This is a genomic window from Streptomyces sp. Root1304 (genome assembly GCF_001426405.1).
Classification (GTDB): Bacteria; Actinomycetota; Actinomycetes; order Streptomycetales; family Streptomycetaceae; genus Streptomyces.
In genome coordinates, this window is sequence record NZ_LMEP01000001.1 from 114,699 (window position 1) to 343,552 (window position 228,854).

The following is a 228,854-nucleotide window of genomic DNA, read 5'->3' on the forward strand; positions in this document are numbered from 1 at the left end:
GCACACCCGCGAGGACCACCCGGCGATGGACCGCGACTGGCGTCCGGTGAACCTGCTGTGCCACGCCGAGGGCGACGGCATCCGGCTGGAGCGGACCCGCACCGAACCCGTACGCCCGGACCTCCTCGCGCTGTTCGAGCGGGAGGAACTGGCCAAGTACCTCGCGGACGACGAGCTGGAAGGGGATCGGGGCGCATGAGCACCTACGACGCGCGGTTCCGGGTGTGGCGGGGCGACCCCGGCGGCGGCGAACTGACCGACTACACGGTGGAGGTCCACGACGGGGAGGTCGTCCTCGACGTCGTGCACCGCCTCCAGGCCACCCAGGCGCCGGACCTCGCGGTGCGCTGGAACTGCAAGGCGGGCAAGTGCGGTTCGTGCTCGGCCGAGATCAACGGCCGGCCACGGCTGCTCTGCATGACCCGGATGTCGGTGTTCGCCCGCGACGAGGTGATCACCGTGACCCCGATGCGGGCCTTCCCGGTCGTCCGCGACCTCGTCACGGACGTCTCCTTCAACTACGCGAAGGCCCGGGAGATCCCGGCGTTCGTGCCGCCCGCCGGGGTCGGTCCCGGCGAGTACCGGATGCGGCAGGAGGACGTCGACCGCTCCCAGGAGTTCAGGAAGTGCATCGAGTGCTTCCTCTGCCAGGACACCTGCCACGTCGTGCGCGACCACGAGGAGAACAAGGAGGCCTTCGCCGGGCCCCGCTTCCTCATGCGGGTCGCCGAACTCGACATGCACCCGCTGGACGCGGCGGAGGAGGCCGGGATCGACCGCCGGCGGACGGCGCAGGACGAACACGGGCTCGGCTACTGCAACATCACCAAGTGCTGTACGGAGGTGTGCCCGGAGTCCATCCGGATCACCGACAACGCCCTGATCCCGCTGAAGGAGCGGGTCGTGGACCGGAAGTACGACCCGCTGGTGTGGCTGGGGAGGACGATCGGCCGCCGGAAGGGCTGACGGCCGACCGGGGTCAGTGCCAGCCGGCGCGGTAGGCCGCCCAGTCGCCCTCCTCGGCGGCGAAGTCGACGTACAGGGCGACGCCGAACCGCTGCCGGCCCGGGTCGGTGCGTCCGAGGCCGAGTCTGGTGCCCCGGACGGCCGCCTCGACGGTCTCCGCGTTCTCGTGGTGGCCGAGGTCGCTCTCGTGGAAGAAGGGGAGCCCCATGAGCAGGTCGGTCGACTCGGGGGTCACTTCGAGGGCCAGGCTGGTCTGCTGGGCCACGTACCCGCCGTAGAGGCCCTCCAGCGGCATCCACGTGTCGTACGACATGACGGCGATCTGGTCGACCCGCCGGGCGACCTCGCCGAAGAACTCCTGCGACCACCACTTCTCGCTGCCGCTCACCACGCCGTTCACCGTGTGCAGCCCCGGCAGCGGGTCGATCTGATGGGCGGCCACGGAGAGCGGCGCCTTCCGTGCCCGGGTCACCTTCCCGAGGTCGTCGAGGAGGGAGAGGTAGTGGGGGTCGTCGGAGAGCAGCGGCTCCAGGTCGAAGTGGACCCCGTCGAAGCCGGCGTCCAGGACCTGCCGGGCCGAGGCGACCACGGCCGCACGGGAGCCGGCGTCCTCCAGGCGCAGCCCCTCGGGTCCCTCGGTCGCCAGGACGTCGCCGAGCCAGGCCTGCACCCGTATCCCCGGCATCGTGCGGTGGACCGCGTCGATGAACCACCTGGCGCGGGGGTACCGGTCGGCGGGCAGGGTGCCGTCGTGCTCCAGCGGCCCGGCGTGGACGTACAGGTCGCGTATGCCCGTGCCCTTGATCCGCGCGGCGAACGCGGCGACGTCCGCGTCCTTCTTCCGCCCGTCGACCCAGGCGTGCCCGAGCCAGACCGCGTCCTTGCCCCGGGTCCTGGCGTCCTCCCTGACGTCCCCCGCGTAGTTGACGCGCAGGGCGAGCGCCCCGAACAACGGGGGCACCACCAGCACCAGGACGAGACCGAGCACGAACCACCGCCCCCGTCGCCACATGCTCCTCAGCCGTCCACTCACCCGAGCCCCCCGAGAGTCGTCGTGTCACTGCCGTCGTGTCACTGCCGTCGTACCGCTGTCGCCGTGTCACTGATCCCACCGCTCCCCACCGTAGCGGCGACTACTGACAGTGACGCTCTCCTGTGGAGAATGGTTTCGCCCCGGCCCGGGTCCGGTCGCGGAGCGACATACCCGGACATAGCCTCCCCTTTGTGACGCGCATAGCCACCCGAACCCTTCTCGCGGTGCTGGTGGCGGCGTGGTGGCTCCTCGTACCCGCCGTCGCCCATGCCGACGATCCCGTCGAGCTGTCCCGCGACGGGCAGATCACCGACCGGGTGGACGCCCTCGGCGACCGCCGTCCCTCCGTGGTCCAGGCCCTCGACCGGCTCTACGACGAACGGCGGATCCAGCTGTTCGTCGTCTACGTACGGGACTTCTCCGGCCGCTCCGGGCAGTCCTGGGCCGACGCCACCGCCGAGCGCAACGGCCTCGGCGTCGACGACGTGCTGCTCGCCGTCGCCACCCACGACCGCCGATACGGCTACTCCGCCGACCCGGACGCCCGCCTCACCCAGGCCCAGCTGGACGACGTCGCCCAGACCGCGATCGAACCGGCGCTGCGGCAGAACGACTGGGCCGGCGCCGCGATCGGCGCCGCCGACGGCTACTCCGCCGTGATCGCCGGCCGTCCCGTCCCCACCCCGGCCATCACCCCCGGGCCCGCCGATCCCGGCGGCGCCGCCGACGGCACCTCGACGACCGATCTGGTCCTGCCCCTGGTCCTGGTCGGCGGCGCCGGAGCCGTCGCGGCCTACGCGTACACCAAACGGCGCAAGCGGGCCGAGACCCGCACCACGCCCCAGGGCGGACAGGGCTGGGGCCCTCCGAAGGAGCCCGCGCCGCCGTCCCTCGACGAACTGGACGGGGAGGCCCGCAGGACCCTGGTCGCCACCGACGACGCCGTCCGCACCAGCCAGGAGGAACTCGGCTTCGCCTCCGCCCAGTACGACACGGAGACGGTGCGCCCCTTCACCGAGGCCGTCGCCTTCGCCGGGGAACAGCTGACGGCCTCCTTCCGGCTGCGGCAGAAGCTCGACGACTCCTTCCCCGAGGACGACTCCACCCGCCGGAGCATGCTGGAGGAGATCCTGCGCCGCTGCGCGGAGGCGAACGCGCGCCTCGACGCCGAGAGCGAGGACTTCGACCGGCTCCGCGCCCTGGAACGCACCGCGCCCGAGGCCCTGGGCACCGTCGAGACCGCCTTCCGGGAGCAGACCGGCCGGGTCGGCACGGCCGAGGCCACCCTCGCCGCCATGCGCGAGCGGTACGCCGAGACGGCCGCCTCCCCCGTCGCCGGGGACGTCGAACAGGCGAAGGACCGGCTGGTCTTCGCGACCACCCACGTCAACCAGGCCCGCCAGCGGATCGACGCCGGTGACAACGCCGGGGCCGCCGTGCACATCCGGGCCGCCGAGAGCGCCGTGGACCAGGCGGCCCGGCTGATCGAGGCCGTGGACCGGCGGGCGCGGGAACTGGCGGAGGCGGTCGGCAAGCTGCCGGGCGCCCTCTCGGAGACGGACGCGGACCTGGCGGACGCCCGGGGCCTGTTGAAGGGCACCGGCGAAGGAGTGTCCACGGCCGACCTCCAGGGCCGGATCGCCCGCGCCGAATCGGTGGTCGCGGAGGTGCGGCGGACCGTGGACGCGGGGCGGTACGACCCCCTCGACGCGCTCCGCCGGGTCGAGGAGGCCGACACGGCGCTCGACGAGGCCCTGGAGGGCGCGCGGGAGCGCGAGTCCGGCAGCCGGCGCGCCCGAGGGCTCCTCGACCAGGCGATGCTGACGGCCCGTTCGGCGATCGGGGCGGCCTCGGACTACATCACCACGCACCGGGGCGCGGTGGGCAGTGAGGCCCGTACCCGCCTGGCCGAGGCCCAGCGGCGCTGGGAGAAGGCGCGGGTGCTCGCCGGGGACGACGACCCGACGGCCGCGCTCGCCGAGGCGCAGCAGGCGGACGCCCTCGCCCGCCGCGCCCAGGACCTCGCCGAGCAGGACGTCCGGACCTACGGGAACCCGAACGGGCTGGGCGGTACGACGGGGGTCGGCGGGGGCGGTGGCGGCGGGCTGGGCGGTGCGGTGCTCGGCGGCATCATCCTCGGCGGGCTGTTCGGCGGGGGAAGGGGCGGCGGGCCCGGGGGGTTCGGCGGCGGTTCCGGCGGCGGGGGCTTCGGGGGCGGTGGCTTCGGCGGCGGGCCCGGCAGCTTCGGCGGCAGTGGCACGCGTGGCCGGCGGGGCGGCGGCGGCCGCTTCTGAGACCGGCGCGAGCCGCGCCGTCTCCTCCCTTTTCTGTCCCTCTCAAGGAAGAAGTGCCATGAGCAAGCAGACGATCCTCGGCCGGGTCACCCAGCTGGCGAAGGCCAACATCAACGCCCTGCTGGACCAGGCGGAGGATCCGCAGAAGATGCTGGACCAGCTGATCCGCGACTACTCGAACAACATCGCGGAGGCGGAGGAGGCGGTGGCCGCGACCATCGGGAACCTCCGGCTGATGGAGCAGGACCACCAGGAGGACGTGGAGGCGGCGAAGGAGTGGGGCGGCAAGGCCCTCGCCGCCAGCCGGAAGGCCGACGAGCTGCGGAGCGGCGGGCAGGCGGCGGAGGCGGACCGCTTCGACAACCTGGCGAAGGTGGCGCTCGGCCGGCAGCTCCAGTCGGAGAAGGAGGCGCGCACGGCGGAGCCGACGATCGCCGCGCAGACCGAGGTGGTGGCGAAGCTCAGGACGGGCCTCGACCAGATGAAGGCCAAGCTGGGCGAGCTGCGGGCCAAGCGGGACGAGCTGGTCGCCCGCGCCCGCTCGGCCCAGGCGCAGAACACGATGATGGACGCGGTGAAGAACATCGACGTGCTCGACCCGACCAGCGAGCTGAGCCGGTTCGAGGACAAGGTGCGCCGGGAGGAGGCGCGGGCGATGGGCAAGCAGGAGCTCGCCGCCTCGTCCCTGGACGCCCAGTTCGAGCAGCTGGACGCACTGGGCGACAGCGCCGAGATCGAGGCCCGGCTGGCCGCGCTCAAGGGCTGATCGCGTACGCGGAATCGCCTCAGAACATGCTGAGCAGCTGTTCCACCGTCGGCTCCGCCGTCCCCTCGCCGTCCGGGAGGTCCAGTTCGAACCAGACGGTCTTCCCGCGCGGGGTGCGGCGCGAGCCCCAGGAGGAGCTGAGCAGCCCGACCAACTGGAGTCCGCGGCCGCCCTCGTCGGTGTCCTTGGCGCGGCGGCGGCGCGGCTGGACGAGTCCGGCGTCCCAGACCTCGCAGACGAGGGTGCGGTCGCGGAGCAGCCGCAGCCGGATCTCGCCCTCGCCGTAGCGGAGCGCGTTGGTGACGAGTTCGCTGACGAGGAGTTCGACGGTGTCGACGAGCGCTTCGAGGTCCCAGGCCTTGAGCTGGGTGCGGGCGAGTTCCCGCGCCCGGCCGACCGAGCGGGGTTCCCTGGGCAGCCGCCAGTCGCCGACGGCCTCACTCGGCAGGCCCTGGATCCTCGCCATGAGGAGGGCGATGTCGTCCTCGCCGTGCCCGGTGTCCAAGGTGTTCAGGACCCGGTCGCAGACGTCTTCGAGCGGACGGGCCGGGTCGGTGAGGGCGCGCCGGAAGGCGGAGAGCCCTTCGTCGAGCGGGTGGTCGCGGGACTCGACGAGCCCGTCGGTGTAGAGGGCGAGGAGGGCGCCCTCGGGGAGTTCGACCTCCACCTCCTCGAACGGTTCGCCGCCGACGCCGAGCGGCATCCCCGGGGGTACGTCGAGCAGCAGGGCCTCCTCGCCGGGTTCGACGAGGACCGGCGGGAGGTGCCCGGCGTTGGCGAAGGTGCAGCGGCGGGTGACCGGGTCGTAGACGGCGTAGACGCAGGTCGCGAGGTAGACCTCGGAGAGTTCGGGGCCGCGCGACTTGTGGGTGCGGGACTGCTGGGCGCCGATGGGGGCGCCGAGTCCGCGGGCGATCTCGTCGAGGTGGGAGAGGACCTCGGCCGGTTCCAGGTCGAGCTGGGCGAGGGTGCGGACGGCGGTGCGCAGTTCGCCCATGGCGACGGCGGCGCGCAGCCCCCGGCCCATGACGTCGCCGATGACGAGGGCGGTGCGGTGTCCGGGGAGTTCGATGACGTCGAACCAGTCGCCGCCGACCTCGGTGGCGGTGGTGCCGGGGAGGTAGCGGCAGGCGATGTCGAGCCCGGCGGCCTCGGGGTCGCCGGGCGGGAGCAGGCTGCGCTGGAGGATCAGGGCCCGCTCGTGCTCGCGGCGGTAGAGGCGCGCGTTGTCGATGCAGACGGCGGCGCGGGCGGCGAGTTCGACGGCGAGGGCGCGATCGCGTTCGCCGAAGGGCTCGCTGCCCTTGGTGCGGGAGAACTGGACGAGGCCGACGACGATGTCGTGGGCGACCATCGGGACGACGAGGGTGCTCTGGACGAGGTCGCCGTCGACGCCGGGCACCGTACGGAGGCGGCCGGTGCGCAGGGCGCCCGCGCAGGGCGAGTTGAAGGGGTAGCGGTGGACGGCCCCGACCGCGATGGGTTCGGGTCCGCAACAGCCGCCGTCGGGTTCCGGCCGTTCGTCGGATCTGCGGGGGGTGTCGGAGACGGCGCTGGCGACGGCGACCCGGCGGAGTTCGGCGCTGCCGGCCCCGTAGCCGACGTCGTGGGAGCTGCCCCAGCGGCCGGGCGGTGCCTCGTCGCCGGTCAGCAGCCCCTGGTAGAGGTCGACGGAGGCCAGGTCGCAGAAGCCGGGGACGGCGACGTCGAGCAGTTCGCGGGCGGTGGCCTCCAGGTCGAGGGTGGTGCCGATGCGGGCGCCGGCCTCGTTGAGGAGGGCGAGGTTGCGGCGGGCGCTGGCCGCTTCCCTGGCCGCGTTGTGGCGGCGGGTGATGTCGATGCCGAGTCCGGCGACGCCGATCGGGCGGCCGGAGCCGCTGTGCACGCGGTAGAGGTTGATGGCCCAGTGGCGGCGGTCCCTGGCGCCGGGCGCGGCGCCGATGATCTCGAAGTCGGTGACGGACTCCCCGGTCTCCAGGACGCTCCGGAGCGCGGCGGTCATCCGGTCGGCCTCGGACCGGCCGAGGTAGTCGTGGACGGTACGGCCCCGGTGGTCGTCGGCGGAGCCGCCGAAGACGGTGGCGAAGCGCCGGTTGGCCCGCTTCACCGTGAGGTCGGTGCCGAAGAGGAGGAACCCGAAGGGTGATTGGCCGAATATCGCCTGGGAGGCGGCGAGGTCGGTCTCGATACGGCGCAGGGCGCGTACGTCGACGACGATGCAGAGCGCGGCCCGCTCACCGGACTGGGTCTCGCTGGGCATGACGTACATCTCGGCGATCCCGTGGGCCCGGTCCTCGCCGGGGACGCGGAACGGGACGAGGCCCGTCCACTCCTTGCCGTCGAGGATCTCCCGGACCTTCCGATGGCCGCGCTCGCGCAGCTCGGCGGGCATGAAGACCTCGACGGGGTCCTTGCCCCTGGCCTCCTCGGCGGTGACGCCGAAGAGGTCCGCGGCACGCCGGCTCCACTGCTCGACGAGGCCGTCGGGCCCGATCGAGAAGGAGGCCACCCGGATGTAGTCGTAGATGGAGCCGGGCGGGCTGCTGTGCCACACGACGCCGCCACTCGCCGTCTCAGGTATCTCGCTCACGCGACCGTCCCCTCCAGCTCACCGCACCGGACCGGCCATGCCCGCAGTATTCAATACAGCGGGCCCCGACGGCACGACGTTCACGATCACAGGGTGGTCTCGTTCGCCTCGCGCCGAGTCCGGGTGATCGTCGTCCCTCCCTGTTTACTCACCAGGCAGAGCCAGCTCGAACCATACGGTTTTGCCCGTCCTTCCCTTACGGGTCCCCCAGCGGCGGGCGGAACAGGCCACGAGACCGAGGCCGCGGCCCCCTTCGTCCTCGGGTCCGGGGGCCCGCTCGGTCGGCGGATCCGGAAGCGGATCGGAAACCTCCACCAGGAGCGCGGGCGGGTGCGCGGGGTCCGATCCGTCGAGGTGGGGGCGGACGAGACGGACCCCGATGGGGCCGGAGGCGTACCGCAGGGAGTTGGTCACCAGCTCGCTGACCAGCAGGACGGTCAGATCTCCGAGCGCCGAATCGAGTTCCCAGGACCGCAGGGTCTCGCGCACGGCGTGGCGTGCCGTGCGTACGGCGTTCGCCTCCGCAGGGAAGTTCCACTCGGCGCGTTCGCCGTCGGTGTCGATCACACCCGATCACTTCCCCAGCCGTGCGTCAGCAGGAAGGCCCACGTCCTCTTTCAACGGGTCAATCAGGACATACCCGGAATTTGGGGCGAGATATCGCGCTGGGCGCAGCAGCGGGCGCACGGTGGCACGAACGGCGTAGGGACTCAGCCGTGTGCGCCGGGACCGGGGGCCGCACGGCGTGAGGACTCAGCCGTGCGCGCCGGCACCGGGGGCCGCCGGAAGCCTCAGGGCGGCCTCGGCGACGGCGGGCCGGTCCTGGTCGAGCCAGTCGACCGAGTCCAGTTCCCCGCTGGTGAGCCAGCGCAGCGCGTCGTGGTCCTCCAGCGGCCGGGGTTCGCCGGAGAGCAGCCGGGCGGTCCACACCTGGAGGACGTAACCCGGTTTGAGCGGCCATTCCCCGGGGATGCGCTCGCCGGGCTCGACCTCCACGCCGAGCTCCTCGCGGAGTTCGCGCACGAGGGCCTCTTCGGGGCTCTCCCCCGGTTCGAGCTTGCCGCCGGGCAGTTCCCAGCGTCCGGCGAGTTCGGCGGGGGCGCTGCGGCGGGCGGCGAGCAGCCGTCCCCGGTCGTACAGGGCGCCCGCGACGACGACCACGACGCGGGGCTCGCGGCCGGGACCGGAGCCGGTTCCGGGGTCGGTGCCGGGCTCGTGGGGTGCGGCGGGGTCGGTGGTGCGTTCCGTCATGGGCGCGAGCGTAGCCCGGCCGGGGAGGCGTCCGCCGGGGTCAGAGGGCGGGGCTGCCGATGCGCTCGACCGAGTAGAGCTGCTTGTGGCCGCGGTCGTCGAGGCTGTCCGCGATCTTCTGCGCCTCGTCCTTGGTCGCGTACCGCCCCACCCGGTAGCGGTTGCCGTTGTCGTCCTGCCGGATGACGAGCCAGGTGAGATCGGAGCCGCTGTCGGTCATCAGACTTCCCCTCCGCCGGTCCGGGCGCCACCAAGCATCTCCGGGAAACCGCAATCCGCATATGCCGGAGCTTACGCCTGACCTTCACACAGCGGATACGGAATTGCACAAAGAGATACGGATCGGCCGGGAACCGACGGAGGGAGTCCGAAGGTCACACCCCGGGCGCCCCCGGGGGAACGGTCGGCACCGGCATCAGGACGGGGCCGCCCGCGCCCTCGGGGTCCTTGCGGCAGACGTCCCCGCAGGTGGCGTCGAGCGAGCAGCAGAGGGAGCAGACCGGCCCGGACCGTACGGGGCAGTCTGCGATGTCGGGCAGTTCGTAGGCGGTCTCGCACTCCGCGCAGAGATGGGTGGCGCGCTCGTCGACGCCGCCGGCCGCCGGGCCGTTCACGGTGTTGGGGCGGGCCAGGTAGTAGCGCCCCCCGGTCGCCCAGGCGATCAGCGGGCAGAGGACGAGGGCGAGACCGGCGGCGATGAAGGTGGAGAAGGCCTGCGCGTAGACGCCGAAGAGACCGAAGAAGGCGAGGATCGAGACGACGGAGGCGATGACCATCGCACCGAATCCGGCCGGGTTCACGGCGTACAGATAGGCGCGCTTGAACTCGATGTACGGGGGGCTCCAGCCGGCCCGCTTGTTGATGACGAGGTCGGCGGCGACGGCCGCGATCCAGGCGATGCCGACGTTGGAGTAGAAGCCGAGCAGCTTGTTCAGGGCCGCGAACATGTTCATCTCCATCAGCGTCAGCGCGATGGCGAGGTTGAGGAAGATGTACCAGACGCGGCCGGGGTGCCGGTGGGTGACGCGGGAGAAGAAGTTCGACCAGGACAGCGAACCGCTGTAGGCGTTGGTGACGTTGATCTTGACCTGGGAGACGATCACGAAGAGCGCGGCGGCGGGCAGGGCGAAGGAGCCGAGCCAGGGCTTGAGCGCCTCGATCTGCGGGGCGATCGGCTCCAGGGCGTGGGTCCTGCCGACGGCCTCCAGGGCGACGAACGCGAGGAAGGCGCCGCCGAGTTGCTTGGCCGCGCCGATGATGACCCAGCCGGGCCCGGCGGCGAGCACGGCGAGGTTCCACCGGCGCCCGTTGGCGGCGGTCTTCGCGGGCATGAAGCGCAGGTAGTCGGCCTGCTCGCCGATCTGCGCGATCAGCGAGAGCGCGACGCCGGTGCCGAGACCGAAGCCGAGCCAGGAGAAGCCGGCGCCCGCCCCCTCCGTGCCGCCGAAGGAGGCGAAGGCCCCCCAGGCCTCGGGGGCCTCGAAGGCGAGGACGACGAAGGGCAGCACCATGCCGACGATCCAGACCGGCTGCGTCCAGGCCTGCACCTTGGCGAGCGCGCCCATGCCGCGGAAGACGATCGGGATGACGATCAGGGTCGTGAGGAGATAGCCGAGCTCGACCGGCAGACCGACGGCCTGGTGCATGGCCTGGGCCATGATCGAGCCTTCGAGGGCGAAGAAGATGAAGGTGAAGGAGGCGTAGATCAGCGAGGTGAGCGTCGAGCCGAAGTAGCCGAAGCCGGCACCGCGCGTGATCAGGTCCATGTCCAGGCCGTACTTCGCGCAGGCGCGGGCGATGGGGATGCCGGTGAGGAAGATGAGCGTGGCGGCGGTGAGGATCGCGGCGAGGCCGCTGCCGAAGCCGTAGGTGAAGACGATCGAGGCGCCGATCGCGAAGTCGGCGAGGTAGGCGATGCCGCCGAGGGCGGTCCCGGCCACGGTCGCGGGCGACCAGCGCCGGAAGGAGTGCGGGGCGTAGCGCAGCGAGTAGTCCTCGCGGCTCTCGTCCGCGGCCAGCTTGGCGTAGCTGCGGCGGGGCCCGGAGGGCGGGGCGGCCCCCTCCGGCGCGTCGGGGGCCGGGGCGGTGCCTCCGTCCGGCTCCGGCGTGGGGGCGGTGACCGTGTCCGTCATGAGGGTTCCTGTCGTCCGACCGATTCGCGGGTACGGACGAGGAAGGTAGGAGCCGGTCGTGACGGACGGCGGCGACGGGAGGTTGCCGGGCGGTTACGCGGGCTGACACCCCGTTAACTCGCGGTCACACCCCCCGGACGACGGACTCCGCTGACCGGTGGGGGCCACGGGAGCCGCGGTGCCCGGTCCGCCGGAGGCCTCATCTCACCGGCAGGTGGTACGAGAGGCGGTAGCGGTCGGCCGGGACCACCACGTCGGCCGTCTCGACCGCGCGCCCGGAGGCGTAGTACGTGCGCTCCACGACCATCACCACATGACCCGGCACCCCGCCCAGCGCGAGGAGTTCCTCGGCGAGGCCCGGCCGGGCGCCGACCTCCTCCACGACGTTGTCCACGACCACGTCGATGGCCGCCATCCGCTCGACGACCCCGCAGCCGCCGAGCGGCCCCTCCTCGGGGAGCATCACCGGCGTCCGCCCCGTGACAGCGAGCGGCTCCCAGGAGGTGGCGACCATCATCGGCTCGCCGCCGTCCCGGTACACGTATCTGGTGCGCATCACGCGCTCCCCCGGTTCGATGCCGAGCCGCTCGGCCACCTCGGCGCTCACCGGCTCCTGCTCGCTGTTCGACTCCCAGGTGCCCCGGGCCCCCTCGGCCGCCTGCTCCTGCCGGAAGGGGCTGGCGCCGGCCGCCGGACGGTATCCGGAGCGGGCGATCCGGCGCGGCACGGGACGCTCCCGCACATAGGTGCCCGAGCCCGAGCGCCCCTCCACGAGCCCCTCGGCCATGAGCACCTTACGGGCTTCCAGCGCGACGGTGTCCGACACCCCGTACTCCTCGCGGATGCGCGCCTGCGAGGGGAGGCGGGTATGCGGCGGGAGCGAGCCGTTGGCGATCTTCTCCCGCAGATCGCTCGCCACGCGCAGATAGGCGGGCTGCTCACCGAACGTCACTGGACACTCCCCTCAGGTTGACTTACAGCTACAGACTGACAACCGTGGGTCGCGATCCGCAAGTATGGGCCAAAGTTTCACTCGATGTGATGACACCGAGATCACACCTCTTGCTACCCGCGGTCACGCCGAGTAGACGCCGCAGTGCGCACCGAGTGGACACGTCACACCCCTTGACCCCCATTGGTCCAGACCAATACCTTCCTGCCTGCGAGCTTCTTCGCACACCCCCCCGGCCACCCCTTCGCACGCCCCCGCAACGCCCCGCCCCGCCTCTCCGCACGCTCCCTCCCGCCTCGCACAGGAACGAGCCCATGCGTCCCAGAGCCATGACCAAACTGACCCTCGGCACCGCGGCCGCCGCGGCCCTCGGCCTCCTCGCCACCCTGGCCCCCGCCGCCGACGCGCACCAGCCCGCCCCGCACACCCCCGCGCTCAAGCGCGTCGGCTACTTCACCCAATGGGGCATCTACGGCCGGAACTTCCAGGTCAAGGACCTGGAGACGAGCGGCACCGCCGCCAGGCTCAGCCACATCAACTACGCCTTCGGCGTGGTCGGTCCGGACGGCACCTGCCTGATGGGCAACGCCCCCGGCTCCGACCCCTGGGCGGACTACGTGCGCCCCGTCGACGCGGCGACCTCGGTGGACGGCGTCGGCGACACCGCCGACCAGCGCCTGGCCGGAAGCTTCAACGAGCTGCGCGAGCTGAAGGCCAAGCACCCCGGCCTCAAGGTCATGATCTCGCTGGGCGGCTGGAGCGGCTCCGCCCACTTCTCCGACGCCGTACGCACCGACGCCGGCCGCAAGAAGCTCGTCGCCTCCTGCCTCGACACGTACATCAAGGGGAACCTGCCCGTCGACGGCGCCCGCGGCGGCGCCGGAGCCGCCGCCGGAGTCTTCGACGGGGTCGACCTGGACTGGGAGTGGCCCGGCTCGGACGGCGCCCCCGGGAACGTGATCCGGCCCGAGGACAAGCCCAACTTCACCAAGCTGGTACGGGAGTTCCGCACCCAGCTCGACACCTACGGCCGCTCACTGCCGAAGGGGCAGCGCAAGCACTACGACCTCAGCGCGTACGTGCCCACCGCGCCCGCCAAGATCGACGCGGGCTTCGAAGTCCCCCGGATCATGCGGGACTTCGACTTCGTGAACCTCCAGGGCTACGACTTCCACGTCTCCGGCGAGAAGACCACCGCCCAGCAGTCCGCGCTCTACGCCGAGGACGACTTCAGCGTCGACCAGACCGTCAGGGCCTGGCTGCGGCGCGGCGCGCCCGCCCACAAGCTCGTGGTCGGCATGCCCTTCTACGGGCAGGGCTGGACCGGCGTCACCGGCGGCGGCGACGGCCTCGGACAGCCCGCGGCCGGGCCCGCCCCCGCGACCTGGACGGCCGGCTCCGAGGACTACAAGTTCCTGAAGGCGCTGGCGAATTCGGGGACGTACACGCTCCACCGGGGCCCCCGCGGCGGCCACGCGTGGCTCTTCGACGGCACCACCCTGTGGACGTACGACGACCCGACCGTGCTGCGCACCAAGGCGTCCTACGTCCGGCGGAACGGGCTCGGCGGCGCGATGGTCTGGTCCCTCGACGGGGACACCCCGGACGGCGAGCTGATCACCGCCATCGACCGGGGCCTGACCCGGCGCTGACACCCCGCCCCGGCCGCCCGTCCGGCGGCCGGGGCCCCTGAACCGCGGACCGGCGCCCCGCCGCGCGCGGTGCGCCGGAACGGCGGTCGGTCACGGGCCGCCGTCCCCGGCCCGCCGCTTCCGGTCCGCACACGACGGGGCCGGGCCTCCCGAGGGAGACCCGGCCCCGTCCTCACACCACGTCACGCGCCACGCACGCCGTCGCCGCACCCGACCGCACGCCGTCGCCACGCCCGGCCGCACACCGCCGCCGCACCCGGTCTCAGGCCGAGGTCCCCCCGTCGCCCGCCGGGGGCGTGCCCGTCAGGCCGAGCGCGGTGCGGGCCTCCGCGCCCAGGTCCTCGGGCAGCGCGTCCCAGGCCGCGTCGTACGCCTCCCAGTAGGCGTCCGCGTCGGGCGCCCCCGCCAGCTTCGCCCACTGCTTCGAGGCCGTGTCGAGCTGCTTGCCCAGCGCCTCGACGGGGGCGGTGGAGGCACCCGGCCAGTAGTGCTGGTCGAGGCCCGTACGCGCTCCGTTGATCGCGGCGAGAAGCCGGACGGACCAGGCCTTGTTGGCGGCGAAGTCCTCGTCCGGGTCCTCGTCGGGCTCCTCGTAGACCACCGTCTCGATCGGGTTGACGGAGTTCAGGAACTGCTCCTGGTCGGCCGACAGTTCGGCGGCGTCGGAGCGCACGGAGCCGCTGAAGGGCTTCTTGTCGGTGGCGAACGTGCAGGTCACCACGCGGTCGCCGCCGCGCCAGCTCTGGCTGCTCGGCAGGTAGTAGTACAGCCAGACGTCCTTGGGCACGGCCCAGGTGTCCATCGCGTACGCGGCGTTGATCGTCTCGCAGCGCTTCACGGCGATCTTGTCGATCGCGTCGTCGCCGGGCCACTTGTCGAAGCCGGTGACCTTGAAGCCGCCGGTGACCTCGCCGTCGTGCGGGCGGGCGCAGTCGACGATCGTGACGTCCGTCGCGTACTCCTCCAGCTTGCCGTCGTCGCTGAAGCACTGCCCGGTCCGCAGGGAGAACGGCGACCTCGTACGGGACGCCTCGTCCACGCCCTCCTTGAAGTCGCCCCAGGCCGCACCGATGCCGCCGGTCGCGAGCCCGACGACGAGCAGCAGACTGCTGAGCGCGGAGAGCACGATGCCGGTGATCGCGAGCGCCTTGCCGTCCTGCTCCCTCTTCCTGATCTGCGGAAGGGCGATGAGCCCCAGGACCAGACCGAGGGGCGGGAGGCAGCAGACGATGCCGGAGACCAGGGAGCCGATGGCGAGGCCGTTGGTGGTGCGCCGGGGCGGCTGCCCGTAGGGGAAGGGTCCCGGTCCCCCTGCCGGGCCCCCGTAGGGGCCGGGCGCGTACGGCATGCCCGGGGAGGTGTACGGCCCGGGGGCGGGCCATCCGCCCTGCTGCGGAGCCCCCTCGGGCTGCTGCGGCGGCGGGGTCGGCTGAGTCGGCTCCACGGGTACGGCGCTCCTGTTGCGGGCGGGTGACACGAACAAACGATCGGGCGCGCATCGTACGTGGAGAGGGGGTGGGGGCGGACAGCCGGGGGACACCCCGGACGCGGGAGGGGCACGGAACCGGACACGGGAAGGGACACGGGAGGGACACGGAAAGGGCGGCCGCCCGCCGGCGGCCGCCCCTCCCGATGTGTGTCGGTCGGACCCGGGTCAGAACTGCAGACCCCAGGAGTCGATCTTCCCGGTGTCGTAGGACGCGTTGTCCGTGACCCGCAGCTTCCACGTGCCGTTGGCGACCTCCGAGGAGGCGTTCACGGTGTACGTGGTGGTGATGTTGTCCGCGCTGCCGCCCGTACCGAAGGCCTTCAGCGTGTACGCCGAGCCGTCGGGGGCGATCAGCTGGACCTGGAGGTCACCGATGTAGGTGTGGGCGATGTTCACCGGCACCTGGAGGGCGGCCGGGGCGTTGCCCGTGACGCCGCTGACGGTGACCGGGGACTCGACGGTCGCGTTGTCGGCGATGGCGAAGTCCGCGGTGTTCTCGAACTTCGGGCCGGTGGGCGGGGTGGTGGTGCCGCCACCGACGAACAGGAGCCTGTTCGGGGAGCCGGTGCCGGGGCTGGTGACGACGTTCGGCGTGGCGGCGGCGGTCAGGGCCGCGGAGACCTGCGCCGGGGTCGCGGTGGGGTTGTCCGCGAGGTAGACGGCGGCGGCTCCGGCGACGTGCGGGGTCGCCATCGACGTACCGGAGATGGTGTTGGTGGCGGTGTCACCGGTGCCCCAGGACGAGGTGATCGAGGAGCCCGGGGCGAAGAGGTCCAGGCCGCTGCCGTAGTTGGAGTAGCTCGCCTTGGCGTCGCTCGACGTGGTGGCGCCGACGGTGATGGCCTCGGCCACCCGCGCCGGGGAGTGGTTGGCGGCGTTGTCGGTCTCGTTGCCCGCCGCGACCGCGTAGGTCACGCCGGAGGCGATCGAGTTGCGGACGGCGTCGTCGAGGACGGAGTCGACGCCGCCGCCGAGGCTCATGTTGGCGACGGCCGGCTTCACGGCGTTCCGCGTGACCCAGTCGATGCCCGCGACGACCTGCTCGGTCGTGCCGGAGCCGGAGTTGTCGAGGACGCGGACGCCGACGATCTTCGCCTTCTTGGCGACGCCGTACGACGAGCCCGCGACGGTGCCGGCGACGTGGGTGCCGTGGCCGTGGCCGTCCTGGGCGGTGTTGTCGTTGTCGATGGCGTCGTAGCCGTCGGAGGCCCGGCCGCCGAACTCGGTGTGGGTGATGCGGACGCCGGTGTCGATGATGTACGCGGTGACGCCCTGGCCCGCACTGTCCGGGTAGGTGTAACTCTGGTTCAGCGGAAGGGCCTTCTGGTCGATCCGGTCCAGACCCCAGGACGGCGGCGAGGGCTGGGTGCCGTCGATGTGGAAGATGCGGTTCTGGACGACGGACCGCACGGCCGGGTCGGCCGCGAGCTTCTTCGCCTGCGCCTCGGAGAGCTCGACGGAGTAGCCGTTGATCGCCGAGGTGTACGTCCGCTTGATCTTCGCGCCGAACTTGGCGGCGACGGCCCGGCCCTTGGCGGTCTCCGCCTGCGCGGACTCGTCGAGGGTGACGATGTAGCTGCCCGGGACGGTGCCTTCGGCTCCGGCGTTCTCGATGACGCCCTCGGCGGCGGCCGTCGAGGCGGCGGCCGGGAGGGCGGAGAGGGAGCCGAGGGTGAGGGCGGCGACGGCGATGGCCGAGGCGGTGGCGATTCCGCGACGCGATGCACGCATCACTGACATGTGGGGGGTCCTCCTCATTGGGTGGTGCGCTGTTGTGGGGGTGCGGTGCTGTGGGGGGTGCGGCGTTGCTGTGGGGGGCGCCGTGTTGCCGTGGGGGGTGCTGGGGGGTGCCTTGCCGAGCAAAAATGACAGGTGCATGACAAGTGAAGGCGGATTCCCCGCCGTCTCGAACATCCGGCTGCCGAGCGAAAGATTGGCTGATCCATAGGAATCCCACAAGGGCTGCCGACAGCCCGCAACAACCGCGCCACACGGCTGACATGCTGAGCGGCATGACCGCCTATGTGTGCCCCCGCTGCCGGGTTCAGTCGCCCACGTACGCGCTCACCTGGTGTTGTCCGCGCTGCGGCGGCCCCTGGGACCTGGAGTTCGCGAGCGCCCCGGTTCCCCTCCCGTCACTCGCGTCACGTGTGAATTCATTGTGGCGTTACGAGGAGGCGCTGCCGCCGATGCCGTACGCGGCGGACGTGACGCTCGGGGAGGGCCGCACACCCCTGGTCCCCCTCGTGGAGCACGCGTCGGGATCGGTTTCGGCCAAGCTCGACTTCCTCATGCCCACGCTCTCCTTCAAGGACCGGGGGGCGGTGCTGCTCGCCGCCCACGCCCTCCGTCTCGCCCGCGCCGGCCGCCTCGCCCGGGTCGTCGCCGACAGCAGCGGCAACGCGGGCACGGCGGTGGCCGCTTACGGCGCGCGGGCCGGACTCGACTGCGTGGTGTACGTCCCCGGGGGTACGTCCCCGAAGAAGCAGGCGCAGATCCGGGCGCACGGCGCGCGGGTGGTCGAGGTCCCCGGCGACCGCGAGGCGACGGCCCGCGCGGCGCGGGCGGCGGCCGACGAACCCGGCACGTTCTACGCCTCGCACGTGTACAACCCGTACTTCCTGCACGGCACCAAGACGTACGTCTACGAGCTCTGGGAGGAGCTCGGCGGGCGCCTGCCCGACACGATCGTCGTCCCCGTCGGCAACGGCACCCTGCTGCTCGGCGCCGCCCTCGCCCTCGACGAACTGCACCGCCACGGGCTCACGGACACCCGGCCCGCCCTGGTCGCCGTCCAGGCCGCGGCCGTATCGCCCCTGGCCAGGGCCTTCCACGCGGGTGCGGACGACCTGGACGGGTCCGCGCCGGCCGATTCCCGCCCCACCCTCGCGGAGGGCATCGCGATCCCGGCACCACCCCGCGCCCGCCAGATCCTGCGGGCGGTACGGGCGACGGGCGGCACGTTCCTGACGGTGGAGGAGGACGACATCCGCGCCGCCCAGCGGGACCTGGCCCGCCGCGGCCTCTTCGTCGAGGCGACCGGCGTGGCCTGCTGGGCGGCCGTACGGGCGGCCCCGGAACGCCCGGGACTCACGGTGGTGCCGCTGTGCGGGGCGGGAGCGAAGACGGGCCTGACGCCCGAGCCGTCGTGAGCCCTCCGGGCGCGACCGAAGCACTCCCCCGCACCGGCCCCGCAACGCCGAACGGTGCGGTCTCAGGGACGGACGGTCAGCCCCGTCCCTGAAACCGCACCGGTCCACACCGATCCGGCCCTCACCGAACCGGCGCGCTCACCGATCCCGCGCGCACGTCCCGCGCGGATCAGAACTCGTCGGCGCCGTTGCGGAGCTCGTACGTCCAGTAGCCCGTCTTCGCGGCGGCCTCGTCGACGGCCAGGCCACCGGCCGGGGACTTCACGACGATGCTGCCCTCGGCCGGGCCGTCGGTGGCGAAGAGGTTCACGTTGAACTCGTTCACGACCTTGTTGTCCTCGTGGGCCCCACCGAGCGCGATGCGCACGTTGGCGTACGCCGGGGCGCCGGCCTTCAGGACGATCGGGGCGGCCGGCTTGCTCTTCGCGACGGCCGGGACGTCCTTGGCGGTCTGGATCGGGCCGAAGGCGATCAGCGGGTACTCGAGCAGCGTGCAGTCACGGCCGGAGGTGTTGGTGGCGGTGAGGACGATGTGCTCGGTCGGCACCTCGTCGGCCTTCGCGGCCGTGACCTTGATGTCGCCGGAGGCGCAGGCGGGGGCCTTGGTGGAGCTGGTGCCACCGGCCGAGGAGCCGGAGCCGCCGGTGGTCGAGCCCTTCGTACCGGAACCGCCGGTGGTGGAGCCGGCCGTCGAACCGCCGGTGGAGCCACCGGTGGAGCCCGAGCCGCCCTTGGCGGTGGTCTGGTCCGCCGTACCGGCGGAGGCCGCGCCGCTCTCGGTGGTGGCCGGGGCCGACTTCGAGGTGCCGGCGCTGCCGGCGTCCTTGGCGCCCGCGGTGTCGTCGCCGCCACAGGCGGTGAGGCCGAGCGAGAGGGCGGCGACGGCGGCGGCGGCCAGGACGGTGGTCTTGTGGTGGTGACGCATGGTGTTTCCCCCGTGAGAACGCGGTCGGTCGGTCCACCCGGCGGCGCGTCCACCCGGTGGTGTGAACCACCCGGCGGACATCCACCGGGTGATGTAACCAGCTTCCGGCCTCGCGCTGCCGTCCCGCTTGCGTACCGCTAACGATCCGCTGACAGCCGCGAAAGACGGGCCGCGGCCCGCGCGGAACCCTCCGGGAATCCGGCCGCGTCGGCCGCCACGATCGCGCGTTCCAGCTGGTCGGCGGCCTCGTCGAGGCGGCCGATGCCGGCCAGCGCCTCGCCCCGGACGATCTGCAGCTGCGCCCGCACGACCGCCGATTCCGGCGGGGCGAGTTCCCCCGCGCGAAGGGTGTGGGCGAGCGCCGACTCGTGGTCCCCCGCCTTCAGGCAGTGCCCCGCCAGGTGCTGGAGGGTCAGGACCTGCGTCGACGGATGCCCGGTGCGGTCGGCGAGCGAGACCGCGTGCACCATGAGCAGTCCGGCCCGGTCGTGCTCGCCGGTCGCGTCCAGGACGGCGGCGTAGTTGACGTACCCGATGGCCTCGCTGATCGTGTCGCCGACCCGGGCGGCCAGGCCGGGGGCCTTCTCCAGGTGGACGAGCGCCTCGGCGTCCCGGCCCTCCGCGTGCAGGATCCAGCCGAGCAGCGCCCGCACGCGGGACTGGGCGTCGAGGTCGCCCACCTGCTCGGCCGAGGCCAGCCCCGCTTCCAGGAGCGGCGTCCAGCCGTCCCCGATCCGCATGAGCATCAGCGGCCACGGCACCAGGGCGAGCCGCCAGGCGCGGTCGTGCAGGCCGAGGGCGGCGGCCGCGGCGACCGCGCCCTCCAGGGCGGCGCGCTCGGCGACGTACCAGTCGAGGGCCGTCGCACGGTCCTCGAACTCGCGCGTCCCGGCCGGCCTGCGGGCGTCGGCGGGCAGCGAGTAGCAGGGCTGGGAGCCCGGCTCGGCGGCGGCGTCCGCCGCGAGCCCCGTGTACAGGTAGTGGTCGAGGAGCCGGGGCAGGCCCTCGGGATCGGCCTGCGGGGCGAGATGGCGGGCGTAGAGCCGCACCAGGTCGTGCGGCGTCCAGCGGCCGGGCACCGACTCGGTGAGCAGGTGGGCGGCGGCGAGCCGGTCGAGGTCGGCGGAGGCCTGCGCGGGGGAGGTCCCGGCGAGCGCTCCGGCCGCGAACCGGTCCAGGTCGGAGCCGGTGTGCAGGCCGATGGCGCGGAACAGCCGGGCGGCGGACTCCGGGAGCTGCTGCACGGTGAGGCGCAGCGCGGCGGAGACGCCCCGGTCCTCGACGTCGAGGAGCATCAGCCGGCCCTGTTCGTCGGCGAGTTCGCCGACCATCTCGTCGAGGGTCCAGCGCGGGCGTTCGGCGAGCCGGGCGGCCGTCACGCGCAGGGCCAGCGGCAGCCCGTCGCAGAGTCCGGCGAGCTTGGCGGCGGCGGCGGGTTCGGCGGCGACCCGTGACACGCCGAGGACGGTGGTGAGCAGGGCGGCGGAATCGGCCGGGGGGAGGTGGCCGAGGGGCACGGGGCGGGCGGCGTCGGAGGCGATGAGGCCGCCGAGCCGGTCGCGGCTGGTGACCAGGGTGCTGCAGTGGTCGCCGCCGGGGAGCAGGGGCCTGACCTGCTCGGAGGAGCGCGCGTTGTCGAGGACGACGAGCAGGCGGCGGCTCGCGGTCAGGGACCGGAACAGCGCCCCGCGGGCCTCGACGGCCTCGGGGATCCGCTGCGGCACCACGCCGAGCGCGAGCAGGAACTCGCGCAGGACGGCGGCGGTCTCGGGCGCGGGGGTGTCGCTGAAGCCGCGCAGGTCGGCGAAGAGCCGCCCGTCGGGGAAGTCGGTGCGCCGCTCGTACGCCCAGTGCACGGCGAACGCCGTCTTTCCGACACCGGCGGGCCCGGTGACGAGACAGATGGGTCCGTCCCCGGCGCGTACGGCCCGGTCGAGCGCGGCCAGCTCGGTGCCGCGCCCGGTGAATCCGCGCGGCGCGCGGGGCAGCCCCTCGGGCTTCGGGGCCTCGGCGGGCACGGCGGGGCGGGGCGCGGTGACGGGCTCGGCGGACCGGAGCAGCGTCGCGTACGCCTCGCTGAGCGTCTCGCCGGGGTCGACGCCGAGCTCCTCGGCGAGCAGCCGGCGGGTGCGGTGGTACCAGTCGATGGCGTCGGACTGGCGGCCCGAGCGGCCGAGGGCGAGCATCAGCGCGGCGGCGAGGGACTCGCGCAGGGGGTGGGCGACGGCCTCGGTACGGAGCACGGCGGCGGCCCTCGCGTGCTCGCCGAGGGCGCCGTACGCCTCCGCCAGGGCCTCCACGGAGGCGAGCCGCAGCTCTTCGAGGCCACCGGCGGCGGCCACCAGCGGGCGGCTGTGCACGGTGCCGGTGAGCGCGGGCCCCTGCCAGTAGGACAGGGCCTCCCGCAGCATCCGTACCGTGTCGGCGGGCCGGCGCTGCACCCCGGCGAGCCCGACGAGCTCCTCGAAGCGGTGCGCGTCGACGAGCGACTCGGGCATCCGCAGCACGTACGCCGACCCCTGCGTGGCCAGCTCGACGCCGTACGCCTCCGCACCGTGCTCGGCGAGCAGGGCGCGCAGCCGGGAGACGTGTCCCTGGAGCACGGTCTTGGCGTGGGTGGGCGGTTCCTCCTCCCACAGGGCGTCGATCAGCTGCTGCACGTTGACGGCACTGTTGGGCCGCAGCAGAAGCATCACGAGGAGGCTGGACCGCTTGGCGGGCCCCAAGGCTACGTCCCCGTCCTCCGTCACCAGCGCAACGGAGCCGAGCAGCCGGAACTCCACCAGTACACCTCCGCGATATCCCTCTCCCCCATTTCCCCAGCAGTCGAGGATACGTGGAAGGGGAGCCTCAGGAACGCCGCGAGTCCGGGGGCGGTCGCGATGGGGTGGGGGAATGGCCGGGGGAGGGTGGTTTCGCGGCGTTGGTGGGGGCGGTGTTGGTGGCGGCCCGGCCTCGGGCCGATGTCCCCGCGGCCGCACTCACTTCTGCCCCGTAGCCCCCTCGCGGGCCACGTGCAGCCGTGCCTGTTCCTCCTCGACGATCTGGCGGGCCATCGCCATGTCCGAGACGTCGACCGCGTCCGGCGTCGACTCGGCGACCGCGCTGCGCCGTGCGTACGCGTCGAACAGCCGGGTCTTGTTCTTGAGCATGTCCACCATCCGCTCGTCGACGCCGCCGGTGGTGAGCAGCCGGTGCACCCGGACGGAACGCAGTTGCCCCATGCGGTGGGCCCGCGCGATGGCCTGGTGCTCGATGGTCGGTTTGATCTGGGGCTCACAGATGATCACGACGGAGGCGGCCTGCATGTTGAGCCCCACCCCGGCCGCCTCGATCTGCGCCACGAGCACGGCATGGCCGGGCGCGGCGGCGAACTCGTCCACCAGCTGCTGACGGCGTGCGGGCGGCACGCTGCCCGAGAGCGGACCGAACACGGGGCCGCCGGCGTCGCTCGGCGTACCGGCCAGGGCGCCCTTCACCGCTCCGAGGACGTCCCTGAAGTTGGAGAAGACGACGACCTTCAGGCCGTTCTCGGCGGCGTCCTCGACGATCTCGCGCAGCCGGTTCAGTTTGGCCGACTTCTCGGGGCGGGCGTACGCCGCCCGACGCATCGCCATGAAGTTGCCGGCGCGTACGGCCTCCAGGTAGGCGTCCTCGTCCGAGGCGCTCGGCTCCTCCCACTCGTCCGTGTGCTGGAGCGCGGGCAGCTCGGTCAGGACGTCCTGCTGGTTGCGGCGCAGATAGACCGGGGCGACGGCCTTCCGGAAGGCCGTGGAACCGGCCACGCCGACGGGCTCGCCGACGACGTCGGTCAGCTCGGGCCGGAGGATCCGCACCAGGCTGCGGAACTCGGCGACCCGGTTCTCCATGGGCGTGCCGGTCATGAAGAGCACGCGTTCGCAGTGCCCGGCCCATTCGGTCACGCTCTGGGAGCGGCGGGCCTTCGGGTTCTTCACGTAGTGTGCCTCGTCGACGATCAGCATCCCCAGCTCGCCGCTCCCGGGGGCGGGGAATCCGCGCAGGGCGTCGAAGGTGGTGACCCCCACGCCGCCCCTGTCCTTCCAGTCGGCGAAGGCTTCCTGCCGGTCGGGGCCGTGCAGAGGCACGGCGCGGAGTCTGCTGCGGGCCTCGATCTCGCGCGTCCAGTTGATGAGGACGCTGGCGGGGCAGACGACCATGAAGTGGCTCTGCCCCTCGGCGGCGAGATGCGCCAGGGCGGCGAGGGCCTGGATGGTCTTGCCGAGTCCCATCTCGTCACCGAGGATCACCTTGCGCTGCGCCAGGGCGAAGCGCGCCCCGAAGGCCTGATAGCCGCGCAGGGACACCCGCCGGTGGGTGTCGTCGAGCGTCTGGTCGCGGACCCGCTCGGCGACCTCGTCGGGCAGGAACCCCTCGGCGGCGGCGGTGTCGGGGCTGCGGCCGGAGATCTCCGCGAGGAGGCTGTAGTACTCGGCGGAACGCAGCTCGAAGTCGACCCAGGCGGCGACCTCGGTCGAGGGACCGCGCAGCAGGTCCACCGAGGCCTGCGCGAGCAGCTCCGGCGCCCCGCCCCGCGTCGCTTCCTCGACCAGCCGGCGTACCTCGGCGACGGCCTCCAGCGCACGGGTCCGCCCGGCCTTCCCCACCAGCAGCATCCGCAGCCGCCCGGCGGCCGGCTTGGCGTCGGCGAGCAGCGGCCCGAGCCGTTCGGACAGCGCCGAGGCGGTGTCGACGGCCCGCCGGGCGTCGGGGCCCGCTTCCACCAGCACGTGGAGGGCCGTGACGAGTGCGGTGGTACGCGGCTCCGGACGGTCCACGTCGATGTGGACGGCGACGGTCTCGCGCACGGCGTCGGCTATCTGCCGCGCCGCGGCGATGACCTGATCGGCGGTCCGCTGCCCCACCCCGGGAATCAGCCGCAGCCGGTAGGAACCGGCGTCGAGCACCTCCCGGACCGACCGCAGCCCGCTCCGCTCGACCTCCCCGAGCCTGAGCCGCCCCTCGGTGACCTCCTTCAACCGGGCCACCGGGATGGCGTCGAGCGCCTCTTCCGCCGCGGAGTCGCAGATCGGCGTCAGCGCCGCCCGAACCGCCTCGACGGCCCGCTCGTGATCCCCGACCACGGCCCGAGCCGCCTCGTACAGCCGCCCTCCCGAGGCAACCGCCTCCCGCTCGCTGCGCCCCATCCCGCCCCGGCCTCTCTCGCTGTGTCCCCCGCATACTCCCACCGCTGTCCCCCGGCACGGACAAGCCCGAAGACATGATCGAGGGGCGGCCTCTTGGAGACCGCCCCTGACCACACACCGCCCGCTGCACTCCGGCCGCCCGGTGTGGGTCCTGGCCGGGCACCGAAGGCTGCCGGAGTACTGAAGGGGCTGAGCGCACATGACGCACAGGTCCATGTTGCCGTCCGAGCCGTCGTTGGTGGCCTGGGCCCACCATCCGTCCAGGGAACCCGTCTCGGCGGCCTTGGCCGGCCGGACACGTCAGCCTGACGGACTCGTTCTCGGGCACCTGCGCAGGACCGCTCTGGAGCACCTGGTAACCCTGCGGCGGGACGGCGCAGACGACGTAGGCCGTGACGTTCATGTCGAACTGCTGGTACAGGTGATGGCCGCTCACCGTCCAGCCCGTCACCTGACCGTCCTCCATCACCGGGCGACTGCTGATCAGATCCAGGTCGTGGCCGCTCGGGGTGTTGCCGAAGCCCACGGAACGCGACCAGGCGAGAACGCCGCCCGGCCCCGCACAGAGCTCGAACGGCGCCCGATTCCGCCCTCGAACCCACTCCACCCACGAGATCCTTCGGCCAGCTGACCGCCCCCGCTCGTGACTCTGTCACTCGCGATCACATTGCCCCGATCGCGGTCGATCCCGGCCATTCCAAGGAACGGGCAGCGAACAACGGAGAACGAAAGAGGCAACGGGCAACACCGACGAACCCCGACTCTCCAGGCGCACGCCGTGCCAGACTCCTTCTCGGATGCGAAGCGAAACCACGCCGTCACAGCGGGTGTTCACGGTCAGGTCTCATGGCGACCGGTGATCGCCGGATGACGGCTCCCGGGAGGGCGGACGGCTCTCGCGGTCACTGTTCAAGGGGAGGTTGATGATGAGCACGACATTACGTTTTGGTCCGGAACTTCGCCGTTTACGGGTGGAAGCAGGGCTGACTCTGACCGAGTTCTCCGTGGCGCTCAACTACGACAAGGGGCATGTCAGCAAGGTCGAGCGCGGGGAGCGTTCCGCGTCCCCCGAGCTGGCCCGACGATGCGACGCCTTCCTCGGCGCGGGCGGCGATCTGCAGCGCCTGGTCATCCGTCCCGAGACGGACTCGCACCCGGACAGCGCCGGTTCCTCCGCAGCTCCGAACCGCTGGCTCGTCGCGCGCCGGACGGTCCTCTCGGCGGGTACGGGAGCACTGATCGACCTCGGCCTGAAACTCGGCGGCCAGGCGCTGACCTCCGCCGACGACCCCCTCCTGCCCTCCTTCCGCATGCAGTTCGACCACCTGCGGCAGCTCGGACAGTCCACCGCGCCCAAGCTCCTGCTGCCCCTGCTGGAAACGCAGACCCACATGATCGCCGGGCTGGCCGCCGACGCCCGGTCGGGTTCACGGGCACCCGCACTCCTGCTCGCCTCACGGTTCGCGGAGTTCACCGGCTGGATGGCCCAGGAGGCCGGGGACAGCGACGCGGCACTCAGCTGGACCGGCGAGGCCGCCGAACTGGCGCGCGCCGGCGGTGACCCGCACCTCGGTTCCTACGCACTGGTGCGACGCGCCCTGGTCACGATGTACGGCGGGGACGCCGCCGGCACCATCGCACTGGCCCGCCGCGCCCAGAGCAGCGAACTCCCACCGCGCATCCGGGGACTCGCGGCCCAACGGGAGGCCCAGGGGCACGCGCTCGTCGGCAACGAACTCGACTGCCTCCGCAGCCTCGACAGGGCGCGCGAACTGCTCGCCGGCGACGACGCCCGCAACGGCGCCGGGCCCGTGATCGGCACCTCCCATGTGAGCGACCCGGCGGCGATGTCGACCGGCTGGTGCCTGCACGACCTCGGCCGCCCCAAGGCCGCCGCCGAGGTGCTCGACCGGGAGTGCCGCCGCCTCCCGCCGCACGCACTGCGTACCCGCACCCGGTACGGCTTCCGCAGGTCCCTGGCCCACGCCGCCTCCGGAGAGGTCGAGCACGCGTGCACGATCGCCGCGGAGCTGCTCGGCGTCATGCCGGCCGTTCCGTCGGCGACGGTGAACAGTGACGTCCGGCGTCTCTCACGGGAACTCTCCCGGTTCCGGAGCAGCCGCGCCGTACGTGATCTGCAGCCCGCGCTGGCACGCGTACTCGCCCCCGCGCAGGACTGACAGCCGCTCCGACGACCGACACCGGCTGGAGCCGCCCGGCTCGCCGGCCCCCTGTCGCGGTCCTGGTCCTTCCGGACCCGCGGACCTTCTGATCCCCGCCCGCCGCATCACGCCGAGTGGCCCTCGCTTCCTTCGGGCTGCCCGCGTCCGGTGATCCACCGGGCGGCGCGCCTTCCTCCGTACGCCTCCGCTGACTGCGCCGTGCCGTCACGGGGCTGCGCCCTTCTCTGTCCCCCGTTCCTCTCACGAAGGGAATCGGCCATGTCCGATGTCTTCATCAACTACCGCACAGGCGACGAGGAATCCGCCGCGACCCTGATCGCCCGGGAGCTCCTCCGGCGGTTCGGCCGCGAGCACATCTTCTTCGCCAGCAATTCGATCGAGCTGGGACGCCGCTACCCGGCCGCACTGGACGGGGCGGCGGAGAAGTGCGACGCGCTCATCGCGGTGATCGGCCCGCGCTGGGCGGAGGTCCTGGGGCCCGACGGCCGCCCTGCCCTCGAAGCCGAGCAGGACTGGACCCGCCGCGAGATCCGGACCGCGCTCGACCGCGGAGTCCTGGTCATCCCCGTGCTCGTCGGGAAGGCCACCAGGATCGACCGCGTCCTCCTCCCGGAGGACCTGCGAGAGCTGGCGGACTGCCAGTACAAGCGCTTCGACCACCGCAACAGCGACGCGGACCTGGCGGTGCTCGGCGACGCCCTGTCCCGGCAACTGCCCGAGCTGAGCATGGTGGACCGCGACGCCCCCGCGGCGAAGGAAAGGGCGGAGAAGAAGAAGGCCCGCAAGGGGTCGGCCAAGGACGCGGGGCACACCAGGATGCGGACGCGCGACGTCGAGCAACGCGTGCGCGGCGGCATCGGAAACCTCAACGGCGACCTCGGCACGTTCGTCAACGAGCCGCAGGGGCCCGTGAACACCGGTCCGGGGCCCCAGTACAACGCCCCCCACTTCGAGGGCGACAACACCGGCGTCCAGTTCACCGCGGGCGACAACAGCAGCACGGTCCACCAGCGTTTCGAACGCGAGCGCCGGCCCTCGGACGACCGACGATGACCGCACCGCATCACGTCACCGTCAATGATGCGCACGGCCCGGTGAACAACGGAACGGGCCCCCAGTACGTCTTCTACGGCGCCCGCACCGTCCGGGGGAGCCGCAGAAACGCGGAATCCCTGCGGATCGTCCGCGAGGACCGGTTGTATCTGGCCGACCGGTTCGCTCCGCCCGGGAACTACCGTGTCGCCGCTGCCCGCCTGGAGAAACCCGGTTCGGTGGTGCTGCTCGACGCCCAGCCCGGCACCGGCCGTCGCGCCGCGGCGATCATGCTGCTGCACCAGCTCGGCGAAGAGGACGAAACCGATGAGGAAGACGTCCGGTTCGAGGAGATTCCTGCCCGGGACGAGTCCAAGAACGAGGACGGGGAACCTACCGCCCCCGGGGCGGGTGACCGCTTCCTCCTCGACCTCTCCCGGATCGTCGACGAGGAAGCGTACGCCGAGGCCCAGCGCCGTCTGGCCGGTCTCCGATCGCAGGTCCAGGAGGCCGGGGCCCACTTGGTCGTCGTCCTGCCGTCGGACATGGCACACGCCCATCCTCCGGAGCTCGCACCACACACAGTGACGCTCGAACGCCCACGGGGCATCGCCGTCATCACCCGACATCTCCGGATGCACCGCACGCCCTTCGACTCCGAGGACCTGAAACGCCCCGACCTCCAGCCCCTGTACGACCGCTACCCCATGCGGGAACTGGCCCGGCTGGCGGGCCTGGTGGAGACCGCTCACCAAAGCGGGCGGTACGGCGCCGACTTCGCGAGCTGGCTCAGCCAGGCCCTGCACGCGGTGACGGACCGCGCCGCCGAAGTGGGCAGGCAGGTGAACGCGGCCCGTAACGCACCCCAGCGGGCCCTGCTGCTCGCGGCGGCGGTCTTCGAGGAAGCCCACGCCGACACCGTCCACGAGGCATGGCGCGGACTGCTGAGGACGGTGGGGCACGAGGAAGAGGAGACCACCGAACTCGAACGAATCGACTTCGGGCAGCGATTGACGGCCCTCGGGATCGAGCGGGACCCCGACGGACGGCTCCGCTTCAAGCGACTGGCCTACGCCGAAGCGGCACGGACGTACTTCTGGGCGAACTTCCCCGGCCTGCGCGACGCGCTCGCGGAGTGGATCGGCATGGCCTCCGGGCTCCCCGGTCTGGCCACCGACGACCGGGTGACCATCGCCGTCCGCTTCGGCGAGCGAGCGCTGGCCACCGGTCGACCCGACCAGCTCTTCGGCCTCGCGGTCCGGTGGGCGAACGGCGCGACCGGGGCGACCGCCGACGCGCGAGCCGTAGCGATCCTCGAACTCGGTCTCAGGCACGAGGAGTTCGGGTCCTGGTTCCGCAGGAGGATGTACGACTGCCTGAGCTCCACGTCCTTGGAGGACGGTTTCGTCCGCGTCCTGACCGCCGCCTGCGTCCGTGGTCTCGCCTCGACCCACCCCGACCAAGCCGTGGTGCGGCTGCGGCACCTCGCCGTACGGGACGGGGAGGCGGCGCGCGCGGCCGGGGAGGAACTCTTCGGGCTCGTCGGCGCCGACCGCCGGCTGTACCGGTTGCTGATCGACCGTCTACGGGACCCTGTGCGCCGCGACTCCAGCGCGGCCGGGACCTCGCTTCAACTCCTCACCGAGCTGTTGAAGAGCGATCGGGTACCGGACCCGCCACGGTGGCCGGACCTATTCCTCGGCTGGGAGACGGTGTTCTCCCAGCCACCGACGAAGCTCTGGGACCCCCTGGTGAGGAGCTGGCTCGACACCGTGGCGGGCGACCGCACGCGGGACATGGCGCTGGACGTGATGGTCGGGGCGACGCACGGCCGCACGATCGCCCTCCACCGTCTCTATGCCATCGCCTGTGACTGGGCGGGCGCGGCACGCGACCCGGCACGAACGGCCGTCGCCGCCCGCTTGTGGCAGCACATCGACCAGGCCCAGTACGCCCGCACCGACCGTACGCGGCGTGCGGGCCACGGACCACGGACCACGGAAGAGGCATCATGAGACTCCGCTTTCCCGGTGTGCTGTTCGTCGCGCTCTGCGGCCTCGCACCGGCTGTGCTCGGCAACCTCCTGAGCTGGTCGGCGTGGCTGTGGGGCTTCATGTCCATGGGCGCGGCCTCGGGTTCGCTGCTGCTCGTCCTGGCCTTCCACGGCAGTGGCAACCCGCAGGCCGACCCGTACGGGAACGGGGAACCCGAGCCTCCCGAAGCACCTCCGGAGGAGCCGTACCAGGAGACACGGGTGATCGACGCGCCGCTGCCGAGCGCCGTGGACGGCTACGACTTCCTCTTCTCCGCCACCATCTGGTGGCGGTCGGCCCCCGACGACAGCGGCCGTTCCGACGGCGCGTCCCCGGCTCTCGCCGTGTCCGCGGTGGTCAGCCGGGCCCTGGAGGTCGTCCGTCATGAGCAGCCGGGGCGGGCCAGCTTCGCGCGGTACCTCCTGGAGGGAGAGCTGAGTGTCCCGCTCCCCGACCGGAGCGGGCGGGTGACGGCCCTGGCGGCCGACGCGACGTTGACCCTCGCTTCCGCCGACCGCGAGCGCCTGCGGAAGCTGAGCGACCTGCGGAAGGACGAGGAGATCTGGGAGTACGAACGCGAGCACGAGCGCAACAAGCGGCGCTACCTCGGTGACGACGTGCTCCAGAGCGCGGGCAGCGCGGTGGTCTGGTGGCTGGCGCGGCACGAGGACGAGATCGAGAAGGCGGTCGACATGATCGGACCGCTCGCCCAGATCGCCGCGGCCGCCAACGACGAGGAGGTGCCCGAACTCTTCCGTCACCTGCTCGTCCCGCCCGCTGCCGCACGGAGCGAAGCGACCGGCGGCAGCCCGCTCTGGGGCGACCCCGGCCCGGGAGCAGGGCCGTTCGACCGCGAGGCGGAGCTCGGTGCGGCCGATCGGCTGGTTCTCCTGCTGGCGGCGGTGGGCGTGAAGCCGGACATGGACGAGTACACGGTGCTCGTGAACCGTGTCGTCATGAGCTTGGAGATGGCCGAGCTGTACGAGGCCGCCGACGAGATCAGACGGGACCTCCTCCCGACACCGGACCGGGCCGACGCCCCTGATACCGACACGGGCGAAGGGGACACGACGTCCAGGTACTTCTGGGACGACTCCCACCAGCCGCAGCGCCCCACAGCGCCTCGTACACAGGACGACGAGGAGGAGGACGAGAACGAAAGCTGATCCGGCAGACAAGTACGCCCACGGGACCCGGCTCAGAAGAACCGGACGCCGTGAGCACGCGAGACGTCGGCCGCAGACTGCGGGGCGAACGGCAAAGGCCGCCCGCCCCGCACCTCCACGAGTCGGACGGCCTTCGGCCGAACCCGTCAGACGTTGAAGCGGAACTCCACCACGTCGCCGTCCTGCATGACGTACTCCTTGCCCTCCATGCGGGCCTTGCCGGCGGCGCGGGCTTCGGCTACCGAGCCTGTGGCCACCAGGTCCGCGAAGGAGATGACCTCCGCCTTGATGAAGCCCTTCTGGAAGTCGGTGTGGATCACACCGGCCGCCTCCGGGGCCGTCGCGCCCTGCTTGATCGTCCAGGCGCGGGATTCCTTCGGGCCGGCCGTCAGGTAGGTCTGGAGGCCGAGGGTCGCGAAGCCGACGCGGGCGAGGGTCGCCAGGCCCGGCTCCTCGGCGCCGACCGACTGGAGGAGCTCCATGGCGTCCTCCTCGTCCAGCTCCGCGAGGTCCTGCTCCAGCTTCGCGTTGAGGAAGATCGCCTCCGCCGGGGCGACCAGCGCGCTCTGCTCCGCCTTGAACGCGTCGTCCGTCAGCTCGTCCTCGTCCACGTTGAACACGTAGAGGAACGGCTTCGTGGTCAGCAGGTGCAGGTCGTGGAGCAGCTCCGCCTTCTCCGAGCCCTGCACGATGCCCTGCGAGAAGAGCGTGTCGCCCTTCTCCAGGATCGCCTGGGCCGCCTCGACCGCGGCGACCTTCGGCGCCGTGTCCTTCTTGATCCGCATCTCCTTCTGGAGGCGCGGCAGGACCTTCTCGATCGTCTGGAGGTCCGCGAGGATCAGCTCCGTGTTGATCGTCTCGATGTCGTCCTTCGGCGAGACCTTGCCGTCGACGTGCACGACGTTCTCGTCCTTGAAGGCGCGGATGACCTGGCAGATCGCGTCCGACTCGCGGATGTTCGCGAGGAACTTGTTGCCGAGGCCCTCGCCCTCGCTCGCACCGCGCACGATGCCCGCGATGTCGACGAAGTCGACCGTCGCCGGGAGGATGCGCTGCGAGCCGAAGATCTCCGCGAGCTTCGTCAGGCGGGCGTCCGGGACGCCGACGACGCCGACGTTCGGCTCGATCGTGGCGAACGGGTAGTTGGCCGCCAGCACGTCGTTCTTGGTCAGGGCGTTGAACAGGGTCGACTTGCCGACATTCGGCAGACCGACGATTCCGATCGTGAGCGACACGGTGGCGACTTCCTGAAGTGTGGACGGGGGGCCGATCCCCCAGTTTACGGGCGGCCCGAACCGGCCAGTGACGCCGACCTTCGGTCGTTCTCGGGGGCAAGGTCACCCAAAGGGCGTGTCCCGGACCCTGTTCCCGCCCCCTCCCGACCTACGTTGGTGGGGTGGAGCAGCACAGGACAAGTCAGCCGCAAGGCCGCCGACGGCCGCAAACCCCCGTGACGCCGCCCGTGGCACCGCCCGGCGCGCTCGTGGAGGGTGCGGCCGTGTACCGGGTGACCGGCCGGACCCGGCGCGGCCCCGGCGGCGCCCGCGTCGAGCGCGCCGGCGCCCCGGGGTCCGTCGGCAAGCCCGGCTCCCGTACGCCCGGCGCCCGGCCCGTGCCGCCCGTCGTCCTCGCCCTCCGGCGGCTTCCCTCGCCCCGTCTCACCGGGCTCGGCGCCGGGCTCTTCGCCTCCGCCGTCATGCTCGTCCTCGGCCTGCTCGACCTGCTGCTCTTCGACGGCTCCCCCGTCGTCTACGGGCTCCTCTTCCTGCCCGTCAGCGCCCTCACCGCGCTCTGGGTCCGTACCGCCGACCTCGTCACCGCCCCCATCGGCGTCCCCATCGCCTTCGCCGTCGGCGTCGTCCCCATCGCCGGCGGCACCGGCGGCTTCGGCGGCCAGGCCATGGCCGTCGTCACCGCCCTCGCCGTACACGCCGGCTGGCTGTACGGCGGCACCCTCGTCGCCGGCGTCATCGCGAGCGTACGGAAGGTCCGGGAGATGGGACGGCGCCAGCAGCCCCCCACCCGGCTCGCCTCCGGAGCCGGTGGGGCGGGTGGGACCGGTGGGGCCCGCGTGGCCGGCGGGGTGATCGGGGCGGCAGCCGGTGGCGCCGTAGCCGGTGGTACGGGGAGTGGCATGGGGAGTGGCGCGGGGAGTGGCGCGGCCGGTGGCTCCTCAGGGGCCGCCGGTGGCGCCTCCTCGGCTCCCTCCGGCGCCGGTAAGGGCGATCCGGCCGCAGGTGCCGCCCGGGGCGGCCGACCCCCTCGCCGTCGCCCCGTCGCCTGACCCGGGGGCCGGGAACCCGGAGAGCCGGAGGCCCGGGGGCCCGGGGGCCCGGAGACGGTACCCGTCACCCCGTCGCCCCAGCCGCTCCCCCTCACCCCGTCCCCGCCGCCATCCCCGCCCCCACGATCCCCGCGTTGTTCTGCAGTTCCGCCGGTACGATCTCCGCCCTGATGCCCTCGATCAGCGGCAGGAACTTGTCCGCCTTCCGGCTCACCCCGCCGCCGATGATGAACAGCTCCGGCGAGAAGAGCATCTCCACGTGCGCCAGGTACTTGCGCAGGCGGCGCGTCGCCCAGTGTTCCCAGCTGAGGTCCTCGTCCTCCTTGGCCTTCGTCGACGCCCTGGTCTCGGCGTCGTGGCCCTTGAGTTCGAGGTGGCCCAGCTCCGTGTTCGGGACCAGGCGGCCGTCGACGAAGAGGGCCGAGCCGATGCCCGTGCCCAGGGTCAGCAGGATCACGGTGCCCTTGCGGCCCCGGCCCGCGCCGAAGGTCATCTCGGCGATGCCGGCCGCGTCCGCGTCGTTCAGGACGGTCACCGGGAGGCCGCCGAGGCGCTCGCTCAGGAGGGTGCCCGCGTCGACGCCGATCCATGACTTGTCGACGTTCGCGGCCGTACGGATCGTGGAGCCCGTGACGACGCCCGGGAAGGTCACCCCCACCGGTCCGGTCCAGCCGAAGTGCTCCACGACCTCCACGACGCAGCCCGCCACACCGTCGGGTGTGGCGGGCTGCGGGGTCAGTACCTTGTGGCGCTCCTCGGTGAGCGCGCCGCGCTCCAGGTCCACGGGGGCGCCCTTGATGCCCGAGCCGCCGATGTCCACTCCGAAGACGTTCATGGACCCCACGGTAAGGGCTCCGGCGTGGAGTTACTCCTTGACGGGCCCGGCCTCGGCCGCGTCACCGGGGGCACCCGCGCCGAGCTTCGCCGCCTCGGCGCGCAGGTCCTTGTTGCGGAGTTCCTTGGGCAGCGAGAAGGTGAGGGACTCGTCGGCCGTCTTGACGATCTCCACGTCCGCGTAACCGCGCTCGGAGAGCCATTCCAGGACCTCCTGCACCAGGACGTCCGGGACCGAGGCGCCGGAGGAGAGGCCGACGCTGGTGACGCCCTCCAGCCACGCCTCGTCGATCTCGCTCGCGAAGTCGACCAGGTACGCGGCGGGGACGCCGGACTGCTTGGCGACCTCGACCATGCGGATCGAGTTCGAGGAGTTCTTCGAGCCGACGACGATCACCAGCTCGGCCTGGCCGGCCAGCTCCTTGATCGCGATCTGGCGGTTCTGCGTGGCGTAGCAGATGTCGTCGGACGGCGGGGAGATCAGCTGCGGGAACTTCTCCTTCAGCGCGTCGACCGTCTCCATCGTCTCGTCGACCGAGAGCGTGGTCTGCGAGAGCCAGACCACCCGGGAGGGGTCGCGGACCTCGATCTTGGCCACGTCGTCCGGGCCGTCGACCAGCTGGATGTGGTCGGGGGCCTCGCCGGAGGTGCCGATGACCTCCTCGTGGCCCTCGTGGCCGATGAGGAGGATGTCGAAGTCGTCGTTGGCGAACCGGACGGCTTCCTTGTGGACCTTGGTGACCAGCGGGCAGGTGGCGTCGATGGTCGCGAGCCGGCCCTGCCGGGCCTCCTCGTGGACGGTGGGGGCGACGCCGTGCGCGGAGAACATCACGATGTTGCCCGGCGGCACCTCGGTCGCCTGGTCGACGAAGATCGCGCCCTTCCGCTCCAGCGTCTGGACGACGTACTTGTTGTGGACGATCTCGTGGCGTACGTAGATCGGCGCACCGTACTGCTCCAGGGCCTTCTCCACGGCGATCACGGCACGGTCCACGCCCGCGCAGTAGCCACGGGGAGCGGCGAGCAGGACACGCTTCGGGCGGTTCGTCGCGGGGGCGGTCGCGGGCGTCGACGCGGGCGTTGCAGTCATGCGTCCCATCGTAAGGCCGCGTCGGTGAGCGGTTTGATCGGTGCCGTGGCCGAAACTGTGCCCATGGCCGAGGAATCGCAGGTGACGGCGCGCGGGGAAGACGCCGAACATACCGGGCTTCGACGGAACCTCGGGTTCCGTGACCTGGTCGTCTACGGACTGCTCTTCATCGCCCCGATGGCACCCGTCGGCGTCTTCGGCACGCTCGACGCCAAGTCCGGCGGCGCGGTCGCGCTGGTGTACCTCGTGGCCACCGTCGCGATGGCGTTCACGGCGTTCAGCTACGCGCAGATGGTCCGGGTCGCACCGCAGGCCGGCTCCGTCTTCACGTACGCGCGCAAGGGCCTCGGAGAAGGGCCGGGATTCATCGCCGGATGGATGGCGATGCTCGACTACCTGCTCATCCCGGCCGTCGCGTACCTCTTCGCGGGCATCGCCATGGAGGCGCTCGTCCCGGAGGTCGACCGGTGGGTGTGGACGGGGATCGCCGTCGTCGTCACCACGCTCCTCAACCTGTGGGGCGTACGGGCCGCCGCCCGCGTCGGCTTCGCGGTGCTCGCGATGGAGATCGTCGTCCTGCTGGTCTTCGTCGTCTCGGCCGCGGTGGTGCTCGTACGGGACGGGGCGCAGCGCGACTGGTGGTCGCCGCTCGGCGGGGACGCGACCTTCTCGCTCGCGGCGGTCCTCGGCGCCGTGTCGGTGGCCGTGCTCTCCTACCTGGGCTTCGACGCCATCGCCTCCTTCGCCGAGGAGGTCACGGGCGGCTCGGCGAAGGTGGCGCGGGCGGTGCTGTTCTGTCTGGCCCTCGCCGGTGTCCTGTTCATCGCCCAGTCCTGGCTGGTCGCCCTCCTCGAACCGGTCTCCTCCGCCGAGCTCGCGGCCGACCCCGGCAAGCAGGGATCGGCCTTCTACGACGCCGTCGACCTCTCCGTAGGCGGCTGGCTCCACGACCTCGTGGCCGTCTCCAAGGCGATCGGCGCCGCCTTCGCCGCGCTCGCCGGGCAGGCGGCCGGCGGGCGGCTGCTGTTCGCGATGGGCCGCGACCGGCGGCTTCCGCACGTGCTCGCCCGCACGGACGGGGGCGTGCCGCGGGTGGCGCTCCTCGTGTCGGCGACGGTCACGATGATCGCGGCGGTGTGGGCGGCCCGGCGGGACGACGGCCTCGACCACCTGGTGTCGGTGGTCGACGTCGGCGCGCTGACCGCCTTCGTCCTGCTGCACGCGAGCGTGGTGGGCTGGTTCGCGGTCCGGCGGGCGGAGGGCCCGCCGAACGCGCTCAAGCACATCGTCCTGCCGGTGATCGGTGCGGCGATCCTCGTCGCGGTGATCGTGGAGGCCTCGGCGGCGGCGCAGGTGGTGGGCGTGGTGTGGCTGGGGGTCGGGCTGGTGGTCCTGGCGGTGCAGGGCGCGACACGGACGACCGGGCGGGACTGAGGGCGCGGGGACGGGGGACGGGGGAGGCGCCCCGTACGTGCGGCCCCGGCCGTACGCGCGGGGTGCGTCCCCCGCCGTACCCGTCCGGCGGCCCGCGCGCCCCTGACGTTGTCGTACCGCGCGGTTACGCTCGGTCCATGGCTCTGACTACGTCCGCCGAAGCACCGCTTCCCGTCGGTGAGGTCTCCCGGCTGATCGGGGGGTGGATCGACCGGCTCGGGGCGATCTGGGTCGAGGGGCAGATCACCCAGCTCTCGCGGCGCCCCGGCGCCGGGGTCGTCTTCCTGACGCTGCGCGACCCCTCGCACGACATCTCCATCGGCGTCACCTGCTACCGCCAGGTCTTCGACGCGGTCGCTGACGTCGTGTCCGAGGGCGCCCGGGTCGTCGTGCACGCCAAGCCCGAGTGGTACGCGCCCCGCGGGCAGCTGTCGCTGCGGGCCGTCGAGATCAAGCCGGTCGGGATCGGCGAGCTGCTCGCCCGTCTCGAACAGCTGAAGCGGAGCCTCGCCGCCGAGGGGCTCTTCGCGCTGGACCGGAAGAGACCGCTCCCGTTCCTGCCGCACCGGATCGGGCTCGTCTGTGGTCGCGCGTCGGCCGCCGAGCGGGACGTCCTGGAGAACGCGCGGCGCCGCTGGCCCGCCGTCGCCTTCGAGGTGCGGAACGTGGCCGTGCAGGGCGTGAAGGCGGTCCCGCAGGTCGTCCAGGCCGTCAAGGAGCTCGACGCCCACCAGGACGTGGACGTGATCATCGTCGCCCGGGGCGGCGGCAGCGTCGAGGACCTGCTGCCGTTCTCGGACGAGCAGCTCGTCCGCGCCGTGGCCGACTGCCGTACGCCGGTGGTCTCGGCCATCGGGCACGAACCGGACTCGCCGCTGCTCGACCTGGTGGCCGACCTGCGCGCCTCGACCCCGACGGACGCGGCCAAGAAGGTCGTCCCGGACGTCGGCGAGGAGCTGGACCGGGTCCGCGGGCTGCGGGACCGGGCCCTGCGGACCGTACGGGGCCTCCTCGACCGGGAGGAGCGCGGACTCGCGCACGCGCTCGCGCGGCCCGTCATGGAGCACCCGCAGCGCATGGTCGAGGTCCGCGAGGACGAGGTGGCCGCGCTTCTCGCGCGCAGCCGGCGCGTCCTCGGGCATCTGCTCGACCGGGCGGACTCCGAGCTGTCGCACACGCGGGCGCGGGTTCGCGCGCTGTCGCCCGCGGCGACGATGGAGCGGGGATACGCGGTGCTCCAGCGGGCGGACGGGACGGTGGTCCGCTCCCCGGAGGAGGTCACGGAGGGCGAGGACCTGCGGGCCCGGGTCGCGGAGGGCGAGTTCGCGGTCCGCCGCGTGGCCGGCTGACGGCGGGCGGGGCAGCGGGCGGCGGACGCGGCCGCCGGAACAGGCAGCGGCAGGCATCGAGAGAGAACCGGACACGGAGGATGGAGCGACACATGGCACCGGGAACGGACGCGGACGCCGGTACGGAAGCGGGCTCGGCTACGGAGGCGGCCACCGCCGCCGACGAGACGGCGCTCGGCTACGAGCAGGCACGGGACGAACTGATCGAGGTCGTGCGGCGGCTCGAAGCGGGCGGAACGTCCCTGGAGGAGTCCCTGGCCCTCTGGGAGCGCGGGGAGGAACTGGCGAAGGTCTGCCGCCGCCGCCTGGAAGGCGCGCGGGCCCGACTGGACGCCTCGCTCGCGGCGGAGCGCGCGTCCGAGGACGCCGAGTAGGCCCGCGGGGGGGGCGGGGCAGGATCCACGAGCTGGGGGCTACAGGGCCCATATGCCGGGGGCGGCGGGACCCACAAGCAGGGGGGCGGGACCCACGAGCAGGGGCGAAGGGACCCACCCACCCCCGCCCTGGCCATGCGCACCCCCCTCGTCATAGACTTCCGAGTGAAGCGGATCACTATCCGGATGGATTAGTTGAAGTTTCACCAATCATGCGCGTACTGTCGAGGACATCGCTTGAACCGCTTACGAGCGACCCCCTTGTGCAGTCCGGAAGGTACGCAGCATGTCTCTCGCCCTTGACCCCGCCGCCCAGGACCTCCTCTTCCGCGAGGCCCGCACCGCCAACACGTTCACCGACGAGCCGGTGACCGACGAGCAGGTCCAGGCGATCTACGACCTGGTCAAGTTCGGCCCCACCGCCTTCAACCAGAGCCCGCTGCGCGTCACGCTGGTCCGCTCCCCCGAGGCCCGTGAGCGCCTGGTCAAGCACATGGCCGAGGGCAACCAGCCCAAGACCGCTTCGGCCCCGCTCGTCGCGATCCTCTCGGCCGACAACGAGTTCCACGAGGAGCTCCCGGCCCTGCTCCCGCACTTCCCGCAGGCCAAGGACATGTTCTTCGCCGAGCGCCCGGTCCGCGAGCAGTCCGCCGTCCTGAACGCCGCCCTCCAGGCCGCGTACTTCATCGTGGGCGTCCGCGCCGCCGGCCTGGCCGCGGGCCCGATGACCGGCCTGGACTTCGCCGGCGTCCAGAAGGAGTTCCTGGACGACGACCACACCCCGCTGATGGTCGTCAACATCGGCAAGCCGGGCGAGGACGCCTGGTTCCCGCGCTCCCCGCGCCTGTCCTACGAGGACGTCATCACCACCGTCTGATCCCGACGGCACGCACCACGGCACGCCTGACGGCCTGCCCGGCGGCACACGAAAGGCCCCGCACTCCTCCGAGTGCGGGGCCTTTCGTCTCGTTCACACCTTCCGGTGCCGCCGCCGGCTCACGCCTGCTTCGACCGGAGCGAGCCCGCCATCTCCGCGAGCCGCTCGAAGGACGCGGTCCCGGTGACCACCGTCGTCGCCCCGCCCTCCGTACGGACGAGCGCGTCGTACTTCGGGCCCTCCCAGCGCTGCCAGACCTGGCCGCCCACCGTCTCGGTCTTCCCGGTGTTCTTCGCCCGCTGGGTGACATCGGGCACGAAGGTCCCCGGTGCCGCCGTCGACTGGTGGATCGCCACGTACTGCGTGTCCGGGGAGAGGAAACCGAGCTGCCAGGCGTTGGCCTTCTCGCGCTTGTACGAGACGACCGTCGCCTTCCAGCCGTCGCCGAGGCCTTCGGGGGCCAGCACCGGATACGGCGCCGCCCGCTGAGCCGTCAGGAGCTCGACCCGGTAGTCCTTCGCCTTGACCGGTTCGGCGCTCTCATCGTGCGGAATGAAGAGATACATCACTCCCGCGGCGACCAAGATCACCCCGAGGGACTGGAACATTCCGCGTACCGTCTGCCTGCCTCGCATACCTGCCACGCGCACCATGGTCGCATCAAGGGTCCGTGCTCATACGTGGGCCCCTCTGCTCATTTTGTCGACGTACCGATAGAGTCGCAGCACCCTCCCTTAACCGGCCGTCGCCGTACAGAAAGGTGCGTTCCGATGACCGAGCAGCAGAATCTGCCGCCCGAGCTCGTGGTTTCCCCCGAAGCTCCCGACCGCAACCTCGCCCTTGAGCTGGTCCGCGTCACCGAGGCCGCCGCCATGGCCGCCGGCCGCTGGGTCGGCCGCGGCGACAAGATCGGCGCGGACGGCGCGGCGGTCAACGCCATGCGGACCCTGATCTCCACCGTCTCGATGAACGGCGTCGTCGTCATCGGCGAGGGCGAGAAGGACGAAGCCCCGATGCTCTTCAACGGCGAGCGGGTCGGCGACGGCACCGGCGCCGAGGTCGACATCGCCGTCGACCCGATCGACGGCACCACGCTCAACGCCAAGGGCATGCCGAACGCCATCGCCGTGCTGGCCGCCGCCGACCGCGGCACCATGTTCGACCCGTCCGCGGTCTTCTACATGGACAAGCTGGTCACCGGCCCCGAGGCCGCCGACTTCGTCGACATCAACGCCCCCGTCTCGGTCAACATCCGCCGGGTCGCCAAGGCGAAGAACTCCTCGCCCGAGGACATCACGGTCGTCATCCTGGACCGCCCCCGTCACGAGGGCATCGTCAAGGAGATCCGCGAGACCGGCGCCCGGATCAAGTTCATCTCGGACGGCGACGTCGCCGGTTCGATCATGGCCGTCCGCGAGGGCACCGGCGTCGACATGCTCATGGGCGTCGGCGGCACCCCCGAGGGCATCATCTCCGCCTGCGCCATCAAGTGCCTCGGCGGTGTGATCCAGGGCAAGCTGTGGCCGAAGGACGAGGCGGAGCGCCAGAAGGCCCTCGACGCGGGCCACGACCTGGACCGCGTGCTCTCCACGAACGACCTGGTCGGCGGGGACAACGTCTTCTTCGTCGCGACCGGCATCACCGACGGCGAGCTGCTGCGCGGCGTGCGCTACCGCGCCGAGACGGCGACCACGCAGTCGCTCGTCATGCGCTCGAAGTCCGGCACGATCCGCCAGATCGACTCCACGCACCGGCTCTCGAAGCTGCGCGCGTACAGCAAGATCGACTTCGACCGGGCGAAGTAGCCCGCCGGGTCGGACCGACCCACGCGACGGTACGGAGAGGGGCGCCCCCATGTGCGGTGGGGGCGCCCCTTCCCGTACGGGACCGGCCGGCGCGGACATGTCGCGTGACAGGCCCCGCGGCAGGCCCCCGTCAGCCCGCCTGGGCGATCCGCTCCGTCGCGGCCGCCTTTCTCAGTTCCACCTCACGGCGACGGCGGCGGGCGAGCGCGACGCGGCGCTCGGCTGCCGTCAGGCCGCCCCACACCCCGTACGGCTCGGGTTGGAGCAGCGCGTGCTCGCGGCACTCGACCATCACGGGACAGCGCCCGCAGACCCGCTTGGCCGCCGCCTCGCGCGCCAGGCGCGCGGCGGTCGGTTCCTTGGACGGGGCGAAGAAGAGCCCGGCCTCGTCCCGGCGGCACACCGCCTCCGCGTGCCATGGACCGGCCTCGTCCTCCCGGGCAGGGGCGCGCTGAGGGGGTACGGCGGCGACCTGGAGGGGCTGATGCGGCGGTTGCAGCACGGTCTACTCCTGACGACGGCTTCGCGAGCGAGCGGCGATGCCCCAGCCCTACCCGCTGTGCGCGCGCCTATGCACTGCGTGCCGTGCCGTTCCGCACTGCGGAGACCCGAGGACGAATTCCGGTCACCCCCGGGGCCGTGATCCCGGCGTCAGTGGCCGAGATGCTTGCGCAGCCGGTCCTGGAGGTCGGTGATCCACTTTCCGCGCTTGGGTCTCGCCTCGACGTTCCCGAAGACCGAGTAGCCGTTGATGACGACGACCGGGGCCTGCGGGTCGACGCCCTCCAGGGTCACGACCTCGAAGTTGCCGAAGATCCCGCTGCCGCTGCCGCGCAGGCTGATGTTCTCCGGGACCCGCACCTCCACGTTGCCGAAGATCGACGTGGCGTTGATCGTGGTGAGCCGCTGGGCGAAGATCGCCTCGGTCAGGTCGATCTCGATGTTCCCGAAGAGCGCGAAGGCGTTCGTCCGGCGGCTCACGCGCCAGCGGCCCTTGCGGGTGGTGCTGGAGAAGATCGCGACCAGGTTGTCGGCCGGGCCCTCGGCGTCGTCCGCCGCGTACGCGTACGCCGGCGCGGCGTCCTGGTGGGTCCGGGCGCCCGGCAGGTCGCGGACGATCGGCTCCAGCTCCCCGACGGTCTTCGCCCGGTACACCGCGTCAATCCGGTCCGAGTGCTCCTCGGCGTCGAGCCGCCCCTCGGCCAGGGCGTCCCTGAGGATGTCCGCGATCCGGTCCCGGTCCGCGTCCGAGGCGCGCAACGCGCCCTGCGGGTCGGCGAATTCGGTCTCTGCCGGAGCGTGGTCGGCGGGCGACGCCTGCCGCTGCGGCTGCGGCTGCTGTTCGGGTTCGGGCTTCTTTTCGAGGTCCACGGATGCAGCCTAGCGAAACGCGATAGATCGCGACCAGGGGGCGGGCCGTGGCCTGTGGACAAACGCCTGACGGCGGTCTCCACGGCCGCCCCGGCGACGGTCGCGACGACCGGCCCGGCGACGGTTGCGACAGCCGGCCCGGCGGCACCCTCGGGTTTCGACATCGCCCCCGATCCACCATCCCCACCGCCCCCACGGCCCCCACGGCCCCCAAGTGAGCCTTACCTCACAGGACCGTCCCCCCGCCGTCGTTCTACGCTGGAGGGCGCACTGCCAACGGAGGCGGTGCGCCGTCTTGCCGAGTGAGGAATGGCCCCCATGCCAGAGTTTGCGTACTCCGATCTGCTCCCCCTGGGAGAGGACACCACGCCCTACCGCCTGGTGACCTCCGAAGGTGTCTCCACCTTCGAGGCCGACGGCCGTACGTTCCTCAAGGTCGAGCCGGAGGCGCTGCGTACGCTCGCCGCCGAGGCGATCCACGACATCCAGCACTTCCTGCGCCCGGCCCACCTGGCCCAGCTGCGCCGGATCATCGACGACCCCGAGGCCTCGTCGAACGACAAGTTCGTCGCGCTCGACCTCCTCAAGAACGCGAACATCGCCGCCGCCGGCGTCCTGCCGATGTGCCAGGACACGGGCACCGCGATCGTCATGGGCAAGCGCGGCCAGAACGTGCTGACCCCCGGCCGCGACGAGGAGGCCCTGTCCAAGGGCATCTACGACGCGTACACGAAGCTGAACCTCCGCTACTCGCAGATGGCCCCGGTCACCATGTGGGAGGAGAAGAACACCGGCTCGAACCTGCCCGCGCAGATCGAGCTGTACGCGACCGACGGCGGCGCGTACAAGTTCCTCTTCATGGCCAAGGGCGGCGGCTCCGCCAACAAGTCGTTCCTCTACCAGGAGACCAAGGCGGTCCTCAACGAGGCCTCCATGATGAAGTTCCTGGAGGAGAAGATCCGTTCGCTCGGCACGGCGGCCTGCCCGCCGTACCACCTGGCGATCGTCGTCGGCGGCACGAGCGCCGAGTTCGCGCTCAAGACCGCGAAGTACGCCTCCGCGCACTACCTGGACGAGCTGCCCTCCGAGGGCTCGGCCGAGACCGGCCACGGCTTCCGCGACAAGGAGCTGGAGGAGAAGGTCTTCGAGCTGACGCAGAAGATCGGCATCGGCGCGCAGTTCGGCGGCAAGTACTTCTGCCACGACGTCCGCGTCGTCCGCCTCCCCCGCCACGGCGCCTCGCTGCCCGTCGCCATCGCCGTGTCCTGCTCGGCCGACCGCCAGGCCGTCGCGAAGATCACCGCCGAGGGCGTCTTCCTGGAGCAGCTGGAGACGGACCCGGCGCGCTTCCTGCCGGAGACCGAGGACTCCCACCTCGACGAGGCCTCGGACGTCGTGAAGATCGACCTGAACCAGCCGATGGACGACATCCTGGCCGAGCTGACCAAGTACCCGGTCAAGACCCGCCTCTCGCTCAACGGCCCGCTGGTCGTGGCGCGCGACATCGCGCACGCCAAGATCAAGGAGCGGCTGGACGCGGGCGAGGAGATGCCGCAGTACCTGAAGGACCACCCGGTCTACTACGCGGGCCCCGCGAAGACCCCCGAGGGTTACGCCTCCGGTTCCTTCGGCCCGACCACGGCGGGCCGCATGGACTCGTACGTGGAGCAGTTCCAGGCGGCGGGCGGCTCGAAGGTCATGCTGGCCAAGGGCAACCGGAGCAAGCAGGTCACCGACGCGTGCGACGCGCACGGCGGTTTCTACCTGGGCTCGATCGGCGGCCCGGCGGCGCGGCTCGCGCAGGACTGCATCAAGAAGGTCGAGGTCGTCGAGTACGAGGAGCTCGGTATGGAGGCGGTCTGGAAGATCGAGGTCGAGGACTTCCCGGCGTTCATCGTCGTGGACGACAAGGGCAACGACTTCTTCCAGAACCCGGCGCCGGAGCCGACGTTCACGCACATCCCGGTGCGCGGCCCCGGCCTCGGCTGACATCGGGCGGGACCGGCCCCGCACACTCCGGCGAAGCCCTCGTTCCCCAGCGGGAACGGGGGCTTCGCCGTCTCTCGCGGGCCTCTCGCGGGCCTCTCGCCGGTCTCTCGCGGGCCTCTCGCCGGTCTCTCGCGGGCCTCTCGCCGGTCTCTCGCGGGTCTCTCGCCGGTCTCCCGCGGGTCTCCCGTCCGTCGCTCGTCGATCTCCGCTCAGAAATTCGCTACCGGCCGGTAGCCCTCCCGTCGCCTACTGGCCAGTATGGGTCGCGAGCATGTCAACCACTGAGCACCGGTCGACCCTCGGGAGCCCCCCATGCCCTCCGCCAAAGCCACCGCCACCGCCGCACTCGGTCTGACGGCCCTCCTCGTCGTCGGCCCCGCGCCCGCCGCCTTCGCCGCCGACCCGGACACCCACGTCCTGTCGACCGCCGCCGTCAAGGAGGTCGACTACGGCACCTGGCGCCGCGACGTGGCGGCCGTCGTCGCCGAGGCCCGCCCGTACATCGAGGCACGCGCCGAGAACGCCGGACGCCAGAAGCAGGCGATCGTCCTCGACATCGACAACAGCTCGCTGGAGACCGACTTCCACCCCTTCTGGGAGCTGCCGACGCCGGCCATCGCGGACGTGCGCGACCTCGTGCGCGAGGCGCACGCGCGCGGAGTGGCGGTCTTCTTCGTCACCGCCCGCCCCGGCATCATCCACTCCCTGACGGACTGGAACCTGAAGCAGGTCGGCTACCCGGTCGACGGGCTGTACGTGCGCTCACTCCCCGACCTGTTCTCCGAGGTCAGCGCGTACAAGACGGAGAAGCGCGCGGAGATCGAGGCCAAGGGCTACACGATCATCGCGAACATCGGCAACAACACCACCGACCTGGTCGGCGGCCACGCCGAGCGCACCTTCAAGCTCCCGGACTACGGCGGCAAGCTGTCCTGACCTGCCGGGGCCCTACCGCACGTTGATGTGGAACTCCATCCGTTCGTAGTCCCCGTCGGGGGTCGAACGGATGTAGCCGCGGGCGTTCTTGAAGTCACCGGTGCCGCCCGTGACGGCCACGTCGAAGGCGGCCGGTGCGCCCGCCGAGGTGTCGAAGGTCGCGAGCGTCTGGCCGGCCAGCTGTCCGCCCGGTCCGCCGTCCAGCTCGAAGGTGCCGACGCAGTTCGCCTCCACCGAAGTCCCGGACACCCGGACCACGGCGCAGATCACCCCGTCGCGGCCCACCTTCTCGCCGCCCTTGGTCTTGTAGAGGTCGTCGGCGAAGGTGAAGGTCTCCCCGACCTTGGACGGCGGCCCGCTCTGGTCGCCGCCCGGGGCGGGGACCTCCTTGGCGTAGAGCGTGAACTCGAACCCGTCGCCGCTGTCGGCGGCGACGGGCACGACGGCGCCGAACGCGGCGGCCGCGACCGTACACACACCGAGCACAGCGAACCTCCTGAAGCTCCGGGACATGTCCTGCCTCCTCGCGGGTGGTGGATCTCCCCCTCGGCCCGCTTCACATTCTCCGACGCCGACCCCGGCTCCGCCCGTTCGGGCCGTGGCGCATGGCGGGCGTGCGACCGTCGAGCCGTTCGGCAGGGCCGACCGGAACATCATTCTTTCGGGTCGAAGATTATGCGTGACCCTCCCTCCGAGGGCAATGCGTGACGGCTCCACCGCCCCCTCACGCGTTTCAGCCGCGCCAAGGGAATCTGATCACCGAAGTAGCATCACGCCCGGCGAGCATCGCCCGATTCGGCCGACGGCCTGCCCTATCCGCATTTCCATTCGAACGCGATTGCGACCGATCGCGGAGGAAACTTCAATCGGGGAGAGAACATGCGTGTGAAGAGCGCGGCGATGGCGACGGGGTTAGCGGCCGTCGGCCTGCTGATCGCGGGGTCCGTACCGACATCCGCGGTGAGCGACACATCGACGACGACGCTGGCCGGAGGAATCACCGTCCAGGCCAACGCCTGGAACTGCAACCTCTGGTCCAGCGCCTGTGACTGGGCCACCTCGGCCAAGGTCAACCAGAGGGTCACCTGGGTCAAGAACACCGCCACCGTGTCCGTGAACAGCGGCTCCATCAGTGTCTCCGCAGCCGGAGCCGGATACACCTCGGGATCCAGCACCAACCGGATGCGCACCATCTACTGGACGAACACCAACGCCAAGGTCTCCGACCTGCGCGGCCAGGTCCGGGTCAGTGGGGGCACGTTCCCGAGCGTCACCACCTGCTCGGACGCCTATCTCTACAACCGCGGCAATGGCGTGAAGGGTGGGGCCTCGGCCTGCACCTGACCTGCCCTCACGATGGCGGCCCGGCTGCTGGGCGGGCCGCCATCGCCTCGCCAGCAGTTCGCCCGGGAGCTGATCTCTGTGAAGAAGACGAGTCGGCCCGCGCTCTACGGCCTCGCGGCACTCACCCTGGTGGCCGGGGCCCTCTTCGGAGGCCGCGGACTCGAAGGAGACGAGCGGGAGGAGGGGCCGTCGAGTCGGCGGCAACAAGCCCTGGCCTCGCAACTGGAACGGTTCCGCGGCGACAACGGACTGTTCGTCGACTCATTCGCCGCGGTCAATCGCCCCGGCCTGTACCAGAGCGCCTATGCGTTGTCCGCACTGCACACCCTGGGATATCCGGCCGAGGTGACACTGCCCGATTCGGAAATCCGGCAGCAGTTACTCCCATGGCTCGACCAGGACCCCCTGTGGGGGCACTACTACTTCGCCCTCCTGGAGCAGGCGACAGGGAAGACGCTCCACACGGAAGAAGACGTCGACAGCCTGCATGCGACCCTCACCGACGCGGGATACTTCCGAGATCCTTCCCCGAACAGCCCACCCGATTCCGATTCCACCGAGCCGCTGAGGCTGAGCCAGACGGTGGCCGCCCTGGAAGCCCTCAAGCAGTTCGATTCTCCCGCCTCCGAAGCGGAAGCCGAGAAGATCAGATCCTGGCTGCGGAAGGTCCGGCCATCGGACCGACCTCCGCAGATGGTCGTCGAATACCATCTCGCTCGCGCCTTCGAACTGATCGGCTCACCGATCCCCCGGTCCTCGAAAGCAAGAACAAGCTCCTGGTCTCCGCCCGAGCGGCCGGCGTCAGCAGAGAGCCGCAGCGCCCAACTGACCGACACTGCCGCCTACGTACTCCTGGCGGGCATGACCGGCGTGGACATCTCCCCTCGTCGCGCCGAATTGAAAAACATCCTCAGAACGCGCGACGGCGAACTCGCCGACCCCCAACTGGCGTGGATGGTGGCCAGGGCACTGAATCTCCTGCCCGATCAGGAAGCCGCTGCCCCCTTGACCGCCGAGCTGAGGCGACACCTCCTCAAGAACGGACTCGCGTCCAGGGCTCAGTCCCACCTGGGCACCCTGGGAGCGTCGTACCTGGCGCAGCGCCTGCGCCTGGCCGAAGGGCTCCCCACGGCGGACAGCCTGCTGCGGGCCGGACTTGAGAGTCCTCGGATTCAGGAGTTCCGGCGAGGTGCCGTCCTGGACCGCGCAGTGTGGCTCACCACGTACCGACTGGCGGGCGGACACGTCTCGAAGGAGGAGGAGAGAGCCGTCCGCGCCTCACTCCGCGACGGGTTCCCCCACGTGGCGACGGCCGAGAACATCCAGGAGCTCTCCCACTACGTCGACACGATGCAAATCCTGGAAGAGCCCGTTCCGGGGTTCACCGTGACTCGGTGGACGGGAGAAGGCCGAGCCTCGCGGAACCTGCTGAACCTGCTCGTCTTCAACCTCTCCCGAACGGGACACCTCGGGCTGCTCGACGCGCCCCCTTCTCCGACGAAACTGATTGCCGAGGCCGAGGCCCAATTGAGTACCGCTACCGTCACCGAGGCATCACTCACAGCAGACGCGGCCAGCTCGCTGGGCTGGGTCACCGACGGCCTCACGAGCCGGCGGCTACGGAAGAAGATCGAGGACCGGACCGGATGCGACGAAGGGTCGCTCATGGTGCGGGACACGACCGACAGTGACGAATGCAGCATCTCGGCCACTCTCGCGGCAGCCCGATTCTCCCAACTGCTCGAAGTGCCCGGAGCGGGTGCGGAGCAGCCGTCTCTCCCGGAATCCGAGGACCGCTCATGAACGCCCCCTTGCTTCGGTCGAGCGGGCTCGCCCTGCGCTTCACCGGGTCCTCCAAGGACGTCACCGCTCTCGAAGGCGGTGACATGTGTGTGCAGCGGGGTGAGGTCGTGGCTCTGCTCGGGCGTTCGGGCAGCGGAAAGACCACCTGGATGAACATCGCGGGCTTGCTCCTCCGCCCCGACTCCGGCCGGCTCGTCATCGACGGCACCGACGTGCTCACCCTCGACGACACGGAACGCACGGTGTTCCGGCGCGATCACATCGGCATCGTCTTCCAGGCCTTCAACCTGCTGCCCCAGCTCTCGGCGGCCGAGAACGTCGCGCTGGCCTCGCCACGCGGGCCGCGCGGGGGGCTGCTCCGGGCCGGGGAACTCCTGGAGTCCGTGGGTCTGCAGCACCGCGCGACCCACCGGCCCGGCGAGCTGTCGGCCGGGGAGCAGCAACGGGTCGCGCTCGCGAGGGCACTGGTCAACGACCCCGCGTTGATCCTCGCCGACGAACCCACGGGGAATCTCGACGAGGAGACCGAGACCGAGGTGCTCGGCCATGTCCGGCGCGCCGCCGACGCCGGCCGCGGCATCGTGCTCGTCACGCACAGCCGACGGGTCGCCGAGTTCGCCGACACCGTCGCCGTCATGCGATCCGGTCACGTCACCATGTCAACCGCACAGGAGGTGGCCGAGGCATGAGGAGTCTCACCCTGGGAGCCGTCAACGCGGCCCGATTCGCCCGTCGTCTCACCGCTTCCCTGATCACCCTGGTGCTCTGCGGGGCCGTCGCACTCGCCGCGGGAACGCTGTCCGCGGCCGGAACACAGCAGGCCGACGCGACCCTGCGGACCGGATCCGGACTCCGCCAGATCGACGTGCGGAACCTCGACGACAGCGGTGAGACCGCCAAGCGGCTCACCCCCGCCGCCCTCGCGTCCCTCCGCGGGCTTCCCGGAGTCGAGAGTGTCGAGCCCTCCCTGAACGCCTCCTTCACCGTGGAGAAGACGACAGGTGACGGCGGCGAGGGGTTCCCCGTCCTGCTGTACGCGAACCTCGTCCGGCCCTCGGTCTCGCCCCCGCTTCAGGCGTCCGTACGCGAACGGGTGTTTCCGCTACGGCCGGGAGAGATCGTCCTGCCGGCCCGGGCCGACGGGGAGGATCTGACCGGACTGCTCGGCAGGACGGTCACGGCCGAGTACACCCGGCGCACCGCGGAAGGACAGGGCACGGGTGTGTCCGCCCGCGTGCGGGTCGTCGGCATCAGCGATCCGGCGTGGCAGTGGGACGGCCCCAGCGCGGCCCATGCCGCCCCCGGTGAGGTCGCGGCCTGGGCCGCAGCCAGGTCCGGCGAGTCTCCCGAGCGCTTCCTGGCCGGTGAGGGCTACAGCGGCGCAACCGTGGTCGCGACGTCGGAGAGCCAGGTCGGGCCGGTCGTGGCCGCGCTGACGGAGCGACACTACTTCGCTGTCGGCGTCCGGGACCGGGTGGCCGAGCTTCCCGGGGTCCTCGGCCTGTTCCAGTGGCTGTCCCAGGGCCTGCTGGTGCTTGTCACCGCGGTCGGCGTACTGGCCGGACTGGGCATCGGCGGCGCGGTCGTTCGGACCCGCACCCGCGAAGTGGGGGTGCTGCGAGCCGTCGGCTGGACCCGGAGTGAGGTGTTCCGGGCCTTCTCCACGGAGATCGGTCTGCTCGCCCTGGCCGCGGGCGTCCTCGCCTCCGTCCTCGGGACGCTGATCGGCGGAGGATCCGTCCTGGGCCTCTCCACTCTCGAGGAGTTCCGTCAGCACCTTCCCGGCGGCTGGGTCTCGCCCCCGCTCTGGCAGTCGGCGGCCACGGTCCTCCTGTCCGTCGCGGCCGTCCTCGTCGGGGCCATGCGCCCGCTCCGGAAGGCCGCCTCGCTCGATCCGGTGGCCGTGTTGAGGGACTGGTAGCGACCCGTTCGAGCGCCTCCGGGATCATGGCCGTATGTCAGAGAGAACACCAAGAGGTCCGCGCCCCCTCCGGGTCGTGCTCCCGGCCCTGGCCGCGCTGGTCGCGGCCGGGAGCCTCACCGCATGCGGAAGCCCCGAGCCCCTGCCCGAGGTGCGGCAGGGGGAGCGGCCCGCGGGCGTGCCGTCGGCCGGGAAGCCCTCGGCCGGGAAGTCCTCGGCCGGGGAGTCCTCCGACGGCGGGGTCTCCGACGGCGGGGTCTCCGGTGGCGTGGCCGAGGTCGGGGGCGTCGTCGGGGGGCCCGGGAGTGCCTGTGTGCTGCCCGTTTCCTTCTCCGCGGCGGCGAAGTGGGTGCCCGAGGCCGTCCGAGGGGGCGACGATCCGGAGTTCGCGGCGCTCACGCGGCAGGGGCCCGCGACCGTTCGGTGCGAGGTGGACGCCAAGCCTGCCGGGCATCTCGGGTACCTGCGGGTGTGGACGGCCGGGAAGGGGTCCGCGCGCGCGGCCCTCGAAGGGTTCGTGAAGGGGGAGCCGGGCGCCTCGAAGGTCGTCTACAAGGAGACCCGGGCCGGGGCGCTGCCCGCCACCGAGGTGCTCTACACGGTCTTCGACAAGGTGCGTGAGGAGTCCAAGGAGGAGCGGGCCTTCGCCGTCGCCACTCCCAAGGGCACGGTGATCGTGCACCTCGGCGGGCTCGACACCGACGAGCACCGGGCGATGCTCCCGGCGTACGCGCTGGCCCGTACGACGCTCAAGCCGCTCTGAGGCGCGCGGGCGGTCGCCGGCGGGGCTCCCCGCACACGGCCGTGGCCCCCGTCCTCTCGGGCGGGGGCCACGGCGTCGCTCGGTGCGCTCGCTGCGGTTACGCGAACTTCTGGTTCGCCGAGCCGTCGCAGTTCTGGAGTCTGACCGGCTGCCTCGTCCCGCTCTGGGCGAGGCAGAGGCCGGTCGCTTCGGCGGGGCGGATCGTGGCGCCGTCGCGGACGAACTTCTGGTTCGCGCCGCCGTGGCAGTTCCAGATGACGAGGGCCTTGCCCGCCGCGTAGCCGGAGGCGGGGACGTCCAGGCAGCGGTCCTGGGTCAGCTGGGTGTGGACGGTCCGGCGGGTGGAGTCGTACCACCAGCCCTGGTTGCGGCCGCCGTGGCAGTCCCAGCCGAGGACGGCGGTGTTGTTGGCCGAGGAGGCCGCGTTCACGTCCAGGCACTCGCCCGTCGCCTGGTTCTTCAGCGGCCGGTAGACGTCGTCCCAGGCGAGCGGGAAGAGGGTCGGCGTGCCCGAGGAGGCGACGTCGGCGCAGCTCGCCTCACGGGCGCCGGAGTTGTAGATCTGGGTCAGGCAGGACGCGAAGGCGGCGTGCCCGCGCGCGTTGGGGTGGAAGGACTGCCGCACCGAGTTCTCGTCCGGGGTGCCCGGCTTGCTGAGGTCGATGTACAGGCCGCGCGCCCAGGTGTCCTCCATGCAGACCTCGTGGCCGTGGAAGAGCCGCGAGTTGTCGAGGAAGACCGCTCCGGTGGAGGCGGCCGCCGCGCGCATCCCGCGTTCGAAGGCGGGGACGGCGGTGTTGCGGCCCCAGACGGTGTCGGAGTCGTAGCCGAGTCCGCCGCAGATCAGCTTGCCGGGGAAGTTCGGGTTGTCGTTGAAGTCGGGGCCGATGGGGCTGGGGTAGCCCATGACGACGAGCTTGTAGTCGCCGTCGGCGTAGCCGGCGTCGCGCATGACGGTCCTGAGGTCGCGCACGGTCTGCTCGACCTTGGGGACGAGTCCGTCGACGCGGGCCTGCCAGCCGGGGGCGTACTTGGGCTCGCAGGTGCCCTGGAGCAGCAGGTAGCGCTGGACGCAGTCGGTCATGACGGGGCCGAACTGCAGGTCGTCGTTGGCTCCGGCGACGAGCAGGACCATCTTGATGCGGGTGTTGCGCGCCTTGATCGCGAGGTTGTCGCTCTGGACCAGCTCGTCGGCGTACTGCTTGGAGCCGCCGATCCGGATGTTGCCGGTGTACGCGCCGGAGCAGGCCACGTTGAACGTGAGGTCCGCGGGGATTCCGGTGCGGTGGATGGCCGCGTCGGGCGAGCGGTGGCACCAGTTGGTGGGACCGTTGGTGGGGGACTCGTACGTACCGACGCCCTCACCGGAGATCTCGCTGTCGCCGAGCGAGATCAGGCCGGTCCTGCGCTGGGCGAGCGGCCGCTCCGCCGGGTCCCCGTAGATCTTGGTGGCCTCGGCGGCGCGGATCGCCTCGAGGTCGGGCGGGAGGGGTACGGAGGTGACGGCGGCCGCCGTACCGGTGTCGGCCGCTCCGGCGGGTGCGGCGGCGGTCATCGTGCCGAGTGCGGCGGCGGCCGCCGCGACGACGGCGATGGGCCAGCGGAGTCTGTACCTGGTGCGCCTCATTGCGCCTCCTGGAAGTGGGGTTACCCACGGTTTTTACTGGCCGGTACGCGTGTTGGGAATACATCGAACGAGACAAGTGCTCATCTTTTTTGGGGGATTGAGGGGCGACCCCCCTCGATGGGCACAGCCGGGAGGTTGGAGAACATGAACGACGCAGACGGCTACCGGACCGAGCACGACTCCATGGGCGAGGTGCGGGTCCCCGCGCACGCCAAGTGGCGGGCGCAGACCCAGCGGGCCGTGGAGAACTTCCCGGTCTCCGGACAGCGGCTCGAACGCGCCCACATCGAGGCCCTGGCCCGTATCAAGGCCGCCGCCGCCAAGGTCAACGCCGAACTCGGGGTGATCGAGCGGGACCGCGCGGAGGCGATCGTGTCGGCCGCGGAGGAGGTCGCCGAGGGCCGCTGGGACGAGCAGTTCCCCGTCGACGTCTTCCAGACCGGCTCGGGCACCTCGTCCAACATGAACACCAACGAGGTGCTCGCCACCCTCGCCACCGAGCGGCTCCCCGAGGGACGCGAGGTCCACCCCAACGACCACGTCAACGCCTCGCAGTCCTCCAACGACGTCTTCCCCTCCTCCATCCACATCGCGGCCACCGCCGCCGTCACCCGCGACCTGATCCCCGCCCTCGACCATCTGGCCGCCGCCCTGGAGCGAAAATCGGCCGAATTCGAGACGGTCGTGAAGTCCGGCCGCACGCATCTCATGGACGCCACCCCGGTCACCCTCGGCCAGGAGTTCGGCGGCTACGCGGCACAGGTCCGGTACGGCGTCGAGCGGCTGCGCTCCGCACTCCCCCGGCTGGCCGAACTGCCCCTCGGCGGTACGGCGGTGGGCACCGGCATCAACACCCCGGCGGGCTTCTCGCCGGCCGTCATCGCGGAGGTCGCCCGCGCGACCGGGCTGCCGCTGACCGAGGCCCGTGACCACTTCGAGGCACAGGGCGCGCGCGACGCCCTGGTGGAGACCTCCGGGCAGCTCCGTACGATCGCGGTCTCGCTCACCAAGATCTCCAACGACCTGCGCTGGATGGCCAGCGGGCCCCGCACCGGCCTCGCCGAGATCAACCTGCCCGACCTCCAGCCCGGCTCCTCGATCATGCCGGGCAAGGTGAACCCGGTGATCCCCGAGGCGGTCCTGATGGTCGCCGCGCAGGTGACCGGAAACGACACCGCGGTGGCGGTGGCGGGCGCGGCCGGGAACTTCGAGCTCAACGTGATGCTGCCGGTGATGGCGAAGAACCTCCTGGAGTCCGTACGGCTGCTCGCCAACGCCTCCCGGCTGCTCGCCGACCGCACGGTGGACGGGGTCACCGCGAACGTCGAGCGGGCCCGCGAGTACGCCGAGTCCTCGCCGTCCGTGGTCACCCCGCTGAACAAGTACATCGGGTACGAGGAGGCCGCGAAGGTCGCCAAGCGGTCCCTGGCCGAGCGGCGGACCATCCGCGAGGTGGTGCTCGACTCCGGCTATGTCGAGCGCGGCGACCTGACCGTCGAGCAGCTGGACGAGGCACTGGACGTGCTGCGCATGACGCGACCGTGACGGGGACGGCGTGCGAGGGGCGCGCGGAACCCGGACCCGGACCCCGCCCCTCGACGCCCAACGACGCCACCGACGCCGACCGACCCCGCCCGCGACGCCGTCCGGCCGACCCCGCGTTCGACGGACGTACGGACCACCACCCGCATGTGACCCGCCGGTAGCGACCGGCCGGTAGCCGACTCCCCCGTGATCTGTACCGCAGCGGTCGTGGGAGCGCGCCCCTAAGATCTGCGCATGACAGGATCGGGCGGCTCCCAGCACTGGGCGCCTGGGGATCACATCCTCTGGCGCTACCGCGGCAACGGCACCGGAGCGGTGCACATCTGCCGGCCGGTGACGGTCGTGCGGGACACGCCGGAGCTGCTCGCGGTCTGGATGGCGCCCGGCACCGAGTGCGTCCGCCCGGTGCTCGCCGACGGCACGTCCGTCCACGACGAACCGCTCGCCACCCGCTACACCGCCGCCCGCACCACGGAACGCGCGCGCTGGGCCGGCAGCGGGGTGCTGAAGCTCGCCCGGCCCGGCGAGCCGTGGTCGGTGTGGCTGTTCTGGGAGCGCGGCTGGCGCTTCCGCAGCTGGTACGTGAACCTGGAGGAGCCGCGGGCCCGGTGGGCCGGCGGCGTCGACTCCGAGGACCACTTCCTCGACATCTCCGTCTACCCCGACCGCAGCTGGCTGTGGCGGGACGAGGACGAGTTCGCGCAGGCCCAGCGGTCCGGCCTGATGGGGCCGGAGCAGGCCGAGCGGGTGCGTACGGCCGGGCGGCGGGCGGTGGACCGCATCCAGGCGTGGGGGGCGCCGTTCGGGGAGGGCTGGGAGGACTGGCGGCCCGATCCGCGGTGGCGGGTCCCCGAGCTGCCGGCCGACTGGGACCGCACTCCGGCGCACACGGCACCGTGAGACCCTTGATGCGCCCCCGGGGTGCAAACGTAGGATCGTCCTCCGCACGGCAGAGGCGGACCGGACGGCCCGTCGGAGCGACCCGACAGCACGTCAAAGACCGAGCACAGCACAGGACCTGACCAGAAGTCACCCACGAGGGGGAGAGCAGTGCCGGACGTCTGCCCGGGTGTGCCGCCCCCCGCCGTCGCCGCGGTTCGCGGAGCCTCCACATCCGCCGTACACAAGGGGTTTATCCCTGCCGAAGGCGCGGCATCGGCGAGAAGAGCGAGTGCATCGCACCACCGGCCCGGACGGACGGAATCCCACGCGTGACGGAGCATCCCACCTCCCACGAAGGCCGGCAGCCCCTGGCTGCCCGGCCGCAGGAACGTGCGCGCCCCCGCCAGGAGGCGCCGGCCGGCCTGCCCTCCGAGGTACCCGCCCAGCCGGGCGGTCCGTCGGGTGCGGCGAGTCCGGCGGTCCCACCGGCCCCCGGCGCGGACACAGCCGCGCCGCCACCAGCCGTCCCCGGTGCGCCCGGTGGCCCCCACGGCGCGGTCGCCGTCGCCGTGTCCCCGCAGCTGCCCGGCGGCCCCAGGGGCGGGGACGGCGCCACCCGGCGCGAGGGCGAGCGGCTGCGGTTCGTCGGTGCGGCCACCCGCCGCATCGCGCGCGGCATCGACCTGGACGAGATCGTGCTCGGTCTGTGCCGGGCGAGCGTGCCGACCTTCTCCGACGAGATCCTGGTCTATCTCCGCGACCCGCTGCCGGTGGGCGACGAGCGCCCGGTGGCGCCGTTCGTGCTGCGGCTGCGCCGCACCGACCGGCTGCGGTTAAGCGATCTGGAGGGAGAGGAACTCGTCCTCGTACCCGATCCCGATCCGACCCCCGCGGCCGAACTCTGCGAGGTACGGAACGGCGGGGCGCTGGCCGAGGTGCTGCGCGGGGTGCGGCCGGTCTTCGGCGACTCCGCCGCGGCCAAGGCCGCGCTGACCGAGCTGCTCGGGCCCGAGCACCCGCTGCCCGGCGGGCTGCGGGCGGTCCTCGCGCCGCTGCGCGGCCGGCGCCGGGTGATCGGCGCCGCCGTGTTCCTGCGGCGTCCCGAGCGGGCCGGTTTCGAGCCGAACGACCTGCTGGTCGCGGCGCAGCTGGCCACGCACACCGCGCTCGGCATCGACAAGGCCGTGCTCTACGGCCGTGAGGCGTACATCGCGGACGAGCTCCAGCGGACGATGCTGCCGGACTCGCTGCCGCAGCCGACCGGCGTCAAGCTCGCCTCGCGCTACCTCCCGGCGGCCGAGACGGCCCGGGTCGGCGGCGACTGGTACGACGCGATCCCGCTGCCCGGCAGCCGGGTCGCACTGGTCGTCGGCGACGTCATGGGACACTCGATGACCTCGGCGGCGATCATGGGCCAGCTGCGCACCACCGCGCAGACCCTGGCCGGGCTCGACCTGCCGCCGCAGGAGGTGCTGCACCATCTCGACGAGCAGGCGCAGCGGCTCGGCCAGGACCGGATGGCGACCTGCATGTACGCGGTGTACGACCCGGTCTCGCACCGGATCACCGTCGCCAACGCGGGTCATCCGCCGCCGATACTGCTCCATCTGGGTGGCCGTGCCGAGGTGCTGCGGGTGCCGCCCGGCGCGCCGATCGGCGTGGGCGGGGTGGACTTCGAGGCGGTCGAGCTGGACGCCCCGGCCGGTGCCACGCTGCTGCTGTACACGGACGGTCTGGTCGAGTCCCGGCTGCGGGACGTGTGGACGGGCATCGAGCAGCTGCGGGAGCGCCTGGCGGCGACCGCGCAGCTGACGGGTCCGGACCACTCGCCGCCGCTGGAGGCGCTCTGCGACGACGTCCTGGACATGCTGGGTCCGGGTGACCGGGACGACGACATCGCGCTGCTCGCGGCCCGGTTCGACGGGATCGCGCCGAGCGACGTGGCGTACTGGTTCCTGGAACCGGAGGACGCGGCTCCGGGGCGGGCCCGGCGGCTCGCCCGGCGGGCGCTCGCCCGCTGGGACCTGGAGGAGCTGACCGACTCGGTCGAGCTGCTGATCAGCGAGGTCGTGACGAACGCCGTGCGCTACGCGGAGCGGCCGGTGACCCTGCGGCTGCTGCGCACGGACGTGCTGCGCTGCGAGGTCGGCGACGATTCGCCGCAGCTGCCCCGGCAGCGGCGGGCGCGGGACACCGACGAGGGCGGGCGCGGCCTGTTCCTGGTGAACCGGCTGGCCCGGCGGTGGGGGGCGACGCGGCTCTCGGGCGGCAAGGTCGTCTGGTTCGAGCTGGCCACGAACCGTAGCTGAGGGCCGTATCCGGCATGTGTGCCCGACCCGCTGCCTCGTACGGTCGTACGAGGCAGCGGTTGCCGACCTCCCGTCGGCGGAGTTGACTTCTGTGGTGGACGCAGCGACCTGACCCTGTTCCCCCACCGACGGGAAGACGCTCGTGACCTACACGACGAACAACGCCGGGAATCCGATCGAGAGCGACGAGCACTCGCTCACCGTCGGCCCCGACGGCCCCATCCTGCTCCAGGACCACTACCTCATCGAGAAGATGGCACAGTTCAACCGCGAACGGGTGCCCGAGCGCGTGGTGCACGCCAAGGGCTCCGGCGCGTACGGCTTCTTCGAGGTCACGAACGACGTCAGCGAGTTCACCCGGGCGGGGCTCTTCCAGCCGGGTGCGCGGACGGAGATGCTGGCCCGTTTCTCGACGGTGGCCGGTGAGCAGGGCTCCCCCGACACCTGGCGGGACCCCCGCGGTTTCGCCCTGAAGTTCTACACCGACCAGGGCAACTACGACCTGGTCGGCAACAACACCCCGGTCTTCTTCGTCCGGGACACCATCAAGTTCCAGGACTTCATCCGTTCGCAGAAGCGCCATCCCGTGACGGGTCTGCGCGACCACGACATGCAGTGGGACTTCTGGACGCTGTCCCCGGAGTCGGCGCACCAGGTGACCTGGCTGATGGGCGACCGGGGCGTCCCGAAGACGTACCGGCACATGAACGGCTACGGCTCCCACACCTATATGTGGATCAACGGCGCCGGTGAGCGCTTCTGGGTGAAGTACCACTTCACGACCGACCAGGGCATCGAGTTCCTCACCCAGGCGGAGGCCGACGAGCTGGCCGGGTCGGACGGCGACGTGCACCGCCGTGACCTGCACGAGTCGATCGAGTCGGGCGACGCGCCCTCCTGGACGCTCAAGGTGCAGGTCATGCCGTTCGAGGCGGCGGCGGACTACCGCTTCAACCCCTTCGACCTGACCAAGGTGTGGCCGCACGGCGACCACCCCCTGATCGAGGTCGGGCGGATGACGCTGAACAGGAACCCCGAGGACTTCTTCGTCCACATCGAGCAGGCCGCCTTCGAGCCCTCGAACATGGTGCCGGGCATCGGCCCGTCGCCGGACAAGATGCTGCTCGGCCGGCTGTTCTCGTACCCGGACACCCACCGGTACCGGATCGGTCCGAACTACGCGCAGCTGCCGCCGAACCGGCCGCGCTCGCCGGTCCACTCGTACGCGAAGGACGGGGCGATGCGGTACGAGGCCTCGACGGCGGCCCGGCCGTACGCGCCGAACTCGTACGGCGGTCCGGCGGCCGACTACGGGCGCTTCGGCGAGCCGGCGAGCTGGGCGGCGGCGGGCGAGCTGGTCCGCGAGGCGTACGCGCTCCACGCGGAGGACGACGACTGGGGGCAGCCGGGCACCCTGGTCCGTGAGGTCCTCGACGACGCGGCCCGCGACCGGCTGGTGTCGAACATCGCCGGGCATCTGAAGGACGGGGTGAGCGCCCCGGTCCTGGAACGCGCGGTGCAGTACTGGCGGAACGTGGACGGGGACCTCGGCGACCGCGTGGCCAAGGCGGTCGACGGCTGAGGCGACGCCCCCGTACGCGGAAGGCCGGGCCCCCTCCGAAGGGGCCCGGCCTTCCGTCGTCCCACCCGTGCGGCGCTACTGCCTCGGGCGTGTGGTGCTGCCGGTGTCGGCGCCGCCGACGTCCGGCGGTTCGATCGACGGCGGCGACGAGGTCGGCTCGTCGGTCACCGGGGGCTCTTCGGTGGGCGTCGGCGGGGTGGTGACCGGGTCCCGCGTGGGCGTGGGCGGGGTGGTGACCGGCGGGGTGGTCGGCGCGTGCGTCGGGTCCGGGGACTCGGTGGTCGGCTCCTCGGTGGGCTCCTCGGACGCCTCGGTGGTCTCCGTGGGGTCCGGGTCCGGCTCGATCGGGGTCGAGGTGTCGGTGTCCAGGTCGAAGGAGGCGTCGGAGCCGCCGTTCAGCGCGCTGGTGGTGTAGGCGCCCCAGATCTCGGCGGGTGTCCGGCCACCGTTGGCGCGGCCCCGGTTGATGGTGTCGGTGAGGGTGACCTGGTTGCCCTTGGCGTCCTCGCCGAAGAGGCCGACGGCGGTGACGAGTTCGGGGGTGTAGCCCACGAACCAGGCGGAACGGTTGTTCTCGGAGGTGCCGGTCTTGCCGGCGGCCTCGTAGTCGCCCGCGGCGCGGAAGCCGGATCCGCTCTGCACGACGCCCGTCATGGCCCTGGTGACGGTGTCGGCGGCCTTGCGGCTGATGACCTGCTCGCCGGTCGCCTTGGGCGGGGTGATCGTGCGGTCCTTGTGCGCGGCGGCCTTGACCAGGGTCGGGGTGACGCGGACGCCGTGGTTGTCGAGCGTGGCGTAGGCGCCGGCCATGTCCATGGTGGAGGCGCCCATGGTGCCGAGGGAGATGGCCGGGGTCTCGGGGAAGTCCGGGCCGTCCTTCATGCCGAGGTCCAGGGCGGTCTTCTTGGCCTTGCCCGGGGTGACGTCGACGATCATCTGGGCGAAGACCGAGTTGATCGAGCTGTTGGTGGCCTTCTGCACGGTGACGGGGCCGTAGCTCCGGTTGTCCTCGTTCTCCGGCGCGAACGCGATGGGGCTGCCGACGACCGGCCGCTTGCTGGTGCCGTCGTAGACGGTGCCCAGCTCGACCTGACGGCCGTCCTGGGTGACCGCGTGGTTGTCGACGGCGGAGGCGAGGACGATCGGCTTGAAGGTGGAGGCGGGCTGGTAGTCGCGGCGGGTCGCGTTCGACATCCAGTGCTCGGTGGCGCCGACACCGCCGTACATCGCGACGACCGCACCTGTCTTCGGGTCTACGGAGGTGGCGCCGGCCTGGACGGTGGCCTGCTTCTTGTCGCCCTTGCGGTCGAGCTTGGCCTCCAGCTCCTTGTCGACCGCCTTGACGAGGTCCTTCTGCTTCTTCTCGTCGATGTTGAGGGTGATCGTCCAGCCGCCGGCCTTGATGTCCTCCTCGCTGACGCCCTGGCGCATCAGCTCCTGGTTGGCGGCCTCGACGATGTATCCCGTCTGGCCCTCCATGCCGGGGGCGGGCCTGGGCTTCTGCGGGACGGGGAACTTCAGGCCGGCCCGCTCGGAGGCGCCGAGCCAGCCCTCGCCGACCATGTTGTCGAGGACGTAGTTCCAGCGCTGCTCCACGAGCTTGCGGCCGGTGGGGCTCGCGGAGGTCCAGTCGTACTGGTTGGGCGCCTGGAGCAGCGAGGCGAGGTAGGCGCCCTGGGCGGTGGTGAGCTCGGTGGCGTCGACGCCGTAGTACGCGCGGGCGGCGGCCTGGATGCCGTAGGCGCTGCGGCCGTAGTAGCTGGTGTTCATGTACCCGGCGAGGATCTCGCTCTTGGACGACTGCCGGTCGACCTTGATGGCGATGACCATTTCCTTGAGCTTGCGGGTCGCCGTCTGGTCCTGGCTCAGGTAGTAGTTCTTGACGTACTGCTGGGTGATGGTCGAGCCACCCTGCTTGCCCTTGCCGGTGACGGTGGACCAGGCGGCGCGGGTGGTGCCCTTGATGTCGACGCCGTTGTCCTTGTAGAAGGTCTTGTTCTCGGCGGCGACGAACGCCTTCTGGACCTTCTCGGGGATCTTCTCCAGGCCGACGATCTCGCGGTTGATCTTGCCGGTGCGGGCGAGGATCTTGCCGTTGGCGTACTTGTAGATGTTGCTCTGCATGGTCGCCTCGGCGTTGGCCGTGGGCACGGGGACCATGAGGTAGACGACGTACAGGGCGCCCATGGCGAGCAGGCAGCACACGAAGAAGGTGCCCAGGAGCTTCTTCCAGGAGAAGAAGCGGCGCAGACCGCGCTTCTTCGCCTTGCTCTTGTCCGGTCGGCCCATGTGTCCCGTCGCTCCGCTCGTCGTGTGTCCCGGCGCCGCGGTTCCCGTGTCCCGTCCGCGCCAGGCCGGCTGGCTAGCCAGCTAACACCGACGATGCAGACAAAGGACAACCGATCACGCCTTTTCCGGACGTGAGAATCAGCACCCATGCCCAGAGGAACCGACGCCCGAGATGACCCGATGGTTGCGTGAAGGACCGATTCCGCTTGGCGGCCGCCCCCTCGATCCGGCTATACATCGTGCGTATACACACCATGTACAGTGACGCGCATGTCCATCGGTCACACCCTGCTCGGACTCCTGGAGTCCGGCCCGCGCCACGGCTACGACCTCAAGCGCGCCTTCGACGAGAAGTTCGGCCACGACCGGCCGCTGCACTACGGCCAGGTCTACTCGACCATGTCCCGGCTCCTGAAGAACGGCCTCGTCGTCGTCGACGGCATCGAGGCGGGCGGCGGCCCGGAGCGGAAGCGGTACGCCATCACCGACGCCGGCGTCACCGACGTCGCCCAGTGGCTCGCCACCCCGGAGAAGCCGGAGCCGTACCTCCACTCCACGCTCTACACGAAGGTCGTCCTGGCCCTGCTCACCGGCCGCGGCGCCGCCGAGCTCCTGGACACCCAGCGCACCGAGCACCTGCGGCTGATGCGCGAACTCACCCGGCGCAAGAAGGACGGCGACCTCGCCGACCAGCTCATCTGCGACCACGCCCTCTTTCATCTGGAAGCGGATCTGCGCTGGCTGGAACTGACCGCCGCCCGTCTCGACCGGCTCGCCGAGGAGGTCCTCCGATGACGAGCACCCCGCTCCTCCGGGCCACCGGCCTCGACAAGGCCTACGGCCCCACCCCGGCGCTCGCGGGCGCCTCCTTCGCCCTCCGGGCCGGCGAGGTCGTCGCCGTCATGGGCCCCTCCGGCTCCGGCAAGTCGACCCTGCTGCACTGCCTGGCCGGAATCGTGCGCCCCGACGCGGGCACCATCACCTACGACGGCCGCGAGCTCACCGCGCTCTCCGACAGCGCCCTCAGCTCGCTGCGCCGCACCGACTTCGGCTTCGTCTTCCAGTTCGGCCAGCTCGTCCCCGAGCTGACCTGCGTCGAGAACGTCGCCCTGCCGCTCCGCCTCAACGGCGAGAAGCGGAAGGCCGCCGAGGCCAGGGCCGTCGAGTGGCTCGCCCGTCTGGAGGTCGACGACACCGCGGCCAAGCGGCCCGGCGAGATATCCGGCGGCCAGGGCCAGCGCGTCGCCGTCGCCCGCGCGCTCGTCACCGCCCCGCGGGTGATCTTCGCCGACGAACCGACCGGCGCCCTCGACTCCCTGAACGGCGAGCGGGTCATGCGGCTCCTCACCGACGCCTCCCGGGACACCGGCGCCGCCGTCGTCCTCGTCACCCACGAGGCCCGGGTCGCCGCCTACTCCGACCGCGAGATCGTCGTACGGGACGGGTCCGTCCGGGACGCGGAGTGGGCGGTATGACGCTCCGCTCCTGGGCCCGCGACCTGGCGCTCGGCGCCCGGTTCGCGGTCACCGGCGGCCGCCCCGGCCTGCTCCGCACCCTGCTCACCGCGACCGGCGTCGGCTTCGGCGTGGCCCTGCTGCTGCTCGCCGCCTCCTTCCCGAACATGCTCTTCCAGCGGGAGGTGCGCGAGTCGGTCCGCTCCGTCGACGGCAGCGCACAGGTCGACTCCCCCCGGCCCGACTCCTTTCTCCACCTCTCCCGGAACACGGTCTACCGCGACGACCTCGTCTCCGGGCTGCTGCTGCGCCCCGAGGGCGACGCGCCCGCGGTCCCGCCGGGCGCGACCGCGTTCCCCGGGCTCGGCGAGATGCTGGTCTCCCCGGCCCTGCGCGACCTGCTCGACTCCCCCGAGGGCGCCCTCCTCAAGGAGCGGCTCCCCTACAAGGTGACCGGGACGATCGGGCAGGAAGGGCTCATCGGCCCGGCCGAACTCCGGTACGTCGCCCACGTCGGCTTCCTCAACGAGGAGAACCTCGACGGGCGCGGCGTCCGCTACGGCTGGTCGGTGCCCGAGGAACCGATGAACGCCTTCCTCATCCTGCTCGTCGTCGTCGCCTGCGTCGTCCTGCTCCTCCCCGTGCTCGTCTTCATCGCGACCGCCGTCCGCTTCGGCGGCGAGCAGCGCGACCGGCGGCTCGCCGCGCTCCGGCTGGTCGGCGCCGACACCGCGATGACCCGGCGGATCGCGGCCGGCGAATCGCTGGCGGGCGCGCTGCTCGGCCTCCTCGTGGGCCTCGGGCTCTTCGCGGTGGCCCGGCAGTTCGCCGGGGTCTTCACGATCTGGGACGTCAACGCCTTCCCCTCCGACGTCGTGCCGATGGCGGCGCTCGCCGCGCTCGCCCTCGCCTCCGTGCCGGTCGCCTCCGTCGTGGTCACCCTCTTCGCGCTGCGCGGGGTGGCGGTCGAGCCGCTCGGAGTCGTCCGGACCTCGCTGCCGCGCCGCCGCCGGCTGTGGTGGCGGCTGCTGCTCCTCGCGGGCGGCCTCGCCCTGCTCCTCCCGCTCATCGGCGACATCCACGTGGCCGACACCGGCATCGACACCGTGACCGTCGCGACCGGTACGACCCTCTCCCTGATCGGCCTCACCACCCTCCTGCCGTGGCTCGTCGAAGCCGGGGTGAAGCGGCTGCACGCCGGTCCCGTGGCCTGGCAGCTCGCCGTCCGCAGACTCCAGCTGAGCAGCGGCACGGCGGCCCGCGCCGTCAGCGGCATCGTCGTCGCGGCGACCGGCGCCATCGCGCTCCAGATGCTCTTCCAGGCGATGGAGAACGACTTCACGAGTGCCACCGGCGAGGACTCCACCCGCGCCCACATCATGTTCGGCGCCGACGCGGACTCCGCGGCCGATGCCCGCGGGATGCTCGACCGCTTCGTGCGGACCGAGGGCGTCGCCGGCGCGGTCGGCGTCATCGAGTCACGGGTGTACCGGCCCGGCCCGCTGAAGAACGGCGAGGACTTCGCCCCCGCGGTCTCGCTCAGGGTCGGTGACTGCGCCTCCCTCAGGGAGTTCGCCACGCTGCCCTCCTGCACGGACGGCGATGCCTTCGTCCTCCTCTCGCACGGCAAGCAGGGCAACCCGGACGACTCCTTCGTCACCAGGACCGCGCGGCCCGGCGTCACGGTCGCCCTCCGCGACCCGCATCCGCACCCGGACGCCCCGAAGCGCCCGGAGGGCGGTCCGCTGCCGAAGTGGCGGGTCCCCGCCGACGCCAAGGTCGTGGACTCCCGCCCGGACCCGACCGGCATGTACCAGTACGGCGTCCTCGCCACCCCGAAGGCGATCGACGCGGCCCGGCTCGACGAGCCCGACGCGCACATCATGATCCGGCTCGACCCGGCGGTGCCGTACGCCTCCGACCACGTCTGGAACACGGCGGCGGCCATCGACCCGACGGCCTGGGTGCGCCCCGTGAAGGACACCGAGCGCGACGCGGCGTTCTCCAGCGTCCGCACCGGCATCCTGGTCGGCTCCACCCTGACGATGCTGCTCGTGGCGGCCTCGCTCCTGGTCACGACCCTGGAGCAGCTCAGGGACCGCAAGCGGCTGCTCTCCTCGCTGATCGCCTTCGGTACCCGGCGCTCCACCCTGAGCTGGTCGGTGCTGTGGCAGACGGCGGTGCCGATCGTCGTCGGTCTCGTCCTCGCGGTGGCGGGCGGCCTCGGCCTCGGAGTGGTCCTGCTGAAGACGGGCGGTCAGCAGGTCCAGGACTGGTGGGTGTTCCTGCCCGTCGTCGGGATCGGCCTCGGGCTCATCGCGACGGTGACGCTGCTGAGCATGCCGGTCCTGTGGCGCCTGATGCGCGCGGACGGGCTGCGCACGGAGTAACCCTCCGGGCGGATGTACGAGACGGGGGGGCGGCGGTTCCTGACACCGGGGGGTTTCAGGAACCGCCGCCCACCACGCGTACCGGCAGACCGCTCATCGCGCCCCGCAGCTCCTCCGCCAGCTCCTCGAACTCGGCGTGCCGGGCGGCGCCCGTCCGCATCGCGAGGGCGATCCGGCGCGAGGGCGCCGGATCGGCGAAGAGCCCCGTCCACAGGGCGTGGTTGCGGGCCGTCTCGACCGTCACGGCGGTGCGCGGCAGCAAGGTCACCCCGAGCCCGCCGGCCACCAGCTGGACCAGGGTGGCGAGCCCGGCGGCGGTGGTGGTGACCTCGGCGCCCTCGCCGCGCCCCGCCTCCCGGCAGATGTCGAGTGCCTGGTCGCGCAGGCAGTGCCCCTCGTCGAGGAGGAGCAGCCGCAGCTCCCTGAGGGCCTCGCGGGGGATGTCCTCCCGGCCCGCGAGCGGATGCCCCTGCGGGGCTACCAGGACGAAGTCCTCGTCGAAGAGCGGGAGTTCGGTGACACCGGGCATGCCCAGCGGTACGGCGAGCAGCAGCAGGTCGAGCCGTCCGGCGCCGAGGCCCTCCAGGAGCGAGGAGGTCTGTTCCTCGTGGACCTGGAGGTCGAGGTCCGGGTAGCGCCGGTGGACCAGGCGCAGGACGGTCGGCAGCAGATAGGGCGCGACGGTGGGGATCACCCCGAGCCGCAGCACCCCGGTGAAGGGCGCCTGGGCCGCCTCCGCCTCCTCCATCAGCTCCGCGACGGCGTCGAGGACCGTGCGCGTGCGGACCGCGAGCCGCTCCCCCGCGGGCGAGAGCAGTACCTTCCGGGTCGTACGCTCGAGGAGCTGGACACCGAGTGCCTCTTCGAGTGCCGAAACCGCGCCCGAGAGCGCGGGCTGGCTCATGCCGATGGCCGCCGCCGCGTCGCGGAAGTGCAGATGCTCGGCGACCGCGGCAAAGGCCCTGAGCTGCGAGAGGCTCGGCTGTTTGCCTCGGTACGGGCTGTGCGGGGGACTGTACGGGGATGCCACTGATAACCACCTTCGATCAACACGAACCACTCTAGCTATTTCACTGATCAATGCACTCCGTGCCATGCTGTGAGCCGTCCAACCCTCACGGAAGACCCCAAAAGGGACCCTTCCTGCCTGCAAGGAGAGCGCGTGCTCACTGTCGGTGACAAGTTCCCCACCTACGACCTGACCGCCTGCGTGTCGCTGGAGAGCGGCAAGGAGTTCGCGCAGATCGACCACAAGGCCTACGAGGGCAAGTGGCGCGTGGTGTTCTTCTGGCCGAAGGACTTCACCTTCGTCTGCCCCACCGAGATCGCCGCGTTCGGCAAGCTGAACGACGAGTTCGCGGACCGCGACGCCCAGATCCTCGGCGTCTCCGGCGACTCCGAGTTCGTGCACCACGCCTGGCGCAAGGACCACGCCGACCTGCGTGACCTGCCCTTCCCGATGCTCGCCGACTCGAAGCACGAGCTCATGCGCGACTGCGGCGTCGAGGGCGAGGACGGCTTCGCCCAGCGCGCCGTCTTCATCGTGGACCCGAACAACGAGATCCAGTTCACCATGGTGACCGCCGGCTCCGTCGGCCGTAACCCCAAGGAGGTCCTGCGGGTCCTCGACGCCCTGCAGACCGACGAGCTGTGCCCGTGCAACTGGAACAAGGGCGAGGGCACCCTCGACGCCGCCGCCCTCCTGTCGGGCGAGTGATCTGACATGGCTCTCGACGAACTCAAGTCCGCCATACCGGACTTCGCCAAGGACCTGAAGCTGAACCTCGGTTCGGTCATCGGCAACAGCGAGCTGCCGCAGCAGCAGCTCTGGGGCACCGTCCTGGCCTGCGCGATCGCCTCGCGCTCGCCGAAGGTGCTCCGGGAGCTGGAGCCCGAGGCCCAGGCGAACCTGAAGCCCGAGGCGTACCAGGCGGCCAAGTCCGCCGCCGCGATCATGGCGATGAACAACGTCTTCTACCGGACCCGGCACCTGCTGTCGGACCCCGAGTACGGGACGCTGCGCGCCGGTCTGCGGATGAACGTCATCGGCAACCCGGGCGTCGAGAAGGTCGACTTCGAGCTGTGGTCGCTGGCCGTCTCCGCGATCAACGGCTGCGGCCAGTGCCTGGACTCGCACGAGCAGGTCCTGCGCCAGGCCGGTGTCGACCGTGCCACGATCCAGGAGGCCGTGAAGATCGCCGCGGTGATCCAGGCGGTCGGCGTCACGCTCGACGCGGAAGCGGTGCTCGCCGCCGAGTAGGCGGAGCCGTACGAGATGGGCCCCGGGGCTGTGCGCCCCGGGGCCCTTCCGTCATTTCCTGAGCGCTTCCATCAGGCTCAGCACGTCCTGGGACATGGGGACCTCGATCCCGGAGAGGTCGACCGGCGCCTTGGGCTCGACCATGGTCCCGTCCGGGCCGCTGTTGTACTGCCGGTACAGGGACAGCCCTATCTCGATCTGGCCGTCGAGGACGCTGAGCTCCCCGCCCTCTCCCGAACGGTCGTCGAAGAAGGCCTGCTCCCCGATCCCGTCGATCGGCTTGTTGAGGGAGGCGTACTTGGCCTTCGCCGCGAACTCCGGGCCGGGGTCGACCTCCTTGTGGATCGCGTACGTGAGGGTGAGGCTGTACCCGTTCTCCGGGGACCCGAAGGTCATCGAGCAGAACGACTGGTGCAGGGCCGGGTCGTCCATCTCGGGCCCGACGCCGTCCTCGCTCCGCTCGCCCAGGATGCCGGTGAGCGCCTTCAGCTTCGCCGTACCGCAGAGGTTCTCCACCTGCCGGTAGCCGCGCATGTCCGGCCCCGGCTCCGCCCGCTGCCCGTACGCGTAGAGCCCGCCGCCCCAGACCGCCGAGGCCAGCACCGCTCCGCCGAGCGCCCACAGCCAGGGGCGGCGGGTGCCGGGCGGCCGGGGCGGGCGGGGTGCCCGCTCCTCCGTCAGCACCTCGGCGGCGTCGAAGCCGGTCCCTCCGTCGAGCTCCGGCTCCGATATCACTTGCTCTCCGCCTTCGCCGCGAGGGTGCCGGGCGCCGGGGTCGGCGCCACCTCGAACGCGGTCGCCCCGCGCGGCTCCGGCGTGCTGCGCAGCGCCTGTTCCGTGCTGTACGCCCGCAGATAACCGACCACCGTGTTGGCGACGGCGACCAGCGGGACCGCGACCACGGCGCCCCCGATGCCGGCGGTCAGACCGCCGGCCGCGACCGCGAGGACGACGGCCAGCGGGTGGACCCGTACCGCCCGGCCGAGGATGAACGGCTGGAGCACATGGCCCTCGATCTGCTGGACCGCGAGGACGACGACGATCACCATCAGGGCCGTGAACGGCCCGTTGGTGACCAGGGCGACGACGACCGCGAGGGCGCCGGAGACGACGGCGCCGACCAGCGGGATGAAGGCGAAGAGGAAGATGAAGACGGCGAGCGGCACGGCCATCGGCACGTCGAGGAACCAGAGTCCGAGACCGATGAACACCGCGTCGATGAGGGCGACGAGCACCGTGCCGCGCACATAGGCGGTGAGGGTGCGCCAGGCGCGCGGTCCCGCTCCGGCCACCCCGGGCCGGGCCTGGGCGGGCACCAGCTTGAGCGTCCACTCCCAGACCTTCTTCCCGTCGTACAGCAGGAAGAGGGTCGAGAACATGGCGAGCAGCATGCCGGTCATCGCCTCGACGATCACGGTCACGCCCTGGAGTCCGGCGGAGGTGATCTGCTCGGCGTTGGAGCCGATCGTGTCGCTGAGGTTCTTGGCGATGTCGTTGATCTGGCGCTCGGTCACGTGGAACGGGCTGTCCAGGAGCCAGCGCTTGAGCTCCTCGATGCCGTCCCTGACCCGGTCGGTCAGGTTGTCGATGTTGTCCATCACCTGCCAGACCACGAACCAGCCGACCAGTCCCATCACCACGAAGCCGGAGACGGCGGTGATGGCGGTGGCGAGCCCGCGCGGCAGGCCCTTTCTGCGCAGCATGGCGACGGTGGGCTGGAGCAGGGCGGTGACGAGGAGGGCGGCGACGAAGGCGAGCACGACCAGCTGGACGGAGCTGATCACCTTCATCAGCACCCAGACCGTGCCGGCGAAGACGAGGAGGCGCCAGCTCGCCTCCGCGGCGACCCGCATGCCCCAGGGGATCGCGGCGACGGGGTCGGGCCGGGCGGCGACCGCCGGGGCGTACGAGGGGGGCGCGGGCACGGAGCGGCCCGACTCGGCGGTCGCGACGGCCGTCGCCCCGGGGAGGGGGGCGGCGGTGTCCAAGTCCGTGCCGGGACCGGCGGCCGCCGTGCTCCGGTCGGTTCCGTCGACGGACGCCGTACGGGTCTCCCCGGGGCGGGCGGCCCCGGGCGACGGGGTGTCGTGCGGCAGCGCCGGGTACGGCGGGCCGAGCGGGTCTTCCCGTTCCGCCTCGGCCCGGCGCTCGTCGAGCCGTTCGCCCATGCGGCTCAGGCTCTCGCCCAGCCGTCCCAGCCACCCTGGCACTCTCGACATCTCTTTCCTCATCCCCCCGCCGACTCCGTTCCGCCGGCTCCCCCGGAGGCCGTGGACCTCCGAAAATACACGCAAGAAGCCCCTCACCGTAGGACGGCGAGGGGCTTCCGAAGGTTGAGCGCGGCCGGTACTAGTACCAGCGGTTGGCCTGCCAGAACGTCCAGGCGCCACAGGGGCTCCCGTACCTGGAATCCATGTAGTTGAGGCCCCACTTGATCTGGGTGGCCGGGTTGGTCTGCCAGTCGGCGCCCGCCGACGACATCTTGCTGCCCGGCAGGGCCTGCACGAGTCCGTAGGCGCCCGAGCCCTGGTTGACCGCGAGGTAGTTCCAGGTCGACTCGTGGTTCACGATGTTGCTGAAGCACTGGAACTGCGAGGCCGGGACCATCTGGCGGGCGATCGCCTTGACCTCGGCGACCGTGTAGGAGCCCTGCGCGGAGAAGGACGACGCGTCGCGGACCGAGTCGCGGCTCGCGCGCTCCTCGGCCTCCTTGCGCTCCTTCTCGGCCTTGGCCGCCTTGTCGGCCGCCTCCTTCTTGGCCTCGGCGTCCTTCGCCGCGCGAAGACGTGCCGATTCCTCGGCGGACTTCTTGGCGGCGGAGTCCGCGGCGGCGGCCTGGACATCGGCCTGTTCCGCGAGGGACGAGACCTGTACCTGGGCCTGCTCGCCCGCGGGAATGTCCGCGAGCAGCGTGGTGTCGGCCGCGGTGGCCTCGAAGTTGTCGTCCGAGGGCTGAGCGGCGTTACCCGACGCAACGCCCACGACGGCGCCGACGGTGGTGACCGCAGTGGCCGAAGCCACCGCGAATCCCCGGACCGAGATCCGGCTCACACGGTTTCCTTCCAGCATCGCTCGCACAGGTGACCACGCGGGCGAAATCGTGCCCCTGGCACTGGTCTCCGACATACGGGGTCACAGGAGACACGGGCCCGTGGTGCTGTGGGCGGCATACGGCGGACGGTTGTTGAGTTGTGTGGTGCTGGTGCGCCCAGAAGGTGCACGGGTGCCGTATGCGGGGCCTGACGGAAGCAAGACTTTGCCGGACCGCCACGCCGCAAGGCAATTCCATCCTGCGTGTGAAAGCTCACACCCCGGCAGGGGCAGGTGTTTTGGAAGATACGGCGGACAGCGCGGCGCCGCCCGGCTAGGCTCGTCGGCTTTGCCGGGCGGCGCCAACTTCCGTACGCGCACAGAAGGGTACGAAAGGGTCAGATCTGACCGTCCTCCAGCATCTCCGTCACGAGCGCGGCGATCTGCGAGCGCTCGGAACGGGTGAGCGTGACGTGCGCGAAGAGCGGATGCCCCTTCAGCTTCTCGACCACGGCGACGACTCCGTCGTACCGGCCGACCCTGAGGTTGTCCCGCTGGGCGACGTCATGGGTCAGCACGACCCGCGAATTCGCCCCGATACGGGACAGAACGGTCAACAGGACGTTCCGCTCCAGGGACTGGGCCTCGTCCACGATGACGAACGCGTCGTGCAGCGAACGCCCGCGGATGTGGGTGAGCGGCAGGACCTCCAGCATCCCGCGGCCGAGCACCTCCTCGATCACCTCACGGCTGGCCACCGAGGACAGCGTGTCGAAGACCGCCTGCGCCCACGGGCTCATCTTCTCGGACTCGCTGCCCGGCAGGTACCCGAGCTCCTGGCCGCCGACCGCGTACAGCGGACGGAAGACCATCACCTTCTGGTGCTGACGGCGCTCCAGGACCGCCTCCAGGCCCGCGCAGAGGGCCAGCGCGGACTTGCCGGTGCCGGCCCGGCCGCCCATCGAGATGATGCCGACCTCCGGGTCGAGGAGCAGATCGAGCGCGATCCGCTGCTCGGCGCTGCGGCCGCGGAGCCCGAAGGCCTCCCGGTCACCGCGGACCAGTCGTACGTTCCCGTCGGCGGTGACCCGGCCGAGCGCCTTGCCGCGCTCGGACTGGAGCACCAGTCCGGTGTGGACCGGGAGCTCGGCGGCCTCCGGCACGTACACCGACTCCTGGTCGAAGAGCAGGTCCACCTGCTCGCCGGAGAGCGCCAGATCGGTCATCCCGGTCCAGCCGTTGGCGTCCGTGATGGCCAGCTCGGCCCGGTACTCCTCGGCGAGGAGACCGACCGAGGAGGCCTTGATGCGCAGCGGCAGGTCCTTGGAGACGACGGTGACGTCGTACCCCTCGGCCTGGAGGTTCCGCGCGACGGCGAGGATCCGTGAGTCGTTGTCCCCCAACCTGTAGCCGGCGGGCAGGACGCCGGGGTCGGAATGGTTGAGTTCGACACGCAGGGTGCCGCCCAGGTCCCCGATGGGGAGCGGGGCGTCCAGGCGCCCGTACCGGACCCGGAAGTCGTCCAGGAGGCGCAGGGCCTGCCGGGCGAAGTAACCGAGCTCCGGATGGTGCCGCTTGGCCTCCAGTTCCGTCACGACCACGATCGGGAGCACGACCTCGTGCTCCTCGAACCGTGACATGGCGTTGGGGTCGGCCAGCAGGACGCTGGTGTCGAGAACATAGGTGCGCCGGTCGGAAAGGCGGCGCTTCGTGCTTGTCACCACGGAAGGACAGACCCCCTCGGAAGACCCCTGTGAGGTCGGGGTGCGACGGAACCGGTGTCGCTGCGGAATGGGACCGGGTGCGGGCCGCCGTGCGCGGGCCGAACCACGGCCCTCCGCTTCTCCCGTACGTGTCCCGCACGGTCGTCCTGGTGCAAGGGGCCTCCCGGGTGGCGGTCTCCGTGCCGCTCACTTCACCAGGGATATGCCCTCGAACGGGGTCGGCCATGCCAGGGCGGATGACGACGTGTTCGTGAACACGAGGTGATCGGTTCCGACCGGATTCCGGGAGGGTCCGTCAGGGGTGCCGCGCCGGGCTCAGCTTCCGTAGCGCCGGTGCCGGGCGGCGTAGTCGCGCAGCGCCCGCAGGAAGTCGACCTTGCGGAAGGCCGGCCAGTGCACTTCGCAGAAGTAGTACTCGGAATGGGCGCTCTGCCACAGCATGAATCCGGACAGCCGCTGCTCGCCGCTGGTGCGGATCACCAGGTCCGGGTCGGGCTGGCCGCGCGTGTACAGGTGCTCCGAGATGTGCTCGACGTCGACGATCTCCGCGAGCTCCTCGAAGCTCGTCCCGCGGTCCGCGTGCTCCAGGAGCAGCGAGCGGACCGCGTCCGCGATCTCCTGCCGGCCGCCGTACCCCACCGCCACGTTCACGAGTATCCCCGTGTTGGCGTGGGTGGCCTGCTCGGCCTCCTTCAGGACGGACTGGGTCCGCGCGGGCAGCAGGTCCATCGTGCCGACGTGGTTCACCCGCCAGCGGCCGTCGGCGGCGAGCGAGCGGACGGCGTTCTCGATGATGCCGAGCAGCGGGACGAGCTGCTCCTCGGGCCGGTTCAGGTTGTCGGTGGAGAGCATCCAGAGCGTGACGACCTCGACGTCGGTCTCGGCGCACCAGCCGAGCAGCTCCTGGATCTTGTCCGCGCCGGCCTTGTGTCCCTGCTCGGGGGTCCCGCCGGACGCCTTGGCCCAGCGGCGGTTCCCGTCGAGGATGACCCCGATGTGCTTGGGCACCTGGGCATGGTCGAGGCGGCCTTCCACCCGGCGTGCGTAGAGCCCGTACACCAGGTCGCGCAGGTTCACCGTTCTTTACCCCTCCGTGCAGCGGCGGGTCCGCCAGGCATCGGCGGTCCGCAGGCCGCCACACTACTGCGCACGGGCGACAGGCTCCCAGCCCGGGACTGTCACAAGTCCGTGATAAGCAGAGATACGTGACTGATTCCCCCCTGTACCGCGCCGCCGCGGACCGCTACGACGCCATGGAGTACCGCCGCTCGGGCCGCAGCGGCCTCAAGCTTCCCGCGATCTCCCTCGGCCTCTGGCACAACTTCGGCGACGACCGCGCGCTCGACACCCAGCGCGCGATCCTCCGCCGCGCCTTCGACCTCGGCGTCACCCACTTCGACCTGGCGAACAACTACGGGCCGCCGCCCGGCTCCGCCGAGCTGAACTTCGGCAAGCTCTTCGCCCAGGACTTCGCGCCCTACCGCGACGAGCTGATCATCTCCACCAAGGCCGGCTACGAGATGCACCCCGGCCCGTACGGCGAGTGGGGCTCCCGCAAGTACCTGCTGTCCTCGCTCGACGCCTCCCTGAAGCGGATGGGCCTCGACCACGTCGACATCTTCTACTCGCACCGCTTCGACCCGGAGACCCCGCTGGAGGAGACGATGGGGGCCCTGGCCTCCGCCGTCCAGCAGGGCAAGGCGCTCTACGTCGGCGTCTCCTCGTACACCAGCGAGCAGACCGCCGAGGCCGCCCGCCTCCTCCGCGAGATGGGCGTCCCCGCCCTGATCCACCAGCCCTCGTACTCCATGATCAACCGGTGGACCGAGGAGGACGGCCTCCTCGACACCCTGGAGGCGGCCGGCATGGGCTGCATCTCCTTCGTGCCGCTGGCGCAGGGGCTGCTCACCAACAAGTACCTGAAGGGCATCCCGGAGGGTTCGCGGGCCACCCAGGGCAAGTCCCTGGACCCGAACCTGCTCTCCGACGAGGTGCTGCGGCGCCTGCGCGGCCTCGCGGACATCGCGGAGCGGCGCGGGCAGTCCCTCGCCCAGCTGGCGCTCTCGTGGGTGCTGCGCGACGCGCGGATGACCTCGGCGCTGATCGGCGCGTCCAGCGTCGCGCAGCTGGAGGAGAACGTGGCCGCGCTGGCGGGTGCGCCGCTGACCGACGACGAGCTGGTGGAGATCGACTCGTTCGCGGTGGACACCCGGGGCGCGAACATCTGGGCGGGCCGGGGCTGAGGCCTCTCCGGGGCCCTGGCCGACCCGTTCGGAGTCGGCGGGGCGGCTCCCCCGAGTGGCCGGGGGACGGCTCCCCCGAGCGGCCGGGGACGCTGCCCTGAGTGGCCGGAGGTGACTCCCCGGAGTCGCCGGGGAAGGAAAAACGGGCCGGTCCGTGGGGGGGGATACGGACCGGCCCGAGGGGGGGTTTCCACCATAACCCTTCGATAGTCGTGTTGCGCGCCACGTACGCCGAACGATGCCCGTGGAATGCGCCGGATCCCGGGCGGGACAAGGGCTGTCGGCCCTCGTGGCGGGTTTGCGCCCCGGCGTGGCGGCGGAGTTCCGTCCCTCCCACGAGGGACCGGAGGGGCGGGGCGCCCCGTTGACGGGCGGGAGCGGCGGGTACGGCGTCAGGGGCGGGCCGTACGCCGGAGCAGGGTGACGCCGTCACGCCGGGCGACGACCTCGTAGCCGTACGTCCGCTCGGCCTCGGCGAGCTCGGCCTCCTGCCGGGCGAGCGGGTAGGGCCAGTGCCCCGAGGGGTACGGCCACGCCTCGGGCGCCCGTGTGTCGTGGACGATCCACTCGGCCGTCGGGGCCGGGATGCGCGCCGGGCTGTACCCGTACAGATCGCCGCCGACCGGGAAGGTCGGGAAGAGGACGACCGTGCAGCGGGCGGTGAGCTGCGGGGCGAGCCGGTTGGAGGCGGCGACGGTGGCGCCGTCGGGGATGCGGGCGAGCAGCGCGCGGGCCGCCTCGACGTGCGGGGTGGTGCGCCAGGTCGCCCGCTGCACGATCTGGGCCAGCGGGAACGACGGGATCAGGACCACGGTCACGGCGAGGACGGTGGCGAGCACGCCCCGCAGCTCCCGCCGGTCGGGGGCCCGGCGGCCGAGGACATCGACGAGGCCGGCGAAGACCACCGGCATGAGGATCGCGCTGTAGTGGAAGGACGTGCCCCAGTGGAAGCCGTTCTCGGAGAGCAGTCGCCAGCCCAGGGTGGGGACGGCGAGCAGCGCGAGCGGTGAGCGGAGCGCGAGCAGGGCCGAGGGGGCGAAGACCAGGATCAGGGTGACCGCCTTGGCCTCGGGGCGGAGCACGTCGAGCGGGGTGTGGGCGAGGGTGGCGAGCAGCGAGCCGTGGACGTCCGCGAGGTTCCCGCCGTGGGCGTAGCCGCCACCCGGGTTGGCGGCGGGCAGCAGGACCTTGATCTCCAGGAGCGAGCCGAGGACTCCGGCGGCGGCGGTGGCGAGACCGAGTTTCCGGGGCCCCTTGAGGGCGGTGTACACGCCGACGGCGGCGAGGGTGAAGCCCAGGTCCTCCTTGACGAGCAGCAGCGGCGCGGCCCGGGCGACGGCCTGCCGCCAGCGCTGCCGGGCGAGCGCCTCCAGGGAGAAGGAGAGCAGCGGGACGGCGAGCGCCACCTCGTGGAAGTCGAAGGCGGCGGCGGAGGCGATGCCCCAGCTCAGTCCGTATCCGGCGGCGACGGTGTGGGCGGCGGCCGGGCCGAGGACCTGGCCCGCCCGGCGGGCGAGCGGGACGACGGAGAGCGCGAGCAGCGCGGACTGGGCGAGCAGCAGGCAGAGCGGGGAGGGCCAGAGCCGGTAGAAGGGGGCGAGGAGGGCGAGGAGGGGGTGGAAGTGGTCGCCGAGCAGGTTGAAGCCCTCGCCGCGCAGGGGGACCACGGGGGCGCGGAGTTCGGCGTAGGCGCGGACGGCCTGCTCGAAGATGCCGAGGTCGTAGCCGGTGGTGCGCAGGAGTTGGTGGCGGCGTACGGCGACGGTCGCGTAGAGGACGCAGAGGGCGGCGGCCCAGGCCCAGGGAACGAGGGCGGGGCGGCGGTACCAGGGGGCGGGCGGCGCGGGCGTGGGGGCCGGTGCCGCCACGGGCAGTTCGGTATCAATTGTCCGCATGTGGGGCGATGCTAGAGAGGCCCTCTCACGGAAGGGCGGTGAACGCGCCGAGGAGCAGGCCGAGCAGCCCGCCGCCGAGCATGAACGGCCCGAAGGGGATCACCGAGGAGCGTCCGGCCCGGCCCAGCACGACGAGGCCGAGCCCGTACACCGCGCCGAGCAGGAAGCCCGCGAAGGCCCCGGCGAAGAGGACGCCCCAGCCGTACCAGCCGAGGGCCGCGCCGAGCGGCACCGCCAGCTTCACGTCACCGAAGCCGAGGCCGCTCGGGTTGACCAGGAAAAGCAACAGGTAGGCGCCGCCCAGGACGAGGGCGCCGAGCAGGGCGTGGGGCCAGGAACCGGCGTCGTACGGAAGGAGTTCGGCGCCGCCGAGGAGCAGCGGGACGGCGGCGGCGAGCGGCAGGGTGAGCCCGTCGGGAAGCCGGTGCACGCGCGCGTCGACGGAGGCCAGGAGGACGGCGAACGGCGCACCGAGCAGCCAGACCAGCAGCTCCGGCCGGGGTCCGCCGGTGGCGGCGGCGAGCGCGGCGCAGGCCAGGGCGGTGAGCAGGGGCGCGGTGAGCGGGGCGGCGGTCGTCGCGCAGTCGCGCCGGCCGGGTCCGCCGAGCCAGCCGCGCGCGGGCCCGGCGAGCGGGTGCCCGGCGGGGCAGTGGTCCCGCCACGGCTCCTCGGGAGCGACGGCAAGCCGGTACGCGGCACGCGGCACGAGCAGCCCGACGGCGGCCCCCCACAGGGCGGCGACGGCGATCACGGCGACGGCGAGGTCCACGGACCCGACCCTAGAGTCGGCGGACCGCTACGGTCTGGCGCATGGGGAAATGGAAGGACGGGACGGGGAGGCTGACCGTGTCCGGCGGGGCCGGGGTCCCGCTGGAGGTGGCGGCCGGATACCGGGCGCGGCGGCGGGGGCTGCTCGGGAGGGACGGGATCGCGGGGGCGCTGCTCATCGTCCGGACGAACAGCGTGCACACCTTCGGCATGCGGTTCCCGATCGACGTGGCCTACCTGGACCGCTCGTTCGAGGTCCTGTCCGTCGTCACGATGCGGCCGGGGCGGCTCGGCATGATCCGGCCGCGCGGCCGGCACGTCCTGGAGGCGGAGTCCGGTGCGATGGCGGGGTGGGGGCTGAAACCGGGGGTACGCGTGCGCGTGGACCTCACGGAGGGCCCGACCCGAGCAGGGTGAACGCCCCGTACACGGCCGACGCGAGGGCGAGCCCGCCGAGGACCGGGACCGCGGTCCGGGTCCGCAGCCGCGCGAGGGCCACGGCCGGCGGCAGCAGCAGTCCGAACGCGGGCATCATCAGACGCGGCCGGGACCCGAAGTACGCGGCGCCGACGAGCGAGACGAACACGACGCCGATCGTGTACACGAGCACCGGCAGCGGCTGCCGCTGCCGTACGCACAGCACGACCAGCCAGCCGAGCAGTGCGAGCGCCGCGCAGAGTCCGAGGGCGGCCGGCCACGGCAGGCCCGCGATGAACAGGGCGAGGGCGACGCCGCCGTCGATGGAGTTGCCCCAGGCGGCCTGGACGTCGAAGTAGGCGGTCACGGAGCCCTGGCGGACGCCGACGTACACGATGTAGGCGAGCCAGCCGAGCGGGGCGATCAGAACGCCGGCGAGGGTCCGCAGCGGCAGCCGCCGGTCCCGTACGAGTGCGACGAGGGCCGTGATCCCGAGGGCGGCGATCAGGGCGACGGCGGTCGGCCGGGTGAGCCCGGCGGCGGCGCAGAGGACACCGGCGAGGATCCAGCGACCGCGCAGCACCGCGTACAGGGACCAGGCGGCGAGCGCGGTGAAGAGGGTCTCCGTGTACGCCATCGACTGCACGAACGCGGTCGGGTACACCCCCCACAGCACGGCGAGCAGGACCCCGGCGCGGGGCCCGAAGGCGTGCTCGCCGCACTTGGCGATCCCCCAGGCGGCGGCGAGCCCGGCGGTCCAGGAGATCAGCAGTCCGGCGGTGGCCGCGTCCAGGGGCAGGACGGTGGAGACCGCGCGCTCCAAGGCCGGGAAGAGGGGGAAGAAGGCCAGGTCGGAGTGGAGGTCGCCGTTGGGCAGGGTGACCTCGTACCCGTAACCGTGCTCGGCGATGCGCACGTACCAGACGGAGTCCCAGCGGCCGTTGAGCCGGTGCAGCCCGTCCTTGCCGGTCGCGGCGGCGGTGATCGCGAGGACGACGAGGCCGATGAGCCGGGTGGCGGCGTACCCGCCGAGGGCGAGGACGGTGGGGCTGCGGAGACGGCTGGGAGGGCTGGGAGGGGACGCGGGCATGGAGCGATTATCCCGGGCGGCGGTGGGGACGGACGGGGCGGGCCTCTCGCTCGCCGCCCGCTTCCTGCTTCCGCTTCCTGCCTCCTGCCTCTGCCCCTGCCTCCTGCTCCCTGCTCCCTGCTCCCTGCTCCCTGCTTATCCCAGGGGTCGTATGCGGTCGAACCTGGCAGCCATGACGGGCCCGAGCTGGTGGACGATGGCGTGCCCGGGCTCCTGCGGGGCGGGCAGGTCGCCCAGGAACGAGGTGACGATGACCTCGTCGATGCCCAGGACCCCGCGGCAGCTCTGCTCCTCCAGGAAGGCGAGCGTGCGGCGCCAGTCGGCGGTGCCGCGGGCCTCTCCGAGGAACGAGCGGACCGTGTCCTGGACGACGTCCCAGAAGAACACGTGCGGCTGGACGCCGCCCTGATGGAAGACGTGCTTCTCGTACGCGCCCCGGAACTCGGGGATCCGGGTGACGAGGTCACTGACCAGCTGCACACTCGGGGCCACGCCCGGCGTCGTCGTCATCCGACCAGGATGCTCCCGCCGGGCGGGGCGACCGGCCGCTTTTGCGGTTTCCTGACGACACCTTTCGCCGGGTTTTCCACAGGGGGTGCGAAGTGTCGCTCTTCCGTGGATCGTTGGGCGTATGTACGAGTTGGCGATCCTCGCCAGGGGCGGGGTCCTCCTGACGGTCTGGGCGGTCGCGGCGGGCTGGTCCCCGGGCCGCCTGTCCGGCCGGCTGCGCCGGGACGGCTGGCAGCGGATCTGCCGGGGCGCGTGGGCGGCCCCGGGGAAGGAGACGGACTGGCGGGTGCGGGCGACGGCGCTGCAGTTGCTGCGCCCGGAACTGGTGTGCAGCCACGGGACGGCGGCGCGGCTGCACCGCATCGAGCGGCTGGGGGTGGAGGGGGCCGACCTCCTGGACTTCACGGTCCCGGCACCGGCGAGGTCGGTGCGCGGGGAACGGATACGGGTGCGGGCGACGACGTTCCTCACGGCCGGGGACCGGTCGATGCGGCGGGGGCTGCGGACGACGACACCGGCGCGGACGGTCGGCGACCTGATACGGGAGGCCGGCAGCCGGGAGGAGGCGGTGGTGGTCGCGGACTCGGCGCTGGCCCGGCGGGCGGTGGAGGGGGTGCGGCGCGGGGCGCTCGTCGGGTACGAGGACCTCGCGGCGGAACTCGCGGCGCCCCGGCGGGGTGCGGCCCGCGCGCGGTCGTGGCTGCGGCTGGCGGAGGGGGCGTCGGGCTCGCCCGCGGAGACGGTGGCCAGGCTCAGGATGGGGGACGCGGGGCTGCACCCGGAGGCGCAGCCGACGCTGCGCACGGCGGAGGGACGGGGGCTGCGCCCGGACTTCCTGTTCCGGGCGCAGGGGCTGGCGGTGGAGATCGAGGGGTACACGTTCCACGGCACGCGCCGGGCCCACGAACGGGACGTGGCGCGCTTCAACGCGCTCCAGTCCTGCCCGGAGATCCACCGCGTGCTGCGCTTCACGGCGGAGGAGGTGTTCCGCCACCCGGACCGCATGACCCACACGATCCGGGCGACGCTGGCGCTGCGGGGGTGCTAGGGCCTGTCGTCACACTCCCGTCGTCGCCCGAAGGACGGCCGCGTCGTGGGGCAGACGGGAGTGTGACGACAGACCCTAGGGGGCGGAGGTTCGGGGGAAGGAGATCTCGACGCGGCGGTTCTTCTTCCGGCCTTCCTCCGTGCCGTTGTCGGCGATGGGGTAGTCCTCGCTGTACCCGCGGATGTCGAAGGTCGTGCCCGGGTCGAGGGCGCGCGCGAGGACCTGCTGCACGGCGACGGCACGCTCCTTCGAGAGCTTCAGCCCGTGCTCGTAGGTCCCCAGGTTGTCGGTGAAACCGAAGACCCGGACGCGCCCGGAGCCCATCTTCCCGATCTCGGCGGCGATGGCGGCGATACGGGCGTGGGCGGCGGGGCTCAGCTTGGCGCTGTTCTTGGGGAACAGGACTTCGGCCTGCAGCGCGAAGGTCACGTCGACGTTGGTGTCCTGGCGGCGTTCCTGGCCGCCCTCCTCTTCGACGATCTGCTTGATGTCGAGGACTTTGGCGGGGGCGAGGGTGGCACCGTCGGGAAGCATCAGCCCCGGGGCGTCGGCGTCGATGACGGGCGGGGGCGAGGCGGTACCGGCGGGCCCGGGGGCGTCGTCGGCGTACGCGAGGGGCGGCCCGGAGAGCGACCCGAGGGCCACACAGACGAGCAGAACGGAGGCGAGGCGGCGGTGTGTCGTCGTCGTCATGGGGTCGCCTCAGGAGAGCTTGAGGGTGGCGGGTTCGAAAGTGGGGAGCTGGAAGGAGACTTCGGTTGTGGTGGTGGGGGGGGCGGGGAATTGCATGAAGATGTCGATCGAGTCGCCAGCTGACACGACGCCAAGGCCGGATGTTGTCAGTGGCCGCCCATCTGTGTCACGCAGCACGTAGTACCTCTTCCTCCCCACGGAATCGACAAGTGTTGCGCCTCCCAGCGAGGTGCCGTGCTTCACAACCTCCGTCTCGTCACCGCTGACTTGGGCCGGGACAGCGCTACCCGACTCCCCTGCGTTGGTCAGCCGACCCTTCACAGTAAGGAAGCCGCCGGCATCCCGTTCCACTGAACCGATGACAAGTGTCAGGCCCTTGCGGCCCTTGAGAAGAGCCAATGGCTCCGCAGGCGTCTCGGCAGTCTGCCCGCCGTGCCCTCCTTGGGTCTTCTGCGGAGCAGCCGTAGGAGTAGTTGGCTTGTCTGCCTGCGGCTGCTTGTCCGCCCCACAGCCGACCAGGAAGAGTGCCACTGAGGCAACAACGGTGACAGCCGCCATTTTGCGGCGACTCACTGTGTACTCCTTGTTCATGTACGCCCTTCCTTTACTCATCGCCACATGTCATTTGGACAGCCGGACGGCGAAAAGGTCAGCAGCATCGGGGAGGGTGGGATTCTCCGGGTCAATCTCCCACGCTGCGCCGTCGCACGCGAGTCCCAAGATCGCCCCCTTACCCTCCTCCGGATCAGCTGTTTCAGTCGGAGGGGGTTCGGGATCCAAGGTGGGCTCCGGCTCTGTAAAAGTACAGAGGGGCTCAATCACAGCTTCAGCCGACGCCGTTGCATCTCGAGGCTTCTGATCCATGGTGCGGACCGTCACGCTGAAGCCCCTTCTTTCCGAGCCAAGTGACACACAACCGTCACTTGAGAGTCGGGCCATATTGCGAGCCGCGAACACCGCAGCCTGCTCACAGGGAGAAGGGCCAACATCTGCCTCGCCGTTAAGGAATCCTCTCCATTGACCAGGGTCCAGGATTACCTCAAGCCAGCCCTCTCGCAGTCGCCCTCGGGCGTCCTGTGCAGCCGCAAGAGCTGCCGCATCGGCAGCGGTTTGCGCGTCACTCCGGGTCGATGCAGCCTGCGCCACCAGGAAGTAGGCGAATGCCAGGAACAAGAGCCCCGCCACGACGGCAATGTAGACCGGAAAGGCCTGACCCGAATCTCTGCCCCTACGACGCACTACTCGCCAGTCAACTCGGCGATCTTCTCCGTGATGGCGGTCTTGATCGACTGCCCGATATCCGTCCCCGTAATGGCCACCACAATCGCCACCACCACCACAATGATCCCCAAATACTCCACCGCCGTCTGCCCCCGGTCCCTCCCCCCGGCGGGTGTCCGGGAGGTGAGCCACACTCGGGTTCTTGTCACGGCCTTCAGCATCGCGTCGTTCATCGTGGTCCCCTCCGCGTTCGGACGCCTGCGTTCGGGCTTCGTGCGCCGACGGGCGGGTCGGCGGACAGGGGCCCGTCATCGGGTGGGCCTCAGGACGCGGGTCACGGCGATCCCGTCCATCAGCTCCACCCCCCTCACACTCAGTCCGCACTCTGGCACATCGAGTTGCGCGGCCGAAGCCGTTTCCCCCGAATATGTCACCGCGCTCACTCCCCCGTCACCGCCCCGAAGTCCGTCCCCGTGCCCAGGAACAGCCCCGCCCCCAGCAGGATCATCGTCGCCGGGACCATCAGCGTCGTGATCACCATCGTCGCCTTCGGCACCGCCTTCGCCGCCTTGCGCCGCGCGTTCTGCGCGTCCGTCCGGCGCATGTCGTTGGCGATCTGGATGAGCGTGTCGACGATCGGCGCCCCCAGCTCCTCCCCCTGCTGGAGCGCCGTCACGAACTGGGCCACCTGCTCGGAGTCGTTCCGCCGCCGCAGCTCGTCGAAGGCCTGACGGCGGCTGACACCCATGTCCATCTGCCGCAACGTGATGCGGAGTTCGTCCGCCCACGGCCCCTCGTACTTCTCCGCCACCCGTTCGAGCGCCTGCCGGAACCCGAGCCCGGCCGAGACCACGACGGCGAGGACGTCGAGGAAGTCGGGCAGCGTCCGCTCGATCTGGTCCTTGCGGATCCGCACCGCCGACCAGATCCCCACCTCCGTCCAGAACGCCCCGAACGCGAAGAGCAGGACCGCGACCAGGAACGACCCCTTCGACAGCATCAGCAGGCCGCCCAGCACCCCCAGGAAGCCGTAGACCGCCCGCCGCGCCCCGTACCGGTCGATGGTCAGTCCGCCGGGGTTCCCGGCGAGGTCGATGCGACGGCGCACCGCGTTGACGCGCTTGGGGCCCATCAGCCGCAGCACCGCCGGCGACCAGCGCATGCCCAGGCGGTCGACCGCCGAGTCGACCGCGCCGGTGCGCGTCGCACCGACCTCCAGGGCGAGCCTGAGGTCGTCGGGAAGCTTGGCGTCGGCCCGGTAGAGCCGCAGCCCGTAGCCGATGCCCGCGACGGCGAGCCCGGCGAGGAGGGCGAGGAGGAGGTCCACGGCGCGGCCCCTATACGTCGATCTTCGAGAAGCGGCGGATGGCGACGAAGCCCACCCCGTACAACGCGAACGCCGCGATCACGGCGAACTGCCCGATGCCCGAACCGGTCATCCGGTCCAGCGCCCCGGGCTGCATGTTGTCGATGAGGAGGAGGGAGCCGACGCCGATCACGGGGACGGAGTACGCGGTCATGCTCACCTGCGACAGCTGGGTGCGGACCTCGCGCCGGGTCTCCTTGCGTTCCTCCAGGGTCTCGGTGAGGTTCCGCAGGGAGGAGACGACGGTGCCGCCGGCCCGGTTGGCGAGCACCAGGGTGGTGACGAGGACGACGAGTTCGCGGGAGGGAAGGCGTTCGGCCAGCTCCCCGAGGGCGTCGTCGAGGGACGTGCCGACGGCCAGCTGCTGGGCGACCTTCTCCAGCTCGTCCCCCGCCGGCGCCTCCAGTTCGTCGGCGGCCAGGCTGAGCGCCATCCGCAGGGCGAGCCCCGCCTGGGTGGCGTTGGCCAGGATGCGGGACAGCTCCGGCAGCTGGTTGATGAACTTCTCGATCCGCTTCTGCCGCTGCCAGTTGAGGAAGCCCATCGCCACCCACACACCGAGCAACCCGCAGATCGGGCCGAAGAACGGCGACAGTGCCGCCTGACCCACCACCCACAGCACCGCCACCGTCGCCGCGAGCGCCACCGTGAACTCACCGGGCGTCACGTCCAGACCGGTGGCCGCGATCCGCAGTTCCAGCTTCCGGCCGAGGGCCGTCCGCCGGACCCGCCGGTCGACCCCCCGGAAGCGCCGCCGCCGGCGGCCGGTGGCCTCGGGGACGCCGGAGTCGTCCAGGCGGGCCACGAGCGCCGCGTGCCGGCGGGCCCCGCTCGCGTACGACTGCACGCCGACGACGCCGAGTACGGCGGCGAGCAGCGTCACGCCCACCGTCAGCCAGAAGGGGTCCGTCATCACTCGGCCTCTCGGGTGGTCAGATACGCGTCGTCCGCCGCCACGCCGAAGGCCTGCGGGATGGGCTGGCCCGCCAGGTAGAGGCGTTCGGCGACCCGCCGGGGCAGCGGGTGGTAGGTGAACTGTCCGTACACCCGCCCGTCGGCGGCGAGCGGCTGTGCCTGGAAGCGGCAGACCGTGGCGAGCAGGAAGCGTTCCCGCCCGTGCGAGGCGAGGACGGAGATCTCGGTGATCCGGCGGGTGCCGTCGGGGTGCCGGGTGAGTTGCACGAGGACGTCGACGGCGCTGTTGATCTGGTCGCGCAGCGCCTCGAACGGGACCTTGACCTCCGACATGGAGGCCAGGGTCTGGAGGCGCATCAGGGCGTCCTCGGCGGAGTTGGCATGGACGGTGGCGAGCGAGCCGTCGTGGCCGGTCGACATGGCCTGGAGCATGTCGAGGGTCTCGCCGCCGCGGACCTCACCCACGATGATCCGGTCGGGGCGCATACGCAGGGAGTTGCGGACGAGGTCGCGGATGGAGATGGCGCCCCGGCCCTCGATGTTCGGCGGGCGCGCCTCCAGGCGGATCACGTGGGACTGCTGGAGCTGGAGTTCGGCCGAGTCCTCGATGGTGATGATGCGTTCGCCGTCGGGGACGAGGCCGGAGAGGGCGTTGAGGAGGGTGGTCTTGCCGGTGCCGGTGGCGCCGGAGACGATCAGGTTGAACTTGGCCTGCACCAGCCCGGAGAGCAGCAGCAGCATCTGCTCGTCGAGGGAGCCGAGGCCGATCATCTCGTGCAGCGTGTACGCGCGGGGGAAGCGGCGGATGGTGAGGGTGGCCCCGGTGAGGGAGAGCGGCGGGATGATGACGTTGACGCGCTCGCCGGAGGGGAGGCGGGCGTCGACCATCGGGTTCGACTCGTCGACGCGCCGGTTGACCGTGGACACGATCCGCTCGATGGTCTGCATCAGCTGGTCGTGGGAGGCGAAGCGGAGCGGCAGGAGTTCGACGCGGCCGTTGCGCTCGATGAAGATCTGGTCGGGGCCGTTGACCATGATCTCGGTGATCGAGGCGTCTTCGAGGAGCGGTTCGAGTACGCCGAGCCCCAGCGCCTCGTCGACGACGCGGCGGATCAGCTGGGAGCGCTCGGCGGTGGAGAGGACCGGGCCCTCGCGGCTGATGATGTGGCCGAGGACGCGCTCCAGGCGGGCGCGCCGTTCGGCGGCCGCGAGCGCGGACATCTCGGTGAGGTCGATCTCCTCCAGGAGCTTGGCGCGGAAGGAGGCGACGAGGTGGCTGTCCTCCCGGGCGGCGGCGTTGCCACTGTGCTCCTCGGGGGCGTTGATCCGGGCGCGCAGGCTCATGGCAGGTCCTCCTGAGGCGTCTCGGGCATCGGCATGGTGGCGGTCTTCGTGACGGCGCCGAAGCCGTCCCAGAAGGGCACGACGGAGGGGATGGTGACACTGACGGTGTAGACGGCCTCTCCGTCTCCCCCACCGGCGCTGACGGTGGAGCGCTCCGCGACCCATCCGCTGACAGCCGCGCGGGCGGCCGCCTCGGGGCTCGTCGCCTCCTCGTCGTCGCCGGCCGCGCGGGCGGCGGCGCGGGCCGCCGTGCCCGCCTGCTGGGCGGCGTACGCGGCGATGCCGAGCTGGAGGCCCGCGAGCCCGACGAGCAGCAGGATCGGAAGGAACCCGAGGTACTCGATGGCGGCCTGGCCCCGGTCGCGAAGCGTCTTGGCCCGGCCCCCACGCCCCCGCATCGCCCCCCTCACCGCTCCTCCCCCTCGTACACCGCGCCCGCCTTCCCCCGTACCGTGAACAGCCCGCCCACTCCCGGGACCAGGACCGGGACCCTGATCGCCACGACCGCGTTCGCCATGCCGCCGTCCACCGAGCAGCTCGGGCTCGCGCCCGCCGCCCAGGCGCCGTCGAGGTGTCGCAGGGCGGCCTCGCTCCAGTCGTCGTCCACCGCGCACGCCCGCGCCGCCTCGTCCGCCGCGTTCCCCGCGAGGGTGTACGTGTAGCCGACCAGGACGACCTGCCAGAGCAGGGCGAGGGTGAGCAGGATCAGCGGCACCATGCCGAGGAACTCGACCGCCACCTGCCCCCTGTCGTCCCGGTCGGTACGCATCGGTCAGCGGCCTCCCGTGCGGCGGCGGAGGCCCAGCGAGCCGCGGTCGCCCGCGCGGGCGAGCTGCTTGCCGGGCTGGGCCGCCGTCTGGGCGGGGGCGCCGACCAGGCCGAGTTCGCCCGCGAGGGCCCAGATCGCCTGCTTGACCGTCGACTTGGCGTCGAGTTCGTGCAGCTTGCCCGCGTCGACGACGGCCTGGAGTTCCTTGAAGTTCGCGGGGACGGCGACGCCCGCGACCCGGGTGCCGGTGATCTTCTGGACGAGGGGCGGCTGGATCTCGGTGGAGCGGTGGTGGCGGTTGACGAGGGTCACCGTCTCCTCCGCCTTGCGGACCTGGAGCCGTTCCCACATGCGTACGGTCCGCTTGGCGGCGCGGACGGAGACGACGTCGGGGGTGGCGACGAGGAGCGCGGTGTCGGCCATCTCGATGGCGGCGGCGTTGGCGCTGTTGAGCTGGGAGCCGCAGTCGACGACGACGACCTCGTGGCGGCCGCGCAGGGCGCTGACGACCTGGCGGGCGGCGCGGTCGGAGACCTCCTCGCCGCGCTCGCCCTCGGCGGGGGCGAGGAGCAGGGAGAGCCCGGTCTCGTGGACGTAGACGGCGTCCTGGAGGACGCGGGGCGAGATGTCGGTGATGGCGGCGAGGTCGGCGACCGAACGGCGGAACTGGACGTCGAGGTAGGAGGCGATGTCGCCGCTCTGGAGGTCCATGTCGACGAGGGCGACGGTCCGTCCGGAGGCGCGGGCGGCGAGGGCGAGGTGGACGGCGGTGACGGTGGCGCCGACGCCACCCTTGGCGCCGCTGACGGTGACGACGGTGCCGCCGGGGCCGCTGATCTGCTCGGCGCCCGCGCCGAGGTGGCGGCGGACGCCGAGCGACCACTGCGCGGCGGCCTGGACGCGGCTGGCGAGTTCCTCGTAGCCCAGCGGGAGGGTGACGAGACCGCGCGCGCCGGAGTCCATGGCGGCGGAGAAGAGGACGGGGCTGGCGTCGGCGGTGATGAGGACGACGCCGACGGCGGGGAAGCGGAGGGCGACCTCGCGGACGAGTTCGAGGGCGGGGACGGGCCCGATCCGCTCGTGGACGAGGACGACCTCGGGCAGCTCGTCGAGGGAGGCGGCGGCGAGCCGCGCGAGGGTGTCGACGAGCTGGGTCGAATCGGTGACCGGCGGGGCGGGCTCGGCATCGGGAAGCTGCCCGATGAGGGTACTGACGGACCGGGCCGCGTCGGGGTCACCGACGGCCGGCAGGATCCTGGTGGTCATACCGGCCTCACTTGTCCTTTTCGAGCGTGTAGGTGCGGTCGCGCTGGTCGGCAGGGGCGCCGCCGGTGGTGGGGGCGACCAGGGCGAGGCGTACGTGCTCGGCGAAGGACTCGGCGTACGCGACGCGCTGGGCGTCGAGGGTGGAGAGGGCGAAGGAGATGGGCACGGCCTCGTTGGTGCGTCCGGCGCGGCCCGCGCTGTCGCCGATCGGGGTGAGCTTGCCGACGTCGAGGACGCGGGCGCCGGCGACGATCATCCGGGACTGGGCGGCCTCGCCCTTCTTGTCGCCGGAGAAGGTGGCGTAGATGTTGACGGTGGCGCCCGCGTTGATCTTTCCCGCGACGCCGGTGGCGGCGTCGATCATGATGGCGATCTCCTGCTGGCCCGGCTGGAGCGCGGGGCGTTCGACGATCATGTCGGTCTGGAGGAGGGAGCCGGCCTTCAGTTCGGTGACGGCGATCTTGCCCTCGATCTGGCGGAGATCGGTGACGGCGGTGGCGGAGAGCCAGCGCTTGGGCATGGAGATCTTCTCGAACTGGTTGGGCCTCAGGGCGGCGTACGGGTCCACGTCGCTCTTGATCCGGTACGCGGTGGTCTCCGGCCCGACCTTGGAGTTCACGTCGCTGATGACGGCGAGCACACCGGCGAACGCGCCGAGGGCGCACAGGACGGACAGCAGCAGCAGGATGACGCCGCGGCGCTGGCGGGAGTTCATGGCCGTACTACCTCGATCGGAGACGTGGGTCCGGACGGACGGGGTTGGGGATCGCGAAGCCGGGGACTCCGGCGGCACGTGGTGCCGTTCATGACGCCGTTCACGGCGCCGCGTCCGGCGCGGGGGCCGGCGCCGACTGTGCCGGGACCGGCGCGGCGCAGAACCCGCAGCGGTCCCCGATGAGTTCCATGGCGCACCAGCGGCAGGTCTCGCGCCGTACGGAGGAGACCAGCTGGTAGAGAACGGGCAGGTCGGGGAGGTACGCGGTGAACTCGACGAGCTTGCCGGTGCCCCACCAGCCGGCCGACGCCGCGGGCAGCGGGGCCTCCTGGACGGCGCCCTGGATCCGCCACCGGGGTACGAGGGTGCCGGTGGGCCAGTCGGTCTGGAGCTGACCCCGGGCCAGGATGAGTTCGGTGGTGAACTCGGGTCCGGCGAGGGGTTCTTCGCCGTTGCCGACGCGAACGATCTGCGGGGTGGGTCCGGCGAGGACGGCGAAGTGGGCGCCGGGCAGCCAGCCCTTGAGGTGGGAGCCGAGGCTGACGGGGACGCGGTCGAGCCGGGAGACGGAGCCGAGGACGGCCCCGGCGTAGATGTAGTGGGCGAGCAGCCGGGCGGCGGAGGCGAGGACGCCGGGGCTGAAGTCGCAGCCGGCCAACTGTCGTAGCTGCCGGACGAGTACGGCCGCGCCGAGGGGTGGCAGGTCGGTGCGGACCAGGGCGATCCGGTCGCTTTCGAGCAGGGCGCGGACGGCGCGCAGCCGGTGCTCGACGTCGGCGGGGGCGGAGGTCGGGCAGACGACGACCACGTGCCCGTAGCGCGCGAGGAGTTGCTGCATGTCGGCGATCGAGGCGTCGAGCGACTGGGACTCGGGGGGCGGGAGGACGGTGGCGTGCGGGGTCCCGGGGTCGGTCGGCGGCAGCGCCAGGTCGGCGCTGGTGACCGCGATGGCTGTCGGCACGTCGGACCCCCCGTCCCCGCCGGCCTCCCGCGTCCCGGGGGCCGCGGATCACTTACCGCGTTCACGGCGTCACCGCAGGGTGCTGCCGCCTCTGCAGCCTATCCACGACCCCCGGGGTGGTGAACACACAATCCGCCAAGCTCCCTCCTTTTCTTCGAGGTCGGGGCCCCCGGGCCGACCCCTCCGCCGCCCCGATCCGTCCTCGATCCCTCCACCCGCCCGAACAGCGCTTGTTGCCAGAGGTCTTGACAACGCGATTGGTCTGGACCAGCTTGTTGCGACAGCGGTGGCCACCGTCCGCACTCCCCCGAACCCCCCGCACTTCCCCCAGCACCCCCTCCGTACGACGACGTACGGCACCTCCACATCCCCAACTCCCCCACCGGAGGATGCACGTGGACCGCACCACCACCCGCCCGTACGGTCGCCGCAGGCTGGCCGGAGCCCTCGCGCTCGCCGTCGGCTCCGGGCTCGTCCTCGTCGGCGGAGCCGGCACCGCGCAGGCGGCGGACGTCAACGTCGCCAAGAACGCCGGATTCGAGAACGGCCTCGCCAACTGGGCCTGTTCCGCCGGAAGCGGCGCCGCCGTCTCCACCCCGGTCCGCACCGGCGCGGGCGCCCTGAAGGCCGCCCCGGCCGGGCTCGACAACGCCAAGTGCGTACAGACCGTGACGGTGAAGCCCAACTCGACGTACACGCTGAGCGCCTGGGTCCAGGGCGGTTACGCCTACCTCGGCGCGAGCGGCACCGGGACCGGCACCGGCACCGTCTCCACCTGGACGCCCGACAGCCCGTCCTGGAAGCAGCTGACCACCACCTTCACGACCGGGGCGAGCACCACCTCGGTCGAGATCTACACCCACGGCTGGTACGGGACCTCCCCGTACCTCGTCGACGACGTCAGCGTCTACGGCCCCGACGGGGGCGGCGGCCAGGACCCCGACCCGGTCGTCCCGTCCACCCCGGTCGGTCTCGCCGCCGGTTCGGTCACCACCGGCTCGGTCACCCTGAGCTGGGGCGCGGTCTCCGGCGCCACCGGCTACAAGGTGTACCGGGACGGCGCCAACCCGCAGGCGTTCACCGGCACCTCGGCCACCGTCACCGGACTGACCGCCGACACCGCGTACCAGTTCCAGGTCGCCGCCACGAACTCCGCGGGCGAGTCCGCGAAGTCCACCGCCGTGTCGGCCCGGACCGCCAAGCCCACCGACCCGGGCCCCGGCCCGGCCGTGCCCAAGCACGCCGTGACCGGCTACTGGCAGAACTTCGACAACGGCGCCGCGAAGCAGAAGCTGCGGGACGTCCAGGCGGCGTACGACATCATCGCGGTCTCGTTCGCCGACTCGACGACCACGCCGGGCCAGATCACCTTCAACCTCGACCCGGCCGTCGGCTACACCTCGGCCGCCGACTTCAAGGCCGACATCGCGGCCAAGAAGGCCGCGGGCAAGTCCGTGATCCTCTCGGTCGGCGGCGAGAAGGGCAACGTCACGATCAACAGTGACGCCACCGCGACCGCCTTCGCCGACAGCGCGTACGCCCTCATGCAGGAGTACGGCTTCAACGGCGTCGACATCGACCTGGAGCACGGGGTCAACGCGACCTACCTGACCAAGGCGCTGCGCCAGCTCTCCGCCAAGGCGGGCTCCGGCATGGTCCTGACGATGGCCCCGCAGACCATCGACATGCAGAGCACCGGCACCGAGTACTTCAAGACCGCGCTCGCCGTGAAGGACATCCTCACGGTGGTCAACACCCAGTACTACAACAGCGGTTCGATGCTCGGCTGCGACGGCAAGGTCTACAGCCAGGGCTCGGTGGACTTCCTCACCGCGCTCGCCTGCATCCAGATCCAGGGCGGTCTCTCCCCGTCCCAGGTCGGCCTGGGCGTCCCCGCCTCCACGCGGGGCGCGGGCAGCGGCTACGTCGACCCGCAGGTCGTGAAGAACGCGCTCGACTGCCTGACCAAGCTCACCGGCTGCGGCACCTACAAGCCGGCGCAGGCCTGGCCGACGCTGCGCGGCGCGATGACCTGGTCGACCAACTGGGACGCGACGGCCGGCAACGCCTGGTCGAACGCGGTGGGCCCGCACGTGCACAACCTGCCGTAACGGTCCGGAAGGACCGGAGCGAGAACAGCGCAGCGCCGCCGCTCCTCCGGCGGCGCTGCGCCGTTTCGCCACGCGGCCGCCTGACGCGAGGCGTACGCGGTCGCCTCACGCAGGCTTACGCGGTCGCCTCACGCGGGGCCCACTCGGTCGCCTCACGCAGGCCTACGCGGGCAGGTAGTGGCGCAGCACCGGGTCGAGGAAGCGGATCCACTCGTCGACCCGGGCGGCTCGGCGGCCGTCGAGCTCGCAGTCGTAGACCGAACCGTCGTAGAGGGTGACGACGACGCGGAGCACCCGTTCGCGCCGGACGCGCTCGTACCGCACGGCCCCGATCTCGCTCCAGAGGAACTCGGCCTCCTCGCCGAAGAAGTGCAGGACCACCCCGCTCCCGTCGACGACGATGCCGGAGTTCCGGTCGGCCGCGGCGAAGTCCGGCGCGGGCGCCGGCGGCGCGGTGGGCGGCGGCGGCACGTAGAAGGTGGGGGGATGCGGTACGGGGAGGGCGCCGGGCGCGGGTACGGAGGCGGGTACGGCGTCCTGGACACCGGCCGTACGGGTGGGCAGCGAGTGGCGGGGCGGTACGGCGTCCTCGGGCGCGGGGGTACGCGCCGGGACCGCGGCGGCGGGCGCGACGCCGAGCACCGGCAGCGCGTCGAAGGGCGTCACGCGAGGGTCGGGCGTCACGGACGGAGTCACGGACGGAGTCACGGCGGGCGGGACGACCGGTGCCACAGCCGGCAGCACGGACGCCGCACCCGCACCCGTTTCCGAATCCGAATCCCCATCCAAGTCCGTATCCATACCGCCCACCCCACCCCCCGCCATCAACTCGTCCAGCAGGCCGTCCGGCGTGGGTCGTTCGGCCGGGTCCTTGGCCAGGCAGCGGCCCACCAGCCCGCGCAGCGCCTCCGGGACGGCGTCGAGGTCGGGGGCCTCGTGCACCGAGCGGTACATGAGGCCCATCGGCGTACCGCCTCCGAAGGGCCGTCCGCCGGCCGCGGCGACGAGGACGGCGCCGAGCGCGAACACGTCGGCGGCGCCGGTCACTTCCTCCCCGAGGGCCTGTTCGGGGGCGAGGTAGCCGGGGGTGCCGAAGGCCGAGCCGGTGGCGGTGAGGCGGGTCGACTCGACGGCGCGGGCGATGCCGAAGTCGAGGACGCGGGGCCCGTCGGGGGCCATGACGATGTTGCCGGGCTTGAGGTCGCGGTGGACGAGCCCGCAGGCGTGGATGGCCTCCAGGGCCTCGGCGAGCGCGGCCCCGAGCGCGCGCAGCCCCTCCTCGTCCATGGGGCCCTCCGCGGCGAGGAGTCCGGAGAGCGTGGGTCCCGGGATGTAGGCGGTGGCGAGCCAGGGCGCGTCGGCCTCGGGGTCGGCGTCGACGACCTGCGCGGTGTGGAATCCGCCGACCTGGCGGGCGGCGGCGACCTCGGCGCGGAAGCGCTCGCGGAAGGACGGGTCGGCGGCGAGTTCCGGCCTGGCGACCTTGACGGCGACGGCACGGCCGCCGCGCGACCGGGCCAGATAGACGGTGCCCATGCCGCCTTCGCCCAGCTTGTGCTCGATGACGTATCTGCCGATGAAGGTCCCCACGCGGGACAGTATGGCCGAACTCCCCACCTTGACCGGGTCATGACACAGCCTCACCATGTGCCCCGGACACCCGCACGAGTTTGTCGCACACCCCCACACTCCCCACCCAGGAGACACCATGCGACGTCCCACCCGCGGCAGAAGGTCCGCCACCCTCGCGGCCCTCGTGGCGCTCGCCCTCGCGGCGCCCCTCTCCGCCCTCGCGACCACCCCCGCCGGGGCCGACCCGGCACCGACCGCCGCCCGCGTCACGCCGGGGGCCGAGGAGGTGATCCGGCAGTACGAGGTGGCCGGTCCCGCCACCCCGGCCGCCCGCACCGCGCTGGCCGCCACCGGCGTCTCGATCGACGAGGTCGACGCCCGCTCGGTGGTGGTCAGCGCCGACGCCGAGCAGCTGAAACGGCTCAAGGCGCTCGGCTACACCACCGTCGCGCTCCCCGCGCCCCCGGACCGGGGGACGGCGGCCAGGTCCGCGCTGGGCCCGCTGGACTTCCCGTCCGCGGACGCGAAGTACCACAACTACGCGGAGGCGAACGCGGAGATCGACCAGCGGATCGCCGCCTATCCGTCCCTCATGCGCAAGCAGGTCATCGGGAAGTCGTACCAGGGCCGGGACATCGTCGCGATCAAGATCAGCGACAACGTCGCGACCGACGAGAACGAGCCCGAGGTCCTCTTCACCCACCACCAGCACGCCCGCGAGCACCTCACCGTCGAGATGGCGCTCTATCTGATCCGCGAACTCGGCGCGGGCTACGGCACCGACCCGCGGATCACGAACGCGGTCGACGGCCGCGAGATCTGGATCGTCCCGGACCTCAACCCGGACGGCGGCGAGTACGACATCGCGAGCGGCTCCTACCGCAGCTGGCGCAAGAACCGGCAGCCCAACTCCGGCTCCTCGTACGTCGGCACGGACCTGAACCGGAACTGGGACTTCAAGTGGGGCTGCTGCGGCGGCTCCTCGGGCTCGAAGAGCTCGGAGACGTACCGCGGGGCGGCGCCGGAGTCCGCCCCCGAGGTGAAGGTCGTCGCGGACTTCGCGCGCTCGCGGGTGATCGGCGGGAAGCAGCAGATCACCGCGGCCATCGACTTCCACACGTACAGCGAGCTGGTGCTCTGGCCCTTCGGCTGGACGACGGCGAACACCACCACGGGCATGACCCAGGACGACCGCGACGCCTTCGCGACCGTCGGCGGCCGGATGGCCGCGAGCAACGGCTACACGCCCGAGCAGTCCAGCGACCTCTACATCACGGACGGCTCGATCGACGACTACCTCTGGGGCACGCAGAAGATCTTCGCGTACACCTTCGAGATGTACCCGTCCTCGTCGTCGGGCGGCGGCTTCTACCCCCCGGACGAGGTCATCGACCGCGAGACGAGCCGCAACCGCGACGCGGTCCTCCAGCTTCTGGAGAACGCTGACTGCATGTACCGCTCGATCGGCAAGCAGGCGCAGTACTGCGCGGCCTGACGGACCGTGCACGAGGAGGTGCCCCCGGCCGGACGGCCGGGGGCACCTCCCCGCGGGTCGGAGGGCCCGTCTCAGCCCAGCACCGCCAGCGCGTCGATCTCGATCAGGAGGCCGGGCGGGAGGCCGACGTAGACCGTCGTGCGGGCCGATGCCGGGGCCTTGAGGGACTCGTTCTCGAAGTACTCGTTGTAGATCGCGTTCATCTCGGCGAAGTGGTCCACGTCCGTGAGGTAGACGCGCATCATCATCACGTCGTCCCAGCTCGCGCCGCCCTCCTCCAGGATCGCCTTGACGTTGGCGAAGGTCTGGAGGGTCTGCTCGCGCAGGGTCGGGCCCGCGACCTTCGGCGCCTCGCCCTCGACGGCCGGCAGGAAGCCGACCTGGCCGGCCACCTGGAGGATGTCGCCCTTCCTCACGCCGTGCGAGAACTTCGCCGGCGGCGCGGTGTGCGTGGCGGGGGTCAGGGCGGTCTTCTCGGTCATTCCGTGTCCTTGGCCTTGGTCGGGGCGGTGCCGGAGTACTCCCGGCTGATGTCGTCCGCGGTGCGGCGCACCTGCGGGAGGAGGGTGAGGAGTTCCTCGGCCGTGACGACCACGTTGGGCGCCGAGACCGACATCGCGGCGACGACGCGCCCGTCGGCGCCGCGGATGGGGGCGCCGACGCAGTTGATGGACTCCTCGTGGCCGCCGAGGTCGGTGGCCCAGCCCTGTTCGCGTACGGTCGCCAGCTCCTTGAGGAAGGCGGCGGCGTTCGGCGTCGAACGGGGCGTGTACGGGGGGTAGTCGAGCTTCGCGGCGACGGCGCGGCGCTCGGGTTCCGGCAGGTCGGCGAGGAGCAGTTTCGCGACGGCGGCGACGGTGATCGCGACGGGCTTGCCGATGCGGGAGTACATGCGGACCGGGTAGCGGCTCTCCACCTTGTCGATGTAGAGGACCTCGCCCTCCTCGTACACGGCGAGGTGCACCGTGTGCCCGATCCGCTCGTTGAGGGCGGTCAGGTACGGGTGGGCGATCTCGCGGATGTCGAGGTTCTCGACGGCCTCCTGCGCGAGGGCGAAGAGGCGGGCGCCGAGGCGGTAGCGCTGGTCCTGCTGCCGGTGGACGAGGCCGTGCTCGTGGAGGGTGCGCAGCAGCCGCAGGGCCGTGGACTTGTGGACGCCGAGCCGTTCGGCGACCTGCCCCAGGTCGGCGGGGCCCTGCGCGAGCAGCGGCAGGATGCTGAGCGCCCGGTCGACGGTCTGGCTCATGGCGTACGTACCTCCTGGTCGTCCCCGGTCCAGCCGGGGCCGAGGTGAAGTGTGCCCCAGGCGGCGTCGTCGAGGGCGGCGAGACGGTCGGCGTGGTCGCGGCGGGGCGGCGCGGCGACGTCCCCGGGGACGGTGAGGACGGCGGCGGCGGCGAGGTGCCCGTGCCGGAGCCGGGCGGTCATGCCGAGGCCGCGGAGGGTGGCGGAGAGGAACCCGGCGGCGAAGGCGTCGCCGGCGCCGACGGGGGAGACGACGGTGACGTGGGGGGCGGGGGCGGGGGTGAGGGTGTCGGGGGCGAGGGCGTCGGGCGTGGGGCCGGTGGGCGTGGGGCCGTCGGAGGCGGGGCCGCTGCGCGGGGCTGTTCCCCACCCCGCCCCTTCCCGAACCGGGGGCAAGCCCCCAGGCCCCCGTACGGCCTGCGGCCGTGCCCTCAAACGCCGGGCGGGCTGATTCTCAGCCCCGTCGGCGTTCGAGGCGCCGGGCCCGGGGCGGAGCCCCGGTTCGGGAAGGGGCGGGGTGGGGAGAGAAGCCGCGCAGCGCTCGAACGCCACCGCCCCCTCCCCTCCCCGCTTCACCACCAGCACCGCCGGCTCCCCCAGCACCGCCCGGATCGCAGCCGGATCACCGGAGCCCCACAACCGCTCCGCCTCGTCCGCTCCCACGAACACCACGTCCGCCCGCCGGGCGAGTTCGAGCAGTACCTCGGCCGCCCCGCCGTCCCGCCACAGCCCCGGCCGGTGGTTCACGTCGAACGAGATCAGCGGCCGGCCGGGCCGGGGCGCCGTGAGTTCCCGCATCAGTGCCAGGCAGTCGGCGGACAGCGCGGCCGTGATGCCGGTGAGGTGGAGGATCCGCGCGCTCCCGACGGAGTCGTACGGCACCGTCGCCGGGGACATCGCCGAGGCCGCCGACCCGGCCCGGTAGTAGACGACCTCGTGGGCGTCGGTCGCCCGGTCCTCGTCGGTGCGGAAGTAGACGCCGGTCGGCCGGTGCGGATCGCGGCCGACGGCGGTGACGTCGACCCCGTACCCCGCGATCGTCTCGACGAGGTGGTCGCCGAAGCCGTCGCGGCCGACGCGGCCCACCCAGCGGACCCGGTGCCCGGCGGCGGCCAGCGCGCAGGCGACGTTGGACTCGGCGCCGCCGATCGCACGGCTGAAGGAGGGGACGTCGGCGAGGCGGCCCGGCCGGGAGGGAAGGAAGGTGACCATGGACTCGCCGAGGCAGACGACGTCCGGGGCCGCGTCCGCGGGCGCGTGTCCGCTCACTCTCGGGCTCCCTGCGAGTCGTACGGCTCCGTCGACCGGGTCCATTGACCCGGCCTCGGCCCGGATGTTAGACAACCGTGAGCACAATGCGCAATGAGCGTTGCACATATCGCAACGACACGACGAGGAGGCCCCATGCCCCACCCGGTGCGGACCACGCCCGACCTGGCGAGCGAGCGCGTCGACCACCGCTTCAAGGCCCTGCCGCCGGACGCCGACGGCCTCACCGTCGGCGAGCTCGCCGCCCAGCGCCGCAACCTCTTCACCGGCGGTTTCACCACCCCCGTGCTCGCCCTCTCCGCCGAGTCCGTCGAGCACAACCTGCGCCTCCTGGAGACGTACGCCGAGCGCCACGGCCTCGCCTTCGCCCCGCACGGCAAGACCTCCATGGCCCCGCAGCTGTTCGACCGCCAGCTCGCGCACGGCGCCTGGGGCATCACCGCCGCCGTCCCCCACCAGGCCCGCGTCTACCGGGCGCACGGCATCGCCCGGATCTTCCTCGCCAACGAGGTCGTCGACCCGGTCGCCCTGCGCTGGATCGCCGCCGAGCTCGACGCCGACCCGGACTTCCGGCTGATCTGTTACGTCGACTCCGTGCGCGGCGTCGAGCTGATGGACGAGGCCCTGCGCGCGGCGGGCGCGTCCCGCCCCGTGGACGTGGTCGTCGAGCTGGCGGCCGGTGCGGCGGGGCGCACGGGCGTACGGACGGAGGCGGAGTGCGCGGCCGTCGCCGACGCGGTCGCGGCGGTCCCCACCCTGCGGCTGGTCGGCGTCGCCGGGTACGAGGGCACGATGCCCGGGGCCGACGCCGGCTCGGTGCGCGACTGGCTGCACCGGCTCGTCGGGCTCGCGGCCGACTTCGACAAGGCGGGCCGTTTCGACCCCGCCGTCGGCGAGATCGTGGTGAGCGCGGGCGGCAGCGAGTGGTTCGACACGGTCGCCGAGGTCTTCGCGGAGATCCCCGGGCTCTCCCTCCCGGTCCTGAAGCTGCTGCGCTCCGGCGCGTACGTCTCGCACGACGACGGCCAGTACCGCGCGCGCACCCCCTTCAACCGGGTCCCCGAGGAGGGCGCGCTGGAGCCGGCGTTCCGGCTGTGGTCGCAGGTGGTCTCGCGCCCGACCCCGGAGCAGGCCTTCACCAACGCGGGCAAGCGGGACGCCGCCCACGACCTGCACCTCCCGGAGGCGCAGGTGGTCCGTGACGCCCGCACGGGTGAGATCCGCGCCGCGGAGGGCATCACCGTGACGGGCCTCTCCGACCAGCACGCCTGGCTGGGCACCGGGGCGGGCGCGGACCTGGAGGTCGGCGACTGGGTGGGGATGGGCCTGTCGCACCCGTGCACGATCTTCGACAAGTGGCAGCTGATCCCGCTGGTCGAGGCGGACGGCACGGTGGTCGACTACGTCCGCACCTTCTTCTAGAGCGTCCGGAGGGAAACCCATGGATCTCGTCTTCCGTGACGCGGAGGTCGTCGACGGCACCGGCGCCCCCTCCTACCGCGCCGACGTGGCGGTCGAGGGCGGCCGGATCGCCTCGATCGTGCAGGAGGGCGCGGCGGCGGGCTGTCTCCGGCCCACGGCCCGGCGGATCGTGGACGCCGAGGGCCTGGTCCTCTCCCCCGGTTTCATCGACATGCACGCCCACAGCGACCTCGCGCTGCTCCGCGACCCGGACCACAGCGCGAAGGCCGCGCAGGGGGTGACCCTCGAAGTCCTGGGCCAGGACGGGCTGTCGTACGCGCCCGTGGACGACCGCACGCTGGCGGAGGTACGGAGGGCGATCACCGGCTGGAACGGGTACGGCGACGACATCGACTTCGACTGGCGCACGGTGGGCGAGTACCTCGACCGCCTGGACCGCGCCCACGGCGGCCGGGGCATCGCGGTCAACGCCGCGTATCTCGTCCCCCAGGGGACGGTCCGGATGTACGCGGTCGGCTGGGACGACCGGCCCGCCACGGAACGCGAACTGGCCCGGATGCGGCGGCTCGTCGCGGAGGGGCTGGAACAGGGCGCCTTCGGCATGTCCTCCGGGCTGACGTACACCCCGGGGATGTACGCGAAGGACGCCGAGCTGACGGAACTCTGCCGGGTCGTGGCGGAGTACGGCGGCTACTACTGCCCCCACCACCGCTCGTACGGGGCGGGGGCCCTGGAGGCGTACGGGGAGATGGTGCGGCTCACCCGGGAGGCGGGCTGCGCCCTCCACCTCGCCCACGCCACGATGAACTTCGGTGTGAACGAGGGCCGGGCTCCCGAGCTCCTCGCCCTCCTCGACGAGGCCCTCGACGCGGGCGCGGACATCAGCCTCGACACGTACCCGTACACCCCCGGCTGTACGACCCTGGTCGCGCTGCTGCCCGGCTGGGCGAGCGAGGGCGGGCCGGAGGCGGTGCTCGCGCGCCTCCGGGACGAGGCGACGGCCGAGCGCGTCCGCCACCACCTGGAGGTCCTCGGCTCGGACGGCTGCCACGGGGTGCCGGTCGACTGGGACACGATCGAGGTCTCGGGGGTGTCCGCGCCGGGGCTCGCGGAGTACGTGGGCCGCCGGGTGGACGGCTGGCCGACGGCCCGCCGGCTGTTGCTCGAAGACGGTCTGGGCACGACGATCCTGCAGCACGTGGGGCACGAGGAGAACGTCCGGGCGATCATGCGGCACCGGGTGCACACGGGCGGTTCGGACGGCATCCTCCAGGGGACGAAGCCGCACCCGCGCGCGTACGGGACGTTCCCCCGCTATCTGGGCCGGTACGTGCGCGAGCTGGGCGTGCTGTCCCTGGAGGAGTGCGTGGCCCGTCTGACCGGCCGCCCGGCGGCCCGGCTGCGCCTGCCCGACCGGGGCAGGATCCGCGAGGGGTACGTGGCGGACCTGGTCCTCTTCGACCCGGAGACGGTGGCGGCGGGCTCGACGTACGCGTCGCCCCGGACGCCGCCGACGGGCATCCCGCACGTCCTGGTCGACGGCCGCTTCGTGATCGAGGACGGCCGGCGCACGGACGCGCTGCCGGGGAAGTCGCTCCGCTCGACGCGGAGGGGCGGGGCCCGGCCGCAGGGGTAGCCCGTAGGGGCCCTTCCCCCCACGGGGCGGCTCCGTAGGGCCTTCCCCTACGGAGGAGCCCCCGCAGGCCCTTCCCCTACGGGGTACCCACCCGCTCCGCGTCCTCGGTCACGCCCTCCCCCGTCTTCCCCTCGCCCCAGGGGTTCCCGCGCATCCACACCAGGCCCAGCACCAGCACCACCCCCGCCAGCGCGAACCCGTACCAGGGGGTGCGTCCCGACGGTGCCGTCTCCCAGACGAGGGCCGCCGAGAGCACCGCGAGCAGCTGCCCGGCCCGGCTCCGCCAGGCCGCCGCCGCGACCACGACCGTCCCCCACAGCAGGTACCAGGGCTGCACCATCGGGGAGAGCGCCACCAGCGCGACCAGCGCGAAGCCGAGCCCGAGGACCGGGTCGAGGGCTCCCCGCCACGAGCGCCACGCGAGTGCCAGGATCACCCCGACGGCGACGAGCAGTCCGAGCTTCTGCACGATCCCCTTCACGGGGTCGGGGTCGTCCCCGAGGAGCATCCCGAGACCGAGCCCGAGGTCGCTGCTGACGGACAGCGCGGTGTGGATCGTCGCGGCGACGCTCTGCGTCCGCAGCCAGCCGAAGCCGGTCCCGGCCAGCACGGTCGCCCCCGCGGCCACCGCGCCCGCGACGAGCCCGGGCAGGACGAGGCCCTTGGCCAGCCCCCGGACGCCGCCGTCCCGGCGCGCGATCATCACGCCGATGAAGAGCAGCGCCACCACCGCCGGCGACTTGACCGTCAGCGCGAGGCCGACGAGGACGCAGCCGAGCACCCACCGTCCGCGCACGGCGAGCAGGACACCGGCCAGCATGAGCCCGGCCATCAGCCCGTCGTTGTGCGTGCCGCCGACGACATGGAGCAGCAGCAGGGGGTTGAGCGCGGCCAGCCACAGCGCCCCGTCGCGGCCGCCGGGCCCGCCGCCGAGCCCGCGTACGGCCCACACGACGAGTGCGAGCGCGCCGACCGCGAGGAGGCGCATGCCGAGGACGGCGGGGACGATCTCGCCGCCGGTCAGCCTGACCACCAGCTGGGCCAGGACGAGGAACGCGGGCCCGTACGGCGCGGGGGTGTCCGTCCAGTGGCCGCCGACGGACGCGGCCGCGTCGGCCCCCAGCTCGCCGGGGCCGAGGACGGAGGGCCCGCCGCCGTACACGTCGTGGCCTTCGAGGACCATGGCGCCCTGCGCGATGTAGCTGTAGACGTCCGCGCTGTGCAGCGGCGGGGCGGCCAGCAGCGGCACGGTCCAGCAGACGAGGGTGGTGAGCACCCCGTCCCGTACGCCGCGGGCGAGCAGCACGCCGTACCGCCACCAGGCGGCGACGAGCAGGGCCAGGCCGAGGTACGCGAGGACGGCGCCCGCGGTGGTGAGCGCGGAGCCGCGCGGCTCCCACAGTCCCCCGCCGCCGCGCACGGGCAGCGCCCCGGCGGCCCAGCCGCCCGCGGCGACGCCGAACGACCCGGCCGTACCCAGCCACCGGCATCCGGAGGCGCTGAAAACCCACATGGGGGCCCAACCTATCCCGGCGCCGGGAGGCCCCCGGCCGTCACCTCGGCCCCTTGCCCGCTCCCCGGCCCCGCCCCGGCTTGCCCGTACGGTCGCCCGCACCGGTGCCGGCGGTGGGATCGGCCGGGTCCGTCGGTGAGGTCCCCGGGGTGGTCGCGTCCCCGGAGGGCCCCGCCGTCGGTGTCCGCCCGGCCGTGGCGGAGGACGTCGGACCGTCCTTCCGTACGCCGTCGCCGCCCTGCCCGGTCCCCGAGGCGCGCGGCGCGGGGGTGCCCGAGGTGCCGGGGTCCCCGGTGCCGGGATCGGGCTGGATCAGCGCGGGCGGGCCGTCCTGCGCGCCGCCGCCCGGGGTCCCCGACGTGCCGCCCGGGCCCCCCGTACCGTCGCCGGAGCCGAGCACCGCGGCGGTCAGCCCGAGCACGACGACGCCCCCGGCGGCCAGCAGCCACACCGCGCCGGGACCCCGGCGTGCGGGGGCGTGGCGGCGACGGCCGCGGCGGGGGGCGGCGGCTGCGGGGTCCAGATGACTCATAGGCCCGGATTGTAGGGAGCACGACACGACGGGTGCGACACGGGTCACACCCGGGGGGACCCTCGCCGCCCCTCGCCGTCCTTCACCCTCTCCTCACCTCTCCCCCTCGCCCTCTCCCGTACTCCTCCGGGCTCCCGCGGGCTCCCACGTGGCCCAAAACACGAGGCGTCCCGGCCCGCCCCGCCGTAAGCTCTCGGCATGCAGGTGATCCAGTCCACGAAGCTCGCCAACGTCTGTTACGAAATCCGGGGTCCGGTGCTCGAAGAGGCGATGCGGCTTGAGGCCGCGGGTCATCGCATCCTCAAGCTCAACACGGGCAACCCGGCCGCCTTCGGCTTCGAGTGCCCGCCCGCCATCCTCGAGGACGTCCTGCGGAACCTCTCCGAGGCGCACGGCTACGGCGACGCGAAGGGGCTGCTCTCGGCCCGCCGCGCGATCATGAGCCACTACGAGACCAAGGGCATCCCGCTCTCCGTCGAGGACATCTACCTCGGCAACGGCGTCTCCGAGCTGATCCAGATGGCGATGCAGGCGCTGCTCGACGACGGCGACGAGGTGCTGGTCCCGGCCCCCGACTACCCGCTGTGGACGGCCTCGGTCTCCCTCGCGGGCGGTACGGCCGTGCACTACCGCTGCGACGAGCAGGCGGACTGGATGCCGGACCTCGCCGACATCGAGCGGAAGATCACCGACCGCACCAAGGCGATCGTGATCATCAACCCGAACAACCCGACGGGCGCCGTCTACGACGACGAGATGCTGCGCGGCCTGACGGAGATCGCCCGGCGTCACAACCTGGTGGTCTGTTCGGACGAGATCTACGACAAGATCCTCTACGACGGCGCCACGCACACCCCGACCGCCTCCCTCGCGCCCGACCTGCTCGTCCTCACGTTCAACGGGATGAGCAAGAACTACCGGGTGGCCGGTTTCCGCTCCGGCTGGCTCGCGGTCTGCGGTCCGAAGCACCACGCGAGCTCGTACATCGAGGGCCTCACGATCCTCGCCAACATGCGCCTCTGCGCGAACATGCCGGCGCAGCACGCGGTGGCCGCCGCGCTCCAGGGCCGGCAGTCGATCGAGGACCTGGTGCTGCCGGGCGGGCGGCTGCTCGAACAGCGGGACACGGCGTACGAGCTGCTGACCCAGATCCCCGGCGTGACGTGCGTGAAGCCGAAGGGCGCGCTGTACCTGTTCCCGCGGCTCGACCCGAACGTCTACAAGATCAAGGACGACCGGCAGATGGTCCTGGACCTGCTGCGGGCGGAGAAGATCATGGTGGTGCACGGGACGGGCTTCAACTGGCGCGAGCCGGACCACTTCCGGATCGTCACGCTGCCGGCGGCGGCGGACCTGGCGGACGCGGTGACCCGGATCGGCCGGTTCCTGGACGGCTACAGCCAGCCCTGAGAACCCACCGGAGTCCGGGCCGGACTCCGCTCAACTTTAGACTGGATCTAAGCTAGGATGGCTCCCGAGCACTCAGGAGGCCGTCCCATGTACGAACCGATCCGCACCAAGTCGGTCCACCGGATGGCCGACGACACCCAGGACGCGTATCCGCACCGCTCCCGCGAGGAGGAGCTGGACATCCAGCTCGCCGGACACCTCGCCGCCCTGCTCGCCGTCACCGACGAGCTGGGCGACACGGAGGCCGGCGAGCTCATCGCCCGGCAGGTGGCGCGGCTGCGCGGCGCACCGCCCGCCCGGCACGCCGGTCTGAGCGGCTCGTCCGCCCCGGACCTGCACCGCAGGGCACACGCCCTCGCGGGCCGCGCCCTGGTCGTCGCCGCCTCGCGGGCCGACACGACCGCCGCGATCCTCGCCGCCGGGCGCATGGACGCGCACACCGCGGCCCTGACCGGGGAAACCCTGGTCGGAGCCCCCTGACGGCCCCGGTCCGCGCGGCACGAACCGCGCGGACCGGGCGCCACCCAATCCTGGGGACACCCAGACCCCCTGGGGACACCTAGGGGGTGGTCACCGCGTCGGTCGACGCGAACTCGGCGTCGTACACGACACACCGCGGGCTCCCCGCCCGGTACTTCTCGGCGCCCACGACCGTCGTCCGCCCGGTCGCCCCGACCGCGAGGCCCCGGACGACCCCCACGCCCCGGTCGACGGCCTTCTCCCGCTCGTCCTGGAACTCCACCGTCACCGTGAACGTGCCCTCGCGGACCGCCCCGCTGGTCACCGACAGATCCGCGACCGGCCGCCCGGTGGCCGGATCCACGGCGCACCGCGCCACCGTCACGTCGTCGGACGGGAACCGCATGTTCTCGTGGTTCTTCCCCGAGGCGTAGATGTACGCGGCGATCCCGCCGACCGGCACCAGCACGACGAGCGCGCCCGTCACCACCAACATCACGATCACCCAACGCGGCATCGCGCCCCCCTCCTTCGTAACGGTGGCCCACGGTACCCCCGCCCCCGCCCCGCCCCTCGTCGTTTCCGGACCGATACCGGGGCACCTCCCTCCGGTTCGGTACCGGGATCGCCCCTTCACTCCCCGTACACCCAACTCCCCCTGGAATGTGGGTTTCCGCGAGCACGCTGCCCGCGTGAGACGCATCCTGGGAATCGTCCTGGCCGTCCTGCTCCTGGGCGGCGTGGCCGCCGTCCTCGTGACGGGCGGCGACAAGGACACGGGCACGGCAACGAAGACCGTGCGAGGAGTCATCGGATCGGAGAAGGCCGAGTTCTTCGCCGATCCACAGGTGGTGAAGGCCCTGGCCGCGAAGGGCTTCACCGTGGGCACCGAGACCTCCGGGTCCTGGGACATGGAGGAACTGCCCCTCGACGGCTACGACTTCGCCTTCCCGTCCTCCAAGGGGCCGGCCGACGAGCTCCGTGCGAAGGCGAAGACCAAGGACAAGGCGGCGACGGCCCCGCTCCGCCCCTTCTACTCGCCGCTCGTCGTCGTCGCGCACAGCGCCGCCGCCCGGGTCCTCGCCGACAACGGCCTGGCGACCCTCGGCCCGCGCGGCACGAGCGGCACCCTGAAGATGGACGCCTACCTCGCGGCGGCCCGCGCCGACCGGAGCTGGCAGCAGCTCAAGGGCTCCGCCGGGCACGCCGAGCTGAGCGGCACCCTCTTCATCACCTCCACCGATCCCGTCGCCTCCAGCTCCGGCGCCCTCTACCTCGCCGCCGCGAGCTACGTCGCCGACGGCGGACGGGTCGCGGGCGACAGGGCCGCCGTCACCCGCACGGCCCCGCTGCTGCGCAAGCTGGTCCAGGTGCAGGGCGCCCAGCAGTCCAGCTCCGACGCCCCCTTCCGGGACTTCGTGAGCGGCGTCGGCAACCCGCTCGTCCTCGTGTACGAGTCCCAGGTCGCCGCCCAGCTGCTCGCCGGCCGGCCGATGGGCGACCTCGTCGTCCTCTACCCGGACACCACGGTCAACAGCGACCACACGCTCGTCCCGCTCACCGAGAACGGCCGGGCACTCGGCCGGCTCCTCTCCGAGGACCCCGAGCTGCGCAGGCTCGCGGTCCGTCACGGATTCCGGCCGCAGGGCACGGCGAGCGAGTTCACCGCCGCGACCGAGGGCCACACCGCCTACCTCAACCAGACGCTGACCGGAGTCCGCCAGGCGCCCGTGCCCACCAGCAAGGTGCTGCACGAGATGGCCCTGCGGGCCCGCGACCAGGGGGACACCGCATGAGCACGCCCGAGGATCCGAGAAGAACGATGGCCCTGACACCGCCCGAGCACGACACCCCGCTCGTCCTCACCCCGCCCGAGCCGGTCCCCGTGGTCCGCGCCGAGCAGGCCTCCGGTCTGGTGCCGCTGGACGAGGCGACCCGTACGGAGATGACCCGGAGGGCCGGCGAGTACGTGGGCTCGCTCTCCGGACTCGACCCGCGCTCCCCGGAGTTCGCCGGCCGCATCGGCGAGATCGCGGCGCTCGGCGCGGGCGAGATCCGCACCGCCGCCCAGCAGTCGAACCGCATGCTCGACCGCACGGTCCGCTCGCTCGGCACCGGCGCACCGGGCGGCGACGCCCAGGCCCGGGTCGGCTCCTCCCTCGTCGAACTCCGGCGCACCGTCGAGGACCTGGACCCCCGGGACACCCCGGGCAAGGGCTTCAAGGGCTTCCTCTCGAAGCTGCCCGGCGGCAACAAACTGCGCGACCACGTCGCCAAGTACGCCTCCTCGCAGGCCACTCTGAACCGGATCGTCGGCTCCCTGCGCGGCGGCCAGGACGAACTGCGCCGCGACAACGCCGCGTTGCAGACCGAGCGGGCCCGCCTCTGGGAGACCATGGGCAAGCTCCAGGAGTACGCGGTGCTCACCGACGCCCTCGACGCGGCCGTGGAGCAGCGCATCGCCGCCACGCCCGACCCGGGCCAGGCGGACGCGCTCCGCGCCGACGTCCTCTTCCCGGTCCGGCAGAAGCACCAGGACCTGCTGACCCAGCTCGCCGTCTGCGCCCAGGGGTACCTGGCGATGGACGTGGTCCGCCGGAACAACGACGAACTGATCAAGGGCGTGGAGCGGGCGGCGACGACGACGCTGGCGGCGCTGCGGATCGCGGTGATGCTGGCCTCCGCGCTGGAGAACCAGCGGAAGGTCACCGAGCAGGTGACCGAGCTGCGCTCGACGACCGAGCGGCTGATCCTCGGCAACGCCGAGATGATCTCCCAGCAGGCCGGCGAGATCCAGGTCCTGGCGGCGAACCCGGCGGTGGGCGCGGAGACGCTCCACACCGCCTTCGAGCAGATCTACCGGACGCTCGACGCCATCGACACGTACAAGGTGCGGGCGACGGAGTCGATGGCGGCGACGGTGGAGTCGCTGACCGCCGAACTCCAGGAGGCGAGTGCCCACCTGGACCGCAGCCGCCGCACCGGCGCACTGGAAGGCGGCGGCCCCGCATGAGAACCCGCACCCCCGGGACGCCCCCGGCGCACACCCCCGGGACAGCCCCGACCCGCACCCCCGGGAGAACCCGCACCCTCCCCCGTCTCCTCGCCGGTCTCGCCCTCGCCCTGCTCGTCACCGCCACCGGCAGCGCGTGCGGCACCATCGACAACAGCGTCGGCGGGTCGAGCGGCGGCCGGACCGACGGGCCGGACCAGGCCTCCGTCCCCGGCACGCTCCGGGTCCTCGCCTCCTCCGAACTGGCCGACATGGCCCCGGTCCTCGAAGACGCCCGCGAGGCGACCGGGGTGACCGTCCGGCCCACCTACGTCGGCACCCTGGACGCCGTCGAGCAGATCGCGTCCGGCGCGGCGGAGAAGTCGTACGACGCGATCTGGCTCTCCTCCAACGACTATCTGCGGCTCCGCCCGGACACCGCCCGGCGGATCACCGGCGAGACGCCGATCATGGCCTCGCCGGTGGCCCTCGGCGTCCGGCCCGAGGCGGTCGCCCGGCTCGGCTGGGACCCGGCGAAGGTCACCTGGTCGCAGCTGCACCAGGCGGTCGCGGCCGGGAAGCTGACGTACGGCATGACCGACCCGAAGCGCTCCAACTCCGGTTTCTCCGCGCTCGTCTCGGTCGCCTCGGGTCTCTCCGGCGCCCAGTCGGCGCTGACCGAGAAGGACGTCACCGCGGCCACGCCCCGACTGAAGGAGTTCTTCGCGGGCCAGAAGCTGACCTCGGGCTCCTCCGGCTGGCTGGCCACCGCGTACGCCCGCCGCACCGACGTCGACGCGCTGGTCAACTACGAGTCGGTGCTGCTCTCGGCGCCCGGGAAGCTGACCGTGATCCGGCCGTCCGACGGCGTCGTGACCGCCGACTACCCGCTCACCCTGCTGACCTCCGCCGGCCAGGACGCGAAGGCGGCGGCCGGAAAGCTCACCACGTATCTGCGCACCCCGGAGGCCCAGCGGCGGATCACCGACACGACGCTGCGGCGGCCGGTGGTCGTCGGGGTCGCGCCGTCCGCGCGGCTGGCCGAGGACCAGCGCCGCGAACTGCCCTTCCCCGGCAGCCGGAAGGTGGCGGACGGGCTGCTCGACGCGTACGACAACACCCTGCGCAGGCCCTCCCGCACGGTGTACGTGCTGGACACCTCCGGTTCCATGGGCGGCGAGCGGCTGGAGCGCCTGAAGACGGCCCTGGTCGAGCTGACGGAGGACTTCCGGGACCGGGAGGAGGTGACGCTGATGCCGTTCGGCTCCGCGGTGAAGCAGGGCGAGGTACGGACGCGCACGGTCGACCCTGCCTCGCCGCGGGCGGCGCTCGACGCGATCAGGTCCGACGCGCAGGGGCTCTCGGCCTCCGGCGGCACCGCGGTCTACTCCAGCCTCCAGGAGGCGTACCGCTTCCTGGGGAGGAATCCGGCCGACACCTTCACCTCCGTCGTCCTGATGACGGACGGGGAGAACACCGACGGCGATCCGGCCGCCGCCTTCGACACCTTCTACGGGTCCCTGCCGGCGGCGCAGAAGCACACCCCGGTCTTCCCGATCCTGTTCGGGGACTCCGACCGCGGCGAGCTCTCCCACATCGCGGACCTGACCGGCGGAAAGCTCTTCGACGCTACCAAGGGTTCGCTGGACGGGGCCTTCGAGGAGATCCGTGGCTACCAGTAGGGGATTCTTCGTCCGGCTCGTCCGGTACGCCGAGTCCCGCAAGAACCTGACCGGCAGCGTCTGCGGCCTGGCCGGCGTCGGCATCGCCCTCACCGGGGCGGCCGGCTCGCTGTGGCCGCTGGTGGTCGCGGGCCTCTACGCGGCGGGGGCGCTGATCGCCCCGCCCGAGCGTCCCGGCACCCCGCACTTCCCGGACGCGGGTGAGCAGCTGGAGGCGCTGCGCGCCGACTTCGCGACCCTGCGCGCGTATCTGGCGGAGGTGGAGCTGCCGCCCGCCACCCGCGAGCGGCTCGGCTCCTTCGAGTCGCTCGTCGAGGCGTTGCTCGAACCGGGCTGGGTGAGCGACCCGGACCATCTGCACGTGCTGGCCCGCGCGGTGCGGCAGGACGTGCCGGAGGCCGTCGACACCTTCGTGCGGACCCGGTGGTGGTCGCGGTTCCATCCGGGGACCGAGGCGCCGGAGAGCCATCTCGAACGCCAGCTGGCGGCGCTCCACGAGGAGGCGACGGCGATCGCGGGCGCCCTGAGGGACGCGGAGGCGATCCGGCAGGAGATCCATACGCGGTACGTGGAGGAGCGGGGCAACTGATCCATTATGTTCCGCACATGACATCTTCAGATCGCTTCGCGTCCCGCCGTACCGTCCTCACCGCCCTGGCGGCCGCGGCCACGGCGGGCGCCCCGCTCCTCACCCAGCTCGCCACCGCCGCCCCCGCGTACGCGGAGGACGTCGAGTACCCCTCCAACACCGCGCTCTACCAGGAGCTGGCGGGCCAGGAGGGCACCACGTTCAGCCGCAGGTCCCGGCGCCACGAGCTGATCGACACCTCGATGACCACCGTCGCCCCCGTGCGGCGCACCGCGGTCCTCGCGCTGCACGGCGGCGGCATCGAGATCGGCACCAGCGAACTCTGCCTCGGGATCGCCGGCTACAGCCCGAGCGACCCCGCGGGCGCCCCGGTCCTGCCGACGGTGCACGACTACTGGATGTTCGAGGGTCTGCTGTCCTCCGGCAACAAGGCGCTGCACGTCACCTCGAAGAACTGCGACGACCACGTCGCCGTGTCGACGGCGGCGAGCCATCTCAACGTGCTGAGCCTGCACGGCTGCACCTTCGACCAGCTGGCGCTGCCCACGACCTCCTTCCCGCCGACCGGTGACCGCCGGGTGGCGGTCGTCGGCGGGCTCAACGCCGTTCTCCGGCAGGAGCTGGTGAAGGAGCTGAACGCGGCCGGGTTCCCGGCGATCGACTCGCTGTCGGCGACGTGGGCGTCCCGGCTCACCGAGTTCAACGGCGACCACCCGTCGAACCCGTGCAACCGGACGATGCTCGGCAAGGGCGGGCAGCTGGAGCTGACCACCGAGCTGCGCAGGAGCCTCTTCACGGACCCCGACAGCCGTGGCGGCCGGGCGAGTTCCTGGAACGGCGAGTTCGTGAAGTTCCGCGACGCCTGCCGCCGGGCCGTCGCGACCGTGGAGGCCGGGCAGCCGGTCCTCTGACCGGAAACGCCCGCGGACATGCGCCGGCCCCCGGAGCCTGAGGGGGCTCCGGGGGCCGGATGCGTCGTGGTGGGCCGTCGTGACCCCACTGGTCAGGGCGGAATGTCGGGGCAACCCACCACGAGTCTGCGGTGCGGGATCAGCCCAGGCGCTCGACGAGCGCGTGGTACTGGTCCCACAGCTCCTTCGGCGTGTGGTCGCCGAAGGTGTTCAGGTGGTCCGGGACGAGGGCGGCCTCTTCGCGCCACACGTCACGGTCGACCTTGAGGAGGAACTCCAGGTCCTCGGCCGGCAGGTCCAGGCCGTCGGTGTCGAGGGACTCGGCGGTCGGCAGGATGCCGATCGGGGTCTCGACGCCCTCGGCCTTGCCTTCGAGGCGCTCGACGATCCACTTCAGGACACGGCTGTTCTCGCCGAAGCCCGGCCACACGAACTTGCCCGCGTCGTTCTTGCGGAACCAGTTCACGTAGTAGATCTTCGGCAGCTTCGCGGCGTCCGCCTGAGCGCCCACCTTGACCCAGTGGGCCATGTAGTCGCCCATGTTGTAGCCGCAGAACGGCAGCATGGCGAAGGGGTCGCGGCGCAGCTCGCCGACCTTGCCCTCGGCGGCGGCGGTCTTCTCGGAGGCGACGTTCGCACCGAGGAAGACGCCGTGGTTCCAGTCGAAGGACTCGGTGACCAGCGGGACGGCGGAGGCGCGGCGGCCGCCGAAGAGGATCGCCGAGATCGGCACGCCCTTCGGGTCCTCCCACTCCGGCGCGATGATCGGGCACTGCCCGGCCGGCACGGTGAAGCGGGCGTTGGGGTGGGCGGCGGGCGTCTCGGACGCGGGCGTCCAGTCGTTGCCCTTCCAGTCCGTGAGGTGCGCGGGGGCCGTCTCGGTCATCCCCTCCCACCACACGTCGCCGTCGTCCGTGAGGGCGACGTTGGTGAAGACGGAGTTGCCCCACATGGTCTTCATGGCGTTGGCGTTGGTGTGCTCGCCGGTGCCGGGCGCGACGCCGAAGAAGCCGGCCTCGGGGTTGATCGCGTAGAGGCGACCGTCCTCGCCGAAGCGCATCCAGGCGATGTCGTCGCCGATGGTCTCGACGGTCCAGCCGGAGATCGTGGGCTCCAGCATGGCCAGGTTGGTCTTGCCGCAGGCCGACGGGAACGCGGCCGCGACGTACTTGGCCTCGCCCTGCGGCGGCGTCAGCTTCAGGATCAGCATGTGCTCGGCGAGCCAGCCCTCGTCGCGCGCCATGACGGAGGCGATGCGGAGCGCGTAGCACTTCTTGCCGAGCAGGGCGTTGCCGCCGTAGCCGGAGCCGTACGACCAGATCTCGCGGCTCTCGGGGAAGTGCGAGATGTACTTGGTGGTGTTGCAGGGCCACGGCACGTCGGCCTCGCCCTCGGCCAGCGGGGCGCCGAGGGTGTGGACGGCCTTGACGAAGAAGCCGTCGGTGCCGAGCTCGTCGAGGACGGCCTGGCCCATGCGGGTCATGGTGCGCATGGAGACGGCGACGTACGCGGAGTCGGTGATCTCGACGCCGATGGCGGAGAGCGGGGAGCCGACGGGGCCCATGCAGAAGGGCACGACGTACATGGTGCGGCCGCGCATGGAGCCGCGGAAGATGCCCTCGGAGCCCGCGAAGAGCTCCTTCATCTCGGCCGGGGCCTTCCAGTGGTTGGTCGGGCCCGCGTCCTCCTCCTTCTCGGAGCAGATGAAGGTCCGGTCCTCGACGCGCGCGACGTCGGACGGGTCGGAGGCGGCGTAGTACGAGTTCGGGCGCTTGGCCGGGTCGAGCTTCTTGAAGGTGCCCTTGGCGACGAGCTCCTCGCACAGGCGCTCGTACTCGGCCTCGGAACCGTCGCACCAGACGATGTTGTCCGGCTGGGTGATCTCGGCGATCTCGCTCACCCAGGAGACGAGGCCCTGGTGCCGGGTCGGAAGGGTCTGGGGAGCCGCGTTGTCGCGCGCCACGATTGCTCCTTGTAGAGGGGTTTTTTGATGTGTGCCCCGTGGGGGCCGCGACCCGGATGCTTCGTAGCTGCTCATCCGGTGCCGACCGCACTCATTTGATCATCCGATGGAAACGCCCATATGTCCAGGGGGGTGCACACGTGAGCATCGCCACTCATATCCGGGACCTACGGGGGCGTAGGTACGATTCGTTTCCATGACTGCAGCCACGCCGGAAGCGACCCCGATCGCGCAGACCCCGGTCGACGAAACCCCGTCGCTCCCGACGAAGCCCCGGCTCAGAGGGTGGCTGCACGCGGGCATGTTCCCCGCCGTGATCGTCGCGGGCCTCGTCCTCGTCGCCCTCTCCGACTCGCCCCGCGCCCGCATCGCCTGCGGCATCTACGTACTGACCGCCTGCCTGCTCTTCGGCATCAGCGCGCTCTACCACCGCGGCAACTGGGGCCCGCGCGGCGAGGCCGTGCTCCGGCGCCTCGACCACGCCAACATCTTCCTGATCATCGCGGGCACCTACACCCCGCTCACCCTGCTCCTGCTCCCCGACTCCACGGCGAAGCCGCTCATGTGGGCGGTCTGGGCGGCGGCCACCGCCGGCATCGCCTTCCGGGTGTTCTGGGTCGGCGCCCCTCGCTGGCTGTACACGCCCTGCTACATCGCGATGGGCTGGGCCGCCGTCTTCTTCCTGCCGGACTTCATGCGGACGGGCGGCATCGCCGTCCTGGTCCTGGTGATCGTCGGCGGGCTGCTCTACAGCGCGGGCGGCGTCATCTACGGCATCAAGCGCCCGAACCCCTCGCCCCGCTGGTTCGGCTTCCACGAGGTCTTCCACTCGCTGACCCTGGCCGCGTTCATCGTCCACTACGTCGGCATCTCCCTGGTCGCGTACCAGCACGCCTGAGCCGCCCCGAACCGGCCCCTCAGGGGCCGGCCGCCGGCCCCAGCGCCTTCCTGACCACCCGCGCCGACTCCGGATTGTCGGCGCACCCCCACACTCCGTGCGGGCAGTAGTCGGTGACCGTCTGGTACACCGGCCGGTGGGCCGCGAACCAGTCGAGCATCCCCCGGACGTACGCCGGGTTGTCGCCGTTCCTGAACAGCCCCCACTCCGGGTACGAGACCGGCTTGCCGTGCGCCGCCGCGAACCGCACCTGGTGCTCCAGGCCGTACTCCTCCGTCACCTGCTCCTCGAAGGAGAGCCCCGCGGGCTGGTCGTACGCGTCCATCCCGATGATGTCGACGACGTCGTCCCCGGGGTAGCAGAGCGGCCACGCCACCGCGTCCCGCCCCCGGCTCGGCGTGAAGTCGAAGCGGAACCGCTGCTCCCGAACCCCCCGCAGCACCCCGACCACCCGCCGCCAGTACGCCTTCCAGGCCACCGGGTCCGGGCCGCAGCGATGGCTGTACGTGGTGCCGTTCATCTCCCAGCCGAGCACCAGGACCGCGTCCCCGAGGCCGTGCTCCACGAGCCGCTCCCCCAGCACCCGGAAGTGCCGGTCGAAGTCGCCCCCCGCGCCGCCGCGCAGCCCGGTCCGCACCTCGGCGTCCGGCAGCCCCTCCTCGCTGCGGTCGAGCAGCGGCACGTTGAGCACGAAGAGCCGTCCGGGCCGCTCCCGCTTCCACCGCGCCCAGGGCTCGAAGAGCGCGGGGTGGCCCTCGATGTTGGACCAGCGGTCACCCGGCAGGTAGGTGTGCCCGACCGTCAGGGAATCGCCGCCGAGCCAGGCCTGCGCCCCGGCGATCCGGCGCACCCCGGCCTCGTCGGAGCCGGTGAAGAACCCGGAGGGGACGCCGGGCAGCGGCGCGGGATCCGGCGCGGTCCCGGACCCGCCGGTGTGCCGGTCGCCGGGTGCGATCCGGTCGGGGAGCAACAGGAACACCAGAACGGCCGCGAGCAGCACGGTGAGTGCGGCCCGCGGCCAAGAGAGGAAGCGTGTCACGTCAGCTGGTCCAGAAGTCCCACCAGCGGGTCAGGATCAGCATCCCGATGATCCCGATGTGCAGGACGGGCGGGGCGAAGGCGAACTCGCCGAAGAAGGTCCGCAGTCCCGCCGGGGCGGGGATCAGCCCGGTACGGACGTTGTGCGCGGTCACGTACCAGAACATGACGATGGTGGCGGTCCAGGCCAGGCAGCACCACAGGCAGAGCGAGTTGATCTCGTACAGCGACTGGTACATCAGCCAGGTGCAGAAGCCGACGCCGAAGAGCATCCCGGCGTTGAGGCCGAGCCAGAGCCAGCCCCGGTAGCGGGCGCCGGCGAGCAGCCCGGCGCCGAGGGCGACGACGACGGCGTACGTGACGAGGCCGAGCATGGGGTTCGGGAAGCCGAACACCGCCGCCTGCTCGCTCTTCATGATGTTGCCGCAGGAGACCACCGGGTTGAGGCTGCACCCGGGCTGGAAGCCGGGGTCCTCCAGCAGCAGGAACTTGTCGATGGTGATCACCCAGCCGGACAGCACGCCCGCCGCCCCGGTGATCATCAGCATCCAGGCGAAGGCCCGGCTCGCGCCGGCCGGCCCGGCGTCCTCCCGCGCGGACCCGTCCTCCTGCCGCTGACCCGGCACCCCACCCTGTACGTTCACCGTCGCCATGCCGCGCTCCCCTTCCCGCTCGGTCTTCCGATCAGCCCTGGAGGCGGCGGACCGGCATCAGGACGTGGGCGCTCTCGGCGAGCATCTCCTCGTCGGAGACGAAGGACCGCAGCCGCGCCTCGTCGACGGGCCGCCCGGGGACGGCCTCGGGCCAGGGCCGCACGGAGCAGATGAGATAGACCTGCCCGGCCTCACGGGCGGCGGCCTGCCACTCGTCGGGGACCGGGCACTGCACCTTGAGGAAGGGCAGGCTGAGGACGGCGGAGCCACCTTCGACGAGCAGGGAGGCCTTGATCCCGGCGTCCTTGTCCAGGTCGAAGAGCCGGTCGCCGACGGAAAGTCCCATGGATTCCAGGGCCGTCCGCATGGCCTGCTGACCAGCCTCCGGTCCGTCCCGGCCGTCGCCGAGCGAGTACGCCATCAGGAAAGGCGTACCCGCCGATTCGGCGGAGGGCTCGCTGGACCACGGAATCACCGTGAGAGTTCCCAGCGGAGAGGCGCTGCGCGCCGAGGAAACGACGTTGGAAGTGGTCATGAATCCGGATGCTAATGCTCCAACCACCCTTTCCCCACGCCGCTTTCACTCGAACGGCCGACATTCACGCCGCTGGCATTTCCGCCGCAACGAACCCGGGGTTTCATCGTTGTGCCCTGAGGGCTTCCCCTGCCTGCGGCGGGGAGACCCTCAGCCGACCCCGAGGAGACCACCCATGATCGTCCCGCGCCGCGTGGCCCTGCGGTCGCTCTTCGCCGTGGCCGTCACCGCTTTCACGGGGAGCGCACTCGGCCGCATCGCGTCCCGGCCGCCGTCGGAGAACCGCGCGGAGGGTCCCCGCGACCCCCACGCCTTCGACGAGATGTACCGGGGCCGCCATCTCCTGGGCTTCTCCGGCCCCGAGGGCGGACCGACGGCTCTCGTCGACGGCAGGCCGCTGCATCTGATGCGCTGCGCCGACGGCGGCTACGTCACCCCGATCGACCACTACGAGTCCTGCCCGACACCGCTGGCGGCCACCCGTGCGGCCGTGGACGAGCTGGGCAGGGCCCCGCTCTCCGCGCTCGCGGGCGCCCACGGCGTCCACACCGACCCGACGGGAGGGAGCCCGCGTGGTGTACACGCGTAAGAACCAGCGCGATCTGACGGCCGCCGAGCGGCGCAAGTTCGTCGCCGCCGTCCTGGAGCTCAAGCGCACCGGTGCGTACGACCGCTTCGTCCGCACCCACATCGACTACTACAGCTCGGACGGGGAGGGCCGGCTCCGCGTCGCCCACATGACGCCGAGCTTCCTGCCCTGGCACCGCAAGTTCCTGCTGGACTTCGAGACGGCCCTGCGCCGGCTCGACCCGACGGTCTCGGTGCCGTACTGGGACTGGACCCGGGACAACACCCCGGCGTCCTCGGTCTGGCGCGAGGACTTCATGGGAGGCAACGGCCGGCGTGCCGACCTCCAGGTGATGACCGGGCCCTTCGCGCACTCCTCCGGCCGCTGGAACATCACCCAGGCGATGACCGAGGACCGCTTCCTGACCAGGGACTTCGGCCGCCCCCGCGATCCGATCGCGCTCCCCACCTCGGCCCAGCTCGACGAGGTGATGCGGGAGCGGGTGTACGACACGGCGCCGTGGAACTCGACGAGCACCTCCGGTTTCCGCAACCGCCTCGAAGGCTGGGCGCCGGGCCGGGGCAACGAGCGGTTCCGCATCCACAACCGGGTGCACCGCTGGGTCGGCGGTCTGATGCTGGGCGGCGGCTCGGTGAACGACCCGGTGTTCTGGCTGCACCACTCCTTCGTCGACCTGGTCTGGTCGCGGTGGCAGCAGCGCAACCCGGGGGCCGCGTACCTCCCGGCGGAGCCGCCGCCGCTCGGTGACGCCCAGTACCGCAAGGTCGTGGCCCGGCACCAGCCGATGGCGCCCTTCGGGGTGACCCCGGCGTCGATGTTCGACCACAGCCGGATCTACCGGTACGTCTGACGGTCCGGCTCCCGACGCACGTGTCCCCCCGGCCCGTCGGGCCGGGGGGACACGTGTGAGGCGAGGGGGGATCAGCCGCCGTAGCCGCCGTCACCGTTGTCGTGGCCACCGTCGGCGTTGACGCAGGTGTTGCCGAAGGCCGGGTTCAGCAGACCGATCACGTTCACGGTGTTGCCGCAGACGTTGACCGGAACGTGGATCGGGACCTGGACGACGTTGCCGGAGGCGACACCGGGCGAGTGAGCGGCGACGGCCTCGGCGCCCGAGTCGGCGACGGCCAGGCCGGCTCCGCTGAGGGCAACGGCACCCGTGCCGGCGAGAACAGCGGCAGCCTTCGCGATGCGAGACATCAAGAACTCCTTGGACGTGGAAAGCGACCGCAGGGATCACGGCCGTCGAACCCGTTCAACGCCGGGCGGGCGTGCGGGTCACGGGTATTGGGCCGAAAGAGAAGAAGGAAACCCGAAAAAATGGCCCGCGGTCCGACATCGCCGCTCGCCGCCGGATACGGCGGGGCGACGTCGGACCGCGGGCAGTGGCCATGCGACAAGCCTTCTCGTGCAACGAACGAAATCCCTTGGGGTGGCGGGGAAGAATCGTGTCTTCACCCAGCCGGTTCAGATCCGCACGCATGACCGAATAACAGAATGGACGTAAGAAAGGGAGTGCCCGTCCGCGTCGGAGCGGGCGTACCCCTCGGCGTCAGCGCGCCTCGGGGGCCAGGCCGAGCTGGGAGTCCAGGGCGCCGCTGACCATCGGGGGGAGCAGGCCGAGCCGGGGCTCCGCGAGGTCCGGCAGGCCGGCGAGGCCGTTGCCCGTGGGCGCGGTCACCGGGTTGCCGAGGACGGCGCCCGGGGTGGCCGCCGCCATCTCCGAGTGCGGGGTGGCGAACAGGGCGCGGCCGGGCTCGCTGCCCTTCAGGACCTCGGGCAGCGGGGCGTCGACCACCGTGGCGGGAAGGGTGCCGGTGAGCGGCACGCTGGGCAGCGCGATGTCGGGCAGCGAGCCGAGGCCCTTCTGGAAGCCGGTGGGCGCGCCGGGCATGGGCACCGGGACGCCGGTGGCCACCGTGGGGGCGTCCATCGGAAGCACCGGTTCGAGGCCCTGGAGCGGGATGATCACCGGCGCCTCGACGGCCACGGCCGGGGAGGCCAGGGCGGCGGAGGCGAGTGCGGTCATGAGAAGTCCCATGCCGGCGTGAGAGCGCAGAGTCATGTTCTGACAACGAGACCTTCGGGGGAACGTGGCGGAACTCCCCCGTGTGCAGCAACAGGCGAGGCCCTCACCGGTGACGGTGAGGGCCTCGGGTTGACGCTTCGTCGGCCCGGGGGCCGTACGGGTCAGTGGCGGCGGGCGATCCGGCCACCGCGGCGGTGGACGACGGTGCCGCCGACGATCAGCGCGGCGCTGATCGCGGCCGCGCCCCAGAGGGCGGGGTCGCTGCCGGTGTCGGGGAGGTGCGGCTTCCCAGGGACGCTGGGCGTGGTGGTCGGGGTGGGCTCCTCACAGCCCGGCTCCGGCTCCTCGCCGGGGGCGGGCGACTCGCAGTCGCCGGGCGGAGTGGTGGGAGGAGTGGTGGGAGGCGTCGTCGGCGGGGTCGTCGGCGGCGTGGTGGGAGGCGTCGTCGGCGGGTGCGTCGGAGGCGTGGTCGGCGGATGCGTCGGCGGGGTCGTCGGCGGCGTGGTGGGAGGCGTCGTCGGCGGCGTGGTGGGAGGCGTCGTCGGCGGATGCGTCGGCGGATGCGTCGGCGGGTGCGTGGGAGGCGTCGTCGGCGGCGTCGTCGGCGGATGCGTCGGCGGGTGCGTCGGCGGGTGCGTCGGCGGGTGCGTGGGCGGGTGCGTGGGCGGGTGCGTCGGCGGGTGCGTGGGCTCACCCGGTTCGTCGCCGTAGCCGCCGGGTTCCTCCGCGTGGGCGCAGAGGTCGCCGGCGGCGGCGGTGACGAACTCGCCGAGGTCCATGCCCCTGCCGCAGACGTCCGCGGGCAGCTGGGCCTGCGCGTGACCGTTGGTGCCGGAGCCGTACCCGTCGCCCGTGGCGGGATGGGAGCTCGCGGCCAGGGCGAATCCGCCGCTCAGCGACAGGATGCCCGTCGCTGCCACCGCGGTCAGTACTTTCCTGCTGATGATGGACCGCATACCGCTCTTCCTCTGGAGAAAGGGAGAGGCCGGCGAGGATCCCCCCTCGCTCCGTCCGACCGGTTCCACGCCGACGTTCGCGTGGGACTGGCCAGAGGGTATGGGTCTGCGCACCCGCCATCGCGGGGGCAACACGGCAGCTGATCAGAAAATCATTCGATCAGCCGACCGTGAGGAACGGTCACCCGGAAAGGCGCCGTAAGTGCCCGGAAGGGCCCTTGCACTGAGGGAACGTCAGCCGCCCAGCGGCAGACCGCCGGGGACCGGGAGGCCACCGAGCAGCGGGGCACCCTTGGTGGCCTGGTTCAGCTGGGTGGCGGTGTCCGTGACGGTCTTCACCGGGGATCCGTCCGTGGTGCTGCTCAGCACGTCCGACTTCAGCCCGTTGGCGGCGATCGCCTCCAGACCACCGTTGAGGCTGGTGGGGGTGAGCGCCTCCGTGGCCATGGCGGGCGCGGCGGCACCCATCGCCATCAGCGAACCGGCGACGATCGCGGCGACCTTGGTGGGCTTCATGGGGGGAATCCTTCCTCTGTACTTCAAGTCACGTACGGCGCAGGCTTCTTGACCGAATCCCGCACTTTGTTCTGCTTCTGTAACGAGAGGTTCGCTCCCCGGAAACTCCGGGAGGGAGGATTTCTCGACACTGCACCCGATCGATGGGGACCGGTGCTATTTGCCGACCGCACACGTCCGACGCGGCCGCCAGGGCCGCCCCACGGCGTGCAGCCAGGGGACGCACATGTGTTCCTTTTCCTTATGCGTCGGACAACCGCCCTCTCGCAGTGCCTGCGGGTATAGCCCTCCGCGACCGGGGAACTACGGAGCGCCACACCTCCGTTCGAGTGAATCCGCCCTCCCGAACTACCCCCCGAAGGGGCGTACGCCGTTGCACCGAACGGCGCACGACGGTGCCGCCGAACGAGTACCCCACCAGTCCCGGCAAGGAGAAAGCCGGTGCGCCCACCCCGACGGGGTGGGCGCACCGGCTTCGGAAGGACCGATCAGGCGTGCCAGATCAGGCGTTGACGCAGGTGTTGCCGAAGGCCGGGTTCAGCGCGCCGATGACGCTGACGGTGTTGCCGCAGAGGTTCACCGGGATGTGCACCGGGACCTGGACGACGTTGCCGGAGCCGACGCCGGGGGACTTCACAGCCGCGGCCTCCGCGCCGGCGTCGGCGGCGGCGGCACCGGCGGCACCGGCGACCGCGGCGGCGGCACCCACGGTCAGGACAACGGCCTTGGCGATACGGGACATGGGGAAGTGCTCCTCGATCGAAATTCAACGCGGACTGCGCGGACTGTTCGGCCCGGCCCCCTCAACAACGCCCCGGCTTTTCATCGGTTGCTCTCCCGAACGGGTGACGTTCAACCGATCTTTGGGCCATAGGAGGGCCATTGGAGGGAGTGGGCGTGGAATGGCGCAACACGCTCAACGAGGAACCGGCCCCGCGGATACGGGAGTTAGCGTTTCCAGGCATCTAATGCTTACTATCGCCCCGCGCCGGGGTTATAACGTTCCCGAACGTTGCTTCCGGGCCCGCCGCGCGTTCACTCATTTCGTGCGGACGACACCTTCCCCTCTCCCGGCCTTCTCGGGTCTTCCCTTCCTTCTCTCATCAAAGCGGAGAACCTGTATGCGGAATTCAGCGGTTCTTGCTGTGCGTCGCAGCGTGTTGTGCGCCCTGTCGTGTGCGGCGCTGTCCGCCGCGCTGCCGGCCGCCTCCGCCGCGGCCCCACAGCCCCGGGAGGCGAGCCGCGTCCCCTTCGCCGCCCGCTACCAGGCCGTGCAGCACGGTGGGGTCGTGCGCGCCGCCAACTCCTCGGCCCGGGGCGCGAAGGGCACCGAGTCGGTCAACGACGACGCCACCCTCGCGTACGTCGACGTGGACGACGACCCCCTCACGTACAACTCCAGCCGCGCCGAGCTCGCCGTGCCGGCGGGCGCCCGGGTCAGCTGGGCCCGGCTCTACTGGGGCGGCAACCTGCGGGTGGGCGAGCAGAAGCCCCCGAAGGACAACGGCCGGGTGCTGATCGCCGAGCCCGGCGGACGGTACAAGGCCCTGCTCACCGACACCCTCATCGGCCACCGCACGGCCGACGGCGCCGACGCCTTCCAGGCCTCCGCCGATGTCACCGACCTGGTCCGCTCCTCCCGTCCGGGCCAGTGGACCGTCGCCCAGGTCAATGTCGCCATGGGCCGCTCGACGGTCGGCGGCTGGGGCGGCTGGACGCTGGTCGCCGCGTACGAGAAGGCCTCGGAGCCGCTGCGCCGGATCGGCGTCTGGGACGGATTCGAAACGGTCGGCCCGGGGACGGGCGAGCTGCGCGTCCCGCTCGACGGAAACCGTTACGACAAGGCCGCGGCCGGGCGGCTCGGCGTGATCGCCTATGACGGCGACCGCGGAACTCCCGGCGATTACCTGGCCGTACGCACGAGCCGCACGAAGAGCACCCGGCTCGCCGATTCCGCCAATTCCGCGGACGACGTGATGAACTCCAGCATCACCGAATTCGGCGCTCGTACGGTCCGTTTTCCCGATCGTACGAACACCCTGGGGTACGACTCCGACGTCTTCGATCTGCGGGGGGCACTGCGCGATGGGGCCGACCGTGTCCACGTCCGGTTCGGCAGCCGGAAGGACACCGTCTGGCTCGGTGCGCTCTTCTTCCAGGCGGACGTCCGGCGCTGACGTGCAGCCTCCACGAGCATCGGACCCCGCGTCCGTCACCGTCCTGCACGCGGTCCAGCCCGGCGACGGCGGGGTCGCCCGCGTCGTCGTCGACCTGGTCCGCGCCCAGCGCGCCGCCGGCCTGCGGGTCGCCGTCGCCTGCCCGCCCGGCACCTCCCTGTCCGCCGCCGTCCGCGCCGAGGGCGCCGAGACCCACGACTGGCGGGCCGGCCGGAACCCCGGGCCCGGCCTCGTCCGCGAGACCAGGGAACTCGCCCGGCTGATCCGTACGGTCCGGCCCGGACTCGTCCACGCGCACAGCGCCAAGGCGGGCCTCTGCGCCCGACTCGCCCTGCGCGGACGGATTCCGACGGTGTATCAGCCGCACGCCTGGTCGTTCGAGGCCGTCGAGGGAACGACCGCCTCGCTCGCCCGTCGCTGGGAGCGGTTCGGCGCCCGCTGGGCGGACCGGATCGTCTGTGTGAGCGAGGCCGAGCGGCGTACCGGCGAGGCCGCCGGTGTGACGGCGGCCTGGTCCGTCGTCCACAACGGTGTGGACGTCGCCCGGTTCGCGACCGAAGGGCCGCCCGGCAATCCCGCGCCCACCGTCGTCTGCGTGGGCCGGCTCTGTCGCCAGAAGGGCCAGGACGTACTGCTGGCCGCCTGGCCCGCCGTGCTCGCCGAGGTGCCCACGGCCCGGCTCGTCCTCGTCGGCGAAGGACCCGACGGCGAGCGGCTGCGCGCCGCCGCCGGCCCCTCGGTGCGCTTCACGGGAGCCGTCGAGGACACCGCCCCCTGGTACCGGGCCGCCGACGTGGTCGTCCTGCCGTCCCGCTGGGAGGGCATGGCGCTCGCGCCGCTGGAGGCGATGGCGGCCGGCCGGCCGGTCGTCGTCAGCGATGTCGACGGGGCCCGCGAGAGCCTGCCGCCCGCCCATGAACCCCAATGCCTGGTCCCGCCCGAGGACCCGGCCGCGCTCGCCACCGCTCTCGGCCGCCTCCTCGGCCGGCCGGAGCTGCGGCACCGCCTGGGCCGCGAGGCCCACGAGCACGTACTCAGCAGATTCGATGTCCGGCGCACCGGCGCTGCCGTCGCGGACGTCTACCGCGAACTGACCGGAGTGCGGGGCACCGAGCACAGAGAGCCGATTGCGCAGTGACCACGGAAAGCACCAGCGTCCCCTCCTCGCCGGGCCCCTGGCCCACGGCGGGCCAGGCCTTCGGCCTCGCCTCCCTCGCGCCGCGCCGCGCCGCGACCGACCGGCTCGCGCTGCCACGCCACCGCCGCGTCCGGACACGGTCCGGCGCGGCCCCGCTCGTCGCCGTCGACGGGCTGGCCGTCCTCACCGGCGGCACGCTCCTGAGCGCCGTCCACCACGACGCCCGGCTGCTGCTGCCGGTCCTGGCGCTCGTCCTGGTCCTCGACGGGCACGCCGGCCTCTACCGGCCGCCCGTCCGCAGCCGGGCCCTCGACGAACTGCCCGCCCTCGCCTCCCGCGCCGGCGTCGTCTGGTGCCTGGCCGCGGCCGGCGCCGCCGCGTACTCCCCCGCCCTGGCCATCGGACCGCTGCGGCTCTGCGCCGCCTACGGCGCCCACGTCGGCGTCGCGGTCCTGGTCCGGGCCCTGCTGCTCGCCCGGCGCCGCCGGATCGCGCGCGCCCACCCCCGCTCGGCGCTCGTCGTCGGCGGCACGGGGGCCGCCCGCCGGTTCGCCGCCTCGGCGGTCCAGCACCCGGAGTACGGGATGCGGCCGGTCGGCATCGTCGGCGTGCCCGAGCAGGGCGGCGCTCCCCGGGCCGCCGGGGAGGCCGGGCTCCCGGTGCTCGCCACGACCGAGGAGATCCACCGGGCCGTCATCCAGAACACCGTGCGCGACGCGGTGTTCCTCGACGACGACCCCGGGCTCGTCACCCTCTTCCAGCAGTACGGCTGCACCACCTGGCGGGTCGGCGGACGGCACCAGGACGGGCCGATGGGCGAGCACATGTGGGGCCACGCCTGGCACCGGATGGTCCCGCTGGACCAGCGGCGCGGGCGGACCGCCAAGCGCGCCCTCGACCTCGTGTTCACCGCGCCCGCGCTGGCGCTCGCGCTGCCGGTGCTGCTGCTCTGCGCGCTCGCCGTACGCCTCTCCGACGGTCCCGGCGTCCTGTTCCGGCAGGAGCGGGTCGGCCAGTACGGGCGCCACTTCACGCTGCTGAAGTTCCGTACGCTGCGCCCCTCCGACGACACCGAGTCGGCGACCCGCTGGAACGTGGCGGGCGACCGCCGGATGAGCGCGGCCGGGAGCTTCCTGCGGAAGACCTCGCTCGACGAGCTGCCGCAGCTGTGGAACGTGCTGCGCGGCGACATGAGCCTGGTCGGGCCCCGTCCCGAACGGCCGTACTTCGTCGCCCAGTTCAGCAAGATCCACGCCGGGTACGCGGCCCGCCACCGGATGCCGGTGGGGCTGACCGGTCTGGCGCAGGTGCACGGGCTGCGCGGTGACACCTCGATCGAGGACCGCTGCCGCTTCGACAACCACTACATCGACCACTGGTCGCTCTGGCAGGACGTCTGCATCCTGCTGCGTACGGCGGCCGGGCTCGTCCGACCCACGGGGAGCTGAGGATGGCCACGGCCGTGACCGGGCCGGCGGTCGCCCCGGACGACGTACGCGACCTGGCCCGCCGGGCCGGGGCGCTCTCCCCGGTCCTTGCCGTGGTCGCGCTGCTGCTCGTCCCCGGCGGGGGCGGGGCCCAGGGCGGCACCGGCGGGACGGGAACGGTCGCCGACGCGGCCTCCGGGCTGCTCGTCCTCGTCTGTCTCGTCCGGGTGCTGCGCGGCGGCGCCCGGCCGCTGACCCGGACGGCCGCCGTCGTCCTCGGCCTGCCGGTCCTCGGGATCTGTCTGGCCGCGATCACCTCGAACGACCCGGCGGCGAGCCTGCCGGGCGTCGCCCGCTACGTGCAGATCTTCGTCCTCGTCCCGGCGGCCGTGCTCCTCATGATCCGCGACCGGCGGGACTTCGCCGTGGTCGCCTGGGGGCTGGTCGGGCTCGCGCTGCTCCAGGGCGCGGTGGGCGTCGGCCAGTACCTGACCGGCACCGGCGCCTCCTACCAGGGCGAGGACATCCGGGCCGTCGGCACCTTCGGGCCCACCGACGTGATGGGCATGGCGACCGTCGTGGCGTACGGCCTCGTCGTCGTCACCGGCATCGCGCTCGGCAGCGGGCCCGGCCGGACGCGGACGGCGGCGGTGGTCTGCGCGGGTCTCCTCTTCGTGCCGCTGGTCCTCTCCTTCAGCCGGGGCGCGTGGATCGCGACCGTCCTCGCCTGCGGCATGCAGCTGCTGCTGTCGGGGCCCCGGCGGGCGGCGCGGGTGGCCCTCGCCGCCGGGGCGCTCGGGGTGGTCCTGGTCGGCGGTCTCGGCATCGGGTCGTCGATGGTGAAGGAGCGGGTCACCAGCATCACGCAGGTGGCGGCGGCGCCGGACCAGTCGGTGACCGACCGGTACACGATGTGGGCGGCGGCCGGGCGGATGTGGCGGGCGGAGCCGGTCACCGGCGTCGGCCTCAAGGGCTTCCCCGCCTACCGCGACTCCAACGCCTCGCTCGCGCTGTCCTCCGGCAGCGACACGGCGGGCGCGGGCGCCGCCTTCCAGCGGCAGCCGCTGCTGTCCCCGCACAACATGTACCTCCTGGTACTGAGCGAGCAGGGCCTGTTCGGGCTGCTGGCCCTGGCGGGCAGCTGGGTGGCGCTGCTGGTCGGCGCGCTGCGGCGGCGCCGCCTCGGCGCGGACTGCGCGCTGGTCGCCACGGGCCTGCTCGCCTGGCAGCTCATCGACTTCTTCTACGCGGACATCGGCGGCCCCTCGACCGTCCTCATGTCGGTGGTGCTGGGCCTCGCGGCCTGGTGGGCGCTGGCGGAGGTCAGGCGTGCGTGACCCGTGGGCCGGGGAACCCGAGCCCACGGACGCGCCGCGGGCCGGCGAACCGCGCCCCCCGGCCCGCCCGCCCTGCGGCACCCCGCTCACCGACCCCTGGCCGACCGCGCCTCCGGGCCCCACGGACTCCCCGTGGCCCCCGGAGGCCGTCGTGCTGCCGGGGACGGGGCCGGCGGGGCTCGCCGGCGCCCGCCCGGTGGCGGTCCGCCGCACGTCGGGGGCGGGAGCCGGGGCGGGTGCGCGCGCGGGAGCCGGGGCTGCCGTACGCGAACTCCGCGCGGCCGAACCCCGTACGCCTCACGGGGCCCCGGCGGGACCTCGTACGCCTCACGGAGCGGGTCCCGGACCCCGTACGCCTCACGGAGCGGGTACCGGACCCCGTACGCCTTCCGGGACCGGTGCGAAAGCCGCTTCCCCCGCTCCCTCCGGCCGTCGTGCCCACGCGCGCGTGCGCCCGTCCCGTACCGGGGCGTCCGAGGGGCGGGGGTTCCTCGCCAGGGCCGCCGCCGTGACCGCGGGACTCACCGCCGTCGGGGCGCTGCTCGGGCTCGTACGGGACCAGATCCTCGCCGGGTACTTCGGGGCCGGGGCCGAGACCGACGCGTTCCTGGTGGCGTGGACGGTCCCCGAGTTCGCCTCGACGCTGCTCATCGAGGACGCGATGGCGCTGATCCTGGTGCCCGCGTTCTCCCGGGCCCTGGCCCGCCGTGCCCAGGGCCCGCTCGGCGACCCGGTGCGGGCGCTGGTGCGCGGCACGCTGCCCCGGATCGTCCTCGTCCTCGGTGTCGTCTCCGCGCTCCTCGTCGCCGCCGCCCCGCTGCTCGTCCGGGTCCTCGCGCCGGGACTGCCCGATCCGGCGCTCGCCGTCGACTGCACCCGGCTGACCGGCACCTGCGTGCTGACCTTCTCGCTGGTCGGCTACTGCTCGGCGGCGCTGCGCGCGCACGGCTGTTTCCTGCCGCCGGCCGCGATCTACGTGGCGTACAACGCGGGCATCATCGGCACCGTCCTCGTGCTGCGCGAACCGCTGGGCGTGCGGTCCGCCGCCGCCGGGGTCGCGGTCGGCGGGGTCCTGATGGTGCTCGTCCAGCTGCCCTCGCTGCTGCGCGAGCTGCGCACCCGTCCGGTGCCGACGCGGCAGCCCGAGCCGCCCGCGTCCGGCGGCGGCACGGCCGAGAGCCGTGTCCTGGTCCTCGGGCTGATCGCGCCCGTCGTCGCCTTCTCGCTCGCCCGCCAGTCGCAGACCCTGATCGAACGCTTCCTCGCCTCGCCGCTGCCGGCCGGTGCCATCTCGCATCTGAACTACGCGCAGAAGGTCGCGCAGATGCCGATGATCCTCTCCCTGATGCTGTGCACGGTCAGCTTCCCGATGGTGGCCCGCGCGCTCGCGGCGGGCGACACGGAGACGGCCCGCCGCCGGGTCGAGCGGGATCTGCTGCTGGCCGCCGTCGTCGTCCTCGTCGGCGCGTCGACGGTGATCGCCGCCGCCCCCCGCATCGTCGAACTTCTCTTCGAGCGCGGTGAGTTCGGCCGCTCCGACACAGTGGCGACCGCCGCCGTGATGCGGGTGTACGCCCTCGGCCTGCTCGGCCAGACCATGGTCGGCGCCCTCGTCCGCTGCTACTTCTCCGCCGCCCGGCCGCTCTGGTACCCGGCCGCCGCCATGGCCGCCGGGCTCGCCACCACGGCCGCCGCCGGCGTTCCCGCCGCCCACCACTGGGGCGCCGTCGGCATCGCCGCCGCCAACGCCCTCGGCATCACCCTCGCCGCGGTGCTGCTGCTGCGCGGCGCGCACCGCCAGTCCGTCCCGGTGGACGTCGACCGGCTCGGCGAGGGCCTGCTGCGGCTCGCCACGGCGGGCGCCTGGGCCACCGGCGCCGGCTGGCTGTGCTCGATCGCGATCGGGCCCGCGTTCCTCGCCGTCACCGTCGCGGGCCTGGTCGTCATCGGTGTCTTCGTGCTCTTCATCGCCTGCGCCGCCAAGGCGCCCGAGATTCCGCCCCTGCCCCGCTCCGCCTCCCGGAGGACCGCCCATGCCCGCCGCCACCGCGCTGCGCCGTCTGCTCCCGAAGCCGCCCCTGTGGGTGAAACCGCCCCTGTGGGTGGCGATGTACCACTCGATCACGGACATCGCTGACGACCCGTACCGGGTGACCGTCTCCCCGGTGCGCTTCGCCCGGCAGCTGCACTGGATGGCCGACCGGGGACTGCGCGGGGTCTCGGTGCGGGAGCTGCTCGCCGCCACCGCGGCGGGGCGCGCCCGCGGGCTCGTGGGCCTGACCTTCGACGACGGTTACGCGGACTTCGTCGACTCGGCGCTGCCGCTGCTGCGCCGGCACGGGTTCACGGCGACGGTGTACGTGCTGCCGGGGCGGCTCGGCGGGGAGAACGGCTGGGACACGGCCGGGCCGCGCAAGTCGCTGCTCACCGAGGACGGCATCCTGCGGATCGCCGGGGCCGGCATGGAGATCGGCTCGCACGGCCTCACCCACGTCGCGCTGACCGAGGTGGACGACGCCGTGCTCGCCGCCGAGACCCGGCACAGCCGGGAACTCCTGGAGGAGATGACCGGCACGCCCGTGGACGGCTTCTGCTACCCGTACGGGCAGGTCGACCCGCGCGCGATCCACGCCGTGCGCAAGGCCGGCTACCGCTACGCCTGCGCGATCGACCCGGGCCCACACACCGGCGCGTACGCCCTGCCGCGGGTCCACATCGGCGAGGGCGACACCCCCTGGCGGCTCACCGCCAAGCGGGTCCTGCACCCCTTCCGCCGCCGCCACCCCGCCGATCTGACGCCCGCGCCGTACGGCCCCGCCGTGGTCGGTGCGCCGTGAAGGTCCTGCACGTCATCACCGGACTCGGCATCGGCGGCGCCGAGCAGCAGCTGCGGCTGCTGCTGCGGCACCTGCCCGTGCGGAGCGGTGTCGTCACCCTCACCAACCCCGGGGCCGTCGCCGCGGGCATCGAGGCGGACGGCACGCCCGTCACCCATCTGGGCATGGCGGGGAACCGCGACCTCGGCGCGCTGCCGCGGCTCGCGCGGATCGTCCGGCAGGGCCGCTACGACCTCGTCCACACCCATCTGTACCGGGCGTGCGTCTACGGCAGGACGGCGGCCCGGCTGGCCGGGGTGCGGCGGGTCATCGCCACCGAGCACTCCCTCGGCGAGACGCAGATCGAGGGCCGCCCGCTCTCCGCGGGGACCCGCGCCCTGTATCTGGCGTCCGAGCGGCTCGGCACGTCCACCGTCGCCGTCTCGCCCAGCGTGGCGCGCCGGCTGGCGGACTGGGGGGTGCCCGCCGAGCGGATCCGGGTCGTCCCCAACGGCATCGAGACCGGCCGCTTCGCCTTCGACGCCCGCGCCCGGCGCCGTACCCGGGAGGCCCTCGGTCTCCCCGAGGACGCCCTTGTCGTCGGCGGGGTGGGGCGGCTGACGCCCGGGAAGCGCTTCGACCGGCTCGTCCGGGCGGTGGCCGAGGTCCCGGAGACCCGGCTGCTGCTCGTCGGCGAGGGCGAGCAGCGCGAGGAGCTGCTGCGGACGGCCCGCGCGTGCGGGGCCGCCGACCGGGTGCTGCTGGCCGGCGCCTGTGAGGACCCGCCGACGGCCTCCGCCGCGGGGCCTTCGCTGCCGGAACTGCTGGCCGCCATGGACGTGTTCGTGTCCACCTCACCCGACGAGACCTTCGGGCTCGCCGTCGTCGAGGCCCTCGCCGCCGGACTGCCCGTGCTGTACGTGGCCTGCCCGGCGATCGACGACCTCGCACCGGACGCCGCCCCGGGCGCGCGCCGGATCGGCGAGTCCGTGTCCGAGCTGGTCTCCGCGCTGCGCGGCGTCCGGGACGCCCGGCCCGCCCGGCTCCCGCTGCCGGCGGCCGCCCGCCGCTACGACATCGCGCACAGCGCCGGCCAGTTGATGTCCCTCTACGACCAGGCCGTCCACGGCACCCCCTTCCCCGCTGAGTGAGAGAGCCCGACCGATGAACACCACCCCACCCCGCACCTCCCTCCAGGCCGCTCTGCGCAGGCCCGGCCGCTGGGCGGTCCTGCCCGTCGCCGTCCTCGCCGGAGCCGCGCTCGGCGGCGGTTACGGGGCCCTGAAGACCCCGCAGTACGCGGCGACCAGCTACGTCATCGTCGTACCGGCCGAGAAGTCCGACCCGGCGGCCGCGCTCGGCTTCGCGCAGGCGTACGGGCGGGTCGCCACCGACATCGCGGTGACCGGCGACGCCCAGGTGTGGGCCGGGGTCACCGCCGACACCCTGCGCCGGAACGTGCAGGCGGCGACCTCCCCGGACGCACCGATGATCTCCATCACCGCCCAGTCGGAACAGCCCGCGAAGGCCGTGTCGATGGCCGACGGGGTGGCCCGCGCGCTCGTCCTCAACAGCTCGCACGTCGCGGGCAGCACGGGCGTGAAGGTCGTCCAGTTCTCCCGGGCCACGAAGCCGATCGCCCCCGTCTCCCCCTCGGCGCCGCTCTCCGCGCTGGTCGGCGCCTGCGCGGGCGGTCTCCTCGGCGGTCTCGCCCTCCTCGTCCGGCCGAAGCGCGCCGCCTCGCGCGGCGAGGCCCGCCACTCCCGGCAGGCGTCCGCCCCGGCCGGGTCCGCCGCCGTGCCCGCCCCGGCGACCGCCGCGCACCAGGCGGAGGCGGTGTGACCCCGAGACCGCTGCGGACCGAGGTCTGCCGTGACGAGGACGGGTTCGGGCGCCTGGCGGCCGAGTGGACGGCGCTGTACGGGCGCTGCTCCACCGCCACCCCCTTCCAGTCCCATGCCTGGCTGCACTCCTGGTGGCTCTCGTACGGCCGGCCCGGTGCGCTGCGGGTGGTGCTCGTACGGGGTGCGGACGGCTCACTCGTCGCCGCCGCGCCCCTGATGCGGGCCGGGGGGCCGCTGCCCGTCCTCACCCAGCTCGGCGGGTCGATCACCGACTTCACGGACGTGCTCGTCGACGACGGCTGCCCGGGGGCGGCGCCCGCGCTGGCCCGGGGCATCGCGAGGGCCGCCAGGGGCTCGGTGGTCGACCTGCGGGAGGTGCGGCCGGGGGCGGCCAGCGAGCAGGTCTTCGCCCGCTGGCGGGGCCCGCGCCGACGGCTGCCCGACTCGCTGTGCCTGGAGCTGCCCGCCGTCCCCATGGAGGGGCTCCTCGAACGCATCCCCTCCGGGAAGGCGCAGCGGGTCCGGGCCAAGCTGCGCAAGCTGGACGCCCTCGGCATCGACGCGCACGTGGTCACCGGGGCGGAGGTGCCCGCCGCACTCGACCGGCTCCTGAGGCTGCACCAGCTCCAGTGGCAGGGGCGGGGGGTGACGGCCGAGCACACCAGCGAGCGCTTCGCCCAGCACCTCACCCGGGCCGTGCGGCCGATGGTGGAGCGCGGGGACGCGATGGTCACCGAGTTCCGGCTCGCCGGGGACGTGGTCGCCGCCGACCTGACCCTGATGTCCCCCCGGCTCGCGGGCGGCTATCTGTACGGGGCGGACCCGGCGCTGCGCGCCCGCAAGGTCGACGTGGCGACGATGCTGCTGCGGCACGGCGCCGGGGAGACCAGCGCGGGCGGGCGGGCCACGCTGAGCATGCTGCGCGGCACGGAGGCGTACAAGCACCACTGGCGGCCCGAGACCGTGGGCAACCAGCGGCTGATGCTCGCCGGGCGCGGTACGGCCCCGCTGCTGTGGCTGCGCGCGGGCGCGGCCGACGCGCGCCGCTGGGCGGCCCGGCAGGCGCGGGAGCGCCCCTGGGTGGGGCGGGCGCTCGGCAGGCTGCCGGGGCGGACGCGGCGCGGCGGCGACGGATGAGTCCGCCGCCGCCGCGCACGACCGCCACCGACAGGGACCGGTCAGAAGGGCCAGACGCCCTCCAGCGACCCCTTCCAGTCGAGGTCGACCTTGTCCTTCCAGGAGTCCTTCGGGACACAGACGGGCCCGCCGATCCAGCTCTCGACCCATGAACCGAGGTTGACGGTCCAGCAGGAGGGCTTGGGTTCCGGCTTGGGTTCCGGCTTGGGCTCGGGCTTCGGTTCGGGCTTGGGTTCCGGCTTCGGTTCCGGCTTGGGCTCGGGCTTGGGTTCCGGCTTCGGCTCCGGCTTCGGCTCCGGCTTCGGCTCCGGCTTCGGTTCCGGCTTCGGCTCCGGCTTCGGCTCCGGCTTGGGTTCCGGCTTGGGTTCCGGCTTCGGCTCCGGCTTCGGCTCCGGCTTCGGCTCCGGCTTCGGCTCCGGCTTCGGCTCCGGCTTCGGCTCCGGCTTCGGCTCGGGCTTCGGCTCCGGCTTGGGCTCCGGCTTGGGCTCAGGAACCGTCGGGTCCGTGGGCCACGTCGGATCGGTCGGATCCGTAGGCCACGTCGGATCGGTCGGATCCGTAGGCCACGTCGGGTCGGTCGGGTCCGTCGGCTGTGTCGGGACGCCCGGTTCCGTGCCGTACAGCATCTGCCGGAACAACGCCGACGACCGGGGATTGTCGTCGCATTGCCAGACGCCGTGCGGGCAGTAGTCGGTGATCGTGTGGTAGAGCGGCTTGTGCAGCTTCATCCATTCCAGCATGCGCCGCATGTATTCGGGGTTGTCCCCGTTGCGGAAGAGCCCCCATTCCGGATAGGAGATCTGCTTTCCGTGCTCGGCCGCGAAATCGACCTGCTTCTGGAGCCCGTACGGCTCGGTGACGTGCTGGTCGAAACGCGAACCCGAGGGCTGGTCGTACGAGTCCATTCCGATGATGTCGACGACATCGTCACCCGGGTAGCACTCGGTCCACGGGACGGCGTCGAGACCGCGGCTCGGGTTGAAGTCGAACCGGAACTTCTGGCCCGGCACGGAGCGCATCGCGGTGACGATCCGGTTCCAGTAGTTCTTCCACGAAGTGGGGTCGGGCCCGCACCGGTGGGTGTAGGTGGTGCCGTTCATCTCCCAGCCGAGGACGACGACGGTGTCGGTGGCGCCCAGCTCGACGAGCCGCCGGGCGAGGGTCCTGAAGTGGTGGTCGTAGGCGCCGGCGGCACCGATCCGCAGCTGACGGCGGACCTCGGCGTCGGAGACCCCGGCCTCGTTGCGCTCCAGCATGGGCACGTTGAGGACGAACATGCGGTCGGCCTTCTCGTTGCGCCAGTCCGCCCAGGCGTCGAGGAAGCCCGGGGGGCCCTCGATGTTCTTCCAGAGGTCGCCGGGAAGGTAGGTGTGGCCGACGCGGAGCTCACGGCCGCCGAGCCACTGCTGCAGGGCCTCGATGCGGGCGACCCCGAGCGCGCCCGATTCGAGGAACGCGCCCATGGCGCCCGAGAGCGTGGGTCCGGGATCGCTCGCCGTGACGGATTCGGCGGCCCGGGCGGGGGACGACAGCACGACTGAACCCGAGGCGAGGAGACCGGCGGTGAACACCCCCAGCCACGCTCTCGAGGTTCTCCGGTGTGCAGCTCCCATGGCCACTCCTTCGCGTCGTACGCCTTTTGATGATCCGTCAATCTGATACTCCGAAAGTATTCCTAATGCGCCGACCGTGAACTCGGCTTCCCTCTGATCAGTAGTCCATTAGAGGATTTGATCGCCCAGATGGGGCACCCGAGAGGAAGGGCGTGCCGTGCCGCGCAGTCAGCGTTTCGACACCAGCGTTCCCACCGTCCTTGTGCGGCTCGATCCGAACCCCTTCCATCACGGCACCCTCGGAGCGGCGCGCTCATTGGGCCGGGCGGGAATTCCGGTGCACGCCGTCATCGAATCGAGCACCAGCCCGGTCGCCCGCTCACGCCATGTCCGCTCGGTCCGGGTCCGCCCCGCGACGGCCTCCGCCGGAGAGCTGGTCGCCCTCCTGCACCGGATCGCGGACGAACTGACGGACGGTCGGACGGCAGGTCGCACGGAGGGCGGGACGGGCGACCGGAAGGACCCGCCCGCCGACGCCATCCCCGACGCCCCGTCACCTCCCCTCCTCGTCCTCCCCCTCGACGACGTCAGCGCCCTCGCCCTGGCCCGCAGGCGCGCCGATCTCTCCCCGCGCTTCCTGCTGCCCGAGCAGAGCGAGGAACAGCTGCTGCGCGTCGCCGACAAGGCCTCGCTCGCCGAGACCTGCGCGGACCTGGGGCTGCCCCATCCCCGTACCGAACTCCCCACCGGCGCCGACGAGGCCGCCGCGATGGCCTGGTCGCTCGGACTCCCGGTGGTGGCCAAGTGGAGCCGCCCCTGGCTGCTCCCGGCCGGCGGCGGACTGCGCAGCACCTCGATCGTGCGCTCGCTCGCCGAGGTGCGGGAGCTGTACGCCCGCACCCCCGAGGCCGGCAGCCGGCTGCTGCTCCAGGAGCTGCTTCCGGCCGGCCGGGACCTCGACTGGTTCTTCCACGGGTACGTGGACTCCGCCGGCCGCTGCACGACGGGGTCGACCGGCCGCAAGGAGCGTTCCTGGCCGGACGGCGCCGGGCTCACCGCCGTCGGCCGCTGGACGGTGAACCCGGCCCTGGAGCGCACGGCCCGCGCACTGCTCGACGCGCTGGGCTACCGGGGCGTCTGCGACCTGGACTTCCGGCTCGACCGGTCCACGGGCGCGTACCACCTGCTCGACTTCAACCCCCGGCCCGGCGCGCAGTTCCGGCTCTTCACCGACCCGTCCGGCCTCGACGTGGTCCGCGCCCTCCACCTGGACCTCACCGGCCGTCCCGTACCGCCGCACTCCCCCGCGTACGGGCGCCGCTTCGTCGTCGAGAACTACACGGCGCTCTCGGTGCTGGCCTCGCCGCGCCGCCGGTACGCGGCCGAGCCCGGGGCCGCGCGCAGGACCGAGTACGCCTGGTGGGCCGCCGACGACCCGGCGCCCGCGCTCGCCATGGGCCGCGCCTGGCTCGCGCACCTCCTGCGCAAGGCGCTGTCCGTGCTCCGCCGCCGCCTGCGCTCCGGCCGGGCGGGCCCGCCGACGACCCCCACGACGCCACGGGCCCGCAGCTCCTCCCAGCAGCTCACTCCACGTTGAAGGCGGAAGGCACGATGTCGAACACGTACGACCTGGTGGTCGTCGGGGCCGGACCCTACGGCCTGTCCGTGGCCGCGCACGCGGCCGTCCACGGGCTGCGCCTGCGGACCTTCGGCCGCTCGATGGAGTCCTGGCACGCCATGCCCCCGGGCATGTTCCTGAAGTCGGAACCCTGGGCCTCGCACCTCTCCGACCCGCAGGGGGCGTACGGGCTCGACGCGTACGCCGCCGCGCGGGGCGTGCGCGCCGAGCACGGGGTGCCGCTGCCGGTGGACTTCTTCGCCGCGTACGGCGACTGGTTCGCCCGGCGGGCCGTGCCCGCGCTCGACGAGCGGCTGATCGCCTCGGTCACGCCGACCGCCGACGGCTTCGCGCTGCTCACCGAGGACGGCGAACCGCTCCGCGCCCGGACGGTGGCGCTCGCCGTCGGCGTCCTGCCCTTCATGGAGGTGCCCGGACCGCTGCGCGGCCTGGACCGGCGGTACGTCACCCACTCCAGCCACCACGGCGCGCTGGACCGCTTCGCGGGGCAGGACGTCACGGTCGTCGGCGCGGGCCAGGCGGCCCTGGAGACGGCCGCGCTCCTCGTGGAGCGCGGCGCGGGCGCGGTCAGGATCGTCGCCCGCGCGGACCGGCTGAACTGGAACACCCTGCCCCCGGCGCTCGACCGCGGCCTCTGGCCCTCGCTGCGCGCCCCGCACACGGGGCTCGGCTGCGGCTGGCGGAACAGGCTCTACGCCGACACCCCGGGCGTCTTCCGGCGTCTGCCCGCCGCCACCCGCGAGCGGATCTTCGGCTCGGCGCTCGGCCCGGCCGGTGCCTGGTGGCTCCGTGAGCGCTTCGCTGCGGTCGGGGACGTACGCCTCGGGCAGCGGATCACCGCGGCGGCCGTGACCGGGGACGAGCGGCTGCGGCTCGATGTGTCCGGCCCTGGCGGCACGACCGTCCTGGAGACCGACCACGTCGTCGCGGCCACCGGTTTCGTCCCGGGCCTGGACCGGGCGAAGGTGCTCTCCCCGACGCTGCGCGGGGCGCTGCGGACCGTCGGCGCGGGCGGGGCCCCGGAGGTCGGCGCGCTCTTCGAGTCCTCGTGGCCCGGCCTCTTCCTCGCCGGACTGCTCACCGCCCCGTCGTACGGGCCCTCGATGCGGTTCGTCCTCGGCGCCGAGTACACGGCGGGGCGGCTGGTGCGCGGGGTGCGGCAGCGGCTGCGCGCGGGGGCCCGGAGCGGCGGCGCGCCGGGCCGGCCGCGTACGGGCGGGAAGGCGCCGGTCCCGGCATGACGGAGGGCCGGCCCCGGAGAGCGGGTGCTCTCCGGGGCCGGCCCCCGAGCCTGCGTGTCGCTGAGGACTCAGGCGTTGATGCAGGTGTTGCCGAAGGTCGGGTTGAGCAGGCCGATGACGTTGATGCTGTTGCCGCAGGCGTTGACCGGGATGTGGATCGGGACCTGGACGACGTTGCCCGAGAGGACGCCCGGCGAACCGACCGCGACACCCTCCGCGCCCGCGTCGGCGAAGGCGGGGGTCGCCGCACCCATGGCCATGATGATTCCGGCGACGACGGCAGCAGCCTTCTTACAGTTCATTTTCGTCTGCATCCTTTCGGTGGCGGAACACTTTTCACGGAACACAACGAACATCCCGCGCAAAGGAAACCGGAAGAACGTCGAAGTCTGCTCATTCACTCCGTTGCGCGTACGAAAAGGGCCGGAAGAGAACACGGAGGTTCTCTTCCGGCCCAGTGTCCGCGACGCGGATCAGCCGTTGTAGGCACCGTTGCCGGAGAGCACCGGGATGTCCTCGACGAGGTGCGACAGCGGCTCGTCCCCCTTGGCCTGGGTGGAGTTCTCGGCGCACTGCTGGTTCTGCGGGGAGGAGAGGACGTTGATGTCCTGGACCGCGACCGGGACGAGGACGCCGACGACCGAGCCGACGTTGCCCTTGACCGGGGCGCCGAGGCACAGCTTGTTCAGCGAGCCCTGGACGGCCGAGAACTGGGGGCTCATGTCACCCGCGGTCGTCGAGTTGCCGAACGCCGTGTGCGCGCCGTTGCCGCTGAGCGAGGTCGTGCCGCCGTCGTCGGCGATGGCGAGCGCCGGGGAGGCCGCCGCAGCAGAAGCGCCGACAACAGAGGCCGTAACAGCCGCAGCCGCCATAATCTTCTTGATCACGGTGATTCCGTTCCTGTTCCCACCAATCGACCTGATTGATGCGACGGGATCAACTGCGGGGACGGGCTTTGGTTCCGGCTCTTCACCCGTTCGACTGGGACCGCGTTTCGCGCTGCCATGTGCGCTCCGCCAAGAGGGTGACACAGCGGAACCCTTGCGTCCGGGGCCAGTTGATCAGGTCGCTCCCTGCACGGAGCCGGTTCTAGAAGGGAACTCCCGTGATCAAGAAGGTTATGGCCACCGCGGCCGCAGCCGTCTCCATCGTCGGCGCCACCGCCGCCGTGGCCTCCCCGGCGCTCGCCATCAGCAACGACGGCGGCACCACCTCGCTCAGCGGCAACGGCGCGCACCAGGAGTACGGCAACTCCGCGACGTACGGCAACATGAGCCCGCAGTTCGCGCTGGTCCAGGGCTCGCTGAACAAGCCGTGCATCGGCCTGCCGGCCAAGCTCAACGCCGGTTCGCTCATCGGTGCCATCCCGATCAGCGTCCAGGACATCAACGTGCTGTCCTCCCCGCAGAACCAGCAGTGCACCGAGAACTCCACCCAGGCGAAGGGCGACGAGGCCCTGTCGCACATCCTGGACGACATCCCGGTCCTGTCGGGCAACGGCGTCGGCAACAACTGACGTTCCACCGCCTTCCGGCGTCCGCGCCCCGCGCGCGACGACGCCACACGTCAGGGGCCGCCCTCCGGGGCGGCCCCTTTCGCCGTGTCGCCTACAGCCGGACCGCTACCAGGTCGGCCAGACCGGCGTCGCCATCAGGCGTTCCCATTCCCGGTCCGGCATCCCCGGCACCGTCCGCCCCGACTGGACCCATTGGGTCACCAGTGCCGAATACACCGGGAACGGTGTGCGGTCGGCCGGGGGCGGGTCACTCACATATCGGCTCTTCGGAATGAAGGCCATCCGTTCCCATTTTCCGGGATCCGGCGCCATCTTCGCTCCTTCCGCTGCGATTCCCGCATCATTACACAGGCGCCGCAGGAGAGTGATTCGTCCTGTTCATGTCGCGTCGTGTACCTGTGTGCGATCACGCTCGAAATAGCGTGCGGACATGAAATTCCCGCGTGTACGGCGGGCCCGGCGTCCGCTGCTCGTCCCGGCGGCGCTGACGGCGATGGCCGCTCTCGCCCCCGGAGCCCTCGCCGCCGCCCCCACCGATCTCCCCGCCCCGGAACACGGGCTGAACCTCCTCGTGGTCGGGATCGACAGCCGCAAGGGCGTCACCGAACAGGAGAAGGAGCGCTACCGGCTCGGCGGGAAGGAGTGCGACTGCACCGACGTGATGATGCTGGTGCACGTCTCGGCCGCGAACGACCGGGTCGACGTGGTGAGCCTGCCGCGCGACTCGCTCACCACCTTCCCCGACGGGCACCGCGACCGGCGTACCGGCGAGCTGCACTCCGCCCATCCCGCGAAGATCAACAACGCCTGGGCGGAGGGGGGTTCCGCGTTCGCCGTGGAGACCGTGGAGTCGATGACCGGGCTCCCCGTCCACCGGTACCTGGAGATCGACTTCCGCCGCTTCATGGACACCGTCGACCACGTCGACGGCGGCGTGCCCGTCTGTACGGAGAAACCGCTCAAGGACCCGGTCACCGGCATCGACCTGGCTCCCGGCACCAAGCGCGTGCACGGTGGCGAGGCCCTCCAGTACGTGCGGTCGCGGCGGGCCGACGGCCAGATGGACTTCGGCCGGATCCAGAAGCAGCAGAAGTTCGTGGTGAACACCCTGGAGCGGCTCCGCGACGGCGTCCTGGACGACCCCGGCCGGCTGAAGGCCCTCGCCGCGACCCTGCGCGGGACCGGCGCGGCCGAGCGGGGCGTCTCGACGGCGGAACTCCTCGCGCTCGCCGGGCGGCTGCGGGACCTGACCCCGGACCGTACGGAGTTCGCGACGGTACCCGTACGGGGCTTCAACGCCGACATCGAGGGCGTCGGATCCACCCTCGCCTGGGACGAGGAAGGGGCGGCCGAGGTCTTCGGACGACTGCGCGAGGACCGGCCGCTGCCGCCCTCCGACGCCGTCGCCCCCAGCACGATCGCGGTGGGCACCTACCGGCCCGCACCCGGGGCTTCGCTCATCTGCCCGTAGTCCGTCCGGTGGACTTCGCGGAACCTCCGGGCCGCCGACCAGTTGATCAGCGCGGCTCGGCACTCAGCGAGCCACAACCCGAAAGGCCTGAACAATGAAGAAGCTGTTGGCTACGGCTGCTGTGGCTGCGTCGGTCCTCGGCGCGACGGCGGCGGGTGCCGGACAGGCGCTCGCGATCGCGGACGACGGTGGCACCACCTCGCTCAGCGGCAACGGTGCCCACCAGGAGTTCGGCAACTCCGCCACCCACGGCGACATGAGCCCGCAGTTCGCGCTCGTCCAGGGCTCCCTGAACAAGCCGTGCGTCGGTCTGCCGGCCAAGGTCAACGCCGGTTCGCTCATCGGGCTCATCCCGATCGCGGTCCAGGACGTCAACGTGCTGTCCTCCCCGCAGAACCAGCAGTGCACCGAGAACTCCACCCAGGCCAAGGGTGACGAGCCGCTGTCGCACATCCTCAGCGACATCCCGGTGCTCTCGGGCAACGGCGCCGGCAACAGCTGAGCGACGACGCCCGGCCGGGTGCGGCCCCGCGGTCCCTCCTCGGAGGGACCGCGGGGCCGTCCCCTTTCCGGCGCCGCCCTCAGAGCTTCCGGCGCAGCTCGGCCGGATCGGTGACCGGTGCGTCACAGGTGAAGTGACGGCACACGTACGCGGCGGGCGCACCGGCCACCAGCGGGCGGTCCCGCAGCAGCGGGAACTCCTCGCTGTCGGGGGCGCCGAAGGCGAGCACCGCGCCGGGGGCGGTGGCCAGGAGGGCGGTACGGCGCAGCTCCCGGAAGGCCTCGTCGCCGGGGGCGCCCACGACGGCGATCTCCCGGGGCCCGTCGAGGAGGGCCTCGGCCACGGCCAGGCCCCAGCCGATGAAGCGGGGTGCGCGGGGGCCGAGGGCCTTGACGACGCCGAGGGCGCCTTCGGCGGCGGCGCGGTGGGCCTCCGAGCCGGTCTGGGCGGCGTACGAGAGCAGGGCTCCGGCGGCGGCGGTCCAGCCGGACGGGGCCGCGTTGTCCGTGGGGTCCTGCGGGCGGCGGATCAGCGCCTCGGCGTCGTGGGCCGTGTCGTACAGGGCGCCGCCCTCGGCGGTGAAGCGGTCGAGGACCAGGTCCAGGAGGAAGCCGGCGAACTCCAGCCAGGCGCCCTCGCCGGTGACGGCGGCGAGGGCGAGGAAGCCTTCGGCGACGTCGGCGTAGTCCTCCAGGACGCCCGCGTTGGTGCCGGCCCGGCCGTCCTTGGACGTACGGGTGAGGCGGGCGGCCTCGTCCATGTGGACCCGTACGAGCAGGTCGGCGGCCTCCGTGGCGCGCTCGACGAGGTCGGGGCGGTCGAAGAGGGCGCCGGTCTCGGCGAGGGCGGCGACCGCGAGGCCGTTCCAGGCGGCGACGACCTTGTCGTCCCGGCCGGGGCGCTCGCGCTCCTCGCGGGCGGCGAGGAGGCGGGCCGCGATCGAGGCGATCCGGTCGGCGTCGGCCGGGCCGGTCCCCTCCGGGAACTGGAGGACGGAGCTGCCGTGCTCGAAGGTGCCGTCCTCGGTGACGCCGTAGTGGGCGGCGGCGAGGGCGGCGTCCTCGGCACCGAGGACCTCGGTGAGCTGCTCCGGGGTCCACACGTAGAAGGCGCCCTCGACGTGCTTGCCGGTGCCGTCGTCGCTGTCCGCGTCGAGCGCGGAGGCGAAGCCGCCCTCGGGGGTGCGGAGTTCGCGGACCATGAAGTCGGCGGTCTCCAGGGCGACCCGGCGGGCGAGCTCGCTGCCGGTCGCCTTCCACAGGTGGGCGTAGACCCGGCAGAGCAGGGCGTTGTCGTACAGCATCTTCTCGAAGTGCGGCACGACCCAGGCGCGGTCGACGGCGTAGCGGGCGAAGCCGCCGCCGAGCTGGTCGTAGATGCCGCCGCGGGCAATCGCCTCGCAGGTGTCCGCGGCCATCTGGAGGGCGCCCTCGGAACCCGTACGGGCATGGTGGCGGAGCAGGAACTCCAGCGCCATCGACGGCGGGAACTTGGGGGCGCCGCCGAAGCCGCCGTGCTTGGCGTCGTACTCGCGGACGAGACCGAGGAGGGCCTGCCCGAGCTCCTCCTCACCGGGGACTCCGTCGCCGCCGTAGGCGAGGGAGCGGCCGGCGAGGTCCTTCACGATCCGCTCGGCGACCTCGCCGACCTCGTCACGACGGTCGGCCCAGGCCCCCCTGACGCCCTCCAGGACCTCCGGGAAGGAGGGCATGCCGTGGCGGGGCTCCGGCGGGAAGTACGTACCGAAGTAGAAGGGGGCGGCGTCGGGGGTGAGGAACACGGTCATCGGCCAGCCCCCCTGCCCGGTGGCGGCCTGGACGGCCTCCATGTAGACGGCGTCGACGTCGGGCCGCTCCTCGCGGTCGACCTTGACGGCGACGAAGTTCTCGTTGACGAGCGCGGCGGTGGCGTCGTCCTCGAAGGACTCGTGGGCCATGACGTGGCACCAGTGGCAGGAGCTGTAGCCGACGCTGAGCAGGACGGGGACGTCGCGGCGGCGGGCCTCCTCGAAGGCCTCGGCCGACCACGGCCACCAGTCGACCGGGTTGTCGGCGTGCTGAAGGAGGTACGGGGAGGTCTCATGGGCCAGTCGGTTCGGCATGGGGACCATCCTGCCGCAGGGGTCTTCTCGTTTCTCCGCTCCCTCGCGCCGACGCGCGCCGCGCAGCACACTGGGGCCGACACGGTTCCGGGCCCGACGCGCCCTCAGGGACCGGGAGGGTCGGGCACGCGCGGAGGGGGACGCACATGCGGGACGGTCACCGGGTCGAGGCCGAGCGGTTGTTGGCGCGGTTGGTGGAGGAGGAGGTACGGGCCTCCGGCGGACGCGCCGACGCGGACGCGCTGCTCGCGCGGGGCCGGGACGCGCTGGACGTGATGGCGTCGGGTGCGGCGGAGGAGTACGGGGCGTACGCGCGGGCGGTGGAGGCCGCCGGGGTGGGCGTGGGGCGGCAGGTGCCGTTCGGGGGTGGTGGGGGTGCCCTTGTCGTCGGGGTCGCCGCCGTTGCAGCTGTCGGGGCCGATCTGGCGTTCGGTGCCACGGCGGGGACCGCGTTCGGTGCGGGGGCCGTGGTGGCCGTGGCCGGTGCGGCGGCGACCGTGCTGCGGGCCACCGGGCACCGTGCCGCCGGTGCGGACACCGCGGTCGCGGCGGCTCGGGCCCGGTGGCTGGACGCCGTCGAGGCCCGGGGGGTACGGCCCTTCCTTGAGCGGGAGCGGGCGGATCTCGCCGGGGAGAGCGGTGGCGGGCGTCCCATGGCCGCCCCCGTCGGCGCGGTGCCCCCCCTCGCGCCCGAGCGGCTGCGTGGTGGCGACCGGAGCGCGGCCGCCCGGCGGCGTACCGTCCTGGAGCGGTCCTTCGGTCATCTGCCCGACTCCGGCGGGGAGTTCGCCGGGCGGCGGGACGAGCTGGCCCGGATCACCCGGTGGGTGCAGGCCGGGCGGGCCGCGCCGGTCACCCGGCCGACCGTGGTGCTGCTGCACGGCGAGCCCGGCGCCGGGCGCACCGCGCTCGCCGTACGGTCCGCCCACGCGCTGCGCGACCAGTTCCGCGGGGCCTGCGTGGTGGACCTGCGGGGCGGTGCGGCCGGCGAGCGGCCCGTGACGACCCGGGAGGCGCTGCTGCACCTGTTGAACCGGCTCGGCGCCCCGCGCGACCGGCTGCTCTTCCGCGAGGGCGCCACCGCTGAGCAACAGGTGCGGCGGCTCACGGAGTTGTACCGGCGGCAGCTGAGCGGGGTGCCCGTCGTGCTGATCCTCGACGACGCCGCCGACGCCGCCCAGGTGCGGGCCCTGCTGCCGGAGCGGTCCGAGAGCCTGGTCCTCGTGACCTGCCGGGAGCCGCTGGACCTCGGCGAGGACGTACCGGCCGACGTGCACGCGCTGCCGGTGGCCGCGCTCGACGCGGCGGGCGCCGAGGAGCTGCTGCACGCCACGGCCGGCGGGCCCGACGCCGGCCCGTACGACGCCGAGGCCTTCGAGCGGATACGGGAGCTGTGCGGCGGCCTGCCGCTGGCGCTGCGGGTCGCGGGCTCGTTGCTCGGGCCCCGCCCCATGGACGAGCTCGCGGGTCTTCTCGCCCGCCCCGGCTGGGGCCCCGACCCTGTCGAACGCGCCCTGTCCGTACGGTACTTCTTCTTCGACGAGGACGCCCGGCAGCTGCTCCGGCGGCTCGCGCTGGCCGGGCGGGCCTCGCTGGGCGTCGCGGCGGCCGCCGCGCTGCTCGGCGGGAGCGAGGCGGAGGCGGGGCGGCTACTGAGGGAGCTGTCCGGGGCCGGGCTGCTCGACCGTGTGCGCGGCTCCCGCTACCGGCTGCACGACGCGGTACGGGGCTTCGCCGCCGTCCGGCTCCTCGACGAGGAGGACGCGGCCGAGATCGCGGCGGCGCAGGAGCGGCTCGTACGGAACCACGCCGAGCTCGCCGACGCGGTGATCCGGATGGTCGACGGCAAGATGTCGACCCGCGCGGACCGGTTCGACGGGCACGGCTTCGGCTCCCTGGAGGCGGCGCTCGGCTGGCTCGACGAGGAGTCCAGCTTCATCACCGCGGCCCTGCGGCACGCGGAGGGCGTCGACCAGGAGACCGTCCTCGGTCTGCTCAGCGCGCTCTGCGACTACTGCCTGCTGCGCGGCGACCTCTACCGGCTGGGTGAGATCAACGAGCTGGCCGAGTCCGTCGGGCAGGGGCTGCTGACGCGCTCGGTGCGGTGGCGTACCGGTATCGCGGCCCGGCAGCTCGGCGAGCTCGACAAGGCCCACAAGACGCTGACCTCGGTCGTCTCCCTCTACCAGGAGGCCCACCAGGACGCGGGGGCCGCGCTCGCGCTCTGCTCGCTCGGGATCACCCTGCACCACCAGGGGCGGCTCACGGAGGCCGCGACGCGGCTGCGGGAGGCGCTCGCGCTCCAGGAGCCGGAGTCGCTGGCCGCCGACCGGGGCTGGACGCTGCACGCGCTGGCCGCCGTGGAACGCGACCGGGGCGGTCTCGCCGAGGCGACGGCGCTGCTCGACCGGTCGCTCGCCCTGCACCGGGAGCACGAGTCGCTGCACGGCGAGGCGTGGGCGCACTTCCAGCGCGGGCAGGTGCTGCTGGTACGGGGCGACACGGCGGGCGCGGGAAGTGCGCTGCGGCACGCGCTGGAGACGTACGGGCGCGTCCGCGACGGGCGCGGCGAGGCCTGGGCGCTGACCCAGCTGGCGCGGGCTCGGCTCGCCGCCGGGGAGGCGGAGCCCGCGGTGGAGGAGCTGCGCGGGGCGCTCGCCCGGCACCGGGAGCAGGAGGACGCGCGCGGGGAGGCGTGGACGCTGTACTACCTGGGGCAGGCCCTGGAGGAGCGGGGCGACCGGGACGAGGCGGTGCGGGAGCTGGGGCGGGCGCGGGCGATGTTCTCGCGGATGCGGGATCTGTACGGGCTCGCCTGCGCCCGGCACCATCTGGGCCGGGTCAGCCGGGACCAGCAGGCGGCGCGGGCGGGCAATCTGCGGAACTCGGGCTTCGCCCGGCAGCTGCTGGTGGACGCGCGGGCGGACTTCCACCGGATCGGGGTGGTCCACGGCGAGGCCTGGACCTGTCTGGAGCTGGCGATCGTCGAGGCGGGCAACGGCCGGGTGCCGCAGGCGCTGGGGCTGTGCGACGAGGCGCGGGCGCTGTTCGACGGGTGCGGTGATCCCCGGGGGGCCGGCTGGGCCCGCTTCCTGCGGTGCACGCTGCTTCCGCACGCGGTGCCGGGCAGCCCGGAGCCGGGGACGGCGACGGCCCGGGAGGAACTCGGCGCACTGGTCGCGGCCCGGCATCCGGCCCGTGACCCCCGCCTGGACGACTGCGCCGAGGCGTACGGGGTGGTCCTGGACCGGGGGGTGCTCCCGTCGACGCCCTGGCAGGCCTGGGACCTGGGCCTGGTGCCGTACCGGCAGGCACGGGAGGTGCTGGGGGCGGACGGGGCCGGCGGGGTTGCGGCGGCTCCGGCGGGGTGACGGCGGCTCCGGCGGGGTGACGGCGGCTCCGGCGGGGTGACGGCGGCGGCGCCCACGGGGTGACGGCCGGGCGCGCGGACGTCACCGGCCGACGATCCGGTCCCGTGGCTCCCGGGACCGGCCCGGCGGCGCCGTCCACCCTCCCGGACCCGCCCGCACACGCGACCGCCCCCGTCCCGTACCGGCGAGGTACGAAGACGGGGGCGTCGTGGCTACTTGCCCGAGGCTGCCGGGGTCGCCGGCGTGTCCGTGCCGGGGGCCGTCGGGTCCGGGGCCTCCTCGAAGGAGACCTTGCCCATGTGGCGGTTCATCGACTTCATCAGCATCCAGACCGCGACGGCCAGGACGGCGAAGACGACGAACCCGAGGACGCCGGGCGTCACCTTGTTCTTGTCCAGCTCTTCGGCGGCGAAGGGGACCAGCTGGGTCAGTGCCAGATGTGCGCTCATCTATGCATTGTCGCGGATGCCCGCGAAGAGATCTTCCTCGGGGAGGGAGGTCGGCACCAGCGCCTTGCTGAGCTCGTACTCCTCCGTCGGCCAGACCTCCTTCTGGATGTCCATCGGCACCCGGAACCAGCCGCCGTCGGGGTCGATCTGGGTGCGGTGGGCGATCAGGGCCTTGTCGCGGGTCTCGAAGAAGTCCGCGCAGGGGACGAAGGTGGTGAGGGTCCGCTCCGTGCGCTCGAACTCCTTCCAGCGCTCCAGCCACTCGCCGTACGGGGACTCCAGGCCGCGGGCGAGGAGCGCCTCGTGCAGGGCGGTGGTGCGGACGCGGTTGAAGCCCTGGTTGTAGTAGAGCTTCAGGGGCTGCCAGACCGGGCCGAACTCGGCCTCGGGGTACTTCTCGGCGTCGGCCGCGCCGTCGAAGGCCACCATCGTGATCTTGTGGGTCATGATGTGGTCGGGGTGCGGGTAGCCGCCGTTCTCGTCGTAGGTCGTGACGACCTGCGGACGGAAGGTGCGGATCTCGCGGACCAGCGTCCCGGCCGCCTTGTCGACGTCCTCCAGGGCGAAGCAGCCCTCGGGGAGCGGGGGCAGCGGGTCGCCCTCGGGCAGGCCCGAGTCGACGAATCCCAGCCAGTGCTGGGAGACGCCGAGGATCTCGCGGGCCTCGTCCATCTCCTTGCGGCGCACCTCGTGGATGTTCGCCTCGATGTAGGGGTCGCCCTGAAGCTGGGGGTTCAGGACCGAGCCGCGCTCGCCGCCCGTGCACGTCACGACCATGACGTCCACCCCCTCGGACACGTACTTGGCCATCGTGGCCGCACCCTTGCTCGACTCGTCGTCGGGGTGGGCGTGAACGGCCATCAGTCGCAGCTGCTCAGTCAAGACTCGATCCTCAGTGATTCGACGCGGAGGGTGGTCTCTATAGTGACGGAATCGGGGGAGTGAAAATTCCGCCACCCCCGGCTTCGAGAGGATCGATCATGAGCGCGGTGCGAGAGCAGCTGCCCGAGGGGCGCTACGGACGCTCCGCGGACGAGGCGGCGGACCGCAAGCTCAGGATCACGGGCGCGGTCCTCGGCGTCCTCTTCCTCGGCCTGATGGGCTGGTTCGGCTGGCACTACGTCGTCGACAACAAGATCAGCGCCGAGATGATCAAGTTCGACGTGGTGAGCTCCTCCGAGGTCCAGGTGCACCTGGAGATCCGCAAGGACGAGGGCGTCAAGGGCGTCTGCACCCTGCGCTCGCGCTCCGAGGACGGCGCCGAGGTGGCCCGCAAGGACGTCCGCGTCGACGAGCCCGACGCCCGGGTCGACCGCGTCTACTCGCTCCGCACGACCGCCCGCGCGACCAGCGCCGAGCTCATCGGGTGTACGGCCCGGTAGCGGTGGGTAGGGACGTGGTGTCGAGTCCCGGCGGGTCACCACGGTGACCTGGGAGGACGCCATCCTGATGGTTTATGTCCTCCCGCTTTTCGCCACTCATTGTTAGGCTCGTGGTTTCGCCCACCCGGGACACACAGGTTTCCCGTGTAGGGCGATGCTTTGTATTCCCAGTACCTACGAGGAGCACCCGTGACCCAGACCAGCGACAACGTCACCTGGCTCACCCAGGAGGCGTACAACAAGCTCAAGGACGAGCTTGAGTACCTGTCTGGTCCCGCGCGTACCGAGATCACCGTCAAGATCGCCGCGGCACGCGAAGAGGGCGACCTGCGCGAGAACGGCGGGTACCACGCGGCCAAGGAGGAGCAGGGCAAGCAGGAGCTCCGGATCCGCCAGCTCACCCAGCTGCTCCAGCACGCCAAGGTCGGCGAGGCCCCGGCGGACGACGGCATCGTCGAGCCGGGCATGGTCGTCACGATCGCCTTCGACGGCGACGAGAACGACACGATGACCTTCCTGCTCGCCTCCCGCGAGTACGCGAGCGACACCATCGAGACCTACTCGCCGCAGTCGCCGCTCGGCGTCGGCGTCAACGGCAAGAAGGCCGGCGACGACGCGCAGTACGAGCTGCCGAACGGCAAGAAGGCCACGGTGAAGATCCTCAGCGCGAAGCCGTACACCGGCTGAGGAACCTGTTCCGAGTGAAGGGCCGGACCCCCCGGGGGTCCGGCCCTTCGTGTCGTACACGCGTGTCATGATGCGGCCTGACATCGCGTCACAAGGGGGATGGGCTCAGTGCTGGGACCGTTGCGCGAGGGTGCGCCACGCCGGATCGGACCGTACGAGGTGCTCGCCCGGCTCGGGGCGGGCGGCATGGGCGAGGTGTACCTCGGGCGGGGGGACGGCGGCGGGGAGGGCTTCGCGGCGGGCGCGGGCGCGGAGGCGGGCCCGGCCGGAGCGGGCGCGAGCCCCACGAAGGGCGGACCGGACGGAGCCGCCCCGGCGGGCGCGGGGACGGGCGGTGGGCCCGCCTCCGCGACCACCTTCGTCGCCGTCAAGACCGTGCGCCGGGACGTCGCCGGTGATCCCGCCTTCCGCGACCGGTTCCGTCGTGAGATCCGGGTCGCCGCCCTCGTCGACAGTCCCTACGCCGCCGCGCCCGTCGGCGGTGACGCCGATGCCGAGGTGCCCTGGCTGGCCACCGCGTACGTCCCCGGGCCCAGCCTCTCGCAGGCCGTGCGGCGCGGCGGCGCGCTGCCCGTCGCCACCGTCCGCGCGCTCGGCGCCGACGTGGCCCGGGCCCTCGCCGACCTGCACCGGGCCGGGGTCCTGCACCGGGACCTCAAGCCCGGCAACGTCATGCTCTCCGTCGACGGGCCCCGGCTCATCGACTTCGGCATCGCCCGCAGCAACGCCGCCACCACCATGACCGCGACGGGCGTGATGGTCGGCACGCCCTCCTTCATGTCCCCCGAGCACGTGGCCGGGGCCCGGCGGGTGACCGCCGCCTCCGACGTCTTCTGCCTCGGTTCCCTCCTCTGTTACGCGGCGACCGGCGAGGACCCCTTCGGTGACGGACCGCTCGCCGCCGTCCTCTACCGGGTCTCGCAGGCCGAGGCCGACCTGAGCCGGGTCCCCGAGGAGCTGCGCGGGACGATCGCCGCCTGTCTGGCCGTCGACCCGGCGGACCGGCCCACCCCGGAGGCGCTCGCGGACCTCCTCGGCGGCGCGGCGCCGAAGGTCTTCCCGTGGCCGGAGGCGGTACGGGAGCACATCGGCGTATACGGGACGGAGCTGGCCCAGCTGGTGGCCGCGGGCGGCCCGCTCGTCGAGGTCGATCCCCGGGGGCCCGTGGTGAACCCGGCGGTCCCCGGGCTGCACTCCGTACCGACGCAGGCACCGGTCTCGCGGCCCCCCGCGCCCGCCCCGCCCGCGCGGGGACGGCGGCGGCTGCTCGCGGCCGTCGTGGCCCTGGCGGTGGTGGCCGGTGGCGTCGGCGCGTACCTCCTGTGGCCGGAGGGGGCGGGGAAGTCCCCGGCCCCCGCGAAGGCCGCACCGCCCTCCGCGCCGCGCGTCCCCGGGGTCGACGAGCGGGGGCTCGCCGACGCCTCCGGCGTCGTCCCGCAGAACACCGCCCAGCGGCCTGCCGGCTGGAAGCCCTGGCAGGGGAAGCTGAGCGGGCCCGCGCTCGGCTGCTCGGCCGGCGAGAAGGTGCTGGTCTGCCGGACGACGGACGGGCGGTTCGAGGCGCTGGACCCGGCGAGCGGGAAGAGGCTGTGGGACGTGGCCCTCCCCCCGGACACGCCCGGCAGCACCTACATCAGCCCGACCGGCTACCCCTTCGCCGCCGGGGGCGCCACCCGGCCCACCGTCCACGACGGCGCCGTCGTCCTCGTCTCGGGCTACGAGCTCCAGGTCCGCGAGGCCCGCACGGGCGCGGTGCGCTGGAAGAAGCCCGCGCGCGGCCCCCAACTGCTCTGGGACAGCCGCGCCGTGGTCGCCGACGGCACCGTCTTCGCCGCGACCTCGATGGGCACGGACGTCATCTCGGACCGGGTCGCGCTCACCGCCTTCTCGCTCGCCGACGGACGGGTCCTCTGGTCGAAGGCGCTCACCAACGCCGACATCAGCTCGGCCGAACGGCAGGCGTACGAGCCGGTGGCGTACGCGAAGGGCATCGTCTACGCCCACAGCCAGGGCGGGCTCGTCGCCTACGACGGGAAGAAGGGGACCCAGCTCGGGCAGGTCGACCCGGACGCCCGTGCGTGCTGGGACCTGAAGGTGTTCGGCGCCTCGGCGTACTGCGCGGGGGCCGGAACCGGCGCCGACACGGACACCGGCCTGCATCTGCTCGACGCCCGCACCCTCGCCTCCAAGGCCTCGCTGCCCGCTCCACTCGACGGGGCGGCCCCCACGGCGGTCGGTCCGCGCACGCTCGTGACCTGGGACAAGGGCCTGCACGTCCTCGATCCGCGCACCGGCGCGGAGCTCGCCTCCTTCCCCGTCGGGAAGACCCCGGCGGGGCTCGCACAGAGCTGGTCGTCGCCGCTGCTCGCCGGTGACCGGGTCGTGTACGCCGACTTCTCCGCGCTCTACACCGTGCGGCTCGGCGCCGACGGGAAGCCCGGCCGGCTGGAGGTCACCCCGGTCCCGGGGGCGCCCCGGCCGCGCGTGCCGGAGGAGGAGTTCGACCTCTCCACCGGCATCACGGTCGCCAAGCAGGTCCGGCAGCCGGAGGTGCTGCCGGTCGGCGGGATCGCGTACATCGTCTACGACAAGGGGGCCGTGGCCTCCGTGGAACTCCCCAAGTAACCGCCCGGAAGGACCTGTTCGGTGCTGGAAGCTCTGCCCTCGGGGCAGCCCCCGACGCTCGTCGGCCCCTACCGGCTGCTCGCCCGGCTCGGCGCCGGCGGCATGGGCGAGGTGCACCTCGCCTGCCGGGCGGACACGCCGACGGCCGATCCGTACCGGATGGTCGCGGTGAAGACCGTGCGGAGCGACCTGGAGGTCGACGGGGACTTCCGGACCCGGTTCCGGCGGGAGATCGCGGCGGCGCGGACCGTGGACGGGCCAGGGGTGGCGCGGCTCGTGGACGCCGACGCGGACGCGCCCTCGCCGTGGCTGGCGACCGAGTACGTGCCCGGTCCCTCGCTCGCGGAGGCGGTCGTACGGGCGGGGGCGCTGCCCGTCCCTGCCGTACGGGCCCTGGGGGCCGCCCTCGCCACCGCCCTGGCGGGGGTGCACGCGGTGAAGGTGCTGCACCGGGACCTCAAGCCGGCGAACGTGCTGCTCGGGCCGGCCGGGCCCCGGCTGATCGACTTCGGGATCGCGCAGGCCTTCGAGGCGACGGCCCTGACCTCGACCGGTCTGGTGGTGGGCTCCCCCGGCTTCATGTCGCCGGAGCACCTGGAGGGCAGCCGGGCGGTGGTGCCCGCGTCGGACGTGTTCTGTCTGGGTGCGGTCCTCGCCTTCGCGGCGAGCGGCCGGGGTCCCTTCCACGACGACGAGATGGCGGCGGTGGTCTACCGGATCATCCGGGCCGAGGCCGACCTCGACGGGGTGCCGGAGGAGATCCGGCCGGTCGTCGAGCGGTGTCTGCGGCTCGACCCGGCCGGGCGGCCGACGGCGGCCGAGGTGGCTGCGCTGCTCGGTGGCGGCGGGGCCGGTCCCGAGGTGTTCCCCTGGCCCGGCGGGGTGCTCTCGCTCTGCGCCTCGTACGGGGAGGCGGCCCGGGAGGCCGGGGAGGCGGCGGCCTCCGGCGCGGGCGTCGCGGATCTGCCGACGCTCGGCCCCGTGGTGCCGTACTCCCCCACCGCGATGACCGACCGGCCGGTGGTCCCGGCCGCCCCCGGCGAGCGCCGACGCCCCTGGGGCGCGGTCGTGGCGGGCGCGGTGGCGGTGGCCGTCCTGGCGGCGGCGGGCGTGGTGCTGCTGAACCGGACGGACGGGACGGGGGGCGCGTCGGCCGGAGGGACCGGGGGCGGGGCCGCCGGGCCGAGCGCGAGCGGCACCGGGACTCCGGCGCCCGTCGCGCTGGACCGGGTCGTCCTGCCGTACGGCGGCCCCGGGCACACCGGCGACTTCGGCGGGTCCGCGACCGGCCGCTCGTCCCGGCCCGCCGACTGGGCGCCCTGGACGAGCGAAATCGAGGCGGGCGTCGGCACCTGCGCGCTCTCCCCGAAGGTGCTCGTCTGCCCCGGGAACGGCGGCGCGGTCACCGCTCTCGGCGCGGCCGACGGCAGGCAGCTGTGGAAGGTGCCCGGGCGGGGCGAGGGGCAGAGCAGCGGGCCGCAGTACCCGGCCGTCGTCGGCGACACCGCGTATGTGACGGGGCCGGACGGGGTCGTCGCGTACGGGGTCGCGGACGGCCGGGAGCGGGGCGGGATCCCGGGGCCCGGGGAGGAGTGGGCCGTGAAGGGCACGGACCTCCTGGACGGGGTCCTCTACTCCACGTACGTCAACATGCGCGACGAACGGACCGGGCTCGTCACCGCCGTCCGTCTCGACCGCCGCGAGGAGCTGTGGCGCGCCCCGCTGGACGGGCTTCCCGAACAGCCGGTCGCGGCGGGCGGGCGGGTGCTGGTCACGGTGGGGCGCGTCCCGCTGGCGCTGGACGCCCGGACCGGGAGGACCTCGGCGCGCGGTACGGAGGACTGCGGCGGCGTCACCGTGCACGAGAGGAGCGGCAGCGTGCTCTGCTCCGGCCGGCAGGACGGCACGATCGGCGTGCTCGACGCCGGGACGCTCCGGCTGCGGCGCACCCTGGGCCGTGCGGTCACGGCGGGACCGGCGGTGAACGCGGACGGTCTCGTCGCCGTCGTCGACCGGAACGCCCAGGTCGTCGCGTACGACCTGGGGAGCGGCCGGGAGCGGTGGCGGCGGCCGACGAGGGCCACGGACCGCGTCTATCTGGTGGGCGACCGGGTGGTGACCGCCGGCCTGGAGACGGTGGAATCCCATCCGGTCTCCGGCTCCGGCGCGACGAAGGACTACCGGATCGAGGTCCCCGCCACCGCGCAGGCGCCCGGAGACGCGCTGGCCGCCGGAGGGGCGGTCTTCCTCGCCCTCCCCGACGGCCTGGTGTACTCCGGGTATCTGCCGTGACCGCTCTCCGGGCGGCCGCGCCGGCTCGCGGTCGGCAGCCCGGCCGTCAGCCGGCCGCGTTGCGGTACTTGCGGACGGACAGGGTGCGGAAGACGACGACGATCAGGACCGAGTAGATCAGCGAGGCCCACACCGGGTTCTGCATCGGCCAGGCGTCTGAGGGTGACAGGCCCGGGTCGCCGAAGAGTTTGCGGCAGGCCTGCACGGTCGCGCTGAACGGGTTCCACTCCGCGATGGGCTGGAGCCAGCCGGGCAGCTTGCTGGAGTCCACGAACGCGTTCGAGATGAAGGTGACCGGGAAGAGCCAGATCAGTCCGCCCGAGGTCGCCGCCTCCGGCGTGCGGACCGAGAGGCCGATCAGGGCGCCGATCCAGGTGAAGGCGTAGCCGAGGAGCAGCAGCAGGGCGAACCCGGCGAGGATCTTCGCGAAGTTGGTCGGTGCCGCGTAGCCCGGGCGCCAGCCGATGATCAGCGCGACGATCGCGAGGACCAGGAGGGTCAGCGCGGTCTGGACGAGGTCGGCCAGGGTGCGGCCGGTGAGGACCGCGCCGCGGGCCATGGGCAGCGACCGGAAGCGGTCGATGAGGCCCTTGTGCATGTCGTCGGCGATGCCCGCGCCCGCGCCGGCCGTGGCGAAGGTGACCGTCTGGGCGAAGATGCCCGCCATCAGGAAGTTCTTGTAGACGTCCGGGTCGGTGCTGTCGCCGATCTGCATGGAGCCGCCGAAGACGTACGTGAAGAGGATCACGAACATCACCGGCTGGATCAGCCCGAAGAGGATCATCTCGGGGATCCGGGTCATGCGGATCAGGTTCCGCCTGGCGATGACCAGGGAGTCGCTGGTGTTGCTCACGCCGCCGTCTCCTTCTCCTTCGTGCCCTCGCGGCCCCGGCCGTCCGGGCCCGCCGGGCCGCCCCCGCCGTTCTCCTCCTCGGCCCGCTCGGCCGCGTGGCCGGTGAGGGAGATGAACACGTCGTCGAGGGTCGGGCGGCGCAGTCCGATGTCGTCGATCTCGACGCCGAGGCCGTCCAGGTCCCTGATGACCTCGGCGAGCAGCTTGGCGCCGCCGGCGACGGGGACGGTGAGCCTGCGGGTGTGCTCCTCGACGGAGACCTCGCCGTGCCCGAGGCCCGCGATGCCGTAGCGGGCGAGGACGTCCCTGGCGTCGGGGATCATCCCCGGCTCCTGGACGACGACCTCGACGCGCTCGCCGCCCGTCTGGGCCTTCAGCTGGTCGGAGGTGCCGCGGGCGATGACCTTGCCGTGGTCGACGACGCAGATGTCGTGGGCGAGGTGGTCGGCCTCCTCCAGGTACTGGGTGGTGAGCAGCAGCGTCGTACCGCCCGCGACGAGTTCCTTGATGACCTCCCACAGGGCCTGCCGGTTGCGGGGGTCGAGGCCGGTGGTCGGCTCGTCCATGAACATGACCGGCGGGGAGACGACCAGGGCGGCCGCGAGGTCCAGCCTGCGGCGCATGCCGCCGGAGTACGTCTTCGCGGGGCGGTCGGCGGCGTCGGCGAGGTTGAAGCGGTCGAGCAGCTCTCCGGCCCGCTCCTTCGCCGCCTTCGCCTTCATCTGGTAGAGCCGGGCGACCATCTGGAGGTTCTCGCGGCCGGTGAGGTACTCGTCGACGGCCGCGAACTGGCCGGAGAGCCCGATCGAGCGGCGTACCCGGTCGGGGTGTTCGAGGACGTCGATCCCGGCGACGAGGGCCCGTCCGCTGTCGGGCTGGAGGAGGGTCGTGAGTACGCGCACGGCGGTGGTCTTGCCCGCGCCGTTCGGACCGAGCAGGCCCAGGACGGTGCCCTCGGGTACGTCGAGGTCCACCCCGTCCAGGGCTCGTACGTCGCCGAAGGTCTTCACCAGACCTTCGGCGTAGATCGCGCCTGGCATGTCGGTTCTCCCAGGGAGATTCGGGCGTTTTCCACCGATCGTAGGGACACCGGGCGGCTTCCGCCCAGTGGATTTGTGATCCGCGCCACATGATCATGGGCGCGGTGGGGGCGGGGCGGGGCGCCGTTGGCGGACTGTTGGAGGGCTGTTGGACCGGCGGGGGAAGCTGGGGGCCTGACACGGAGTACGACGGAATCGGGGGAACCGTAGATGACGGTCGGAACGCATGACACGCGTGGCACCGGCTGCACGGGCACGACCGGTGGGACCGACTGGACCGACTGGACGGACAGGACCGACAGGATCGACGGGACGGACACGACGGGGGCGGGTACGGAGCGGAGGACGCGCGGTACGGAGGAGAGGACCGGCCGGTGCGCGGGGTGCGAGGGCTGCGAGCCGACGCCCTGGGCGGACCTCGCCGCCGAGATGCGCCGGATCAAGCGCTCCGCCGAGCTGAGCTACGGGCAGCTCGCGCAGCGCACCCACTACAGCCGCTCCTCCTGGGAGCGCTTCCTCAACCAGAAGCAGCTGCCGACCCGGATCGCGGTCGAGCAGTTCGCGGCGGCCTCGGGACAGGACCCGCGCCCGCTGCTGATCCGCCTGGAACGTTCCCTCGCCCATGAGACGGCCGCGCGCACGGGGGTCGCGCGGACGGAGGCGCCGCTGCTCGAAGCGGTGGCGGCCGGGCACTCCGGCCGGGCGGCGGGAGGCGGGCGGGCCGAGCACGTCCCGCCGCTCCCGTCCTTCGGGCTGGTCGCGGTGGGGGCGCTGGTCGGCGGCCTGGTGACGCTGCTCGCGCGGGCCAACCGGATACGGCGACAGGGCTGAGGGGGCCGCGGGGCCCAGCCGGCTGCGTGGCCGGCCGGTCGCGGGGCTGCGGGGCTGCGGGGCTGCGTGGCCGGCCGGTCGCGGGGCTGCGGGGCTGCGGGGCTGCGGGGCTGCGGGGCTGACGTTCGCCTGGCCGCGGGAGGGGGCGCGTCCGTCGGTTCTCCGGTCGGCGCGGCCCCTCAGCCCAGGACCGTGTATCCCGCGTCCCGCAGCGCCTCCTCCACCTCCCGGCAGTGCTCCGGGCCCTTCGTCTCCAGGTGCAGTTCGACCTCGGCCTCCGTCAGGCCGAGCCGCGGATCGGTCCGTACGTGGCTCACGTCCAGGACGTTCGCGTCGGCGACGGTGAGCACCGCGAGCAGCGTCGCGAGGGCCCCCGGCCGGTCCGTCACCCGCAGCCGCAGGCTCAGGTAGCGGCCCGCGGCGGACATGCCGTGCCGCAGGATGCGCTGGAGCAGCAGGGGGTCGACGTTGCCGCCGGAGAGGACCGCCACCACCGGCCCCCGGAAGGCCTTCGGGTCGCCGAGGATGGCCGCCACCGGGCTGGCGCCCGCCGGTTCGACGACGAGCTTGGCCCGTTCGAGACAGAGCAGCAGCGCCGAGGAGAGCTGGTCCTCGGTGACCGTGCGGACCTCGTCGACGTACTCCCGGACCAGCGCGAACGGCACGTCGCCCGGCCGCCCCACCTTGATGCCGTCCGCCATCGTCACCGGTGAGTCGATCACCACGGGGTGTCCGGCGGCCAGCGACGGCGGGTAGGCGGCCGCGCCCTCGGCCTGGACGCCGATCACCCGCACGTCGGGGCGCACCGACTTCACCGCGAGTCCGATGCCGGCCGCGAGCCCGCCGCCGCCGACGCCCACGAGGATCGTCCGGACCTCCGGGCACTGCTCCAGGATCTCCAGGCCCACCGTGCCCTGCCCCACGATGACGTCGGGGTGGTCGAAGGGGTGGATGAAGACGGCGCCGGTCTCCCGCGCGTACTGCTCCGCCGCCGCGAGCGTCTCGTCCACGACGTGGCCGTGCAGCCGGACCTCGGCGCCGTACTCCCGGGTCGCCGCCACCTTCGGGAGCGGGGCGCCGACCGGCATGAAGACGGTGGCGTGCACCCCGAGCAGCCGGGAGGCGAGCGCGACGCCCTGCGCGTGGTTGCCGGCCGAGGCGGCGACGACGCCCGCCGCCCGCTCCTCGGGCCGCAGGCCGGCGATCCGCACGTACGCGCCGCGCAGTTTGAAGGAGCCGGTCCGCTGGAGGTTCTCGCACTTGAGCTGTACGGGCGCCCCCACCAGCGACGACAGATGGCGGCTGCCCTCCATCGCCGTCACCCGGGCCACCCCGGACAGCATCTTCTGCGCCCCCCGCACGTCGTCGAGCATCAGCCGGTGCAAGGGGTCTGGCCCACGGAAGCTCATGACAGCAAGTCTCGCAGCTCACGGCCCTGATGGCCGCCCGGCGGGCGGGGGCCGCAGCAGGTTTGCGCAGCCCCGGTACGGACCTCCCCGGGGCCGCGTACTCTGTCCCCCACCAACCGGCCCCCGCACGAGAGAGACCCACAGCCATGCCCACATCTCAGGACATGACGACTGCGCTCGGCCCCGGTCTCCTCGACGCCCTCCAGCACCAGGTGGCCGTCTTCGCCCGGCGGGCCGAGCAGACCCGCCTCGGTGGGACCGGCCAGCTCCGCAACTCGATGGACCGCGCCGCCTATCTCCTCCTCAACCGGCTCGACCAGGAGGGTCCGATGGGCGTCAAGGCGCTCGCGGCGGGGATGGGCATCGACTCGTCGACCGTCACCCGGCAGGTCGCCCCGCTCGTCGACACCGGTCTGGTGAAGCGGACTTCGCACCCGGAGGACGGGCGGGCGGTCGTCCTCCAGCTGTCGCAGCGCGGTCTCGCGCGCCTCGAAGAGGTGCGTTCCTCGCGCCGCCAGCTGATGGTGGAGGTCACCGAGGGCTGGACGCCGGAGGAGCGGGAGGCGTTCTGCACGCTGCTCACGCGCTTCAACACCGCGCTGTCGGCCCGGCAGTCGGGGCACCCGGCGGGGAGCGGACCGTCCCCGGAGAGCGGGGCCCCGAAGGCCTCGGGAAGCGAGTCCGCGCCGACCTCTTGACCCCGCCTCCGCGCTGCCCTCAGATGAGGAGGTGGGAGAGCGCCGGAGCACCGCCAAAGAGGCCGAACGCGCCTACCGCACCCGGGAGTTCGACGCGTTCGTGGCCGGGACGGCGGGGCGGCTGCTGCACGCCGCGACCCTGCTGACGGCCGAGACCCGCACCCACAACCCGTACGCCCAGGCGCTGTTGACGGCCTCGCTGGCGCACACCTACGCGGTGTGGGGCCGGTTGCGCGACGAGGACCCGTACGAGCTCACCCGGTGCGATCTCGCCGCCCGCTTCGCGCGCACCGGGTGGCGGCACCACGGCGGCCGGGGCGTGCTCGCCGCCCTGCACCCGAGGGAGCGGCTCGTCGTCGTCCTGCGGCTGTACGAGGGGGTCGCCGAGGAGCAGCTCGCGGCCCTCCTCGGACTGCCCGAGGCCCGGGTGCGCGCCGTCTGCGCCCGCTCGGTCGCCGCGCTCGCGGCGGCGGCCCGGCGGGGAGCCGCCCGGCCGGTGCCCGTACGGCGGGAGCCGGCCGCGTGAGCCGGTACGAGGACCGGGAGGAGTCCGTCCGGCGGCTCCTCGACACCCCGCACCCGCCGGTCCCGGGCGATCTGGCGCACCGGGCGGCCGACCGGGGTTCCCGGCGGCTGCGGCTGGCCGGGAAGGCGCGCCGGGTGCTGTGGGCCCTGGGTGTGCTCGCCGTGCTGGCGTTCGTGGTGTGGGCGTCGGCGGTCCGGCCGTGGGAGGTCCCGCCGGCGACGACTCCGCCGCTCGAAGGCTGGTGAGCACGGGCTTAACCTGGGAGAAGCAGAGGGTCAGGAGGTCGACATGACCAGGAAAGCGACGGACTGCCGGGACACCCCCAGCGTGTCGAACTGCTCGCTCTACATCTCGGGCGAGGAGGAGGAAGTGGTCCGGGCGGCCGCCGAGCACATGGTCTCCGTCCACGAGCACGAGGACAGCCCCGCGATGCGGGACGAGATCCGCGCCAGTCTGAAGGACCCGGTACCCGGCTCGTGACGGGCGAGGGCCCCGGAGGCCCCCGCGCGGGACGCCGGACGCCCCCGGCGGGGACGCCCGGCCGTAGCCGTACGGACTAGCCCAGCGCCTGGCGCAGGTCCGCGAGCAGGTCGTCGACGTTCTCGATGCCCACCGAGAGGCGGACGAGGTCGGCGGGGACCTCCAGGGCGGAGCCCGCGACGCTCGCGTGGGTCATCCGGCCCGGGTGCTCGATGAGGGACTCCACGCCGCCGAGGGACTCGCCGAGCGTGAACAGCTTCGCGCGGTTGCAGACCTCGACGGCCGCCTCCTCGCCGCCCTCCACGCGGAAGGAGATCATGCCGCCGAAGGAGCGCATCTGCTTGGCCGCGACCTCGTGGCCCGGGTGCTCCGGGAGGCCCGGGTAGAGGACCTGGGTGACCTTCGGGTGCTGGGTGAGCATCTCGACGATCTTCCCGGCGTTCTCGCTGTGCCGGTCCATGCGGACCGCGAGGGTCTTGATGCCGCGCAGCACGATCCACGAGTCGAAGGGGCCGGCGACCGCGCCCATCGCGTTCTGGTGGTAGGCCAGTTCCTCGCCGAGCGCCTCGTCGGCGGTGACGAGCGCGCCGCCGACGACGTCGGAGTGGCCGCCCATGTACTTGGTGAGGGAGTGCACGACGACGTCCGCGCCGAGTGCCAGCGGCTGCTGGAGGTACGGCGAGGCGAAGGTGTTGTCGACGACGAGCTTCACGCCGGCCTGGCGGGCGACGCCCGCGACGGCCTCGATGTCGGTGATGCCGAGGAGCGGGTTCGAGGGGGTCTCGACCCAGATCAGCTTCGTGCGGTCGTTGACGGCGGCACGCACCGCGTCGATGTCGGAGGTGTCCGCCACCGAGAAGTCGACGCCCCAGCGCTGCACGACCTTGGCGAACAGCCGGAACGTGCCGCCGTAGGCGTCGTTCGGGATGACCACGTGGTCGCCGGGCGCGAGGAGCGTGCGCAGCAGGCAGTCCTCGGCGGCCAGGCCGGAGGCGAAGGCGAGACCGCGCCGGCCGCCCTCCAGGGCCGCCAGGTTCTCTTCGAGCGCGGTACGGGTGGGGTTGGCGCTGCGGCTGTACTCGTAACCGCCGCGCAGCCCGCCCACGCCGTCCTGCTTGTAGGTGGACACCTGGTAGATGGGCGGGACGACCGCGCCGGTCAGCGGGTCGGCGGTGTTGCCCGCGTGGATCGCGCGGGTCTCGAAGCTCTGAGGGGAGTGCTGGTCGCTCATGGGTCAGGAGCGTAGTCCCGAGCGGACCCCGCCGCCGCGATCGTCTCATCCGGTGTCCTGGACAATGGACACATGGAGATTCTCTGGTTCCTGATCGCCCTCGGCCTGCTGTTCGGTGTCCTCGGCCCCTACCTGCTGCGCCGCCGCGCCGGCGGGATCCGTCAGGTCGCGCCGGACGCGCCGGACGCGGCGGACCCGGACGCGTACGGATTCGCTCGCCAGGAGGAGCTGGACGTACGGCTCCCGGGCGCGGACGACGAGCTCCTGCACGTCCTCGACGTCGTCCAGGCCACCCAGGACTGGCGGGCGGCCTCGCGGCTGCTCGACGCCACCGACAAGGACGGCGAGGTGCGCTGGCAGCGCGTCCAGGCCTTCGCGGGCGCCGCGTCGCTGGAGCTCCAGCGGCGGCCGGGCGTCGGCGGGGCGTGGCTGCGGGCCTGGCGGGCGGAGTCCCCGAAGGACGCGGGCGGCGCGGCCGTGCACGCGGAGTTCCTGGTGCAGCAGGCGTGGCGGTCGTCGGCGGCCGGTACGGACGACTTCCGGATCATCCTGGAGGAGGCGCTGAAGGTCTCCGAGGAGGCGGCGCTGCTCGCGCCGGGCGACCCGGTCCCGTACATCACGCAGCTGGCCGTGGCGCGCGGTCTGGGCTACGGCCACGAGCAGTTCGACCAGGTGTGGGCGAAGGTCATCGACCGGGCGCCGCAGCACATGGGGGCGCACCTCGCGGCGCTGCACTACTGGTGCGAGAAGTGGCACGGTTCGCGCGAGGAGGCCGACCACTTCGCGACGACGGCCGCGGCGCGCGCCCCGCGGGGTTCGCTGCTGGCCGCGCTGCCGCTGTTCGCGGTCCACGAGCACGTGCCGGACATGGTGCTGGTGCAGGACTTCTTCCGTACGGCGGTGGTGTCGAAGGCGATGGACGGCGCGCTGTACGCGGTGCACTCGGCCCGGCCCGACGACCCGATGCTGGCGCACGTGCGCCATCTGCTCGTCTGGTTCCTGGTGCGGTCGCAGCGCTGGTCGGAGGCCATGCACCAGCTGGTGCGGGTCGACGGGCACGTGGGCGCGGTGCCGTGGACGCTGAGCGCGGACCCGGCGGCGGAGTACACGGTGTTCCGGAACCTGGCGGTGGCGGGCTACGAGGCGAACGGCGGCAGCCCGGCGACGCTGCCGCGCTGAACGGCGGCAGCCCCCGGCGACGCTGCCACGCTGAACAGCGGCAGCCCGGCGACGCTGCCGCGCCGAGGAGGACCGGAGCCCGTGCGGGACGGGGCCGGTGAGAGCCGTGCGGGGCGGGGCCGGAAGGGGAATCCCTTCCGGCCCTTCCTTGTTGTGACCACTGCCGACCGTCGAGGAGAGATGCAGCATGTTCCTGTCCCGCACCCCCGTCCTCCCCACCCCCGAGCAGGCCCTGCGCGGCCGCGCCGAGCCGGAGTTCGCCGTTCCCGAGCGTCACACCGTCCTCGGCAACCCGCTCGTCGGCCCGTACCCGGAGGGCCTGGAGGTCGCCGACTTCGCCCTCGGCTGTTTCTGGGGCGCGGAGCGCAAGTTCTGGCAGACCGAAGGCGTCTGGACGACCCTGGTCGGCTACCAGGGCGGCCTGACGCCGAACCCGGCGTACGAGGAGGTCTGCTCGGGCCTGACCGGCCACACCGAGGCCGTCCGGGTCGTGTTCGACCCGTCGAAGGTCTCGTACGAGAGCCTCCTGAAGCTGTTCTGGGAGTCGCACGACCCGACGCAGGGCTTCCGCCAGGGCAACGACGTGGGCACCCAGTACCGCTCGGCGGTCTACACCCACACACCGGCCCAGGCGGCGACGGCCGAGTCCTCCCGCGAGGCCTACCAGCGGGTCCTGACGGGCTCGGGCTACGGCACGATCACCACCGAGATGCTGCCGGCCGACGACACCCGCCCCTTCTACCCGGCGGAGCCGTACCACCAGCAGTACCTGGACAAGAACCCGGCGGGCTACTGCGGCATCGGCGGCACGGGCGTCTCCTGCCCGATCGGCGTCGCGAAGGCCGACGACTGACGGACGGCGGCCGCTTTCGCCGCCGGGTCGTAGCCCTCCGGGACTCCGTCGATCAGGAGGAGGTCGCCGGGCATGTGCCGGGTGCGGAGGGGCAGGAGGGCCTGGTAGGCCTCCGAGTCGTACCAGGCGCGGGCGTCCTCGTACGACGGGAAGGCGACGACGACGAGGCCGCCGGGCCAGCTGCCCTCGCGGACCTCGCGCGCGGGGGCTCCGTGGACGAGGAACCGGCCTCCGAAGGGGTCCAGGGTGGACTGGACCCGCTCCATGTAGGTCAGGACCTCCTCGTGGAGGACGGGCGTCGGGTGCAGGTTCGCCATCGCGTAAGCGGTCATGGGAACAGCGTGCCGGGGCACGGCGTCCGGGTCGATTACCCCGGACGTCATGCCCCGGTCCCGCCTCCGTGTGCCCCGGCCGCCGCCGGCCGTCAGATCGTCGACGTGTCGATCACGAAGCGGTAGCGGACGTCGCTCGCGATGACGCGTTCGTACGCCTCGTTGATCTGGTCCGCGCGGATCACCTCGATCTCGGCGCCCAGCCCGTGCGCGGCGCAGAAGTCGAGCATCTCCTGCGTCTCGGCGATGCTGCCGATCATCGAGCCCGCGAGGGTCTTGCGGCCGCCGATCAGGGAGAAGAGGCCGATCTTGACGGGCTCCTCGGGGGCGCCCACGTTCACCAGGGTGCCGTCCGTCTTCACCAGGCGCAGGTAGGCGTCGAAGTCCAGCGGCGCCGAGACCGTGGAGATCACCAGGTCGAAGGTGCCGGCGAGCTTCGTGAAGGTCTCCGGGTCGCCGGTCGCGTGGAAGTGGTCGGCGCCCAGCTTCAGGCCGTCCTCCTGCTTGCGGAGCGACTGGCTGAGGACGGTCACCTCGGCGCCCAGCGCGTGGGCGATCTTGACGCCCATGTGGCCGAGGCCGCCGAGGCCGACGATCGCGACCTTCTTGCCGGGGCCGGCCTGCCAGTGGGCGAGCGGCGAGTAGAGGGTGACGCCGGCGCAGAGCAGCGGGGCGGCCTCGTCGAGGCCGATGCCCTCGGGGATGCGCAGGGTGTAGTTCTCGTCGACGACGATGTGGGTGGAGTAGCCGCCGTAGGTGGGCTCGCCGTTCGTGTCGAGGGCGTTGTACGTGCCGGTCCCGCCGGTGACGCAGTACTGCTCCAGGCCGCGCAGGCAGTATTCGCACTCCCGGCAGGAGTCGACGAAGCAGCCGACGCCGACCCGGTCGCCGACCGCGAACTTCGTGACGCCGGGGCCGACCTCGGCGACGATTCCGGCGATCTCGTGGCCGGGGACCATCGGGAAGATGCCCTCGCCCCAGCCGTCGCGGGCCTGGTGGATGTCGGAGTGGCAGATGCCGGCGTACTTGATGTCGATGAGGACGTCGTGCTCGCCGACGGCCCGGCGCGGCACGGTGGTGCGCTCCAGGGGGGCGTTGGCGGCGGGTGCGGCGTAGGCGGGGACGGTCGTCACGTTCGTGGTCATGGGTACGAGCCTGCCGGATCGTTTCCTTCTCACCCAGCCCCCTGCCTTGCCTACGACCGGTGTGCCTACCACTGGCAGGGACAGGAACAGTCGTCCGTCCGGCCCGGCGGCCTGGGATAATCGGGACGCATGGATCTCAGTGCCGAACTCAGCGAATTCCTGCGCTCGCGCCGGGCCCGGCTGAAGCCGGAGGACGTGGGGCTGCCGGAGTTCGGGCGCCACCGGCGGGTGCCGGGGCTGCGCCGCGAGGAGCTGGCGCAGCTGGCCGGGGTGTCGGTGGCGTACTACACCCGGCTCGAACAGGGCAACGGGCGGAACGTGTCCATGGAGGTGCTCGACTCCATCGCGCGGGCGCTGCGGCTCAACGACAGCGAGCGGGCGCATCTGACCCACCTGGCCAAGCCGACGGCGAAGAAGCGGCAGCACCGGGCGGCCATCGCCCGCCCCCAGCAGGTGCGGCCCGGTCTGCGGCACCTGCTGGACTCGATGGACGACGTCCCCGCGCTCCTCGTCGGCCGGCGCATGGACCTGCTGGCCTGGAACCGGATGGCGCGGGCGCTGCTGGGCGACTTCACGGCGATGGAGCCGGAGGAGCGCAACATGGCCCGGCTGGTCTTCCTCGGGCCGAACGCGCGCGATCTGTACGTGGACTGGGAGTGCAAGGCCACCGAGGTGGTGAGCATGCTGCGGCTGTACGCGGGCTGTTACCCCGACGATCCGGCGCTGCTCGCGCTGGTCGGCGAGCTGTCGGTGAAGAGCGAGGAGTTCCGCTCGCTGTGGGCGGCGCACACCGTCGCGGACAAGGGGCACGGGACGAAGCGGCTGCGGCATCCGCTGGTGGGCGAGATGACGCTGTCGTACGAGAGCCTGAAGGTGGCGGGCGGCGACCCGGACCTGGTGCTCGTGACGTACCAGGCGGAGCCGGGGACGGCCTCGGCGGACGCGCTGCGGCTGCTGGCGCAGTGGGGTGTGGACGAGGCCGCGGACGTACGGAGATAGGCGGCGGTCCGGGCGTGGGTCCCGGGTCGCGGTACGGGAACGGCCCCCTCCCGGTGCGGGAGGGGGCCGTTCCTTCGTCCGTGGGTCCTGCGCGGCGGCTCAGGCCTCCGAGCCGGCCTTCCAGTCGGCCCAGCTGAGGTTCCAGCCGTTGAGGCCGTTGTCCGGGGCGATCGTCTTGTCCTTGGAGTTCTTGACGATCACGACGTCACCGACGATCGAGTTGTCGTAGAGCCAGGCGGCCGACTGGTTCGGGTCGCCGGCGCCCTTGACGTCGTTGAGGCCCACGCAGCCGTGGCTGGTGTTGGACGAGCCGAAGATCGAGTCCGGGCCCCAGTAGTTGCCGTGGATGAACGTGCCCGAGGTGGACAGGCGCATCGCGTGCGGCACGTCCTTGATGTCGTACTCGCCCTTGCCGTCGGAGTCGGTGAAGCCGACGGTCGCGCCGTTCATCCGGGTCTCCTTGAACTTCTCGGAGATCACCATCTGACCGTTGTAGGTCGGGTTGTCCGGGGAGCCGGCGGAGATCGGGATCGTCTTGATCGTCTTGCCGTCCTGGGTGACCGTCATCGTCTTGGTGGCGACGTCGACGGTGGAGACCTGGTTGCGGCCGATCTTGAAGGTGACGGTCTTCTGCTGGACGCCGAAGACGCCGTCGGCGCCCTCGACGCCGTCGAGGTCGAGCTTGAGGGTGACGGTGGAGCCCTCGGTCCAGTACTTGTCGGGGCGGAAGTCGATGCGCTGGGAGTTGAACCAGTGCCCGACGACCTCCTGGCCGGAGCTGGAGGTGACCGTGATGCCGCCCTGGACGGCCTTCTTGTCGGTGATCGCCTTGTTGAAGTTGATCGAGACCGGCATGCCGACGCCGACGGTCGAGCCGTCCTCGGGCGTGAAGTTGCCGATGAAGCTGTTGGCCTTGGAGACGGTGGTGAACGAGGAGTTCTCGTGCGCCTCCAGGCCGGTCGCGTCCGTGGCGGTCGCGGCGATCTTGTAGACCGTGGCGCGCTTCAGCGCACCGGTCGGCTTCCAGCTGAGGCCGTCGGCCGCTATCTCGCCCTTGACGGCCTCGCCCTCGGCCGTGGTCATGATGACCTCGGTGAGCTTGCCCTCGGCGACGGTGACCTTGGCGTCGTTGTTGATCGAGGCGTTCTGCGTGCCGCTCTTCGGCGAGATGGTGATCTGCGCCTTGGAGGTCTTCTGCGCCGCCGCCTCGTCGACCTGGGCCTGTGAGTTCGGAGTGGCGGAGCCGGTGGCGCCCGCGCCCTTGTCCCCGTCGTTGCAGGCCGAGAGCACCAGCACGCCGCCGAGCACGGCGGCCGCGGCGGCCAGGCTCCTGCGGCGGCGCTTGCCGTCCGTCATCACACGCTTCTCCATCGTCGTCGGTTCCCTGCCAACTTCTTCTAGGAACGCCATGACACCCCGTCCGGTTCCGGAAGCGGAGTGTTTGTGGGGAACACCACTGATCGACACGCTCGTACGGTCCGTCCGGTTCCACCGGCCCCGCACCCCGTCCCGGCGGCCACCCGGCGCGGCCCGCACGGAACAGGGCCCCGGGACGGCGTCCCGGGGCCCTGGCGCAGGCCGGATACCCGCCCTACGACCGGTCGTCGTCGTCTTCCTCGTCCCCATCTTCCTCGCCGAGGTCGTACTCCAGCGCATCGGGGTCGTACTCGATCTCCTCGCTGCTCCAGGAGGCCTGGACCATCTCGATCCCGGGGACGTCGCGGATCAGGTCGAAGGGCTCGACCAGGTACGCGAGGGCCTCGGCACCGTCCTCGCGCGCGGCCGCACGGGCCTGCACCCGCTCCTCCTCGGGCATGAACTCGTCGGCGTCGATCCGGGCCTCGGCCGCCTCGGCGAGTTCGGCCGGGCCGTCGATCTCCAGGACCACATCGACGCGAAGGCGGACATAGCGTGCTGTCTCAGAAGTACTCATGAGTCGGAGCGTAGGCGTCCGCGGGCCCTCGGCTTTCCCACGACCCGCTGTGTTCATTAGCATCGACGCACCGACCAATTCGCGGTTTCCGCAAGGGGGATCGAAATTTCCGTGTCCGCCGCCCGACGCCCACTGCTGACCGCGACCGCCGCCGGGACGCTGCTGTGCGCCCTGTGGTTCGTACCGTCCGCCAACGCCACCGACGAGCAGGGCGGGGTCCGGATCGGGGTGACCCAGGAGGGTCCCGCCCCCGAGGACGGACGCCTGGCGGACACCGGGAACCGGGACACCACGCCGTATCTGCTCGGCGGGACGGGTTTCCTGGGTGTCGGCGCGGGCTTCGTGGCCCTCGCGATGCACCGCAGGGGCCGGGCGTCCTGACCGGCCGCACCTGACACGAGGGCCCGCCCCGGGAATCCCGGGGCGGGCCCTGTGCCGTGCCGTGCCTGCCGTGCCTACTGCAGCGGTCCGGTCACCGGCTCCACCGCGGCGACCAGCCTGCCTTCCCGTACGAAGGTGTCGGCGGCGGCCAGGTCGGGGGCGAGGAAGCGGTCCGGGCCGGGACCCTCGACGCCGGCGGCGCGCAGGGCGGCGATGGCGGCCTGCGAGGCGGGCGCCGGGGTGAGGCCCTCGCGGAGCTCGACGCCCCGGGTGGCCGCGTACAGCTCGACCGCGATGATCCGGTTGAGGTTGCCGATCGCGGTGCGCAGCTTGCGGGCGGCGGACCAGCCCATGGAGACGTGGTCCTCCTGCATCGCGGAGGACGGGATGGAGTCGGCGGAGGCCGGGACGGCGAGCCGCTTCATCTCGCTGACCAGGGCGGCCTGCGTGTACTGGGCGATCATCAGGCCCGAGTCGACGCCGGCGTCGTCCGCGAGGAAGGGCGGCAGGCCGTGCGAGCGGTTCTTGTCGAGGAGCCGGTCGGTGCGGCGCTCGGCGATGGAGCCGAGGTCGGCGGCGGCGATGGCGAGGAAGTCGAGGACGTACGCGACGGGGGCGCCGTGGAAGTTGCCGTTGGAGCGGACCTGGCCGTCGGCGAGGACGACCGGGTTGTCGACGGCGGCGGCGAGCTCGCGCTCGGCGACGAGCCGGGCGTGGGCCATGGTGTCGCGGCCGGCGCCGGCGACCTGCGGGGCGCAGCGCACCGAGTAGGCGTCCTGGACGCGGGGGGCCTCGCCGGCCTGGGCGTGGCCGGTGAGGCCGGAGCCCTTGAGCACCGCGAGCATGTTGGCGGCGGAGGCGGCCTGGCCGGGGTGCGGGCGGATGGCGTGCAGCTCGGGTTCGAGGACCTTCTCGGTGCCGAGGAGGGCTTCGAGGGAGAGCGCGGCGGTGATGTCGGCCGACTTGTAGAGGGTGTCGAGGTCGGCCAGGGCCATGATCAGCATGCCGAGCATGCCGTCGGTGCCGTTGAGGAGGGCGAGGCCCTCCTTCTCCTTGAGCTCGACGGGGGCGATGCCGTGGGCGGCGAGCAGCTCGCCGGCCGGCTTCAGCACGCCGTCGGGGCCCTCGGCGTCGCCCTCGCCCATCAGCGCGAGGGCGCAGTGGGAGAGCGGGGCGAGGTCGCCGGAGCAGCCGAGGGAGCCGTACTCGTGCACGACCGGGGTGATGCCCGCGTTGAGGACGTCGGCCATGGTCTGCGCGACCTCGGGGCGGACGCCGGTGTGGCCGGAGGCGACGGTCTTGAGCCGCAGGAACATCAGGGCGCGGACGACCTCGCGCTCGACGCGCGGGCCCATGCCGGCGGCGTGCGAGCGGACGATGTTGCGCTGGAGCTGGGCGCGCAGCTCGTGGCTGATGTGACGGGTGGCGAGCGCGCCGAAGCCGGTGGAGACCCCATAGACGGGCTCGGGCTTGGCGGCGAGCGCGTCGATCACGTCCCGGGCGGCGGCCAGCGCCTGCACGGCCTCGTTCGACAGCTCGACGCGGGCGCCGTGGCGGGCGACGTCGATGACGTCCTGCGGGGTCGTGCCGGACGTGCCGAGGACGACTGTCTGCATATCCATATTCAGCAGCCTACGGACTGAAGACCGCCATGTCACTAGGGGAGCGCCGAGGGGCATGTCACCACCCCTCGACGCTACGACCCCTTACCGATCCGTCACCCGCGCACCTCGGCGGCGGGGAGCCCCGGAGGGCCCGGCGGGAGTCCGGGGTGAACTCCGCGCGGGAATCGGTGAAACAGCACGAAAAAACCGCCGGTCGAAATACGGCAGCGGAATGCACGCGAAATGCGCGCACCCCGTCCCGCATCGGCACAATACCTAATTTCCGACATTCGCGGCCGAGAACTCACCACCCAGGGGCGCCACACAGGTATCGACGACGGTGTTCTCGCCGGCGGCCGACCCCTTGACGCAGAGCCGACCCCCCTTCTCCCTCAGATCGATGAGGAAAGCCGTGGTCGGACCGGAGCGCGCGAGGTCGTGGATGCGCTCGTCGATGTAGCCGAGACGGTTCAGGATCTTCCTGACCTCGGCCGGAGCGGGATCCTTCAGTTTCAGGAGCGCCTGGGTGATGCGCTCCTCGTGCAGACCGCTCGCGCACCAGTCGCGCGCGCTCAGCTCGACTTCCGGACCGGACGTCGGGACGCCCGGCTCGATCGGACCGGTCGGCGGCATCTCTCCCGGGCGGACGGTCGGCTCCTCCCCGCCTCCCGCCGGGGCCGTGGGCCGGTCGGCCGGCGCGTGGCCGGCGGGGCAGGACCGCGCGACCCGGGCCAGCATCGCGGCGAAGGCGGCGCCGTGCGAGCCGTCCTTCGGGCCGTCCGTCGCGGCCTGCGAGGGAGTGCTCGCACCGCCGGCCACGGAGGCGGAAGTCGCTGGTCCGGCCGCCTTTCCGCCACCCTCCGTCGCCTCGGCGCCGCAGGCGGTGAGCGCCAGGGCGCCGAGGACCGCCGCCGCGAGGGCGCGTCGCGGACGGCCCGGGGAGCGTACGGACGTGCCTTCCGAGGCATGGGTTCGCGTCATGCGCACAGTCTCGGGGCACGTCGCCCCCTCCGCATGAGTACCCCTACTCATACCTTTATCGGCCACCTGACCGAAAATGAATGTAAATCACTTCAGCAAATAACTGCGAATCCTTTTCATTTCCTCCACCCCCTTGTGAACGCCTCATCGGGCGCCCTAATGTCCGCAGCGATCGACAGACGATCAGCTCGTGAATGAGGGGGAATTCGTGCGCAGAACCGCTCTACCCGTCATCGCCGCGCTCTCCATGGCACTGCTGCTCCCGCAGAACGCCATCGGAGCCGCGACCGCCGGACCGCAGCCGTCCGGAACGGGCACGGCCGGAACCACGGGGCTCGTGGACCCGCCGGCCGCCACCGGCGAGTTCCAGGAAGTCGGCCCGGGCATGTACTCGTCCGGCAGCCAGACCTTCGAGATCGCGGAGAACGACGTCGCCGTCGGCTCCGTCGGCCGCAGGCACACCGTCGCCGCCCAGGCGGGCGGCGTCGCCAAGCCCGAGTCCGCACCCGCGGGCCGCACCGACATGGGCGTCTTCGGGCCCGGCTGGGAAGCCGAGTTCCTCGGCGGCGAGCTCAACCAGAAGCTGGAGCAGCAGGGCGACGCCATCGTCGTCACCGACCTCAACGTGGGCGAGTCGGTGCGCTACCTGCTCAAGAGCAGCCTCGACTACCCCGACGGCGGCGGGGTGAAGAAGTACGAGACCGCCGAGGGCGACAAGATCACCGACACCGCGCGGTGGGACGCCGCCACCGGCACCCTGGTCTCCACCGTCGTCGAGACCCTGAACGTGGACCTCTCGGTCGCGGACGAGGGGCAGTCGGGCACCGGCGAGGTCGGCGACGACCCCGTGCCGGCCGCGAACCTCAAGCCCACCCGCACCTGGAAGCAGGTCGCCCCCGGCACCAACGCCTGGCGGGTCACCAGCTCGGGCAACGCGGCCTACGGCGTCTCCACCGTCGGCTACGACTCCAAGGGCCGCGTCTCCACCATCACGGAGCCGGCCGTCGGAGAGGCCCTGAAGGAGACCGTCGCGATCAGCTACGCGAGCGCCACCACGGCCTCCGGAGCGACGCTCGGCGACTACTCGGGCCGCGCCAAGGAAGTGAAGGTCACCACCGGGACCACCACGCAGACCCTCGCCCGCTACGCGTACGACGCCTCGGGCCTGCTGCGCACGGTGACCAACCCGGTCGAGAGCGCCGAGGCGGTGTCGTCGTACGTCTACGACACCACCGGACGCGTCTCCGACATCGTCTCGCCGGCCAACGGCGACTGGGACCTGGCCTACCCGGCCACGTCGGCCTCCCCCGACGTGCTGCCGACCGGCCCCGCCCGTCCGGCCTCGGACGCCCCGATCGAGGGTGCGACCGGGATCGCCGACGAGACCGCCGTCGCTCCCCCGGCCACGGACATCGGCCCGGGTGAGATCTCCGACCCGGAGGCCTACCCGCGCAAGTGCAGCTGGGCCCGCCACTGGCTGTACTACTGGAAGACCGGCTGCGCCGCCTGGGCCGCGCACTACGGCTGGCACAAGCCGTACTTCAAGTACACCAAGACCGGCTACCGCGTCGTGGGCATCAACTACGACGGCTGCAGCACCCCCGGCCCGAACGTCAGCAAGCCGGGCGGCTGGAACTTCCGTCCCGCGTGCGACATGCACGACTACGGCTACGGCCTGATCGGCAACACGTACAAGGGCTACGCGTACTACCTCGACCGCAGGAAGAAGACGGCGGTGGACGACGTCTTCTACACCACGCTGCGCGACAAGGTCTGCTCGGGCTACTTCTGGAAGCGGGCCTGCCGCGCCACCGCGTGGACCTACCGCCAGGGTGTCCGCGCGGGCAACCCGAAGAACGGTGCCAACAAGACCTGATCCACGGCTCCACCTCCTGACGGAGCCTGCCCCGGGACGTCGAGGGCCGGGGGGCGAACCCCTCGCCACCCGGCCCTCGCCATCCGGCCCGCGCCGACCGGCCCTCGCCATCAGGCCCGTGCCACCCGGCGTGAGCCGACCGGCCGCGTCCACCGGGACCGCTCTCCTCCGTACGCCGTACCCCGGTGCTCCGTCACCGCTTCCCGCACATGCGTGCTGCCACCGTCTCCACGGGCTGAGCCGTGCCCTCGTTCCCACGGGCCGGGCGACGTCCTCTTTCTCTCCGAGGCAACTGTGAAGAAGAAGATCTGGGCCACGGTCATCACCGCGATGACGACCGTGTCGCTCGGCGCGATACCGGCCCAGGCCGCCGCGCCGCAGAGTGTCCCCACGGCGGCCGAGGCGGCCGACGGTGTCGTCGACCCGCCGCTCTACGACGCCACCGCCACCGGCGGCACCGTCCGCGTCAACGTCGTCACCGAGAACCGCACGGACATCCCCGACGCCGCGACCGCGGGCGAGACCAAGCTGACCTTCGGGATCCTGCCGGTGGTCACCCTCAACGTCGACCAGGCGGGACTGGAGAAGCTGGCCGCCAAGCCCGGCGTCGTCAGCGTCACCGAGGACGTCCCGGTGCCGCCGTCGCTGGACGTGAGCATCCCGCTCATCGGCGGCGACAAGGCCTTCGCCGCCGGCAAGACCGGCGCGGGCAGCTCGATCGCCGTCCTCGACACCGGCGTCGCCACCCAGCACCCCTTCCTGAAGGGCCGCGTCAAGACCGAGGCCTGCTTCTCCCCGGCCGACGCGGACCTCGGCGCCACCAGCCTCTGCCCCAACGGCACCGAGCAGCAGGAGGGCATCGGCACCGCCGACGCCGGCACCGGCGCCTGCGCGACCCTCACCGGCTGCGACCACGGAACCCACGTGGCCGGCATCGCCGCGGGCAACGGCGCCGGGATCACCGGAGCCCCGGCCCGCGGAGTGGCCCCCGGTGCCGACCTCATCGCCATCCAGGTCTTCAGCAGGTTCGACTCCGAGGACTACTGCGGCAGCACCGAACCCTGCGTCCTCAGCTTCACCAGCGCCCAGCTCGCGGGCCTGGACAAGGTGCTGCAGCTGCGTCAGTCCGGTACGCCGGTGATCGCGGCCAACCTCAGCCTCGGCGGCGGCCGTTACGCCTCCGACTGCGCCACCGACCCCCGCAAGATGGCCATCGACAAGCTGCTCACCGCCGGTGTCGCCACCGTGGTCGCGGCCGGCAACAACGGCTACACCGACGCGGTCAGCGCCCCCGGCTGCGTCTCCTCCGCCGTCACCGTCGGCTCCACCACCGCCGACGACGAGGTGTCCGCCTTCTCCAACCGGGGCCCGCTGCTCGACCTGTTCGCGCCCGGCACCAGCATCGTCTCCTCCGTTCCCGGCGGTACGTACGCCCCCAAGAACGGCACCTCCATGGCCGCCCCGCACGTGGCCGGCGCCTTCGCGGTGCTGCGGCAGGCGTACCCCGACAAGAGCGTCTCGGACCTCCTGGCGCTCCTGAAGTCCAGTGGCAGGCCCATCGCCTACACCGGCGCCACCACCCCGCGCATCGACCTCGGCCAGGCCATCGCCCCGAAGCGGACCGGCATCGTCGACTTCAACGGCGACGGCGTCGAGGACGTCGCCATCGCCGACCCGGCGGCCACCGTCGGCGGCCACACCACCGCCGGTGCGGTCTGGGTCACCTACGGCGGCGGCAAGGGCACGGCCGGCATCAACCAGGACCTCGACTGGGTGCCGGGCGGCGCCGAGCAGAGCGACTGGTTCGGTGAGGAACTCGCCACCGTCGACTACGACAAGGACGGCTACACCGACCTCGTCGTGGGCACCCCCGCGGAGGACGTCGGCACCGCCGTCGACGCCGGCTTCGTCGACGTGCTCCACGGCGCGCCCGGCGGTCTCGGCACCGGCACCAAGAAGGCCACGCACTACGAGCAGGGCCAGGGCAACGGCGCCATCGCCGCCTCGGCCGCCGAGGCGGGCGACCGCATGGGCGACTCCCTCGCGGCCGGCACCACCAAGGCGGGCGAGCCGTACCTGCTGATCGGCATCCCCGGCGAGGCCCTCGGCACCGTCACCAAGGCCGGCAGCGCCTTCTACGTGCACGGCTCCACCAACGTCGCCATCCACCAGGACAAGGCGGGCGTCCCCGGGACCGCGGAGAAGGACGACAAGTTCGGCTTCAGCGTGGCCGGCGACTCCAACTTCCTCGCCATCGGCTCCCCCGGCGAGGCCATCGGCTCCCTGGCGAAGTCCGGCGGAGTCGCCCTCTTCAACCCCAACAAGCTGGACTCCGAGGGCAAGCCCACCCCGCTCGCGGGCCTCGACCAGGACAACGACGCGATCTCCGGCGGCTCCGAGGCCGGTGACGAGTTCGGCTACGCGCTGGCCATCGCCCCGTACCGCGCGTCGGGCACCGCCACCGCCGCCGAGTCGATCCTCGCGATCGGTTCGCCCGGCGAGAGCGTCGTCGTGGGCACCGAGGACCGGGCCAACGCGGGCCGGGTCGTCCAGATCCGCATCAAGCCCGACGGCACCTGGAGCTACCTCCGCGAGCTCAAGCAGGGCACCTCGGACGACACGGTCTCCGGCACCTCCGAGACCGGGGACCGCATGGGCGAGACCCTGGCCGCGGTCAACACCGCCCCCGACTCCGTGAGCACCTCCGCGTCCATGCGGCTCGCCGTCGGTACGCCCGGCGAGGCCGTCGGCACGGTCGCCCAGGCCGGCGCGGTCCACATGTTCTCGCTGGCCGGTGCGGCCGGGACCAACGACCGCTGGATCGAGGCGGGCGACGGCGACGGCATCCCCGGCACCCCGGGCACCAAGCAGTACCTCGGCAAGTTCCTCTCGTTCACCGGCACGCGGCTGTACGTGGGCATGCCCTACATCGCGAACGGGGGCGCGATGTACGCCCTGCCGATGTCCAACGTGACCGTCGGCGGTGCGGTCGGCCCGACGACCACGTACAAGCCGGGTTCGGGCGGCGTGCCCTCGGGCGGCGTCCGCTTCGGATACGCCTCGCGCTAGGCGTACGACAGGAGGAACCGACCTCCTGAACCCGGGAGCCCCCCGAAGACCCGTCCGGTCTTCGGGGGGCTCCCGCCGTTTCGGGAGCCGTGCCCGCGCCCCTGCCCGTGCCCGTCAGGGCTCCGGCGGCGGTTCCACCGGCGGCGCGTCCCTGAAGCGGCGGCGGTCGCGGGCTCCCGGCGGGGCGTCGGCCAGCCGGACGACCGTGCCGTCGCGGCCCGCCACGACCGGTTTCGCCGAGCGGGCGGCCTTGGCCTGGTACTGGGCCGCGTCGGCGAGGCGGAAGAGCCGGCGGGCCGACCTCAGGGGGCCGATGGGGTCGCCGGTGGACGCGACCCCGCAGGCCACGCCCTCGCCGAGTTCCAGTTCCGCCGCCCGGACGCAGAGCTCCTCCGCGACCGCGACGACCTCGTCCGCCGTCGGGCCGACGGTCAGCAGACAGAACTCGTCGCCGCCGAGGCGGGCCGCCAGGGCGCCGGGGAGCCTGGCGCCGCAGCGGGAGAGGACCGAGCCGAAGCGTTCGAGGAGCCGGTCGCCGACGGCGTGGCCGTGGGTGTCGTTGACCCGCTTCAGGCCGTTGAGGTCGCAGACCACCAGGCTGACGACGGAGCCGTCCGCCCGGTAGCGCTCGATGGCCTCGTCGAGGCGGGTGTCGACGGCCCGCCGGTTGGCCAGCCCGGTGAGCGGGTCGGTGAAGGCGAGCTTGCGGACCTCCTCCAGGCGTTCGGCCTGGGCGATGCCCGCCGCGACGACCGCGGCGAGGACGGTCGCGAAGTCGGCGTCCGCACGGCTGAAAGGTTTCTGCTCCGGTGGGCGGGCCACGTACAGCTCGCCCCACGCGCGCCCGTGCAGCACGATCGGCGCCACCACGCAGCAGCCGCGTCCCCGGCGCCGCAGACCGGTCACCCGGCCGGTCGGCACCGGGTCGGTGACGGTCTCCACCCAGGCGTCGGGCTCGCCGCCGCCCGCCCACTGCTCGTGCAGGAACTCGGTGATCTCGGGGAACTGGTGCACCGGATACGTCTCCGAGTCCGGGAACTCCTCCTCCCCGGCGGCCCGCTCCCCGGCGTTCACCAGGACCTTGAGGCGCCCGTGGTCCCGCTCCCAGACCGACAGGGCGGCGAAACTTCCGTCGAGCCCCTCGCAGGACCCGAGCGCCGCCGCCCGCCAGAACTCGCGCGGAGTGTGCGCCGCCGCCATCCCCTGCGCCAGCGCCACTACGGCCCGCAGCCGCACATCCTCACCCATTCCTCCAGCTTAGGGAGGTTTGATCCGTTTTCCCTTCCCGGACGTCACCGTAAGTGACATTTAGTGCAAAACGGTAAAAGTCACTCGCCCGGCCAGTTCGGCTTCCGCTTCTCGTTGAACGCGGCCACACCCTCCGCGCGGTCCCCCGAGAAGGCCACCGAACGCCAGGCGGCGTCCTCGACCTCCAGGCCCGCCCGCAGGTCCAGGCCCTGACCGAGCCGCATCGCCTTCTTCGCCGCGCGCAGCCCGACCGGCGAGTTGGCCGCGATCCGGCCGGCCAGCTCCAGGGCGGCCGTCCGCGCGTCCTCCTCCAGCAGGTCGACGAGGCCCAGCTCGCGGGCCTCCGCCGCCTCCACCCGGCGGGCCGTGAAGACCAGCTCGGCAGCGCGCGCGGCACCCACCCGGCGCGGCAGCAGCTGCGTACCGCCGCCGCCGGGGATGACGCCGACGGAGACCTCGGGGAGGCCGACCACAGCGGTGGCGTCGGCGACGATCACGTCGCAGGCGAGCGCCAGCTCGAAGCCGCCGCCGAGGGCGAAGCCGTGCACGGCGGCGACGGTCGGCATCGGCAGTTCCAGGACGCCGGTGTAGGCGGCGCGGGCGGTCGGCCGCTGGCGGACCAGCTCGGCGTCGGTGAAGGAGTTGCGCTCCTTGAGGTCGGCGCCGACGCAGAAGGCCCGGTCGTTCGAGGAGGTGAGCACGGTGACGCGGACGGAGGGGTCGGCGGCGAGCGCGTCGCAGGCGGCGCCGAGGGAGCGGGCCATCTCCGAGGAGACCGCGTTCATCGCCTTGGGGCGGTCCAGGACCAGCTCGGCAACGTGCCCCTCCCGCCGGACCACCACGAACTCACCAAAACGCTGCTCGGACATGCCGCACACCCTCCCGATCAAGGTCTGTTAACGGCTGTTAACAGACGTTCACCGGAGATCCTAGGTGGGGCGGCGGGTCAGGAGCCAGGGTTCGATGACGCCGAGGCCGCGGACCGGGCGCTGCCACATCGGCTGGAGCGCGAAGCGGTACGTGGCGGACGTGCGGCCCTCCTTCTCGGCGCGGGCCGCCTCCTCGGCGGCCTCGGTCTCCGAGACGGGCGCCTCACCGGTCCTGGACAGCTCCTCCGCGAGCGCGCCGTCGACGAGGACGGCGTCCTTCGGCGCTATCGAGGTGAGGCGGCTGGCGAGGTTCACGGTGGTGCCGAAGACGTCGCCCATCCGGGTCGTCACGGTGCCGAAGGCGATGCCGACGCGCAGGGCGGGCATCGTCTCGTCGTGGCCGAGGGTCTCGATCAGGCGCAGGGCGATCTCGGCGGCCGTACCGGCGTCGTCGGCGGCGTACAGGACCTCGTCGCCGAGGGTCTTGATGAGCCGGCCGCCGTGCGCGGCGACGAGGTCGGCGCAGGTGGTCTCGAAGGCCTCGACGAGTTCGCCGAGCTCCTCCTCCTCCAGGCGGCGGGTGAGCCGGGTGAAGCCGACGAGGTCCGCGAAGCCGACCGCGAGCCGCCGGTCGACCATCTCCTCGTCGTCGGCGGCCTGCACGACGCGGCCGGTGGCGGCGGCGAGCTGGCGGCGCCAGACGTAGATCAGGAACTCCTCCAGCTCGGGCAGGAGCAGCTCGACCAGGGGGTACGTGACCTCGGTGCGGGTCATCCCGGGCTCGGGCGGCTCGGTCAGGCCCTCCAGGAAGGAGTCGATCTGCCATTCCGCCAGCCGGGCGGTGGTCTGTCCGGTGGAGCGGGCCACCTGCACGGCCATCGGCTCGCTGAGCAGCCCGGCCTCGACGAGACCGGCGAGCCGCCGCAGGGCGAGGACGTCGGCCTCGGTGAGCGCCTTGGCCTGCCCGATGTCGGCGAAGCCCATGGCGCGCCAGAAGCGGGAGGCCAGCTCCATGGAGACACCGGCGGTGCGGGCGGCCTGGAACGGCGTGTAGCGGCGGTCCGCGCCGAGGATGAGCTGTTCGAGGCGGATGGCGAGCGGGTCGTCGCTCGGTTCGGCCGTGTGGTCGACCTCGTGGTGAGGCGTCGGGTACGTGGGTGGCTCTGTCCCGCCGCCCGCGTTCTCGTCGTCGACGGTCACCGGCCGCCTCCTGCCCGTTCCCTGCCCACTGCCCTGCCGATCTGTCGCCTGGATCGCGCTCCACGATACGGCAGGTGTGGAATGGCTCACGCGCGAAACGGCTGCCGCCGGTGTTCCACCCGCGCCGCGGTCAGTCCGTCGGCGTCCGCAGGTGGACGATGTCGCCCGCTCCCACGGCTTCCGTGCCGCCGCCCTCGGTGTCGACCACGAGCCGTCCGTCGCCGTCCAGGGCGACCGCCTCGCCCTCCAGCATCCGCTCGCCGGGCAGCTCGGCCCTGATCCGGCGGCCGAGGGTCGCGCAGCCGGCCGCGTAGGCCGCCTGGAGCCGGGAGGCCTCGGGGTCGCCGTCGGCCCGCACCCAGTCCCCGTACCACTGGGCGAGGGAGCGCAGAACGGCCCGCAGGAGGGTGTCGCGGTCGGTGGAGACGGCTTCGGCGAGGAGGAGGGAGCCGGCCGTGGGAACGGGCAGCTCGTCGGCGCGGAGGGTGACGTTGATGCCGAGTCCGACGACGATGCCGTCGGCTCCGGCCCGCTCGGCGAGGATGCCGCCGGTCTTGCGTTCCTCACCCGCGACGGAAACCAGCAGGTCGTTGGGCCACTTGAGGGACATGTCGACCCCGGCGGCCTTCGCGAGGCCGGTCGCGGCGGCCACACCGGTCAGCAGCGGGAGCCAGCCCCAGCGGTGGACCGGCACCTCGGGCTTGAGCAGGACGGAGACGAAGAGCCCGGAGCGGGCGGGCGCCGTCCAGCTGCGGTCGAGGCGGCCCCGGCCGGAGGTCTGCTCCTCGGCGACGAGGACCGCGCCCTCGGGCAGCTCGTCGGCGCGGGCGGCGAGGTCGCTGTTGGTGGATCCGGTGCTGGTGACCACGTCGAGCGAGGTCCACAGGCCGTCGGGGAGAACGAGCGCGCGGCGCAGTGCGGGGGCGTTCAGCGGAGGCCGGTCGAGGTCGGACCAGGGTCCGCCGGAGCCTTGGGAGGACGTCATGCAAGCCAGACTAGGTGTGGCAAACACCGCAGTGCCGAACCGTATCGGCGTCGATACGCTACGGCTCAGTAGCTGAGCAGTAGCCCATTCGTAGTCAACGAACCCCCCGTGACCAGGCAGGGAGCCGCATCCCGATGTCCGAGCCGGCAGAGCAGTACGAGATCGACATTCACACGACCGCAGGCAAGATCGCGGACCTCAAGCGCCGTATCGACGAGGCCACCCACGCCGGCTCGGAGCGTGCGGTGGAGAAGCAGCACGCGAAGGGCAAGCTGACCGCCCGCGAGCGGATCGACCTGCTCCTCGACGAGGGCTCCTTCGTGGAGCTGGACGAGCTGGCCCGGCACCGGTCGACGAGCTTCGGCCTGGAGAAGAACCGGCCGTACGGAGACGGTGTCGTCACCGGCTACGGCACGGTCGACGGCCGCCCGGTGGCGGTCTTCTCGCAGGACTTCACGGTGTTCGGCGGCGCGCTGGGCGAGACGTACGGCCAGAAGATCATCAAGGTGATGGACTTCGCGCTGAAGACGGGCTGCCCGGTCGTCGGCATCAACGACTCCGGCGGCGCCCGCATCCAGGAGGGCGTGAGCGCCCTCGGCATGTACGGCGAGATCTTCCGCCGCAACACCCACGCCTCCGGGGTGATCCCGCAGATCTCCCTGATCGTCGGCCCCTGCGCGGGCGGTGCGGTGTACTCCCCCGCGATCACCGACTTCACGGTGATGGTGGACCAGACCTCGCACATGTTCATCACGGGTCCCGACGTCATCAAGACGGTGACCGGCGAGGACGTCGGTTTCGAGGAGCTGGGCGGCGCCCGGACGCACAACTCGACCTCGGGCGTGGCCCACCACATGGCGGGGGACGAGAAGGACGCGATCGACTACGTCAAGTCCCTGCTGTCCTACCTTCCGTCGAACAACCTCTCCGAGGCGCCGGCCTTCCCCGAGGTCGCGGAGACCGAGGCGACGGACGAGGACCGTGAGCTGGACACGCTGATCCCGGACTCGGCGAACCAGCCGTACGACATGCACACGGTGATCGAGCACGTCCTCGACGACGGCGAGTTCCTGGAGACGCAGGCGCTGTTCGCGCCGAACATCCTGACCGGCTTCGGCCGCGTCGAGGGCTTCCCGGTCGGTGTGGTCGCCAACCAGCCGATGCAGTTCGCGGGCTGCCTGGACATCAACGCCTCCGAGAAGGCGGCGCGGTTCGTCCGCACCTGCGACGCGTTCAACATCCCGGTCCTGACCTTCGTGGACGTCCCGGGCTTCCTGCCGGGCGTGGACCAGGAGTACGGCGGCATCATCCGGCGCGGCGCGAAGCTGATCTACGCGTACGCGGAGGCCACGGTCCCGCTGATCACGGTCATCACCCGGAAGGCCTTCGGCGGCGCGTACGACGTCATGGGCTCCAAGCACCTGGGCGCGGACCTGAACCTGGCGTGGCCGACCGCGCAGATCGCGGTGATGGGCGCGCAGGGCGCGGTGAACATCCTGCACCGTCGCACCATCGCCGCCGCCGAGGATCAGGACGCGGAGCGGGCGCGGCTGATGCGGGAGTACGAGGACGCGCTGCTCAACCCGTACACGGCGGCCGAGCGCGGCTACATCGACGGTGTGATCCTGCCGTCGGACACGCGCCCGCAGATCGTGAAGGGGCTGCGTCAGCTGCGCACGAAGCGGGAATCCCTCCCTCCGAAGAAGCACGGCAACATCCCGCTGTAGCCCGTACGAGCGTCGAAGGAGCCGTTGTGATCAGGGTCGTACGAGGAAACCCGACTCCGGAGGAGTTGGCCGCCGCACTGGCGGTGGTTCAGGCGCGGGCCGCCGCGACGGCGGCGGCGTCCGCCGAGAGCGGCGGCCCGGCGGTGCCGGAGGGGTGGTCGGACCCCTCCCGCATCGCACGAGCGGTACGCCACCGGCCGGGCCCACGGGCCTGGGCGCGGTCGTACTGGCCGGTGTAGCCGCCAGAACGCCGGGAGGCCGGACCCCGTGTGCGGGGGGTCCGGCCTCTCGCGCGTACGGGGCCGGGCCGCCGCGCGTACGCGGGGGGGGCGGTCGTACGCGGGGAGCCTCCGGCCGTACTCGGGGGAGCCTCCGACCTGTTCGATGCGGCCGAAAGAGGGCTGGATCCAAGGGAGTTGACCGCTCTAGGGTCTGTACGCCCAGCCAGCGGAGGACAGCTCACGTGCGGATCACCCTGGAAGTCACCGGCCCCGAGGACCCGGCCGCCACCGGCGCGGCCGTGGAGCTGCGGACGTGGCTGCGCGGCGATCCCGCACTGCGCGACCGGGTCGAGCGCCTCGCCCCCGCTCCGCCGGTGGCCGCGCCGCAGGAGCCCGAGGAGCCGATGGAGCCGATGGGCGGCTTCGGCGAGATCGTCTCCCTCCTGCTGCAGCCGGGCGGCCTGACCGTCACCCTGGCCGCCGCCGTGGTGGCCTGGCTGCAGACCCGCCGGGGCAGCCAGACCGTGACGATCACCAGGCCGGACGGCACCCAGGTCGTCGTCACCTCGGAGGGCGTACGCGGGCTCACCCCGGAGAGCAGCGGGGAGCTGGCGGAACGGGTCGCGCGGGCACTCCAGGGCGGGACGGAACCAGCGGCCGAGGGCCAGACCTCCGGCGAGCAGGCGTCCGGGGCGCCGTCCGGCGAGCAGGCGTCCGGGACCTCCGGTGAGCAGGCCTCCGGCGGCCGGGACCCGGGACGTTCCTGAGCCGTGGCGGAGGGCCGGAAGGACCTGACGGGACCCGACTGTCACGCCGTCGTGGTCGGAACCGGCCGACAGGGCCCCGGTACGGGCCCGCGCCTCGCGGATCTGCCCAGCGCGGCGCACTCCGCCCGGGAGCTCGCCCGGCTGCTGCGCGAGCGCTGCGGCATGGCGGGCCGTGTCACCGAGGTCATCGACCCGGAGGGTCCGACCCAGGTCCTCGCGGCCGTCCGGGAGGCCGTCGAGCGGTCGGACGGCGGCGCCGTCCTGTTCTTCTTCGTGGGCCACGGCCTGCTCGGCCCGGGGCAGCAGCTCTATCTGGCCACCACCGGCACCACCCGTCCCGACGACACCGTCCACGCGGTGCCGTACGCCGAGGTCCGCCATCTGCTCGGGGACGCGGGCGCCCGCACGGTCGTCGTCCTGGACTGCTGCTTCTCGGGCCGGGCCGAGGCCGCACGGGGCCGGGCCCGTGTCTCCCCGTACGCCTCCGCCCGCCCGGACGGCAGTTTCCTGCTGGCCTCGGCGACGCACTACGCCGCCTCGTTCGCGCCCGTCGGGGAGGAGTACACGCTCTTCGGCGGCGAGCTGATCCGGCTCCTCTCGGAGGGTGACCCCGGCGGCCCCCGCTGGTTCACGCTCCACGACCTCTACCGGCTCCTCGACCGGCGCTTCCAGGGCGGCCCGGCCCGGCCGCACGCCGAAGGAGTGGCCCGCGCGGGCGATCTCGTCCTCACCCGGAACGCCGGATACCCCGAACATCATGAACACCCCGACCATCCCGAGCGGTCGCCGCAGGACGGGACGGAGACCGGAACCGGGGGCGGGCCTTGTCCGTACCCCGGCATGCGGTCGTTCCTGCCCGAGCAGCGCCCTCTCTTCTTCGGCCGCGAGGAGTTGGTGCGGCGTCTGACGGACCGGGTGACCGGCGGGGCGGCGGAGCACCCGGGGCCCGTCGTCCTGGTGGGTGCTTCGGGCGCCGGGAAGTCCTCGCTGCTCAGGGCCGGTCTCGTGGCGGAGGTCGAGGCGGACGGCACGGGCACGGCGGTCCTGGTCGACGGGCCGGGCGCCAGGCCCTTCCGCACCCTGGTCGACACCTGGTCGCAGGCGGTGGGGAGACCGTTCGCCGAGGTCGAACGGGAGCTGGGCGCGGGCCGGTTCGGCCCCGGCGGCCCGGACGTCCTCGTCATCGACCAGCTGGAGGAGATCTTCACCGAGTGCGAGGACCCCGAGGAGCGGGAGCTGTTCGTCCGGGCCGTGACCGGCGCCGACCCGACGGCCGCGCCCCGGATCGTCCTCGGTCTGCGCGCCGACTTCTACGGCCGGTGCCTGCGGGACGCGCGGCTCGCCCGGATCGTACGGGCCGGGCAGTTCACCGTCCCCGCGATGTCCGAGGCCGAACTGCGCGCCGCCGTCGAACGCCCGGCCGCGCACGCCGGGCTGGGCCTGGAGCCCGGTCTCGCCGACCACATGCTGCGCGAACTGAGCCGGGAGGCCGCCGTCGACGGCGACTCCGCCGCGCTGCCCTTCCTCGCCCACGCCCTCCAGCAGACCTGGACGCGGCGCCGCGGCACCCTGCTGACCTACGCCGGTTACGAGGCCTCCGGCGGCATCCGGGGTTCCGTGGCCCGGGTCGCGGACGCCCTCCACGACGCGCTCGACGACACCGGCCGGGCGCGGCTGCGCGCGCTCCTGCTGCGCATGGTGACGGTGGTGGACGCGGAGGGGCACGCGGCCAGACGACGCGTTCCGGTGCCGGAGGCCGTACCGGAGCCGGAGGAGGGACAGGAGCCGGCCGCGGAGGACCCGGACCGGGAACTGCTGCTCCGGCTGGCCGCCGCCCGGCTGGTGGTCCTGGACCGGGGCGAGGCCCAGCTGTGCCACGACTCCCTGCTCCACGGCTGGCCCAGGCTCCGCGGCTGGGTCCGCGACGACCTGGTCCGGCTCCTCGTCCGGCGCCGGGTCGGGGACGCGGCCGACACCTGGCACGAGGCGGGGCGGCCGAACAGCGGCCTGTACGGCGGGGACCAGCTGGCCACGGCGCGCTCGGTCCTCGACGACACAGGCTCGGGCGGTGCGGAAGGGGATACGGGCCCCGGGGGTACGGGCTCAGCGATGCGGCCCGTGGAGCGGGACTTCCTCCGGGCGGGCGCCCGGGTCCAGCGGCGTACCCGCCGCGTACTCGTCACCGGCGGGTCGGTCCTGGTCGCCCTGACGGTGCTCGCCGGGTTCTTCGGCGTACGGGCGACGGGCGCCGAGCGGCTCGCGAGGGCCCGGGAGGCGGTGGCCGTCGCCGACCGGCTGGCCGCCGAGGCGGACGCCCTGCGCGACCACGACCCGGCGACGGCGCTGCGGCTGAGCCTGGCCGCGTACCGCGAGGCCCGGACGGACCGGACCCGTTCCGCCCTGAACGCCTCCGCCCTCACCCGGCCCCAGGTGGAGCTGCCGGCGGAGGTGCGCGGGCCCGCGCTCGGGCTCGCCTACAGCGCGGACGGCAAGGTCGTCGCGGTCAGCCAGAACCCGCCGGGCGCGAAGGGCCGGGTCTCTCTCTGGGACGTCTCCCTGCCCGACGCGCCGGTCGCGAGCGCCGTCCTGACGCCGGACGGCACCGCGCCGATCGCCTTCGGGCCGCGCTCCCGGCTGCTCGCCGTGCTCGGCAAGGAGCGGCTGACGCTGTGGGACGTGGCCGATCCGAAGCACCCGAAGGAGGCCGGCGCGCTGCCGGTGCCCCGGGCCCAGGCGCTGTCGCTCACGTTCAGCCCCGACGGGCGCACCCTCGCCGGGGGCACCGAGGACGGGCGGCTGCGGCTGTGGGACGTGTCCGTGCCGTCCCTGCCCCGGCAGCTCCTGGACCGGCGCTTCGCGGGGTCCGCCGTCACGACGGTGGCGTTCCACCCCGGGGGGCGTTTTCTGGCCACGGGCAACGGCATCGGCGAGGACGCGTCCGGGCGGCCGCGGGACGCGGAGGTGCGGCTCTGGGACGTCCGCGACCCGGCCCGCCCGAAGGACCGGCCGCCGGTCACCGCCGCGACGGTGATGGCGCTCGCCTTCCACCCGAAGCGGGAGCTGTTGGTGGCGACCGGCGCGGACGGCCGGATGGCCTGGTGGACGGTCGCCGACGGCCCGCGCCTGGTACCGGTCCCGCCGAAGGACGAGTTCGAGAACAGCTGGGGCCGGGGCGAGGGTCTGCCCGCGCTGAGCTTCAGCCCCGACGGCGAGACCCTCGCGGCGGCGGCGAACTCGGCCGTGAGCGGCGCGGCCAAGGTCCGGGCGGTCGGCGCGCTGAGCGGCGACGAACTCCTCTCCTCGGCCGCGGAGCTGGGGACCCTGCCGGGCGGGGAGCCGTCCCAGTCGGTCGCGTACCGCCCCGACGGCGCGTACCTCGCCGTGGGGGACCTCGGCGGCGGCGTACGGCTGTGGCCGAAGCGGGCACCCGCGCCCGCCCTCCGGGGCAGTGTGACGACCGATGTCGCGGGGGCCTCGCCGTACAGCCCCGACGGGAAACTGGTCCTCACCACCGAGGTCGGGCGGGGGACTCGGGACCGGGTGACCAGGGTGTGGGACCTGAGCACGGCGGACACGGCGAAGGCGCGGCCTCCCCGGCTGCGGTTCACCCTGCCCGCGGGGTGGGAGGCGCGGGCCTTCCTGCGCGGGCGGGACCGGCCGCTGCTGCTGTCCCACCGCTGGAACACGGCGACCGGGGAGCACACCTTCCGGGTCTGGGACATCGGCGGGGAGGGACCGCCGGTGGCGGGCGGGGAGATTCCGGTGCGGCGGGCCGACGACCCCCGGGTCGCCGTGTCCTCGGACGGCGCCCTGCTGGTGATCGGCACCGGGAGCGATTCCGTCGCGGAGATCTGGGACCTCCGGGACCCGCTGAAGCCGGTGCGGCGCCAGGAGATCGCGGTGGCGCCCTCGTACGAGCAGCGGAGCATGGTCTTCCTGGGCTCCCGGATCCTGGCGACCGTCGAGGACGACGGCGAGGGGCGTCTCGTCGATCTGCGGCTCTGGGACCTCGCCGACCCCTCGCGCCCCTACCGGATCCCGGAGCCGCTCCGGCGGGCCGCCGTAGGCTCGGCCCTCTATCTCCCCGGCGCCAGGACGCTGTTCACCGACGACACCGTCCAGAACGCCCGGCTCTGGGACCTGGCGGACCCCCGGCACCCGAAGCTCGCCCTGAAGCTCCCGGCGGCTCCGGGCGGGTACTGGCCGGCCGGCGGGGACCTCCTGGCGACCACGCTCCAGGACGGCACCGTACGGCTCTGGGACACGGGTGAGCTGCTGCGGAAGTCCGCTCCGGAGCCCCGGCACGTCATGCGCTTCGCCCGGGAGATCACCGAGATCGAGGTCACCCCGGACGGCAGCCGGGTCATCACCGGTGAGCCGTACCGGATCTGGGACGTGGGCCCCGACGGCCGCTGGCTCACTCCGGCGGTCGCCGACCTCCCGGAGGCCCGGACGATCACCCTGCTGCCGAGGGGGTCGCCGTACGTCCTGGCGGCGGCGCGGCCGACCGACACCCCCGCCGGGGACCTCACGTACCTCGTCGATCTCGATTCCGACCGGCTCTACGCCCTGCTGTGCGCGACCCATCCGCTGAGCGTCGATCCGGAGCGGTGGAAGAGCCTCTTCCCGCACCTGGAACCCCGCGCTTCCTGCTGACCGCGCGGGGCGTCGGGCGCCGGTCACGCGCGGCGCAGGAACACGGCCGAGGTGAGGGCCCCGGCCACCACGATCGCCGCGTTGACCAGTACCGCCAGGCCGATGCCGTCGAGGAGTACGGGGGTGGTGACGACCACCGCGCTCATGATCGGGGTGCCCATGGTGATGCCGATCTGCTGGGTCATGGTCGCGAGGCCCGTCGCCGTGCCCTGTTCGTGGTCGGGGATGCCCGAGGTGGCGGTGACCATGAAGCCGACGATGGCGAGCATGTTGCCGACGCCGCCCGCGAAGGTCGCGGCGAGCAGCAGCCAGAGGCTGCCCCGGTCGTCGCCGAGGCCGTAGAGGGCGAGGGTCGCGGCGGCCTGGAGGAGGCCGCCGGCGACGAGGGCCGTACGGGCTCCGAAGCGGGCGATGAAGCGGGAGGCGCCCACCCCGCCGAGGACCGTGCCCGCGCCGAGGACGCCGAAGGAGAGGCCGGCGGCGAGCGGGGAGAAGCCCAGCACGTCCTGGAGGTAGAGCGTCATCAGGAAGACCAGGGAGGTCTCGGTGACGAAGGCGACGAGCCCGGCGAGGTTGCCCCAGACGACGGTGCGGCGGGTGAGGATCCGTACCGGTACGAGGGGTGACGCGGCCCGCCGCTCCACCAGCACGAACGCGATGAGCAGCGCGGCGCCGACAGGCAGGGCCCACGGCTCGGCGGTCAGCCCGTAGACGAGGGCGAGGAGGCCGCCGGTGACGGTGATCGCGCCGGGCACGTCGAGGCGGGGGCGGACGGCGGGGCGGCTCTCCTTGAGGACGGCGGGGGCGACGAGGAGGACGGCGAGGGCCACCGGCACGTTGACGAGGAACGCCCAGCGCCAGGAGAGCAGGTCGGTGAGGACGCCGCCGAGGATCGCGCCGGTGGTGAAGCCGGCGGACATGAGGGCGCCGTTGAGGCCGAGCGCCCGTGCTCGCAGCGGGCCCTCCGGGAAGGACGAGGTGAGCAGGGAGAGCGCGGCGGGGGTGACGGCGGCGGTGGCGAGGCCCTGGGCGACGCGGGCGGCCATCAGGAGTTCCGGGCCGGTGGCGAGGCCGCCGGCGAGGGAGGCGATCCCGAGCAGCGCCATGCCGCCGAGGAAGACGCGGCGGCGTCCGACGAGGTCGGCGACGCGCCCGAAGAGGAGGGTGAAGCCCGCGGCGGCGAGGGCGAAGGCGGTGGCGATCCACTGGAGGCCGCCGAGGGTGAAGCCGAGTCCCTGGCCGATGACGGGCAGGGCGACGTTCAGGATCGAGAAGTCGACGGCCAGCATGAACTGGGCGACGAGGAGGACGACGAGGACCAGCCGCATACGGCCGGTCATCCGGGTGTCCGGGGCGCCGGTCGTGGCCGGTGCGGTGGTGGGGAGATCCAGGGCAACCATGCGCGTGACCCCTTAATGGGAGAATGGTTCCGTTAAGATGTCCCGTACCGTAGCAGAGTCGAAGGCGTTAATGGAACAGGAGACCCGTTTGACCGAGAGCCAGCCGGCCTCGCCCGGCACCGTGCGCCCCGGCGGCCGCACCGCGAAGGTCCGCAGAGCCGTCCTCGACGCGACCCTGGACGCCCTCGCCGACACCGGCTTCCACACCCTGAACATGGACGGGATCGCCGCGGCCGCCGGCGTCGGCAAGACCACCGTCTACCGCCGCTGGGGCTCCCCCGTAGGCCTCGTCACCGACCTCCTGCACGACATGGCCGAGCAGTCCCTGCCCGCCTCCGACACCGGCAGCCTCCCGGGTGACCTGCGGGCCAACGCCGAACTCGTCCGCGCCACCCTCACCGACCCCCGGATGGGAGCCGTCTTCCGCGCCGTCATCGCCGCGGCCGGCTGCGACGAGGAGTGCGCCCGCGCCCTCGGCGCCTTCTACCGGACCCGGCTCGGCGAGTGGGCGCCCGTCGTCACCAGGGGCGCCGCGCGCGGCGAGGTCCCGGCCGGGACCGACCCGGCCGAGCTGCTCCGCGCCGTCTCCGCGCCGCTCTACTACCGCTTCGCGGTCACCCGGGAGGAGCTGACCGGGGCCGTCGCGGAGCGGGCCGTCGCGGCGGCGCTCGCGGCCGCCCGGGACGGGGTGTTCCTCCCCGAATAGTCCTTCGGCACCGGGGCGCCTGAGTATCCGTACTCAGGCGTCCCGGCCGCCCCGGCCGCAGGATCGGAGGCATGTTGTGGTCCGACCCGAAGAATCAGCCGCCGAAGTTCATGCGCGACATGCAGGAGAGACTCCGCCGCGCGGGCGTCCTGCTGGCGCTCGCGATGGTGGTGGCGATGATCGTGGTCGGCGCCCGCTGAGCCGTCGGCGCGAACGGGCCCCCACGACTGGCTACGCTTCCCCCATGACTGCTGATCCGCGCCGCGTCGTGCTCGCCTCCGCCTCCCCCGCCCGGCTCGGTCTGCTCCGGCAGGCCGGCCTCGACCCCGAGGTGATCGTGAGCGGGGTCGACGAGGACAAGGTGCACGCCCCGACCCCGGCCGAGCTCGCGCTCGCCCTCGCGGAGGCCAAGGCCGCCCATGTGGCCGCCCGGCCCGAGGTGTTCGGCGCCCTGGTGATCGGCTGCGACTCGGTCCTCGAACTCGACAAGCAGGCCCTCGGCAAGCCCGCCGACGCCGAGGAGGCCACCGCCCGCTGGAAGGCGATGCGCGGCCGCGTCGGCATCCTGCAGACCGGTCACTGCGTGTACGACACGGCCGCCAAGCGCTTCGAGTCGGCGACGGCCTCCACCGTGGTCCGCTTCGGCGAGCCGACGGACGAGGAGATCGCGGCGTACGTGGCGAGCGGCGAACCGCTGCACGTGGCGGGCGCGTTCACCCTCGACGGGCGCTCGGCGCCCTTCATCGACGGCATCGACGGTGACCCGGGCAATGTGATCGGCCTGTCGCTGCCGCTGCTGCGCACGCTGCTCGCGAAGCTGGACGTCCGGATCACCGACCTCTGGACCTGAGAGCCCCGCGCGGCCGACGGGTCACGCCGCCGCCGGGAGCTCCCCCTGGGGTCCGGCAGCGGCCCCGTCGCCCTTCCCGCCGTCCCCGCCGTCGCCCTTCCCGCCGTCCTTCCTGTCGTACGCCACCAGCGTGAGCACGATCAGGCCGAGGACGGCGACCAGGAAGGCGAAGGCCCCCCAGCCGATCAGCCCCACCGCGACCGCGCCGAGCACCCCGTGCACGATCGCGCAGCCGATGAGCAGGCCCCGGCCGAAGCGGCCGGGCCGGCGGTCGCGGACGCCCGCGACGAGGGCGACCAGGGCGCAGAGGACGAGCGCGGCGCCGGAGACGATGCCGAGCACCCAGGTGCCGGTGGACATCGCGTCGGGGTCCATGCCGTCGAGGGACATCGACTGGGCCTTCACGAACCGCGCCATCACCGCGTTGATCACGACGATCCCGGGCGCTTCGAGGAGCAGCACCGCCGCCGTCACGAGAGCTATCGGTCTGCGGGCCACCTCGGCCACCCCCTGCACACGACTGTTACCGACAGTACGATCGACAGCGCGAAGGCTACTGGCCGGTAAACCCCTGGACAAGAGTGCGGACACGCCGGGCGAAGGCGGTCCGCCCGGCGGCGGCCCGGCAAAGAATCACCGGGCCATTCGTAGGGACTCCACAAAGAAACCCGAATGGCGACTGGCCGCACGAACAGAGACCTGCGCCACACCTCGGAGCTACTGTGCCGTAAAGGAACCCTGCGTACCGTGGTGCGACAAGGGAATTCACGACCCGAGCAGGCCCGGGGTCACGCTCCGTGTGGGCAAGCTCACCACTGGGGACGGGTCGAAAGGCCGTGTCGGCAGTCCCTAAACTCAGCTTGTTTCAAGGAGGGAGCCATCGTGCGCAAGGTGCTCATCGCCAACCGTGGCGAAATCGCTGTCCGTGTGGCGCGGGCGTGCCGTGACGCGGGTATCGGCAGCGTGGCCGTGTACGCCGAGCCGGACCGGGACGCTCTGCACGTCCGGGCCGCCGACGAGGCGTTCGCTCTGGGCGGTGACACTCCGGCGACCAGTTATCTGGACATGGCGAAGGTCCTGCAGGCGGCGAAGGACTCCGGTGCCGACGCGGTCCACCCGGGCTACGGCTTCCTGTCGGAGAACGCCGAGTTCGCGCAGGCCGTCCTGGACGCCGGGCTGACCTGGATCGGCCCGCCGCCGCAGGCGATCCGCGACCTGGGCGACAAGGTGGCGGCGCGTCACATCGCGCAGCGCGCCGGCGCCCCGCTCGTCGCGGGCACCCCGGACCCGGTCTCGGGGGCCGACGAGGTCGTGGCCTTCGCCGAGGAGCACGGACTGCCGATCGCGATCAAGGCCGCGTTCGGTGGCGGTGGCCGCGGCCTGAAGGTGGCCCGGACGCTGGAAGAGGTTCCCGAGCTGTACGACTCGGCGGTCCGCGAGGCCGTCGCGGCCTTCGGTCGCGGCGAGTGCTTCGTGGAGCGCTACCTGGACAAGCCGCGGCACGTGGAGACGCAGTGCCTGGCCGACTCCCACGGCAACGTGGTCGTCGTGTCCACGCGTGACTGCTCGCTCCAGCGCCGTCACCAGAAGCTGGTCGAGGAGGCCCCCGCGCCGTTCCTGACCGAGGCGCAGAACGCGGAGCTGTACGCGGCGTCGAAGGCGATCCTGAAGGAGGCCGGCTACGTCGGCGCCGGCACGGTCGAGTTCCTCGTCGGCACCGACGGCACGATCTCTTTCCTGGAGGTCAACACCCGTCTGCAGGTGGAGCACCCGGTGACCGAGGAGGTCACGGGCATCGACCTGGTCCGCGAGATGTTCCGGATCGCCGACGGCGAGGAGCTCGGTTACGGCGACCCCGAGATCCGCGGTCACTCCTTCGAGTTCCGCATCAACGGCGAGGACCCGGGCCGCGGCTTCCTGCCCGCCCCGGGCACCGTCACCCTCTTCGCCCCGCCGACCGGCCCCGGTGTCCGGCTGGACGCGGGCGTGGAGTCCGGCTCGGTCATCGGCCCGGCCTGGGACTCGCTCCTGGCCAAGCTGATCGTCACCGGCGCCTCCCGTGAGCAGGCCCTGCAGCGCGCGGCGCGTGCGCTGGCCGAGTTCAAGGTGGAGGGGATGGCGACCGCCATCCCGTTCCACCAGGCCGTCGTGGTCGACCCCGCCTTCACCGCGGACCCGTTCCGTGTCCACACCCGGTGGATCGAGACGGAGTTCGTCAACGAGATCAAGCCGTTCGCCCCGGCGGGCGCGGACGCCGACGAGGACGAGTCGGGCCGCGAGACGATCGTCGTCGAGGTCGGCGGCAAGCGTCTCGAGGTCTCGCTGCCGTCCTCGCTGGGCATGACCCTGGCCCGTACGGGTCTGGCGGCCGGCGCGAAGCCGAAGCGGCGCGCGGCGAAGAAGTCCGGTCCGGCGGCTTCCGGTGACACCCTCGCCTCCCCGATGCAGGGCACGATCGTGAAGATCGCGGTCGAGGAGGGCCAGGAGGTCAAGGAGGGCGATCTGATCGTCGTCCTGGAGGCCATGAAGATGGAGCAGCCGCTGAACGCGCACCGCTCCGGCACGGTGAAGGGCCTGACCGCCGAGGTCGGCGCGTCGGTCACCTCCGGCGCCGCGATCTGCGACATCAAGGACTGATCCGTAGCACCGAGTACGGTACGAAGGGCCCGCAGGCTGTTGCCTGCGGGCCCTTCGTACCGTGGGGAGGGGACGAGAGACCATGCGAGCCGACGCACGCCGCAACCACGAGCGCCTGCTCGGTGAGGCCCGCGCCTCCTTCGCGGAGCAGGGCACCGACGCGCCGCTGGAGGAGATCGCGCGCCGCGCGGGCGTGGGCATCGGCACGCTGTACCGCCACTTCCCCACCCGGGCGGATCTGCTGAACGCGGTCTTCCAGGAGGCCCTGACGGCGCTGCTGCGCCGCTCGGCGGAGCTGGAGGAGGCCGAGGAGCCGTGCCGGGCACTGGTGGAGTGGCTACGGGCCCTGATCGCGCACGCGGGTGAGTACCGGGGCCTCGCGCACGCGCTGATGTCCGCCTCGCACGACCGGAGTTCGGCGTTGGCCGGGTGCAGCGACCCGCTGCGCGCGGCGGGTGAGCGACTGCTCGGGCGCGCCAGGGAGGCGGGCCTGGTGCGGGCCGATGTGTCGATCGGCGACCTGATGCAGCTGACCAACGCCATCGCGCTGGCGGCGGAACAGTGCCCGGAGGACGGGGAACTGGCGGACCGTCTGCTCGCGCTGACACTGCGGGGCATCAAGGACTGACGTACGGAAGGTTCTGCGGCTTCCGGCCGCGGTTGGTGGCTCCGCGGCGGGCTTTCGGCGCGTGGGACCCCTGGGGGAGGGTCCCTCGGGGACCGGGCTCGGTGGCTCGGTCTCAGCGGCGCCGCATGTCGGCGACCCGCGCCGTGCGTTCCAGGGTCTCGGCGGCCATCCCTCCGCCCGGTCCCCGGTACTGACCGGCCGCCATGCGGCCACGCTGGACCGGGAGCGGCATGTCACGGCGGGGCCGGGCGCCCGGGGGGACCTGGTCGCCGCCCGTGGGGGTGGCGGCGCCCGTGCCCGCGACGGCGATCTGCACGCCCTGGTCGGCCAGGGCCTGGAGCTCGGTGGCGGCCCGGTCGTCGTGCGCCGGGGGCTCGTCGGTCACCAGGCGGGTGATGACGTCCGTCGGCACCGTCTGGAACATGGTGTCGGCGCCGAGCTTGGTGTGGTCGGCGAGGACCACGACCTCCGCCGCCGCCTGCACCAGCGCCCGGTCCACGCTCGCGGAGAGCATGTTGGACGTGGACAGGCCGCGCTCGGCGGTCAGTCCGCTCCCGGACAGGAAGGCGCGGGAGACCCGGAGGCCCTGGAGCGACTGCTCGGCCCCGCTGCCCACGAGGGCGTAGTTGGAGCCGCGCAGGGTGCCCCCGGTCATGACGACCTCGACCCGGTTGGCGTGGGCGAGGGCCTGCGCGACGAGCAGGGAGTTGGTGACCACGGTCAGACCGGGCACGCGGGCGAGCCGGCGGGCCAGCTCCTGCGTGGTCGTCCCGGCGCCGACGACGATGGCCTCGCCTTCTTCGACGAGGCTCGCGGCGACGTCGGCGATGGCCGTCTTCTCCGCGGTCGCGAGATGGGATTTCTGCGGGAAGCCGGATTCTCGCGTGAATCCGCCCGGCAACACCGCACCGCCGTGGCGGCGGTCGAGGAGTCCTTCTGCCTCCAGTGCCCGTACGTCTCTCCGTACGGTCACTTCCGAGGTCTGGACGACGCGGGCGAGCTCGCGGAGCGACACGGCCCCATTGGCTCGCACCATTTCGAGGATCAACTGGCGACGTTCTGCAGCGAACACGAAACTGACAGTAACGCGACCGGCCGGCGCTTTTCAGCGGTATGCACCGAATTGCAGAAGATACACACAGACGGGGCCTCCAAGTGGTATGGGAGACCCCGTCGTTGATCGGCTTCACCCCGGACCTATGCCCCGGCTTGCCGGGGGTTGTCCGGGTCGGCGAACCGTTCCCGCAGGCGGGAGCCGTGTCCGCCCCGAGGGTCAGGCCTCGCCCGCCGACTTCCGGGTGTGCAACTGCCGTGCCACTTCCGCGATCGAACCCGACAGGGAGGGGTACACGGTGAAAGCATTTGCGATCTGTTCGACCGTCAGATTGTTGTCGACCGCGATCGAGATCGGATGGATCAGTTCGCTCGCCTTCGGCGCGACGACACAGCCGCCGACCACGATGCCGGTGCCGGGACGGCAGAAGATCTTGACGAAACCGTCCCGGATGCCCTGCATCTTCGCGCGCGGGTTGCGCAGCAGCGGCAGCTTGACGACCTTCGCGTCGATCTTGCCCGCGTCCACGTCGGCCTGCGTGTAGCCGACGGTGGCGATCTCGGGGTCGGTGAAGACGTTCGACGAGACCGTCTTCAGGTTCAGCGGGGCCACCGCGTCGCCGAGGAAGTGGTACATCGCGATGCGGCCCTGCATGGCGGCCACCGAGGCGAGCGCGAAGACACCGGTGACGTCACCGGCCGCGTAGACGCCGGGGGCGCTCGTACGGGAGACCTTGTCGGTCCAGATGTGGCCGGAGTCCTTCAGCCTGACCCCGGCCTCCTCCAGGCCCATGCCGGCCGAGTTCGGGATCGCGCCGACCGCCATCAGGCAGTGGGTGCCCGAGATGACCCGGCCGTCCGCGAGGGTGACCTCGACCCGGTCGCCGACCCGCTTGGCGGACTCGGCGCGGGAGCGGGCCATGACGTTCATGCCGCGGCGGCGGAAGACGTCCTCCAGGACGGCGGCGGCGTCCGGGTCCTCGCCCGGAAGGACGCGGTCGCGGGAGGAGACGAGGGTGACGCGGGAGCCGAGGGCCTGGTAGGCGCCGGCGAACTCGGCACCGGTGACACCGGAACCGACCACGATGAGCTCCTCCGGGAGCTCCTTGAGGTCGTAGACCTGCGTCCAGTTGAGGATGCGCTCGCCGTCCGGCTTGGCGTCCGGCACCTCGCGCGGGTGGGCGCCGGTCGCGATGAGCACGGCGTCCGCGGTCAGCGTCTCCTCCGTGCCGTCGGCGGCGGTGACGATCACCTGGCGGGAGCCGTCCATGGCCTGCCGGCCGGAGAGCCGGCCGCGGCCGCGGAGCACCCGGGCGCCGGCCCGGGTGACGGAGGCGGTGATGTCGTGCGACTGGGCCAGCGCGAGGCGCTTCACCCGCCGGTTGACCTTGCCGAGGTCCACGCCGACGACGCGGGCGGCCTGCTCGACGTGCGGGGTGTCGTCCGCGACGATGATGCCCAGCTCCTCGTAGGAGGAGTCGAAGGTGGTCATCACCTCGGCGGTGGCGATCAGGGTCTTGGAGGGGACGCAGTCGGTCAGGACGGACGCGCCGCCGAGGCCGTCGCAGTCGACGACGGTCACCTCCGCGCCGAGTTGGGCGCCCACCAGGGCCGCCTCGTATCCGCCGGGTCCGCCGCCGATGATCACGATCCGGGTCACTGGGATCTACGCCTCGCGCTCTCGTTCTGCCGGGGGGTCCCCCCGCTGGGATGCAGTGCGTACGCCATTGTCCCGCACGCTTCAAGTGCGTACCCCATTCTCCCGCACGCCCGGCGCGGTCTCACGCCGGGGCCTCCGAAGGGGTGCGTGCCGCCCCGGGCGGGCACCCCACGGCCCCCACCTCGGAGTTCACCGGACACCCCGCCCCCTCCCGTACCCTCGGTCCCATGTCGCTCTACGCCGCTTTCGCCGGCAACCTCGACGCGCGGCTGATGAGCCGCCGCGCACCGCATTCCCCGCTGCGCGGCACCGGCTGGCTGAACGGCTGGCGGCTCACCTTCGGCGGCGAGCAGATGGGCTGGGAGGGAGCGCTGGCCACCATCGTGGAGGCCCCCCGGTCGCAGGTCTTCGTGGCGCTGTACGACATCGCGCCCATGGACGAGGACTCCATGGACCGCTGGGAGGGCGTCGGCCTGGACATCTACCGCCGGATGCGGGTCCGGGTGCACACCCTGGACGGCGAGGAGCCGGCCTGGGTGTACGTGCTCAACGCCTACGAGGGCGGGCTGCCCTCCGCGCGGTACCTGGGCGAGGTGGCCGACGCGGCCGAGTCGGCGGGCGCACCGCACGACTACGTGATGGAGTTGCGCAAGCGGCCCTGTTGATCCGCCGGATGCGGTCGCCCCGTCCGTTCGTCGGAAACGACAAGACAACGATCGCATGTCCGTCGGCATCGTCATCTACGCGCGTAGGCATTCTCCGGCTACGCTTCTGCGCGTAACAAATCCGTCCGGGGCGCACCTCGGACCCCCCTCCCCGAGGCGAGAGAGTCAGTGAACGCAACTGCCACCCCGTACGAGGCCGCCGAGGCCGCTGCCGCACGTCTTCGCGAGCTGACCGGAGTCGAGAACCACGACGTCGCCCTGGTCATGGGCTCCGGCTGGGCGCCCGCCGTCGACGCGCTCGGTGCCCCCGAGGCCGAGTTCCCCGTCACCGACCTCCCCGGCTTCCCGCCGCCCGCCGTCGAGGGCCACGGCGGCAAGGTCCGCTCGTACAAGATCGGCGAGAAGCGCGCGCTGGTCTTCCTCGGCCGCACCCACTTCTACGAGGGCCGCGGCGTCGCCTCCGTCGCCCACGGTGTCCGCACGGCGGTCGCCGCCGGCTGCAAGACGGTCATCCTCACCAACGGCTGCGGCGGTCTGCGCGAGGGCATGCGCCCCGGGCAGCCCGTCCTCATCAGCGACCACCTCAACCTGACGGCGGCCTCGCCGATCGTCGGCGCGAACTTCGTCGACCTCACCGACCTGTACTCGCCGCGGCTGCGCGCGCTGTGCAAGGAGGTCGACGAGACGCTGGAGGAGGGCGTCTACGTCCAGTTCCCCGGCCCGCACTACGAGACCCCGGCCGAGATCAACATGGTCCGCGTCATGGGCGGCGACCTCGTCGGCATGTCCACCGTGCTGGAGGCCATCGCCGCGCGCGAGGCCGGCGCGGAGGTCCTCGGCATCTCCCTGGTCACCAACCTGGCGGCGGGGCTCTCGGGCGAGCCGCTGAACCACGAGGAGGTCCTGCAGGCGGGACGGGACTCGGCGGCGCGGATGGGTGAACTGCTGACGCGGGTCCTCGACCGCATCTGAGTTCGTCCCGCTCGGCGGGGCCGCTGCGCGGGGCCGTTTCCCCACCCCGCCCCTTCCCGTGACCGGGGCTCCGCCCCGGACCCCGCGCCTCAGACGCCGGCGGGGCTGGTTTTCCAGCCCGCCCGGCGTCTGAGGGCACGGCCGCAGGCCGACGGGGTCCGGGGGCTCGCCCCCGGTTACGGGAAGGGGCGGGGTGGGGAAAGGCTCCGCGCAGCGGCACACGCCCCCACCCTCCCGCCCGCCCACCCCGAAAGGCACACCGTGACGCAGGACGACCTCCTCACCCGGGCCCAGGCATGGCTCGCCGAGGACCCCGACAGCGAGACCCGCGAGGAGCTCGCGAAGCTCATCGAGGCGGGCGCGACCGACGACCTCGCCGCCCGTTTCGCCGGCACCCTGCAGTTCGGCACCGCCGGACTCCGCGGTGAGATCGGCGCGGGCCCCATGCGGATGAACCGCTCCGTCGTCATCCGCGCCGCCGCCGGCCTCGCCGCGTACCTCAAGGCCAAGGGCCAGGACGGCGGCCTCGTCGTCATCGGCTACGACGCCCGCTACAAGTCCGCGGACTTCGCACGCGACACCGCCGCCGTGATGACCGGAGCCGGGCTGCGCGCCGCGCTGCTCCCCCGCCCGCTGCCGACGCCGGTCCTGGCGTACGCCATAAGGCATCTGGGGGCCGTCGCCGGCGTCGAGGTGACCGCGAGCCACAACCCGCCCCGCGACAACGGCTACAAGGTCTACCTGGGCGACGGCTCGCAGATCGTGCCGCCCGCCGACGCGGAGATCGCCGCCGAGATCGACGCGATCCGCTCGCTGCACGACGTGCCCCGCCCCGAGACCGGCTGGGAGACCCTCGGCGACGAGGTCCTGGACGCCTACCTGGAGCGTACGGACGCCGTCCTGACCGACGGTTCCCCCCGCACCGCGCGGACCGTCTACACAGCCATGCACGGCGTCGGCAAGGACGTCCTGACAGCCGCGTTCGCCCGCGCCGGCTTCCCGCCGCCCGCGCTGGTCGCCGCGCAGGCCGAGCCCGACCCGGCCTTCCCGACGGTCGCCTTCCCCAACCCGGAGGAGCCGGGCGCGATGGACCTCGCCTTCGAGGCCGCCCGCGCCGTGGACCCCGACCTGGTCATCGCCAACGACCCGGACGCCGACCGCTGCGCCGTGGCCGTGCCGGACCCCTCGGTCACCGGCGGCTGGCGGATGCTCCGCGGCGACGAGGTCGGCGCGCTGCTCGCCGCGCACCTCGTGCACAAGGGCGCCACCGGCGTCTTCGCCGAGTCGATCGTGTCGTCCTCGCTGCTCGGCCGGATCGCGGAGGCCGCGGGCGTCGGCTACGAGGAGACGCTGACCGGCTTCAAGTGGATCGCCCGCGTCGACGGCCTGCGCTACGGCTACGAGGAGGCGCTCGGCTACTGCGTCGACCCCGAGGGCGTCCGCGACAAGGACGGCATCACGGCGGCGCTGCTGGTCACCGAGCTGGCCTCGGTGCTCAAGGAGCAGGGCCGGACGCTGACCGACCTGCTCGACGACCTGGCGGTGGCGCACGGACTGCACGCCACGGACCAGCTGTCGGTCCGGGTCGAGGACCTGAGCGTCATCGCGAACGCCATGGCGGCGCTGCGCGAGCGCCCGCCGGTGTCGCTGGCCGGCCTGACCGTGGCCTCGGCGGAGGACCTGACGAAGGGCACCGAGTCGCTGCCGCCCACGGACGGGCTGCGCTACCACCTGGAGGGCGCGTACAAGGCACGGGTGATCGTCCGCCCGAGCGGTACGGAGCCCAAGCTGAAGTGCTACCTGGAGGTCGTGGTGCCCGTCGCCGCGGCGGTCGACCTCGCCCCGGCCCGCGCGAAGGCCTCGGAGCTGCTGGTCGCGATCAAGCGGGACCTCTCGGCGGCCGCGGGGCTCTGACCCCGGCCGCCTCCGGGGGGCCGGTAGGGAATCACTTCCGTACCGGCCCCCTTGCGCGTCCCCCGCGCTCCCGTCCCCGTACCGGCCCCGTTTCGCCGTACCCCGCGCTCCCGTCCCCGTTCCTTCGCCCGTCCGGGTGAACCCCGTACGGCACGTGACGCAAGGCGTCTCCCGCGCGCCGGGGGCGCGCGCCAGGGTGACCCGGTGTCCGTGACCCCCGTGCCGTCCGTCCCCGCCACCCGTACCCCCCGATCCGCCCCGCCCCGCCCGGGCCGACCGCCCCGCCCGGCCCCCCGGTTCGGTGCGCTGCGGCACGCCGCCCCCGCGCTGCTCGGGTATCTGGCGGTACGGCTGCTGGGCCTCGCCGTGCTCGCCCGCTGGGCGCATCTCAAGGGGCACGGGCTGCTGCCGCTGCTCGCCGGGTCCTGGGACTCGCTCTGGTACCTGGACATCGCCGGTCACGGGTACACGGCGGAGCCCTCCTACCCCCGGAACCTGGCGTTCTTCCCGCTCTTCCCCGGGCTGGTCCGGGCGCTCTCGGCGGTGCTCCCGGGCTCCCCCGCCGCGCTCGCGCTCGGGCTGGCCGTGGTCTGCTCGACGGCCGCCGCCTGGGGGATCTTCGCGGTCGGCGACCGGCTGCACGGCCGCCGTACGGGCACGGTCCTCGCGGTTCTGTGGGGTGCCTCGCCGGTGGCCGCGGTGGAGTGGACGGCCTACACGGAGTCGCTGTTCACGGCGCTCGCCGCCTGGGCGCTGTACGCGGTCCTCGACGGGCGCTGGGCGTGGGCGGCGGGGCTCGCGGTGGCCGCCGGGCTCACCCGGCCGACGGGGCTCGCGGTGGCGGCGGCGGTGACCGCGGCCGGACTGCTCGCCGCCCGGCGCCGCGACGGCCGCGCCCTGGCCGCCGCGCTGGTCGCCCCGCTGGGCTGGCTGGGGTACGTCGGCTGGGTGGGGCTCGTACGGGGGCGCTGGGACGGGTACTTCGAGGTGCAGCGGCTGTGGGGGAACCAGTGGGACGGCGGCGCGCTGACCCTGGGGGCGCTGCGGAAGTACCTGGTCTACACCCAGTACGAGCCGTTCTTCCTGTCCGTCGTGTCGGTGGTGCTGCTGCTCTCGGCCGGGCTCTTCCTGTGCTGTCTCGCCGACCGGCAGCCGCTGCCGCTGCTGGTGTTCACGGGGGTGCTGCTGCTGGTGGTGCTGGGCAGCGGCGGGGTGTGGTTCCCCCGGGCCCGCTTCCTGCTGCCGGGCTTCCCGCTGCTGCTGCCGCTCGCGGCGGGGATCGCCCGGGCCCGGCGGCCGGCCGCCGCCCTCGTGCTCACGGGGGCGGCGCTCTCCTCGGCGTGGCTGGGCGGCCACATGCTGCTGGTGTGGGACGGGGCGCCCTGAACGGGCCTGGGGGTGTCTAGCCGAAGCGGCCGTTGACGTAGTCGGCGGTGCGCGGGTCCGTGGGTGAGCCGAACACGGTCTCCGTGGGCCCGTGTTCGACGATCACACCGGGCGTGCCCTGTTCGGCGAGGAAGAAGGCGCAGGAGTCGGAGACCCGGGCCGCCTGCTGCATGTTGTGGGTGACGATGACGACGGTGACCTCGGACTTCAGCTCGGCGATGGTCTCCTCGACGCGCCGGGTGGAGGTCGGGTCGAGGGCCGAGCAGGGCTCGTCCATGAGCAGGACGCGGGGGCGGACGGCGAGCGAGCGGGCGATGCAGAGGCGCTGCTGCTGACCGCCGGAGAGCGCCCCGCCGGGCTGCCGCAGCCGGTCCCTGACCTCGCGCCAGAGTCCGGCCTTGGTGAGGCACTCCTCGACGAGGTCGTCCTTGGCCTCCTTGCCCGCGCGGATGCCGCCGAGCTTCAGGCCGGCGAGGACGTTCTCGTACAGGGACATGGCGGGGAACGGGTTGGGCTTCTGGAAGACCATGCCGATCTCGCGGCGGGCGTGGGTGATGCGGCGGCCCCGGTCGTAGATGTCGGCGCCGTCGAGGAGGACCCGGCCGGCGAGCGAGGCGGTGCCGGTGAGTTCGTGCATCCGGTTGAGGATGCGCAGGAAGGTCGACTTGCCGCAGCCGGAGGGGCCGATGAGGGCGGTGACCTCGCGGGCGGGCATGGCGAGCGAGACCCGGTCGAGGACCTTGCGGTCCCCGAACCAGGCGGAGACGGCCTCGGCTTCGAGGGCGGCGGCCCGGGACGGGGCCGCCGGTCCGGCGCCCGGCACGGGCGGCAGGGTGACGGTGTCGGCGAGATCGGTCACGGTGTGGACTCCACAGCGGTCAGAGGAGGTTGGGGAGGAGACGGGTCAGCTCGCCGGAGACGAGGACGCCGAGGGCGACGAGGACGGGCACGGCGGTGACCCAGGCCTGCCGGGCGCCCCAGCGGCGGCGGGCGAACACGGCGAGCAGGGCGGCGAGGAGCAGCGCCTGCGCGCCGAGGAAGATCCCGGACCAGGCGTCGGGGTCGCCCGCGAGGGGCTTCTCGGCCGCCGTGATCCAGCCGGGGCGCAGTGGCCTCGGCGGGCTGGGCCACGCGGTGCCGAGCAGTCGGGCGTCGACGCGGACGAGGTCCTCGGGGGTGTACGCGCCGCCGCTCGCGGTCATCAGCGTGAGCCGCCCCTGACCGGCGCCGAGGGGTGCCGGGTTGGGGTCGCCGGGGCGGCGGACGCCGGTCACCTCGTACACGGCCTCGCCCTGTCCGGTGGTGACCTCGATGCGGGCGCCGTTCGGCAGCCGGTGCACGTCGTTGAAGGGGCTGCCGTACCCCCAGGTGCGGCCCATGACGACGCTGGTCCCGGCCTGGCCGGGCAGGGCCGTGTCGCGGCGGTGGCCGGGGCCCGACATCAGGACCCCGGAGGTGGTGCCCTCGGCGACGACCTCGCGCAGGCCGAGCGCGGGGATGCGGATCAGGGCCACCGGGGCGCCGGGCCCGAGCGGTTTGCCGTCGTAGGTGAGCTGGCCCACCGGGGCGGTGCCGAGGGCGAGTTGTTCGCGCAGTTCGTCGTAGGCGGTGGACTGGTCGCGGGCGTGCTGGAGGTGGCCGAGGACGGTGAGGTTGGCGGCGAATCCGATGAGCAGCGCGGCGAGCACGGACAGCGCCGCCCCGGCCAGGGCGAGCCCGGCGCGGGGGGCGGTGGGTGGCGGTGCGGTCGTCACGGGCGGGCGCCGCCCTTGCGGCGGCGGGTCCGGATGACGGCGGCCGCGCCGAGGAGGCAGAGCGTGAGCGAGCCGAGGGCGGCGGACGCGGCGGTGGAGCCGGTGGCGGCGAGGGAGCCGCCGCCGGTGGTGGTGGTGCCGCCGGTGGAGCCGGAGCCGCTGCCGCCGGAGGTGCCGGTGCCGCCCGAGGTGTCCGTACCGCCGGAGGTTCCGGAGCCGCCGGTGGTGTCGGTGCCCGTGGTGTCGGTGGCGGTCGGCGTGGGGCCGGTGCTGTCCGTCGGGGTGGGCTCGTCGGTCGGGCCGTCGGTGGGTCCGTCCGTCGGGCCGTCGGTGGGCCCGGTGCTCGGGGTGCCGGTGGGGGTGTCGGTGGGGGTGGGTTCGGTGCTCGGCGTGCCGGTCGGGGTCGGGGTGGTGGCCGGGCCCGCGATGAACACGGCGAGGTTCGAGGTGGCGGTGTACGCGGCGGGGTCGGCGGGCGTGAACTGCGCGAGGACGGCCATGTCCAGGTTGACGGTGTCGTGCATGGTGGCGGTCACCTCCGCCTTGCCGTCGACGAGTTCCTTCGTCCCCAGCTCGACGGGCTCGCCGTTGCTGTCGAGGGTGAGGAAGGTGACGGTGCCGGCCGCGCTCGCCGGCTGGATCTCGGCGCGGACCGGGAAGGGGCGGCCGGCGGGCGGGAGGGCGCTGTCGGAGGAGACCGTCAGGTTGGTCGCCTGCTGGCCGATGGCGGCCCAGTCCTCGCCGGTGACCTCGATCATCTGGGAGAAGTACGCGGCCCGCGCCTCCGCGTCCGCCGTCTCGCAGAAGAGCCGCAGCTCGTACCGGCCGTCCAGGGGCCCGGAGGGCACGATCTCGCGCAGCCGCTCCTGGAGGGTGGCGTGTCCGGTGCCGGAGGTGGTGAGCGTGCCGGATATCGGGGTGGTGCCGAGCGGGCCGCCGGGCACGACCTCGGCGATCGGTGCGCTGAGGGTCGGGTCGCCGGGGTTGACGAGGGCGAGGACGCCCTTGACGTACGGCTTGTCGGCCTCGGCGGGGGTGGGGCAGGGACCGGAGGCGGTGAGCGAGGCCGGTCCGGCGGCGAGGGTGCCGGCGGCGGGGGTCAGCGTGAGGGTGCCGTGCCGGGTGAGGGCGGCGGCGGGCGTGGACAGGGCCAGGACGATCGCCAGCGTGCCGCAGAGGAGGGCGAGTGCCGTGAGCAGGGCCACGGGTGATCTGAGGGGTGCGACCGGGTTCATGGGGTGGAGTTCCTCCGAGGCGGGGCCGGGTGGTGACCGGTGGGTGTGGGTGGTGATCGCTGCGGGACACGCCGGGGGGCCGGGCACCCGAGGGTGCCCGGCCGGTGTGCGGTCAGGGGAGCCGGTGGTCAGCGCTCGCCCTTGAGGGTGGTGGTGCCGCAGTCGGCGCCGAGGGTGCCGAAGCCGTAGTTGGTGATCGTGGTGCCGGCGGCGCAGACCTTGGAGGCCGAGCCGACGAACGTCTGGGCGATCGTGGCGTTGGTGAGCTTCGCGGTCGGGACCACGTTGTAGACGTCGCGCTTGATGCCGAAGAGCGGGTTCAGCGTCTTGTCGGCGTTGCGCGGGGCGACACCGGCGACGGAGCCGAGCACGGCGGCACCGCGGCGGTCCGTGACGACGGCCTTCTCCTGCGCCGTGTACTGGGCGACGGAGTAGGGCGCGATGTCACCGGCGCTGTCGAGGACGGTGCCGTCGTTCTCCTGGACGCCCTGCTGGACGCAGGTGCCCGGGGTGGTCACGCCGATGGAGGAGAGGAAGAACTGACGCGTGCCGGAGTTGGCCTGCGGCAGGATCGGGGTGAGGGCCACACCGTTGAGGGACGTGGTGGTGCACTCGTAGATCGCCTTCAGCTGGGCCACCGTCAGGTCGGTGGGCAGCGCGCTGTCGGAGCGCTTCACCCAGGACACCGCGTCCTTGGCGAAGGGGATCCAGGTGAGGTCCGTGGTGCTGCTGTCGACCGGGCCGCGCGAGGAGCGGGCGAAGTCGAGGCACCCGGAGTTGGTGTCCACGGCGTTGCGCAGGGCGTCGATGCCGCCCGAGGAGCCGTTGGGCCGGTTGATCACACAGCCGGTCGCCTTGGTCTTGATGGTGGCGGTGCCGGTGGCGTCCCAGGACGCGATGATCTTCTGGCCGAAAGCGTTCACGACGACGTTGCCGAGGCCGTTCACGACGTCCTGGGTCGTGTCGGAGCCGACGCCGGCGAGCGTGCGGTACTGGGTGACCGGGCTGGGGTCGGCCTGCGCGGCGGGGGCGAGGGCGACACCGAGACCGAGGGCGGCCACACCGAGGGCGGCACCGATACGAGCGCGGGACTTGACGTTCACTTCTGATCTCCTCCGTGGAAACGGATGTCATGGAATGGACGCACAAGCAAAATCCGGATTCTTTATCCGGCCGGTCCGTCGACCGGCCGGGAACAACAATTCCGTACGGCGAACCCGGCGACCACCACGATCAGCCGCTCTTCAGGTTACGAATTCCTGTCCTAGGTGAATCCGAGGGAATCCGGCAACGTCCGGCGATTCCGAGGACGACGGGTCCCGCGAGTCCGGCGAGGCCGCCGGCGACGAGGACCGCGAGGAGGACCCAGCGGACGGCACCGAGGACCTGGGAGGGGGTGCTGCCGGTGTCGGCGAGCCGCTCGGCCGTGGAGCCGCCGGTGCCGCCCGCGCCGCCGTTCGCGCCGGAGCCGCCGCTCGCGGCCGTACCGCCGGAGCCTCCGGTCGCGCCGGTCCCGCCCGGTCCGCCGGACGAGCCCGCCGCTCCCCCGGCGGCCGTACCGCCGGAGCCCGCGCCGGTGGCGCCGCCCGTTCCCGTACCGCCGGAGTCCGCGGACCCGCCCGTACCGGAGCCGGCCGAGGAGCCCGCGCCGGAGTCCGTGCCCCCGGTGGTGCCGGGTCCCGGCGGTGCGCCGCGTTCCAGCCGGCCGGCCGCGGCCAGCGTCCGGGCCTTCAGCTCCGCGGGCAGCGGGGCGTAGCCCAGCGGCAGCTCGCCGGGGGCGGTGCCCTGCTTCTGCCCGGGTCCCGCCGCGTACCGCAGCACGCGCGCGTAGTCCCGGCGGGCGTCCGCGGGGAGGGCGGTGGAGGCGGCGGCGTAGGTGACGACCGTCAGCGGGTAGGCGCCCTTCCTGGCCCGCGTCGGGTCGGGGGCGAGGACGCCGGGGACGGCCGAGTCCTTGAGCTGCCCGACCGCTTCGAGCAGGGACGGGGTGCTGGGCCGGACGAAGTTTCCGTCGGCGTTCGGCAGGGCGGCGATCTGGAGCTGGTAGCGGGCGGCCGTGGCGGCGTCGACGATCCCGTAGGCGCGCCGGCCGCCGGGGCGGACGTCGCCGCTGACGAGCTTCAGCTCGTTGGTCACGGTGTCGGTGGCGACCTGGTCCTTGGCCCCGTTGGTGCCCCGGCGGACCCAGCGTGCGGCGTCGTGCATGTCGAGGGCGTACGGCGAGCGGTCGACCTGGCCGTAGGTGATGGCCTTCGGCGGGAGCACGAGTTCCGTTTCCGTGGGGTCCGCCTTCATGAATTCGTCGGAGCCCGCCGCGGCGAGCCCGAGATCCTTGAAGTAGGGGTTGATCTTCGTTCCCCAGGGGTCCGGATTTCCGGCCAGGAAAGCGCGTGCGTCGCGGTCGGCGCGCAGATAGTCCCAGACGATCCGGGCACTGTCCGAGCGGTCTGCGGCGACCATGATTCCGCCGGGATAATTCTGGGGGGCCTGCGGGAAACGCGTGAACTCCGGATTCAGTTTCAGGAATTCCTGGTCACGGAGGATGGACTCCGGGTTGCCCTTGAGGTGGTCGGGGACGGGCGCGGTGTTGCTGAGCAGCCGGACGTCGTACGGGTAGGAGGCGGTGAGCAGCTTCGCCAGGAGCCGGGGGTTCAGCTTCAGGTCCCTGACGAGTCCGATCCGGTCCGCCTCCCAGTAGAGGCCGACGGTGAGCCCGTTGACGGCGACGGGCGCGTGGACGAAGCCCGCCTTCTCGCCGCCCTCCACGGGCTGGACCGTGAAGGCGAGGCCCGGCGAGGTGGCGGTCGGGTTGAGCAGGTTGCCCCGGGCCAGGTCCTCGCCGCGCTGGGTGAAGGTGAAACGGGTGGTGCCCTCGGCGCAGAGCGCGGACTGCCAGGAGGTGAGGGCGTCGGTGACCAGCTCGGAGCCGGTCATGCGGCGCTCCTCCTTGTCTGCCGGGCAGGCCTCGCGGACCGGCAGGAAGTCGAGCGGGAAGACGATCCGCTGGTTCCAGTTGGTGGTGGAGAGCGCGGAGGTGACCGGGCGTCCGTTGGTGCCGGGGGTGCCGTTCGGGTCGTGGGAGCCGCGGGGCACCACGACGAGCCAGCAGCCGCGGCCCCTGGCGTCCGCGCCCGTGCCGACCGGGTCGCCGCAGCCGAGGTGCGGGGCCTCCCGGGTGGTCTGGAGGCTCACGGCCGCCTCGCCGGTGCCGTCGGGCTGGGTGGCGGCGAAGAACTCCTCGTTGGTGTCGCCGGAGCTGAAGTAGGTCCAGTCGGTGGGCTTGGTCGTGGGCGGCCCCGAGACCGGGGTGAAGGGCACGAACGGATCGGTCGTCTGCCCGGGGTACTCCGGGCTGGGGATCTCCGAGGCGTACTGCTTCTCCAGCGGGTCGGAGCCGACCGGGAGGAGACGGCTGCCGACGAAGGCGCCGAAGTCGGAGCCCTTGCTGCCCGCGCCGAACTGGCACTGTTCCCGCTTCGGCCCGGCGGGGTCGTCGCCCCAGCACTGCATGATCTGGAGGTAGTCGGTGTTGTAGCCCTGGGTCGGCTTCCCGCCCTTCCAGGTCACCTTCAGGCCCTGCGCCCGCAGGTTCCTGGTCTGGTGGACGGTGACTTCGAGGCCGGAGAAGTCGTCGTACGGGCCCTTGGTGCCGCGTTTCGTCAGCGCCGAGCCGTCGGGTCCCGCGGCGGCCGCGGCGGGCTGCGAGGGCAGCGGCAGCAGGGCCAGGACGAGGGCGGCGAGCAGGGCGCCGACGCCGGCCCCCCTCCTGCGGGCCGTGGGCTTCATCGGGTGCCTCCCTGACGCTGGGCGCGGGCGGTGAGGGCGCGCCCGACGAGCGGCGGGCCGACGACGGTGGCGAGGAGCAGGACCACGGAGAGGGCCATGAGCACCCCGCGCAGGCCGCCGCCGGTCTCGGCGGCGAGGGTGACCGGGGTGCCGACGATGCCGCCGCCGGGGTCCCCTCCGCCGGTGGCGCCGTTGCCGCCGCCCGCGTCCCCGCCGAGGACCTCGCCGGTGTCGGGGTCGACGGCTCCGCCTCCGGTGGCGCCGCCGCCGGCGGCCGAGCCGGTTCCGGCGGCCGTACCGCCGCTCGTGGCACCGCCGTTGCCGGTGCCGGAGGTGGTGGCGGAGCCGGTGGCGCCGCCGGAACCTCCGGTGGTGGAGCCTCCGTTGGTGCCGGAGCCCTGGGAGGAGCCGGCCGAGGAGCCGTTGGCGCTGCCGCCGGTGGACCCTCCGCCGGTGGCCGAACCTCCGTTGTTCACCGGGGTGTTCGAGCCGCGCGCACCGCCCGTCCCGTCCCCGCACTGGGTCGCGCCGCGCTTGTCGCAGGCCTTGGGCATGGGGGCGTTCCTGGCGAGGGTGTTGGTGCCGTCCGCCGAGAAGGTGGGGTTGCGGCAGCCGGCCAGGTCGACGGCGCCGGTGGGCGCCCCGGGTATCCGGCGGACCTGTTCGAAGCCCGCCTGGACGAGGTTCTTCGGCAGCGGCGAGTAGCCGAGCTCCTCGGCCTGCTGCTGGCCCTCGCAGAGGAAGTAGCGGGCGAAGGTGCCGATCGAGCGGCCCTTGTCCCGGGTGTGCGGGGCGGTCTCGGTGGTGGGGACGACCATGTAGCTGTAGCTGGAGAGCGGGTAGCCGCGCCGGTCGGAGGTGCGGTAGACGCCGTCGAGGATCTGGGTGAGGTAGTCCGTCGAGTTCTTGTCGTCGTTGATCCGGGCGCTGAGCAGGGCGACGGCGACGCTGGAGGCGGTCGGCTCGACGTAGTACCCGGCGGAGTTGAGGATCTTGGCGACCGGGAAGTGGGCGTTGATCGCGTAGGAGTACTCGACGTAGGTGATGGCCCCCTCGCCCTGCGGCTGGCGCACATGGGCGGAGACGCCGAGGGAGCCGGACTTGGCGACGGTGGTGGTGCCGGGCACCACCGGGAAGTACGAGGTCATGCCGCAGGGCGTGTCGCGGCCCGCGCGTCGGCAGTAGTCGTTCCAGACGGCGCCCTGCTCCTTGGCGAGCCAGGTGGTGAACTGGGCGGTGGTGCCCGAGCCGTCGGAGCGCACGACGGGGACGATGCGGCGCGCGGGGAGCGTGAGGCCGGGGTTGTCGGCCTTGATCTCGGGCGCGTTCCACATGGTCAGCCGGCCGGTGAAGATCCCGGCGAGTACGGGCCCGGAGAGCCGCAGGTTGGTGACCTGGCGGCCGCTGATCCGCAGGTTGTACATGAAGGCGGTGCCACCGGCGACGATCGGCATGTACGCGTACCCGCGGCTGGGCGGCACGTCGGTGGCGTTGCCGTCCTTGAGGCCGTACGGGATCTCGGAGACGGCGAAGTCGACGGTGCCGTTCTTGAACTGCTCGCGGCCCTGGGAGGAGCCGTTGGCGTTGAAGTTGACGGTCAGTCCGGTGTTGGCGCCGATGTTGCGGCGCCACTGCTCGACGGCGTTGGAGCTCCAGGTGGAGCCGGATCCGGTGATCTTGGTGTAGCCGGCGGCCTGTGCGGCGGGCGGCTGGACGAGCAGGGCGAGCAGCACGCACAGGGCGGCGGCGAGGCCCAGCAGGGTGCGGGTGGCGGACACGGCTCTCACGGCGTACTCCTCGGCGATGCGGGTGCGGATCGGTCCGCTCGGGCGGCGTCGCGCCGGGACGCCTCGGCCCGGCGCCGCTCCTGGCGCTTCGTCAGCTGTCCTGGGCCGCGCCCGCCCGCGATCCGGGCGAGGACGAACAGGAGCAGGACGAGCAGCATGAGGACGGCGGCGGTACCGAACCCGCGGGCGATCATGTTCGGTTCGGGCGACTTGACGAGCTCGAAGGTGGCGAGCGGCAGGGAGACCTGGGCGCCGGAGGTCGGCAGGGCGTTCAGCTCGGCGGTGAAGCCGGCGGTGAGCAGCACGGGCGAGGTCTCCCCCACCCCGCGCGCGGTGCCGAGGATCACGGCCGTGGTGAGCCCCGAGCGGGCGGTGGGCAGCACCACGTGCCAGACGGTGCGCCAGCGCGAGGACCCCATGGCGTACGAGGCCTCCCGCAGCGTGCCGGGGACCAGCCGGATGACGACGTCGGCGGCGCGGATGATGATCGGCAGCATCATCACGGAGAGGGCGAGGGAGGCGGCGAGGCCGGAGCGTTCCATGCCGAGGCCGAGGATGACGGTCGCGTAGACGAACAGGCCCGCGACGATCGAGGGCAGTGCCGTCATGGCCTCGACGACGGTGCGGACGAGGCGGGCGAAGGCGCCCGGCACCTCCGTGAGGAAGACCGCACAGACGATGCCGGTGGGCACGGTGAGCGCGAGGGCGATGCCGACCTGTTCGAGGGTGCCGACGACAGCGTGCAGGATGCCGCCGACGTCGAGCGGTTCGAGGGGTCCGGCGAGGCTCATGTCCTGGGTGAAGAAGTTGAGGTGGACGAGGGCCTCGCGTCCTTCCCAGAGCGTGAAGGCGACGACGAAGACCAGGACGGTGAGGAGGAGCAGCCCGAAGGTGCGGACGAGGACGCCCGCGATCCGGTCGCGCACGGCGGGCCCGTCCTCGTCGAAGGAGACGAGGACCGCGTAGAGCCCGAGGAAGAGGACGTACGCGACGAGGGCGAAGCCGACGGCGCCGCTGAAGGGCAGCAGGCGGGCGAAGAGCAGCCAGGTGAGGGCGAGCGAGGCGGCGGCGGCGCCGAGCACGGCGTACACGTCGGAGGCGCGCAGGCTGCCGGTGGTCCTGCGGTGTTCGGGTCCGGGCGGCGGGGACTTCTCGGCGGGCGGGCGCAGCCGCGGCCGCTCCGGGGCGATGGTCATGTGGTTTCCCCTGTTACGCGTCGCTGGTGGCGCCGGAGCGGCTGCGGGCGACGATGGACGAGGCGGCGAAGTTGACGATCAGGGTCATGACGAAGAGCGCGAAGCCGGCCGCCATGAGGGCGGACATCCCGAAGGGCGTGGCCTCGCCGTAGCGCAGGGCGATGAGGGAGGACACCGAGCTGGTGCCGGTCTGCAGGACGTGCCACTGGACGGTGAAGACCTGCGAGATGACCATGTAGACGGCGATGGTCTCGCCGAGGGCGCGGCCGAGGCCGAGCATGGTGCCGCCGATCATGCCGCCCTTGCCGAAGGGCAGGACGACGCTGCGGATCATGCCCCAGCGGGTGGCGCCGAGCGCGTAGGCGCCCTCGCGTTCGCCGGCGGGGGCCTGGGAGAAGACCTCGCGCATGATCGAGCAGATGATCGGCGCGACCATCATGGCGACGACGAGACCGGCGACGAAGGTGGACGAGGTGTAGACGGTGGGCGGGGCCAGCGGGTCGTCCGGGTCGGCGCCGTCGACCCGGAGGAACGGGATCCAGCCGAGGTAGGTGGCGATCCAGCGGGCGATCGGGAGGATCGATTCCTCCAGCCAGAAGACGCCCCAGAGGCCGTAGACGACGGAGGGCACGGCGGCCATCAGGTCGACGGTGGAGACGAGGGTGCGGCGCAGCCGGGGCGGCGCGTACTCGGAGATGTAGAGCGCGGCGCCGGTGGCGAGCGGCACGGCCACGACGATCGCGACGAGCGCGATGAGGACGGTGCCGAGGAGGACGGCCGCGATCCCGAAGCGTCCGCCGTCCGGTTCCCAGCTCTCGGTGCTGAGGAAGGCGAACCCGGCGCGGTCCAGGGCCTGCCAGGCGCGGTGCAGCAGGAAGCCGCCGACGAGGAGCATGACCGCGAGGACGAGGCCGCCGCCGGTGCGGGCGACGGTGCGGAAGACCCGGTCGGGGAGGCCGGGGTCGGCGTGCAGCCGTCTCGGCGTGTCGGTCGGCGGGTCCGCCGGGCCGCCGGACGGCGGGGTGCCGGTCGGCGGTTCCCCGGGCGGCGGGCCGGGCGGCGGGTCAAGGGTCTCGGTCGTCACGGTGAGGACGTAAGTCCCGCCCGGTGGCCTTGCGCGCCACGCGATGTGAACGAGGGGCGTGCGCGGGGCAACTTCCGTTCACCGTAAGGCGGTTGAGGCCCACCGGGGTCCTTCTTCGGCGATCAGCGCCCGGAATCGCGCATAGGCGGTGCGACAGGTGGAGTGGCGCTCGTAGGACCGTCCGGAGAGGGCGGCGGTACGCCCATCGGCGTCGCGCAGCAGCCAGACCCAGCCGTTGCCGCCTGCGGTGTGCTGCACCCCGCCGGCCAGGGTCGCGTGCCCGGCGCACAGCGCGGCGAAGGCCGCCCGGCACCCGGCGTGGTCCTCGTAGCAGCCCCCCGACCGCGCGACGACCCTTCCGTTCTGGGCGACGAGCCGCCACCCGTAGCGCCCGTCGGCCCCCATGTCGACCAGACAGCGCGTTCCGGACACACCGGTGCCCTTGGTCATCGCCCCCACCCCCACAGTCTCGGCAAGCGCAATCTATGGAGACGGCGGTGACTGTTGGGTGCTAAACCAATCGCTCGACGGCACGCTTCACCGGGCCGTTGCCCCTAGGACACCGGCCCCCTGCGGGCACCGTCGAGAACCGGTCAGCGTGTCGCGATCAGGATGACCAGGAGCAGCAGTCCGGCCACGGCGGGAGCGATGATCTCGAACGCCCAGCGCACCCGCACCTCGCCCCGCGCCCCCGGGTTCCCGGCGTGCAGCGAGGCCAGCTCGCGCAGGTCGGCGACGGTCTGGTCGGTGGGCGCGGTCCGGGAGGCGCTGTCCCGCACGTCGGCGGTGGTGGACGTACGGCCGTGCGGATCGTCCTGGGAGGCGCGGGCCGCCTTGCGGGCCGCCTTCTTGCGCTGGCGCAGCGAGACGGGGACCGCCCACAGCTGGTACTTGGCACCCTCCTGCGTGAAGACCTCGCTGGAGTAGCCGGCCCGGATGTCCGCGACGGTCGCCCAGGGCAGGGTGATCGACCGGAACGGGTTGCGGATCCGGAGCCGGTGGTCGTTGGCGTACACGGCGGGCCGGATCGTGAACGCCACGATCAGCGGCACGGCGAGGAGCAGCCCGGCGAGCGCGATCCAGGGCGACCGGCCCTCGCCCCTGACCATCGCGTCACCGGCGAAGAGGGCCGCGAGCAGCAGCAGGAACACCCCGCTCGCGATCCCGAGGGGCGACCGGAAGACGCGGTCGGCGAACTCGGCGGACGGCTGCTCGGGGGTCGACTCGCGGCTCGGCTCGTGGCTGGGCTCGGGGGTCGGCTCGGGGGTCGTCATGCCGCCGATTGTGCCTCAGCGGGGCGGCGGAGGCTCAGGCGGCCCGCGTGGCCACGAGGTCCGCGTACAGAATGATGTTGTCGGGGCGGTGGCCGTCGGTCAGCTCCCCGCCGCAGGTGACGAGCCGCAGCTCGGGCCCCCGGGTGTCGCCGTACACCTTGGCGGTCGGGAAGGCGTCCTTGTCGACCTGCTCCAGTTCCCTGACGCGGAATACGGCGGTGGTGCCGTCCGCGCGGGAGACGGTGATCCCGTCGCCGACGCGCACCCGGGAGACGTTCTTCAGGACCGCCGGGCCGCGTGCGGTGTCGAAGTGCCCGATGAGCACGGCGGGTCCGGTCTCGCCGGGCGTGACGCCCTTGTCGTACCAGCCGATGCGGCCGGCGTCCGCGACGGAGGGCACCTCGACGGTCCCGTCGGCGGCGAGCCCCAGCTCCAGGACCGGCCCGGTGTCGACCCCGGCGGCGGGCACCCGGACCCGGACGGGCAGCGAACGCGCGAGCGGCTTCACGAGCCCGGCGGTCCTCGCGGGCGCGGGCGCGGCGGAGGCCCCCGAGATCCGCGCGGGCGGGGTCTCGGGCGCGGCCCCGGCGGAACACCCGGTGAGCGCGACGAGGGCGGCGAGGAGGAGCGCGGAGGCGGTGGCGGTACGGGCGGGGTGACGGCGACGGTTCACGGGCGGGCTCCGGGCGGAGGGCAGGTACGGGGCGTGTACGGGCTGTACGGGGTGCGGCCGGCCGCCGCGTGGGGCGGCGACCGGCCTCGGGGTGGGGTGCGCTCCCGCTCGGGTCAAGGGGCGGAGCATGCGGTACGGATCAGACGCGGGCGCCCCGGCGGCGCAGGGCGACGAAGCCGAGCCCGGCGGCGGTGACCGCGGCGGCGCCGGCACCGGCGGCGATCAGGGTGGTGGAGTCGTCGGCGGGAGCGAACTCGGCACCGGCCGCGACGCCGCCCTTCGGGATGACCGAGGTCTGGCCGGTGTGGGTGGTGGTGTCGGTGTCGCCCGCGCCGGTGGTGGTGCCGGCGGTGTCCTCGCCGCAGCCCTTGGGGAGCTTCGGGAAGGCGGTCCAGCGGAACGGCGTGTCGCCGCCCTGGGTGCGCTGGCCGAGGACCGGGGTGAGGGTGTTCGCGCCCTTGACGGTGACGCCGACGTGGCCGTCGAGGGGGTGGGCGCGGTCGGCGGTGCCCGCGACCTCGCCGTTGTCGTCGACGAGAACCGCCTTCGGCCCCTTCCTCAGATCGTTGGTGAGGGTGACGCTCCAGCCCAGGCCGAAGACCGAGGGAACGACCTGCGTGACGGTGCACTCACCCGTCCGCTCGACCGGGCCGGGCCCGGGGGTCTCGAAGGACGCGCAGCCCTTGGGCAGCTCCGGGAACGACGTCCACGTGTAGGGGGCGCCGCCCTGGGTGCGCTGGCCGAACTGCGGCCGGACGGTGAGGGCGCGGTCGATGACGAGGCCGGACGTACCGTTCACCCGGTGCTCGCGGTCCACCGTGGCGACGATCTCGTCGCCGTCCCGCAGGACGGCCTTCGGGCCGGTCTTGAGGTCGTTGGTGAGGGTCACCGTCATGCCCGGGAAGGGGTAGACCGAATCGATGACCTGCTGGACGGTGCACGCACCGATCACGACCGGGGCACCGGCCTTCTCCGTGGGCGCGGAGGACGGCACCGAGGACGCCTTCGCCGTCGGCGCCGCCGAGGGCTGACCGGACGGCTGGGCGGCCGGCCGGGCGGAGGCCCCGGTGGTCGGCGCCGCGGACGGCTGGGCGGACGGCTGACCGGACGGCCGGGCGGACGGATTCGCACCGGCGGTGGCGACGGCGGCCGGGCCGTCGGCCGCGAAGGCGGCTCCGGCGGTGAGCGCCGGGGCGGTGAGCGCGACGCCCGCGAGGAGGGCGACGGCGGTGGCGGTGCGAAGGGCGGTGCGCATAACGACTCCTGGAATTCAGGCAGGTGGATGGGAGAGTCGCATGCCGCTTTTTCTCGGTCCGTCTCTTGTCCGGTGAGGTCTGGCCGGCTGCAGAAAGAAATCTATTGATCTTGTATTCAGAACGCGTCCGCTCCATGTCACGGCCCTGTGACAGGGGTCACCACGCCGCCGGACCCCGTGTGACCTCGGGCTCCACGGAGGGACGGCCCTGTACAGGTCGCTACGCGCGTAGATATGCTCGACTGGTGACCATGCCCACCACTGCACCCGCAGCATCCGCATTCGCCGACGTGACCGCGTCCGACGGTGCGCTGCGCCGCTTCCTCCACGGGCTGCCCGGCGTCGACGCCGTCGGCCTGGAGGCGCGCGCCGCGTCCCTCGGTACCCGCTCGATCAAGACCACGTCCAAGGCGTACGCCATCGACCTGGCCATTTCCATGATCGACCTGACGACGCTCGAAGGCGCGGACACCCCGGGCAAGGTCCGGGCGCTCGCCGCCAAGGCCGTCCGTCCCGATCCGACCGACCGTACGACCCCGACGACCGCCGCCGTCTGCGTCTACCCCGACATGGTGGCCACCGCCAAGGCCGCCCTCGCGGGCTCCGGCGTCAAGGTCGCCTCGGTCGCCACCGCCTTCCCGGCCGGCCGCGCCGCGCTCCCGGTGAAGCTCGCCGACACGGCCGACGCCATCGCCGCGGGCGCCGACGAGATCGACATGGTCATCGACCGTGGCGCCTTCCTCGCCGGCCACTACCTCCAGGTCTTCGAGCAGATCGCCGCGATCAGGGCGGAGTGCGGCGACCGCGCCCGGCTGAAGGTGATCTTCGAGACCGGCGAGCTGTCCACGTACGACAACATCCGCCGCGCCTCCTGGCTCGGCATGATGGCCGGCGCGGACTTCATCAAGACCTCGACCGGCAAGGTCGCGGTCAACGCCACCCCGGCCAACACGCTCCTCATGCTGGAGGCCGTGCGCGACTTCCGCGCCCAGACCGGCGTCCAGATCGGCGTGAAGCCGGCCGGCGGCATCCGGAACACCAAGGAAGCCATCAAGTTCCTGGTTCTCGTCAACGAGACCGTGGGCGAGGACTGGCTGGACAACCACTGGTTCCGCTTCGGCGCTTCCAGCCTGCTCAACGACCTGCTGATGCAGCGCCAGAAGCTGGCGACCGGCCGTTACTCCGGCCCCGATTACGTGACGGTGGACTGATCAACATGGCATCTGCATTCGAGTACGCACCGGCGCCCGAGTCCCGCTCCGTCGTCGACATCGCCCCGAACTACGGCCTGTTCATCGACGGCGAGTTCGTCGAGGCCGCCGACGGCAAGGTCTTCAAGACCGTCTCCCCCGCCACCGAGGAGGTCCTGTCCGAGGTCGCCCAGGCGGGCACCGAGGACGTCGACCGCGCGGTGAAGGCGGCGCGGAAGGCCTTCGAGAAGTGGTCGGCTCTGCCCGGCTCCGAGCGCGCCAAGTACCTCTTCCGCATCGCCCGGATCATCCAGGAGCGCAGCCGTGAGCTGGCCGTCCTGGAGACCCTGGACAACGGCAAGCCGATCAAGGAGACGCGCGACGCGGACCTCCCGCTGGTCGCCGCGCACTTCTTCTACTACGCGGGCTGGGCCGACAAGCTCGACCACGCCGGCTACGGGGCGAACCCGAAGCCGCTGGGCGTGGCCGGCCAGGTCATCCCGTGGAACTTCCCGCTGCTGATGCTGGCGTGGAAGATCGCCCCGGCGCTCGCGACCGGCAACACGGTCGTCCTGAAGCCGGCCGAGACGACCCCGCTGACCGCCCTGTTCTTCGCGGACATCTGCCGCCAGGCCGGGCTGCCGAAGGGCGTCGTCAACATCCTTCCCGGGTACGGGGAGACGGGCGCCGCGCTGGTCGCGCACCCGGACGTGAACAAGGTCGCCTTCACCGGTTCGACCGCCGTCGGCAAGGCCATCGCCCGTTCGATCGCCGGCACCGACAAGAAGGTCACCCTGGAGCTGGGCGGCAAGGGCGCGAACATCGTCTTCGACGACGCCCCCATCGACCAGGCCGTCGAGGGCATCGTCAACGGCATCTTCTTCAACCAGGGCCAGGTCTGCTGCGCGGGCTCCCGCCTGCTGGTCCAGGAGTCGATCCAGGACGAGCTGCTGGACAGCCTGAAGCGCCGGCTGAGCACCCTGCGGCTCGGTGACCCGCTGGACAAGAACACCGACATCGGCGCCATCAACTCCTCGGAGCAGCTGGCCCGGATCACCTCCCTCGTGGAGCAGGGCGAGGCGGAGGGCGCCGAGCGCTGGACCGCCGCGTGCGAGATCCCGTCGGCCGGTTACTGGTTCGCCCCGACGCTCTTCACGAACGTCACGCAGGCGCACACGGTGGCCCGCGACGAGATCTTCGGCCCGGTCCTGTCGGTGCTGACCTTCCGTACGCCCGACGAGGCCGTCGCGAAGGCCAACAACAGCCAGTACGGCCTGTCGGCCGGCATCTGGTCGGAGAAGGGCTCCCGCATCCTCGCGGTCGCCGGCAAGCTCCGCGCGGGTGTCGTCTGGGCCAACACGTTCAACAAGTTCGACCCGACCTCGCCGTTCGGCGGATACAAGGAGTCGGGCTTCGGCCGCGAGGGCGGCCGTCACGGTCTGGAGGCCTACCTCGATGTCTGAGAAGTCCGAGCAGCGCCTCAGTGTTCAGAAGACCTACAAGCTGTACATCGGGGGCAAGTTCCCCCGCTCCGAGAGCGGCCGGGTGTACGAGGTGACCACGAAGACATCAGCCGCTGGCGCGGCGGGCAAGGGCAAGTGGCTGGCGAACGCGCCGCTCTCCTCCCGCAAGGACGCCCGTGACGCGGTCGTCGCCGCCCGCAAGGCCTTCGGCGGCTGGGCGGGCGCAACCGCGTACAACCGCGGCCAGGTCCTCTACCGCGTCGCCGAGATGCTGGAGGGCCGCCGGGACCAGTTCGTCCGCGAGGTCGCGGAGGCGGAGGGCCTGTCGAAGTCGAAGGCGGCCGCCGTCGTCGACGCGGCGATCGACCGCTGGGTCTGGTACGCGGGCTGGACGGACAAGATCGCCCAGGTCGTGGGCGGTGCCAACCCGGTCGCGGGTCCGTACTTCAACCTGTCGAGCCCCGAGCCGACCGGCGTCGTCACGGTCCTCGCCCCGCAGGACTCGTCCTTCCTGGGCCTGGTCTCGGTGATCGCCCCGGTGATCGCGACGGGCAACACGGCCGTGGTCGTCGCGAGCGAGAAGTCCCCGCTCCCGGCGCTCTCGCTCGGCGAGGTCCTGGCCACCTCCGACCTCCCCGGCGGTGTGGTCAACATCCTCTCCGGCAAGGCCTCCGAGATGGGCCCGCACCTGGCGGCCCACCAGGACGTCAACGCGATCGACCTGACGGGTGCGACCGAGGGCGACCTCGCGCGCGACCTGGAGATCGCGGCGGCGGACAACCTGAAGCGCGTCCTGCGCCCCCGCGCCGAGGACTTCGCGGAGTCCCCGGGCACGGACCGCATGACCGCCTTCCTGGAGACGAAGACGGTCTGGCACCCCACGGGCAGCCTGGGCGCCTCCGGCTCCGCGTACTAGCGGCGGGACGAGCGCCGCGGAGACGCGGCACGCGGACGAACACCGTGAGGAACGGCCCCCGGGTGATCCCGGGGGCCGTTCCTCGTGCCCGGGGCCGATCCCGGGCGCCGTCCCTCACGCCCCGCCGGGGCCGCCCCGCTCCACCAGCCCGGCGACGCCGTCGAGCACGCAGTCGAGCCCCGTCACGAACTGCCACTCCGCGTCGTCCTTGCGCGCCGCGCCCTGCGTGTAGCGCCGGTAGGTCGGGTAGCGCCCGGTCCCCATCAGGTACGACATCTGCGGGGCGAGCCCCCGCCGCGACTCGTCGCCGCTCTGCCAGCCCTGTTCCGCCATGTACTGGCGCAGCGCCGCCTCCGACTGCGTGGCGCCGTGGACGTAGGCGTTGACCGTGCGGAACGCGGCCATCATCGTGTCGACGTCCAGGCCGAGGCCGTCGAGGGCGGCCATCTGACGCTCGGCCGCCGCCATCCGGTTCGGGGTGAGCGCGAAGAGCGGCGCCGGCATGTGGGACAGCCAGGGGTGGCGCAGCATCGTGTCGCGGGTGCGCAGCGCGTGGGCGCGGAGCGTCTCGCGCCAGCCGGGCCCCTCCTCCACCGGCTCCAGTTCGCCGGACACCCGGTCGATCATGAGCGCCCACAGCTCGTCCTTGCCGTCGACGTGCCGGTAGGCGGCCATGGGCGCGACGCCCAGTTCGGCGGCGACCTTCCGCATGGTCACGGCGGCGAAGCCCTCGCGGTCCGCGATGCCGATCGCGACCTCGGCGATCCTGCCGGGGGTGAGGGACGCCCGCGGTGCCGCCGCGGGCCGCTCCAGGCGCTCCCACAGCGAGACGCCGTCCGTCTCTTCCTTCTTCGCCACTCCGGCCTCCTTCTCTCGCGTACAGCGTATGACTTGTGGACGCCGTACACATCGACGTGTACGTTGTACACCGCTCGGTATACGCCGTACACATGACTGTTTCCAGGGGGATCCATGTCCACACCGCTGCGCCTCGCCGTGATCCAGGGCTCGACCCGCGACGGCGCCCTCGGCCCCACCGTCGCCAACTGGCTGCTCGCCCGGGCCGCCGCCCGGCCGGAGTTCACCACCGACCTGATCGACCTCGCCGAGACCCCGCTGCCGACCGTCTTCCCCCAGCTCGGCCAGGCCCCCGCGCGCGCCGGGGACCTCGACCTGCTCGCCGCCGTGTCACCGCGGCTGGCCGCCGCCGACGCCTTCGTCGTGGTGACCCCCGAGTACAACCACAGCTTCCCGGCCTCCCTGAAGAACGCGATCGACTGGCACAACAGCGAATGGCACGCCAAGCCCGTCGCCTTCGTCGCCTACGGCGGCTTCTCCGCCGGCCTGCGCGCCGTCGAGCACCTGCGCGGCGTCTTCGCCGAGCTGCACGCCGTCACGATCCGGGAAGCGGTCGGACTCCAGGGCGTCTGGGGGCAGTTCGACGCGGAGGGCCGGGCCGTCGACCCGGCGACCGACGCCGCCGCCGAGGCCATGCTCGACCGGCTCACCTGGTGGGCCGAAGCGCTCCGCGCCGCCCGCGCCGCCACGCCCTACGCGGCCTGAGCCATGACGGCACCCCAGGACACCCGCATCCCCTACCCGGCCGTCACCGGGCTCATGCTCGGCATCGTCCTCGCCACCCTCGACGGCACCGTCGTCGGCACGGCCCTGCCCACCATCGCGGGGGAACTCGGCGGCCTCGACCGGCTCTCCTGGGTCGTCACCGCCTATCTGCTCACCGCCGCCGTCACCACCCCGCTCTGGGGCAAGCTCGGCGACCTCTACGGCCGCAAGGGCGGCTATCTGTCCGCCGTCGCCGTCTTCCTCGCCGGCTCCGTGCTCTCCGGCATCGCCCAGACCATGGGCCAGCTCATCGCCTTCCGCGCCCTCCAGGGCGTCGGCGCGGGCGGCCTGATGGTCGGCGCCTTCGCGCTCATCGGCACCCTGGTGGCCCCGAAGGACAGCGCCCGGGTGCAGGCGGTCACCGGGGCGATGCTGCCGGTCGCCTTCGCCGGCGGCCCGCTCCTCGGCGGCTTCCTCACCGACCACCTGAACTGGCGCTGGGCCTTCTACGTCAACCTGCCGGTCGGCCTCGCGGCGCTGCTGATCGTCTCGCTCGCCCTGCGCGTACGGACCCCCCGCGTCCGCGCGCGCGTCGACTGGGAAGGGGCCCTGCTGCTCACCACCGCCGTCCTGGCGCTCACCCTGCTCGCCGGGTGGGCCGGCACGGCCCACGCCTGGACCTCCCCGCGGATCCTGGGCCTGGGAGCCCTCGCTGCGGTGGCCCTCGCCCTGTTCGTCCGGGTCGAGCGGCGGGCGGAGGAACCCGTGATCCCGCCCCGGCTCTTCCGCGGCAACTTCACCCTCGCGCAGATCCTGAGCCTCCTGGTCGGCGCGGGCATGGTCGCGGCGATGAACTACCTGCCCCAGTACCTCCAGTTCGCCCGCGGCCAGTCCTCCACGGCGAGCGGACTGCTGCTGCTCCCGCTGATGCTCGCCATGGTCGCGGCGCAGCTGGCCTCGGGCCGGATCATCGCCGGGACCGGGCGCTACCGGATCTTCCCGATCCTCGGCGGCGCCCTGATGACGGCGGGCGCACTCGCCCTGCTGCTGCTCGACGCGGACACCCCGACGGCCGTCGCCTCCGCGCTCACCGCGGTCCTCGGCGCGGGCATGGGCTTCCTGACGCAGGCGACGCTGCTCATCACGATGTACGCCGCCGAACCGCGCGACATGGGCGCGGCCAGTGGGACCGTCACCCTCGTCCGGACGCTCGGCGGCTCGCTCGGCGTGGCCGTCCTCGGCGCGGTCTTCACCGCGCGCCTCGCGGGCACCGACACCCACCTGACCCCGGCACAGGCCCAGCGCCTTCCGGAGCCGGTGCGGGAGAACCTGCGGGCGGCGGTGACGGACGGGGTGCACGGGGTCCTGCTCGGCACGGCCCTGCTCGCCGCGCTGGCCCTCGCCGTCGCCCGGTTCGTACGGGAGGTGCCGCTGCGCGGCGCGGCGGACGCGGAAGCGGACCCCGGACCTGCGGAGGAGGCTACGGAAGCAGCCCCTGGGTCAGCGGTCCGGCCACCGGAAGATCGGCCACTGCCCCGCCCTTCGTGACGTGGTCGGTGACCAGGTTCGTGCCGACCGGCTTGAAGTCGGCGACCTGGGTGCCGAGCCCGTTGTCCAGGGGATCGACGCCCGTGTTGGCCAGCGGGTCGAGCTGGAGCCGGGTCAGCGGGCCGAGGCCCTGGGTGACGCCGGACAGCGCGCCCGCACCGGCCGCGCCCGCGTCCGTCCGGGTCAGCGAGTCGACGGGCAGCGGCACCGGGGCCGCGGCCTGCGCCGCCGCACCCCCGCCGAGCATCGCCGCACCCGCCGCCGTGACGGTCAGGCCCGCCTTGAGCAGGGCACTGCGGCGGGTGGTCCGGGGTTCTGCGTGACGCGCCATGATGATCCTTCCGAGGGGTGACCGGGCGGACACCGACAGTAGTTGAGGTGTGATGCTCGATACCAACGGCCTTCCTCGGGGGTCCCCTGCACGGGGGAATGGTTCACACTGGTGTCCCGTGAGTTCCCAACCGATCCCGACACGCGTCGTCCTGCTCGCGGGCCCCTCCGGCTCCGGCAAGTCGTCCCTCGCCGCCGTCACCGGCCTTCCGGTCCTGCGCCTCGACGACTTCTACAAGGAGGCCGGCGACCCGTCGCTCCCACTCGTCGACGGGAGCGCGGACATCGACTGGGACTCCCCACGGTCCTGGGACGCGGACACCGCCGTCTCCGCCATCGTCGAGCTGTGCCGTACGGGCCGGACCGACGTCCCGGTGTACGACATCGCCACCAGCTCCCGGGTGGGCCGCGAGCGGCTCGACATCGAGCGGACGCCGCTCTTCGTGGCCGAGGGCATCTTCGCCGCCGAGATCGTGAACCGCTGCCGTGAGCTCGACGTCCTCGCCGACGCCATCTGTCTGCGCGGCCGCCCCTCGACGACCTTCCGGCGCCGGCTCGCCCGCGACCTCAAGGAGGGCCGCAAGTCGGTGCCGTTCCTGCTGCGCCGCGGCTGGCGGCTGATGCGCGCCGAGCGTGCGATCGTCGCCCGCCAGGCGGAGCTGGGCGCCCACCCCTGCGCCAAGCCGGAGGCCCTGGGCCGCCTGGCCGCAGCGGCGGCGGGCCGCCACCGCACCCCGGCGGCCGGCTGACCGACCGTGCGGCCCGCACCCAGCGGGCCGCCCGCCGGACCCGGGCCCCTCCCAAAAGACCGGACACGAAAACACGACGCGGGTCGTACAAGCCCCCCGGCTTGTGCGACCCGCGCCGTTCCCCCGTACCCCCGTACGGTTCCCCCGTGCTCCCCCGACGGCCTCGTTCCCCCGTGGCCCCCGTGGGTCCTTCCCCCGTTCCCCCCGACCTTCAGGCCACCAGCTCGCCGAAGGACTCCTCCTCGTCACGGCCGAAGCTGAGCACCTCGTCCTCGCGCAGCCGCCGCAGCGACCGCCAGATGCTCGACTTCACCGTGCCGACACTGATGTCCAGGATCTCCGCGATCTCCGGATCGGTCCGGCCCTCGTAGTAGCGCAGCACCAGCATGGTCCGCTGGAGCTCGGGCAGCCGGGCGAGGGCCTGCCACAGCACCGCGCGCAGCTCCGTGCCGCGCATCGCGTCCGTCTCGCCGACCGTCTCCGGCAGCTCCTCGGTCGGGTACTCGTTCAGCTTGCGCCGGCGCCAGGCGCTGATGTGCAGGTTCGTCATGGTGCGGCGGAGGTAACCGCCGACGGCGGCCTTGTCACTGATCCGCTCCCAGGCGCGGTACGTGGAGAACAGCGCGCTCTGGAGCAGGTCCTCGGCCTCGAACCGGTCACCGGTGAGGTGGTAGGCGGTGGCGTACAGGGAGGCACGACGCTCCTGGACGTAGGCCGTGAACTCGGCCTCCGAACAGCTGACGCGCTCCCCCGTGACCTCCCCGTACGCCGCTCCCCCGTCAGCAATGGCGACCATGTACGGCGCCTTGCGCTGACGCCCGACGCTGCGAACGCACCCCCGCCCGTTCACACCGCCGGACTTCTCCGTGCTCCGCACGACGTCGTGGAGACGCGTGACTACTGCGCTTGAGGTGGTGCTGTGCAGTGCGTTCATCTCGCGCCCCCCGTCGGTTGGAGTGTGTTCGGTCCGTGTGCAATGAAGCTTGCCCAGCGGACTTCATGGCGTTGTCCGCCGACTGTCACAGGCGTGTCACAGGGCCCGGAACAGAAGCGCGCCTCCCCACGGTCGAACTCGGACGGCCGCATGCGACAGAATGCGTCCGTGCCTTTTCTGTTGCTGATCGAGGACGACGACGCCATCCGCACGGCCCTCGAACTCTCCCTGTCACGGCAGGGCCACCGGGTGGCCACCGCCGCGACCGGAGAGGACGGTCTCCAGCTGCTGCGCGAGCAGCGGCCGGACCTGGTCGTGCTCGACGTCATGCTGCCCGGCATCGACGGCTTCGAGGTCTGCCGGCGCATCCGCCGCACCGACCAGCTGCCGATCATCCTGCTGACCGCCCGCAGCGACGACATCGACGTGGTCGTGGGCCTGGAGTCCGGTGCCGACGACTACGTCGTGAAGCCGGTCCAGGGCCGCGTCCTGGACGCCCGCATCCGGGCCGTACTGCGGCGCGGGGAGCGGGAGTCGACCGATTCGGCGACGTACGGCTCCCTGGTGATCGACCGCTCCGCGATGACGGTCACCAAGAACGGCGAGGACCTCCAGCTCACCCCGACCGAGCTGCGGCTGCTCCTCGAACTGAGCCGCCGGCCCGGACAGGCGCTCTCCCGGCAGCAGTTGCTGCGGCTCGTGTGGGAGCACGACTACCTGGGCGACTCCCGTCTCGTCGACGCCTGTGTGCAGCGGCTGCGCGCCAAGGTGGAGGACGTGCCGTCCTCGCCGACGCTCATCCGCACCGTGCGCGGGGTCGGCTACCGGCTGGACGTCCCTGCGTGAGCAAGGGAATCCTGACGCGGCTGCGGCTCTCCAGCCTGCGGCTGCGGCTCGTCGTCGTCTTCGCACTGGTCGCCCTCACGGCCGCCGTCGCCGCCTCCGGCATCGCGTACTGGCTGAACCGCGAGGCGGTGCTGACCCGTACCCAGGACGCGGCGCTGGGCGACTTCCGGCAGGAGATGCAGAACCGGGCGGCGACGCTGCCGCTCCGGCCCACCCAGGACGACCTGCGGCGGACCGCCGAGCAGATGGCCGGCGGCAGCGCCGACTACCAGGTGCTGCTGCTGGGCGAGCGGGACGCGGGCAAGCCGATCGTCGGCGCCTCGGACCCGGACGACTTCACGCTGGCCGACGTGCCCCGCACGCTGCGGGACGCGGTGGACACCGAGCGTCCCGTGACGGAGGCCAACCCGTACCCGTACCACCTTTTCTGGCAGCGTACGGAGCGGAACGGGACGCCGTACCTGGTGGGCGGCACCCGCGTCGACGGCGGCGGGCCCGCCGGATACATGTTCAAGTCGCTGGCCGCGGAGAAGGCCGACCTGAACTCGCTCGCCTGGTCCCTCGGCATCGCCACCGCCCTCGCGGTGGCCGGTTCCGTGCTGCTCGCGCAGGTCGCGGCGACGACCGTGCTGCGCCCGGTGCACCGGCTCGGCGAGGCGGCCCGGCAGCTCGGCGAGGGCAAGCTCGACACCCGGCTGCGGGTCACCGGCGCCGACGAACTGGCCGACCTCACCCGTACGTTCAACAGCGCGGCCGAGTCCCTGCAGAAGAAGGTCGCGGACATGAGCGCCCGGGAGGAGTCCTCCCGGCGCTTCGTCGCCGACATGTCGCACGAGCTGCGCACCCCGCTGACCGCCCTCACGGCAGTCACCGAGGTCCTGGAGGACGAGCAGGACTCCCTCGACCCGATGATCGCCCCCGCGGTGGCGCTCGTGGTGAGCGAGACCCGGCGCCTCAACGTCCTGGTGGAGAACCTGATGGAGGTGACCCGCTTCGACGCGGGCACCGCCCGGCTCGTCCTCGACGAGGTCGACATCGCCGACCAGATCACCGCGTGCATCGACGCGCGCGCCTGGCTCGACGCCGTCGACCTGGACGCCGAGCGCGGGATCGTGGCACCGCTCGACCCGCGCCGCCTCGACGTGATCCTGGCGAACCTCATCGGGAACGCGCTCAAGCACGGCGGTTCGCCGGTGCGGGTGGCGGTGCGCACCGAGGAAGACGAGCTGGTCATCGCGGTCCGCGACCACGGCCCCGGCATCCCCGAGGAGGTGCTGCCGCACGTCTTCGACCGCTTCTACAAGGCGAGCGCGTCCCGGCCGAAGTCGGACGGCAGCGGCCTCGGCCTGTCCATCGCCATGGAGAACGCGCTGATCCACGGCGGTTCGATCACCGCCTCCAACTCGGTGGGCGAGGACGGGACGGTGGACGGCGCGGTGTTCGTGCTGCGGCTGCCGCTGGACGCCTCGGGGATCACGCGCGAGGTGCAGACCCGCAGCAGCCAGGGCGAGGTGGAGGAAGAGTGAGACGCCGCACCTACGGGCGCACGGCCCTGGCGGCCGGACTCCTCGCGCTGGGCGCGCTGGTGACCGGCTGCGGGATCAGGACCACCTCGGTCCCGGTCGACGCGGGCGCGGCCCCGTCCCGGGTCCCCTGCCGGACGGCCGACGAGCACGCGACGGGGGCGCCGCCGCAGGGCGTGCCGGTCCGCGTGTACCTGATCTGCGGATCCCAGCTGGAGGCGGTGGACCGGCGGTCCCCGCTGCCGGAGGAGAAGGCGGGCGGCGACCCGGTGCGCACGGCGCGGGGTCTGCTGGCGCAGCTGCTCACCGCGCCCTCGGACGCCGAGGAGCAGGCCGGGTTCACGACGGCGGTGCGCGGGCCGCTGACGGTGGGCGGCGGTCACCGGGGAGACCCGGCGGGCACGCTGCGGCTGAGCCGCCAGCCGGAGGACCTGTCGCCGACCGCGTTCTCGCAGCTCGTCTGCTCCTTCGCGGAGAGTTCGGCGGGCGCGGGCGATCACTCGGTGCTGCTCGGCGGCCCGGGGGCGTATCCGCCGAAGCGCTACCGGTGCACGGCGGAGCTGCGGGAGCGCCCGGAGTCGGCCCCGCCGACGGCGGCCGTGTCCGCGCCGGCGCCGACCGCCTCGGGCTGAGCGACGGCCCGTCCCGGGTGCGGTGGAACCGATTCCGCCCCGGGGGACGTCTTGGGGGGCGTGCAGCGTCAAGGTTCGGGCGGCAGTGCCGCCGTGGTCGTCCGCGTCGCGGGGTTCGCCCTGGTGGTCGCGCATCTGCTGCTCGTCGCCTGGGTCAGCCTGCGACCACGGGACGTGGCCTGGGTGACCGCGCCGAACACGATCCCGCTGGCGGGCCTGCGGGCCGATCTGGCGCTGGGCGTCCCCGAGGCGGCCCGGCTGATCGCCGAGGGGCTGCTGCTGCTCGCCCCGCTGGGGGTGCTGCTCCCGATGGCCGACGGCCGGCTGCACGTCTCCCGGTGGGCCTCCCTGGCCCGTACGACGGCGGCGGGCGCGCTGGTGTCGCTGGCCGTGGAGCTGCTGCAGACCGCCGTTCCCGGCCAGGTCGTGGACGTGGACTCGGTCCTCCTGAACACCGCCGGCGTGGCGCTCGCGCATCTGCTGTTCGTGCCGGTCGGGCGGAGCTGGCTGCGCCGCAGGTCGGAGGCGGACCGGCCGGTGTCCTCCCCGGGTACCGGGTCGGGTCGGGGTTCGGCCCTGCTGCGGAACGAGGGTTCTCAGGGTGCGACCCCGACGATTTCCAGGGTTCCGGTCGCCCGGTAGACCGACGCCCCGGACCCCCGGTCGGCGGCACCATGGAGTCATCGGGAGCCCGACGGAGCGGCTCCCGGACAACGACTCCGAAGGAGCCCACCATGGCCGCACTTGCCCGCCCCCGTGACGGACGCATGATCGGCGGAGTGTGCGCGGGGCTGGCCCGGCGCTTCGGCATCTCGGCGAACACGATGCGCCTGATCTTCCTGGTCTCGTGCCTGCTGCCCGGTCCGCAGTTCCTGATCTACCTCGGCCTGTGGATCTTCCTGCCGGCCGAGAAGGACGCGTCGTCGGCCTGGTAGCCGACGTCGCCGCACGCCGAAGGGGCGCGTGCCCGGGAGACCGGGTGCGCGCCCCTTCGGCGTACGTGCGGCGGGGTCAGCCGAGCGGCAGGGCCCCCAGCGGCAGGCCGCCGAGGAGGCCACCGAGCGGGGTGGCGCCGAGGCCGCCGGCGGCGGCGTCGAGCGGGAGGTTCTGGGTGGCCTGGCCGGCGGCGGCCGGAAGGGTCTTCACACCCTGGTCGAGGCCCTGGCCGAGGGCGCCCTGGCCGGCACCGAGGGACTCGGAGGCGCCGTCGGGGAGCGTGGTGAGGCCGTCACCCAGCGGGACGGCGTTGGTCACCGTGCCCAGCGCGTCGGCGTCGAGCGGCAGGGACGGCGCTGCGGAGGCCGTGCCGGCGGCGGCGACGGCGAAAGCGGCACCGAGAGCGGCGACACCGAGCTTCTTGGCGGCAGACTGCTTCATCTGAAAATCTTCCTTGTGGAATCCGGGGGCTTCGGACAGAGAAGCCGGGAGGGGAAATCCTGGGAATGCAGAGGGCTCTGCAACCTAACCAGGGAACGACTCCTCCGCAAACACCGGAAAGCGGCCGGGTGTCGCACGCACCCGGCCGCTCGAATACCTGTGTCAGGACGGTTTTCAGCCAGCGATACGGGAAGACTCGCTGGTCGTGGCGGTCTGCTGGAACAGCCATTCGGACTTCAGCTCGGCGTATCCGGGCTTGATGACCTCGTTGATCATGGCGAGGCGTTCATCGAAAGGAATGAACGCTGATTTCATCGCATTGACCGTGAACCACTGCATGTCGTCGAGCGTGTAATCGAATGCCTCGGTCAGCAGCTCGAATTCACGGCTCATGCTGGTGCCGCTCATCAGCCGGTTGTCGGTGTTGACCGTGGCCCGGAAGTGGAGCTTGCGGAGCAGACCGATGGGGTGCTCGGCGAACGAGGCCGCGGCACCGGTCTGCAGGTTGGAGGACGGGCACATCTCCAGCGGGATGCGCTTGTCCCGCACGTACGCGGCGAGCCGGCCGAGGCTCACCGAACCGTCCTCGGCGACCTCGATGTCGTCGATGATCCGGACGCCGTGCCCGAGCCGGTCGGCCCCGCACCACTGGAGCGCCTGCCAGATGGACGGCAGCCCGAAGGCCTCGCCCGCGTGGATCGTGAAGTGGTTGTTCTCCCGCTTGAGGTACTCGAAGGCGTCGAGGTGGCGGGTGGGCGGGTAGCCGGCCTCGGCGCCCGCGATGTCGAAGCCGACGACGCCGGAGTCGCGGTAGCGGTTGGCGAGTTCCGCGATCTCCAGGGCGCGGGCCGCGTGCCGCATCGCGGTCAGCAGCGCGCCGACCCGGATGCGGTGCCCGTTGGCCCTGGCCTGCCGCTCGCCCTCGCGGAAGCCCTCGTTGACGGCCTCCACGACCTCTTCGAGGGTGAGTCCGGACTCCAGGTGCTGCTCGGGGGCGTACCGCACCTCCGCGTAGACGACGCCGTCCTCGGCGAGGTCGACGGCGCACTCGGCGGCGACGCGGAAGAGGGCGTCCCGGGTCTGCATGACGGCGCAGGTGTGCGCGAAGGTCTCCAGGTACCGCTCCAGGGAGCCGGAGTCGGCGGCTTCGCGGAACCAGATGCCGAGCTTGTCGGGCTCCGTCTCGGGGAGCTGCTGATAGCCCTGCTCCCGGGCGAGTTCGATGATCGTGCCGGGGCGCAGTCCGCCGTCGAGGTGGTCGTGGAGGAGCACCTTCGGGGCGCGGCGGATCTGGTCCGCGGTGGGGACGGTGGGGGTCTGGCTCGTCATTTCCGCACTGTAGCGCCTACGCGCGTAGAGCGCGCCTCGTGGCACCACCTCCGTCCCGCCTTTTTCCGTCGCCCCGCCCGGGCCCGAACACCTAGCCTGCGCCCATGACTTCCAGCGTTCCCGGCACCGAACTGCGCCGCATCCACGCCTTCCTGTCCGACTTCCGCCGCCGCCAGGCCGTCCGCACCGTCGACTTCCCCGGCGGATTCGCCGTGTTCGACGAGGAGTACGCGCTGTCGCGGGGGAACAACCACCTCCTGGTCGACGGGGAGACCGACCCCGAGGCGCTGCCCGCGCGGGCCGAGGAGCTGATGGCCCACCTGCCGTACCGCTTCGCCTACGTGCTCGACGAGCGGACCGCCCTGGCCTGCACGGGCCCGATGGCCCGCGCCGGGTACCGGCACTCGCAGTCGCTGGTCATGCGGCACGGCGGCCCGGTGCCGGCCCACGGCGGGGCCCGCGAGGTGGACCTGGAGACGCTGCGCGGGCCGGCCGTCGCGTCCTGGCGCCGCTTCGCCCCGGACGCCGGGGAGGAGCAGGTCCGCGCCCTGGTGGGGCGGCGGGCGGCCCGGCGGCGGGGCGCCGAGGTCGTCCGCTTCCTCGCCTCGTACGCCGGGGACGAGGTGGCCGGATGGGTCGACCTCTATCTGGACCCGGCGAGCGGGGTCGCGCAGATCGAGGACCTGGTCACGGACGAGAACCACCTCGGGCGGGGGCACGCCGGCGCCGTCCTGGACACGGCGCTGCGCCTGGCCGCCGACGCGGGCTGCACCACGGTCTTCCTGACCGCCCGCCCGGAGGACTGGCCGCACCGCTGGTACGCGCGGAAGGGCTTCGAGACGCTCGGCAGCGTGTCCCGTTTCGAACGGGCTTAGGAGTTACGGGCGTTCGCTGAGCGGACGATACGTAACAGAGACCGCGCGTACGACTGGCGTACACCTCCGATTCTGAGACTGTTCTGTCATGGCCCACTTCGCACTCGTGGGGCCGTCCGACGCGCGGAGACCCCGGCTCGGACGGCCTGTTGGAGGTTCCCGGACGTCGGCGGTGGGGGGCGTGGTGCTGCTCCTCCCGGACGGCGAGCCGGTGTCGGGGCGTCGCGCCTCCGCACGGGCCCACGCGGCGATGCTGCCGCTGGCGCGCGGGCTCGTCCGCGCGGGCCGGTCCGAGGGCCTCGTCGCCCATGTGGTGCGCTACCGGGGACGCGGCTGGAACGGCACGGACGCCAACCTCGCGACGGACGCCTCCTGGGCGGTCGCCGAGGCGGTACGGCGCTACGGCGACGTCCCGGTCTGCCTCCTCGGGCACGGGCTCGGCGCGCGGGCCGCGCTGCGGGCCGCCGGGCACGACGCGGTCGGCGCGGTGCTCGCGCTGGCCCCCTGGCTGCCGGAGGACGACATGGCGGCGGAGCCGGAGTCCGTACGCCAGCTGGTCGGACGGCGGGTGCTGCTCGTCCAC

206 protein-coding genes (2 of these 206 cut by a window edge) are annotated in these 228,854 nt (G+C 72.7%); 105 read left to right on the top strand and 101 right to left on the bottom strand.

The features are described 5' to 3' along the window. Together ASD33_RS00495 and ASD33_RS00500 are read left to right on the top strand one after the other, a co-directional pair. Positions 1-199, top strand: the final stretch of a protein-coding gene (locus tag ASD33_RS00495; protein WP_056551527.1) for a fumarate reductase/succinate dehydrogenase flavoprotein subunit. 1,769 nt of this gene lie to the left of the window's left edge; the window shows 199 of its 1,968 coding nt (coding positions 1,770-1,968); its start codon lies off the left edge, out of view; its stop codon occupies positions 197-199. Next, the gene (locus tag ASD33_RS00500; protein ID WP_056551529.1) at positions 196-966 is read left to right on the top strand and encodes a succinate dehydrogenase/fumarate reductase iron-sulfur subunit; all 771 of its coding nucleotides are present in this window, start codon (positions 196-198) and stop codon (positions 964-966) included. The genes ASD33_RS00495 and ASD33_RS00500 overlap by 4 nt, the downstream gene beginning before the upstream one ends. 13 nt (positions 967-979) lie before the next feature. Here ASD33_RS00500 and ASD33_RS00505 read toward each other — a convergent pair whose 3' ends face one another. Beyond that, positions 980-1,978, bottom strand: a complete 999-nt coding sequence (locus ASD33_RS00505) for a hypothetical protein (RefSeq protein WP_056551531.1) — start codon at positions 1,976-1,978, stop codon at positions 980-982. Positions 1,979-2,190: 212 nt separating this feature from the next. Here ASD33_RS00505 and ASD33_RS00510 point away from each other — a divergent pair, with 212 nt between their 5' ends. Both ASD33_RS00510 and ASD33_RS00515 read left to right on the top strand, forming a co-directional pair. Beyond that, the gene (locus tag ASD33_RS00510; protein ID WP_056551533.1) at positions 2,191-4,293 is read left to right on the top strand and encodes a TPM domain-containing protein; all 2,103 of its coding nucleotides are present in this window, start codon (positions 2,191-2,193) and stop codon (positions 4,291-4,293) included. A 58-nt stretch (positions 4,294-4,351) separates the two neighbouring features. Next, the gene (locus ASD33_RS00515) at positions 4,352-5,059 is read left to right on the top strand and encodes a PspA/IM30 family protein (RefSeq protein WP_056551535.1); all 708 of its coding nucleotides are present in this window, start codon (positions 4,352-4,354) and stop codon (positions 5,057-5,059) included. A 19-nt stretch (positions 5,060-5,078) separates the two neighbouring features. On the opposite strand, the gene ASD33_RS00520 is transcribed toward ASD33_RS00515, so the two are convergent. From ASD33_RS00520 to ASD33_RS00545, 6 genes are all read right to left on the bottom strand, one after another. Then, positions 5,079-7,649 carry a SpoIIE family protein phosphatase gene (locus ASD33_RS00520; RefSeq protein WP_056551537.1) on the bottom strand — a complete coding sequence of 857 codons (2,571 nt, stop codon included), beginning with the start codon at positions 7,647-7,649 and terminating at the stop codon, positions 5,079-5,081. A 144-nt stretch (positions 7,650-7,793) separates the two neighbouring features. Next, on the bottom strand, positions 7,794-8,216 hold the full coding sequence (locus ASD33_RS00525; RefSeq protein WP_056551539.1) for an ATP-binding protein: 423 nt from the start codon (positions 8,214-8,216) through the stop codon (positions 7,794-7,796). Positions 8,217-8,402: 186 nt separating this feature from the next. Next, positions 8,403-8,900: a (deoxy)nucleoside triphosphate pyrophosphohydrolase gene (locus ASD33_RS00530; protein ID WP_242426795.1), complete on the bottom strand. Its 498-nt coding sequence runs from the start codon at positions 8,898-8,900 to the stop codon at positions 8,403-8,405. Positions 8,901-8,940: 40 nt separating this feature from the next. Further along, the gene (locus ASD33_RS00535) at positions 8,941-9,120 is read right to left on the bottom strand and encodes an SPOR domain-containing protein (protein WP_056551541.1); all 180 of its coding nucleotides are present in this window, start codon (positions 9,118-9,120) and stop codon (positions 8,941-8,943) included. Positions 9,121-9,274: 154 nt separating this feature from the next. After that, on the bottom strand, positions 9,275-11,032 hold the full coding sequence (locus ASD33_RS00540; RefSeq protein ID WP_056551543.1) for a hypothetical protein: 1,758 nt from the start codon (positions 11,030-11,032) through the stop codon (positions 9,275-9,277). Between the two features lie 199 nt (positions 11,033-11,231). Further along, entirely contained in the window at positions 11,232-11,984 is a 753-nt protein-coding gene (locus ASD33_RS00545) for a GntR family transcriptional regulator (protein WP_056551545.1), read from the bottom strand. 314 nt (positions 11,985-12,298) lie between these two features. Between ASD33_RS00545 and ASD33_RS00550 the strand changes: the two genes are divergently transcribed. Further along, entirely contained in the window at positions 12,299-13,636 is a 1,338-nt protein-coding gene (locus ASD33_RS00550) for a glycoside hydrolase family 18 protein (RefSeq protein WP_056551547.1), read from the top strand. A gap of 262 nt (positions 13,637-13,898) precedes the next feature. Here the strand turns inward: ASD33_RS00550 and ASD33_RS00555 are convergent, their stop codons facing one another. Continuing rightward, complete coding sequence (locus ASD33_RS00555; protein WP_056551549.1) at positions 13,899-15,080, bottom strand: DUF4190 domain-containing protein; 1,182 nt, start codon at positions 15,078-15,080, stop codon at positions 13,899-13,901. A gap of 210 nt (positions 15,081-15,290) precedes the next feature. After that, on the bottom strand, positions 15,291-16,865 hold the full coding sequence (locus ASD33_RS00560; RefSeq protein WP_056551552.1) for a S8 family peptidase: 1,575 nt from the start codon (positions 16,863-16,865) through the stop codon (positions 15,291-15,293). 272 nt (positions 16,866-17,137) lie between these two features. Between ASD33_RS00560 and ASD33_RS00565 the strand changes: the two genes are divergently transcribed. Then, complete coding sequence (locus ASD33_RS00565; protein ID WP_347232250.1) at positions 17,138-18,277, top strand: pyridoxal-phosphate dependent enzyme; 1,140 nt, start codon at positions 17,138-17,140, stop codon at positions 18,275-18,277. 169 nt (positions 18,278-18,446) lie between these two features. On the opposite strand, the gene ASD33_RS00570 is transcribed toward ASD33_RS00565, so the two are convergent. The 3 genes from ASD33_RS00570 to ASD33_RS00580 all read right to left on the bottom strand — a co-directional run bounded on the left by ASD33_RS00570 (position 18,447) and on the right by ASD33_RS00580 (position 24,367). Next, complete coding sequence (locus ASD33_RS00570; RefSeq protein ID WP_056551556.1) at positions 18,447-19,202, bottom strand: DUF4232 domain-containing protein; 756 nt, start codon at positions 19,200-19,202, stop codon at positions 18,447-18,449. A 137-nt stretch (positions 19,203-19,339) separates the two neighbouring features. Next, complete coding sequence (locus ASD33_RS00575; RefSeq protein WP_056551558.1) at positions 19,340-21,985, bottom strand: BTAD domain-containing putative transcriptional regulator; 2,646 nt, start codon at positions 21,983-21,985, stop codon at positions 19,340-19,342. A 198-nt stretch (positions 21,986-22,183) separates the two neighbouring features. Next, positions 22,184-24,367: a DEAD/DEAH box helicase gene (locus ASD33_RS00580; protein ID WP_079044469.1), complete on the bottom strand. Its 2,184-nt coding sequence runs from the start codon at positions 24,365-24,367 to the stop codon at positions 22,184-22,186. A 926-nt stretch (positions 24,368-25,293) separates the two neighbouring features. Between ASD33_RS00580 and ASD33_RS00585 the strand changes: the two genes are divergently transcribed. From ASD33_RS00585 to ASD33_RS00600, 4 genes are all read left to right on the top strand, one after another. Beyond that, the gene (locus tag ASD33_RS00585) at positions 25,294-26,547 is read left to right on the top strand and encodes a helix-turn-helix transcriptional regulator (protein WP_056551565.1); all 1,254 of its coding nucleotides are present in this window, start codon (positions 25,294-25,296) and stop codon (positions 26,545-26,547) included. Between the two features lie 261 nt (positions 26,548-26,808). Continuing rightward, positions 26,809-27,603: a toll/interleukin-1 receptor domain-containing protein gene (locus tag ASD33_RS00590; RefSeq protein WP_056551567.1), complete on the top strand. Its 795-nt coding sequence runs from the start codon at positions 26,809-26,811 to the stop codon at positions 27,601-27,603. Then, entirely contained in the window at positions 27,600-29,597 is a 1,998-nt protein-coding gene (locus ASD33_RS00595; protein WP_056551569.1) for a hypothetical protein, read from the top strand. Before ASD33_RS00590 ends, ASD33_RS00595 begins: the two co-directional genes overlap by 4 nt. Further along, a complete protein-coding gene (locus tag ASD33_RS00600) occupies positions 29,594-30,781 on the top strand; it encodes a hypothetical protein (RefSeq protein ID WP_056551571.1) in 1,188 nt (395 codons plus the stop codon). Before ASD33_RS00595 ends, ASD33_RS00600 begins: the two co-directional genes overlap by 4 nt. Positions 30,782-30,927: 146 nt before the next feature. Here the strand turns inward: ASD33_RS00600 and ychF are convergent, their stop codons facing one another. Continuing rightward, positions 30,928-32,016 (bottom strand): redox-regulated ATPase YchF, encoded by a 1,089-nt coding sequence (gene ychF, locus ASD33_RS00605; protein ID WP_056551572.1) that lies wholly within the window; start codon positions 32,014-32,016, stop codon positions 30,928-30,930. 161 nt (positions 32,017-32,177) lie between these two features. On the opposite strand from ychF, the gene ASD33_RS00610 reads away from it, so the two are divergent. Beyond that, positions 32,178-33,065 (top strand): DUF6542 domain-containing protein, encoded by an 888-nt coding sequence (locus tag ASD33_RS00610; protein WP_242426796.1) that lies wholly within the window; start codon positions 32,178-32,180, stop codon positions 33,063-33,065. A gap of 91 nt (positions 33,066-33,156) precedes the next feature. On the opposite strand, the gene ppgK is transcribed toward ASD33_RS00610, so the two are convergent. Together ppgK and ASD33_RS00620 are read right to left on the bottom strand one after the other, a co-directional pair. After that, positions 33,157-33,900, bottom strand: coding sequence for a polyphosphate--glucose phosphotransferase (gene ppgK / locus ASD33_RS00615; protein WP_056551574.1), 744 nt, complete (start codon positions 33,898-33,900; stop codon positions 33,157-33,159). A 30-nt stretch (positions 33,901-33,930) separates the two neighbouring features. Next, positions 33,931-34,989, bottom strand: coding sequence for a 4-hydroxy-3-methylbut-2-enyl diphosphate reductase (locus tag ASD33_RS00620; RefSeq protein WP_056551576.1), 1,059 nt, complete (start codon positions 34,987-34,989; stop codon positions 33,931-33,933). A 63-nt stretch (positions 34,990-35,052) separates the two neighbouring features. On the opposite strand from ASD33_RS00620, the gene ASD33_RS00625 reads away from it, so the two are divergent. The 4 genes from ASD33_RS00625 (at position 35,053) to ASD33_RS00640 (ending at position 39,023) form a co-directional block, all read left to right on the top strand. Continuing rightward, on the top strand, positions 35,053-36,423 hold the full coding sequence (locus ASD33_RS00625) for an APC family permease (RefSeq protein ID WP_056551578.1): 1,371 nt from the start codon (positions 35,053-35,055) through the stop codon (positions 36,421-36,423). A 137-nt stretch (positions 36,424-36,560) separates the two neighbouring features. Then, on the top strand, positions 36,561-37,772 hold the full coding sequence (xseA, locus tag ASD33_RS00630) for an exodeoxyribonuclease VII large subunit (RefSeq protein WP_056551580.1): 1,212 nt from the start codon (positions 36,561-36,563) through the stop codon (positions 37,770-37,772). A gap of 92 nt (positions 37,773-37,864) precedes the next feature. Next, a complete protein-coding gene (locus ASD33_RS00635; RefSeq protein WP_056551582.1) occupies positions 37,865-38,146 on the top strand; it encodes an exodeoxyribonuclease VII small subunit in 282 nt (93 codons plus the stop codon). A gap of 286 nt (positions 38,147-38,432) precedes the next feature. Beyond that, positions 38,433-39,023 carry a malonic semialdehyde reductase gene (locus ASD33_RS00640; RefSeq protein WP_056551584.1) on the top strand — a complete coding sequence of 197 codons (591 nt, stop codon included), beginning with the start codon at positions 38,433-38,435 and terminating at the stop codon, positions 39,021-39,023. Positions 39,024-39,142: 119 nt separating this feature from the next. Here ASD33_RS00640 and ASD33_RS00645 read toward each other — a convergent pair whose 3' ends face one another. After that, on the bottom strand, positions 39,143-39,676 hold the full coding sequence (locus tag ASD33_RS00645; protein WP_199863421.1) for a DUF4245 domain-containing protein: 534 nt from the start codon (positions 39,674-39,676) through the stop codon (positions 39,143-39,145). Positions 39,677-39,793: 117 nt separating this feature from the next. Here ASD33_RS00645 and glpX point away from each other — a divergent pair, with 117 nt between their 5' ends. Then, on the top strand, positions 39,794-40,828 hold the full coding sequence (gene glpX / locus ASD33_RS00650) for a class II fructose-bisphosphatase (RefSeq protein WP_030320583.1): 1,035 nt from the start codon (positions 39,794-39,796) through the stop codon (positions 40,826-40,828). Positions 40,829-40,958: 130 nt separating this feature from the next. Here the strand turns inward: glpX and ASD33_RS00655 are convergent, their stop codons facing one another. Further along, a complete protein-coding gene (locus tag ASD33_RS00655) occupies positions 40,959-41,330 on the bottom strand; it encodes a WhiB family transcriptional regulator (protein WP_056551586.1) in 372 nt (123 codons plus the stop codon). A gap of 149 nt (positions 41,331-41,479) precedes the next feature. After that, a complete protein-coding gene (locus ASD33_RS00660; RefSeq protein WP_056551588.1) occupies positions 41,480-42,199 on the bottom strand; it encodes a DUF1707 domain-containing protein in 720 nt (239 codons plus the stop codon). Between the two features lie 318 nt (positions 42,200-42,517). On the opposite strand from ASD33_RS00660, the gene ASD33_RS00665 reads away from it, so the two are divergent. After that, positions 42,518-44,188 (top strand): fumarate hydratase, encoded by a 1,671-nt coding sequence (locus tag ASD33_RS00665; RefSeq protein ID WP_079044472.1) that lies wholly within the window; start codon positions 42,518-42,520, stop codon positions 44,186-44,188. Positions 44,189-44,500: 312 nt separating this feature from the next. Next, positions 44,501-45,124, top strand: coding sequence for an HAD family acid phosphatase (locus tag ASD33_RS00670; RefSeq protein WP_056551592.1), 624 nt, complete (start codon positions 44,501-44,503; stop codon positions 45,122-45,124). Between the two features lie 12 nt (positions 45,125-45,136). Here the strand turns inward: ASD33_RS00670 and ASD33_RS00675 are convergent, their stop codons facing one another. Continuing rightward, positions 45,137-45,610: a dirigent protein gene (locus ASD33_RS00675; RefSeq protein ID WP_242426797.1), complete on the bottom strand. Its 474-nt coding sequence runs from the start codon at positions 45,608-45,610 to the stop codon at positions 45,137-45,139. A 393-nt stretch (positions 45,611-46,003) separates the two neighbouring features. Here ASD33_RS00675 and ASD33_RS35325 point away from each other — a divergent pair, with 393 nt between their 5' ends. The 5 genes from ASD33_RS35325 to ASD33_RS00700 are packed head-to-tail and all read left to right on the top strand — an operon-like array spanning position 46,004 to position 50,955. Continuing rightward, positions 46,004-46,468 carry a hypothetical protein gene (locus ASD33_RS35325; protein WP_157869974.1) on the top strand — a complete coding sequence of 155 codons (465 nt, stop codon included), beginning with the start codon at positions 46,004-46,006 and terminating at the stop codon, positions 46,466-46,468. A gap of 12 nt (positions 46,469-46,480) precedes the next feature. Then, on the top strand, positions 46,481-48,271 hold the full coding sequence (locus tag ASD33_RS00685) for a hypothetical protein (protein WP_056551598.1): 1,791 nt from the start codon (positions 46,481-46,483) through the stop codon (positions 48,269-48,271). Then, positions 48,268-48,960, top strand: a complete 693-nt coding sequence (locus ASD33_RS00690) for an ABC transporter ATP-binding protein (protein ID WP_056551600.1) — start codon at positions 48,268-48,270, stop codon at positions 48,958-48,960. Before ASD33_RS00685 ends, ASD33_RS00690 begins: the two co-directional genes overlap by 4 nt. Then, positions 48,957-50,192 carry an ABC transporter permease gene (locus ASD33_RS00695; RefSeq protein WP_056551602.1) on the top strand — a complete coding sequence of 412 codons (1,236 nt, stop codon included), beginning with the start codon at positions 48,957-48,959 and terminating at the stop codon, positions 50,190-50,192. The genes ASD33_RS00690 and ASD33_RS00695 overlap by 4 nt, the downstream gene beginning before the upstream one ends. A gap of 34 nt (positions 50,193-50,226) precedes the next feature. After that, positions 50,227-50,955: a lipoprotein gene (locus ASD33_RS00700; protein WP_079044473.1), complete on the top strand. Its 729-nt coding sequence runs from the start codon at positions 50,227-50,229 to the stop codon at positions 50,953-50,955. A 97-nt stretch (positions 50,956-51,052) separates the two neighbouring features. On the opposite strand, the gene ASD33_RS00705 is transcribed toward ASD33_RS00700, so the two are convergent. Beyond that, positions 51,053-52,582 carry a ricin-type beta-trefoil lectin domain protein gene (locus ASD33_RS00705; RefSeq protein WP_056551604.1) on the bottom strand — a complete coding sequence of 510 codons (1,530 nt, stop codon included), beginning with the start codon at positions 52,580-52,582 and terminating at the stop codon, positions 51,053-51,055. A gap of 144 nt (positions 52,583-52,726) precedes the next feature. Here ASD33_RS00705 and ASD33_RS00710 point away from each other — a divergent pair, with 144 nt between their 5' ends. From ASD33_RS00710 to ASD33_RS00725, 4 genes are all read left to right on the top strand, one after another. Continuing rightward, on the top strand, positions 52,727-54,127 hold the full coding sequence (locus ASD33_RS00710; RefSeq protein WP_056551606.1) for a class II fumarate hydratase: 1,401 nt from the start codon (positions 52,727-52,729) through the stop codon (positions 54,125-54,127). A gap of 234 nt (positions 54,128-54,361) precedes the next feature. Next, entirely contained in the window at positions 54,362-55,027 is a 666-nt protein-coding gene (locus ASD33_RS00715) for a DUF402 domain-containing protein (RefSeq protein WP_056551607.1), read from the top strand. 311 nt (positions 55,028-55,338) lie between these two features. Then, a complete protein-coding gene (locus tag ASD33_RS00720) occupies positions 55,339-57,318 on the top strand; it encodes an ATP-binding SpoIIE family protein phosphatase (RefSeq protein ID WP_056551609.1) in 1,980 nt (659 codons plus the stop codon). A 142-nt stretch (positions 57,319-57,460) separates the two neighbouring features. Next, complete coding sequence (locus tag ASD33_RS00725) at positions 57,461-58,900, top strand: catalase (RefSeq protein WP_056551611.1); 1,440 nt, start codon at positions 57,461-57,463, stop codon at positions 58,898-58,900. 75 nt (positions 58,901-58,975) lie between these two features. Here ASD33_RS00725 and ASD33_RS00730 read toward each other — a convergent pair whose 3' ends face one another. After that, positions 58,976-61,189 carry a transglycosylase domain-containing protein gene (locus ASD33_RS00730; protein WP_056551612.1) on the bottom strand — a complete coding sequence of 738 codons (2,214 nt, stop codon included), beginning with the start codon at positions 61,187-61,189 and terminating at the stop codon, positions 58,976-58,978. Between the two features lie 270 nt (positions 61,190-61,459). Between ASD33_RS00730 and ASD33_RS00735 the strand changes: the two genes are divergently transcribed. Genes ASD33_RS00735 through ASD33_RS00745 form a run of 3 tightly spaced genes read left to right on the top strand, consistent with a single transcriptional unit; the run spans position 61,460 to position 65,033 of the window. After that, the gene (locus ASD33_RS00735; RefSeq protein WP_056551614.1) at positions 61,460-61,984 is read left to right on the top strand and encodes a PadR family transcriptional regulator; all 525 of its coding nucleotides are present in this window, start codon (positions 61,460-61,462) and stop codon (positions 61,982-61,984) included. Continuing rightward, positions 61,981-62,664, top strand: coding sequence for an ABC transporter ATP-binding protein (locus tag ASD33_RS00740; protein ID WP_056551616.1), 684 nt, complete (start codon positions 61,981-61,983; stop codon positions 62,662-62,664). The genes ASD33_RS00735 and ASD33_RS00740 overlap by 4 nt, the downstream gene beginning before the upstream one ends. Then, a complete protein-coding gene (locus tag ASD33_RS00745; protein ID WP_056551619.1) occupies positions 62,661-65,033 on the top strand; it encodes an FtsX-like permease family protein in 2,373 nt (790 codons plus the stop codon). Before ASD33_RS00740 ends, ASD33_RS00745 begins: the two co-directional genes overlap by 4 nt. Before the next feature lie 55 nt (positions 65,034-65,088). On the opposite strand, the gene ASD33_RS00750 is transcribed toward ASD33_RS00745, so the two are convergent. Beyond that, entirely contained in the window at positions 65,089-66,063 is a 975-nt protein-coding gene (locus tag ASD33_RS00750; RefSeq protein ID WP_056551622.1) for a hydrogen peroxide-inducible genes activator, read from the bottom strand. Between the two features lie 132 nt (positions 66,064-66,195). Between ASD33_RS00750 and ASD33_RS00755 the strand changes: the two genes are divergently transcribed. Beyond that, a complete protein-coding gene (locus ASD33_RS00755) occupies positions 66,196-66,750 on the top strand; it encodes a peroxiredoxin (RefSeq protein ID WP_056551624.1) in 555 nt (184 codons plus the stop codon). A gap of 6 nt (positions 66,751-66,756) precedes the next feature. Next, on the top strand, positions 66,757-67,293 hold the full coding sequence (locus ASD33_RS00760; protein ID WP_056551626.1) for an alkyl hydroperoxide reductase: 537 nt from the start codon (positions 66,757-66,759) through the stop codon (positions 67,291-67,293). A gap of 51 nt (positions 67,294-67,344) precedes the next feature. Here the strand turns inward: ASD33_RS00760 and ASD33_RS00765 are convergent, their stop codons facing one another. From ASD33_RS00765 to ASD33_RS00785, 5 genes are all read right to left on the bottom strand, one after another. Beyond that, positions 67,345-68,028 carry a hypothetical protein gene (locus ASD33_RS00765; protein WP_056551628.1) on the bottom strand — a complete coding sequence of 228 codons (684 nt, stop codon included), beginning with the start codon at positions 68,026-68,028 and terminating at the stop codon, positions 67,345-67,347. After that, complete coding sequence (locus ASD33_RS00770) at positions 68,025-69,512, bottom strand: AI-2E family transporter (RefSeq protein WP_056551631.1); 1,488 nt, start codon at positions 69,510-69,512, stop codon at positions 68,025-68,027. The genes ASD33_RS00765 and ASD33_RS00770 overlap by 4 nt, the downstream gene beginning before the upstream one ends. Before the next feature lie 130 nt (positions 69,513-69,642). Next, positions 69,643-70,362, bottom strand: a complete 720-nt coding sequence (locus ASD33_RS00775) for a transglycosylase SLT domain-containing protein (protein ID WP_079044474.1) — start codon at positions 70,360-70,362, stop codon at positions 69,643-69,645. A 359-nt stretch (positions 70,363-70,721) separates the two neighbouring features. Continuing rightward, positions 70,722-72,047 carry a PhoH family protein gene (locus ASD33_RS00780; RefSeq protein WP_056551635.1) on the bottom strand — a complete coding sequence of 442 codons (1,326 nt, stop codon included), beginning with the start codon at positions 72,045-72,047 and terminating at the stop codon, positions 70,722-70,724. Between the two features lie 315 nt (positions 72,048-72,362). Beyond that, positions 72,363-73,124 (bottom strand): isoprenyl transferase, encoded by a 762-nt coding sequence (locus ASD33_RS00785; protein ID WP_056551637.1) that lies wholly within the window; start codon positions 73,122-73,124, stop codon positions 72,363-72,365. Positions 73,125-73,252: 128 nt separating this feature from the next. Here ASD33_RS00785 and mgrA point away from each other — a divergent pair, with 128 nt between their 5' ends. After that, positions 73,253-74,290, top strand: a complete 1,038-nt coding sequence (gene mgrA, locus ASD33_RS00790; protein ID WP_056551639.1) for an L-glyceraldehyde 3-phosphate reductase — start codon at positions 73,253-73,255, stop codon at positions 74,288-74,290. A gap of 392 nt (positions 74,291-74,682) precedes the next feature. On the opposite strand, the gene ASD33_RS00795 is transcribed toward mgrA, so the two are convergent. Beyond that, the gene (locus tag ASD33_RS00795) at positions 74,683-76,185 is read right to left on the bottom strand and encodes a DUF2079 domain-containing protein (protein ID WP_079044475.1); all 1,503 of its coding nucleotides are present in this window, start codon (positions 76,183-76,185) and stop codon (positions 74,683-74,685) included. A gap of 25 nt (positions 76,186-76,210) precedes the next feature. After that, a complete protein-coding gene (locus ASD33_RS00800) occupies positions 76,211-76,954 on the bottom strand; it encodes an A24 family peptidase (protein WP_056551644.1) in 744 nt (247 codons plus the stop codon). A 41-nt stretch (positions 76,955-76,995) separates the two neighbouring features. Here ASD33_RS00800 and ASD33_RS00805 point away from each other — a divergent pair, with 41 nt between their 5' ends. Beyond that, positions 76,996-77,370, top strand: coding sequence for a DUF192 domain-containing protein (locus tag ASD33_RS00805; protein ID WP_056551646.1), 375 nt, complete (start codon positions 76,996-76,998; stop codon positions 77,368-77,370). On the opposite strand, the gene ASD33_RS00810 is transcribed toward ASD33_RS00805, so the two are convergent. Together ASD33_RS00810 and ASD33_RS00815 are read right to left on the bottom strand one after the other, a co-directional pair. Continuing rightward, positions 77,342-78,460 (bottom strand): glycosyltransferase family 39 protein, encoded by a 1,119-nt coding sequence (locus tag ASD33_RS00810; protein WP_056551648.1) that lies wholly within the window; start codon positions 78,458-78,460, stop codon positions 77,342-77,344. The genes ASD33_RS00805 and ASD33_RS00810 overlap by 29 nt on opposite strands. Before the next feature lie 135 nt (positions 78,461-78,595). Beyond that, the gene (locus ASD33_RS00815) at positions 78,596-78,970 is read right to left on the bottom strand and encodes a hypothetical protein (protein ID WP_056551650.1); all 375 of its coding nucleotides are present in this window, start codon (positions 78,968-78,970) and stop codon (positions 78,596-78,598) included. 121 nt (positions 78,971-79,091) lie between these two features. Between ASD33_RS00815 and ASD33_RS00820 the strand changes: the two genes are divergently transcribed. Beyond that, positions 79,092-80,018 carry a hypothetical protein gene (locus ASD33_RS00820; protein WP_056551651.1) on the top strand — a complete coding sequence of 309 codons (927 nt, stop codon included), beginning with the start codon at positions 79,092-79,094 and terminating at the stop codon, positions 80,016-80,018. Positions 80,019-80,093: 75 nt separating this feature from the next. Here ASD33_RS00820 and ASD33_RS00825 read toward each other — a convergent pair whose 3' ends face one another. From ASD33_RS00825 to ASD33_RS00875, 12 genes are all read right to left on the bottom strand, one after another. Further along, positions 80,094-80,711, bottom strand: coding sequence for an OmpA family protein (locus ASD33_RS00825; protein ID WP_056551654.1), 618 nt, complete (start codon positions 80,709-80,711; stop codon positions 80,094-80,096). A gap of 9 nt (positions 80,712-80,720) precedes the next feature. After that, positions 80,721-81,302, bottom strand: a complete 582-nt coding sequence (locus tag ASD33_RS00830; protein WP_056551656.1) for a hypothetical protein — start codon at positions 81,300-81,302, stop codon at positions 80,721-80,723. Between the two features lie 30 nt (positions 81,303-81,332). Next, on the bottom strand, positions 81,333-81,950 hold the full coding sequence (locus tag ASD33_RS33745; RefSeq protein ID WP_079044476.1) for a pilus assembly protein TadG-related protein: 618 nt from the start codon (positions 81,948-81,950) through the stop codon (positions 81,333-81,335). Then, entirely contained in the window at positions 81,950-82,165 is a 216-nt protein-coding gene (locus ASD33_RS00835) for a Flp family type IVb pilin (RefSeq protein ID WP_242426799.1), read from the bottom strand. Before ASD33_RS00835 ends, ASD33_RS33745 begins: the two co-directional genes overlap by 1 nt. A gap of 206 nt (positions 82,166-82,371) precedes the next feature. Further along, positions 82,372-83,259, bottom strand: a complete 888-nt coding sequence (locus ASD33_RS00840) for a DUF5936 domain-containing protein (RefSeq protein WP_056551658.1) — start codon at positions 83,257-83,259, stop codon at positions 82,372-82,374. A gap of 10 nt (positions 83,260-83,269) precedes the next feature. Next, the gene (locus tag ASD33_RS00845; protein WP_056551660.1) at positions 83,270-84,211 is read right to left on the bottom strand and encodes a type II secretion system F family protein; all 942 of its coding nucleotides are present in this window, start codon (positions 84,209-84,211) and stop codon (positions 83,270-83,272) included. Next, the gene (locus tag ASD33_RS00850) at positions 84,211-85,557 is read right to left on the bottom strand and encodes a CpaF family protein (RefSeq protein ID WP_056551662.1); all 1,347 of its coding nucleotides are present in this window, start codon (positions 85,555-85,557) and stop codon (positions 84,211-84,213) included. Before ASD33_RS00850 ends, ASD33_RS00845 begins: the two co-directional genes overlap by 1 nt. Beyond that, on the bottom strand, positions 85,554-85,955 hold the full coding sequence (locus tag ASD33_RS00855) for a TadE/TadG family type IV pilus assembly protein (protein ID WP_056551664.1): 402 nt from the start codon (positions 85,953-85,955) through the stop codon (positions 85,554-85,556). Before ASD33_RS00855 ends, ASD33_RS00850 begins: the two co-directional genes overlap by 4 nt. Positions 85,956-85,963: 8 nt before the next feature. Next, positions 85,964-86,326 carry a TadE/TadG family type IV pilus assembly protein gene (locus tag ASD33_RS00860; protein ID WP_056551666.1) on the bottom strand — a complete coding sequence of 121 codons (363 nt, stop codon included), beginning with the start codon at positions 86,324-86,326 and terminating at the stop codon, positions 85,964-85,966. A 3-nt stretch (positions 86,327-86,329) separates the two neighbouring features. Continuing rightward, a complete protein-coding gene (locus ASD33_RS00865; protein ID WP_056551668.1) occupies positions 86,330-87,592 on the bottom strand; it encodes a P-loop NTPase in 1,263 nt (420 codons plus the stop codon). Between the two features lie 7 nt (positions 87,593-87,599). Beyond that, positions 87,600-88,307: a Flp pilus assembly protein CpaB gene (gene cpaB, locus ASD33_RS00870; protein ID WP_056551670.1), complete on the bottom strand. Its 708-nt coding sequence runs from the start codon at positions 88,305-88,307 to the stop codon at positions 87,600-87,602. Between the two features lie 100 nt (positions 88,308-88,407). Then, positions 88,408-89,268, bottom strand: coding sequence for a hypothetical protein (locus tag ASD33_RS00875; RefSeq protein WP_056551673.1), 861 nt, complete (start codon positions 89,266-89,268; stop codon positions 88,408-88,410). A gap of 389 nt (positions 89,269-89,657) precedes the next feature. On the opposite strand from ASD33_RS00875, the gene ASD33_RS00880 reads away from it, so the two are divergent. Further along, positions 89,658-91,379 (top strand): glycosyl hydrolase family 18 protein, encoded by a 1,722-nt coding sequence (locus tag ASD33_RS00880; protein WP_199863422.1) that lies wholly within the window; start codon positions 89,658-89,660, stop codon positions 91,377-91,379. Between the two features lie 162 nt (positions 91,380-91,541). On the opposite strand, the gene ASD33_RS00885 is transcribed toward ASD33_RS00880, so the two are convergent. Further along, positions 91,542-92,969 carry a serine/threonine-protein kinase gene (locus ASD33_RS00885; protein ID WP_277922074.1) on the bottom strand — a complete coding sequence of 476 codons (1,428 nt, stop codon included), beginning with the start codon at positions 92,967-92,969 and terminating at the stop codon, positions 91,542-91,544. Positions 92,970-93,087: 118 nt separating this feature from the next. Between ASD33_RS00885 and ASD33_RS00890 the strand changes: the two genes are divergently transcribed. Beyond that, entirely contained in the window at positions 93,088-94,446 is a 1,359-nt protein-coding gene (locus ASD33_RS00890; RefSeq protein ID WP_056551677.1) for a M14 family metallopeptidase, read from the top strand. A gap of 71 nt (positions 94,447-94,517) precedes the next feature. Here ASD33_RS00890 and ASD33_RS00895 read toward each other — a convergent pair whose 3' ends face one another. From ASD33_RS00895 to ASD33_RS00905, 3 genes are read right to left on the bottom strand one after another with little or no spacing between them, the layout of a single operon-like run. Further along, positions 94,518-94,928, bottom strand: coding sequence for a RidA family protein (locus ASD33_RS00895; RefSeq protein WP_056551679.1), 411 nt, complete (start codon positions 94,926-94,928; stop codon positions 94,518-94,520). Next, positions 94,925-95,692, bottom strand: a complete 768-nt coding sequence (locus ASD33_RS00900) for an IclR family transcriptional regulator (protein ID WP_056551681.1) — start codon at positions 95,690-95,692, stop codon at positions 94,925-94,927. The genes ASD33_RS00895 and ASD33_RS00900 overlap by 4 nt, the downstream gene beginning before the upstream one ends. Continuing rightward, positions 95,689-96,960, bottom strand: coding sequence for a PfkB family carbohydrate kinase (locus ASD33_RS00905; RefSeq protein ID WP_277922075.1), 1,272 nt, complete (start codon positions 96,958-96,960; stop codon positions 95,689-95,691). The genes ASD33_RS00900 and ASD33_RS00905 overlap by 4 nt, the downstream gene beginning before the upstream one ends. Before the next feature lie 135 nt (positions 96,961-97,095). Between ASD33_RS00905 and ASD33_RS00910 the strand changes: the two genes are divergently transcribed. Then, positions 97,096-98,382, top strand: coding sequence for an alanine racemase (locus ASD33_RS00910; protein WP_056551685.1), 1,287 nt, complete (start codon positions 97,096-97,098; stop codon positions 98,380-98,382). 19 nt (positions 98,383-98,401) lie between these two features. Continuing rightward, positions 98,402-100,018: a D-aminoacylase gene (locus ASD33_RS00915; protein WP_056551687.1), complete on the top strand. Its 1,617-nt coding sequence runs from the start codon at positions 98,402-98,404 to the stop codon at positions 100,016-100,018. A gap of 76 nt (positions 100,019-100,094) precedes the next feature. On the opposite strand, the gene mptB is transcribed toward ASD33_RS00915, so the two are convergent. Next, positions 100,095-101,531: a polyprenol phosphomannose-dependent alpha 1,6 mannosyltransferase MptB gene (mptB, locus tag ASD33_RS00920; RefSeq protein ID WP_056551689.1), complete on the bottom strand. Its 1,437-nt coding sequence runs from the start codon at positions 101,529-101,531 to the stop codon at positions 100,095-100,097. A 40-nt stretch (positions 101,532-101,571) separates the two neighbouring features. Then, a complete protein-coding gene (locus ASD33_RS00925) occupies positions 101,572-102,063 on the bottom strand; it encodes a hypothetical protein (RefSeq protein WP_157869975.1) in 492 nt (163 codons plus the stop codon). Positions 102,064-102,261: 198 nt separating this feature from the next. On the opposite strand from ASD33_RS00925, the gene ASD33_RS00930 reads away from it, so the two are divergent. Together ASD33_RS00930 and ASD33_RS00935 are read left to right on the top strand one after the other, a co-directional pair. Continuing rightward, positions 102,262-103,473 (top strand): pyridoxal phosphate-dependent aminotransferase, encoded by a 1,212-nt coding sequence (locus tag ASD33_RS00930; RefSeq protein WP_056551693.1) that lies wholly within the window; start codon positions 102,262-102,264, stop codon positions 103,471-103,473. 87 nt (positions 103,474-103,560) lie between these two features. Continuing rightward, positions 103,561-103,953 (top strand): hypothetical protein, encoded by a 393-nt coding sequence (locus tag ASD33_RS00935; RefSeq protein WP_056551695.1) that lies wholly within the window; start codon positions 103,561-103,563, stop codon positions 103,951-103,953. 79 nt (positions 103,954-104,032) lie between these two features. Here the strand turns inward: ASD33_RS00935 and ASD33_RS00940 are convergent, their stop codons facing one another. Continuing rightward, positions 104,033-104,449, bottom strand: a complete 417-nt coding sequence (locus ASD33_RS00940; RefSeq protein WP_056551697.1) for a hypothetical protein — start codon at positions 104,447-104,449, stop codon at positions 104,033-104,035. Positions 104,450-104,597: 148 nt separating this feature from the next. Between ASD33_RS00940 and ASD33_RS00945 the strand changes: the two genes are divergently transcribed. The 5 genes from ASD33_RS00945 to ASD33_RS00965 are packed head-to-tail and all read left to right on the top strand — an operon-like array spanning position 104,598 to position 110,106. Then, on the top strand, positions 104,598-105,728 hold the full coding sequence (locus tag ASD33_RS00945) for a hypothetical protein (protein WP_199863423.1): 1,131 nt from the start codon (positions 104,598-104,600) through the stop codon (positions 105,726-105,728). After that, the gene (locus ASD33_RS00950; RefSeq protein WP_056551699.1) at positions 105,725-106,945 is read left to right on the top strand and encodes a toxic anion resistance protein; all 1,221 of its coding nucleotides are present in this window, start codon (positions 105,725-105,727) and stop codon (positions 106,943-106,945) included. The genes ASD33_RS00945 and ASD33_RS00950 overlap by 4 nt, the downstream gene beginning before the upstream one ends. Further along, positions 106,942-108,606 (top strand): VWA domain-containing protein, encoded by a 1,665-nt coding sequence (locus ASD33_RS00955; RefSeq protein WP_199863424.1) that lies wholly within the window; start codon positions 106,942-106,944, stop codon positions 108,604-108,606. The genes ASD33_RS00950 and ASD33_RS00955 overlap by 4 nt, the downstream gene beginning before the upstream one ends. Further along, entirely contained in the window at positions 108,593-109,195 is a 603-nt protein-coding gene (locus tag ASD33_RS00960; RefSeq protein WP_056551701.1) for a hypothetical protein, read from the top strand. The genes ASD33_RS00955 and ASD33_RS00960 overlap by 14 nt, the downstream gene beginning before the upstream one ends. Before the next feature lie 17 nt (positions 109,196-109,212). Further along, a complete protein-coding gene (locus ASD33_RS00965) occupies positions 109,213-110,106 on the top strand; it encodes a poly-gamma-glutamate hydrolase family protein (RefSeq protein WP_056551703.1) in 894 nt (297 codons plus the stop codon). A gap of 139 nt (positions 110,107-110,245) precedes the next feature. On the opposite strand, the gene ASD33_RS00970 is transcribed toward ASD33_RS00965, so the two are convergent. After that, positions 110,246-112,069 carry a phosphoenolpyruvate carboxykinase (GTP) gene (locus ASD33_RS00970; RefSeq protein ID WP_056551704.1) on the bottom strand — a complete coding sequence of 608 codons (1,824 nt, stop codon included), beginning with the start codon at positions 112,067-112,069 and terminating at the stop codon, positions 110,246-110,248. 196 nt (positions 112,070-112,265) lie between these two features. On the opposite strand from ASD33_RS00970, the gene ASD33_RS00975 reads away from it, so the two are divergent. Beyond that, positions 112,266-112,967, top strand: a complete 702-nt coding sequence (locus ASD33_RS00975) for a hemolysin III family protein (RefSeq protein WP_063991885.1) — start codon at positions 112,266-112,268, stop codon at positions 112,965-112,967. Positions 112,968-112,986: 19 nt separating this feature from the next. On the opposite strand, the gene ASD33_RS00980 is transcribed toward ASD33_RS00975, so the two are convergent. The 3 genes from ASD33_RS00980 to ASD33_RS00990 are packed head-to-tail and all read right to left on the bottom strand — an operon-like array spanning position 112,987 to position 115,193. Next, a complete protein-coding gene (locus ASD33_RS00980; RefSeq protein WP_056551706.1) occupies positions 112,987-114,006 on the bottom strand; it encodes a glycosyl hydrolase in 1,020 nt (339 codons plus the stop codon). A 1-nt stretch (position 114,007) separates the two neighbouring features. After that, a complete protein-coding gene (locus ASD33_RS00985; RefSeq protein ID WP_056551709.1) occupies positions 114,008-114,658 on the bottom strand; it encodes a vitamin K epoxide reductase family protein in 651 nt (216 codons plus the stop codon). Between the two features lie 31 nt (positions 114,659-114,689). Further along, positions 114,690-115,193 (bottom strand): DUF5949 family protein, encoded by a 504-nt coding sequence (locus tag ASD33_RS00990; RefSeq protein ID WP_063991886.1) that lies wholly within the window; start codon positions 115,191-115,193, stop codon positions 114,690-114,692. 175 nt (positions 115,194-115,368) lie between these two features. On the opposite strand from ASD33_RS00990, the gene ASD33_RS00995 reads away from it, so the two are divergent. Both ASD33_RS00995 and ASD33_RS01000 read left to right on the top strand, forming a co-directional pair. Further along, entirely contained in the window at positions 115,369-115,782 is a 414-nt protein-coding gene (locus tag ASD33_RS00995) for a tyrosinase family oxidase copper chaperone (protein ID WP_056551713.1), read from the top strand. After that, the gene (locus ASD33_RS01000) at positions 115,766-116,632 is read left to right on the top strand and encodes a tyrosinase family protein (protein WP_056551714.1); all 867 of its coding nucleotides are present in this window, start codon (positions 115,766-115,768) and stop codon (positions 116,630-116,632) included. The genes ASD33_RS00995 and ASD33_RS01000 overlap by 17 nt, the downstream gene beginning before the upstream one ends. A gap of 71 nt (positions 116,633-116,703) precedes the next feature. Here ASD33_RS01000 and ASD33_RS01005 read toward each other — a convergent pair whose 3' ends face one another. The 5 genes from ASD33_RS01005 to ASD33_RS01025 all read right to left on the bottom strand — a co-directional run bounded on the left by ASD33_RS01005 (position 116,704) and on the right by ASD33_RS01025 (position 120,025). Beyond that, a complete protein-coding gene (locus ASD33_RS01005) occupies positions 116,704-116,982 on the bottom strand; it encodes a chaplin (protein ID WP_056551716.1) in 279 nt (92 codons plus the stop codon). A 352-nt stretch (positions 116,983-117,334) separates the two neighbouring features. Then, complete coding sequence (locus tag ASD33_RS01010) at positions 117,335-117,811, bottom strand: hypothetical protein (protein ID WP_242426800.1); 477 nt, start codon at positions 117,809-117,811, stop codon at positions 117,335-117,337. A 161-nt stretch (positions 117,812-117,972) separates the two neighbouring features. After that, entirely contained in the window at positions 117,973-118,767 is a 795-nt protein-coding gene (locus tag ASD33_RS35665) for a hypothetical protein (RefSeq protein WP_056551719.1), read from the bottom strand. Positions 118,768-119,001: 234 nt separating this feature from the next. Further along, complete coding sequence (locus ASD33_RS01020) at positions 119,002-119,283, bottom strand: hypothetical protein (protein ID WP_056551721.1); 282 nt, start codon at positions 119,281-119,283, stop codon at positions 119,002-119,004. Between the two features lie 502 nt (positions 119,284-119,785). Next, positions 119,786-120,025 carry a chaplin gene (locus ASD33_RS01025; RefSeq protein ID WP_056551723.1) on the bottom strand — a complete coding sequence of 80 codons (240 nt, stop codon included), beginning with the start codon at positions 120,023-120,025 and terminating at the stop codon, positions 119,786-119,788. Positions 120,026-120,404: 379 nt separating this feature from the next. On the opposite strand from ASD33_RS01025, the gene ASD33_RS01030 reads away from it, so the two are divergent. The 9 genes from ASD33_RS01030 to ASD33_RS01070 all read left to right on the top strand — a co-directional run bounded on the left by ASD33_RS01030 (position 120,405) and on the right by ASD33_RS01070 (position 131,159). Further along, positions 120,405-121,460, top strand: a complete 1,056-nt coding sequence (locus ASD33_RS01030; protein WP_056551725.1) for a DUF3344 domain-containing protein — start codon at positions 120,405-120,407, stop codon at positions 121,458-121,460. Position 121,461: 1 nt separating this feature from the next. Continuing rightward, complete coding sequence (locus tag ASD33_RS01035) at positions 121,462-122,598, top strand: glycosyltransferase family 4 protein (protein ID WP_056551727.1); 1,137 nt, start codon at positions 121,462-121,464, stop codon at positions 122,596-122,598. Next, positions 122,595-124,046 (top strand): exopolysaccharide biosynthesis polyprenyl glycosylphosphotransferase, encoded by a 1,452-nt coding sequence (locus ASD33_RS01040; protein ID WP_056551729.1) that lies wholly within the window; start codon positions 122,595-122,597, stop codon positions 124,044-124,046. Before ASD33_RS01035 ends, ASD33_RS01040 begins: the two co-directional genes overlap by 4 nt. Before the next feature lie 2 nt (positions 124,047-124,048). Then, a complete protein-coding gene (locus ASD33_RS01045; RefSeq protein WP_056551731.1) occupies positions 124,049-125,362 on the top strand; it encodes an O-antigen ligase family protein in 1,314 nt (437 codons plus the stop codon). A 448-nt stretch (positions 125,363-125,810) separates the two neighbouring features. After that, complete coding sequence (locus tag ASD33_RS01050) at positions 125,811-127,499, top strand: lipid II flippase MurJ (protein ID WP_056551733.1); 1,689 nt, start codon at positions 125,811-125,813, stop codon at positions 127,497-127,499. Next, complete coding sequence (locus ASD33_RS01055) at positions 127,396-128,199, top strand: polysaccharide deacetylase family protein (RefSeq protein ID WP_056553696.1); 804 nt, start codon at positions 127,396-127,398, stop codon at positions 128,197-128,199. Before ASD33_RS01050 ends, ASD33_RS01055 begins: the two co-directional genes overlap by 104 nt. After that, on the top strand, positions 128,196-129,329 hold the full coding sequence (locus ASD33_RS01060; protein WP_056551735.1) for a glycosyltransferase: 1,134 nt from the start codon (positions 128,196-128,198) through the stop codon (positions 129,327-129,329). Before ASD33_RS01055 ends, ASD33_RS01060 begins: the two co-directional genes overlap by 4 nt. A gap of 13 nt (positions 129,330-129,342) precedes the next feature. Further along, positions 129,343-130,020, top strand: a complete 678-nt coding sequence (locus tag ASD33_RS01065; RefSeq protein ID WP_056551737.1) for a hypothetical protein — start codon at positions 129,343-129,345, stop codon at positions 130,018-130,020. Next, entirely contained in the window at positions 130,017-131,159 is a 1,143-nt protein-coding gene (locus ASD33_RS01070; RefSeq protein ID WP_056551740.1) for a GNAT family N-acetyltransferase, read from the top strand. The genes ASD33_RS01065 and ASD33_RS01070 overlap by 4 nt, the downstream gene beginning before the upstream one ends. A 41-nt stretch (positions 131,160-131,200) precedes the next feature. On the opposite strand, the gene ASD33_RS01075 is transcribed toward ASD33_RS01070, so the two are convergent. Then, positions 131,201-132,772: a glycosyl hydrolase gene (locus ASD33_RS01075; protein ID WP_056551742.1), complete on the bottom strand. Its 1,572-nt coding sequence runs from the start codon at positions 132,770-132,772 to the stop codon at positions 131,201-131,203. Positions 132,773-133,049: 277 nt separating this feature from the next. On the opposite strand from ASD33_RS01075, the gene ASD33_RS01080 reads away from it, so the two are divergent. Both ASD33_RS01080 and ASD33_RS01085 read left to right on the top strand, forming a co-directional pair. Continuing rightward, on the top strand, positions 133,050-134,309 hold the full coding sequence (locus ASD33_RS01080; RefSeq protein WP_347232253.1) for an ATP-grasp domain-containing protein: 1,260 nt from the start codon (positions 133,050-133,052) through the stop codon (positions 134,307-134,309). A 14-nt stretch (positions 134,310-134,323) separates the two neighbouring features. Further along, the gene (locus ASD33_RS01085; RefSeq protein WP_056551746.1) at positions 134,324-135,592 is read left to right on the top strand and encodes an FAD-dependent oxidoreductase; all 1,269 of its coding nucleotides are present in this window, start codon (positions 134,324-134,326) and stop codon (positions 135,590-135,592) included. Positions 135,593-135,660: 68 nt separating this feature from the next. Here the strand turns inward: ASD33_RS01085 and ASD33_RS01090 are convergent, their stop codons facing one another. Then, the gene (locus ASD33_RS01090; RefSeq protein WP_056551748.1) at positions 135,661-135,894 is read right to left on the bottom strand and encodes a chaplin; all 234 of its coding nucleotides are present in this window, start codon (positions 135,892-135,894) and stop codon (positions 135,661-135,663) included. A 171-nt stretch (positions 135,895-136,065) separates the two neighbouring features. Continuing rightward, on the bottom strand, positions 136,066-136,479 hold the full coding sequence (locus ASD33_RS01095) for a rodlin (RefSeq protein WP_056551751.1): 414 nt from the start codon (positions 136,477-136,479) through the stop codon (positions 136,066-136,068). 218 nt (positions 136,480-136,697) lie between these two features. Between ASD33_RS01095 and ASD33_RS01100 the strand changes: the two genes are divergently transcribed. Next, positions 136,698-137,108, top strand: a complete 411-nt coding sequence (locus tag ASD33_RS01100) for a rodlin (RefSeq protein ID WP_056551753.1) — start codon at positions 136,698-136,700, stop codon at positions 137,106-137,108. A gap of 105 nt (positions 137,109-137,213) precedes the next feature. On the opposite strand, the gene ASD33_RS34750 is transcribed toward ASD33_RS01100, so the two are convergent. After that, positions 137,214-137,420, bottom strand: a complete 207-nt coding sequence (locus ASD33_RS34750; protein WP_107103602.1) for a hypothetical protein — start codon at positions 137,418-137,420, stop codon at positions 137,214-137,216. Between the two features lie 118 nt (positions 137,421-137,538). Here ASD33_RS34750 and ASD33_RS01105 point away from each other — a divergent pair, with 118 nt between their 5' ends. Together ASD33_RS01105 and ASD33_RS01110 are read left to right on the top strand one after the other, a co-directional pair. After that, positions 137,539-138,579 carry an LCP family protein gene (locus tag ASD33_RS01105; protein ID WP_056551755.1) on the top strand — a complete coding sequence of 347 codons (1,041 nt, stop codon included), beginning with the start codon at positions 137,539-137,541 and terminating at the stop codon, positions 138,577-138,579. Between the two features lie 94 nt (positions 138,580-138,673). Next, on the top strand, positions 138,674-139,081 hold the full coding sequence (locus tag ASD33_RS01110; protein ID WP_056551757.1) for a rodlin: 408 nt from the start codon (positions 138,674-138,676) through the stop codon (positions 139,079-139,081). Between the two features lie 79 nt (positions 139,082-139,160). On the opposite strand, the gene ASD33_RS01115 is transcribed toward ASD33_RS01110, so the two are convergent. Then, positions 139,161-141,182, bottom strand: coding sequence for a thioredoxin domain-containing protein (locus tag ASD33_RS01115; RefSeq protein ID WP_056551759.1), 2,022 nt, complete (start codon positions 141,180-141,182; stop codon positions 139,161-139,163). 146 nt (positions 141,183-141,328) lie between these two features. On the opposite strand from ASD33_RS01115, the gene ASD33_RS01120 reads away from it, so the two are divergent. Continuing rightward, a complete protein-coding gene (locus tag ASD33_RS01120; RefSeq protein WP_056551761.1) occupies positions 141,329-144,553 on the top strand; it encodes a tetratricopeptide repeat protein in 3,225 nt (1,074 codons plus the stop codon). 212 nt (positions 144,554-144,765) lie between these two features. On the opposite strand, the gene ASD33_RS01125 is transcribed toward ASD33_RS01120, so the two are convergent. After that, the gene (locus tag ASD33_RS01125; RefSeq protein ID WP_056551763.1) at positions 144,766-145,002 is read right to left on the bottom strand and encodes a hypothetical protein; all 237 of its coding nucleotides are present in this window, start codon (positions 145,000-145,002) and stop codon (positions 144,766-144,768) included. Next, complete coding sequence (gene mca / locus ASD33_RS01130) at positions 145,003-145,884, bottom strand: mycothiol conjugate amidase Mca (RefSeq protein ID WP_056551765.1); 882 nt, start codon at positions 145,882-145,884, stop codon at positions 145,003-145,005. It lies immediately after the preceding gene. A 98-nt stretch (positions 145,885-145,982) separates the two neighbouring features. Between mca and ASD33_RS01135 the strand changes: the two genes are divergently transcribed. From ASD33_RS01135 to ASD33_RS01150, 4 genes are all read left to right on the top strand, one after another. Beyond that, on the top strand, positions 145,983-146,384 hold the full coding sequence (locus ASD33_RS01135; RefSeq protein WP_056551767.1) for a DUF4307 domain-containing protein: 402 nt from the start codon (positions 145,983-145,985) through the stop codon (positions 146,382-146,384). Between the two features lie 189 nt (positions 146,385-146,573). Beyond that, positions 146,574-147,071 carry a transcription elongation factor GreA gene (gene greA / locus ASD33_RS01140; RefSeq protein WP_056551770.1) on the top strand — a complete coding sequence of 166 codons (498 nt, stop codon included), beginning with the start codon at positions 146,574-146,576 and terminating at the stop codon, positions 147,069-147,071. A gap of 99 nt (positions 147,072-147,170) precedes the next feature. Further along, complete coding sequence (locus ASD33_RS01145) at positions 147,171-149,696, top strand: protein kinase (protein WP_056551772.1); 2,526 nt, start codon at positions 147,171-147,173, stop codon at positions 149,694-149,696. A gap of 21 nt (positions 149,697-149,717) precedes the next feature. Next, positions 149,718-151,988 (top strand): protein kinase, encoded by a 2,271-nt coding sequence (locus ASD33_RS01150; protein WP_056551774.1) that lies wholly within the window; start codon positions 149,718-149,720, stop codon positions 151,986-151,988. 46 nt (positions 151,989-152,034) lie between these two features. Here ASD33_RS01150 and ASD33_RS01155 read toward each other — a convergent pair whose 3' ends face one another. Both ASD33_RS01155 and ASD33_RS01160 read right to left on the bottom strand, forming a co-directional pair. Next, positions 152,035-152,841 (bottom strand): ABC transporter permease, encoded by an 807-nt coding sequence (locus ASD33_RS01155; RefSeq protein WP_056551776.1) that lies wholly within the window; start codon positions 152,839-152,841, stop codon positions 152,035-152,037. Beyond that, positions 152,838-153,881: an ATP-binding cassette domain-containing protein gene (locus ASD33_RS01160; protein WP_056551778.1), complete on the bottom strand. Its 1,044-nt coding sequence runs from the start codon at positions 153,879-153,881 to the stop codon at positions 152,838-152,840. Before ASD33_RS01160 ends, ASD33_RS01155 begins: the two co-directional genes overlap by 4 nt. Before the next feature lie 210 nt (positions 153,882-154,091). Between ASD33_RS01160 and ASD33_RS36690 the strand changes: the two genes are divergently transcribed. Then, a complete protein-coding gene (locus ASD33_RS36690) occupies positions 154,092-154,712 on the top strand; it encodes a helix-turn-helix transcriptional regulator (protein WP_056551780.1) in 621 nt (206 codons plus the stop codon). A gap of 179 nt (positions 154,713-154,891) precedes the next feature. Here ASD33_RS36690 and ilvA read toward each other — a convergent pair whose 3' ends face one another. Next, entirely contained in the window at positions 154,892-156,121 is a 1,230-nt protein-coding gene (gene ilvA, locus ASD33_RS01170; RefSeq protein WP_056551782.1) for a threonine ammonia-lyase, read from the bottom strand. Between the two features lie 146 nt (positions 156,122-156,267). Between ilvA and ASD33_RS01175 the strand changes: the two genes are divergently transcribed. The 4 genes from ASD33_RS01175 to ASD33_RS01190 are packed head-to-tail and all read left to right on the top strand — an operon-like array spanning position 156,268 to position 157,825. Next, complete coding sequence (locus tag ASD33_RS01175; RefSeq protein ID WP_056551785.1) at positions 156,268-156,819, top strand: MarR family transcriptional regulator; 552 nt, start codon at positions 156,268-156,270, stop codon at positions 156,817-156,819. Positions 156,820-156,850: 31 nt separating this feature from the next. Next, positions 156,851-157,345, top strand: coding sequence for a sigma factor-like helix-turn-helix DNA-binding protein (locus ASD33_RS01180; RefSeq protein WP_056551789.1), 495 nt, complete (start codon positions 156,851-156,853; stop codon positions 157,343-157,345). Next, entirely contained in the window at positions 157,342-157,590 is a 249-nt protein-coding gene (locus tag ASD33_RS01185) for a hypothetical protein (protein WP_056551792.1), read from the top strand. The genes ASD33_RS01180 and ASD33_RS01185 overlap by 4 nt, the downstream gene beginning before the upstream one ends. A gap of 43 nt (positions 157,591-157,633) precedes the next feature. After that, entirely contained in the window at positions 157,634-157,825 is a 192-nt protein-coding gene (locus tag ASD33_RS01190; RefSeq protein ID WP_056551795.1) for a DUF1059 domain-containing protein, read from the top strand. Between the two features lie 76 nt (positions 157,826-157,901). Here ASD33_RS01190 and ASD33_RS01195 read toward each other — a convergent pair whose 3' ends face one another. After that, entirely contained in the window at positions 157,902-159,056 is a 1,155-nt protein-coding gene (locus ASD33_RS01195) for a cystathionine gamma-synthase (RefSeq protein WP_056551799.1), read from the bottom strand. A gap of 72 nt (positions 159,057-159,128) precedes the next feature. Between ASD33_RS01195 and ASD33_RS01200 the strand changes: the two genes are divergently transcribed. Continuing rightward, complete coding sequence (locus ASD33_RS01200; protein ID WP_056551802.1) at positions 159,129-160,235, top strand: hypothetical protein; 1,107 nt, start codon at positions 159,129-159,131, stop codon at positions 160,233-160,235. Between the two features lie 187 nt (positions 160,236-160,422). Continuing rightward, positions 160,423-161,088, top strand: a complete 666-nt coding sequence (gene msrA / locus ASD33_RS01205; RefSeq protein ID WP_056551804.1) for a peptide-methionine (S)-S-oxide reductase MsrA — start codon at positions 160,423-160,425, stop codon at positions 161,086-161,088. Here msrA and ASD33_RS01210 read toward each other — a convergent pair. Together ASD33_RS01210 and ASD33_RS01215 are read right to left on the bottom strand one after the other, a co-directional pair. Beyond that, positions 161,025-161,420: a DUF1330 domain-containing protein gene (locus ASD33_RS01210; RefSeq protein WP_056551807.1), complete on the bottom strand. Its 396-nt coding sequence runs from the start codon at positions 161,418-161,420 to the stop codon at positions 161,025-161,027. The genes msrA and ASD33_RS01210 overlap by 64 nt on opposite strands. 92 nt (positions 161,421-161,512) lie before the next feature. After that, positions 161,513-162,565 carry an NAD(P)-dependent alcohol dehydrogenase gene (locus ASD33_RS01215; protein WP_056551810.1) on the bottom strand — a complete coding sequence of 351 codons (1,053 nt, stop codon included), beginning with the start codon at positions 162,563-162,565 and terminating at the stop codon, positions 161,513-161,515. 129 nt (positions 162,566-162,694) lie between these two features. Between ASD33_RS01215 and ASD33_RS01220 the strand changes: the two genes are divergently transcribed. After that, positions 162,695-163,564, top strand: coding sequence for a helix-turn-helix transcriptional regulator (locus ASD33_RS01220; RefSeq protein WP_056551813.1), 870 nt, complete (start codon positions 162,695-162,697; stop codon positions 163,562-163,564). Between the two features lie 99 nt (positions 163,565-163,663). On the opposite strand, the gene ASD33_RS01225 is transcribed toward ASD33_RS01220, so the two are convergent. Together ASD33_RS01225 and ASD33_RS01230 are read right to left on the bottom strand one after the other, a co-directional pair. Next, a complete protein-coding gene (locus tag ASD33_RS01225) occupies positions 163,664-164,935 on the bottom strand; it encodes an Ig-like domain-containing protein (protein ID WP_056551815.1) in 1,272 nt (423 codons plus the stop codon). A 220-nt stretch (positions 164,936-165,155) separates the two neighbouring features. Further along, complete coding sequence (locus ASD33_RS01230) at positions 165,156-165,497, bottom strand: hypothetical protein (RefSeq protein ID WP_056551818.1); 342 nt, start codon at positions 165,495-165,497, stop codon at positions 165,156-165,158. Positions 165,498-165,608: 111 nt separating this feature from the next. Between ASD33_RS01230 and ASD33_RS01235 the strand changes: the two genes are divergently transcribed. Then, a complete protein-coding gene (locus tag ASD33_RS01235) occupies positions 165,609-165,878 on the top strand; it encodes a hypothetical protein (protein ID WP_056551821.1) in 270 nt (89 codons plus the stop codon). A 74-nt stretch (positions 165,879-165,952) separates the two neighbouring features. On the opposite strand, the gene hutH is transcribed toward ASD33_RS01235, so the two are convergent. Continuing rightward, on the bottom strand, positions 165,953-167,494 hold the full coding sequence (hutH, locus tag ASD33_RS01240; RefSeq protein ID WP_056551824.1) for a histidine ammonia-lyase: 1,542 nt from the start codon (positions 167,492-167,494) through the stop codon (positions 165,953-165,955). Between the two features lie 264 nt (positions 167,495-167,758). Then, positions 167,759-168,463 carry a hypothetical protein gene (locus tag ASD33_RS35970; RefSeq protein ID WP_063991887.1) on the bottom strand — a complete coding sequence of 235 codons (705 nt, stop codon included), beginning with the start codon at positions 168,461-168,463 and terminating at the stop codon, positions 167,759-167,761. A gap of 190 nt (positions 168,464-168,653) precedes the next feature. Here ASD33_RS35970 and ASD33_RS01250 point away from each other — a divergent pair, with 190 nt between their 5' ends. Further along, on the top strand, positions 168,654-170,339 hold the full coding sequence (locus tag ASD33_RS01250) for a phospholipase A2 (RefSeq protein WP_242426801.1): 1,686 nt from the start codon (positions 168,654-168,656) through the stop codon (positions 170,337-170,339). A gap of 294 nt (positions 170,340-170,633) precedes the next feature. Beyond that, positions 170,634-173,408: a S8 family serine peptidase gene (locus ASD33_RS01255; RefSeq protein ID WP_056551830.1), complete on the top strand. Its 2,775-nt coding sequence runs from the start codon at positions 170,634-170,636 to the stop codon at positions 173,406-173,408. A gap of 114 nt (positions 173,409-173,522) precedes the next feature. On the opposite strand, the gene ASD33_RS01260 is transcribed toward ASD33_RS01255, so the two are convergent. The 4 genes from ASD33_RS01260 to ASD33_RS01275 form a co-directional block, all read right to left on the bottom strand. After that, positions 173,523-174,656, bottom strand: a complete 1,134-nt coding sequence (locus tag ASD33_RS01260) for a GGDEF domain-containing protein (RefSeq protein WP_056551835.1) — start codon at positions 174,654-174,656, stop codon at positions 173,523-173,525. An 80-nt stretch (positions 174,657-174,736) separates the two neighbouring features. Beyond that, entirely contained in the window at positions 174,737-175,525 is a 789-nt protein-coding gene (locus tag ASD33_RS01265; RefSeq protein ID WP_056551837.1) for an enoyl-CoA hydratase-related protein, read from the bottom strand. Positions 175,526-175,585: 60 nt separating this feature from the next. Then, complete coding sequence (locus ASD33_RS01270) at positions 175,586-176,725, bottom strand: adenylate/guanylate cyclase domain-containing protein (RefSeq protein ID WP_056551840.1); 1,140 nt, start codon at positions 176,723-176,725, stop codon at positions 175,586-175,588. A 130-nt stretch (positions 176,726-176,855) separates the two neighbouring features. Continuing rightward, positions 176,856-177,710 carry a biotin--[acetyl-CoA-carboxylase] ligase gene (locus ASD33_RS01275; RefSeq protein ID WP_056551843.1) on the bottom strand — a complete coding sequence of 285 codons (855 nt, stop codon included), beginning with the start codon at positions 177,708-177,710 and terminating at the stop codon, positions 176,856-176,858. A gap of 134 nt (positions 177,711-177,844) precedes the next feature. On the opposite strand from ASD33_RS01275, the gene ASD33_RS01280 reads away from it, so the two are divergent. The 4 genes from ASD33_RS01280 to ASD33_RS01290 all read left to right on the top strand — a co-directional run bounded on the left by ASD33_RS01280 (position 177,845) and on the right by ASD33_RS01290 (position 185,081). Beyond that, positions 177,845-179,437, top strand: coding sequence for an acyl-CoA carboxylase subunit beta (locus ASD33_RS01280; RefSeq protein ID WP_056551846.1), 1,593 nt, complete (start codon positions 177,845-177,847; stop codon positions 179,435-179,437). A 26-nt stretch (positions 179,438-179,463) separates the two neighbouring features. Then, complete coding sequence (locus ASD33_RS33750) at positions 179,464-179,676, top strand: acyl-CoA carboxylase subunit epsilon (RefSeq protein WP_079044482.1); 213 nt, start codon at positions 179,464-179,466, stop codon at positions 179,674-179,676. 224 nt (positions 179,677-179,900) lie between these two features. Then, entirely contained in the window at positions 179,901-180,425 is a 525-nt protein-coding gene (locus tag ASD33_RS35330; RefSeq protein WP_056551849.1) for a hypothetical protein, read from the top strand. Between the two features lie 3 nt (positions 180,426-180,428). After that, complete coding sequence (locus ASD33_RS01290; protein ID WP_056551853.1) at positions 180,429-185,081, top strand: caspase family protein; 4,653 nt, start codon at positions 180,429-180,431, stop codon at positions 185,079-185,081. 23 nt (positions 185,082-185,104) lie between these two features. Here ASD33_RS01290 and ASD33_RS01295 read toward each other — a convergent pair whose 3' ends face one another. Continuing rightward, positions 185,105-186,481 (bottom strand): MFS transporter, encoded by a 1,377-nt coding sequence (locus ASD33_RS01295; RefSeq protein WP_056551856.1) that lies wholly within the window; start codon positions 186,479-186,481, stop codon positions 185,105-185,107. A 70-nt stretch (positions 186,482-186,551) separates the two neighbouring features. On the opposite strand from ASD33_RS01295, the gene ASD33_RS01300 reads away from it, so the two are divergent. From ASD33_RS01300 to ASD33_RS01305, 3 genes are all read left to right on the top strand, one after another. Next, a complete protein-coding gene (locus tag ASD33_RS01300; RefSeq protein ID WP_056551859.1) occupies positions 186,552-187,187 on the top strand; it encodes a TetR/AcrR family transcriptional regulator in 636 nt (211 codons plus the stop codon). A 71-nt stretch (positions 187,188-187,258) separates the two neighbouring features. Next, positions 187,259-187,387 carry a hypothetical protein gene (locus tag ASD33_RS36695; RefSeq protein ID WP_277922076.1) on the top strand — a complete coding sequence of 43 codons (129 nt, stop codon included), beginning with the start codon at positions 187,259-187,261 and terminating at the stop codon, positions 187,385-187,387. 44 nt (positions 187,388-187,431) lie between these two features. Next, the gene (locus ASD33_RS01305) at positions 187,432-188,037 is read left to right on the top strand and encodes a nucleoside triphosphate pyrophosphatase (protein ID WP_056551862.1); all 606 of its coding nucleotides are present in this window, start codon (positions 187,432-187,434) and stop codon (positions 188,035-188,037) included. Between the two features lie 21 nt (positions 188,038-188,058). Here ASD33_RS01305 and ASD33_RS01310 read toward each other — a convergent pair whose 3' ends face one another. Continuing rightward, positions 188,059-188,544, bottom strand: coding sequence for a hypothetical protein (locus tag ASD33_RS01310; protein WP_107103605.1), 486 nt, complete (start codon positions 188,542-188,544; stop codon positions 188,059-188,061). A 375-nt stretch (positions 188,545-188,919) separates the two neighbouring features. On the opposite strand from ASD33_RS01310, the gene ASD33_RS01315 reads away from it, so the two are divergent. Further along, positions 188,920-190,674 (top strand): biotin carboxylase N-terminal domain-containing protein, encoded by a 1,755-nt coding sequence (locus ASD33_RS01315; protein ID WP_056551864.1) that lies wholly within the window; start codon positions 188,920-188,922, stop codon positions 190,672-190,674. A gap of 82 nt (positions 190,675-190,756) precedes the next feature. Then, a complete protein-coding gene (locus tag ASD33_RS01320) occupies positions 190,757-191,302 on the top strand; it encodes a TetR/AcrR family transcriptional regulator (RefSeq protein ID WP_056551867.1) in 546 nt (181 codons plus the stop codon). Positions 191,303-191,414: 112 nt separating this feature from the next. On the opposite strand, the gene ASD33_RS01325 is transcribed toward ASD33_RS01320, so the two are convergent. Together ASD33_RS01325 and ASD33_RS01330 are read right to left on the bottom strand one after the other, a co-directional pair. After that, positions 191,415-192,374 carry a DeoR/GlpR family DNA-binding transcription regulator gene (locus ASD33_RS01325; RefSeq protein WP_079044484.1) on the bottom strand — a complete coding sequence of 320 codons (960 nt, stop codon included), beginning with the start codon at positions 192,372-192,374 and terminating at the stop codon, positions 191,415-191,417. A 201-nt stretch (positions 192,375-192,575) separates the two neighbouring features. Continuing rightward, positions 192,576-194,015, bottom strand: coding sequence for an NAD(P)H-quinone dehydrogenase (locus ASD33_RS01330; protein WP_056551873.1), 1,440 nt, complete (start codon positions 194,013-194,015; stop codon positions 192,576-192,578). A 227-nt stretch (positions 194,016-194,242) separates the two neighbouring features. Here ASD33_RS01330 and ASD33_RS01335 point away from each other — a divergent pair, with 227 nt between their 5' ends. The 4 genes from ASD33_RS01335 (at position 194,243) to ASD33_RS01350 (ending at position 198,952) form a co-directional block, all read left to right on the top strand. Then, positions 194,243-194,680 carry a gamma-glutamylcyclotransferase gene (locus ASD33_RS01335; protein ID WP_017239758.1) on the top strand — a complete coding sequence of 146 codons (438 nt, stop codon included), beginning with the start codon at positions 194,243-194,245 and terminating at the stop codon, positions 194,678-194,680. A gap of 168 nt (positions 194,681-194,848) precedes the next feature. Next, the gene (locus ASD33_RS01340; protein WP_056551875.1) at positions 194,849-195,652 is read left to right on the top strand and encodes a purine-nucleoside phosphorylase; all 804 of its coding nucleotides are present in this window, start codon (positions 194,849-194,851) and stop codon (positions 195,650-195,652) included. Positions 195,653-195,913: 261 nt separating this feature from the next. Continuing rightward, on the top strand, positions 195,914-197,566 hold the full coding sequence (locus ASD33_RS01345) for a phospho-sugar mutase (RefSeq protein WP_056551878.1): 1,653 nt from the start codon (positions 195,914-195,916) through the stop codon (positions 197,564-197,566). Between the two features lie 306 nt (positions 197,567-197,872). Continuing rightward, positions 197,873-198,952: a hypothetical protein gene (locus ASD33_RS01350; protein ID WP_242426840.1), complete on the top strand. Its 1,080-nt coding sequence runs from the start codon at positions 197,873-197,875 to the stop codon at positions 198,950-198,952. A gap of 16 nt (positions 198,953-198,968) precedes the next feature. On the opposite strand, the gene ASD33_RS01355 is transcribed toward ASD33_RS01350, so the two are convergent. The 12 genes from ASD33_RS01355 to ASD33_RS01410 all read right to left on the bottom strand — a co-directional run bounded on the left by ASD33_RS01355 (position 198,969) and on the right by ASD33_RS01410 (position 212,996). Next, on the bottom strand, positions 198,969-199,775 hold the full coding sequence (locus ASD33_RS01355; protein ID WP_056553706.1) for a phosphate ABC transporter ATP-binding protein: 807 nt from the start codon (positions 199,773-199,775) through the stop codon (positions 198,969-198,971). A gap of 55 nt (positions 199,776-199,830) precedes the next feature. Beyond that, positions 199,831-200,706, bottom strand: a complete 876-nt coding sequence (locus ASD33_RS01360; RefSeq protein ID WP_056551885.1) for a class E sortase — start codon at positions 200,704-200,706, stop codon at positions 199,831-199,833. Next, the gene (locus ASD33_RS01365; protein ID WP_056551888.1) at positions 200,703-201,941 is read right to left on the bottom strand and encodes a hypothetical protein; all 1,239 of its coding nucleotides are present in this window, start codon (positions 201,939-201,941) and stop codon (positions 200,703-200,705) included. Before ASD33_RS01365 ends, ASD33_RS01360 begins: the two co-directional genes overlap by 4 nt. Before the next feature lie 128 nt (positions 201,942-202,069). Further along, a complete protein-coding gene (locus tag ASD33_RS01370; protein WP_056551891.1) occupies positions 202,070-203,044 on the bottom strand; it encodes a substrate-binding domain-containing protein in 975 nt (324 codons plus the stop codon). Positions 203,045-203,174: 130 nt separating this feature from the next. Next, complete coding sequence (locus ASD33_RS01375) at positions 203,175-205,727, bottom strand: hypothetical protein (protein WP_056551893.1); 2,553 nt, start codon at positions 205,725-205,727, stop codon at positions 203,175-203,177. After that, entirely contained in the window at positions 205,724-207,514 is a 1,791-nt protein-coding gene (pstS, locus tag ASD33_RS01380) for a phosphate ABC transporter substrate-binding protein PstS (RefSeq protein ID WP_199863425.1), read from the bottom strand. The genes ASD33_RS01375 and pstS overlap by 4 nt, the downstream gene beginning before the upstream one ends. Beyond that, positions 207,511-208,710 carry a phosphate ABC transporter permease PstA gene (gene pstA, locus ASD33_RS01385; RefSeq protein ID WP_079044487.1) on the bottom strand — a complete coding sequence of 400 codons (1,200 nt, stop codon included), beginning with the start codon at positions 208,708-208,710 and terminating at the stop codon, positions 207,511-207,513. Before pstA ends, pstS begins: the two co-directional genes overlap by 4 nt. A gap of 13 nt (positions 208,711-208,723) precedes the next feature. Then, positions 208,724-209,794, bottom strand: a complete 1,071-nt coding sequence (gene pstC, locus ASD33_RS01390; RefSeq protein ID WP_079044488.1) for a phosphate ABC transporter permease subunit PstC — start codon at positions 209,792-209,794, stop codon at positions 208,724-208,726. Between the two features lie 78 nt (positions 209,795-209,872). After that, positions 209,873-210,244 (bottom strand): DUF1508 domain-containing protein, encoded by a 372-nt coding sequence (locus tag ASD33_RS01395; protein WP_056551896.1) that lies wholly within the window; start codon positions 210,242-210,244, stop codon positions 209,873-209,875. A gap of 143 nt (positions 210,245-210,387) precedes the next feature. Continuing rightward, the gene (locus ASD33_RS01400; protein WP_056551899.1) at positions 210,388-211,068 is read right to left on the bottom strand and encodes a PH domain-containing protein; all 681 of its coding nucleotides are present in this window, start codon (positions 211,066-211,068) and stop codon (positions 210,388-210,390) included. Between the two features lie 34 nt (positions 211,069-211,102). Then, the gene (locus ASD33_RS01405; RefSeq protein ID WP_056551902.1) at positions 211,103-211,741 is read right to left on the bottom strand and encodes a class F sortase; all 639 of its coding nucleotides are present in this window, start codon (positions 211,739-211,741) and stop codon (positions 211,103-211,105) included. A 139-nt stretch (positions 211,742-211,880) separates the two neighbouring features. After that, positions 211,881-212,996 carry a PT domain-containing protein gene (locus tag ASD33_RS01410; RefSeq protein ID WP_056551905.1) on the bottom strand — a complete coding sequence of 372 codons (1,116 nt, stop codon included), beginning with the start codon at positions 212,994-212,996 and terminating at the stop codon, positions 211,881-211,883. A gap of 251 nt (positions 212,997-213,247) precedes the next feature. Here ASD33_RS01410 and deoC point away from each other — a divergent pair, with 251 nt between their 5' ends. The 3 genes from deoC to ASD33_RS01425 are packed head-to-tail and all read left to right on the top strand — an operon-like array spanning position 213,248 to position 216,565. Beyond that, positions 213,248-214,207, top strand: a complete 960-nt coding sequence (gene deoC / locus ASD33_RS01415; RefSeq protein WP_056553718.1) for a deoxyribose-phosphate aldolase — start codon at positions 213,248-213,250, stop codon at positions 214,205-214,207. Between the two features lie 5 nt (positions 214,208-214,212). Continuing rightward, positions 214,213-215,649 carry an aldehyde dehydrogenase family protein gene (locus ASD33_RS01420; protein WP_056551908.1) on the top strand — a complete coding sequence of 479 codons (1,437 nt, stop codon included), beginning with the start codon at positions 214,213-214,215 and terminating at the stop codon, positions 215,647-215,649. After that, a complete protein-coding gene (locus ASD33_RS01425; RefSeq protein WP_056551911.1) occupies positions 215,642-216,565 on the top strand; it encodes an aldehyde dehydrogenase family protein in 924 nt (307 codons plus the stop codon). Before ASD33_RS01420 ends, ASD33_RS01425 begins: the two co-directional genes overlap by 8 nt. Before the next feature lie 114 nt (positions 216,566-216,679). Here the strand turns inward: ASD33_RS01425 and ASD33_RS01430 are convergent, their stop codons facing one another. After that, positions 216,680-217,423, bottom strand: coding sequence for a TetR/AcrR family transcriptional regulator (locus tag ASD33_RS01430; RefSeq protein WP_056551914.1), 744 nt, complete (start codon positions 217,421-217,423; stop codon positions 216,680-216,682). A 114-nt stretch (positions 217,424-217,537) separates the two neighbouring features. On the opposite strand from ASD33_RS01430, the gene ASD33_RS01435 reads away from it, so the two are divergent. Together ASD33_RS01435 and ASD33_RS01440 are read left to right on the top strand one after the other, a co-directional pair. Next, positions 217,538-218,128: an NAD(P)H-dependent oxidoreductase gene (locus ASD33_RS01435; protein ID WP_056551917.1), complete on the top strand. Its 591-nt coding sequence runs from the start codon at positions 217,538-217,540 to the stop codon at positions 218,126-218,128. A 3-nt stretch (positions 218,129-218,131) separates the two neighbouring features. Beyond that, the gene (locus tag ASD33_RS01440) at positions 218,132-219,676 is read left to right on the top strand and encodes an MDR family MFS transporter (RefSeq protein ID WP_056551920.1); all 1,545 of its coding nucleotides are present in this window, start codon (positions 218,132-218,134) and stop codon (positions 219,674-219,676) included. On the opposite strand, the gene ASD33_RS01445 is transcribed toward ASD33_RS01440, so the two are convergent. Then, a complete protein-coding gene (locus ASD33_RS01445) occupies positions 219,609-220,007 on the bottom strand; it encodes a hypothetical protein (protein ID WP_056551924.1) in 399 nt (132 codons plus the stop codon). The genes ASD33_RS01440 and ASD33_RS01445 overlap by 68 nt on opposite strands. Positions 220,008-220,059: 52 nt before the next feature. On the opposite strand from ASD33_RS01445, the gene ASD33_RS01450 reads away from it, so the two are divergent. After that, on the top strand, positions 220,060-220,755 hold the full coding sequence (locus tag ASD33_RS01450; RefSeq protein WP_107103607.1) for an ATP-binding protein: 696 nt from the start codon (positions 220,060-220,062) through the stop codon (positions 220,753-220,755). 211 nt (positions 220,756-220,966) lie between these two features. On the opposite strand, the gene ASD33_RS01455 is transcribed toward ASD33_RS01450, so the two are convergent. Next, complete coding sequence (locus tag ASD33_RS01455) at positions 220,967-221,689, bottom strand: SigE family RNA polymerase sigma factor (protein ID WP_056551932.1); 723 nt, start codon at positions 221,687-221,689, stop codon at positions 220,967-220,969. Between the two features lie 168 nt (positions 221,690-221,857). Between ASD33_RS01455 and afsQ1 the strand changes: the two genes are divergently transcribed. The 5 genes from afsQ1 (at position 221,858) to ASD33_RS01480 (ending at position 225,625) form a co-directional block, all read left to right on the top strand. Continuing rightward, positions 221,858-222,535 carry a two-component system response regulator AfsQ1 gene (gene afsQ1 / locus ASD33_RS01460; protein ID WP_017239746.1) on the top strand — a complete coding sequence of 226 codons (678 nt, stop codon included), beginning with the start codon at positions 221,858-221,860 and terminating at the stop codon, positions 222,533-222,535. Further along, positions 222,532-224,061, top strand: coding sequence for a HAMP domain-containing sensor histidine kinase (locus ASD33_RS01465; protein ID WP_056551938.1), 1,530 nt, complete (start codon positions 222,532-222,534; stop codon positions 224,059-224,061). The genes afsQ1 and ASD33_RS01465 overlap by 4 nt, the downstream gene beginning before the upstream one ends. After that, entirely contained in the window at positions 224,058-224,690 is a 633-nt protein-coding gene (locus ASD33_RS01470) for a hypothetical protein (protein WP_056551940.1), read from the top strand. The genes ASD33_RS01465 and ASD33_RS01470 overlap by 4 nt, the downstream gene beginning before the upstream one ends. Positions 224,691-224,750: 60 nt before the next feature. After that, the gene (locus ASD33_RS01475; RefSeq protein ID WP_056551943.1) at positions 224,751-225,332 is read left to right on the top strand and encodes a VanZ family protein; all 582 of its coding nucleotides are present in this window, start codon (positions 224,751-224,753) and stop codon (positions 225,330-225,332) included. 92 nt (positions 225,333-225,424) lie between these two features. Beyond that, complete coding sequence (locus ASD33_RS01480; RefSeq protein ID WP_056551946.1) at positions 225,425-225,625, top strand: PspC domain-containing protein; 201 nt, start codon at positions 225,425-225,427, stop codon at positions 225,623-225,625. Between the two features lie 76 nt (positions 225,626-225,701). On the opposite strand, the gene ASD33_RS01485 is transcribed toward ASD33_RS01480, so the two are convergent. After that, the gene (locus ASD33_RS01485; RefSeq protein WP_056551948.1) at positions 225,702-226,067 is read right to left on the bottom strand and encodes a hypothetical protein; all 366 of its coding nucleotides are present in this window, start codon (positions 226,065-226,067) and stop codon (positions 225,702-225,704) included. Positions 226,068-226,241: 174 nt separating this feature from the next. Continuing rightward, a complete protein-coding gene (locus tag ASD33_RS01490; RefSeq protein WP_056551951.1) occupies positions 226,242-227,396 on the bottom strand; it encodes an adenosine deaminase in 1,155 nt (384 codons plus the stop codon). Between the two features lie 104 nt (positions 227,397-227,500). Here ASD33_RS01490 and ASD33_RS01495 point away from each other — a divergent pair, with 104 nt between their 5' ends. Both ASD33_RS01495 and ASD33_RS01500 read left to right on the top strand, forming a co-directional pair. Then, on the top strand, positions 227,501-228,271 hold the full coding sequence (locus ASD33_RS01495; protein WP_056551954.1) for a GNAT family N-acetyltransferase: 771 nt from the start codon (positions 227,501-227,503) through the stop codon (positions 228,269-228,271). Positions 228,272-228,359: 88 nt separating this feature from the next. Further along, on the top strand, positions 228,360-228,854 hold the 5' portion of the coding sequence (locus tag ASD33_RS01500) for a dienelactone hydrolase (RefSeq protein WP_056551957.1). The gene runs 279 nt beyond the window's last position; only the first 495 of its 774 coding nucleotides appear in the window; its start codon is at positions 228,360-228,362; its stop codon lies beyond the right edge, outside the window.

Coding starts and splice junctions, on each gene's coding strand:
- ASD33_RS00640 (WP_056551584.1), top strand. CDS start 38,433: ATGTCTCTCGCCCTTGACCCCGCCGCCCAGGACCTCCTCTTCCGCGAG.
- ASD33_RS01440 (WP_056551920.1), top strand. CDS start 218,132: ATGACGGCACCCCAGGACACCCGCATCCCCTACCCGGCCGTCACCGGG.
- ASD33_RS00730 (WP_056551612.1), bottom strand. CDS start 61,189: ATGGGCCGACCGGACAAGAGCAAGGCGAAGAAGCGCGGTCTGCGCCGC.
- ASD33_RS01265 (WP_056551837.1), bottom strand. CDS start 175,525: ATGTCCGAGCAGCGTTTTGGTGAGTTCGTGGTGGTCCGGCGGGAGGGG.
- ASD33_RS00895 (WP_056551679.1), bottom strand. CDS start 94,928: ATGACCGAGAAGACCGCCCTGACCCCCGCCACGCACACCGCGCCGCCG.
- cpaB (WP_056551670.1), bottom strand. CDS start 88,307: ATGAACTCCCGCCAGCGCCGCGGCGTCATCCTGCTGCTGCTGTCCGTC.
- ASD33_RS01410 (WP_056551905.1), bottom strand. CDS start 212,996: ATGCGCACCGCCCTTCGCACCGCCACCGCCGTCGCCCTCCTCGCGGGC.
- ASD33_RS00850 (WP_056551662.1), bottom strand. CDS start 85,557: ATGAGCCTGCGCGCCCGGATCAACGCCCCCGAGGAGCACAGTGGCAAC.
- ASD33_RS01195 (WP_056551799.1), bottom strand. CDS start 159,056: ATGAGCGACCAGCACTCCCCTCAGAGCTTCGAGACCCGCGCGATCCAC.
- ASD33_RS01335 (WP_017239758.1), top strand. CDS start 194,243: ATGTCGCTCTACGCCGCTTTCGCCGGCAACCTCGACGCGCGGCTGATG.
- ASD33_RS00975 (WP_063991885.1), top strand. CDS start 112,266: ATGACTGCAGCCACGCCGGAAGCGACCCCGATCGCGCAGACCCCGGTC.
- ASD33_RS00810 (WP_056551648.1), bottom strand. CDS start 78,460: ATGCCCGCGTCCCCTCCCAGCCCTCCCAGCCGTCTCCGCAGCCCCACC.
- ASD33_RS01220 (WP_056551813.1), top strand. CDS start 162,695: ATGGATCTCAGTGCCGAACTCAGCGAATTCCTGCGCTCGCGCCGGGCC.
- msrA (WP_056551804.1), top strand. CDS start 160,423: ATGTTCCTGTCCCGCACCCCCGTCCTCCCCACCCCCGAGCAGGCCCTG.
- ASD33_RS01400 (WP_056551899.1), bottom strand. CDS start 211,068: ATGACGACCCCCGAGCCGACCCCCGAGCCCAGCCACGAGCCGAGCCGC.
- ASD33_RS35970 (WP_063991887.1), bottom strand. CDS start 168,463: ATGACGCGAACCCATGCCTCGGAAGGCACGTCCGTACGCTCCCCGGGC.
- ASD33_RS00940 (WP_056551697.1), bottom strand. CDS start 104,449: ATGCCGCGTTGGGTGATCGTGATGTTGGTGGTGACGGGCGCGCTCGTC.
- ASD33_RS01425 (WP_056551911.1), top strand. CDS start 215,642: ATGTCTGAGAAGTCCGAGCAGCGCCTCAGTGTTCAGAAGACCTACAAG.
- pstA (WP_079044487.1), bottom strand. CDS start 208,710: ATGACCATCGCCCCGGAGCGGCCGCGGCTGCGCCCGCCCGCCGAGAAG.
- ASD33_RS00910 (WP_056551685.1), top strand. CDS start 97,096: ATGCCCCACCCGGTGCGGACCACGCCCGACCTGGCGAGCGAGCGCGTC.
- ASD33_RS00550 (WP_056551547.1), top strand. CDS start 12,299: ATGCGTCCCAGAGCCATGACCAAACTGACCCTCGGCACCGCGGCCGCC.
- ASD33_RS00585 (WP_056551565.1), top strand. CDS start 25,294: ATGAGCACGACATTACGTTTTGGTCCGGAACTTCGCCGTTTACGGGTG.
- ASD33_RS01295 (WP_056551856.1), bottom strand. CDS start 186,481: ATGGTTGCCCTGGATCTCCCCACCACCGCACCGGCCACGACCGGCGCC.
- ASD33_RS01125 (WP_056551763.1), bottom strand. CDS start 145,002: ATGAGCGCACATCTGGCACTGACCCAGCTGGTCCCCTTCGCCGCCGAA.
- mptB (WP_056551689.1), bottom strand. CDS start 101,531: ATGTGGGTTTTCAGCGCCTCCGGATGCCGGTGGCTGGGTACGGCCGGG.
- ASD33_RS00735 (WP_056551614.1), top strand. CDS start 61,460: ATGTCCATCGGTCACACCCTGCTCGGACTCCTGGAGTCCGGCCCGCGC.
- ASD33_RS01065 (WP_056551737.1), top strand. CDS start 129,343: ATGAACACCACCCCACCCCGCACCTCCCTCCAGGCCGCTCTGCGCAGG.
- ASD33_RS00635 (WP_056551582.1), top strand. CDS start 37,865: ATGGCACCGGGAACGGACGCGGACGCCGGTACGGAAGCGGGCTCGGCT.
- ASD33_RS00770 (WP_056551631.1), bottom strand. CDS start 69,512: ATGTCGAGAGTGCCAGGGTGGCTGGGACGGCTGGGCGAGAGCCTGAGC.
- ASD33_RS00535 (WP_056551541.1), bottom strand. CDS start 9,120: ATGACCGACAGCGGCTCCGATCTCACCTGGCTCGTCATCCGGCAGGAC.
- ASD33_RS01110 (WP_056551757.1), top strand. CDS start 138,674: ATGAAGAAGCTGTTGGCTACGGCTGCTGTGGCTGCGTCGGTCCTCGGC.
- ASD33_RS01005 (WP_056551716.1), bottom strand. CDS start 116,982: ATGTCTCGCATCGCGAAGGCTGCCGCTGTTCTCGCCGGCACGGGTGCC.
- ASD33_RS00795 (WP_079044475.1), bottom strand. CDS start 76,185: ATGCGGACAATTGATACCGAACTGCCCGTGGCGGCACCGGCCCCCACG.
- ASD33_RS00865 (WP_056551668.1), bottom strand. CDS start 87,592: ATGACCACCAGGATCCTGCCGGCCGTCGGTGACCCCGACGCGGCCCGG.
- ASD33_RS01455 (WP_056551932.1), bottom strand. CDS start 221,689: ATGAACGCACTGCACAGCACCACCTCAAGCGCAGTAGTCACGCGTCTC.
- ASD33_RS01020 (WP_056551721.1), bottom strand. CDS start 119,283: ATGAAGCCCACCAAGGTCGCCGCGATCGTCGCCGGTTCGCTGATGGCG.
- ASD33_RS00990 (WP_063991886.1), bottom strand. CDS start 115,193: ATGACCACTTCCAACGTCGTTTCCTCGGCGCGCAGCGCCTCTCCGCTG.
- ASD33_RS00855 (WP_056551664.1), bottom strand. CDS start 85,955: ATGCGGGGGCGTGGGGGCCGGGCCAAGACGCTTCGCGACCGGGGCCAG.
- ASD33_RS01445 (WP_056551924.1), bottom strand. CDS start 220,007: ATGGCGCGTCACGCAGAACCCCGGACCACCCGCCGCAGTGCCCTGCTC.
- ASD33_RS00955 (WP_199863424.1), top strand. CDS start 106,942: ATGAGAACCCGCACCCCCGGGACGCCCCCGGCGCACACCCCCGGGACA.
- ASD33_RS01375 (WP_056551893.1), bottom strand. CDS start 205,727: ATGAAGCCCACGGCCCGCAGGAGGGGGGCCGGCGTCGGCGCCCTGCTC.
- ASD33_RS00950 (WP_056551699.1), top strand. CDS start 105,725: ATGAGCACGCCCGAGGATCCGAGAAGAACGATGGCCCTGACACCGCCC.
- ASD33_RS01075 (WP_056551742.1), bottom strand. CDS start 132,772: ATGGGAGCTGCACACCGGAGAACCTCGAGAGCGTGGCTGGGGGTGTTC.
- ASD33_RS00570 (WP_056551556.1), bottom strand. CDS start 19,202: ATGCGTCACCACCACAAGACCACCGTCCTGGCCGCCGCCGCCGTCGCC.
- ASD33_RS00890 (WP_056551677.1), top strand. CDS start 93,088: ATGCGACGTCCCACCCGCGGCAGAAGGTCCGCCACCCTCGCGGCCCTC.
- ASD33_RS01175 (WP_056551785.1), top strand. CDS start 156,268: ATGCCCACATCTCAGGACATGACGACTGCGCTCGGCCCCGGTCTCCTC.
- ASD33_RS00880 (WP_199863422.1), top strand. CDS start 89,658: ATGCACGTGGACCGCACCACCACCCGCCCGTACGGTCGCCGCAGGCTG.
- ASD33_RS00620 (WP_056551576.1), bottom strand. CDS start 34,989: ATGACTGCAACGCCCGCGTCGACGCCCGCGACCGCCCCCGCGACGAAC.
- glpX (WP_030320583.1), top strand. CDS start 39,794: ATGACCGAGCAGCAGAATCTGCCGCCCGAGCTCGTGGTTTCCCCCGAA.
- ASD33_RS01210 (WP_056551807.1), bottom strand. CDS start 161,420: ATGACCGCTTACGCGATGGCGAACCTGCACCCGACGCCCGTCCTCCAC.
- ASD33_RS01010 (WP_242426800.1), bottom strand. CDS start 117,811: ATGACCGCACTCGCCTCCGCCGCCCTGGCCTCCCCGGCCGTGGCCGTC.
- ASD33_RS00600 (WP_056551571.1), top strand. CDS start 29,594: ATGAGACTCCGCTTTCCCGGTGTGCTGTTCGTCGCGCTCTGCGGCCTC.
- ASD33_RS00760 (WP_056551626.1), top strand. CDS start 66,757: ATGGCTCTCGACGAACTCAAGTCCGCCATACCGGACTTCGCCAAGGAC.
- ASD33_RS00740 (WP_056551616.1), top strand. CDS start 61,981: ATGACGAGCACCCCGCTCCTCCGGGCCACCGGCCTCGACAAGGCCTAC.
- ASD33_RS00805 (WP_056551646.1), top strand. CDS start 76,996: ATGGGGAAATGGAAGGACGGGACGGGGAGGCTGACCGTGTCCGGCGGG.
- ASD33_RS01135 (WP_056551767.1), top strand. CDS start 145,983: ATGAGCGCGGTGCGAGAGCAGCTGCCCGAGGGGCGCTACGGACGCTCC.
- ASD33_RS01090 (WP_056551748.1), bottom strand. CDS start 135,894: ATGAACTGTAAGAAGGCTGCTGCCGTCGTCGCCGGAATCATCATGGCC.
- ASD33_RS00645 (WP_199863421.1), bottom strand. CDS start 39,676: ATGGTGCGCGTGGCAGGTATGCGAGGCAGGCAGACGGTACGCGGAATG.
- ASD33_RS01420 (WP_056551908.1), top strand. CDS start 214,213: ATGGCATCTGCATTCGAGTACGCACCGGCGCCCGAGTCCCGCTCCGTC.
- ASD33_RS01435 (WP_056551917.1), top strand. CDS start 217,538: ATGTCCACACCGCTGCGCCTCGCCGTGATCCAGGGCTCGACCCGCGAC.
- ASD33_RS35325 (WP_157869974.1), top strand. CDS start 46,004: ATGCGTGTGAAGAGCGCGGCGATGGCGACGGGGTTAGCGGCCGTCGGC.
- ASD33_RS00715 (WP_056551607.1), top strand. CDS start 54,362: ATGACAGGATCGGGCGGCTCCCAGCACTGGGCGCCTGGGGATCACATC.
- ASD33_RS01215 (WP_056551810.1), bottom strand. CDS start 162,565: ATGACCACGAACGTGACGACCGTCCCCGCCTACGCCGCACCCGCCGCC.
- ASD33_RS00590 (WP_056551567.1), top strand. CDS start 26,809: ATGTCCGATGTCTTCATCAACTACCGCACAGGCGACGAGGAATCCGCC.
- ASD33_RS00915 (WP_056551687.1), top strand. CDS start 98,402: ATGGATCTCGTCTTCCGTGACGCGGAGGTCGTCGACGGCACCGGCGCC.
- ASD33_RS00935 (WP_056551695.1), top strand. CDS start 103,561: ATGTACGAACCGATCCGCACCAAGTCGGTCCACCGGATGGCCGACGAC.
- ASD33_RS01120 (WP_056551761.1), top strand. CDS start 141,329: ATGCGGGACGGTCACCGGGTCGAGGCCGAGCGGTTGTTGGCGCGGTTG.
- ASD33_RS00930 (WP_056551693.1), top strand. CDS start 102,262: ATGCAGGTGATCCAGTCCACGAAGCTCGCCAACGTCTGTTACGAAATC.
- ASD33_RS00500 (WP_056551529.1), top strand. CDS start 196: ATGAGCACCTACGACGCGCGGTTCCGGGTGTGGCGGGGCGACCCCGGC.
- ASD33_RS01275 (WP_056551843.1), bottom strand. CDS start 177,710: ATGACGTCCTCCCAAGGCTCCGGCGGACCCTGGTCCGACCTCGACCGG.
- ASD33_RS01160 (WP_056551778.1), bottom strand. CDS start 153,881: ATGCCAGGCGCGATCTACGCCGAAGGTCTGGTGAAGACCTTCGGCGAC.
- ASD33_RS01320 (WP_056551867.1), top strand. CDS start 190,757: ATGCGAGCCGACGCACGCCGCAACCACGAGCGCCTGCTCGGTGAGGCC.
- ASD33_RS01200 (WP_056551802.1), top strand. CDS start 159,129: ATGGAGATTCTCTGGTTCCTGATCGCCCTCGGCCTGCTGTTCGGTGTC.
- ASD33_RS00815 (WP_056551650.1), bottom strand. CDS start 78,970: ATGACGACGACGCCGGGCGTGGCCCCGAGTGTGCAGCTGGTCAGTGAC.
- ASD33_RS00565 (WP_347232250.1), top strand. CDS start 17,138: ATGACCGCCTATGTGTGCCCCCGCTGCCGGGTTCAGTCGCCCACGTAC.
- ASD33_RS01225 (WP_056551815.1), bottom strand. CDS start 164,935: ATGGAGAAGCGTGTGATGACGGACGGCAAGCGCCGCCGCAGGAGCCTG.
- ASD33_RS00515 (WP_056551535.1), top strand. CDS start 4,352: ATGAGCAAGCAGACGATCCTCGGCCGGGTCACCCAGCTGGCGAAGGCC.
- deoC (WP_056553718.1), top strand. CDS start 213,248: ATGCCCACCACTGCACCCGCAGCATCCGCATTCGCCGACGTGACCGCG.
- ASD33_RS00625 (WP_056551578.1), top strand. CDS start 35,053: ATGGCCGAGGAATCGCAGGTGACGGCGCGCGGGGAAGACGCCGAACAT.
- ASD33_RS00700 (WP_079044473.1), top strand. CDS start 50,227: ATGTCAGAGAGAACACCAAGAGGTCCGCGCCCCCTCCGGGTCGTGCTC.
- ASD33_RS00860 (WP_056551666.1), bottom strand. CDS start 86,326: ATGCGTACCGACCGGGACGACAGGGGGCAGGTGGCGGTCGAGTTCCTC.
- ASD33_RS00705 (WP_056551604.1), bottom strand. CDS start 52,582: ATGAGGCGCACCAGGTACAGACTCCGCTGGCCCATCGCCGTCGTCGCG.
- hutH (WP_056551824.1), bottom strand. CDS start 167,494: ATGCAGACAGTCGTCCTCGGCACGTCCGGCACGACCCCGCAGGACGTC.
- ASD33_RS01145 (WP_056551772.1), top strand. CDS start 147,171: ATGGGCTCAGTGCTGGGACCGTTGCGCGAGGGTGCGCCACGCCGGATC.
- ASD33_RS01495 (WP_056551954.1), top strand. CDS start 227,501: ATGACTTCCAGCGTTCCCGGCACCGAACTGCGCCGCATCCACGCCTTC.
- ASD33_RS00995 (WP_056551713.1), top strand. CDS start 115,369: ATGATCGTCCCGCGCCGCGTGGCCCTGCGGTCGCTCTTCGCCGTGGCC.
- ASD33_RS00690 (WP_056551600.1), top strand. CDS start 48,268: ATGAACGCCCCCTTGCTTCGGTCGAGCGGGCTCGCCCTGCGCTTCACC.
- ASD33_RS01395 (WP_056551896.1), bottom strand. CDS start 210,244: ATGACCAAGGGCACCGGTGTGTCCGGAACGCGCTGTCTGGTCGACATG.
- ASD33_RS00825 (WP_056551654.1), bottom strand. CDS start 80,711: ATGACGACGACGACACACCGCCGCCTCGCCTCCGTTCTGCTCGTCTGT.
- ASD33_RS01115 (WP_056551759.1), bottom strand. CDS start 141,182: ATGCCGAACCGACTGGCCCATGAGACCTCCCCGTACCTCCTTCAGCAC.
- ASD33_RS00985 (WP_056551709.1), bottom strand. CDS start 114,658: ATGGCGACGGTGAACGTACAGGGTGGGGTGCCGGGTCAGCGGCAGGAG.
- ASD33_RS01045 (WP_056551731.1), top strand. CDS start 124,049: ATGGCCACGGCCGTGACCGGGCCGGCGGTCGCCCCGGACGACGTACGC.
- ASD33_RS35665 (WP_056551719.1), bottom strand. CDS start 118,767: ATGCGGTCCATCATCAGCAGGAAAGTACTGACCGCGGTGGCAGCGACG.
- ASD33_RS00745 (WP_056551619.1), top strand. CDS start 62,661: ATGACGCTCCGCTCCTGGGCCCGCGACCTGGCGCTCGGCGCCCGGTTC.
- ASD33_RS00835 (WP_242426799.1), bottom strand. CDS start 82,165: ATGAACGACGCGATGCTGAAGGCCGTGACAAGAACCCGAGTGTGGCTC.
- ASD33_RS01365 (WP_056551888.1), bottom strand. CDS start 201,941: ATGAACCCGGTCGCACCCCTCAGATCACCCGTGGCCCTGCTCACGGCA.
- ilvA (WP_056551782.1), bottom strand. CDS start 156,121: ATGAGCTTCCGTGGGCCAGACCCCTTGCACCGGCTGATGCTCGACGAC.
- ASD33_RS01190 (WP_056551795.1), top strand. CDS start 157,634: ATGACCAGGAAAGCGACGGACTGCCGGGACACCCCCAGCGTGTCGAAC.
- ASD33_RS00965 (WP_056551703.1), top strand. CDS start 109,213: ATGACATCTTCAGATCGCTTCGCGTCCCGCCGTACCGTCCTCACCGCC.
- ASD33_RS01280 (WP_056551846.1), top strand. CDS start 177,845: ATGTCCGAGCCGGCAGAGCAGTACGAGATCGACATTCACACGACCGCA.
- ASD33_RS00580 (WP_079044469.1), bottom strand. CDS start 24,367: ATGGGGCGCAGCGAGCGGGAGGCGGTTGCCTCGGGAGGGCGGCTGTAC.
- ASD33_RS00830 (WP_056551656.1), bottom strand. CDS start 81,302: ATGAACAAGGAGTACACAGTGAGTCGCCGCAAAATGGCGGCTGTCACC.
- ASD33_RS01055 (WP_056553696.1), top strand. CDS start 127,396: ATGCCCGCCGCCACCGCGCTGCGCCGTCTGCTCCCGAAGCCGCCCCTG.
- ppgK (WP_056551574.1), bottom strand. CDS start 33,900: ATGAACGTCTTCGGAGTGGACATCGGCGGCTCGGGCATCAAGGGCGCC.
- ASD33_RS00845 (WP_056551660.1), bottom strand. CDS start 84,211: ATGACGGACCCCTTCTGGCTGACGGTGGGCGTGACGCTGCTCGCCGCC.
- ASD33_RS00775 (WP_079044474.1), bottom strand. CDS start 70,362: ATGCTGGAAGGAAACCGTGTGAGCCGGATCTCGGTCCGGGGATTCGCG.
- ASD33_RS00685 (WP_056551598.1), top strand. CDS start 46,481: ATGGCGGCCCGGCTGCTGGGCGGGCCGCCATCGCCTCGCCAGCAGTTC.
- ASD33_RS01300 (WP_056551859.1), top strand. CDS start 186,552: ATGGAACAGGAGACCCGTTTGACCGAGAGCCAGCCGGCCTCGCCCGGC.
- ASD33_RS00925 (WP_157869975.1), bottom strand. CDS start 102,063: ATGAGTCATCTGGACCCCGCAGCCGCCGCCCCCCGCCGCGGCCGTCGC.
- ASD33_RS00560 (WP_056551552.1), bottom strand. CDS start 16,865: ATGTCAGTGATGCGTGCATCGCGTCGCGGAATCGCCACCGCCTCGGCC.
- ASD33_RS01450 (WP_107103607.1), top strand. CDS start 220,060: ATGCTCGATACCAACGGCCTTCCTCGGGGGTCCCCTGCACGGGGGAAT.
- ASD33_RS01025 (WP_056551723.1), bottom strand. CDS start 120,025: ATGTCCCGTATCGCCAAGGCCGTTGTCCTGACCGTGGGTGCCGCCGCC.
- ASD33_RS01490 (WP_056551951.1), bottom strand. CDS start 227,396: ATGACGAGCCAGACCCCCACCGTCCCCACCGCGGACCAGATCCGCCGC.
- ASD33_RS00505 (WP_056551531.1), bottom strand. CDS start 1,978: ATGTGGCGACGGGGGCGGTGGTTCGTGCTCGGTCTCGTCCTGGTGCTG.
- ASD33_RS00900 (WP_056551681.1), bottom strand. CDS start 95,692: ATGAGCCAGACCGTCGACCGGGCGCTCAGCATCCTGCCGCTGCTCGCG.
- ASD33_RS00530 (WP_242426795.1), bottom strand. CDS start 8,900: ATGACGGAACGCACCACCGACCCCGCCGCACCCCACGAGCCCGGCACC.
- ASD33_RS36690 (WP_056551780.1), top strand. CDS start 154,092: ATGACGGTCGGAACGCATGACACGCGTGGCACCGGCTGCACGGGCACG.
- xseA (WP_056551580.1), top strand. CDS start 36,561: ATGGCTCTGACTACGTCCGCCGAAGCACCGCTTCCCGTCGGTGAGGTC.
- ASD33_RS00665 (WP_079044472.1), top strand. CDS start 42,518: ATGCCAGAGTTTGCGTACTCCGATCTGCTCCCCCTGGGAGAGGACACC.
- ASD33_RS01230 (WP_056551818.1), bottom strand. CDS start 165,497: ATGAGTACTTCTGAGACAGCACGCTATGTCCGCCTTCGCGTCGATGTG.
- ASD33_RS01030 (WP_056551725.1), top strand. CDS start 120,405: ATGCGGAATTCAGCGGTTCTTGCTGTGCGTCGCAGCGTGTTGTGCGCC.
- ASD33_RS00670 (WP_056551592.1), top strand. CDS start 44,501: ATGCCCTCCGCCAAAGCCACCGCCACCGCCGCACTCGGTCTGACGGCC.
- ASD33_RS01105 (WP_056551755.1), top strand. CDS start 137,539: ATGAAATTCCCGCGTGTACGGCGGGCCCGGCGTCCGCTGCTCGTCCCG.
- ASD33_RS01085 (WP_056551746.1), top strand. CDS start 134,324: ATGTCGAACACGTACGACCTGGTGGTCGTCGGGGCCGGACCCTACGGC.
- ASD33_RS34750 (WP_107103602.1), bottom strand. CDS start 137,420: ATGGCGCCGGATCCCGGAAAATGGGAACGGATGGCCTTCATTCCGAAG.
- ASD33_RS00595 (WP_056551569.1), top strand. CDS start 27,600: ATGACCGCACCGCATCACGTCACCGTCAATGATGCGCACGGCCCGGTG.
- ASD33_RS00820 (WP_056551651.1), top strand. CDS start 79,092: ATGTACGAGTTGGCGATCCTCGCCAGGGGCGGGGTCCTCCTGACGGTC.
- ASD33_RS01305 (WP_056551862.1), top strand. CDS start 187,432: ATGACTGCTGATCCGCGCCGCGTCGTGCTCGCCTCCGCCTCCCCCGCC.
- ASD33_RS01260 (WP_056551835.1), bottom strand. CDS start 174,656: ATGGGTGAGGATGTGCGGCTGCGGGCCGTAGTGGCGCTGGCGCAGGGG.
- ASD33_RS00540 (WP_056551543.1), bottom strand. CDS start 11,032: ATGACGGACACGGTCACCGCCCCCACGCCGGAGCCGGACGGAGGCACC.
- ASD33_RS00695 (WP_056551602.1), top strand. CDS start 48,957: ATGAGGAGTCTCACCCTGGGAGCCGTCAACGCGGCCCGATTCGCCCGT.
- ASD33_RS00710 (WP_056551606.1), top strand. CDS start 52,727: ATGAACGACGCAGACGGCTACCGGACCGAGCACGACTCCATGGGCGAG.
- ASD33_RS36695 (WP_277922076.1), top strand. CDS start 187,259: ATGTTGTGGTCCGACCCGAAGAATCAGCCGCCGAAGTTCATGCGCGAC.
- ASD33_RS01485 (WP_056551948.1), bottom strand. CDS start 226,067: ATGAAGCAGTCTGCCGCCAAGAAGCTCGGTGTCGCCGCTCTCGGTGCC.
- ASD33_RS01480 (WP_056551946.1), top strand. CDS start 225,425: ATGGCCGCACTTGCCCGCCCCCGTGACGGACGCATGATCGGCGGAGTG.